Source organism: Paraburkholderia sp. CHISQ3 (assembly GCF_030464945.1).
In the GTDB taxonomy this organism is placed as follows: Bacteria; Pseudomonadota; Gammaproteobacteria; order Burkholderiales; family Burkholderiaceae; genus Paraburkholderia; species Paraburkholderia megapolitana.
The window spans coordinates 1-230,686 of the sequence record NZ_JALPRG010000006.1 but is presented as its reverse complement, the minus strand read 5'-3'; the positions used below and the strand labels follow the sequence as shown (position 1 = coordinate 230,686).

Genomic DNA, 230,686 nt, shown 5'->3' with positions numbered 1-230,686 from the left:
CGGAAGCAATCGTGTATCACACGCCAAGTCGCCATGTTTATCAGCGCATCGCTCCCGACTGAATTTCCGTAGCACCAAAAAATTCGCTCGCCAACGCTGCGATTTCATGCCTGATCTCACCTACCGGTACGTCGCGCAACCTTCGCTTCACGGTCAGTGCATCGTGGCCACCGCTAGCTATCGAGTCAGACAGATAGAGAAGAAATTTCTCCAGAGAAGATGCGTTCGGTAGTCGGCGATCATGCCCGAGGACGGCATCACCCACCATCGATCCGGGTAGTTCCCAGTATGAATGCAAGGTGTGCACCATGAATTTCTCGTCATCTGCCGCCGCCGCGACATCCATTGTCGCGAAGTGATACCCACACCGGCACGTCGAGATGTCGGGTCGAGTCATCCATATGAACGTGCCACAACCGGGGCATCGATCAATCAGTTGGACCAGGTGGATCGGGCACGCCGTCACGAGTACGAGAGCGTGTTCTGCGAGAAGATACCCGTGCTCACGAATACAGAGCGGGCAGATCCTCTCCCTCCCCCGAACAATCAGTTGACTACCGGGAAGTCAGTGCCCATACAACGCATACCCAATCAGCTCGCCGCGACCGTATCCGCTAATCTCCAGTGGATACAGATGTCTGACGGTGTCAGGTCTCATCCTGCACAGACGTGCGAGTGACTCGATCTCGTACCCAATCAGCGGGCCAGCTACCCGAATCCCGGCTGAGCGGAGAAGCATTGGGATTCCCCGTAAGCCGTTGAGTTCGGAAATGCGAAAATACAGGGGCTGCGCGCACTTTCCCTTGCCCCATCCGTACCGGAAACCATCCATCATTCTGTACCGGTACCGTACCGGTCACATTCGCTAGACTGCATGCAACGACTCTACCGGAGCCTCCCATGCTGTCCTTCGCTACCCTGAGCGCCCTGCCCGCCGGCATCCTGTTCGCGCTCGTCACGACGATCACGCCCGGCCCGAACAACACGATGCTGCTGGCGTCGGGCGTGAACTTCGGCTTTCGCCGCACGCTGCCGCACATCCTCGGCATTAGCGCGGGCGTCGTCCTGCTGATGCTCGCGGTTGGTTTCGGACTCGGCGAAGCATTCCATCGCTGGCCGTTGCTGTACACGGTGCTGGAAACCGCGAGCGTCGTGTATCTGCTGTACCTCGCGTGGAAGATCGGCACTTCGGGCCAGGTGCAGGTACGCAAAGGCGAACGCAGACCGATGCGCTTTCATGAAGCGATCGCGTTCCAGTGGATCAATCCGAAGGCATGGATGATGGTGCTGACCGCGGCCACGACCGTTCATCTGAGCGCGGACTTCGGCCTCAATGCCACGCTGATGGCCGTGCTGTTCTATGTGGTCGGTCTGCCGTGCATCTGCCTGTGGGCTGCGTTCGGCATGGCGTTGCGGAATCTGCTGGCCAACCCGGTGTGGTTGCGCGTGTTCAACGTCGGGATGGCCGTGCTACTCGTGCTGTCGCTGTATCCGGTCGCACTGAAGATGATGGCCTGAGAAAACTCACGGACAACAACGCGTCGAGCGCCCTCAACGAATCCGCTCGATGAATCGCCATAGCGCGTCATCGGTCGAATACGGCGCGTTGAAGCGAAACCACGCACTCTGCGCATCGTCGGGACGGAAGTACGAACCCGGTGCCAGCCAGATGCCGTCCGCGAGCGCAGCGGTCGCAATGTCGGCCGCGCGCTCGGCTTCGACCGGTAACCTCACCCACAGAAACAACCCCGCGCGCGGCCGGTGAAACACTTCGAGCCCGAGCGCATCGAGACGCGCCTCGACCGTCAGATGCGTAGCCTTCAGACGCTCGTTCACCGCTTCGACGTGACGCGCATAGCGTCCCTCCACGAGCACCTTGTCGACCATCCGCTCGATCGCCTCCGACGACGTCAACCCAACCGCCATCTTCGTACGCGCGAGTTCGCGCAGCACGTCGCGCTCGGCGACCACGTACCCGCAGCGCAACGCAGGCGTCACCGTCTTCGAAAACCCACCGACATACAACACGCGCTGCAAACCCTCGAGCGCCGCAAACATCGGCGCCCCAGGCGGCGCGAGTTCACGGCTCACGTCGTCCTCGATCACCCACATGCGATGTCGTTCGGCAATCTGCAACAGACGGAACGCAGCCGCCATATTGAAACTCGCACCGGTCGGATTCTGCAGCGTCGTGTTGACGAAGATCGCCTTCGGCCGGTGTGCGGCGACGAGCGCTTCGAGCACATCGGTATCGATGCCAGTCGGCGTGCGCGGCACGCCATGCACGACCAGTCCGGCGAGTTTGAGAATCTGCAGCAGGTTGCAGTAGCCGGGATCTTCGACGATCACCGCATCGCCGGCACGCAGCAATGTGCGCACGATCAGATCGAGCGCCTGGGTCGCGCCTTGCGTGAGCAACACGTTCGATACATCGACGGGCAGTCCGCGCCGGTCCAGTTGCTCGACGATCCGCTCGCGCAACGGCGCGAAGCCATAGGGATGCCCATAGTCGCCAAGCCGCGCCGCCGGCACCCGGCTCAACGCACGCAGCGTGTGCTGCAGTCCCGTTTCGTTGATCCATTCGTTCGGCAGCCAGCCGCCACCCGCCTTGATCGGCACCGACTGGTCCGCGAACACATCGGACAGCAGCCAGGTCGCGGTCAGGCTAGGTGGTTGCCAGTTCTGCCATTGCCCGGCGCTCGCCCGCGAGGTCTCGCGGGGCGCGACCCGGTAGCCGGAACCGCGACGCGCGACTACGAGCCCCATCGAAACAAGACGGTTATAGGCTTCAGTGACCGTGAAGGTGCTCAACTGATGCGTCTGGGCCAGTTGCCGCACCGATGGCAGCAACGCGCCGGCGCGCAGCGAATGCCCATCGATCGCCCGCGCAAAGCCTTGCACCAGCTGTTCCACAAGGGTCGGCGCCGTGCGGCGGTCGCGGTCCAGCTCGAGTTCGATCATGGCGGGAGGTGTCGATTGAACAATACAGTTGACCCCAATCTACCAGCACAGCTGGCAGCACAATGAGTCAACTGTTTATGTCCGCCATTTAACCGCGGGCGCTACAGTTGCGCAACGCCCGTCCCGCGGGGACTTCCGTCTATTGATGGAAATCGCCGCGGAAACCACTTCGAGGAGATAACCCGTGACTTCGCGCCCCGTCATCGACGACCTGTCGTCTTTCTGGATGCCGTTTACCGCCAACCGCCAGTTCAAGGCTGCACCGCGCCTGCTGGAATCGGCGAAAGGCATGTACTACCGCACGACCGATGGACGCGAGGTGCTCGACGGATGCGCGGGCCTGTGGTGCGTCAACGCGGGCCACGGCCGCGACGAGATCGTTGCGGCGATCACGCAGCAGCTCAATACGCTCGACTTCGCGCCGACCTTCCAGATGGGTCATCCGCTTGCGTTCGAAGCGGCATCGAAGGTCGCGGAACTGATGCCGGCCGGACTCGACCGGATTTTCTTCACGAACTCGGGTTCGGAGTCGGTCGATACCGCGCTGAAGATCGCCCTCGCCTATCACCGCGCACGCGGCGAAGGTCAGCGCACGCGGTTGATCGGTCGCGAACGCGGTTATCACGGGGTGGGGTTCGGCGGCATTTCGGTTGGCGGCATTGCGCCGAATCGCAAGACGTATTCGGGCGCGTTGCTGCCCGCCGTCGATCATCTGCCGCACACACACAACCTCGAGCACAACGCGTTTTCGAAAGGTCAGCCTGCGTGGGGCGCGCACCTTGCCGACGAACTCGAACGCCTCGTCACGCTGCACGACGCATCGACGATCGCTGCTGTCATCGTCGAGCCGGTTGCCGGTTCGACCGGTGTGCTGGTGCCGCCGCAGGGCTACCTGCAAAAGCTGCGCGACATCTGCACGAAGCACGGCATCCTGTTGATCTTCGACGAAGTGATCACCGGTTTCGGCCGCCTCGGCAAGGCAACGGCGAGCGAATATTTCGGCGTCACGCCGGACCTTTTGACGATGGCCAAGGCGATCAACAACGCCGCCATTCCGATGGGCGCGGTCGCCGCGAGCCGCACGATTCACGACACCGTCGTGAACGGCGGCGCGCCCGGCGCAATCGAGCTGTTTCACGGCTATACGTATTCGGCACATCCGGCCGCTGCCGCCGCCGCGGTCGCTACGCTCGATCTGTATCGTCGTGACGATCTGTTCGGCCGGGCCGCGTCGCTCGCTCCGACGTTCGAAGCTGCGGCACATGCGCTACGTGATGCGAAACATGTGAAGGACATTCGCAATCTCGGTCTGGTCGCAGGTATCGAACTCGAACCGCGCGACGGCGCACCGGGCGCGCGTGCGTACGAAGCGTTCGTCAAGTGTTTCGAAGCGGGCGTGCTGGTGCGCTTTACCGGCGACATCCTCGCGTTCTCGCCGCCGCTGATCGTCAGCGAAGAGCAGATCGCGCACATCTTCGGCACCGTGCGCAACGTGCTTGCGACTGTGCAGTAACGTCGTATAACGGGCCGCCTCGCAAACGAAATCAGCGAAGCGGCCCTACCTGCTCCGGACGCGCTCAGTCCGCCGGACGCATCTTCTTCACATCGGCATCGGGCGGTTGCACGCTCGCACCGTCTACATACCTGAACGACGTCATCACACCCTTGCCGTCCTTCAGCCCGGTCACGCCGACATACGCCCCCATCGTCGATTGATTGTCCTGCGCGCGGTAGACGATCGGTCCGAACGGCGTATCCACGTCAAGCCCCTTGAACGCGGCCGCCAGTTTGTCCGGATCGGTCGAGCCGGCTTTCTTCAGGCCGTCCGCAATCGACATCATCGCCGAGTACCCCACCACCGATCCAAGCCGCGGATAGTCGTGATACTTCGCACGGTATGCATCGACGAAGGTCTTGTTCGCAGCGGTGTCGATCGAATACCACGGGTAGCCGGTCACGATCCAACCGGTCGGTGCTTCCGCGCCGAGCGGGTCGAGATAATCGGGTTCGCCGGTCAGCAGCGACACCACACTGCGGTCCTTGAATAACCCGCGCGTGTTGCCTTCGCGAACGAACTTGCCGAGGTCCGCGCCGAACAGCACGTTGAAGATTGCATCGGGCTTCGCGTCCGCAAGCGCCTGAGTCACCGCGCCGGCATCGAGATTGCCGAGCGGCGTCGCCTGTTCCGTGACGAACTGCACATCGGGTTGCGCGGCCTTCAACAATTTCTTGAACGTCGCCACCGCCGACTGCCCGTACTCATAGTTCGGATAGACAAGCGCCCAGCGCTGTTTATGCAGCTTCGCCGCTTCGGGCACAAGCATCGCGACCTGCATGTAGGTGGATGGCCGCAGACGGTACGTGTATTTGTTGCCGTCGGCCCAGACGATCTTGTCGGTCAGCGGCTCGGCAGCGAGGAAGAATATGTGGCGCTGCTTCGCGAAATCGGTCAACGCGAGCCCGGTGTTCGACAGGAAGCCGCCGAACAGCAGTTGCACCTGTTCGCGCGCAATCAGTTCCTGCGCGACACGAATCGTGTCGCCAGGGTTGCCGTTATCGTCCCGCGATACGACTTCGAGCTGCTTGCCGAGCACCCCGCCCGCGGCGTTCACCTGGTCGAGCGCGAGGTTCCAGCCGTTCTTGTAGGGGCCGAGAAAGGCGGGCTGCGCCTTGTAGCTGTTGATCTCGCCGATCTTGATCGTCTGCTGCGCAAACGCGCCCGTGGCGGCCAGTGACAGCGTCAACGGAACAAGGCAGCGAGTGAGTTGGGTCATCCATCCTGCGCGCGTGGTCATGCGTTTCTCCGTTATTGGTGGAAATGCGGGAATACAGGAATACGAATGCGGACTGCTGAAACCGGGTGCGAAGCGTCGTCGTGCGGTGCGGCTCAGTCGGCGTGCGGCGTGGCGCGGATTCGCGAGACCGTCGCCTCGACGTTCCGCCATGCGGGCTTGCCGCCCGCGAACTGCTGCCGCAGGTACGACACGAGTTCGGCGACCTGCGCATCGTTGAAGCTGTCGCGGTAAGCCGGCATCGTACCTAGTTCGGGCCGCGCCGGCGAGCCGATACCGTCGAGTATCACGCGAATCAGATTGTCTGGCACCACGCCGTGCAGGTTCGTATTGAGCGCGAGCGATGGATGCGCACCGAACAGTTGCGGTCCGCTGCCGGTATGGTGGCAGGCCGCGCAGGCGCCGTCGAAGAGCCGCGCGCCGAGGCCCGTCGCCGTCGATATCTGGCTGCTCGCCTGCTCGTACTCTTGCGCAAGCGCATGCGGGTTCGCGTTCGCTTCCACTGGTGTGAACGACGCGAGATACGTAGCCATCGCGCGGATATCGCTGTCGGGCAGTTCCGCAAGTTCGCTCACCACCGGCCCCATCGGTCCCGCGGCGACGCCGTGCAACGGTGCGTGACCAAAGCGCAGATAGCTGAACAGTTCGTCTTCGGTCCACGGTACCGGTGCGTCGGACAACGCGGTTAAAGCCGGCGCCTGCCAGCCGTCCGCAGTGCCGCCGCCGAGAAACGCCGCACCTGTGCGCTCCGCACCGAATGCGTTGCGCGGCGAGTGACACGCGCTGCAATGCCCGAGCCCGTTCACGAGATACGCCCCACGATTCCACTGCGCGCTCTGCGCCGGATTGCTTGCGACGGCTGTACGCGTGAGGAACAGGCTGTTCCACACCGCCATCAGCGGTCTCACGTTAAATGGGAACGCGAGCGACGTTTGCGGCGGTCGCGAGCGTACCGGTGTCTGCGCCATCAGGTACGCGTAGAGCGCTTTCATGTCGTCGTCGGAGACGTTCTGGAACGACGTGTACGGAAACGCAGGGTACAGGTGCCGTCCGTCGCGATGGATGCCTTGCCGCATCGCGCGCGTAAATGCTTCGAGCGACCAGTTGCCGATGCCGGTCTGTGAATCGGGCGTGATGTTGGTGCTGTAGACCGTGCCGAACGGTGTCGCGAGCGGATGGCCGCCCGCGTTCGGCACGCCGTTGCGCGCGGTGTGACACACCGCACAGTCGCCGGCAGCAGCGAGCAGCTTGCCGCGCGCGATCAGCTCAGGTGCGAACGAACTCGCTAGCGGTGTGGCGATCGGCGCAATCGGCGACGGTGCGAGCGACAACGCACCGAGCCAGCCCACCGCACCCGCCGCGAGCGCACCGAAAAAACCGAAGCGCCAGCGCTTCTTTCTGCGCGCCCTCGCTTCTTCGGCCTGCGCATCGGCAAGTGCCGCGCGAATCACCTCGGGCGTAAACGGCGGCCGGCGAAAGCGCACGCCGGTCGCATCGAACAGTGCATTCGCAATCGCCGCCGCGCCGGGCAGCGACGCAGATTCGCCGGCGCCCATCGGCGGCTCGCCGTGGCGCGGCATCATCACGACGTCGATGACCGGCACCTCGCGGAACGTGAGGATCGGATACGCGCCCCACTCCTGGCTCGTCACCGCGTTATCGCTGAACGTCACGCGTTCTTTTAAAGCGCGGCTCGTCGCCTGGATCACGTTGCCGTGAATCTGGTGGCGCACACCATCCGGGTTCACCATCATGCCGGTATCCTGGCCGACGACGACGCGCGTCACCGCCAGTTCGCCGCTACGCCGGTTGACTTCGACATCCGCGACCCATGCCGACCATGCGGCGCCGAAACCGGGAAACTTGCTGTGTACGTAGCGTGCATAGGCAAAGCCGCGGCCGCGCAGAATGTCGCCTTGATCGGCGGCTTCTGCTTCGTGTGCTTCATCGGGCGATGTCGCGGCGCGCCGAGACGTCCAGTCCGCCCGCTCTGCCACTGCGTTCACCAGATCGATGGCGCGCGGATCGGTTAGATGCTGCAAGCGAAACGCAACCGGATCGATCCCCGCCTGCTCAGCCAGTTCGTCGATGAACGATTCGTGTGCAAACGTATTCGGCAATGCCGACACGCCGCGCAACCACGATGCACGCACGATCGGCGGCGTGTCGTCGCAGACGATACGCATCGTCTTGTAGTCGTAGGGCGGCACCGCCGTTCGGTCGCCCATCTCGAACACCTGCGGCTGCGGTGAGATCGTGCCTGTGAGCAGCAGCGCGAGCGTCGGTGCATCGTTGGACGGATAGCGTGTCGAGAAGTCGTAACCGGCAAGTTGCCCTTCGCTATCGAGTGCGCCGCGCACGTCCATCAATTGCGCCGCGCCTTTGGGCTCCCACGCGTGTTCGTCTTCACGTGATAGTTGCACGCGCACCGGTACGCCGACCGCACGCGACAGCAATGCCGCATCGGCCACGACATCGTCCGCGCAGTTGCGGCCGTAACAACCGGACGCGTCCATGCGGACGACTTCGATCTGCGCTTCGTCGAGTGTGAGCAGTAGCGCGAGATCGGCACGCATCGAGTGCGGGTTCTGCGTACCGGACCAGACTTTCAGTGAGCCTTCGCGATAGTCGGCAACCGCGCACGACGGTCCGATCGACGCGTGCATCTGGAACGGCCAGACATACGTGCGTTGCAACGTGTCATCGGTCTGTGCAAGCGCCGCGTCGACGTCGCCTTCGATCACGAGGTCGCGCCGCTTCGACGGATTCGCGCGCAACGCGGCTTCGACCTGCTCGCTCGTTTCTAGCGGCGGCAGTTCGTCGTAGGGTTTCCAGCGCACGTGCAGACGGCGCGCCGCCTGTTGCGCGATCTCTTCGCGCTCGGCGACGATCCCGACGAAATCGCGGATCACGACGACCTTCACGATACCAGGCAGATCGGCGATCGATGCTTCGTCCACGTGCAACAACGACCGACCGATGAAGTCGCCCTGCGCGACGCCCGCATACGGCGGCCTCACAACACGTCCATGCAGCATGCCGGGCACACGAACGTCGTGCACGAACACCGGCTCGCCGGTAGCTTTCGCGGGGATGTCGATACGCGGCGTACTACGGCCGACGACCTTGTAGTCGTCAGGCGACTTCACCGGCGTATCGAGCACCAGCGGCAATTCGATGCGACGTCCCGCGATCAGTTCGCCATAGCCGATGCCTTGCGCGGGTGCCGCGTCGCGCGGATAGACGACGCCGTCGCGCACTGCCAGCGCTTCGGTGCCGAGCGCAAAGTGCTTCGCCGCCTCGGCGACGAGAAAACGGCGTGCCTGCGCTGCGGCCGCGCGCAGCGGCACAGCGGAAATCTGGATCGTCGCGCTCGCAATGGTTGGCCCCTGGTTCGGCGCTTCACGTGTATGGCCGAGCACGATCGATACGCGCGTCAGCGGCACGTCGAGTTCTTCGGCAACGATCTGCGCAAGCGCTGTGCCGATGCCGGTACCTAGATCGACGTGGCCGTTGAACGCGACGACGCTACCGTCGCCGCGCACGACGACGAACATCTCGGTCTGCGTCGGCACAAACGACGAGCGCGAGCCCGGCTGACCCGGCGCGGGCTGCACCGGTGCCTGCGGCATGCGCGTGATGATCAGCACGTTCGAAGCGAAATCGAGCCGCTGCGGCGAAGTTAAACCAGGCTGTGGATCGCGCGGTACGCCGAATTCGGGGCCGGTCACGAGCGTTCTCCGGCGATGTGCTCAGGCGGGTGTTGGTCTACAAGCGCCGCTTGATGCGCCTTGTCGCGTGCCTCGGCCAGCAACTGCACCGCACGCTGCACCGCGCGCAGGATCTCGACGTGCGTGCCGCAGCGGCACAGATTGCGCGACAGCTCACGCCGGATCGTATCGAGCGCAGGTGTCGGGTCACGGTCGAGCAGCGCCTTCGTGGTCATGATCATGCCGTTCAGGCAGTAGCCGCACTGCGCAGCCTGTTCATCGATGAATGCCTGCTGCACCGGATGCGGCGCTACGCGCGTACCAAGCCCTTCGAGCGTCGTAATCGCACGCCCCTGTGCAACCCGCGCCGTCGTCACACACGAGCGCGTCGGCATGCCGTCGAGCAGCACCGTACACGCGCCGCACTCGCCGAGGCCGCAGCCAAACTTCGGCCCGTTCAACGCGAGATCGTTACGCAGCAAATACAGCAGAGGTGTATCGGGATCGGCGGCGAGCGTGTGTAACGCACCGTTTACGTCGAGCGTCAGGGTAGCGGTGCGGTTCATCGCGAGCGGCGGCGTAGGCGTAAGCGCGCCGTGCCTACAGGACGACCGGTACTTCGGTCGCGGGCGGCGTATTGCGGCTGCGACGACAGCGGATCAATCCGTCGATCATCACCATCCCCACTCCTGGAATATCGCCGAGCTGCACGCTTTCGAGCAGCGTCGCACCCGCCGTGTGCTGCGCGCGATCCATGAACACGAGATCGGCGGGACGGCCCACTTCGATCAAACCCTGGCGCAGATTGCGTTGGCGCGCGGTGTTGCCGGTCGCAAAGCAGAATGCGATTTCGGCGGGCACGTCGGCGAGGCTCGAGATCAGCGCGATCATCCGCAGGATGCCGAGCGGTTGCACGCCCGAGCCAGCCGGGCTGTCGGTGCCGAGGATGATGCGGTGCGGGCACTTCAGTTCGATGGCGTGACGCGCGGTGAGCAGTGCAATGCGTTCATTGCCGTTGTGGACGATTTCGAGCGCGCGGCTCGATTGCTCGCACAGGTCGCAGACATGTCGATAAGACAGCGACGTATGGCCGCCGTTGATGTGGCCGATCACGTCGGCGTCGGCGGCAAGCACGACGTCCTTGTCGATCAGGCCTGAGCCGGGAATTGACGGACCGCCCGTGTGAATCGTGCTCTGGATGCCGTACTTGCGTGCCCACGCAACCATCTGCGCCGCCTCTTCACCGGCTTTGACGCTGCCGAGTCCCACTTCGCCGAGCAGTTTCACGCCCGCATCCGCAAGCTCCTTGAAGTCGGCTTCGACCATGCCTTTTTCGATGATCGGCGCACCCGCCAGCACTTTCACGCCGCCGCCCACGCCCGCTCCGCGCATCCCCTCGAACGAACGTTGCGCGGTAATCGCCAGCGCCTTCACACCGACGATGTCTTTCGGGCGGCCGGGCAAATGCACCTCGCCCGCCGAGATCATCGTCGTCACGCCACCGTTCAGGTTTGACTCGATCCAGCCCATCTGATTCTGCCGCGGCGTCCAGTCGCCGAACACCGGGTGCACGTGCGAATCGATCAGACCAGGCGCCACCGTCGTGCCCCTGCAATCGATCGTCGTCAGCGCGCCTTCCGTGTCGCAATCCTTTTCACGGCCAATCGCAACGATCGCACCGTCGTCGATCACGAGCGTGTCCGCATCGAGCACAGGGTGATCGATGTCGCCGGACAACAAGAGGCCGATGCGCTTCACGACGACCTTGCCCGATGTGCCTGCCAACGTCTCTACTGCCATCTGTTCCTCCTTATGCGACAGCGCAGCGCGGTGTGGGGTACCGCGTTGCCGGCGTCAGACGCTCAGATACGCGCGCCTGATCGTTTCGTTCTTTGCGAGTTCGTCGATCGTCCCGCTGAAGCGGATCTGCCCTTTTTCGAGCACATACGCGCGGTCGCTCACGAGTTCGGCGAAGTGCAGGTTCTGCTCCGACAGCAGGATGGAGAGCCCTTCGCGTTTGAGTTCGAGAATCATGTTCGCCATCTGCTCGACGATTACGGGAGCAACGCCTTCCGAGGGCTCGTCGAGCAGCACGAGATAGGGATTGCCCATCAGCGTGCGCGATACAGTGAGCATCTGCTGTTCGCCGCCGCTCATCTGTCCGCCGGGACGCTGCGGCATTTCGCCGAGATTCGGAAACAGGCGGAACAGTTTGTCGGGCGTCCATTGCGGCGCGCCTTCGCGCGGCGGTTGACGACCGGTATCGAGGTTCTCCATCACCGTGAGATCGGCGAACACGCGCCGGTCTTCCGGCACGAAGCCCATACCCATGCGCGAGATGCGGTACGGCGGCAGCGCACCGATATCCGTGCCGCGAAACGTGACGTGGCCCTGGCGCCGCGGCAGCAGACCCATCACCGCTTTCATCGTGGTCGATTTGCCAGCGCCGTTGCGGCCCATCAGCGCGACGACTTCGCCGCGGCCGACTTCGAGATTCACGTCGAACAGGATATGCGCGCGTCCGTAAAACGCGTTGAGGCCGGAGACTTTCAGCAGCGCTTCGCTCATTGCAGCGCTCCCTGGTTCGTCGGCGCGGCCGCGTGATTCAACGCTGCACGCGGCTGGAACGTCTTGCCCGTGCCGAAATACACTTCCTGCACGCGCGGATCGTTGCGGATAGTGTCGGCGTCGCCTTCGGCGATCAACTTGCCGCGCGCGAGCACGATCATCCGGTCGGCGTAGGCGAACACGACGTCCATGCTGTGCTCGGTGAACAGCACACCGATGTTGCGCTCGGTGACCAGTTGCCGCGTGAGCGCCATCAACGCGTTGCGCTCCTTCGGCGCCATGCCGGCGGTCGGTTCGTCCATCAATAGCAGTTTCGGCCGGTTTGCGAGCGCGATGGCGAGTTCGACGCGCTTCACGTCGCCATAAGCGAGCACGCCGCAGGAACGATTTGCATCCGCGGCCATGCCGACCTGTTCGAGCAAACTGAATGCTTCGTCCGCATGCCATGAGCGCGCCGGTTTCCACAAGCCGAACAGCTTGCGTTCGTACGACACCAATGCCATCTGCACGTTTTCGAGCACGGTCATCGAGTTGAAGGTGGCCGCGATCTGGAAGGTCCGACCCACGCCTAATCGCCAGATATCGCGAGGGCGCATACCGACCAGTTCGTGACCATCGAGCTGGATCGATCCCGACGACGGACGCAGTTGTCCATTGACCATGTTGAAACAGGTCGACTTGCCCGCGCCGTTCGGTCCCAGCAGTGCCAGCAGTTGGCCCGCGGCGAGATCGAAAGACACGCCGTCGACGGCCGTCAGTCCGCCGAATGATTTCGACAGCCCGGTTACGCGCAGCAGGCTCATAGGCCCTCCTTCATCGCTGCCGCAGTGGCTGCACTTGCACCGGCACCCGCTTCAGAAGAAGGATGCGCGGCACCATTCTTCGGCTCGACGTCATCGTTGCCGAACCGCTCGCGCACAAAACCGACGATACCCTGCGGAAACGCGATCACCAGCAACAGAATGGCGAGCCCGAGCAACGCCTGCCAGTAGTCGGTCTGCCGCGCAACCGTGTCCTGCAGCCAGGTGAATACCGCGGCGCCGACCACCGGACCGGTCAACGTTTGCAAACCGCCGAGCAGCACCATCACGAGCCCGTCGACGGAGCGACTCACGCTGATCACTTCTGGCGAGATCGTCCCTTTCGAGAATGCATACAGCGAACCGGCAAGGCCGCAAAACAGCGATGCGATCACAAACGCGGCCCATTGCACGCGCTTCACATCGATACCGATTGCTTCGGCACGCAGTACCGAGTCGCGCGACGCACGCATCGCGTAACCGAGCGGCGAGAACAGCATTCGACGCAACAACCAAACGCCGAGCGCAACGCACGCAAGCGTCAGGTAGTAATACGCAACCGGCGAAGACAGCCAGTTAGACGGCCAGAGACCAAGCAGGCCATTGCTACCCCCCGTCACGTCATCCCACTGGAACACCACCGACCACACGATCTGCGCGAACGCGAGCGTCAGCATCGCCAGATAGACGCCCGATAGCCGCACGCAAAACCAGCCGAACACGATTGCACCGCCAGCCGCGAGCAACGGACCTAGCAGCAGTGCGACCTCCATCGGCAGAGCAAGCACTTTCAGAAACAACGCAGCGCCATAAGCACCGAGCCCAAAATAAGCTGCGTGTCCAAACGAATGCATCCCGCCGGGCCCCATGATGAAATGCAGGCTCGCAGCGAACAGCACGGCAATCAGTATTTCGACGAGCAGCACCGGCATATACGGAAACGCATTGGCCGCGAGCGGTGCGAGCACCAGTACTAAAGCTACGAACGCCGCAAGCCAGCGCAGTCGTCGGCCCGCTGGCCGCAATGGCGCTTCCGGCGCAGCCATCGCGCGAACGGCAGCGCTGGCGCGCCCAAGCAGACCCCACGGCCGCACCACGAGCACGATCGCCATCACGACAAACTCAGCGACGAGTGTGAAACGGCTCAGCGACAGATCGATCCCGCCAATCGACACATGTCCAATACCGATGCAAAGCGCCTTGATTTCCGCGATCAACAGCGCCGCGACAAAGGCGCCCGGAATCGAGCCCATCCCTCCGACCACGACAACGACGAACGCATTGCCGATCGTATCCAGATCGAGTGAGAGATTCGCGGACATGCGCGGCCCCTGCAATGCACCGCCGAGCCCCGCGAGAAACGCACCGGCGAAGAACACACCGGTAAAGAGCCACGCCTGATTGATGCCGAGCGCGCCGAGCATCTCGCGATCCTGCGTCGCGGCACGCACCAGCGTGCCCCAGCGCGTGCGCGTCAGTGCGTACCAGAGCAGCAGCAACACGACCGGTCCGATCACGATCAGCAGCAGATCGTAGGTGGGCACTGCGTGCCCGAGCAGATTCACCGCGCCGGCCAGATGCGGGGCGCGCGGCCCAAACAGATCCTCCGGACCCCAGAGCCACAACGTCGCATCGCGAAAGATCAGCACGAGCGCAAACGTTGCGAGCAGGTGAAACAGTTCGGGCGCCTGGTAGATGCGTCGAAGCACGACGAACTCGACGAGTGCGCCAAGTATTGCTACCGCGAGCGCGGCACCGAGCACCGACAGCCAGAACCCGCCCATCGTCGCGCCGAAGCGGCTCGTCAACGTGTACGCGACATAGACGCCGACCATATAGAACGAGCCGTGCGCAAAGTTGACGATGCGCGTCACGCCGAAAATCAGCGACAGGCCCGCCGCGACCAGAAACAGCGCGGACGCATCGGCGAGTCCGTTGACGAGTTGTACCAGCAGATTCGAAAGCATCGGGTCCTCAACGACTTCCTGGAAGGTACATCGACCGCACGTTCACGGCAGGACACTACCAGCGAAATAAATCAGCGCAAACCGTCTTCGCCCTTGATCTCGCTCGCCTGCAATCCACCGATGCGCGCCAGCGGCCGGCCACCCGCCGTCACCGCGACTGCGACGACGATCTCGTTCGCACGCGGCGCATCGGCGACGCGCGCTTCGATCGCATCGAAATGACTGCGCACGTAGGCAGCATCCTTGTGGCCGAGCGGCACGTCGATGGCAGTGCCGAGCGTGCCCATCTTCTTCGCCGAAGGCACGAGTGCCGCGCCCTTCTGCACAGCCGCACGCAACGGCGCACCAAGCTTCGGATGCAGGATCGCCGCGGCGTGTTCGAGTTCGCCCGCTTCACCGACGATCGCTGCCTTGCCGTAACTCTGCGCCTCGCCCGGTTCGATGCCGAGCGCTTCGACACAACGCTGACCGAGCAGCCCGCCGAGTTCCTCGCCGGCTTCGATCAGTGCATCGAGCTGCGGCACGTAGCGGCCCGCGTACGGATTGTCGATCACCGCGATCGCCACCGCGCGACGCAGCGGCGGATCGATGGTCTGGCCCATTTCGATGCGCGTCTCGTCCACCTGCACGATCAGCTTGCGAAGCTTGATTGCCATATTGCTCTCCTTCTATCGATTCGTTTTATGACAGGGCTGTCCTGTCGATGCGGTGCATACAGCGGGTCAGCGCAGCCCGTCCTTGCCGGCGATCGCTTCTTTCGCCAGACCGCCGACGCGCGCATGCACACGCTGCCCGGTGCTCATCGCGAGGATATAGACGATTTCGTCCGCAGCGGGCGCGCCGGGTACACGCACTTCGATTGCATCGAAGTGGCTGCGCACGTAGCTCGCGTTGACGTGGGTCATGGGTACATCGAGTGCCGTTGAGGGCGCCCCAACCTTCTTCGCGGATGGCACGATTGCGTTGGTCGGTACGCCATTCTTCTCAAGCAGCTCGCGCATCGCATAGCCGCCGGGAACGTGCCACAGCGCACCGTGTTCGAGCTCGCCCGCCGCGCCGATGATGGCCCCCTTGCCGTAGCCTTCGATCGCAGCGTGCGGCACCGCCATCGCCGCAAGCAACTGGCCGGCGAGCGTAACGCCGATCGGTTTCAGTAGTTCCATCGCGTGCTGGATCTCGGGTTCGTAGCGGCCGGCAAACGGGTTCTTCATCACCGCGGCCAACGTGCCGCGTCTAAGCGGATGCGCGGGCGGCGGACCGAACTCGTGAAAAATGTCTTCGACGTGTGTCAACACGCGGCGTATTTCAAACACGATGCCTCCGGTGAGTGAGGATGGCGGCCCGGACCTGCTGCGTCCGGTGACGCGAAAATGGATTCGGTGAATCGTGACGCGACGTGGCGAACGTCGTGTTCGGGAAAGCCTACGGTACGCGCGCTATGTTGCAGGAATAGCGCTGCGCCTTCGATCGTGCCATCGTCGCACAACTGCTGCGCTGTTTGCGCGCCGCGTGTGAGGGCGAGATCGATCGACGATTGAGGCAGCATTGGTACATCGACGGTTACGACGAGATCGCCGAGATCGCTGTCGTCTTTCAGTGACGACGCGGGGCGCCGGACGATGCTCGCATCATCGAGGTTGATTGCATTTGCAACGATCGTCGCCGACGCATCGGCAATGGCCGCCGTGCGTGCCAGCACGGTAGCGCTGTCGGCGATACCGAGACTGAAGCTGCGCCCGCGCCAGCCGCTCGTTGCGATGCCGCGCACGGCCATGGTTGCGTCGAGCGTCAGGCTGCCGTCGAGTGCTGCTTGATGGTCTGGGCCGAGAAATGCCGCGAGATCGGCGAACACACCGATCCTGTAATGCTGGCCAGCGGTGAGATGCAGCGCGATGTCGCCGCCGTTGTTCACGAAGGCGCGTGCGACGCCGGGCCGCATGAACGCCTGGATCAGCTCGTCGGCAACGCTGCCGGCTACCGCTGCCATTGGCGTGATGTAGTTCGCGCGATGCGGATGGCATGCGGACCACATGCGTCGTGCAATCGGTCCCTGGCACGGGTTGTCTTCGTATGTCGACGTTTGCGGTACTCGTGTACGCAGCAGCGGTAGTTCTGTAACGAGTTCGCCGAGTACGACCGTGAAGCGCTGCCAGCAAGCATCGTGCGCGGCGAGTACCGCAGCCTCGTCGCCATCGGCGCCGACGATCAGATCGATCGGTCCATGCTGCAGATGCCAGCGGCCATCGTCGAGACGCCTGCGCGTCGCACCGCTTGTAACCGTTTCGGTTTCGGTTGCGGTGTTTGCATACATGGGGGCAGTAACGTTGGACATCGCGCTTACCCGAGCATCGGTGGCATACCGAGCGGCCACGGGTTGTCGGGATGACGAGCCAGCGTGCGGCGTGCGAGCGGCGCGCCTTCGAGATGCTCAGGCCCATGCGCAAGCACGTCTGCAAGCGGTCTGATCGCATCCATGTGACCACCGAGCTCGCGATAGGCATCGAGCGTCATCGAGAATTCGATCGGGGCGACGATCGCCGGTGTCGGCACGGTGCCAAACGAACGATCGGGCATGCGCGCCACGTCCACCATGACTGTGATACCGCCACCGGGCCACACATAGGCGGGCGCACCGCCGCACGTCACGTTGACGAGACGCTCCTTGATCGCACGCGTGAGACGCACCGGGTTCTCGGTCGCGCCCGCGCGCAGACTGCCGCCTGCACCGCCAATGAACAGCACGGTAGCCAGCGACGGCTCGCAGTTCTCGCCGATCCGCTCGACGGTCTGACGCACGGTGTCGGGCATCTGCGCGGGCCGCGGCACCAGGTCGCTGTCGAGTTCATACCATTGCGCGTGCTCGCCGGTCGTCGACACCATCAATATGCGCATGCCGGGACGTGCCACTGCCGGATCGAATCCTTCGACGATCGCGAGCGGGTCCTGGATGTCGGTGCCACCCCAGCCGGTGCCGGGGTTCGCCACCTGAAAGTAGCGGCCCGGTGTCGATTTGCGGCCACGGATTTTCAGACCCGAACGCGTCATGCCGAGACAGCGCCCTGCCTGATGCTCTGTCAGCACACCGGTAATGTGATCGTCGACAACGACGACTTCATCGACATGACCGAACCACTGTTTGGCAAAGATGCCGATCGTGGCCGAACCGCAACCCACCCGCATACGCCGCTCTTCGACACCATCGACAACCGGCGCGGCGCCTGCGCGAATCACGAGGCTCGCACCGCCGTCGATCGTTAGTTCAACCGCTTCCTTGTTGCCGAGCGCGAGCATCATGTCGCAGGTCACGCGCCCTTCTTTCTTGCTGCCGCCGGTCAGATGATGCACGCCGCCAAGGCTCAGCATCTGCGAACCATATTCGGCAGTGGTCACGTGGCCGACGATCTCACCATGGCAACGCACATTCGATTGTTCCGGCCCGAGGAAGCGGTCGGTGTCGATTTTCACCTTGAAACTGCAGTAGCTGAAGATGCCCTCGGTGACAACGGTCACCATATCGACACCTTCGTGCCGCGACGACACGATGAAAGGCGCGGGCTTGTAGTCGGGGTAAGTGGACGATGCGCCGACGCCGGTCACAAATAACGGAGCGCTGTTGTCGGCACTGGTCTGCGCCTGCGCATCCGCATCTGCGCTAAAACCGATCGCCGTCGGCTCAGTCGCATCGGCCGCGCGCGACACGAAGCACACCGGGTCGACGCGGATCAACCGGCCATCCGCGTTCGCATAGCGATCGCAGGCGCCGGTGCGCCCTTCCGATATCTGGCACAACACGGGGCACGCATTGCATTCGATCTTGTTCACCGCCATCCGCTCGCTGCGCGGCGCGGCTTTTTCGAGCACGGTCGGACCGGGCGTCGTGGCAGTAGCGCCATCGACACGATCTGCACCGAAATCGACCTTCGTATGTTCAGTCATGGGTGGGGTTCCATACGACGACATTACATCAGGCCCTGCACGGCGAACGAAAGCACCTTGTTTCATGGCACTTTCTCGCAAAACACAGCATCTGCAATTTTGAAAAATGTTGCGGTCACTCACCGTTCGTGTAGTATCCGCTACACCAAACTTGCTTGAAATCTACTCGATCAAAATAGACTGCGCAACGTCTTTTCCCCGCCCGGTTGCGATGCTGCGCCGCGCCATTTCGCGCGTCTCGCACCGTGCAGAAGGAGTCTTGCCGTGACTCATGTCGTAACCGAGGCCTGCATTCGCTGTCGTTATACCGATTGCGTCGATGTGTGCCCCGTGGATTGCTTCCACGCCGGGCCGAACATGCTGGTGATCGACCCCGACGAATGCATCGACTGTGCGGTGTGCATTCCGGAGTGTCCGGTCAATGCAATTTACGCCGAAGACGATCTGCCTGCAGGGCAGCAGGCTTTTGTCGCGCTCAACGCGGAGCTGGCAACCGTCTTTCCTGTCATCACTAAAGCCGTGCCGCCACTGCCCGATGCCGACGCGTGGAAAGACGTGACGAACAAGCTGCCGATGCTGGAACGCTGAAGCGCACGGCCGTGCGCTTCAGCGTGTTCTCTCGCTGTTGTTCCTTCAATCATCTCTCTGAGGAGAAACCATGAACGAGGTCGTCGATCAACCGACTCAGCCCGTCACCCGCGCCGAACCGCCAACGCCCATCGAAACCGACGCATTGATCGTCGGTGCCGGGCCGGTCGGCCTTTTCCAGGTGTTCGAGCTGGGTCTGCTGGAAATTCGTGCTCATGTAATCGATTCGCTGCCGGTTGTAGGTGGCCAGTGCGTCGAGCTGTATCCGGACAAACCGATCTATGACATACCCGCCGTGCCGATGTGCACCGGCCAGGAACTCGCTGACAACCTGATGAAGCAGATCGAGCCGTTCGGCGCGACGTTTCATCTTGGACAGGAAGTACAGACTGTCGAGCGTCTCGACGACGGACGCTTCTTTGTGCGTACGAGCAAAAACACCGAATTCATCACGAAGACGATCTTCATCGCCGCCGGCGTCGGCTCGTTCCAGCCGCGCACGCTGAAAGTGCCCGGTATCGACAGGCATCATGGGCGGCAGCTGTTTTACCGGGTACGCGACCCCGAACTCTTTCGCGACAAAGACATCGTGATCTGCGGCGGCGGCGATTCGGCGCTGGACTGGGCACTCAATCTGGTCGACGTCGCGCAAAGCGTGGTGCTCGTGCACCGGCGCGACGATTTCCGCGCAGCGCCTGCTTCGGTGGCGAAGATGCGCGCGCTGTGCGACGAGATGTCGATGCAATGCCTGATCGGCCAGGTCAACGGTTTCGAAGATCGCGGCGACGCGCTGCATCGGCTCAAGGTAACGGGTGGCGATGGCGTGACACGCACGCTCGAACTCGATCACCTGCTGGTTTTCTTCGGCCTGTCGCCGCAGCTTGGCCCGATTGCGCAGTGGGGCCTTGGCATCGAGCGCAAACAGATCGGCGTCAACACCGAGAAGTTCGAGACGAACGTGCCGGGCATCTTCGCCGTCGGCGATATCAATACCTATCCGGGCAAGAAGAAACTGATCCTGTCGGGCTTTCATGAAGCGGCGCTCGCCGCGTTCGGCGCAGCGCCCTACATCTTCCCGGACAAGAAGATCCACATGCAGTACACGACGACCAGCACGAAGCTGCACAAGGTGCTAGGCGTCGAAACGCCAGTGTTCGATTGAAGCGCGCCTGGTTATGATGGCATCGCGCCGGTCGCAAATGTGGCCGGCGCGTCTTCCATCTAAGGAATCCGATCCGTGATTAGAGGCCGCCAATGAGTCCTACCGCCGTCCGCAAACCCGGTGCTACCGGCATTCGTGCGAAACAGGCACAGGACACGCGCGCGAAGATCCTAAAGGCTGCTATCCGGGTGTTTGCTAAACAGGGTTATGCGAGCGGCCGTGTGGAGAGCATCTCGAAGGCAGCACGGTCACACGACCGGATGATCTACTACTACTTCGGCAGCAAGGAACAGTTGTTCATCGAAGTGCTGGAAACAATCTACACGCAGTTCAACGAAGCCGAAAGCAAGCTGGATCTTGACTTGGAAGACCCCGTCCACGGGCTTTCGCAAATGGTCGAATTCGTCTGGCAGTACTACCTCGATCACCCGGAGTTCGTCACGCTACTGTCGAGCGAGAACCTGCATCAGGGCAAACATGCGAAGAAGTCGTCGAAGCTGCGGGAAATTTCCGGGTTTGCGATTTCGGTCGTGCAGCGCCTGCTCGATGCGGGCCGCGCACAGGGGGTGTTCCGCTCGAACATTGCTGCACGCGATGTGTACATCATGATCGCGTCGCTTGGGTACTTCTATAACGCGAACCAGTACACGTTGAGCGCGTTTCTTGGCGAAACGTTGATGGACAAGGCCGCGCTCGCGCACTGGCGCGAGATGATCAAGGAGACGGTGTTGCGTGCGGTGTTGCTCAACGTGCCGGTGGAGTCATCGTTGCCCTCGGGCGACGACGCAGCGTGCGCGTGAAGAAGCACAAGCTGTTGCGTTGCCCTGCAATCGTTCTTACGTCTGCGCCGCGTCTTCCTCACGAAACAGCTTGTCGGCAAGATGAAACGCCGCATTCCCCGCCGGCACGCCGCAATAAATTGCCGCCTGTAGCAGCACTTCCTTGATCTCATCGCGGCTCACGCCATTGTTCTTCGCGGCCCGCAGATGCAGCGCGAGTTCTTCGCTACGATTCAACGCGACCAGCATCGCGATCGTCAGCAGGCTGCGCGTGTGGCGCGGCAAACCATCGCGTGTCCAGATCTCGCCCCACGCATGGCGCGTGATCAGGTTCTGGAACTCTTCGGTGAATTCAGTGCGATTCGCCAGCGACCGGTCGACATGCGCATCGCCCAGTACCGCGCGCCGCACTTCCAGTCCCGCTGCATAGCGCTCGTCTTCAGTCATCATGGCTCCGTGAGGAAATCGAGCGCGGCCTTCGTAAATGCGTCGGCCCGCTCGATGTTCGAAATGTGCGACGCGTCCAGCTCGAGATATCGCGCACCGGGAATTGCAGCGGCCAGCTCGCGCCCCTGCTCGGCTTTCGCGGCGAGGTCGTGCGTGCCGCCGATCACGAGCGCAGGCGCCTTGATGTTCGGCGCTTCGGGACGCAGATCGGTGGCATCGATTGCTTCGCAATTCAACGCGTAGCCTTCCTTGTCGGTATGCGCGAAGACATCGCGAATCGCCGCTAGCACCAGTGGCTCGCGCGCGATGAATTCGGCGGTAAACCAGCGTGGTAACACGGCCTCGGCAAGCGCAACCATGCCTTCGTCGCGTGCGCGCGCAGCACGTGGCACCCAGACTTCCGGAGAACCGATACGTGCTGCCGTATTCGCCAGCACCACGCGATCGATGCGCTCACCGTGGCGTGCAGCAAGCGCGACGCCGGTCAGTCCGCCCATCGATATGCCCGCAAAATGCGCGCGACCGATCTTCAGCGTGTCCATCAGACCAAGCACGTCGCCTGCGAGCTGATCGATCGTGTAGGGCCCCTTCGGCGTTTCCGAATGACCGTGGCCACGCGTGTCGTAACGCAGCACGCGAAACTGCTTCGACAGCGGCTCGACCTGCGGTGTCCACATCGACAGATCGCTGCCGAGCGAATTCGACAGCACGATCCACGGTGCGCTACCGTGACGATCGCCGTCGATCCGATAGTGAAGCTCTGTGCCGTTGACTGCGGCGTAGGGCATGCCCGTTACTCCTTTGAAAGCGCGCGGCTCTCACGCGTAGCGTGAAGGGTGAGCACCGCATCGACATACGCGTGCGCGGAGCCGACGTAATGAGCGGGATCGAGCAGACGCTTCAGTTCGTCTACCGACAGATGTTGAGTGACTTCGGCATCGGCGCACAACACGTCGAGCAGTGGCTGCCCAGTACTCACCGCAGTCTTCGATGCATGCTCGACCCGCTGATGCGCATCGAGCCTACCGATCCTGTCGCCGAGCGCGAGCATCACCGCTTCGCCGAGTATCAGTCCGTGCGTGACCTGGAGATTCGCGGCAAGGCGCCCGACGTTCACGTCGAGGCCACTGGTAATCTGTTCGATATTCGCCAGTGCGCCACCCGCGAGCCGCGCGAGATCCGGCAGCGCATCCCATTCGGCCTGCCAGCCGCCGAGTGCGCGCTCATGCTCCTGCACCATGCCGGCAAGCACCGTCGCGACGAGACCGGGCGCGCGCGTCGCGGCGGTGAGCACCGCTGCACAGCCCACCGGGTTGCGCTTATGCGGCATCGTCGATGAACCGCCCTTGCCTGCGGCCGCGGGCTCCGCGAGTTCGCCGATTTCGGTCTGCATCTGCAGAGAGATGTCGCGGGCGATCTTGCCGAGTGTGCCGATCAACATGCCGAAGCTCGACGCAGCGTCGGCGATGCGATCGCGCTGCGTGTGCCACGGCAACGCGGGCTCGGCGAGATCGAGTTCTTTTGCCAGTGAGCGTGTGACGTCCAGCGCCGCATCGCGCAGGCTGGCTAGCGTGCCGGCCGCGCCGCCGAACTGCAGCACCAGTGTGCGTGCGCGCACAGCGTCGAGCCGCTCACGATGCCGCAGCAGCGCATCGAGCCACTGCGCGAACTTCAATCCGAGCGTGATCGGCAGCGCCTGTTGCAGCCAGGTGCGACCGACCGCAGGCGTCGCGCGATGCGTGCGAGCCAGCGTGGCAAGTGTCGAGCAGGTGGACTGCAGCCCGCGATCGAGCAGAGCAAACGTGCTGCGTAGTTGTAGCACGGTAGCGGTATCGATGATGTCCTGGCTTGTCGCGCCCCAGTGCACGTATTTCGCGGCCTGCGGGTCGGCGGCTTTTACGCGGGCCGTGAGTTGCTTGACGAGGGGGATGGCGAGGTTGCCGCCCAGCGCCGCATCGTGAACGAGCGCATCGGCGTCGAGTTGATCGGCGTGGCACGCGGCCTCGATCGCCGCGACGGCGGCCTGCGGGATCACGCGATGCGCCGCCGATGCGCGCGCCAACGCTGCTTCGACATCGAGCATCCGCTGCAGCGTCGCACGCGGCGACCAGATGTCGTTCATCGGTTGGGTGCCGCAGATGAGACCGGTCAGACGGGCGCTATCTTCGAGCATGGTGACTTCGACGGGACGAGAAAGCCTTAAAGGAGCCGCATGCCGCCCAGCGGGATGCACTCAGATTTTGCAGGCTGAACGAAAGGCTGTTCGCGCAACCCGCGGCCAGTTGCGGCTTCATTGTCGCCGAAGCCCGCGCAGAGGTCACGCGGCGCGCGCAGCCTGCGTACCGTCAATCAGCGCAATACCGGTCAACTTTTGCAGCGCATCGAAACCGAGATCGGAGACGATCTCGCGCACAACCAGCCCGCCCGCGGTCACATCGATCACCGCGAGATCGGTATAGATACGATCGACGCAACCGACACCCGTCACCGGATACGAGCACTCGCCGACGATCTTGCTCTCGCCCTGCTTGGTCAGGTGCTCCATCATCACGTAGACCTGTTTGGCGCCGATCGCGAGATCCATAGCACCGCCTACCGCGGGGATCGCGTCCGGTGCACCGGTGTGCCAGTTCGCGAGATCGCCAGTGGCCGAGACCTGGAACGCGCCGAGCACGCAAAAGTCGAGATGGCCGCCGCGCATCATCGCGAACGAATCTGCGTGATGGAAGAACGCCCCGCCGGTCAGCAGCGTGACGTGCTGCTTGCCGGCGTTGATCAGCTCATCGTCTTCCTCGCCGGGCGCCGGTGCCGGGCCCATGCCAAGCAAGCCGTTCTCGCTGTGCAGGAAGATTTCCTTGTTCGCATCGAGGTGGTTCGCCACCAGCGTCGGCACGCCGATGCCGAGATTTACGTAGGCGCCTTCAGGAATGTCCTGGGCGACGCGTTGCGCCATTTCATCGCGGGTCAGTTTCTTCATGTCGGATCTCCGGTGCTCAGGCGGCCTGGCCGGTGGCTTGCACGTCGTATGCTTCGCCATGCGCGGCCTGCCGCACTTCGATCACACGTTGCACGAATATGCCGGGCGTGACGATCACTTCGGGATCGAGCGCACCGAGCGGCACGACTTCCGACACCTGCGCGATCGCGACCTTCGCCGCACTCGCCATGATCGGCCCGAAGTTACGTGCGGTCTTGCGATAAACCAGGTTGCCCCAACGATCGCCACGATGCGCCTTGATCAGCGCGAAATCCGCGGGCAACGGTGCTTCCAGCACATAGTGACGACCGTCGATCAGGCGCGTCTCCTTACCTTCAGCCAGCTTCGTGCCATAGCCAGTCGGCGTGAAGAAGCCACCGATACCCGCGCCAGCCGCACGAATTCGTTCGGCGAGATTGCCCTGCGGGACCAGCTCGAGCTCGATTTCGCCAGCACGATACAGCGCATCGAATACATACGAGTCGGTCTGACGCGGAAACGAACAGATGATCTTGCGCACGCGCTTTGCCTTCAGCAACGCGGCAAGACCAACGTCGCCATTGCCGGCGTTGTTGTTGACGATGGTCAGGTTGCGCGCGCCTTGCGCGATCAGCGCGTCGATCAGTTCGGACGGCATGCCCGCGGTACCAAAGCCACCGATCATCACGGTCGCGCCATCATGAACATCGGCCACCGCAGCCTGAAGGGAATCGAAAATCTTGTTGATCATGTCGAATGTCCTCTAGCGACGCGTCGCCGACCTCGGTGCTCGTGGGTTGGACAATCTGCGCGTCTTGCTGCCGACCTTCGTGGTCGGCGAAATGTTCGCTAAAAGAACTCACATTCGTTTAACGAACATTGTGAGGCATTATCCGTGGCGCTTCGCCCGCTTGTCAAGGCAGCCTTTCTCGGGCATGGTTGCTCTTCCCACTATATGCCAGCGCGATTTATCCGCTAGCGTGTATACGGTTTCTCCATACAGCCCGCGATACTGCCCGGCTACCCGGCCATGCAAGAGCTCGATCTCAATCTGATTCCCTACCTCGTCGCGATGGAAGACACGCGCAACGTGAGCCGCGCCGCCGAGCACCTCGGCGTGAGCCAGCCGCGCGTGAGCACTGCGCTCGGCCGGTTGCGCGATTACTTTGGCGATCCGCTTTTCGTGCGCACCTCGCGTGGCATGGAGCCTACGCCGCGTGCACTCGCGCTGCTGCCCGCTGCGCGCGACGCACTAATGCGCATCGAAAAAGGCATGCTCGACGCGCAGGATTTCGCGCCGGCCACGAGCACCTATACGTTTTCGATTGCGCTGTCGGATGTCGGCGAGATCGTGTTCCTGCCGCGCCTGCTGCAGACGCTCGCCGAGCGCGCGCCGCACGCGAACCTGCGCTCCGTATCGCTACCGCCTGCACACGTGGAGCGCGGCCTGGAATCCGGCGATGTCGATCTGGCGATCGGCTACTTCCCTGATCTGTCGGGCAATAACTTCTTCCAGCAGCGGCTCTTCTCGCATCGCTTCATCTGCATGATGCGCAGCGGCCACCCGCTCGCAAGCGCGCCGCTTACGCTCGCCCAGTTCGTTGCTGCGGGACATGCGGTAGTCCGCGCGGAAGGACGCAGCCAGGAAGTGCTCGAGAAGTTTCTCGAGAAGAAACGCATCCGTCGTCGTGCGGTGCTGGAAACACCGCACTTCATGAGCCTGCCGTTCATCCTCGCGCGCACCGACCTGATCGCGACCGTACCGCACGCGATCGGCTTCGCGTACGTGACGGAGCACGCGTCGATCACGCTCGTCGAGCCGCCGCTCGTCCTGCCGCGTTTCGATTTGCGGCAGCACTGGCATCGCAAGTATCACAACGATCCGCGCACGAACTGGCTGCGGGGCGTCGTGTCCGAACTGTTCAACGATGCGCTGGATGAATGGCCGAAGTGATAGACAAGGATGCATGACCCTACCGGCGACATCGCGATGCGCCACGTACTGCAAAACATGGAACAATGGCCGCATCGTGCAACCCGCGTGTCCCCGGTGACGTGACAGGAGTAAAGAATGAACAGCAAAGCCGGCAAGGTCCGCGCAATCCGCACAACCGCGAAGGCGAAGCCTGCCGAGACGCCTGTGCGCCCCACTCGTGAAGAAGCCGAAGCAGCCGTTCGTACGCTGCTGCGCTGGGCCGGCGACGACCCGCAGCGCGAAGGGCTGCTCGATACGCCGGCGCGTGTGGTCCGTTCCTATGAAGAATTCTTCGCAGGTTATTCGGTCGATCCGCGTGACGTTCTGGCGCGCACGTTCTCGGAGGTCGACGGTTATGACGAGATGATCGTGTTAAAGGACATTCGCTTCGAGAGTTATTGCGAACATCATATGGTGCCGATTATTGGTCGGGCGCACGTTGCGTATCTGCCGCAGCATCGGGTGGTGGGTATTTCGAAGCTTGCGCGGCTGGTGGATGCGTTTGCCAAGCGGCTGCAGATTCAGGAGAAGATGACGGCGCAGATCGCCGATACGCTTAATGAGGTGTTGCAGCCTCGAGGCGTTGGCGTGATTCTCGAGGCGTCGCATCAGTGTATGTCTACGCGCGGTGTGCATAAGGCCGGTGTCGCTATGGTTACCTCGCGGATGCTCGGGGCGTTTCGGAATGATGCCTCTACGAGGCGGGAGTTTCTCGCTATTGTTAATGGGCCGCCTTCTGTTGGTATAGCTAATACTTGATTTTTTTGCCTTCAGCGGCGGCTCTTCGCTAACGCCTCGCGGCTGGTTTTTTTTGCCTCTGCAGGCGGCTCGTTATTGGCGCCTCGCGGCGCAGGCGTTGCCCCTGTGCGGGGCGGCACCTTCTTTCTTTGCCGCGGCAAAGAAAGAAGGCAAAGAAAGCCGCTCGAGACGTTACCTAGTCCTTTCCGTGTGTCGCCTTCGTGGCTCGCATCTAAGTGTCGTCCTTGCATTGACGCGGCAGTGGTCCGAGACGAGATCATCCTTCGCACCTCCAACGATAGTGACAAGGCCGTCATTCATCCCGCTCGCACTGCGTGCTCGCGGTCGGGTGACCACAGTGGAAGACTACGGTGACTGCGGAGGGCGTTGACAAACGCAGCGGAGAAAATATCTGAGAAAGGTCGATGCTCGGATGGACAGGTAGGCACATCTCAGTCGCTGCAAAAACTTTAGCTCCGCATCCGGTCACCACGATGTTCAACCTGCTGTGCTCGGTGCACGCAGTCGTCGGCCGAACGTTGCTAGCCATACCGCCGCCAGCACGCATGCAACGCCGGCCAGTTGCGAGCTCGTTACCGGTTCGTGCAGTACTAGCGCCGCCAACGACACCGCCGATACCGGTACGAGCGCCGTCATCAGGCCAGCTTCCGCGCCGCTCACGCGCGCAGCGCCCGCATACCACAGTACGAAGCCCGCGACCGTCGGTACCAGGGCGTAATACACGACACCGAGCAGCGCGTTTGCGTCGAACGGCAACGTCCACGGTCTTTCGAAACAGGCCGGCACTATCGCGACCGCCAGGCCGATGCCCGACATCAGTGCCGATAGCGGTAAGGCATCGACGGGGCGGCTCAGTTTGCGGTTCAGCAGGATGAAAAGTGCCTCGCACACAACCGCCGCAAATACGAGCGCGTTGCCCGTGAATGCGCCAGCGCCGCGTGAACTCGACAACTGGTCGAAATGGACCGTGCACGCGAGCACGCCCGTCGTCGCCAGCGCGATCGCGCCGATCAAGGACGGCGCTGGCCGTTCGCCGAGCGCAAACATCGCCACCGCCGCCGAGACCGCAGGCAAGGTCCCGGCGATCACGCCAGCATCGGCGGCCGACGCGAGCTTCATACCGCTGATCAGGAACACCGTGTAACCGACGCTACCCGCACCCGCCTGCGCGATGGCAAGCCACGCATCGCGGCGTGACAGGCGGGGCCAGCGCACGCGTCGCACACGCATCACGATGATGAAGACCGGAAACGCAATCGCAAACCGCAACGCGGTCGCCGAGAACGGCGGCAAACCCGCCGCGATCGCCTTGCTGACAACCACAGTGCTGCCGACGCCTATCATCGCCAGTCCGCAGAACAGATACCCGACATAACGCGAATTCATGCTCGTGCTTCCCTTCGTCAATGGAACAAGCACGCAGATTAATGTCCGCGCAGACAGTGGGTCTTGAACGAAATTGCAGCGCGCGCGCACGCGGTGTGCGGCAAGCAGAAAGTATCTAGCGAACCGCCGCCGAATACACGGCCGGCGTGACACCGAAGAGGCGCACGAACGCGCGCGTCATGTGGCTCTGATCAGCAAAACCCGCCGCAGCGGCTGCACTCGCGAGACCCATGCGGCTCGCGATCAGTCGTCGCGCCAGCATCACACGCCGCTGCATCTGGTATGCATGTGGCGGCAAACCCGTTTCGCGCGCAAACGCACGCAGCAACTGGAAACGACTCATGCCGGAATCGGCAGCCAGTTCGGCGAGCGTGAGCGTGGCGGACGGCTCGTCGTCGATGCGCGCCTTCGCCCGCGCAACAGGTGTAGTCGCTTGCCGTGCGGTACACAGTGCAACGGTGGTGTGATGTCTGCCGACGTGCGCAAACAGCGCCAGCAGTGCGTCCTCGCAAGCGAGCGAGTCAGCCGCTAATCCGCTTTCCACCGATACCGCAAACAAACGCTCGAACAGAACCTTCAACAACGCATCGCGGGCCACCGGCACCGTGAGTTCAAGCGAACGCGAAGGTATGTCGGCCAGTTCGCCCACCGCATCGAACACTAGCGACGGCTCGAAGTACAACATGCGCCACGCGCGGCCACGTTCATCGAGCGGGCTACCGTCGTGAATCTCGCCGGGATTCACAGTGATCACGTCGTTCGCGCGCGCCTCGACCGGGCCGCGACCGCTCGCCGATCGCTGGCCGCCTTGCGCAATCACGCCGATACCGAAGCGGTCGTGCGTGTGGCGGGCAAACGTTTGAGTAGTGCGCGCGACCGTCGCTTCGACACCGGCCAGTGCGCAGCGCGGCATCTGAACGCGTGCGCTAACGCCGGGCTGTCTGGTGCCCGCCGCTGCCGCACTACGAATGCCGCGCGCAATCATCAGTGCTTCCCATCGTCGGTACGCTCGCCTTCGCGGACTTTGCCCTGCGACACGCTACTGCCCGGCGGCACGCTGTGCGTGAGCCACACATTGCCGCCGATCACCGAGCCACGCCCAATCGTCACGCGACCGAGAATCGTCGCGCCCGCGTAGATCACGACGTCGTCCTCGACGATCGGATGTCGCGCATTGCCTTTCACGAGCGCACCGTCGAGGTCAGCGGCAAAGCTCTTCGCGCCGAGCGTCACGGCCTGATACACGCGCACGCGCTGGCCAATCACCGCCGTCTCTCCGATCACGACACCCGTACCGTGATCGATGAAAAAACTCGAGTCGATCTGCGCACCCGGGTGAATGTCGATGCCGGTTGCCGAATGCGCGATCTCGTTGATGAAGCGCGCGAGCAACGGCACGCCGAGCCGGTGCAGCGCATGCGCGAGGCGATGGTGCGTCATGGCCCATACGCCCGGATAGCAGAGCAGGATTTCGGTGATGTGCTGCGCGGCCGGATCGCCGGCGAATGCGGCCTGGATATCGCTCACCAGCAGCGCACGAATACCGGGCAACTGCGTGCCGAATTCGCGGGCGACATCGAACGCACGTATGCTCAGTGCTTCGTCGCTGGTTTGTGCATGTTCGGGCAGAAAGCGCAGCGCACGGCGAATCTGTTCGGAGAGCAGGCGCAACGTGCTTTCGAGTGTGTGGCCGACGTAATAGTCGACGCTTTCGTCGGTCAGATCGGCGGCGCCGTAGTGAGTTGGAAACAGCGCCGCGCGCAAGCCGCCAACAATATTGATCACCGCGTCACGCGAAGGTAGTTCGCGAATGCCGAGCGGATGGCGGGTACGGTGCAGTTGCTCGCGCGACGCGCGCAGGTCCGCGACGATCTGCTCGAGGCCCCAGTTGTGGGAAGGCACATTTGACATGGTGGACACGGCGCCGTACGACGGGGCACGGTTCAGAGTGAAGTGTCCTGAGAGATTACCTTGTTTTGCGGCGCCTCGCGCAACGTGCCTCTACCAGACAGGAGGCACTGTGCAGGCTACGCTGCGCCCGCTCAGATCGTCACGCTACTCGCGTCGATCCATCGCACTGCCCAGTCGCGGGCATGCGCGATCGCGGTGGCTTCGTCGGGAAATCGAAGGTCGGTTGGAAAAAAACGATTGGCAACGAGCTCGCCGTCGCTGGAACGGGAGATCACTACATAGGGTTGCCATGAGCCGTCGCCCACGTGTGCCGGCTCACAATTCAGCAAGTAGCCGCGATGTGTAAATGCAGCATCAAAGTGCATGAGTCACCCGCCCTGACTGCCTCGTATGATGGTTCGAAAGGCGCGCTGCCGCTGTGCATCCTCCACGCCGCAATAGCCCGAATTTCGCTGTTGCAGAATGCTGTTGCGGTGGGTGCTTCTGATGACCTGCAGAGTGTTCGGTGCGCGCCGGCTCGTCGGAGTATGATGATACTCTGTCGTAAAGTATCGTCCATTAAAAAAGTAAAAATTGACATTTGGTTCATAGAGCGAACGCACTTTTTTTACGGCGTTTTGCGTTGCTTACCCGGAACGGGTTTTGCTCACTCGTCAATGAAGGCCGCGACAACCGTCAAGGCCCGCATATTTCAGAGTGAGGAACGCAATGAACACAACCGATACCGACGATACGAACAAACATACCGTATCACGCGGGCTCAGTACAGAGCTACACAACGATCGTACGCATGACAGCACGGTCGACACCGACGGCAAGAATCGCGAGGCGGCGCGGCTCGCCGGACACGGCACGATCGGTCCCGACGAAGTGACACAAAGCAACGCGACACTCGACAACAGCGTTCCCGAAGCGCGCGACGGGATGGCGGGTTTCGACAGTCGCACGGGCGGTAACCATCTGCTGCTCGCGGTCGCGCCGGGCTACACGGTGATCGACCGGGGCATGGTCGAACCTGAATCGCCACACGCGTTCGATGAGGGTTTCGACAATCCGGATCTGCCATCCGGATACGAAACGCGCGGGCGCGAGCATTACGCGTTGAATCATCGGCGGCCGGCTCGCGTGATCGAGTTTCAGCGGATTAAATAATCGCGCGATGCAACGCACTGTTTGATTCAATCGACGAGCGGGCGCGCGCATGCGGATGCGCAGCGCGTGCATCGTTTCAATGCGGCACTGAGCGAGAACGCGTCGACTCGAATTCGATTCGAAACCTGGGGTTTCAGGACCCCGGCTTCGCGACGGCTTTTTCCCGCCGCGGCAGTCCGCGACAATCAGGAATGATTCACCATCCACTCGCGGGAGCAGAACATGAAGAAGATCGTCGTTATCGGTGCAACGGGTACGCTGGGCCAGGCCGTGGCCACGGCGTTGAAGGCTCGTCATGAAGTGATCGAAGTGGGGGCGACACGCGGCGCGCACCGCGTCGACGGCACCGATCCGGCGAGCATCGAGCAGTTGTTCCGCGAAATCGGCAAGGTTGACGGCATCGTCACGGCAACCGGTAAGCTGCACTTCGGGCCGCTACCTGACATGACCGTTGAGCAGTTCTGGATTGGCCTGCGCGACAAGCTGATGGGCCAGATCAACTTCGTGCTCGGCGCGCAGCGTTATGTAAACGATGGTGGTTCGTTCACGCTGACAAGCGGCATCGTCGGCGAAGAACCGATCCGCGAAGGCGCGAACGCGACGACCGTGAATCTCGCGCTCGCAGGCTTCGTGCGTGGCGCGGCGATCGAACTGCCGCGTGGCCTGCGCATCAACCTGGTGAGTCCGACTGTGCTGGTCGAATCGATGGATGCGTATGCGCCTTACTTCCGTGGCTTCGAACCGGTTACCGCACAACGCGCTGCGCAAGGTTACCTGCGCAGCGTCGAGGGAGCGGAGACAGGTCGGGTGTATCGCATCGGTTACTGAACGACGGACTGTCGGCTGATCGTCAACTGACCGTTCAAACAGCGGCAGCGCCGCGTCAGTGGATTTCCGGATCGCCCTGACGCGCGCCGCCGCGCTGCAGAAAATCGAAGTCGCAACCCTTGTCCGCCTGCATCACATGCACCTGATGCATCGCACCGTAGCCGCGCTCGAAGCGCGGCGCCGGCGCGACCCACGCAGCCTTGCGTCGGGCCAGCTCATCGTCGGCTACCAGCACGTTCAGTGTGCGACGCGGCACGTCGAGTTCGATCAGATCGCCGTCCTGCACCAGCGCGAACGGACCGCCGATAAACGACTCCGGTGCAACGTGCAGCACGCATGCACCGTAGCTCGTCCCGCTCATCCGCGCATCCGAGATGCGCAGCATGTCGCGCACACCCTTTTGCAGCAGCTTGCGCGGAATCGGCAGCTGGCCCCACTCGGGCATTCCCGGTGCGCCGATCGGCCCCGCATGTTGCAGGACGATCACGCAGGTCTCGTCGATATCGAGCGCATCGTCGTCGATACGTGCAGCCATATCGTTGTAATCGCGGAACACGACCGCGCGGCCGGTGTGCACGAGCAGCTTCGGATCGGCCGCACCCGGTTTGATCACCGCGCCGTCGGGCGCGATATTGCCGCGCAGCACTGCAAGGCCGTTGTCGGGTAGCAGCGGCGCGCTGCGTCGGCGGATCACATCGTCGTTGAATACCTGCGCACCCGCGATGTTCTCGCCGAGCGTGCGGCCGTTCACCGTTTTCTGCGAACCGTCGATCAGATCGCCGAGTTCGACGAGCATCGCCTGCAAACCGCCTGCGTAGAAGAAGTCTTCCATGAGGTAGGCACCGGTCGGCCGGATGTTGGCGAGCACCGGCACGCGACGCGCAATCTCATCGTAACGGTCGAGCGTCAGTTCGACACCTGCGCGACGCGCGAGCGCGATCATGTGGACGATCGCATTCGTCGATCCCGACAGCGCGAGGCAGGTCGTGACCGCATTGTCGATTGCGCCGGCTGTCACGATGTCGGACGGCTTCAGATCTTCCCAGACCATCTCGACGATGCGCATGCCGGTCTTCGCGGCCATCTGCGCGTGGCGCGAGTCGGGCGCCGGTAACGATGCGAAGCCAGGCAGCGTGAAGCCGAGCGCTTCGGCCGCGCTCGTCATCGTCGATGCGGTGCCCATCGTCATGCAGTGTCCTGGCGAGCGCGCAATGCCGCCTTCCACACCCTGCCAGTCTTCCTCGGTGATCTTGCCCGCGCGCAGATCGGCCCAGTATTTCCACGTGTCCGAACCCGAGCCGAGCGTCGCGCCGTTCCAGTTGCCGCGCAGCATCGGGCCGGCGGGCAGGAAGATAGTGGGCAGATCCATCGAGATCGCGCCCATCAGCAGCGCGGGCGTCGTCTTGTCGCAGCCGCCCATCAACACGACGCCGTCGGCCGGGTACGAACGCAGCGTTTCTTCGGCTTCCATCGCGAGGAAGTTGCGGTAAAGCATCGTAGTCGGCTTCTGGAACGGCTCGGACAGCGTCTGCACCGGCAGCTCGATCGGAAAACCACCGGCCTGCCAGATGCCGCGCTTCACTTCCTCCGCGCGCTGGCGGAAATGCGTATGGCACGGGTTCATCTCGCTCCACGTATTGAGGATCGCGATGACCGGTTTGCCCGCGTACTCTTCGCGGCTATAGCCCATCTGCGCAGTGCGCGAACGATGGCCGAACGAGCGCAGATCGTTGACGCCGTACCAGCGATGACTGCGCAGTTCCTCAGGGGTCTTTTTCTTTGTCACGTGTAGCTCCCAGCTTGATCGGGTCGTGGGCGAACGCGGTTCGTCCGACAGGTGGTGGACCGGCTCAGCGGCGCTGTTCCTTCACGCGCGAGACGATCTGCGTGGGGCTCACGAACTGCAGCGCAATCAGCACCCACACCAGGGTGATCGCCATGTAGATCATCGCCATCGCATCGATCGATTGCGGCGCGCGCACGCCGGTCGAAAACACCGCGTAGTAGAGCGCGACGACGAGCGTCTGCGTCGCCGGGCCGGCCGTGAAAAACGTCAGCTCGAACATGCCGATGGTGCGCACGAGCACCAGCAGCCCTGCGGCCAGCATACCCGGCACGAGCAGCGGCAGCAGCACATAGCGGAAATAGCGAAACGTGTTCGCACCGAAGATGCGTGCCGCGGACTCGAGCGCCGGATCGATCTGCTCGATGAACGGCGTCATGACGAGAATCACGAACGGTAGCGCCGGCACGAGGTTCGCGAGGATCACACCGCCCAGTGTGCCGGCCAGTCCGATGCTGTACATCGCGGTCGCCATCGGAATACCGTAGGTGACGGGCGGCACCATCAGCGGCAGCAGGAAAACGAGCATCGCGATGCGTTTGCCGCGAAACTGCACGCGCGCAAGTGCGTAGGCCGCAGGCACGCCGAGTGCGACCGACAGCAGCACGACCGCGCCAACGACTTCGACGGTGACCCAGAGTACGCTCGCGAGCTGGAAGTCGCCCCATGCCTGCGCGTACCAGCGCAGCGTGAAGCCTTGCGGCAGCAACGTGCCGAACCAGCGTGTCGCGAGCGAGTTGACGGCGACGGTGGCGATCAGCAGCACGACGTTCAGCAGGAAGAACAGCATCGTCCCCCATACCAGCGCGGTCCATGCGCGGCTGGCAAGACTTCTGTGCCGGCTGCCGTTGCGTGCAGGCGGAGCATCTTCTACGGCGGGTGCCTGCGGTAGCGAGACGGCGTGGCGATCGGTCGTCATCAGCCCTTCCCTCCGCTAACCGGTCCACGATAGAAGAAGCGCCGGGCACCGAGCATGCCCGCGACGACGATCAACTGCACGAAGCCCATCACGATCGCAATCGCCGAGGCAAGCGAGTAGTCGTAGCTCTCGAACGCCGCTTCCGCTGCGGCGATCGACATCACGCGAGTCGGGCCGGCCGGCGCACCGAGCAGCACCGCCGATGGAAACACGGAGAACGCCTGCACGAACGACAGACACGCGGCCATCGTCAGCCCAGGCACGAGTAGCGGCAGATAAATCTGCCGGAACTGCTGCCACGGGCTCGCGCCGAGCGTCGCGGCCGCGTTGGCCAGCGTCGGGTCGATGCCGGTCACGTACGAGAGCGTCAGCAGGAACGCGAAGGGAAACCCCGACACCACGAGCGAAATCAGCACACCCCAGTAGTTATGCGTGAGCCGTACTTCGTCCGTGTACAGATGCAGCGCGCGCAGCACCTGCGGAAACCAGCCGTTCGGCCCGAAGTACGTGAGCATGCCGTCGGCGATCAGCACGGTGCCGAGCGTAACGGGGATCACGAGCAGTGTCGTCACAAGCTTCTGATACGGTGAGTGGCGCCGCAGCGCGAATGCGACCGGCACCGATACGCCGACATTGATCAGCGTCGCGGGTACGGCGAGCTTAAGCGTGACGAGGACCGTCGGCCACATCGACGTGTCGGTGAAGAACGTGCGGTAGTTCGCCCACACGCCACCGCCGTTCATCGGTTGGAACGACAGGACGAGACCGTACACGAACGGGTAGACGAACAGCGCGAGGATAAGGATCAGCGCTGGAGCAACCAGCCAGGCTTTCGGATCGCGTGGCGCGGTGGGCGGCGCAAGGGTTGCGGTGTTCATCGTGCTTCGCTGCCGTCGTAGACGAGCGTACGCGCCGGCGGCACCCTTAAGCGCAAACGCTCACCGATAACAAATTCACCGGCGATGCGCGCCCACAGATCGCCGAACATCGTATGCACACGCAGCAGCGAGTCGTGACCGCCGTACTCCACCGTCGTGACGTCCGCATCGAAACTATTGTCGGTTCCTGGCGCAGCCAGTTCGATATCTTCGGGTCGCAGCGCAACGCACACGCGTTGACTGTCGAACCCGTCCATCGCAACACCAAGCAGGCGCACGCCACTCGCGTTCACTGCGACGCCATCGCCCTGCTGACCTTCGAGCGCAAACTCGAGCACGTTGCGATAGCCCATGAAACGCGCGACATGAAGATTCTTCGGCCGGCCATAGACTTCCTTCGGCGTCCCGACCTGCTGGACGACGCCCTCTTTCATCACGACGATGCGATCGGCCATCGACAGCGCCTCGTCCTGATCGTGCGTCACGTAAAGCGTCGCCCGTTCGAGCTGGCTATGAATACGGCGAATCTCCGCGCGCATTTCGATGCGCAGCTTCGTATCGAGATTCGATAGCGGTTCGTCCATCAACACGAGCGGCGGTTCGATCACGATCGCGCGGGCAATCGCGACGCGCTGCTGCTGCCCACCCGACAGCTGGCCAGGCAGCTTGCGTTCGTGGCCGACCAGTTGCACGAGTTGCAACGCATCGCGTGCGCGGCGCGCGGTTTCGCTCTTCGACACGCCGCGCATCTTCAGGCCGAAGCCGACGTTGTCGAGTACCGACATGTGTGGAAACAACGCGTAGTTCTGAAACACCATACCGAAGCCGCGCTTCTCGGGCGGCAACACATCGATGCGCGTTTCGTCGAGCCAGATGCCGCCGGACGTGAGCGGTTGCAGACCCGCGATGCAGTTGAGCGCCGTCGACTTGCCGCACCCCGAAGGCCCCAGCAACGCGATGAACTCGCCGCGCCGGATGTCGAGATCGAGTCCTTGAAGCGCCGCGACCGGATGGCCGTCGGCACTCGTGAAACTGCGGCTCACTGCTGCGAGCCGCAATTGCTCAAACTGATGCTTCATGACGATGTCCTGATGCGGACGACGGCATCGCGGGCCACCGTCCGGTTCGCTCGCATAACACGGCTGGCTACTTCGTTTTCTGCGCGCCTACTTCACGGTCCCATTTCTGGAACGCCGCCACCATCGCGGATGCACTGAGCGGCAGTACGTGTGGACGTTCGGCCAGCAGCTTCGCGTACTCGGGACGACCGTACTGCTTCAGCACGTCCTGACTGTGCGCCGGCGCCTGATCGACGGTGACGCCCTTGATCGCGGGGCCGGGATAGAAGTAACCGTCGTCGTACGTAAGCGCCTGCTGCGCAGGCTCCAGCATGAAGTTCATCAACTTGTAGAGCACGTCGAGTTTCTCTTTCGGCACGCCCTTCGGGATCACCATGTAGTGCGCGTCGTTGACCCATGTCATGTTGTCGAACGCCTGCACGCGGAACTCCGCCGGCACGATGCCGAGCGCGCGCGGATTGATATCCCAGCCGGTGACGGTGACCGTCATGTCGCGCGTGCCCTCGCCGAGCTCCTTCATGACCGCCGACGTGCCGCCCGGATAGTACGGAATGCAGTCGTTCAACTGCTTCAGGAAAGCCCATGTCTTGTCCCAGCCATTGACCGGATCCTGCGGATCCTTGTCGCCGAGTACATACGGCAAGCCCATTAGAAACGTGCGGCCCGGACCCGAATTGGCGGGCCGCGCGTAGATCAGCTTGTCCGGGTGCGCCTTGCACCATTGCAGCAGTTGCGCGGGTGTTCGCGGCGGATCGCTGACCTTCGCCGGGTTGTATTCGAGCAGCGGACCAGCGGGCATATACGCGACCTCGAGCCCATAGCCCTGCGCAAGGTCCTGCATCTTGCGCGGCCCGGGCGCGTAGCGGTCGAGCGTGCCGGGAAACGCAGCCGCTTGATCGGGCAGCAGCTTGATCCACAGGTTCTGCTGGATGCCGGCCGCGAGCGCGTCGGTGCCGGTCAGCACGAGATCGATATCGGAGCGCCCGGCTCCCTGCATCGCCTTGATCTTGCCGGGCAACTGCGGAGCCGGTGCATTCGTGTAGGTGATGTTCGAAACGAGGTTCGGGTATTTCGCCTTGAAGGCTTCGAAACCTTTTTGTGTCAGTTGCAAGTCGCCGGCTACGTCGACGATGTTGAGCGCGACCGGACCGGCTGCGTGCGCGAGCGGCGCGAATGCTGTCAGTGTCGCTGCGGCGGTGAGTGTCGCGCACGCCGCGACGTACCTTGCTGACCCGCTACCCGAAAAAATCATTGCATCTCCTCGCTTCTTGTAGGGGTCCGCTACCGGTCCAGTAGCAGCGCCCCGTGTCTCGCCCCTCGTGGAACATAGCGAAGGCGGCTTGCAGATGTCAAGCAAATTTCAGAAACACACGGTGTGCTCGAGCAAGCGGAATTACGCCGCTTACCCGCTATTTATAAGGGTTTTACCGGTTGTGTCGGGATCCGCGTTACTGCTCTGCCAGGTTATTTCCTCAACTTGTTTAGCAACTTCCCCGCACGACGCGACCGCTCATCAACCGCCCTTCACACCCTGCGTATTCACGTACAGCGAATACAGCCCGTGCGACGCCGCCATGAACAAACGGTTACGATGTCGCCCGCCGAAGCACAGATTCGCGCACCGCTCGGGCAGCGCGATATGTCCGATCGCCTCGCCTTGCGCGGTGAACACGCGTACGCCGTCGAGTTCGTCGGTACCCATGCCCCAACCGCACCACAGGTTGCCGTGGGTATCGACACGAAAGCCATCGGGCGTGCCCTGGCCCGCGTCGATCAGCACGCGGTCGCCAGTGAGCGTGCGGCCATCGCCGGCGACATCGAATGCGCGGATCTTGCGCGGCGTGCCGCGCGACTCGACGATGTACAGCACCGACTCGTCCGGTGAAAACGCGAGTCCGTTCGGACCCAGCACCGTATCGGCAACGACGCTCACCTCGCCGGTCTGTCCATCGACGCGATAAACACAGGCCCGCAACTCGGACTCCTGCTTCTCGCCCTCGTAATAGCCCTCGATGCCGAAGGTCGGATCGCTGAACCAGATCGACCCGTCGGACTTCACGACGACATCGTTCGGCGAGTTGAGGCGCTTGCCCAGATAGCGGTCGGCGAGCACGGTGATCGAGCCATCGTATTCGGTGCGTGTGACACGCCGCGTCAGATGCTCGCAGGTGACGAGCCGTCCCTCCCGGTCGCGCGTGTTGCCGTTCGCGTTATTCGACGGCCGGCGAAACGGCGTCACCGCGCCGCTCTCTTCATCCCATCGCAGCATGCGGTTGTTCGGGATGTCGCTCCACAGCAGATAGCGGCCGTCGCCGAACCACACCGGTCCTTCGGACCAGCGCGTGCCCTGGTACAGGCACTCGACCGAAGCGAGTGGAAGGCGCAGCGCGTTGAAGCGCGGATCGAGAATGCGAACAGAGAGGTCGGGATAGCGTCGGCTGGCGTCGGTCATGGCGCAGGAGATGAAAAGAGAAAGGGCCGGGCGCATGAACGCCCGGCGTGTCGGACTTTCAGGCGCGGCTTATTCCCGCCCGAGCTTGCCGTCGCGCAGACGCCAGAGCTTCAGCGGATTCTCGTCGCGCAGCGCTTCGGGCAGCAGGTCGGCGGGCAGATCCTGATAGCAGACCGGGCGCAGGAAACGCTCGATCGCGGTCGCCCCGACCGATGTCGAGCGCGAGTCCGATGTAGCCGGGAACGGACCGCCGTGCACCATCGCGTAGGACACTTCGACGCCGGTCGGGAAACCGTTTGCGAGGATGCGACCGGCCTTGCGCTCGAGCACCGGCAGCAGTTGCCGCGCGAGCGGATAGTCTTCGGCTTCGAGTTGCAACGTCGCGGTCAACTGGCCTTCCACATGGCGCGCCACCTGCAGCATGTCTTCGATGGTCGGGCAGATCACAATCAACGACGTCGGCCCGAAGATCTCGTCTTCGAGTTCCGGCGTGGCGAGAAAGTGCATCGCGTTCGTCGTGAAGAGCGCCGGCAGCGCTGCGCACGACGCATCGCTGGCCATACCCTGGGCGACCGTCGTGACGCCACGTTCCTCGCCGCGCTGCAGAACACCATCCTTATAGGCAGCCGCGATGCCGGCGGTGAGCATGGTCTGCGCGCCCTTCTTTGCGAGCGCCTGGGCCGCCGCGTCGATGAAGCGCTGCGTCTCTTCGCCATCGAGCGTAATGACAAGGCCCGGATTCGTGCAGAACTGCCCGACGCCGAGCGTCACCGACTCGACGAAACCGGCCGCGATTTCATCGCCGCGCCGCTTCAGCGCACCCGGCAACAGGAAAAACGGATTGACGCTGCTCATCTCGGCGAACACCGGAATCGGCTCGCGACGCTTCGCTGCGATATCGACGAGCGCGAGGCCACCACGGCGCGACCCCGTAAAGCCAACCGACTTGATCGCCGGATGCGCGACGAGCGCTTCGCCGATCTCGTTCCCGGCGCCGACCAGCAGCGAGAACACGCCTTCCGGCAGATCGCAGTCGACGACCGCTTTCTGGATCGCGCGGCCGACCAGTTCGGACGTTCCGAGGTGCGCCGGATGCGCCTTCGCGACGACCGGGCAACCAGCCGCGAGCGCCGACGCGGTATCGCCGCCCGCCACCGAAAACGCCAGCGGGAAATTGCTCGCACCGAACACCGCGACCGGCCCGACCGGAATTTTCTGCAAGCGCAGATCCGGCCGCGGCTGCGGCTTGCGTTCGGGCAACGCGGAGTCGAGCGTAGCGGTGAGCCAGCGACCCTCGCGCACCAGCGCAGCAAACAGCTTCAACTGACCGACCGTGCGACCGCGCTCGCCTTCGAGGCGCGCTTTCGGCAGCGCGGATTCGGCGTGCGCGCGTTCGATCAACGCATCGCCGAGCGCCACGATATTGTCGGCAATCGCTTCGAGAAAGCGGGCGCGCGTTTCCAGCGGCGCTGCGCGGTACGGATCGAATGCGCGCGCGGCCAGTTCGCAGGCCCGCTCGACTTCCGCCGTGCCGCCCGCGCCGAAAGTCGGCTCGATTTCCGCGTTTCGGGCCGGGTCGAACGCGCGCAGCGTGCCCCTGGTGCCGCGCACCGCCGAGCCGCCGATCAGCATGTCTCCGGTAATCTGCATGTTGCTACTCCTGTGAGGCGCCGCGGCGCCTCGACTACCGCCGGAGTGCGCAACGCAAAGTCAGATGGGGAAGTACGCCGTCAACGGATTGTGGACCGTTCGACGAGATGACGCTCGAACGCGAGCAGTGCCTGCGTCTCAGCGTCGATCTTCGCATGATGCTCGAGCGGCGTCGAACTCAGTAACGGTAACAGCGGCCCCATATCGGCAATCTTCGAGAACGTGACGGCATCGTGCAGCACACGGATCAGCGAGATCCCGTCGCGCAGCGTTTCGAGCGGCATGAATGCATCGTAGAGCGCCTGTGCCTCGTCTGCGCGTGCGGCCTTCACCGCGTGTAGCAAGGCCGTCACCGTATGCGGCGCGATGCAGCCGGAACCGGTCGTCCACGACGCGAGCCCGAAGTCGCGCAGATGCACGAGCGCCGGACGCTCCCCCATCCCCGAAATGATCTGGGTCGGACTGATGTGTTGCAGCAGGCGGCGCAGATAGGGATCGTGCTCCGGCCGTTCACGCACGATCGCGTACTTGATAGCAATCAACGTACCGCGCTCGACGAGTCGGGCAAGCGTGTCGACATCCACGTACTCCTCGCTCTTTATATAGAGCGTGAGGGGCATGCCGGCCGTCTCGGCGATGCGCGAGAGACCGTCTTCGATCCCCTGCGATGTCGTGAAGCCGGTGAGCGGGAGCACCATCGCGGTGCGGTATGAGGTTTGCGCGAGAATGCGCGCCTCGTCGAGCATCTTGCCGTAGTCCGGACCGATGGCCGGGATCACGCGTGTCCCAGGACCCGCGCACCCGGCCAGCAGGTCGAGCAACTCGCGATACTCGCTCACCGCCACGTGATACAGATTGGCGTTGCCGCCGTACAGCAGCGTGCGCACGCCGCCCGCTTCGATGTGGCGGATCAGTTTCTGGTTCTGTGCGGCGTCGAGGGAAAGGTCGGCGCGGCGGGCAAGCGGCGGCACCGCCATCACCGTGGCGGCAAATTCGCTTTCGTGAAGCGGGGAAACATTCATGGTGCCTCGGCGCAAGTTCGGTCAGACAACCGACAAGTTAGCACCGGGTTCAGGATGTTGTCAAACAACTTGAGTCATTTTGCGCTATTTTGGTATGACAACCGGGAATGCTCATTCTTACTGAGTAATAGACATTCAGACGGGCATTTCTACCTCACTTGTGCCTTTACGTGTCCTTTTGACTGTCTAGATGGAATTGAATCGCAATTGGAGAAGCGGTTGCTATTACGGTTTATCACTGGTGTTAAATCCGTGACATTGAAATCGCATAGGTCGGTGCCCGTCCCTAGCCGTCGGTTGCCGGACAACCGGTGCGTTTGACGATAGTGCACTTATCCCGTTCAATCGGTACGAGAAGCTTTCGTTTGTTTGTCTTGGGCTTTTGCGCACTGCGGCAATTGGAATAGACCAGATCTTTATTCCAATTTCAATTATCAGAATTAGAAAAGAATGATAAATTCTCCCCGTGCAAAGAGGCCGGCTGAAATTTCCGCTCCGGCATCACTGGCAATCGGGCCATGCAATCGGAGAGAACTGACGTGTCGCTAGAGTTGCTACAGTCGCGAAACCTTATCGAACAGATGTCTCCGTTGCTCGACGCAGCGGACGAAGCTACGTGGTTCGATGCGATAAGCAATCTCGCCGAAAATTGGGGGTTCAACCAGGTTTTCGTGGCGATCCTGGTACGACCGGACAGCCAGTTCGAAGATGCGTTCATACGCAGCACGTATGCGCCGTCGTGGCGCCGGACCTACGACGACAGGAAACTCTCGTACATCGATCCGATCGTGTCGCATTGCTCGACACGCTCTTCGCCGATCGCCTGGTCGCAGGAACTGTTCGACACCGCCCCTACACCGCAGCAAGCGTTCTTCGAGGAAGCACGCTCACATGGCCTGCGTGTCGGTGTGACGTTGCCGATTCATGGACCTAAACAGGAATGGGGCGGGATATCTTTCGTCACCGACCGTACGCCGACCAACGATTTCTGGCGTCACGTCGATACGGTGCTACCCGATCTCATGCTGCTGCGCGACCTGGTTATAGACACCAGCCAGCGTCACCTGAACGAGAATATGCAACCGCTGATTCCACAGTCGATACCACGCGGACGCGGGTATCTGGCCAGAAATCAGAATTAGGAGTTGACGATGAATCCCGCCCGCGCTAAAAGCCAAGCGGTATCTTGTCGCCGACGTTACCGGCAGTCGGGTCGCGCAACCAGAGAGAACTGACGTGTCGCTAGACTTTATCGAGCAGATGTCGCCGTTGCTCAATACCACGGACGAATCGGCATGGTTCGCTGCCGTGCGCGACCTCGCCGAAAAGTGGGGATTCGACCGGATTCTCGTGGGGATATTGGCGCGGCCAAGCACCCGGCTCGAAGACGCGTACATTCGCAGCACGTATGCGCCGTCGTGGCGGCGTGCCTATGACGAGCAGAAGTTCGCGTATATCGACCCCGTGGTGTCTCATTGCTGGGCACGCTCCGCACCGCTCGTATGGTCGCCTGAGCTCTTTGCCACCGATCCGCAAAAGGCGATGTACGAAGAAGCCAGCTCACACGGCCTGCGTGCAGGAGTGACGCTGCCGATCCACGGTCCTAAACAGGAGTGGGGAATGGTGTGCTTCGTCAGCGATAGCAATCCGAGCCCGGCCGGCGACTTCTGGAATCAAGTCGACAACGCCTTGCCGAATCTCGTGCTCTTGCGCGATCTGGTGGTGGATACGAGCCAGCGTCACCTGAATGCGCACGCTCAGCCGCTGATCCCGCAGCTGACGCCGCGCGAGCGCGAATGTTTGGCGTGGACCGCCCAAGGCAAGTCCACGTGGGAAATTTCACATATTCTCAACTGCTCGGAAGCCGTCGTGAATTTTCACGTCAAGAACATCCGGACAAAGTTCGGCGTCAATTCACGGCGGGCGGCCGCCGTGATTGCGACGCAACTTGGACTTATTGACCCAGGCTGATCAGGGACCGGGATTCCTGGCTGTACAGCACTCGCTCAGCCCGCCCCAGATCTCCGTCAGAGATCGTTTTCGTAAAATAGAGCCCCAACAGAATTGAGACCGGCGCCGGAATTTCCGCGCCCGATTCGAACCGGCTACCACGTGATTGGGTAACGCCAAAGCGTGCCCAGAAACGCCGCTGGCTTTCCTTCTTCTTCTTTCGGTATGCGATGATCAGCACACGGTCTACAGCGGACGACACCTCCGGCGACCGTTCTTGAATGCCCGCTTGCCAATGATTTTCCAGTAGTTCCATGGTGTATCTCTCAGAGGTTAATTTAGCAACCGTTCTATCTCTTTGCCGGTCATCGCAATAATGCTGGAGTACGTCCGCGGTGGCACCTACCTATGTGGATAGGTGCAATCTCGATACGAAATGCATAGGTTCCCCTATCGGACGACCCACACGCGCAGGAGAACTTTATGCAAACTACGATTCGGATTGGAACCAGGCGGGAATTCGACAGCGAGCACATCAAGCAGATGTTTCAGTTACGCGCCCGCGTCTTCAACAGGCGGCTGGGTTGGGATGTTCCAACCACCGACGGCATGGAGATCGACGACTACGACGCGCTTAATCCCCACTACATGCTGATTCAGGATGAAACGAGCCGCGTACGGGGTTGTTGGCGCCTGATGCCGACAGAAGGCCCCAACATGCTGCGAAACACTTTCCCGCAACTGCTGCACGGCGCAGCGGCGCCTGCCGGACGGCATATCTGGGAACTAAGTCGATTTGCAATCGATACGGAGGGCGAGGAAAGAACCTTCGGCTTCACCGATCTGACCATCTCTGCACTCCAGGTCGCCATGACCTTTGCCCAGCGGATGGGCATCACGCGCTACGCGACTGTGACAACAACGCCGATCGAGCGATTGTTGCGCCGTACCGGTGTCGAAGTGTACCGTTTTGGGCCGCCCTTGCAGATCGGCGTCGAGCGCGCGGTTGCGCTGGACTGGGTGGTCAGTCCGCAAACGCTCGAGGCACTATTTGGACGCATGGAGGCAGCGGCCTGATTCTCCAGCCGCGGCGGTAATGCAGGACAGAAATCAGGCCAATCAGAGCCACCCCACCCGGAAACCACGTCGCGGGTCGATCCCCGCTTCGCTCCCCAGCCTCACTGCCGCCGAAACGTAATGCTGGCAATCCGGCGCACCATCAGCGCCGCCGCCAGCGCGGCAACGCCAGTCAGCAGCACACCGATGTGTATCGATTGCACCAGCACCTGCCGGGCCGCTTCGACGAGCGCTGGACCGTCGAGCCGTGCCCGCGCCAGTTCGGCGAGCAAAGCGTCGCGCAGCGCCGGGTCGATCAGGATGCGCGGATCGGCGAGCTTCGGTAGCCACGTCGACGCAACCGGCTCTCCCAGCACCCGCAAAGAATCCGCGACACCCGCGGCATAGCGGCGATTCACGATCGTCGCCACGACGCTCGTGCCGAGCATGCCCCCGACCATCCGGGTCGATTGCAGCAGCGCCGTCGTGATCCCGAAGCGCTCGCGCCCCGCGATCTCCTGGCCGAACACGTTCAGGTTGTTCAGGATGAAGCCGAGCCCGATACCGACCGCCCCCATCGCGAGTTCCAGCCACAGGTGCCGGGTAGTCGGCGTGGCGAGCGCAATACCGACCGACGCGGCCACGAGCAACGCAAAGCCAATCGAAAGAATCAACGTCGGCTTCGACAGATGGATCACGATGCGCGTGTTGATCAGGCTACCGAGCGCAATACACGCCGCAATCGGCGTCGCGAGCAGGCCGGCTTCTTGCGGCGACAGTCCGAAACCGCCTTGCAGCAGCAGCGGCGCGAAGAAAATCAGCGAGAACATCACGAAGCCCGACAGCAGCGACAACGTGAACAGCGTGACCAGCTGCGGGTCGCGGAACAGATCGAGCGGCACGATCGGATGCGTGGCGCGCCGCTCGCAGACGAGAAACGCAATCGCACCGAGCCCGACCAGCGCAGCCAGCACGAGGTTGCCCGTGGTCAGGCCATCTTTTGGCACAGCCTCGATGAAAGTCTGCAGGCCGCCCAGCACGAGCGCGACGAGCGCCGCGCCGGTCCAGTCGATCCGCACCTCGCCGCCGCCCACGCGCCGGTAAGCCGGCAGATGCGCCCAGATGAAGTACAGCGCAAGTGCGCCGACCGGCAGGTTGACGAGAAACGTCGAGCGCCAGCCGAAGTGCTGGCTCAACCAGCCGCCCAGCGATGGCCCGGCCGCCGTGCCGATGCCATAGGCCGCGGCCATCACGACCTGCCAGCGCACGCGGGCGCGCGGATCGGGAAACAGATCCGGAATCGACGCGAACGCAGTGCCGACCATCATGCCGCCGCCCACGCCCTGCAGGCCGCGCGCAATCGCGAGAAACGGCATGCTGGTCGCGACGCCGCACAGCACCGACGCCGCGGTGAACACGATCACCGCGGCGATAACGAAGCGCTTGCGGCCGAAGTAATCGCCGAGCCGTCCGAACACCGGCACCGTGACCACCGATGCAAGCAGATACGCACTAGCAATCCACGCGTAGTACTCGAAGCCCTGCAGTTCGGAGACGATCGACGGAAGTGCCGTGCTGACCACGGTCTGGTCGAGCGCGACCAGCATGTTGACGAGGCCGATGCCGAGCATGGCCAGCAGCGCGTCGCGAAAAGGCAGGGGGCGGGAAGGATTCACGGGGGACAAACCTGGCGCGAGGCGCGAGAACGGATAAAAAACGGAAGGTGGGTCGAGCCTGGGAGATGCAGATACCGGATGCGCTACCGACAGCCTCACGGCCCGTCGCGCACAGAAAGGACGTACGGCTACGAGCCGAACATCCTGTCGCGTGCGTTTTCGAGGTGAACGCGCATCGCGTGACCTGCCGCAACGGAATCTCTGGCACGGATCGCGTCGAGTACCGCGAGATGTTCGGCCTGCACGAGCCGTTGTCGCTCGACGGTTTTCACCAGCGACAGGTTGCGCGACAAATTCATGCTGAACACGATCTGCTCTTCGATGAACGACATCACGGTGATGAAAAACGGATTCTTCGATGCACGGGCCACGGCCAGATGAAACGCGAAATCGTCCTTGGCTCCGATGCCCTGGGTCTCGATGATCCGCTCGAGTTCGTCCCACGCGTGCTGGATCGCCGCGATATCGTCGGCCTCCGCTTGCTGGGCGGCCAACGCGGCCGCGCCGGCCTCGGTGACGATGCGAAATTCGTAGCAACGGCGGATGTCGGACAGCGTTTCGAGTGGGGCGAAGCGCCGCACATCCGGATCCGGGCGACGCGCGACTGTCGTACCCGAACCGTGCCGCGTCACGATGATGCCGTCGGCGCGCAAGCGCGCCAGCGCTTCGCGCACGGTCGGCCGGGAGGTATCGAAACGTTCGGCCAGCGCGTGCTCGGTGGGCAGACGGCCACCCTCCTTGTACTCGCCTTCGAGAATTCGATTGAGGATGTCGCTGTAAATCTTGTCGGGCAGGCCCAACGATTTGCGCTCGTTCATCGTCGACGGGAATCAGCTTGTCTGAATAGGTTTGGATTGTAAGGCAAACCGGCCCGATTTCCCGTCGAGAACTGCTTCAGTTAATCCTGTCGATATGCGCAAGAGCCAGTCGCAGCAAGCCCTGCGTGGTACCGCGGGGGTGCCGGAAAATTTGCTAAGCAAACGTTTGACATCCCGTGCGCGGCACGCTGCGCGCCCGCCGGCAATCATCTAAGCTGATATTGGCCGCACGCCACGCAGGATCGTCTGCGGATTTTCAGCTTTCCCTTTCGACGCGGAGTCTTTCATGTACACACGCATCCTCGTAGCCGTCGACGGCAGCCATACTTCGCGCCGCGCGTTCGACGCCGCGCTCGCGCTGGCGAGTGCACCTGGCGCGGTACTGCAGCCGTTCTACGTGATCGAGAACACACCGATGTATTACGAAGCACCCGGCTACGATCCGTCGGTGCTGCACAACCAGTTGGTCGAGCAAGGCAAGGAACTCGCCGACGACTTGACGAAGGTCATGCGCGAGCACGGCGTTGCCGGCGATCTCGCCACGGCCCAGGCTTCGTCTCTCGACGACGTACCCACGCTCGTACTAAAAGCCGCCGAAGCCTTCAAGGCAGACCTGCTCGTAATGGGCACGCACGGCCGGCGCGGCTTCCAGCGGCTGATACTCGGCAGCGTCGCGGAGCGTTGTGTGCGCCAGGCCACGTTACCGGTGCTGTTGATCCCGTCGGCAGCCGGTCACGACGACGACAAGACCGACTGACCCTGTCAGAATTTCAAACGCGTGGACAGATCGACATACGGAATGCGCTCGTTCGAATGCCCGGCAAGGGTGTCGCCCCCGGGCACGTCTTCTGCAAAAAAGGTAAAGTTGAAAACCGTCCCCCCGCAAGGAGACCCGGCGACATGAAACGCGACCTTGCCGTCCAGCATCCGCTCATCCAACGCCTGATCGAAGCCCGTAACGTGACCGACGCGCTGTTTGCCGTCGTCAAACCCGAATTCCTCTATGACCGGCCGATTCGCGAGCGTCATCGCATCGTGTTCTACGTCGGCCACCTCGAAGCGTTCGACCGCAATCTGTTCGCCGAACGCCTGTGCGCTCTGCCCGCCTTCGCGCCGTCGCTCGACGCGCTGTTCGCGTTCGGCATCGATCCCGTCGACGAAGGTTTCCCGACCGACCAGCCCGCCGACTGGCCCACGTTCGACATCGTGCGCGACTACGCAGAACGCGCCCGCACGCAGATCGATCAGGCGCTCGCCACAATCGATTTCGAGCGCGACGGCATGGCGACCGGTTCGCCCGCGCAATTGCTGAACGTGGCGATCGAGCACCGCTTGATGCATGCGGAAACGCTCGCTTACATGCTGCATCAGTTGCCGCTTGCGCAGAAAATCGCGCCATTGCCGGGCCGTAGCGCATCGCCGGCTCAGGCACGCGATGCCGTGCGCGCACTCGCCGCGCCAGCGATGATGAGCGTGCCCGCGGGCCCGACCGTGCTCGGTATCACGAAGGAAAGTGGACAGTTCGGCTGGGACAACGAATTCGGCGAGTTGCGGGTCGATGTGCCGGCGTTCGAAATCGACCGGTATATGGTGACGAACGGCGAGTATCGCGACTTCATCGATGCGGGCGGTTATCGCGAGCGTGCATGGTGGAACGACGCGGACTGGGCGTGGCGTGAAGCGGAACAGATCGAACATCCGGTGGTCTGGTCGCGTCGTCATGACGACAGCGCTGATGGCAACGCGTGGACGCTGCGCACGATGTTCGACGATATTCCGTTGCCGCTCGACTGGCCGGTCTACGTCAGCCATGCGGAGGCCAGCGCATACGCGCGCTGGGCCGGCAAGTCATTGCCGACCGAGGCGCAATGGCAGCGCGCCGCGCACGGAGCGCCGCAAGGCGTCTCGGGCAATTTCGATTTTCGCAACTGGAACCCGCAGCCGGTCGATGCCCATCCCGACAACGTCAGTGCATTCGGTGTGGAAGGCCAGTTCGGCAACGGCTGGGAATGGACCGCGACGCAGTTCGACGCGCTACCGGGCTTCGAAGCGTTTCCGTTCTATCTCGGCTACTCGGCGAACTTCTTCGATGGGCAACATTACGTGCTTAAAGGTGGGTCTGCGCGTACCGCGTTGTCCATGCTGAGGCCGTCGTTCCGCAACTGGTTTCAGGCGCATTATCAGCATGTTTATGCGGGGTTTCGGTGTGTGCGGGGTTGAAGGATTTAAGGCGAGAAGCCAGAACAACAAGAGGCAGAAAATAAGCGCAAGCCTGTCACTCGTAGTGGAGAAAGTATGCTCTCTCGTGATCTGGAAACCAGCCTGCACCTGGCATTCGTGAAAGCGAGCGAGGCACGGCATGAGTTCATCACGGTCGAACATCTTTTACTGGCCCTGCTGGACAATCCCACGGTAATGGGGGTGCTGCGCAAGCACGCGGTCAACATCGAAAATCTGCGTCAGAACTTACAGGAATTCCTTCGTGACAACGTACCGGTCGCTCCGGGAACGGACGAGGTTGATGTCCAGACCGCGTATGGTTTCCAGCGCGTAGTTCAACGTGCCATCGGGCGGGTACAGATCACGTCGGACGACGAGACGGAAGTGACTGGCGCAAAGGTGCTGGCGGCAATCCTCGATGAAAAGGATTCGCACGCGGCGTACTTCCTGCGGCAACAGAGAGTCAAGCTATCGGCGTGGTGAGAAAGTACCGGAGCCAATGGCTGGAATAGCCACGCCACCATATCTGCTCCCACAGGTACTCTCCTGCAACCGCGCAACCGCGCGACGAGTCGATCGCACCTTCGATGAGCAACATTACGTGCTTAAAGGCGAAATTGAAATCAGACGTCTTGCTTCTCTCGTTTTCCTGTTACCAGATCGTTTTGACATGGGCATAGGCCCGTATTTTTTCGTCTTTGGTCACAAGCGGGACCGAAAATTTGCGTGCGAGCGCAACGATCATCCGGTCAGCGGGGTCTTTGTGAAACTCGCCCGGTAACTCGACCGATTTGACTGCCGTTTCAGGATCGATCGGGATGAAGCGCACGGCCTCAATGGCAGATACCGTTGCGAGCCAACTCGCCACGTCCATCGACAGGACGAGCTTCTCCCGATCGACGAGCATGGCGATCTCCCAGGCCGAGATTGCCGAAACGATGATCTCGCCGCCGGCAAGTTCCCGGTCAATAGCGGCTTTCGCTTTCTTGCTCAACGTCGGGTCAGCCGTCACCCACCACACCAGCGCGTGCGTATCCAGTACGATCACCGCGCTGCCTCCCAATCACCTTCCGCGACCGGATCGGTCGGATTGTCGTAGCGCACAACCGATCCCCGCAGCACATCCAGGGGACTGCGCTCGATGCCTCCGAACGGCCGGACTTCGAGCACGGGCTTGCCGTGATCGGTCACGATGATGCTTTCGCCCGACGACTCGATTTGCCGGAAGAACTCAAGCGCTTTCGCCTTGAATTCGGACTTGGAAACCTGATTGTGATTCATAATTTGCCTATGGTCATTTGTCCATAGTCACAATCATAGCAAAAATGACTATCGAAACAAGTCATTTTTTGACTGACCTCGCGTAACGCCTTTCGCGACGTGTGTGATGTCGACTCCCACGGGGACTCTCCTGCAACCGCGCAACATCGCGACGAGTCGATCGCACACCAGCTCAGGCAAGCGATCGCCTCGACGCACCCATCTGCCTAGCTCGCGCGCAGAGCCGAGACACGGGAAGCCACCCGACCGGTGAGCGCATCGAGACTGAATGCACCGGCGCCAAACCACGTGATCTGCAGAAGGCCGCCGGCCATCATCACGTTCTTGAGGAAGTGAATCATCTGGTTTTGATCGGCGAAGTTGTGGTGAAAGACCATCGCGGTGACCAGACAAAACACCGCCATCCCCAGCGATACGGCGCGCGCCCGATAGCCGGACAGCAGCAGCAAGCCGCCACCCAGTTCGGTCAACACCGCAAGGACAAACGCAAGTGGTGGCACGGGCAGACCCATGGCCGCAATGTAGCCAACCGTCGCCCCATACGCTGCAAGCTTGCCGAGCCCGCTCATGACAAACGGCCCACCGATCAAAATACGACCTAACAACGGAATAAATTTGAAGCGTTCCATCACAATCTCCTTGAATGAATTTGCAGAGGTGGAATACGAAAGAGAAATTAGCCGGCGTCCACCATCACCAGCTCGGAATCTTCAAGAGCGGAAATCTGTGCCGCAGCGACATGCGTGATCGCCACGCCGTCGAGCGGCCCAACCAGTTCGCCATCGACTTCAATACGTCCCGAGGCCACGACGAGATAGGCACGGTGCGCTGAACCCAACGCGTATCGAACGCTTTCGCCCGCCTTCAGCAGCGCACCCAGCACCCGCGCATCGGCGCGAACAGGAAGCGCCCCTTCGTCGCCGTCGAACCCGCTGGCAAGAACGACGAAGCGCCCCGACCGATCGCGTTTCGGAAACGGCCGGGTACCCCATGCGGGTTCGCCACCGGCCTCACGAGGCAGCAGCCAGATCTGAAACAGCTTGAGCGGCGCGTCGCCGCGGTTGAACTCGGCGTGACGGATGCCGGTGCCGGCGCTCATGACCTGAACGTCACCTGCGCGGATCGCACCTTCGGACCCCAGCGTGTCTCGATGACCGAGCAGGCCCTGACGGACATACGTGACGATCTCCATGTCGCGGTGCCCGTGCATCGGAAAGCCGCTGCCGACGGCGATCTCGTCGTCGTTCCAGACAATCAGCGGGCCGAGCGCGCCATGCGCGGGATTGCCGTCGGCGCTGACCGCGAAATGATGTTTCGCGCGCAGCCAGCCGAGATCCGCCCGGTCCAACGATTCCCAACGCCGATGTGTGAGCATGTCCGCCTCCGTTTTCCCGTCATCGCCAGCGCGATGCTTGCCACCTGGGTCACCTGGGCCACCTGCCGGATCCGGCACTGGTGGAATTGATGGAACGAATGCTATATTCGCAACGACATGACGCATAGATGCCATATCGGAACGCATCATTGCTTTGAGTAGAACGATAAAAAGGAAGGAAAGCTGTCCATGAACGCAATCACCGACCTCAACGATCTTTGGCTCTTCTCAGAGGTGGTCGAGCATGGAAGCTACACGGCGGCTGCGCGCAATCTCGGTCTGCAGACCTCGAAACTGAGTCGGCGGATTCGGGCGCTGGAAGAAGAGCTTGGCGTCCGGTTGCTCAATCGCACGAGCCGGAGCCTGTCTTTGACGGAAACCGGGCGGCAGTTCCATCAGCATTGCCTCGCGCTGGTGGCGGAAGCAAAGGCCGCCCGGGATATCGTGGACCGGACCCGGTCCACGCCACAGGGGACCGTGCGCATCGCTTGTCCCGTGGCTCTGCTCGAGTCGGGCATCTCCAGGATCATCGCGCGCTACGTCGAGGACCACCCCGATGTCCAGGTTCTGCTGGATGCAACCAATCGTCGCGTGGATGTCGTGGAGGAAGGCCTGGACTTTGCCATCCGGGTCAGGCTTCCTCCGCTGGAGAACACCGATCTTGCCGTCCGTCAGTTGGGTCTGTCGATTCACATTCTGGTGGCCAGCCCCGCACTGGTAGCGCGCCATGCGCCGCCCAGTTCGATCGAATCCGTGCAGAGCTGGCCCACGCTTTCGATGGCGAGCAGCAGCGAGCGATTTGTCTGGAATCTGGTCGACGCCGAAGGACGCGTGACGTCATGGGTGCATCGACCCCGCCTCGCGACCGACGACCTGGCCAGCCTTCGAGTCGCAGCATTATCTGGCGTCGGCGTGGCCTTGCTGCCGAGGGAACTGGTGGAGGCCGACCTCGAGGCCGGCCGGCTGCAGCACCTGCTACCAGATCTCGCCACTACGCCTGGCCTCGTCCACGCGATCTTCCCCACGCGTCGGGGCATGGTTCCGGCCGTGCGTCATCTGCTCGATGCACTGGTTGCAGGGTGTGAAAATTCGAAGTGGCAGCGCTAGGTTGGGACTCGTTTGAAGATCCGCTGGACCATGGCTGCCACGCCCGTTTAGCCGGGCACGCAGATGTAACTCGACGCCGCATTCACATCGCCGGCGCCCAGATAGTGCGGCACGAACGGATACGGGCAGTCCGGCAGCGACGACGTCACCTTGCCATTGGTGTCGAATTTCACGAGCAGCAGTTGCCCCGGCGGAATGTCGTACTCGACCCACGCAATCATCGCCCCGAGATAGTCGGTCTGATCGGGACCGTTGCCACCGAGCACGTGACCCACGCCCGGCTCCAGATAGAAGCGCGCATTACTCCCGGCAAAGCCAGCAAGCTGTACCACGGTTTTCCAGTTGCGCAGATGGTCGCGCGGTGAAATCAACGGATCGGCAGCACCGTTGAACGAGATCATCTTTTTACCCGCCATCAGATACTGCGCGATGGCCGGAAGGTGGTGATCCGCGCCGATGTTTTGCAGCCCCGCTGCGATGATTGGATAGGACGCGTCGACATTGAAGTTCGCTTGCAGACTGCCGGGTACCGTCGGCGGAAACAGCCATTCCACGTTGCCGGTTCCGATCGCCGCAAAGCCGCCACCCAGACCGCCGTATGCACCGACACCGAACATCGAGCCGAAATCCGCCCAGTTATAGCCGGCAAAAAGCAGCTGACCGTTGCCTGTCGACAAGGGAGCAAGCAGGCGCTGCACGGTCTGTACCTGCGCGGGCGAAAGACACGTTGCCGCAGGCGCACCCGACGCGCCGCACTGCAGGGCCACTGGACTGAAGGTACAAGCAGCAGGATTCAGGATCACACCGTTCGCGTTGCCGCATTGCGCGACTGCCGCACCATAGGCTGCGGTCCATTGCGCACTCGATGGCATGGCGGGTGAACCCGCAAGCGTTGCCGTATGCAGCATCGCTGCTACCTGCGTGCCCATGTTCATGCTTTCATCGCCGGCGATAATGCCGTCGTAATCGCCCGGCAGATTCTGCGCGACAAGATAGGCTTCGCGGCCACCGTTCGATGCGCCATTGAAGTACGTATATCTCGGCGCCGAACCATAGAACGCGCGAATGACGGCCTTGGCGAAATGAACCGTGATGCCGGTCGACGCATACGCGTAGTCCTGCAGCTCAGTCGTATTCGTCAGCAGTTCCGCAGGGTTACCGGTGCGGTTGCCACCGTTCGATGCGGTATAGGCAATCCCACGTGCCAGCGGTTTGATCAACGGGAATTGTGCAGAGGTGGCTTCGACAGTTGGAATGCTCCCATCGAAACCGCCACCGCCCTGGTGCAGCAACCGGTTCGACCAGTTGTCGGGAAGATCCACCTCGATGTCGAGCTGGGTATTCGCGGCGCCGGTTGCGGAGATCTTGCAATAGGCAGGGTTGCCGCCTGCCGCAGCAATGCGCAGACTCGTTGTCACCGTAATGCCATTGAATTGCTGGCCGTTGATTTTCGTGCACTGTGTCGCATAGTCGAGCGGCTTCAACACCGCCGGCGCCGCCACCGATCCCGCGGCCTCCGCGTTGCCATAACCCAGGAACGCGGGCAAGCACCCGCCCACGGCCAATGCGATGGCGAGTCGCATGGCATTACTTTCAATCCAGCTTTTCACGTTGATTGCTCCAGATGTAGGAATCCTATTTATTTCCGTCGTGGCCGGAGAGTCGAGTTCTTTGCTTTCGTCAGGATGAGCAGGATCGCTGCGCGGTGACGAAGAGGAGATCGGTAATCTGAAGGAACACATCCGCCTGATCGACCGGGCCGGGGCATTAATAAACCGTCCAGCCGTTCGGTCAATGTATGCAACGTTAGGATCGTTTGGGCGGAACGCCAAGCGGGGTTAACCCTTCGGTTAGCGAAATCGACGGTGCACGACGCTTTGCGAATGACCGTTCCGCACGCGGAAAGCCGTCGGATTCACCGCAAACATGCTCATGCACAAGTACTATATTCACGCAATATATGCATATACGCATATAAATTGCATGACATACGCCGAACGATGAAAGTCTCATAGCTTCGACTCGCCGTCCCATGCAGCTTGAACGGGACAGCGTTTTTCGCGTGTATCGCCTGCTGCGATGCGAGATGCATGTATGCATCTGTATCTCGGGAAATCCCTGGCGAATAATTCGATCGGCATTTCACCGCGTCCATTCAGACGTCGATAAATCCACTCCGGCAATAGCAGATTGCTCATTCGGGTTGATTCGCCCTTACCCCATTCTCAAGACAAACGCCACCGCGCCCGCTTGAGCGCCAATGCCCGTCAAGCGGCAATGTCCCTCGTTTCTGGGGCAGACATCCCGCGCCAGGCCGCGTCTAATGGCCCCGCTGTCAATTGAATCGCGACGCAGTTCCTGTTATCCGGCCGCTAGAGGTGTGGCGTTTTTAAACAGGAATTGTGTGTGGGACAGTTCCCAAAAGCCACGCATGCCCCCCGCATATAAAGCATTGCATGGATGTCTGTCTGCGCATGATCGGCAAGGGGCAATTCAGGTATGTCATTACCATTATCCGGACCCTCACGGGTCGCCATAATCGGTGCTGCCTGTAGATTTCCAGGCGCTGAAAATCTGGCCGCATTTCGTGCGTTGCTAGCCGACGCGCGCGAGGCGGTGTCGACGATTCCCGCCGCACGTCAGGGGCTCGCGCGCGGCGCACAGCGCGCCGGTTTGCTCGCCGACGTCGAGCGCTTCGATCCCGAGTTCTTCGGCATCGCGCAGCGCGAAGCCGACCAGATGGACCCGCAACAGCGCCTGTTGCTTGAGCTGGTGGTGGAAGCACTCGATGCGGCTGGTCTGCCGCGCAAAGATCTCGCCGGCAGCCGGACCGGCGTCTATATCGGCATCTCCACGTCCGACTACAGTCGCCTGCAGGTCGGCGGCAACGGCACCCTCGATCTGTATTCGGGTACCGGCAATGCGCTGAGCATCGCCGCGAATCGCATCTCATACGTACTCAATCTGGCCGGTCCGAGCTTCGCGCTGGACACGGCCTGCTCGTCGTCGCTGAACGCGACCCACCTCGCGGTACGCGCGTTGCGCGCAGGCGAGATCGATCTGGCGATCGTCGGCGGTGTGAACCTGCTGCTAGCCGGCGACCTGATGGAAGTGTTCGCCAACGCGCGGATGCTGTCGCCGGACGGTCGCTGCAAGACCTTCGATGCGAGCGCCGACGGTTATGTCCGCGGTGAAGGCGGCGCCATCGTGCTACTCAAACGCGCCGCCGATGCCGCGCGCGACCATCACCCCGTGCTCGCCCTGATTGCCGGCAGCGCCGCCAATCAGGACGGTCGCAGCAACGGCCTCACCGCGCCGAGCGGTCCCGCCCAGGTGGCGGTGATCGAAGCGGCGCTCGCCGATGCAGGCTTGCAGGCAAGCGACATCGATGCCGTCGAATTGCACGGCACAGGTACGCCGCTCGGCGATCCGATCGAAGCACATGCACTGGCTCAGGCGCTGCGGGCAAAACGCGCGTCCGCGCTGCTGGTTGGGTCGGTCAAGACCAATATCGGTCATCTCGAGTCGGCGGCCGGCATCGCCGGACTGTTGAAGGCAGCCGTGGCACTCGACGAAGGCCGCCTGCCGGCCAGTCTGAATTTTCAGCGCGTGAATCCGGAGATCGACCTCGAGGCGCTCGGATTGCAGGTCGCCACAGCGACAACGCCGTTGTCCGCGCAAGACCGGCCGGCGCATATCGGCGTCAGCAGCTTCGGCTTCGGCGGCAGCAACGCACATGTGATTCTCGAACAGGTCGCCGCACAACCCGAACGCGACGGGCACGCGGTGCTCGACGGCGCGCAAGCCCAAACGTGGTCGCTGCCGCTTTCCGCTGCACATCCCGAGGCATTGCGCGAACTTGCCGCACGTTATGCCGATCGTATCGCCGGCCTCGCATCGAACGAATTGCACGACGTCTGCTATAGCGCGGCACGTCACCGCGATCATCTCGATCATCGGCTCTTCGCTCAGGGCGATCGCGCGAGCCTTGTCGCCGCGTTGCGTGCAGCGGCAGCCGGTCAAACCCACGATGCGCTGTGGCAAGGTCAACGCCCGGCGGCAGGACCGCGCAAGCTGGCCATTCTCGCCGACGACAGCGCACTCGACGACGGTCGCTTCGCGCTCGGCATGGTGCTCGCCGCGGGTGCCGGCAAGCAGGCCGTGAGCAAGCTCACGGGTCGCTGGGATCTGCTGCTGCAAGCCGCCGAGGCACCGGCTGGCCTGCCCGAGCGCATCCGTGTGCTGCATGCACGCGAACCAGCGCAGGCGCTCGCGTTGCTTTACGTGCACGGCCACGATCTGCGCTGGGAGCGTATCTACCCGCAGGGGCAGTTCACCGAGCTGCCCGCTTATCCGTGGCGTCGTCGTCGTTGCTGGTTCGCTCCGCTCATCGCACAGGAGCAACCGTCAACAGCAACAGATTCAAAAGCGCACAACCAGCACGCCTATCGGATTCAGTGGCGCGAACTGCCGAAGCTCGATGCCCAACCCGCCGCCACGACCGACGCGCAACGGTGGCTACTGGTCGGCGGCGGTGAGCTGGCCGAACAGCTGCGCACGCGCATCGAAGCCGACGGCGACCACGTCGTCACAGTCGGCGTCGAAGGTAATCTGGCCGCGCGCAAGGCAGCCGTCGCCGGGGCGCTCGCCACCCAGGGTCCGCAGTGGCGCGCCGTGCTGCATCTCGATGCGCTCGACAACCGCGGCCACGACAGCGCGCAGTCGCTGTTCATCGGCGGCCTCGCGACCGTGCAGGCGTCGATCGAGAGCGGCCAGCAACCGATGCGGTTGTGGTTCGCTACCCGCGCGTCCCAGGCAGTCGTTGCGCGCGCAACGCTCGACCATCCCGCGCAGGCTGTTTTGCACGGCATCGCGCGTACGCTGGCCAATGAAGCGCCGCATCTGCTCGGCGGCAGCATCGACCTGCCCGGCACCGCCGATCACGGCGAAGCGTCGGCGCTCCTGTACGAGGCGATACGTTCGCCTCGCGCAGAACATGAACTGGCCTCACGCGATGGCGCCTGGTGGGCACCGCGACTACAGCGCGCACCGGTCGCCGCCGATATCGCCGTTCCCCCACTCGATGCCGACGGCGTGTACCTGGTCACCGGTGCCTTCGGCGCACTCGGTGAGCATTTGCTGCGCTGGTTAGTCGAACGCGGCGCGCGTCGGCTTGCCTTGCTGGGTCGCCGCACTCCAGATGCCGCAGCGTTGCAACGAATAGAAGCGCTGCGCGCGCAACAGGTCCGTGTCGAGAGCTTCGCCTGCGACGTCGGCGACGCCGATGCCTTGCGCGCCACGCTCGTCGCTGCCGAGAAACAACTGGATGGTTCGCTAGCCGGTGTGATTCACGCCGCCGGCGCATTCGAAGGCGCATTCCTCGCGCAGATGACCGAGCAGCAGGTCGCCAAAGTGCTGAGCGGCAAAGCCGAAGCCGCATTGACGCTAGCCGATGCGTTGCGTGGGCGCGATCTGCCGTTGTTCATGTTGATCTCGTCGGCGGCCGCGACCTTCGGTCTGCCCGGCAACGGCAACTACAACGCCGCCAACGCGGTGCTCGACGCCGTCGCCGCGCATCGTCGCGGTCAAGGCCACGTCGCGCTGGCGGTGAGCCCGGCGCCGATCGTCGGTATCGGCATGGAAGCCACCGCGCCTGCCGCCTTGCGCGCTTACTGGCAGCGCCTCGGCCTGCAACCGTTGCAGGTCGATGGCGTGTTGCGGCAGATCGAACAGGTTCAGGACATCCATCATCTGCTGGCATTGCCGGTCGACTGGAAAGAGATCGCGCGACACGTGGGCAATACACCGCCGCCGCTACTCAGCGAATTGCTCGAGCCGGTCGCAGCCGTAAGCGCGAAACCCGTCGCATCGGATGCCGCACGCGCGCCGTGGCGCCAGTGGCTCATCGACGCGCCCACTGCGCAGCGCACTCATCTGCTTGAACAACGGATCGGTGAAATCCTCGGACGCGTGCTGCATCTGCCTGCGGGCGAGCGTCCCGATCCGGTGCTGGGTCTGCAGGCACAGGGCATGGATTCGCTGATGGCACTCGAATTCCACGACAACCTGCAACGCGCGAGCGGCTTGCAACTGCCGAGCACGCTCGCGCTGGAGACACCCTCGGTACGCAGCCTCGCCACGCGTCTGCTGGGTCTGCTGCTGCCAGCCACCGATACCGCACATCACGCACACGGCGCGAAGCCAGCGTCGTCGGCGGCTGTCAACGCCGCGCGAGCGTCGACGCTCGCCGACAAACCGGTGCATGAACTGCTGTCCCTGATCGCGGGACTCGACGACGCCGAAGCCTGGCAAGAACTGATCACAGCCACGGGAGACGCCTGATGTCAGATTTGCCCTTGCTGAGCTCGATGCAGCTTGCGGTCGCGGCCTCACGTCTGCGTCAGCACAGCGCGGAAGCCGACGTGCTGGCGAGGGAGCCGATCGCGATCGTCGGGCTGGCCGCGCGTCTGCCGAACGGCACCGCCGACGCGAACGAAGACCTCGATGGCTTCTGGCAACTGCTTGCCGCCGGTCGTCCTGCAACAGGCAACCTGCCCGCCGAGCGTCACGAAGAGTTCGGCGATCTGGCCGGATTGCAAGGCGCTTTCCTGCGCGCCGTTCACGATTTCGACGCGCCGCTGTTCCGACTGTCGCGCCGCGAAGCGACCTCGCTCGATCCGCAGCAGCGGCTGCTGCTCGAAGTCGCGTGGGAAGCGCTCGAATCCGCCGCGATCGCACCCGACCGTCTGCGCGACGCGGCCGAGAACACCCGCGTCGGCGTCTACGTCGGCCTCGGCTCAGGCGACTACGGACAGTTGCCGCTCGCGAGCGGCAACTTCGATGCCGTCGACAACCTGTTCGGCACCGGCAACGCCGCTGCGTTTGCCGCCGGCCGGCTCTCCTATCACCTCGGACTCAGCGGTCCGGCGATGACCGTCGAAACCGCCTGTTCGTCGTCGCTGACCGCACTGCATCTGGCGTCTCGCGCGCTGCGCGGCGGCGAGTGCGAGATGGCGATTGTCGGCGGCACGCATCTGATTCTGGCGCCGTTTGCGCGGCGCTATTTCCAGCGCATCGGCGCCCTCGCGCCCGATGGTCGCAGCAAGACATTCGCCGCCAACGCCGACGGTTTCGGCAACGGCGAAGGCTGCGTCGCGACCGTGTTGATGCCGCTCTCGCAAGCGGTACGTCACGGTTATCACATCCACGCGTTGATTCGCGGCACCGCGCTGAGCCAGGATGGCGCGAGCGGCGGCGGCCTCACCGTGCCGAGCAAGTCCGCGCAGGAACAGGTCATCCGCACCGCGCTGCAAAACGCCGGTCTGCAGCCCGACGATATCGACTACGTCGAAACGCACGGCACCGGTACCGACCTCGGCGATCCGATCGAAGTGTCCGCGTTGCAGTCGGTATTCGGCACAGCGAGCCGGCTGGCACCGCTGCACATCGGTGCAGTGAAAGCGAACATCGGCCACACCGAGGCCGCTGCCGGACTATGCGGGCTCGCCAAGATCGTGCTGTCGCTGCAGGCCCAAACGCTGCCGCCGCAACCGCCGATCGCCGCGTTGAACCCGCATGTCGACTGGGAGCGCAGTGTCGCGTCGGTGGTGCGCGCAAGCACGGCATGGCCGCGCCAGCAACGGCCGCGTCGCGCCGGCTTGTCGGCCTTCGGTCTGTCCGGCACCAACGCGCACGTGATCATCGAAGAAGCGCCCGAGGTCGCCGTGCCGCGCGCGGAGATCGACCGGCCGCGCCATCTCTATGCGCTCAGTGCGCGCAGCGGCGAACAGCTCGCCGACCTCGCACGCCGCGCCGCCGCCGACCTCGCGCACGAATCGCACGAACCGCAAGTGGCACTAGCCGATGTCTGCTTCGCCGCGAATGTCGGCCGTGCACGCCACCAGGTACGCGCCGCGCTACACGTCGACAGTCACGCGTCCCTGCGAGAAGCGTTGCAACAACTCGCTGCAACACCACCCGCTGCGAGCAAACCGCGCGCTCAAGGCGTGGTGTTCCTGTTGACCGGCCAGGGCAACCCCAGCCCCGGCGCAGGCGCTGTGCTGTATCGCACGCAACCGGTATTCCGCGCGGCTATCGACCGCTGCGCCGCGCTGCTCGAACCTTCGCTCGACCTGCCGTTGCAGCGTCTGCTGTTCGACGCCGAAAACAGCACGCTGTTGCAGCAGACCCGCTACGCGCAACCGGCCACCGTCGCACTGAGCTGGTCGCTGGCGCAGCTTTGGGCGGACTGGGGCATCCATCCGGTCGCGATGCTCGGCCATAGCCTCGGTGAATACAGCGCGGCCGCAATTTCCGGCATGGCCAGCATCGACGACATCCTGCCGCTGGTCGCAGCACGCGGCGCGCTGATGCAGGAACACGCGCCGGCAGGTCGCATGCTAGCAGTCGCAGCACCCGCCAGCAGCGTCATCGATCTGGTCGAAGCCGAGCCCACGCAACTCGCGCTCGCAGTCGATAACGGCGAGCGCAATTGCGTGCTCGCCGGCAGCGCGACCACCATCGAGCGCGTCGTCCAGCAACTCGCCGCGCGCAAGATTCGCAGCCGCGCGCTCGACACCAATGCCGCCTTCCATTCGCCGCTAATGGACAGCGTGCTCGAACCGTTGCAGGCGCTGGCCGCCCAGGTGAGCTGGCGCGCGCCCGCCGTACCAGTGATTTCCAATCTCAGCGCACAGCCACACGAACACGCACCGGACGCCGCGTATTGGGCACGTCACGCACGCGGCTCGGTGCGATTTCGCGAGGGTCTCGCCACGCTGCTCGCCCAGGGCCATCGCACGTTCCTCGAACTGGGGCCGCGTCCGGTGCTGAGCACGCTCGGCGAGAGCAGCGCGGCGCCGGCGGACACCCTGTGGTGCAGCAGCCTCAACGGTAGCGAGGACGACTGGCAGGGCGTGCTGGACAGCACCGCCGCCCTGTACGCGGCCGGCATCGATGTGGACTGGGTTGCCTTCGATCGTCCCTATCGCCGTAGCCGCACGCCGCAATCGCCGTCGTCCTTCGCACGCAGTACCTACAAACTGGTCCAGCCGAGATCCGCTCCCATGACAACCTCCGTTTCCGGGCGCAACGCCGAAGAACCCACAGTCGCCGCCAATGAGTCCAAGCGCATCGCCACGATCCAGGCCGAGCTGCGCACTCAGGTCGCTCAGGCGCTAGGTGAACCCGAACAGGCCGTAACCGGTGACCGGCCCTTCGTGGAAATGGGCGCTGACTCGGTGGTACTGGCCGAAGCGGTGCGTGCGATCCAGACACGCTATAGCGTGAAGATCGGTATCCGCGAACTGCTCGGCGAGCTCAATACGATCAATCGACTGGGCGCGTTTCTCGCGACGCAGAGCGTGCCGGCGCCGGCACCGACACTCGTCGCGCAGGTAGCGGCGGCACCAGCACCAACGGCGGTATTCACTGCACCGGCGGCGCCCGCTGCACCGTTGCTGGTCGCAGCACCCACGGCACCGGTAGCACTGGCACATTCCACCGGCATCGAAAGCCTGCTCCAGCAACAGCTGAACCTGGTGCAAAGCGTGATCGGCGCGCAACTGGCGGCGCTCGGTACGACGGGCAGCGCGGCCGCCGCGCCGGCGGTGGCGAGCGTGAGCAACACGACCAAGGTACCGCTGCCGCAGCAGTCACACCCTCATCTCGCGCAGGTCGCACCCGTGGCAGCGGCAGTCGCACCCGCACCGCAACTTGCAACACCGATCGCAGCCACCGCACAACCCGCCGCCACTGCCACGTCCCATTCCGACCCACGCCAGGCCGCCCATTTCGATGCCTTCGCGAAGCGCTATATCGCTCGCACGGCGGAATCGAAACGGCTCGCCGGGCTGCGTCGTCAGCATTTCGCCGACGTGCGCGCATCGGCTGGCTTTCGCCCTTCGATGAAGGAACTGCTCTACCCGATTACCGGCGAGCGCTCGAAGGGGGCCCTGCTGTGGGACGTCGACGGCAACGAATACATCGACATCTCGATGGACTTCGGCGTGAATCTGTTCGGCCACGGCGCGCCCTTCATGCAACAGGCCGCACACCGGCAGATCGATAACGGCATCGCGCTCGGACCGCGCTCGCCGCTCGCCGCCGAGTGCGCGAAGATGATCTGCGAACTGAGCGGCATGGATCGCGTGCTGTTCTGTCAATCCGGCAGCGAGTCGGTCATGACCGCGGTGCGGTTGGCGCGTTTGCTGCGCGGGCGCGATCGCATCGCGACGTTCCGCAAGTCCTATCACGGTCACTTCGACGGCTTCCTCGGCGATCGCAGCGCGTACGGCGAGCAGACCGAACCGGCCGCGCCCGGCATCGCGCAGAGCTTCGTCAACGACCTGCTCGTGCTCGATTACGGCAGCGATGAATCGCTCGAAGCGATCGCGCGCCAGGCCGACACGCTGGCCGCCGTGCTCGTCGAGCCGGTGCAGAGCCGCAACGTCGGCATGCAGCCGCGCGAGTTCCTGCAACGTCTGCGCGAACTCACGAAGCGTCACGGCATCCTGCTGATTTTCGACGAGATGATCACCGGGTTCCGCACCGCACCGGGCGGTGCGCAGCAGGTCTTCGGCGTCGAAGCGGATCTCGCCACGTATGGCAAGACGATCGGCGGCGGTGTGCCGATGGCGGCGCTCGCCGCGCGCGGCAATCTGCTCGATGGCATCGACGGCGGACAGTGGCAGTTCGGCGATACGTCGGCGCCGAATCCGTACATCACCTTCTTCGCGGGCACGTTCAACAATCATCCGCTCGGTCTCGCACTGTGCCATTCGGTGCTCACCGAACTGAAGCGCCGCGGCCCTTCGTTCCAGGAAAGCCTGACCGAGCGCACGCACGAACTCACGGAGCGCCTCAACCGACGCCTCTCCGCAATCGACGCCCCGTTGTCGCTGACTCACTTCGGTTCGCTGTTCCGCTTCAAGCATGCGGGCAACCTGGACCTGCTGTACTACCACCTGCTGTATCGCGGCTTGTTCGTCTGGGAAGGCCGTAACTGCTTCCTGTGCGACGCGCACGGCGAAGCGGAGATCGATGCCATCGTCGAGCGCACGATGGATGGTGTGGAAGCCCTGCGCGAAGGCGGCTACCTGCCCGGCGCAAAGCCTGCCACCGCGGTACCCGTGCCAACACAACCGCTGAACTCGCCGCTGAACCTGCCGTTGTCCGACCAGCAAAAGCAGATCTGGATCGCCTCGCAGATCGATCCGGCCGGCGCGCTCGCGTATGTCGAAACCGTCAGCATGGAACTCGAAGGCCGGCTCGATGCAGCCGCACTGCAACGCGCGCTAGGCCGCCTTGCTGAGCGCCACGAAGCGCTGCGCACCACGCTCGACGGCGAGAACGACCGGCAAACCGTGCACGCCTCGCTGCCGGTGCCGCTGCGACTCGAGACGAGCGGCGAACGCGATGCCTGGCTCACTGCCTTCCAGGCCGAACCGCTCGATCTCAGTCGCACCGGTCCGCTACAGGTCGGCCTGCTGCAACCGGCGAGCGGACCCAGCGTGCTCGCAATCCGCGCGCACCATGCGCTGATCGACGGCATCTCGCTCGGCCTCGTCGTCGAAGAACTGTCGGCCCTGCTGCAGAACCCGCACGCCGAACTGCCGGCAGCGCCGCCGTTCCGCGAACATCTGCGCGCCCTGACCGAAGCCGACGACACCCAGGCACTCGCGTTCTGGCAACACCGCATCGCCGACGCACCGGCGCCGCTGCCGCTGTCCACGCTCGGATCGATGCAACAGTCGCGCTGGCAAGGCGCACGCGTGCGGCTGCCGGTTCCGGCAGAGGTGAGCACGGCCTTCGGCAAGCTCGCAGGCAGCCACGGCACCACGATCTTCACCGCCGCGCTGGCCACGACGCTGAGCCTGCTGCATGCGTCATACGATCGCGACGATGTGCTGATCGGCATCGGCGCTCATGGCCGCAAACACGGTCACGAACGGATGGTCGGCCAGGCCGCGCAGGTGCTGCCATGGCGCTCGCGTCTCAAGACCGGCATGCGCTTCGACGCGTTGCTGCGCGAGGTCGACGCACAGTGGCAGGGACTTGGCGAATACCAGGCGTATCCGGTCTCGCGTCTACTCGAACAGGTGCTCGGTAACGAACAACGGGCAGGTGCGCTGAACGTCATCTTCAACATGGATCACACGCGTCACACCGAGTTCGCCGGGTTGCCTGCCCGCCTGCTCGATGCGCCAGTGGCCGGCGCGAAGTTCGAGCTGTCGATCAATCTGCTGCAAACGCGCCAGGGCTGGCTGCTCGATCTCGACTACAGCAGCGGCCGTTACGAGCGCGAACAGATCGAGCGCATCGGTCGACGCTGGCTCGATTGGGCAGGCCGCGTGGCCGCCGATCCGCATCTCGAACTGGAACGCGCCGTCGCACTGCCCGCCGAGGAACTGAACAAGGTCCTCGCAGCATTCGCCACCGATGTCGCGCCGCCGCCGGCCGCCGACTTCGTCCAGTTGTTCCGCGAGCAGCTGGCCCGCGCACCGCAGGCCATCGCGATTCGCGACCAGCAGCGCGAATACGACTACGCAACACTCGATCGCGCCGCCCGCGTCCTCGCAAAACGTCTGCACGCTCATGGCGCAGGCGCGGGGCGCATCGTCGCAGCGGCGCTGCCGCGCTCGGCCGAACTCGTGACCGCCGTGCTGGCCTGCTTCTATGCCGGCGCAGCGATTCTGCCGATCTCCGGCGACGAACCGAAAGCGCGCCGCACGCAGATCTTCGCGACCGCGCAACCGGCGGTCGTGCTCACCCTGGCCGCCACGGCGACCGACCTGATCGATCTCGAGATCCCGGTCATCGCACTCGAATCGCCATCGGCGCTCGCCGCCGCGGTGGCGCAAGAAGACTTCGAGCCGCTGCAGAGCAACGCCGGACAACTGGCCTTCGTGATCTACACGTCGGGCAGCACCGGCGTACCCAAGGGCGTCGAGTGCACGCGCGACGGTCTGGCGCGCCTGCTCGCGTGGAACCTCGACCAGTACGAGGTCGGCCACGACGATACGGTGCTGCTCAGTTCACCGACCACGTTCGATGTCGCAATGCTCGAAATATGTCTGCCGCTCGCGAGCGGTGGCCGCGTCGCTATCGTCGCGCCGGAGCAGCACAGCGATCCGCAGTATCTGGCAAGGCTCATGGTGTCCGAGCAGGTCACCTTCGCGTTCCTCGTGCCGGCGTTGCTCGAACTGGTCGTGCGTCAGCCTGAAATGAAAGCGTGCCGTTCGCTGCGCCATCTGCTGGCCGGCGGCGACACGGTGCCCGCCGATCTGCGCGATGCGGTCCTCGCGCTCGGGCTGCCGCTCAAGTTTCACAACGCGTACGGCCCCACCGAGACGACGATACTCGTCAGCCAGTTCGATTGCCTGCCCGGACAAACCGAACACTACGTGCCGATCGGCTACGCGCCGAAAGGCACGTGGTTCCGTATCGTCGACAGCCGCAATCGCCCGGTCGGCGTCGGTATCGAAGGCGATCTTCTGATCGGCGGCGAACAGTTGTCGCGCGGCTATCTCGGCGACCCGGAGTTGACGCGACAACAGTTCGCGACGGACCCGCTGGGTCGGCCCGATGCGCGCATCTACCGCAGCGGCGATCGTGCCTGCTGGCGCGAGGACGGTGCCGTGATCCACCGCGGTCGCGCCGATCGCCTCGTGAAACTGCGCGGCCAGCGTCTGGAACTAGGCGAGATCGAAATCGCGTTGCGCGCGCATCCGCAGATCGGCACGGCCGTGGTCGACCTGCTCGCCGACCAGACCCTGATCGCGTGGTACGTGCCGAGCGATGTGCTGGCCAACGCGCCGATCGCCGCGTTGCGCGATTACCTGGCCAGCAAGCTGCCGGCCTATATGGTGCCCACCCACTACCTGCATCTGCCGGAGCTGCCGCTCATGAGCAGCGGCAAGGTCGATCGCGCGGCGTTGCCTCGGCCCGCCGAAGCGGTCCCGGCAGCGGTGTCGGATGCATCGCCGCTCGAACGCGAACTGCTCGACTACATGCATCGCGAACTGCAACTCGCACCGGGCGGCACGACCGAGAACTTCTTCGCCGCCGGCGGTCAGTCTCTGTCCGCAGCGAAGCTCGTGAGCTGGGTCCGCCAGCACTGGCAGATCGAGTTGCCGCTCAAGCAGTTCCTCGCCGAGCCCAGCGTGCGCAGCCTCGCCATTGCCATCGAAGCCGAGCGTGCCCGCGCCGCCGGTGGCGCGCCCGCGTCCGCCGGCATCATCCCGATCCGCTCCCGCGCGCAACGCCGCGTGCGCCGCGATGCCGCCCTCGAGGGCGTGCAGGCCATCGAGTCTTCCAATAGCGAGGTGAGCCAATGAGCGCTCGCATCGATGAAACGGTATCCACGAACGACATCCTGCTGTTCCGCGCCTCGCCGGCGCAGCAGCGGCTGTGGCTGCTCGAGCAGTTGCACGACGGCAACAGCCAGGACTACCTGATCGCGGGCGCGTTGCGACTGCACGGCCCGTTGTCGACGCAGGCGCTCAAGCTCGCGTTGAACGACTGCGTGGACCTGCACGAAAGTCTGCGCACCGGCTTCATCGAGATCGACGGCACGCCCTGGCAGGCTGTCGAACCCGAGCTGGAAATCGGTCTCGTCGAACACGATCTGCGCGCGCTGCCGGCAGCGGAACGCATGCCCACCGCGTTGCGCATGGCGCGCGAAGCAATTGAACGCAACTTCGATTTGCGCAATCCGCCGTTGTTGCGCGTGCAACTACTGCGGCTCGAAGCCGATGACTGGCTGTTGAGCCTGTGCATCCATCACATCGTCTGCGACGGCTCTTCGCTGGTCCAGTTGCTGACCGATATCGCGACGGCTTATACGCATCGCCTCGACCCGTCGCAGCCCGCGCCAAAGCCGCCGCGTGTGCAGATGGCCGACTACGCGGAGTGGCAATGCGAGCAGCTCGAAACACCGGCGATGCACGCACGGCTCGCGTTCTGGCAACAACGTCTGCGCGATGTGCCCGACCTCGCATTGCCGCTCGATCATGCGCGACCGGCCGTGCGCGCGGCACGCGGCGCGCGTGTCGAACTGAGCTTCGATGCGAACTTGCGGCAGCGCATCGAACAGGCCGCGCGCGCGAGCAATGTCACGCCGTTCGCGGTACTGCTCGGTGGCTGGGGCATGATGCTGGCCCGCTGGAGCGGGCAGCGCGATTTCGCGATCGGCGTGCCGATCACCGGCCATGGCGAAGCGACACTCGATGGCGCGGTGGGCTTCTTCATTGAAACGGCTGCGCTGCGCTTTCAGTTCGACGATGCCGCCGATATGCGCACACTGTGGCGCAACGCCGCCGAGATCTGGCGTGAAGCGATGGCGCAAGGCGGCGTGCCGCTCGACCGCTTGATGAAGAGTCTGAATCGCCCGCAGGCACGCGATCGCACGCCGTTGTTTCAGACGCTCTTCTCGATGGTCCCGCCGATACCGCTCCCGACGCTGCCCGGTCTGCGTAGCGAACCGCTGTCGCTGTGGCTCGGGCAGGCAAAGAGCGACATCGTGCTGGAGCTGGGCGAAACCGGTGACACCTTCGGTGGCGCGCTCGAATACGACAGCGCGCTGTTCGATTCGCGCACGATAGAACAACTGGCGCACTACTTCGCTACGCTGCTCGACGCCGCACTCGCCACGCCGCACGGGCGGCTCGCCGATCTGCCGGCGTTCAATGCCACGACCAATGCCGCCGCCGACGTCGTTACACCAGCGCAAACCGGCCCCTTCGATCTCGCGAACGGTCTACCCGCCATCGTGCCGACAGCACGCATCGATGCGCGCATCCCGCTGGCGTGGCATCAGGAACGCATCTGGTTCGTCGACACGTTCGAAACCGGCTATCTCTACGACGCGAGCCCGGTCTATCACAACATTCCGCTGATCCTCGAACTGTCGGGCGATGCCGACGTTGCCTCGCTGGAAGCAGCCTTGAACAGCGTCGTCGCGCGCCACGAAGTGCTGCGCACACGCGTGCACAGCGACGGCGAGCAGGCGTGGCAGGTGTTCGATCGCGAGTTACGCCTCAGCGTGAGCGAATCTTCGGCCAATGGCGAAGAAGCGCTCGCCCGCGCAATCGAAGAAACCCGCAAGCCGTTCGCGATGAACACAAGCCAGCCGTTGCTGCGCGCCGCGTTGATCCGCATCAACGCGCAGCATGCGGTGCTGGCCATCACGGCCCATCACCTGATCGCCGATCGTGTATCGATGCGGCTGCTCGCGAGCGAATTGTTCGAGCTGTATGCAGCGAAGACGACCGGTCGCGCGGCCGTGTTGCCGGAACTACCAGTCCAGTACCTCGACTACGCCGCCTGGCAGCGTCGTCTGCCTGCCGCAGCGATGCAGACACTGCGCGGCTACTGGACGCACCAGTTGCGCGGCCCGCTGCAAGCGATGGATTTACCGCTGAACCGCGCGCGCATGGCAATCCACGTGTTCGCCGAAGCGCGCCACGAGTTCGTCATTGGCGAGCCGCTCGTCGAACGACTGCGCGCCGTCGCCGCGCGCTCGGGTCACAGCGCCGCCGATGTGCTGTTCGCCGGTTTCAATGCGTTGTTGCGGCGTTATAGCGGACACGAAGAACTGGTTGTCGGCTTCAGCGCGCCGTGCCGCGAACGCGCCGCGATCGCCGCGCTGATCGGCCCGATCGCCAATCTGCTGGTATCGCGCAGCCAGGTTGATGCGACGACCACGCTGCAGGCGTTGCTCGACCAGGTACAGCGCAATACATCGCACGCGCTCGAGCATCGCGACATGCAGTTCGATCAGTTGGTGCTCGCGCTCGCACCCGACAAGGACATGAGTCGCACTGCGCTGTTCGACATCCTGTTCCAGTTCGACGACGAAGCACCGCAAGCGCTGTCCGCTGGTGGACTCAGTGCAACGGCGGTCGAGACCAATCTCGGCTACGGCAAGAACGACCTGCATCTGTTCGTCCATGCACAGGACGGCCACTGGGCCGGCAAGCTGGTCTACAACGCACTGTTCTTCGACGCGTGGCTCATCGAACAGATGATGGCCCACTACCTGACGCTGCTCGAGGCGCTGGCAACAAACGCCGATCAGCCTATCGATAGCGTGCCGCTGCTCGGCCCCGCCGAGCGCGATACCCAGTTGCTCGTGTGGAACGACAGTGCGGCGACGTACCCGCACGAACGGACCGTGCATCAGCTGTTCGAAGAGCAGGTCGAACGCACGCCTCACCACATCGCCGTCAGCTACGGCGACGAACAGCTCAGCTATCGCGAACTGAATACGCGGGCCAATCAGCTTGCGCATCGGCTGCGCGCCTCCGGCATCGAACGGCAAGCGCTGGTGGTGCTGCTGCTCGATCGTTCGCCGGACATGATCGTGGCGATTCTCGCGGTCATGAAGGCCGGCGCGGCCTACGTGCCGATCGATCCGCATGCGCCGGTGGAACGGATCGAATACATCCTCAAAGACAGCGGTGCGCGTCAGGCGATCGTCTCGCCGAACCTGCCCGGCAATCTGCCCATCGGTGATCTGCAGACCATCGTGCTCGGCGATACGGCCAGCAGTCTGGCCGGCTGGCCCGATACCAACCCGGACAATCTGAATTCGCCGGACGACCTGATCTACGTGATCTACACGTCCGGCTCCACGGGACAGCCCAAGGGCAGCCTGCTCGAACACCGCAACGTCGTGCGCCTCATGCACAACGACAAGTTGCAGTTCACGTTCAATGCCGACGACGTGTGGTCGCTGTTCCACTCGTATGCATTCGATTTCTCCGTCTGGGAGATTTACGGCGCCCTGCTCTACGGCGGTCGCGTGGCGATCGTACCGGACACGGTGCGCAAGGACCCCGCCCTGTTCCTCGATTTTCTCGAACAGGAAGGCGTCACGGTCCTCAACCAGACGCCGTCGGCCTTCTACAACCTCAGTGGCGTCGCGGTCGCCCAGGCGGAATGGCCGCTGCCGGCACTGCGTTACGTCGTGTTCGGCGGCGAAGGGCTGGACCCGGGCAAGCTGCGCGCATTCCATCGCGCGTACGGCCACGTTGCGCTGATCAACATGTACGGCATTACCGAAACTTGCGTGCATGTCACGTTCAAGCACATCGGTCAGGTGGAGATCGACAGCAATCTGTCGAACGTGGGCCGGCCGATTCCGACCACCACGGTCTACATCATGGATGCCGAACAGCGCCTCGTGCCCGCGGGCGTGCCTGGCGAAATCTGTGTCGGCGGCCTCGGCGTCGGTCGCGGTTATCTGAACCGGGCCGATCTGACGTCGCGGCGGTTCGTGACCAATCCGTACCTGCCGCACGAACGGATCTATCGCTCGGGTGACCTCGGCAAGCTGCTCGAAAACGGCGAGATCGTTCATCTCGGTCGCATGGACGACCAGGTAAAGATTCGCGGTTTCCGCATCGAGCTCGGCGAGATCGAAGCGAAGCTCAGCGCCTGCGAGACCATCGCCGAAGCAATGGTGATGACGCGTGAAGATACGCCCGGCGATAAACGTCTGGTCGCCTACGTGATCCTCGACGCGGGCGCGCAACTGTCGTTGCCGAGCCTGCGCACCCAGCTCGGCAAGGTGCTGCCGGATTACATGATTCCGAGTGCGTTTATCGCGCTCGACGCGTTCCCACTTACGGTGAACGGCAAGCTCGATCGCAAGGCGCTGCCTGCACCCGATCTGTCGCAAGGCCAGCTGTCGGCGCACGAATACGAAGCGCCGCTCGGCGAAACCGAACAGGCCATTGCGCGTATCTGGCAGGAGCTGCTCGGCATGGAGCGGGTAGGACGCAGCGACAACTTCTTCGAGATCGGCGGTCATTCGCTGCTCGCCGCCAAGGCCATGGCGCGTCTTGGCAAGCAGTTGCAGCACTCGCTGCCGATCAGCGCGTTGTTCGATGCGCCCGTGCTCGCCAACCTGGCTACCGCGTTTACTACGGCTGCAGCGGCAGCAGAATCTGCTACGTCGAGCAGGCCGGTTGCGTCGATCGCTAAACCCGCCGGCGGACAAAGCGCCCTACCCACGCCGGCTCGCGACGCGCACGCGGCCACGCCGTTGTCGTCGGCTCAGGCTCGCCTGTGGTTCGTTCACCAACTCGATCCGCTCGACACGGCCTACAACCAGTTCGGCGCGGTGCTGATCGAAGGGCAGTTGCAGATCGATACGTTGACGCAAGCGCTGGCTTTGCTACAGGAACGTCAGCACAGTCTGCGCACGCGCTTTATCGATCGCGACGGTGTGCCGTTGCAGCAGGTCATGCCGGCCGGCAACCTTGCCTTGCCGGTCGACGACCTCGAAGCGCTCGATCCCGCCGAACAGGATCAGGCGCTGCTCAAACTCGCTAGCGACGAGGCAAATCGTCCGTTCGATCTGACCGAGGCACCGCTGTTGCGCGCACGCTTGCTGCACCTCGGACCGGAACAGCATGTGTTCTGCCTGACGGTGCATCACATCATCATCGACGGCTGGTCGCTCGGTGTGCTCTGGCAGGAACTCGGTGAGCTGTACCGCAGCCTCGCCGCACGACGCCCGGCTACGTTGGCGCCGCTGCCGCTGCAATACGCGGACTACGCGCAATGGCAACTGGCGATGCTGGACAGCGCCCCGCTGCGACACCATATCGATGCCTGGCGCCTCGATCTCGCCGACCTCCCTGCGCTCGATCTCGCCACCGATCACGTGCGCCCGGCGCAGCTGGGCCGCACCGGCGCGCAGGTCGATTTCGCGCTCTCCGGTCGTGCGGTTACCGCACTCGACAAGCTCGCGCGCGCGGCCGGCACGACCCGTTTCGTCGCGAGCCTCGCGATCTTCGCTGCGCTGCTCGGACGCTGGAGCGGTCAGTACGATTTCGCGCTCGGTGTGCCGATTGCCGGCCGCGAGCGCGACGATGTCTACGACGTAATCGGCTGCTTCATCAACCTGCTGCCGATCCGCGTCGAACTGACGCAAGCCGCCGATTTCGGCCAGCTTGCCGAGATGGTGAAGCAACGCTACCGTGCCGCGCTCGAACGTCAGGCACTGCCTTTCGAACGACTGCTGGAGGCGCTGCGCCCTGGCGTCGACAACGGTCAACATCCGCTGTTCCAGGTGCTGTTCAACTACATGCACAGGGACATCCATACGACCGTGACCGACGGCCTGCGTCTGCAGCCGCTCGAACTGCCCGGCGACATCGCGCAGTTCGACCTGTCGCTGCATCTGGATGATTCCGCCGACGGTGTGCGTGGCCGCTTTATCTACCGTAGTGAGCTGTTCGACGCGGCCACTGTCGAACGCATGGCAGCCGGCTATCGCGCGCTGCTCGAAGCCGCCGGCGAGAGCACGCTGGGTTGGGCCGATGTGGAACTGGCAACCGCGGAAGACCGTCAGCGCCTTGCGGCCTGGAACGATACCGCCGTCGACTACGGCCCGGCCACGACGCTCGATGCGTTGATCGCCGAACAGGTCGAGCGCACACCGCAGGCCACTGCTATCTCGGCCGAAGACGGCGCCGTCGACTTCACCGAATTGCTCGCGCGCGCCGATGCGCTGGCCGAACGTCTGCGCGCTGTCGGCGCGGGACCGGACCGCGTCGTCGCCGTGTATCTGCCGCGCGGCGTCGATCTGCCGATGACACTGCTCGCCGTGCTGCGCGCAGGCGCGGCCTATCTGCCGCTCGACCCCGACCTGCCCGCCGACCGGCTCGCCTTCATGGTCGCCGACGCTGCCCCTGTCGCGCTCGTCGCAGCGGCCGGAAGCTACGAGTGGCTGCCCGCGGAGTTGCCGGTACTCGCACCGAATTTAGCAAGCGAAGCGGCCGCTGCTGCCGCTGCAGGAAAGAGCACCGGCAAACGCACCAAACGCCGCACCAAAGCCACGACCCAGGCCACCGCGCAGACAGACAAAGACCGCAGCCCCGACAACCTCGCCTACGTGATCTACACCTCGGGCTCGACGGGCAAACCGAAGGGCGTGATGGTGTCGCACCGCGCGATCGCCAACCGCCTGCACTGGATGCAAGCCGAATACGCGCTCGGCACCGGCGACCGCGTCCTGCAGAAAACACCGTGCGGCTTCGACGTGTCGGTATGGGAGTTCTTCTGGCCGATGCTGACCGGCGCGACGCTGGTTATGGCCCGCCCCGACGGCCATCGCGATCCGGATTACCTCGCGGCGCTGATCGAGCGCGAGCAGATCACGACGCTGCACTTCGTGCCCTCGATGCTCGATATCTTCCTCGCCAACACCGAGCCCGGCCGTTGCGCGCCGCTGCGCCGCGTGTTCACGAGCGGCGAGGCACTGAGCCCGGATCTGCGCGATCGCTGCCTGACGTTCCTGCCGCAAGCGGCCCTGCACAATCTGTACGGCCCGACCGAAGCCGCCGTCGACGTGACCTACTGGCCCTGTGCGGAACCCGGCGGTCCGGTGCCGATTGGCCGGCCGGTTGCCAACACCCGTATCCATATTCTCGATCGCCACGGACGCATCGCGCCGATCGGCGTCCCCGGCGAAATCTGTATCGCCGGCGTGCAGGTGGCACGCGGTTATCTCAACCGTCCTGAACTCGATGCCGAGCGCTTCGTCAGTGAGCCTGACGCTACCGGTGCGACCGACGAGCACGCACGCATGTATCGCACCGGCGACCTCGGTCGCTGGCGCGAACAGGGCTGGGTCGAATACCTGGGCCGCCGCGACCATCAGGTGAAGCTGCGTGGCCAGCGCATCGAACTCGGTGAAATCGAGGCGGCCCTGCGCCAGCATCCCGCCGTACGCGATGCGATCGTCCTGTTGCAAGGCGAAGGCGTGCGCGCATGGCTCGACGCCTTTGCACTGGTCAGCCCCGGCGCGCCCGACGGCGCCACCTTGCGATCGTTCCTGAGCGAGCAACTGCCCGCCGCTCTAGTGCCCGCGCGCGTGCATGCGCTGGAAAGCTTTCCGTTGACGGTAAGCGGCAAGACCGATCGCCGCGCGCTTGCCGAGCTGACATCGCAGGCATCGCCGGATACCGACATCGCGTCGGCGAGTACCGCCACGCGCGAGCAGGTCACGGCGATCTGGTGCGACGTACTGGGTTTGACGCACATCGAGCCCACGAAGAACTTCTTCGAGGCCGGTGGCAATTCGCTGCTGCTGGTTCAGGTGCATGCACGGTTGAAGCGCAGCTTCGAACGCGTGCCCACGTTGACCGAACTGTTCCGCTATCCGAGTGTTGCTGCGCTCGCGGCACATCTCGATGGTGCGAGTCCTGCAAACCGGAGCGCCGCACCGCGTGCCTCGCGTGCGGCCGACGAAGCCATCGCCATCGTCGGCATGGCCGGCCGTTTCCCTGGTGCTGCGAACGTCGACGAGTTGTGGCAGGCACTGCTGGAAGGACGCAGCGGCATCCGCGAAGTGAGCCGCGAAGAAGCGCTCGCCGACGGCGCCGACCCGGCCTTTCTCGACCATCCGTCTTACGTGCCGTACGCGGCACCGCTCGATGGCATCGGTCACTTCGACGAAAAACTGTTCGGCTACAGCCCCGCCGACGCCGCGCTGCTCGATCCGCAAGGTCGCTTGCTGCTGCAATGCGCGTGGGAAACGCTGGAACACGCCGCGGTGAATCCCGAGCACACGGATCAGCGGATCGGCGTGTTCGCCGGTGCGACGGTCAGCACCTACGCGTTGCATGCACTGCGCGAACACGCGCAGGACCCGTCGTTTGCCCAGCGCGTGCTGTTTGCCAACGACAAGGACTACATCGCGAGTCGCATCGCCTACAAGCTCGGTCTGAACGGCCCCGCGATCGGCGTGCAGACCGCGTGTTCCAGTTCGCTGGTAGCGGTCGCGCTGGCTGTGCAGGCATTGCGCAACGGCGAGTGCGAAGTTGCGCTGGCCGGTGGTGCGTCGGTGAGCGTGCCGCATCGCATCGGCTATCTCTACGACGAAGGTTCGATCTACTCGCCCGACGGTCATTGCCGCGCGTTCGATCGCGACGCGGGCGGCACGATCGGCGGCAACGGCGTCGCGATGGTCGCGCTGAAGCGACTGAGCGCGGCGCTCGCCGATGGCGATCCGATCCGCGCGGTGATTCGCGGCATCGCGATCAACAACGATGGCTCCGACAAGCTCGGCTTCACCGCGCCGTCGATCAAAGGTCAGGAAGCGGTCGTACGCGCCGCGCTCACCGATGCCGGTGTCGAGGCAAATTCGATCGGCTATATCGAGGCGCACGGCACGGGCACCCGGCTCGGCGATGAAGTCGAACTGAGCGCGCTCGCAGCCGCGTTCGACAGTGCCGAAGCGCGCACCGAACCGTGTCTGCTCGGCTCGCTGAAATCGAGTATCGGCCATCTCGATGCGGCCGCCGGCGTGGCGGGTCTGATCAAGGCGGCGCTCACCGTCGAGCACGGCATCGTCCCGCCTACGTTGCATCTGGACACACCGAATCCGCTGTTGCAGGAACACGCTGCGCGCTTCCGCGCGGCAACCGCGCCGACGCTGTGGCCGGGCAAGCAGGCGCGGCGTGCCGGTATCAGCTCGTTCGGCATCGGCGGTACTAACGCGCATTGCATCGTCGAGCAGCCGCCCGTTCGCGAAGCCGCAGTCGTGACACCGGCCGCGCAACTGCTGCCGCTTTCCGCCACGGACCGCGATGCGCTAATGCGCCTGCGCCGGCAACTCGCCGACTATCTGCAGAAGCATCCCAACACCGATCTCGCCGCTCTCGCCTGGACGTTGCAGAGCGGCCGGCGCGTGCTGGCCTGGCGTCAGGCATGGCTGGTCGAAACGCTCGACGAGGCCGTGGCGCTGCTGCGCGATAGCGCGCTGCCCGAGGCGCCTGCCGGGACCGACGCTGTACAACTCGACACGCATGCTGTCTCGCTGGCGCAAGCGGCCGAGCGCTGGCAAGCAGGCGCGACACTCGACTGGCACGCGCTGCACGGCGCTCGTCCGCCGCAACGCCTGAGCCTGCCGGCCTACCCGTTCGCGCAACACCGTCACTGGCTCGACGCCGCGAGCGCATCCGGTCCGCAACTGGCCGTGCTCGACTGGCAACGTGTGCCGGCTGCGCCGCGCGCGCGCAGCATCGAACCGATCGCCCTGTACGGCAACGATCCGGCATTGCTCGCCGCACTCGCGGCACAGCTCGAAAAAACGGGGGCACCGGTCGAAACACTGACCACGCTCGACGGTCTGCGCCGCGAGCAACGCCTCGTCGTGCTGGCTCCCGACTACAGCCAGGTGCTCGCGCTGTCGCATCAACTGGCCGTGTTGCCGCCGCAACGGCTGGTGCTGGTCGGTCGTCATGCCGAGGACAGCAGCGATGCCACCGACAGCGAAGCAGCCATGGCCTTCGCCGCAGCCCTGCCGCTGGGCCAGGAACTCCCCGAACTGGGCCTGCGCCGCATCGACCTGGCCGGCGCCGACGATGCCCGTCAGCTCGCCGCACTCGCAGCCGAATGCGCGGCCGATGGTCCTGCACTGGTCCAGTTGCGCGACGGTCAACGTCGGGTGCCAAAGGTGCAGACGGTGCCCGCCGCACCGGCGGCAACACCGTGGCGCGACGAGGCCGTGGTGTTGATCACCGGCGGCTACGGCCAGCTCGGTTTCGCCTTCGCGCAGCATCTCGCGGAACACTCGCGTGCCCGGCTCGTGCTACTGGGCCGCACCGCTCCGCCCGACGACGATCCGCGCCTGCAAGCGCTGCGCGCAAACGGTGCCGAGGTGCTCGCACTGAGCGGCGACATCGCCGAACCCGGCGTTGCCGAACACGCGGTGCAAATGGCTCAGCAACGCTTTGGCGCGCTGCATGCGGTGATCCATGCGGCGGGTATCGCCGGCAGCGAGGCACAAAAGCCGCTGCTCGAAACCGACCTCGCCGAGAGCGCGGCGATCTGGACGGCCAAGCGCGCCGGCACACAACAACTCGCCGCCGCACTGGACGGCCTCGTACTCGATCACGTTCTGTTGTGCTCGTCGATCTCCACCGTGCTGGGCGGGCTCGGCTTCGCCGCGTACGCCGCCGGCAATCGCTGGATGGAAGTGTTCGCCGAGGCGCAGAGCCGGCGCGGCGACACTCGCTGGCTGGCGCTCGCCTACGACGGTCTGCATTTCGGCAGCGACCTTCCGCAGGAACCGGCGCTCGACGCTGCCACGGCCATCGCGCTTGCCGAGCAGGCGCTGACGGCTGGCCTCAGCGGTCGCGTGCTGGCTGTAGCAAGCGACCTGCAGAGCCGCCTGCGCCGCTGGGATAGCCAGACGCTGCGTGCACCGGCTGCCGTCGACGCGCTCGCGCCGGCCGCACTCGCCACCGTGTACGACGATCCGCTGCAAGCCCTCGTGGCCCAGGCGCTCGCCAATACGCTAGGGCTCACGCAGCTTGGACCCGATGACGATTTCTTCGAACTCGGCGGCGACAGTCTCGTGGCGACCCGTTTGATCGCCCAGTTGCGTGAAGCAACCGGATTGAAGCTGTCGGTCGGGCTCGTGCTGCGCGCACCGAGCGTGCGCCTGCTGGCCGCCGAGATCGCGGCCTTGCGCGGCGGCAGCAGTGGCACTAGCAGCAACGGCGGCCGCACCGAAACCACCGACGACCACGCTTTTGAAGAGGGCGTCCTATGAACGATGCCGGCAGCACGATCGCGATCCGCCTGCTCGCGGAGTTGCACGACCTCGGTATCGCGCTATGGATCGAGGATGGCCAGCTGCGTTTTCGTGCACCCAAGGGCAAGCTACCTCCCGACCTGAAAGAGCGTCTGGTCGCTCACCGCGCGGAGTTGCTGGCCCAACTCGAACGGACCCGCGACGCGCAGACGATCCGGCGTCGCGTGCAACCGCAGGGCGAGCCTGCGCCGCTATCGGTGCAGCAACGCGCCGTGTGGGCGGCACAGCAATTCGGCGGCGGTCAGGCGTTCCTGATGCCGGGCGCGTTGCAACTGGACGGCCCGCTCGACACCGACGCGCTGCACCGAGCATTGCAGACGCTGTGCGCGCGCCACGAAGCATTGCGTACCACGATCACGCTGATCGACGAGCAACCGATGCAGACGGTGCTGCCCTCGGTCGACCTTGCATTACCGCTCTACGATCTGTCCACACTCGATGAAGCGCGGCAACAGCGCGAACTGGACCGCCTGCTGGCCGAAGAAGCGACCACCACAATCGAGCTGACCCAGGCACCGCTGCTGCGCACCCGCCTGATCCGTCTCGCCGCACAACGTCATGTGCTGTGCCTGACCTTGCATCACATCGTCGCCGACGGCTGGAGCATCGATATCCTGCTCGGCGAACTGAGTGCGCTGTATCGCCCCGGCGCTGCGCCTGCCTTGCCGCCTGGCGGGCTCGGCTATGCGGACTACGCGGCCTGGCAAGTCGCGCATCACGCGGTCGACGCCGATCAGGCCGACCTCGCGTTCTGGCGCACACAGCTCGCCGAACTACCGGCGCCACTCGAACTGTCGACACGCCGCGCCAACGCCACCGACAAACAGTTCGTCGGCGCATCGGTGCAAGTCGATCTGCCCGCAGCCGAGTTGCGCGCGTTGCGCCAGCTTGCCACCCAGGCTAAGTGCACGTTGTTTGCGGCACTGTGCGCGAGCTTCGCCGCGCTGCTCTATCGCTACAGCGGTCAGCGCGAACTGCTGATCGGCACTGCCATCGCAGGGCGTGGCCAGCGTGAACTCGAAGATGTCGTGGGTCTCTTTGCCGGGCGCCTGCCGCTGCGCCTGCAGGTCGATCCGCAACTCGGTTTCGCCGCATTGATCGGCAGCATCGGTCAGCAAACGACCGAAGCGTTCAGCCACGCCGAAGTGCCGATCGAACGCATCGCAACGCAGGTATTGCCCGCGAGCGAGAGCGGTCGAGATCTGTTCCAGGTGATGATCGCGCTGCAAAACGCGATCCAGAACGAGCTTCGTCTGGAAGGCTTGCAGGTACAGCCGGTTGCGACGCCGCCGACCGTCACCAAGTTCGATCTCGCGCTGTCCTTCGAGGAACGCGGCGATCGGCTGATTGCCGCGCTGGAATACGCGAGCGCGCTGTTCGAGCGCGAACCGATGCAGGCCATGCTCGATCACTGGTTGCAGTTGCTGCGCGTCGCGCTCGCCGAGCCGCAACGTCCGTTGTCGCAACTGCCGCTGCTGTCCGCACGCGAGCGCGCTGCCCTGCTCGATTTCCGGCCCGAGGGCGCGCCTGCTACGCACTTGTGGCAGGGCTTCAACGATGTGACCGCAGCGCATCCGGAACGGATCGCACTGAGCTCGCCGCTCGCGTGGAATCACGCCGAACTGCGCCAGGTCACTTATCGCGAACTGGCAGCGACGGCGCGCGGTATCGCTGCTCGCCTGCACACAGCCGGTGTGCGCCGCGGCGACGTCGTGGCGATGGCCGGACACCGCTCGATCGATTTCATCGAAGGGCTGCTTGGCATCCTCGCCGCGGGCGCGGCCTATCTGCCGCTCGATCCGGAAACGCCGGCCGCACGCATTGCGGAGATGGCGGAAGACAGCGGCGCCAATCTGCTGCTCGCCTGCGACGATGCGGGGCTGTCCTTCGCTGCGCTGTTTCCGGCGGCCATCGATTTGCGCGATTTGCGCGCGCAAGGCAAGCAGGAAACTTCGTCGGCAAGCGCAGCGTTCACCGGCGCAGCCAGCGATATCGCGTATCAGATCTTCACGTCCGGCTCGACCGGTCGGCCCAAGGGTGTGCTCGTCAGCCATGCGAACGTCGCGCATTTCCTCGCCGGCATGCAACAGTTTCCGTCCGACGGAACCTATCTGAGCTTCGCGTCGACCGCCTTCGATGCCTCGATCATGGAGATCTGGCTGCCGCTGCTCAAGGGCGCCCAGGTTCTCGTCGCGCCACCCGGGTTGCCCGATCTCGACGCGCTCGGCAACCTGCTCGATACGCACAACGTGCAGTTCGCGTGGCTGACCGCCGGTCTGTTCCAGAGCCTGTGCGAAACCCATCCGCAGGTGCTGGCCAATCTCGAACATCTGATAGCCGGTGGCGACCGTTTATCGCTCAATGCCTTGCGCGCGCTGTTCGCGCGCGGCGGCAAGGTGCGTGTCTACAACGGTTACGGTCCCACCGAAACGACAGTGCTCGCGACCCTGCATCCGATCCTCCCGGCAGACGTCGGCCCCGATGCGGTCAGCGTGCCGATCGGTTCGGCGGTGGGAGCAACCCGTTTGTATGTGCTCGATGCACATGGCGAGCTGGCGCCGCCGGGTGCGGTCGGCGAGTTGTATGTCGGCGGTGGTGGTGTTGCCGGCGGCTATGCGAAGCGGCCCGAACTGAGCGCCGAGCGTTTCCTGCGCGACCCGTTCGGCGTCGTGCCCGATGCCCGCATGTACCGCACTGGCGACCTCGTACGCTGGCGCGCCGATCGCAGCCTCGAATTTCTCGGGCGTGCGGACCGTCAGGTGAAAATCCGCGGTTTCCGTATCGAGCTGGCCGAAATCGAAGCGCATATCGGCGCGCATCCAGCGGTGGTGCAAGCGCTCGTCGATGTGCAGGACACCGACGGCCACAAGCAACTGACAGCCTACGTCGTACTCGCACCCGATCACTCGCTCGACGCTCGCGAACTGAGCGCCTTTCTCGGCCAGCATCTGCCCGACTACATGCTGCCGCAGGCACTGGTGACGCTGCCGCGTCTGCCGCTCACGACGAACGGCAAGCTCGATCGCAACGCGTTGCCGAAGCCGGCGCCGCGCAGCGCGAATCTCGATGCACTGCCCGACAACGAACAGGCCCGCGTGCTGAGCGCCGCATGGCGCGAATTGCTGAAGGTCGACACGCTTGGAGCCGACGACAACTTCTATCACCTTGGCGGCGATTCGATCATCGCGATGCAAATGGCGATGCGGCTCTCGCGCCAGGGCTGGGAGATGCAACCGCAGGAACTGCTGCGCCAGCCGACCTTGCAGGCTCAGGTCGCGTTGCTGCAACGACGCCGCGAAACCATCGAGCGTCGCGCGCATGCGGGTCCGCTGCCGCTTACGCCGATCCAGCAGTGGTTCTTCGCGATCGACATGCCGCAGCGCGATCACTGGAATCAGGCCGTGCGACTGGCCATCGATCCCGCTACGCTCGAACGTCTGCCCGCTGCGTTGAGCGAACTGGAGCGGCTGCACGATGCGTTGCGTCTGCGCTTTCATCGTGACGACGACGGGCAGTGGCGGCAGACCATCGCCGAGGCACAGGCGGACCGTTTGCCGAAACGTCATCACGTGGCCAGTGAAGCAGAGGCTCAAGTCTTGATCGGCGCGGCCCAGCAAAGCCTCGATATCGAACAGGGCCCGCTCTGGACTGCGCTGTTGCTCGAAGCGCCGCAATGGCCGTGGCCGCATCTGCTGATCATTGCGCATCACCTGGTTGTCGATGGCATGTCGTGGCGTGTTCTGATGGAGCACCTCGGTCAACTGCTGCACGGTGAACAACCGATGGCGCCTACGCTCGGCTATGGCGACTGGGCTGCTTATCTGGCAACTGCGCTGGCAACTGAACCAGTCGCACATCCAGCCGCCAGCGCAGTCGTCGCACCGCGGTTGACGCCCGCACCGCTCGCTCACCGCGATGGCGAAAACCTCGAAAGCAACACCCGCGTGTGCTGCGTCGCGCTGCCTGCCGCATTGAGCCAGGAACTGCTCGGCCCGGCCAACACGCCGTATCGCAGCGAGCCGACCGAACTGATGCTCACAGGCTTGCTGCTCGGCTTGCGCGAGGTATACGGACAACAGAGCCTTGGTATCGCACTCGAGCGTCACGGCCGCGATCTCGACGGCGCGGCACTAGCCAGCACTGTCGGGTGGTTCACCCGCATCGTGGCAATCGAGCTGGCATTCCCTACGCAACTCGCCACGCAATCTGTCGCGCAACGTACACCACTCGAACAGACACTGCTGGCAATCAAGCAAACCGCGCGCAGCACTCCCGCCGGCATGGACCCGATAGCAGCGCGCGCACCGGATGTCGCCTTCAACTACCTCGGCCAGTTCGACCAGGCGCTGAACACGACCGGCCCACTGCGCGCCGTCGAAGAAAGCAGCGGCGAGCCGCTCGATGCGCAGGCACCGCGCCCCTATCCAATCGAGATCGTTGCTCACGCAACGTCGGCGGGTCTGCGGATCGATTTCCGCTACAGCGCGGCGCAAACCGATGCGGCCCAGCTCGAAGCCTGGGCTCACGCCACCGTGCGCGCACTGGAAGCACTGCTCGTGGCGTTGCGGCGTCCCGGTGCGGGCGGCCGCGCACCGTGCGACTTTCCGCTGAGCGGCATTCGCGAACAGCAGCCGCTCGATACGTTGCTGCACACGTATCAACTGGAGCCCGCAGCGCTCGCCGAGTTGTTGCCGGTCAGCGCCCAGCAGCGCGGCATGCTGCTGGAAAGCCTCGCGCGTCCCGGCAGCGGCATGCATATCGAACAGTTCATCGCGACGTTCGACAGCAGCTTCGATCCCGCTGCACTGGAAGCGGCGTGGGCACGCCTGATCGTGCGTCATGACGCGCTGCGTAGCCGCTTCGTCTGGGCCGCGCAGAACGAGTTGCTGTGCGCGGTGCTCGCACAGTTCGCGCCGGCATGGCAGCACCTCGACTGGCGTGGTGAAGCGGACGGCGCAGCACGTCTTGCCGCCTGGCTCGCCGCAGATCGTCAACAGGGTTTCGAGCACGACACCCCGCCGCTGCGCTTCGCGACAGTGCGGCTCGACGCAGCCGATACCGCCGCGGGAAACACCGAGCGCTGGCTCTTCGTGTGGACCTACCATCACGCGCTGCTCGACGGCTGGAGCGTGGCGCGCCTGCTCGAAGAAGCGTTGCACGCCGACCACCTGCCGCCCCCGAGTCACAGTGCACGCCGCTACGCCACGTGGCTCGCCGAACGCGATCGCGAAGAGGCCACCGCGTTCTGGCAGCAGAACCTGACCGGCTTCGTTGGACCCACTGCGCTTGGACAGCCGCAAGCGGATCTGCAAGGCACACCTGGCCAGGTCGACCTGCATCGCTGGCTACCTGCTGCACCGGCCGAGCGCCTGCAAGCGTTGACGCGCCAGCACGGCATCACGCTCGCCAACGTCGCGCGCGGCGCGTTCGCGCTGCTGCAAGGATGGGCTTCGGGACAGCGCGACGTGGTCCAGCTCACCACGGTGTCCGGCCGCCCAGCCGCACTCGATGGCAGCGAGCAATGGATCGGCCTGTTTATCAACAGCCTGCCGCTGCGTCTGAATGTGCCCACGCAAGGCGATGCCTGGTCGTGGCTGCGCGAAGACGTCAGCGATCGCGCGGCTGCGACCGTGCCGTACGAATGGTGTAGCGGTGCCGATATCCATCGCTGGTCGGGTCTGCCTGCCGGCCGGCCGCTCAGCGATGCGCTGCTGGTGTTCGAGAATTATCCGCGGCAGGCGCAACAGGAAGCCGCCGTGCCGATCGTCGAGGTGAACGGGCACGGCGCACGCACGCATTTCCCGCTGACCTTGCTGGTGGTGCTCGCCGAACAGGGCTGGCGTTGCGAGCTGGTGGTCAACACCGCCTACATGCCGCTCGCCGAAGCCGGCCGCCTGCTCGATGCGTACGTGGGGCTGCTGGAGCGTCTCGCCGATGAGCAAGCCGACCTCGCCGAACTGATCGCCGGCTTGCCCGCGCAGCCGCTGCAACGCTGCATGCCGGTGCAGGAGCAAAGCCGCGCGCCGCGCACGCAACTCGAGCTGGAACTCTGCACGCTGTGGGAGCAGCTCTTCGCCGAACGCGCGATCGGTCTCGACGACAACTTCTTCGATCTGGGCGGACACTCGCTGCTCGCGCTCGATCTGATGACGCGACTGCGGCAACACTTTGGCCGCGAAGTTTCTTTCGCCGCCTTCCTCGGTCAGCCGACCGTAGCGGGTCTCGCCGCGCTGCTTGGCGACCCGTCTCATGCCGACAGCGAACGATTGATCGCACTCGGGCACGAGGGCGTGCCGCTCTATCTGTTCCCTGGCGCCAGCGGCAATCCGATGGCTTATCTGCCGCTCGCCCGCGCGCTCGACGGCCAGCTCGCCGTGCAGGTGGGTCAACCCGATCTGCACGCGCGTGTCGATACACCTTCGCTGGAACAACTGGCCGACGAATTCGCCACGGCGATCGCGCGGCGTCAGCCAGAAGGCGCATTGCGACTGGCCGGCCATTCGTTCGGCGCCGTGCTTGCCTACGCGATTGCCCAGGTGCTCAAGGTGCGTGGTCGCGAAGTAGAAAGTCTGGTTCTGATCGATCAGCCTGCGCCCGATGGCAGCGACCCGTTTGCTGCATACGACGAAGCCGATCTGCTGTCGGAGATCGCCGAGGCGATGGTCGCCTACTTCGGCCGTGAGTTACCGCTCGATGCCGCGACGCTGCGCGAACTACCGCGTGCCGAACAGCACAGCCGCATGCTCGAGCAATGCCAGGCGGCCGGCATCCTGCCGGTCAGCGCCGATCTGTCGATCATCGACAACCTGCTGACCATCTACCGGCGCAGCGCCTCGATTCTCGCTGCCTACCAGCCGCCCACGTGGTCCGGCCCGCTCGCCGTGATTCGCGGCGACGCCGCAACCGGCGACGACCCGAGCCTCGGCTGGCATGCGCTGTGTCCGCATGCCGCGACGGCCCGCGTCGACAGCGACCACATCGGCATGATCACCGCCGCTCACGCCGGCGAGCTGGCCGCGCGGATTCTCGAGCAACAGGGGGAAGCATGCGTCCCGGCTTGATGAACCCCGGTTGCTCCGTCGATCCGGCCGCGTTGCAGCGCCGTTCGTCCGCGTCACACCCTGTCGTCCCAGCTACCGTACCCACCGAGTCCGACTAGAGACTGCTCATGCCCAAGTCCTCCAACGTCCAGCACCAGGTCTCCGCACCGATCGCGGTAATCGGCATGGCCACGGTACTACCGAAGGCCCGCAACCTCGGTGAGTACTGGAGTCATATTCTCGGTGGCACCGAATGCCTCGAGCCGGTGCCGCCGAGCCGCTGGCGCATCGATCAGTATCACGACGCCGATCCGTCGGCACCCGACAAAACCTACGCCGATCGCGGCGGCTTCATGCCCGATCTCGCCTTCGATCCGCTGCTGTACGGCATCCCGCCGAACAGTCTCGATGCCACCGACAGCGCGCAGCTCTACGCGATGATGGTGGCGCGCGAAGCGCTGCTCGATGCCGGTTATGCCACCGAGTCGAATGCCGCGGGCAAACCGCTGCCGGCCGCGCGTGCGGGCGTCGTGCTCGGCGTGGCCGGCACCACCGTCGAACTCGCGCTCGACATGGCCCGTCGCAGCGACATTCCGAAATGGCAGGACGCGCTCAAACAGGCCGGCGTCGCGGCGGAGCAGATCGATGCCGTCGCCACCGCGATGGGCAACTACTACCCGCAGTGGACCGAGGACACCTTCCCCGGCATGCTGGCCAATATCGTGGCCGGCCGGGTCGCCAACCGTTTCGGTCTGGGCGGCGCGAGCCATACCGTCGATGCGGCCTGCGCCAGTTCGCTGGCTGCCGTGCGGCTCGCGTGCCAGGAGCTGCGCAGCGGCGCCGCCGATCTGATGATCAGCGGCGGCGTCGACACCGACAATTCGCAGCTCGCGTTTCTTAGCTTCAGCAAAACGCCTGCCTTGTCGAAGAGCGGCAAGGTCAGTGCGTTCGATGCGGAGGCCGACGGCACGCTGATCTCCGAAGGCGTCGCGATGCTGGTGCTGAAGCGTCTCGCCGACGCCGAAGCCGACGGCGACCGGATCTATGGCGTGATTCGCGGCGCGGGGGCGAGTACCGACGCAGCCGGCGGCGCGATCTACGCACCGCGCAGCGAAGGTCAGTTGCGCGCGCTGCGCAACGCGTATGACGAAGCCGGTTTCCCGGCCAACAGCGTCGGCCTGATCGAAGCGCATGCGACCGGAACGACCGTCGGCGACGCGGTGGAAATCGCTTCGCTGCAGACCGTGCTCGAAGGTGCAAAGGCGCCGGTCGCGCTCGGCAGCGTCAAGTCGCAGATCGGTCATACCAAGGCCGCGGCCGGCGCGGCGAGTCTCGTCAAGACGTTGCTCGCGCTCCACCACAAGGTGGTGCCGCCGACGCTCAACGTCCGCAAGCCAAACACGCTGCTCGGCGAAGAGGGTCCGCTGTATCTGCCGAAACAGGCTCGTCCGTGGATTGGCAATCCCGATCATCCGCGCCGTGCGGGTGTGAGTGCTTTCGGGTTCGGCGGTGCCAACGTGCATCTGGCGCTCGAGGAATATGCGGCTACGGTGCCCGCCAATCCAGGCCATCGCCGTGCGTTGCCGCTGCTTTTGAGCGCCGCGACTCCTGCTGCGCTCGCGCGACTGTGCGAAGAAGTTGCCGCGCGCTTCGAACAGGACGCGGACCATACGCAGCCCTGGCCCGACACCGCACCGCCCGTCGATCACCCGCGTGTGGGCATCACCGCCGTCAACGCGCACGAGGCCGCGACGCTGTTGCATCTGGCCGCGAAGACGTTGTCCCAACGTGGCGAAGAAGCCGCGTGGAGCGTGCAGCAGACCGTTCATTACCGCCGTCGCGCGCTCGACGGCGACGCGAAGGTGGTCGCCGTATTCAGCGGACAAGGCGCGCAGACCGTCGGTATGGGCGCAAAGCTCGCCACCGATTTTCCGCAACTGCGCACGATCTTCGATGCCTTCGATGCCGAAGCAAAAGCACACGGCCACACTCCGATCACCGACCTGCTTTATCCGCCTGAAACCTTCGCCCCTGCGCAAGCGCTGGCACAACGCCAGGCGCTGACCCATACGTTGTACGCACAAGCTTCGATCGGCGCGTACAACATGGCCGTGTTCACGTTCCTGCGCGAGCACGGTTTCCGTCCCGATCTCGCAATCGGCCATAGCTTCGGCGAACTCTCCGCACTGTGGGCAGCGGGGAGCCTCGATGACGAGCAATACCGCGCCATCGTCCTCGCGCGCGGCGGTGCATTGACACCCCCTGCCGGACTGGCCGAAGGCGGTTTGCTCGCGCTGAATGTCGACGCCGAGCGCGTGCGTGCGCTGCTGCCGCAACTGCCGGGGATCAGCCTCGCTAACCTCAACAGTCCGCGTCAGACCGTAGCCGGCGGCGACGCGCAAGCGATCGAGCGGGCGTTGCCGGTGCTCAAGCAGGCGGGCATTCAGGCGGTCCGCATTCCGGTCGCCGCAGCCTTTCATACGGCACACGTCGGTTACGCGGAAGCCGCGTGGAACGACGCGCTCGCGACACTCGAACCGCACGCGCCGCGCTGTCCGGTGCTGGCCAACGTGACCGCCGCGCCCTATCCCGTCGATCCCGCCGGCATACGCGATCTGCTGCGTCGTCAGCCGTTCAACGCCGTGCGTTTTCGCGAACAGATCGAAGCGGCTTACGCCGAGGGCGGCCGCGTCTTCGTCGAGGTGGGTCCGCGCAGCATCCTGACGCGACTCGTCGGCGAGATTCTCGAAGGTCAACCGCACGTTGCGCTGCCGACCGCACCCGATCCGGCGGGCGACGACGGCCTGCAAATTCAGTCGGCGGCCGTGCAACTGGCTGTGCTCGGATTGCCGCTGCAGCTGGAATTTCCCGCAATTGAGAAAGCAGCGCCGCGTGCGCTCGCGTTCAATATCAGCGCGTCGAACCATCGCATCGGCAAGCGGCCGGCGTGGCCGGAAGTCGCGGGGGTTCCGGTGGCTGTGTCGGTGTCTGTACCAGTGACGGTTCAATCGCCCGCTGCGGCAGTGGCACCCGCGCAGCTGCCCGTCGCTGCTACGCAGAGCATCGGACAAGACGCGCAGGCAAATGCGTGGCTCGCCGATGTGCATCGTCAGTTCCTCGACGGTCAGCTCGAGCTTGCACTGACGCTCGCGAAGCACGCGCCGTCAGCCGCGGTGCTGCAGCAGATCGAGCGTGGCCAGCAACAGGCCATGGCGTTGCATCTGCAATTCCTGCAGGGACAGCAAGCGTTGTCGGCGGAAATCGGCGGGGCAGCAGTCTCGTGGTCGGGCAACGTCGGCGCACCGGTCGCTGCGCCGCAACTGGCGACGATCGCACCCGTTGCGTTTGAAGTACCACGCGCGAATGTGTCGGCACCTGTTGTTGCTGCGCGCGTTACAGCCCCTGTCGCAGCCCCGGCTCCGGTGGTCGCAAAAACGTCGGCACCTGTCGTTGCAGCCGCGAGCCAGGGTGTGGACATCACCGCATTGCTGCTGCGCATCGCAGCCGAGAAGACCGGCTTCCCCGCCGAGATGTTGAACGCCGGTATGCGCCTCGAAGCGGATCTCGGTGTCGACTCGATCAAGCGCGTCGAAATTCTCGCCTCGGTACGCGACGCGTTGGGTGTCGCCGAGGATGGCAAGCTCGGTGACGAGTTGCGTCAGGCGGCGACGATCGGCGACATCGCTGCGTTGCTAGCTAACCACCAGGGCGCAACCGCAGCACCATCGGTTACCTCGGTGGCTTCAGTTGCGGCGGCCACTCCGGTCGCGGCTCAGGCCAGCGCCGCAACCGGCATCGACGTCGCCGCGCTACTGCTGCGCATCGTTGCCGAAAAGACCGGCTTCCCCGCCGAGATGCTCAACACCGACATGCGTCTCGAAGCCGATCTCGGCGTCGATTCGATCAAGCGTGTCGAGATTCTCGCTGGTGTGCGCGATGCACTGGGCGTCGCCGAAGATGGCAAGCTCGGCGACGAACTGCGCCAGGCCGCTACGATCGCTGACATTGCAGCGCTGCTGGGCAACCAGCAAAGCGCAGCGGCTCCGTCGATAGCACCGGCCGTAGCAGCACCGGTCAGCGCCAGTGCGGGCATCGATGTCAGCGCGCTGCTGTTGCGTACCGTGGCAGAGAAAACCGGTTTCCCCGCCGAGATGCTCAACGAGAGCATGCGTCTCGAAGCCGATCTCGGTGTCGATTCGATCAAGCGTGTGGAAATTCTCGCAGGCGTGCGCGATGCACTCGGCGTGGCGGACGACGGCAAGCTCGGCGACGAACTACGCCAGGCCGCTACGATCGGCGACATCGCTGCGTTGCTGCGCGGTCATGTGCAAGTGCCCGCGGTAGCCACGCCCGTTGCGAGCGCATCAGGTTCGGCACAGACCACTGCGGCGGCTTCGGTCGCTCCGCTGGCTCCGGCCACTACTGACAGCATCGATGTCGGCGCCCTGCTACTACGCATCATCGCCGAGAAAACCGGCTTCCCCGCCGAGATGCTCAACACCGGCATGCGTCTCGAAGCAGACCTCGGCGTCGATTCGATCAAGCGCGTGGAAATTCTCGCCGGTGTGCGCGATGCGCTCGGTATCGCCGACAGCGCGAGCGCCGGTGACGAACTGCGCAACGCGGGCACGATCGCTGAGATCGCCGCATTGCTGACGGGCATGACCAATGCCGTAGCAGCACCCGCTGAGTCCGCAGTCAATACGCCACCGGCTGCCACGCCCACCTACGATGCGCAACGCTGGCGCTCGCTCGCAGTACGCGCCGTACCGATCTCGCTGGGACGCCCCGTTCGCATGATCGCCGACGCCGGCGTACTGCTGATCGACGATGGCGGCCCGCTCACCCGCGAGGTCGCCGCCCGCTTGCGGCAGCAGGGCCAACGCCCGATCGTTCTCGCGCTCGCCGGATGGACCGACGGCGTCAGCGAACACGCCGACGTATCGTGCGAACTGGCCGGTCTCGACGATGCACTGGCCGCGCTCGCCAACGTCCACGGCAACCCGCAAAGCGTGCTGTTGCTGTTGCCCGCAGGCGACGACGCGGCAAGCCGCCGACGCCTCGCGCTCGGCCTGCTGATCGTGCGCGCCGTGCTGCGCTGGCAGCCGCATTGCATTCTGGGCAGCGCGCGGCTCGATGGCCGGCTCGGCTTCGACGGCGGCGGCGATAGCGTGGCCGGCGGTCTCGCCGGTCTGCTGAAAACACTGCGTCACGAGCATCCGCAAAGCGTGGCGCGCTTCGTCGATCTCGCCGGATCGCTGGCACCCGCCGACGCCGCCGAACACCTGCTGTCGGAATGGCACGACTGCCAGCGCGCCGCCGTGTCACACAGCGATCCGCTCGCGCACTACCCGGCCGAATGCGGCTGGAATGCACAAGGCCGCTGGACCCTCGCCTGCACGGAAGAAAACGAAACCGCAGCCGAAACGCTGCCGTCGTTGCAAGCCGGCGATCTGGTGCTGGTCACCGGCGGCGCGCGCGGCATCACCGCGGCCTGCATCGAGGCGCTCGCGGCGCAGGTACCGGCGCATTTCGTGCTGCTCGGACGCACCGTCCTCACCGCCGGCGACCCGGCCTGGGCCGTCGGTCACGCAGCGGGTGCAGCGCTGAAAGCGCAAGCGCTGGAACACCTGCGCAGCAGCGGCAAGCAGCTCACGCCTCGCATCATCGATGAAGCGTGCCGCGCGGTCCTTGCCGCACGCGAAGTACGCGCGAACCTCGACGCCATCCGCGCGCATGGCGCGAAGGTCGACTACCTCGCACTCGATCTCGGCGACGCCGCCGCGACGCGCGACGCGCTCGCCGGTCTGATCGACGCGCACGGTCCCGTGAAGATGCTGGTGCACGGCGCCGGCGTGCTGGCCGACCGCCGCATCGTCGACAAGACCGCGCAGGACATCGAGCAGGTATTCGCGCCGAAGCTCGACGCGCTGCTGACCTTGCTCGACGCACTCGACACACAACCGCCGCAACGCGTGTTGCTGTTCTCTTCGACCGCGGGCTACACCGGCAACGCCGGGCAATCGGACTACGCAATGGCCAACGAGGCGCTGAGCAAGCTCGCGTTTCGCCTCGGTCATCGCTGGCCGCAGACACGCGCGGTCTCGCTCGCATGGGGACCGTGGGATGCCGGCATGGTCGACGAAACCTTGAAGAAGCTGTTCGCCGATCGCGGCATCGGCCTGCTGCCGCTCGCCGCGGGCACGCGGACGTTTGTCGAAGCGGCCCTGTCGAAACGTGGTGGCGGCAACCAGTATGTCGTCGGCGCTACGCTGCCCGCGCCTGGCGCCCAGGCCGGTTCGCGCGTGCGACTCGAGCGGTCCTTTTCGCCGCAGCAAGACCCGCTGATCGACGAACATCGCATCAACCGGCTCGCCGTGCTGCCTTCGGCGTGGGTCGCCGAGTGGCTCGTGGAATGCGCGACGCGCTGGCAGGATCGCGTGGTCACCGCACTCGAGGATTACCGCGTGTTCAAGGGCGTCGTCTTCGACACGCCCGCACCGGTGACTCTCACGCTCGAACTCGAAGTGAGCGGGCCGCATACGCTGCGCGCCTCGGTCACCGATGCCGACGGGCGCCCCCGCTTCGCCGGCAATCTCTGCTTCGACCGGTCGCTCGAAACGCGCCAGCGCAAGCTGCCGGTCGCCACCGACAACGCCGCCGATCCCGCCGGCTACCTGGCTGGACCGATCCAGTACGGGCCGAGTTTCCGCGGTGTGGAGCGCGTGTTGCAGCTGGACGCGCACAGCACGCTGATCGAATGCCGGATTCCTGCGCACGTGTCGGAGAACACGACGAGCCATGGGCTGCGACCGCTGATCTATGACATTGCCAGCCACGCCTGCCTCGTCTGGCTGATGGAACGGCACCGTGCGGCGTGTCTGCCGGCTTCGATGGGCCGCTTCAGCTGGCGCGGCGATGCGCCGATGCCGCGCGACTTCTTCGTGGAAATGCGCGTGCGCAGCCTGGTCGGCCCGCAGTTCAGCTGCGACTTCGAACTCTGCGATCGCGACGGCCGGGTGTTCGCGTTGCTCGAGGATTTCGCCGCCACCGTCGTCGGTGAAGACGACGCGCTGTGGAACCGCGATCTCAATGACGACGTGATCGGTATGGAGACGGCCTGATGCTCGCGCTCGATATCCTCGGCCTCGGTTGTCTGTTACCGGACGCCGACAGCCTCGACACCTTCTGGGCGAATCTGCTCGCCGGCAAACGATCGATACGCACAGCGGTCGCCGCCGACTGGGGCATCGACCCGAACCGCCTGCGCGGCACCGGTAGCGACCGCACGCCGAGCATCGAGATCGCGAGTCCGTCGGGTTATACGTTCGACCCGCACGGCTACCACTTGCCGGCCGAATTTCTCGCCGCCCAGGATCGTTGTCTGCAATGGCCGCTCGCCGTAGCGCGCGATGCGTTGCGCGACGCCGGCCTGTGGCCCGCCGATAAAGAAAGCCTGGCACGCACCGGTCTGCTGCTCGGCAGTTATGCCTGGGCAGTGGGCGCGGCCAGCGATGCGCTGACCCGGCCGCTCTACGAACAAGCCATAGCAGAAGCATTCGATGCCGTCGCTCCGCAGGCGCAACTGCGGCTCGCAACGGGCCGTGTGCTGAAAGGCACGCATGCGCAATCGGCACGCATTGGCGGCGGTCTCGTGCGCGGTATCGCTGGGGCATTGGGCCTGGGTGGTCCGCGTTATTCGCTCGACGCAGCGTGCGCCACGTCGTTGTACGCGCTGCGCCTCGCCGCGTTGCATATCGCCGCGGGCGAAGCCGACGCGATGCTGGTGGTCGCCGCCAACGGGTTCGATCCGCTGTACGCGAACCTCGGTTTCGCCGCGACCCAGGCGCTGCCAGACGGCATTCCGAGCCGACCCTTCGATGCGCGCTCGACGGGTCTCGCGCCCGGCGAAGGCGCAGTCGCGATGCTGGTGCGCCGGGCCGTTGTCGGCACGTCTACTTATGGCGTCATTCGCGCAGTCGGTCTGTCCAGCGACGGCAACGGCAAGACCCTGACCGCGCCCAATACACAAGGCCAGCAACTGGCCTGCGAACGTGCCTACGCGGACGCCGGTGTCGCGCCGTCCAGCGTCAGCTATGTCGAATGCCATGCCACCGGCACCCAGATGGGTGATCGCGTCGAGCTGGAAACGATGAGCGCCGTATTCGGCCCGGGCCAGGCAGTCGGCTCGGTCAAATCGAATCTCGGTCACCTGCTCACCGCCGCCGGCGCGGCCGGCCTCGTGAAGACCGTGCTGGCGATGCGCGAAGGCGTGCTGCCGCCCACCGCCGGCATCGAGCAACCGCTGAGCAGCGAGGCCGATATCGTGTGCGAACTGCGCACGTGGCCCGAGGGATTGCGACGCGCCGCGGTTAATGCATTTGGTTTCGGCGGGGTTAACGCCCATCTCGTTGTCGATGCGCCAGGCGCTGTGTCGACTGCGATCGATCAACGTGCCGATACGAATACGCAGCGCCGCGTCGAAGACACCGCAACACCGCCGCTGCTGACCGGCCTTGCCGCCACCGTCGGTGACTGCGCCAATCTCGATGCCGTCATCGAGGCTTTGCGGCAAGCGAAGCCACGGCTGCGCGATGCCCCGCCCGCGACATTCGCGGGCTTACCGTTCGTGGCACCACGCGGTGCCTATCTCGAGCGCGTCGCCATCGACGCGCTACGGCTGCGCCTGCCGCCGAAAGATCTCGAGCGGCTGCATCCGCAACAACCGTTGATGCTCGCAGTCGGCGACGCCGCATTGCGCGACGCCGGCATCGCCGCCGGCACCTGCACCGCGGTGATCATCGCGGCCAGCATGGACCATAGCGTGCACCGCCTGCTCGCTCGCTGGGAAAGCGGCTGGCGGCTCGCCGATGCGCTCGCCGCGGCCGGACTGTCTTTAAGCGACGAAGAACGCGGCAAGCTCGATCAAGCCGTGACCGACGCGCTGCATACCCCCGCCGATGCCGCCGTCGCGCTCGGCTATATCGGCAACCTGCTTGCGAGCCGCATCGCTTCGGCCTGGGATTTCTCGGGCCCCGCGTTCACGCTGTCCGGCGACGAAACCACGGCATTGCGTGCGCTCGATCTGGGCGCCCGCATGCTGGCGGAAGGCGTAGCGCAAGCCGTGCTGGTCGGTGCAATCGATCTGGGCGGCACCATCGAGAATCTGCTGGTCCGTCACGCAAACGGCGAGCCGATTCAGAACCCGCTCGCCGAAGGTGCCTGCGCCCTGGTCCTTGAACCGGCAGCGACACACGATCAGGCGCGCGCTTACGCGCAATGGCTCGGTGCCGGTTTCGCGGACAGCCTCGCCGATGCGGCGCAGCGTGCCGGGCAACGCGCAGGTCTCGCCGAGGGAACGCCTGTCGGGTTGTTCGAAGTGGGCGCCCTGCCGGCTGCTGCACTGGCTGCGCCGCTAGCTGAGGCAACGTGCCCGGCACTGGCGAGCAGCGCCGCGATATTCGGCGACGGCCATATGCTGACGCCTCTGCTTGGCGTGCTGAACGCGGCGCTCGCATTGAATGCGCGCAGGCTGCCTGGCTGGGCCGGGTTGGACACCGCAGCCGCTTCGAACGACGAGCGGAGCTCAGCAATCGGTACACCAGCTGCATTGGCCGCACTGGGCGAAGGTCGTGCGTACGTGCCGACCGGATCGACTCCATGGTTTCGCCCGGCCGGAGAACTGCGTCACGCCGCCGTGCTCGCGCGCGATCCCGACGGCAGCGCCGCCCACGCGCTGCTGCGCGAAGCTCCCGCTGCGCTGTCGCGCAGTGCGCCTACCACCACGCTACCGTTGTTGCTAACAATCACCGCGCAGACACGCGATGAACTCCTTGCGCGTCTGCGTGAGCTGATTGCCGCGCCGGCACAACTGGGTCTGCGTGCCCGGCAAACATTACGCGGCTACGACGCCGACGCGCCGCTCGCGCTGGCGTTGCTCGCCGACGATGTCGAAGGCTTGCTGGAGGAAGCGCGCGCCGCGCTGGCGCAGTTGCCCGCCGCGCAGGAATGGCAATCGCCGCGCGGCAGTCGCTTCAGTGCTGCGCCGCTCGGCCGCGAAGGCGGCGTCGCGTTCGTCTACTCGCCGTTGAATACCGCGTTCTGCGGGCTCGCGCGCGGCGTCGGTGCGTTGCTGCCCGGTGCGCTCGACAAGCTCGATGCCGGTTACCGCGATGCGGGCGCGGCGATGGGTGCGTCGTTGCTATATCCGCAGCGCCTCGCACCGCTCGATCCCGAAACACGGATGCAGATCGAGCAACGCCTGCTCACCGACAACCACGCGCTGATCGGCGCGGGTGTGCTGTCGAGCTGGCTGTACACGCGCCTGCTGACGGAGCGCATCGGCATCGAGCCCGTAGCGGTGTTCGGACATAGCCTCGGACAGCTCAGCATGCTGTTTGCCAACGATGTCTGGGAACCGGGCGATGCCTGGACCGCCCGGCTCGATCAGTTCGGCGAGCATCTGCAACGGCTGGCCGGCGACAAGGTGGCTGTGCGCGAACACTGGCAGCTCACCGACGACGAACCGCTCGAATGGGCCAACTACCTGCTGCTCGCGCCGGCCGATACGGTGAAGGCCGCTGCCGCGGGCGAGACGCGCGCCTATGTCAGCCTCGTCAATGCACCCGACGAAGTCACGCTGATCGGCGAGCAGGCTGCGTGCGCGAGAGTGCTGAAAAAGCTCGGCATCGGTGCGATTTCCGCGCCGGATAGCCTCGTCGTGCATTGCGACCCGGCGCAGGCCGAACGCGCCGGCATCGCCGCGGTATGCACGACATCGCAGGTCGGGCCTGCTTCGCCGGCGTTGCTGTTCGCCGGCGGCGCACCCGCCTCGTGGACTCCGCAAGGCATCGCCGAACGGATCGCCGACGACCTCGTCTCGCCGCTCGATTTCGCCGAACTAACCGAGCAGGCTTATGCGCGCGGTGCACGTCTGTTCGTCGAGATGGGTCCGGGCGCGAACTGCAGCCGCTGGATCGGCAAGACCTTGCACGGACGGCCGCATGTCTCGTTCGCGATGAGCCGGCGCGATCAGGATGACGTGCAGAATTTCGGCAGACTCGTCGCGTTGCTGGTCGCGCATCGGGTGCCGCTCGACATGGCTCGCGTCTGGGGTCTTGCCGACGAATCCAATGCACCGGCGAAGCCTGCGTTGTACAAGGAGCTTCGGTTCCAGCAACCAGCGCTGGCCGGCGTGCTGGCGGATAACCTGCGTCGGCTCGGTGTCGATCAGGCGTTGCAGCGCGCTGCGGGCAAGTCTTCGAACGCGCCTCGGGAGCACACGAACGCGTCGGCCGTGCTCGCGTCGGACACGCGCCCAGCGCGCTCTCAGTCTCACCTCGTCGCCAGCGTGCCGGCAGCTCGTCAGGACACGTCGGCTCAAACTATCGAGCAGCGCTCCAGCGAACTGAGCGCCGCCTTGCTCGCCATCGCTGCACGTCGCGCGCAAGCGCATGGTGCGTGGCTCGAACAGCATCGGCAGAGTCTGACCAGCCTGCTCGGTCCGACTCCTGCTCAGGCTCCGGCTCCTGCGGCACACGGCGACGAACACAGTGCGAAGCCCGCCGCGCGCCGTCGCGCCAGGGCCTCGCTCTACAACGAATCCGACGTCATGGAATTCGCCGAAGGCCGCATCTCGCACGTGTTCGGTCCCGCCTATGCCGCTGCCGACCAGTTGCCGCGTCGCCTGCGTCTGCCCGGTCCGCCGTTTCTCGCGCTAAGCCGCGTAACGGAAATGTCCGGCACCCACGGCCAGTTGCACGGTAGCCGCATCCGCACCGAATTCGACGTGCCCGATCCGGCGTGGAATGCCGTCGATGGACAGACCTGCTATCTCGCACTCGACGCGCAAGGCGTGCTGTTCCTCGCCGGCTGGCTCGGTATGGATGCGCAGAACCAGGGTCGCCGGGTGTATCGCTGGCTCGATGCTGTGCTGACTTTCCAGGGCGACACGCCGCGGGCCGGCGAATGTGTCGAATACGACATTCAGATCGTCGACTCCTTCCGCAACGGCGACTCGCTGCTGTTCAAGACCGAGTTCCAGGCCAGCACCAACGGTCGCCCGCTGCTGAAGATCGAACGCTGCACAGCGGGCTTTTTCACCTACGAGGAACTGGCGACCGGCGCAGGCATCGGCGAGCAGCACAAGGCCGTGCGCAAACCGGCAACGCAACCGTTCGTGCCGCCGCTGGCACCGCCCACGCGCGCACTCGAGACGCAGGACCTCGTCGCGCTCGCGCACGGCGACATCGCAGGCGTGCTGTCGGGTGCGCATGCCGCTGGCGGCCCCAACCCGTCGTTGCGTCTGTCGCCGACGATCACGCACATGATCGAGCGCATTCCGTACATCCGCAGCACAGGTGGCGTGTGCGGTCTGGGCGGCAGCATGGCCGAGTTCACGCTCGATCCGCAGCACTGGGCGGTACGCGCGCACTTCAAGGACGACCCGGTGTTTCCCGGCCCCTGCATGCTCGAAGGTGCGTTCCAGTTGCTGCAGGTTCATGCGCTGGCGTTAGGGCTCGGCCGCGGTTTGCGCGGCGCGCGTTTCCAGCCTGTGTGCGGACGCCCGGTGCAAGCGCGCTTTCGCGCCCAGGTGCTGCCACGCGGACAGGTGTTCGGCTACCGCGCCGACATCATCGAGATCGGGCTCGATCCCGAGCCTTATCTGATCGCCGATATCGACCTCATCGATGCGGGCCGGGTTACCGGCCGCATCGAAGGACTCGGTGTGCGCCTTGTCGGCACATCAGTCAACCACGCGGTCGATGCCGCCGCAGTTCATGCCCCTGGAGTCCTCGCATGAACCACAGCGCTTCTTCACTCTCAAGCAACGCAACGGCTGCGCCGAGCGATACCGATGAAAGCAACCCATTACATCCGCACAGAATCAGGAGCGAACCCATGACCGATACGACCAACCCGATCATCAAAGTCATCGATCTGGTTCCCGGCGAGCGACGCGAGCTTCCTTCCATCGCGGCCCAGGATCTGACCCGCGAAGTCTTCTGGAACGACTACGTGTGCCGGCACCGGCCGCTCATCATCAAGGAAGGCGCCGCGCACTGGCCGGCGGTCGGCAAGTGGCAAGACCCGGGCTATCTGGAGTCGCTCCCCTCCGACGCCAAAGCGTGGCTGAGCCGCACCTTCAACCCGCTACAGATCATGGTCATCAAGAAGGTCGTGCAGATCAAGAAAGTGCAGGACTGCGTCCGCGAGATGCGCGAGGCCCCCGCCGATCAAACGTATTCGATGACCGGCATTCCGGTGCCGAAGGAATGGCAGCAAGACCTCGGCGAGCACGCATTCATCTCGCCCGACCGCTTCGAGAAGGCGCCCCGCACTTACAACCGGCAGCGCATGTTCATCTACCGCAATGCGGCCTCGGACTGGCATTACCACGAGACCGACGAGACCTTGACCACGCAGCTGAGCGGCAGCAAGCGTTTCTCGATGTTCCGGCTCACGCCGGAAAACTGGGAGGACTGCAACAGCATCCTCGAAGCCAACCTGCACCACCTGAGTTGCGCGAAGCAGCTGTTCCCGCCGCGTCTTTCGCTCGTCAAGTACGAAGCCACGCTCAACCCCGGCGACGTGGCCTACATCCCGCCGTTCTGGTGGCACGGCGTGGACCCGGAAGACTCGGTGGTCGGCGTGACGCTCGCGAACTGCTTCCGCACGCCGTGGGAGCGTTTTGGCGACTGGCGCGACCCGATCACGCGCGGCATGACATCGAACAAACCGAAGCCGGGGTATCGGGCATCGCCGATACAGAAAAGCATGATTGCCTTCACTTCGCTGATGCGTCGTCTGAAGGGCACCCCCTGGCATGAAGAAGTTTGACCTCGCGACATCGTCGATGCAGAACCATGGAGTCAATGCAATGAATGCCCCTGTGAACATCCCCGGCGCCACCGCCACGGCGCAGTCGCTGGGCAGCGCAGCGTTCCGTGAGCGCCATGGCCTGAGCCTCGCCTATATGGCCGGCGCAATGGCTGCCGGCATCGCCGGCGAGGCGCTGCTCGAAGCGCTGGTCGGCGCCGGTTGCCTCGCCAGTTTCGGCTCGGCGGGCCTGCCTCTCGCGCGTATCGAAGCAGCGATCGCGCGACTGCGTGCCTCGCTGCCCGGCAAACGCCTGTGCTTCAACCTGATCCATACGCCCGATCATCCGGCGCAGGAACGCAGCATCGTCGAGCTGTATCTGCGCGAAGGCATCGAGACCATCGAGGCGTCGGCGTTCATGCAACTGAGCGCGGCGCTCGTGCTGTTCCGCGCGCGCGGTGCGCGCATCGACGAGCATGGTCGCGCTCACGCAAAGCAACGCATCATCGCCAAGGTGTCGCGCCGCGAAGTGGCGCAGGCCTTTTTAAGGCCCGCACCCGAAGCACTGCTCGCGACGCTGCGGGCCGAAGGCGCGCTCGATGCCGGCGAAGTCGCCGCCGCGCGCCTGCTGCCGATGGCCGACGACATCACCGTCGAAGCCGATTCGGGCGGCCATACGGATCGACAGTCGCTGGTCTGCGCGTGGCCGGCGCTCGCCGCGTTGCGCGCACGCGTTGCGCGTGAGTTTCCGCTCGCGGCCGAGGTCGGGCTCGGCGCCGGCGGCGGCCTCGGCACGCCGGCGGCAATCGCGGCCGCTTTTGCGATGGGCGCGGACTACGTCGTTACCGGTTCGATCAACCAGGGCTGCATCGAGGCCGGCACCTCCGATACGGTCAAGCAACTGCTGGCCGGCGCCGAACCCGCCGATGTCACGATGGCGCCCGCCGCCGATATGTTCGAGCTCGGCGTCTCCGTGCAGGTGCTCAAGCGCGGCAGCATGTTCGCCGCGCGCGCCAACCAGTTGGGCGAGCTGTATCGCGCGCATCGCACGCTGCGCGATCTGCCGCCCGACGAATGCAAACGGCTCGAACAACAGATCTTTCATCAGCCGCTCGCAGCGGTGGAAGAGCAGACGCTCGCGTTCTGGCAGGCGCGCCATCCGGGTCTTGCCGAGCGGGCAGCTCAGGACCCGCGCGTCATGATGGGTCTCGTGTTTCGCTGGTACCTGGGCCAGGCTTCGCGCTGGGCGATCAACGGCGATCCGGCTCGCGTGCTCGACTTCCAGATCTGGTGCGGCCAGGCGATGGGCGCCTTCAACGCGTGGGCTGCCGATACGCCGTTCGCCGATCCGCGCCGCCGGCATGCGGCGGCGATTGCGCTGTCGCTGATGAACGAGGCGGGTGCGCATCTCGACAATTTCATGGCGCGCTCGGTGTGGCCACCGGCACTGTCGGCTGTCACATCCACGTCGACGTCAACATCCACGGACGACATCGAACTCGACGACGAAGAGGATCTGCAGGAGTGGCTGATGCTGCAGATCGCCCGCGAACTTGGCGTCGACATCGACCAGATCGATCCGCGCTGCAGCTTCGAAAGCTACGCGCTCGATTCCGCCCGCACCCTGCTGCTGCTCAACCGTGTCGAGCAGCGTCTGTCGATGAAGCTCTCGCCGACGCTCGTGTGGAACTACCCGACGATCGAAAAACTCGCCGCCCGCCTGCAACAGATGGCCGAGGCAGCGAGCGTTGGCGCGGAGGCAAACGCATGAACGGCACCACCCTGCAGCGTCCGCCGATCGTCGACGTCAGTGCGGACCGGCTCTGCGCACCGTGGACCCTGTTCCGCACGGCACGCGCGAACCCGGCGATGCGCCTGCTATGTTTTCCGCACGCCGGCGGCACCGCGCTCGCGTATCGCGGCTGGAGCGAACAGCTGCCCGACTTCGTCGAGGTCTGCCCGATCCAGTTGCCTGGCCGCAGCAACCGCGCGCACGAGACGGCCTATACCTCGGTCGCCGCGCTGCTCGACGATTTGCTGCCCGCGATCGAGCCATTGCTCGACCGACCGGTTGCGCTGTTCGGTCACAGCATGGGCTCGGCGCTCGCGTTTGCGCTCGCCATCAAGCTCGAGCAGCGCGGCCGCGCGCCGCTGCGCGTGTTCGCGTCGGCGCGGCGTCCGCCGTTGCTCGGCCACGTCGGTACCTTCCATGAACGCAACGACGCGGAGCTGACGGCGTATCTGCGCGATCTCGGCGGCACACCGGAGATCGTCTTCGAGAACGCCGAGTTGCGGACCCAGGTGTTCCGTCTGCTGCGCGCCGACTTGCAGATGAACGATCAGTACACGAGCCCCCACGCGCTGCGCAACGTGCCGATCACCACGCTGGGCGGCCTGCACGATCCGTATGTGCCAGTAGGCGACTTGCAGGGTTGGTCGAGCCTCACTCACTCCGCGTTCGATGGCCGGTTATTTCACGGCGGGCATTTCTTCCCGCAGTACCAGCCGAAGCTCGTGCTCGATTATCTGAGCGAGCGTCTCACTGCCGATCTGGAGGGCCTGCATGTTCGTGCTGGATAAAGCCCATATCGAGATCGTCACGGTCGACCTCGACGCGCTACCGACGCGTCACGATCTGCTCGACGCCGACGAGAACCGGCGCGCGCGTGCCTTTCTGCGCCCGCAGGACAGCCATCGCTTCGCCGCCGCGCACGGCTTGTTGCGCCAGTTGCTCGGTCTTGCCTGTGGCGAGCCGCCGGCGAGCCTCGTGTGGGGTGTCCGCGAGAGCGGCAAGCCGTGGTTGCCGGCTCATCCGCGGCTCGGTTTCAACCTGTCGCATGCCGGCCCGATTGCGGTGATCGCGCTCGGTCGCGATCTGCGTGTGGGCGTCGACGTGGAGCACCTCGCCCGCTCGCTGGACTGGCGCGGTATCGCCAGCCACTACTTCAATGCGGACGAATGTCGCGCGATCGGCGAAGGCGAAGGGTCGGCGCGGCGTTTCTATACCTTGTGGACCGCGAAAGAAGCGGTCCTCAAGGCGATTGGTTGCGGCCTGTCCGCACTCGATGACGCACCGATCGCACTCGATCGCGAGGGTCGACCGCGACTGCTGCACCCCCTGAACGACGAATGGCATCTCACCCCGCTACACGAGGTCGGGCATCCCGCCGCCCTCGTCTATGACGGCCCCACGCGGATGCTGCGCCACTGGCGCTGGCCGCTCCCTGTCCACCTGCCCGGAACGCTTCATGACCGAGATTATCGAACCCCCCAGCCGGCTTGACGAATATCTGGCCTCAGGCGCCAACGACACCGTGCTGCTGCGCCAGTTGCACGAGCTGATCCAGAACAGCGCGAACGCTGCGCCGCCGCGCGTACCGGGCACGCCGCTGCGTCTGCTGCTGGCCGGCTACAACGGCGGCGGCAATACGGGCGCGGATGTGCGGGTGGCCGAGATGATCCGCCAGATACGCGCCATTCTTGGGCGCGAGCAGGTGCAGATCGGCCTGATCGCCGCCGGCGAGACGTTACCGCTGGAGCTCGCCGACGAGGTCCGGCCCGAGCTGAGCAGCGACTACCTGCCCGACTTTCTCGAGCGCACCTGTCGTCGCTACGACGGCGTGATCGCCTGCGAAGGCTCGATGTTCAAGTCCAACTTCTCCACCGCGCTCGGGGCTTTCATGGCCGCGAGCCTGGGCATCGCTTCGGCGAGCGGACGACTGGCCGTCGGCTACGGTGCCGAGGCCGGCCGCATGGAGCCGGGTCTGCGCGACTTCGTGTCCGGGCTCGGTCAGGGCCCGCTCGTGCTGTGTCGTAACGCGGAGTCGCGCACCTTGCTCGACGGTCTCGGTCTGCGCACCGCCGCGGGCGCGGACACCGCGTGGACTTACCAGGCCACGCCCGAAGCTGCCGTGCAACAGCGCCTGCGCATGCTCGGTGTCGGGCAGCGGCCGCTGCTCGTGATCTGTCCGATCAACCCGTTCTGGTGGCCGGTGCGTCCCGATCTCGCTAAGGCCGTCGAGCTGGAGACCCACGGCGCGCATCGCGACCTGCACTACGCAGCCGTGCTGTTTCACGCCGACAGCGACGAGATCCGCCGCGGTTATGCCGCCTATCTCGACGCGATCGCCGAGGCCGCGAAGCAATGGCGCGAGGACAACCACGGCAGCGTGCTGATCATCGGCATGGACCGCGTCGATCGCAAGCCTTGTCATGATCTCGCCGCGCGCTTCGACACGCCGCCGCCGATCGTGCAGAGCGGCGACGTGTCGCCGGGTGCCATCGTCGGTATGCTGCGCGCCGCCGACCTGCTGCTCAGCTCGCGCTTTCACGCGATCGTGACCAGCATGCAGGCCGGCGTACCCGCGGTCGGTATCAGCATGGACGAGCGCATCAACAACCTGCTGGGTGCCGGCGAACACAACCGCCGGCTGCTGCGCGCGGACAGCCCCGAGCTGGCCGGGCAGATCCTGCCGGCGCTGCGTCACGCGCAGGCCGAGCGCGAATCGATCGGCGCGGCCGCGCAGGCGTTTGTCGCGAGCCAGTTGCGCGCCATGGGCGAGATGGGCAAGCGCTTCGCCGACGAAGTGCGGCGCTTCCATCCCGACATCAAGACGCCTGACAGCAACGCCGGATGGAGCGCCTACCTGCCCTCGATGCATCCCGAACTGCACGCCCTATTAGAGAGGAATAGCTGACATGTCCCTGCAGAACCGCAATACCGCGTGGGTGCACGCGATCATCGACGAACTCTCGCGCGCGGGTGTCCGCCAGGCTGTCGTCTGTGCCGGTGGACGCTCGTTCGCCCTGATCGCGGGCATCGCGGCGAGCGACTGGGAAATCGCTCACGTGCAGACCGACGAACGCGCCGCCGGCTTCCTGGCCCTCGGCCTCGCCAAGGCGACCCAGCGACCGGTGGTGGTTGCAGTGACCTCGGGTTCGTCGGTGGGCAACTTGCTGCCGGCGCTCATCGAGGCCGACAGCACCGACGTGCCGGTGATCGTCCTCACCGCCGATCGCCCCAAGGGCGGGCAGAAGTCGGGTATGCCGCAAACCACGAACCAGATCGGCCTGTGCGCGGCCGTCGTGCGGGCCGCGCTCGACCTCGACAACCCGACCGACAGCTCGCAGGACATCGAAGCGCTGCGCGGCCAGATTGCCGGATTGCTGCCGTACCTGATCGGCGATCGCAAGGGTCCGGTGCAGATCAATATCCCGATGGCCGGCAAGCTCAGCTCGGCTGATCCAACGCCGAACTGGGAACCGCCTGCGCTGAGCGACCTGGCGCGTCACGGTCGCTTTAACGCCACGGGCACACCGCTGCCGATCCGCGATGTAGCAATCACCCAGCCGCATGCAACCGATTGGGACGGCCTGATTGCGCGACTGGGGCTGCGCCCTGGCATGAAGGGCCTGGTGGTGGCTGCATCGGACTGTCCGCTGACGCCATCGGCTGCCGCGAAGCTGTCGAAGCAACTGGGCTTCCCGCTGCTCGCCGACGCGCTCTCCGGTCTGCGTCGCCCCGGTATGCCCAATCTGCTCACCACGGCTGACATCCTCGTCGCAGTCGAGAAAGAACAGCCGGACCTCGTGATCCGGCTCGGCGGTCTGCCGGTGTCGCAGTACATGCAGAACTGGCTCAGCACGCTGTCGGCGCCGGTACTGCGCATCGATCGCAAACACATCGAGGCGGACTTCCTCACGCCGCGCTTCGAGCTGCTGCAAAATCCCGACGAAGCCGATCTCGAACGGCTCGCCGCCAGCCTTGGGCGCGGCGACGAGAACTGGCTCGAGCAGTGGGTGAGCCGCGACGCGGTGGTCCGCAACGGTCTGAACGAGGCGCTCGCCGCGCTGCCCTGGGGCGAATGCCAGGCCGTCGCGACGGTGCTCGCCGCAGATGGTTACGAGCTCCTGCATGTCGCCAACTCGATGACCACGCGCCATACCAATCTGCTGCTCGAGGCGCACGATCTGCAGGTGTATTCCAACCGCGGCGTGGTCGGGATCGACGGGACCAATTCGACGTTCATCGGCGAGTTGCATGGTTCGCAGTCGCGCGGTTTGCTGCTGATCGGCGATCAGACGTTCCTGCACGATCTGAGCGGGCTGGAAGCCAGTCGCATTGCCGGTCTGCGCGGCACGATCTGCGTCACCAACAACAGCGGCGCGTCGCTGTTCGATGTGCTCGGACTCGGGCTCGAGAAGACGCTGCCCGATTACACGCGCCTCGTGCGCAACCCGCCGGGCTACCGTATCGGGCCGGCCGCTGCCGCGTTCGGTTTGCAGCATGTGCGCTGCGAATCGCTGCAGGCCCTGCAACAGGCGCTCGCCGATGCGAAATCGGCCGAGGGGCTCCAGGTCATCGAAATGGTCGTGCCGGCCGATTCGCTGCGGCGGGACATCGTTCCGCTGTACACCGCTGCGATGAGTGCCTTGCAGGTACCGGTCGCCGCGGTATAAGCGCCAGAAGCCGTGTCACACGCGTCGAACGACGACGTGATTAAATACCTCCGGTTAGCCCGGTGCGCTCCGCACCGGGCCTCTCCCATTACGGCGGCGGTTACCCCACCATGCGCGTGTTTGCCCTGTCGGACATTCATGTCGATTACCCCGACAACGAGTCGTGGATCGAATCGCTTTCCACTCACGATTACCGCGACGACATACTGATTCTGGCGGGCGATGTCTCGGACTCGCTCGTGCGCATGCAGCGCTGTTTCGACAATCTCGTGCGACGCTTTCGCAAGGTCCTGTACGTGCCCGGCAATCACGACTTGTGGGTGATTCGCGAGAAAGGCCACAGCTCGCTCGATAAATTCCACCAGGTTTGCGAGCTTGCGCAGGATTGCGGCATGTCGATACGACCGACGCAAGTGGGCGGTGTGTCGGTCATTCCGCTATTCGGTTGGTACGATTATTCGTTCGGCGAGCCCAGTGAGGACATTCTCGCGACCTGGATGGATTTTCGCGCATGCCTGTGGCCGGATGGTCTCGGCGCGCAGGAGATCACGACATACTTCCTGCAACTCAACGAACCCGTGCTCGTTCCGTATGACGGGACCGTGATCACGTTCTCGCACTTCTTGCCGCGCATCGATCTGATGCCCGACTTCATTCCTCCGGCACACCGCACCGTTTATCCGGTGCTTGGCACCGAGCGGCTCGATCGACAGATTCGTGCGGTCGGGTCCAGTATTCATGTCTATGGACATAGCCATGTGAACCGGCAGATCGTGGTCGATGGTGTGACTTACATCAATAACGCGTTTGGTTATCCGCATGAACAGCGGATTACGACCAAGCAGCTGATCTGTATTCATCGCGATAGCTGATCACAGCGTCACCCGGGAAATCGCGAGTACCATAGCCTGGTGTTCCTCGGCAAGCGCGCGAAACCGCGCGCATTGATTGCACAGGATAGGGAAAATAAACGGGAGCGTATGTCTCCCGAGGAGACCGTTCGATGACGCATATCTTCGACGAAGGCCTTGGCCGCCGCGAGGCCAACTACGTTCCGCTAACGCCCATCGATTTCATTGCGCGTGCAGCCGAAGTCTACGGTGACCGCCTGGGCGTTGTGTACGGTGCGACCCGTCGCACGTGGAGCGAAACCTATGAACGAACCCGGCGCCTCGCCGGCGCACTACAGCGTGCGGGGATAGGACGCGGCGATACGGTCGCCGTGTTGCTTCCCAACATTCCCGCCATGATAGAGGCGCATTTCGGCGTGCCGATGGCGGGTGCTGTCCTCAACACGCTGAATACACGGCTTGATCCATCATCGATTCTTTTCATGCTGCGGCATGGCGAAGCCAGAGCGCTGATCGTCGACACCGAGTATGCCGAACTGGCACACCGTGCCGCGCTGGAGTTTCCGGATCTGCTTATCGTCAGCGTTAGCGACGTCATCGCCGCAGATCCACACCAGTTTCCGCGCGCAACCGACTATGAAGTTTTCCTGCAAGGCGGCGACCCGCAATTTGTCTGGCAGCCTCCTGCCGACGAATGGGATGCAATCGCGCTGAACTACACGTCGGGCACAACCGGAGACCCGAAGGGCGTTGTCTACCATCATCGTGGCGCATACCTGAATGCCTTGAGCAATATCCTCGAATGGGATATGCCCAAGCATCCGGTCTACCTCTGGACGCTACCGCTGTTTCATTGCAACGGCTGGTGTTTTCCGTGGACCGTGGCGGCGCGTGCCGGTGTCAACGTCTGTCTGCGTAAATTCGATCCGAAGACCGTGTTCGATCTGATCCGCGTAGAAGGTGTCACCCACTACTGCGGCGCGCCGATCGTTCAGAGCGCACTGGCCAATGCGCCTGAGGCGTGGCGTGACGGAATCGGTCATCGCGTTGCGACCATGGTGGCCGGTGCAGCGCCTGCTCCGGCGGTCATTGCGAAGATGAAGGAGATCGGTTTCGACCTGACGCACGTGTACGGTCTCACCGAAGTCTATGGGCCTGCGTCGGTATGTGCGAAACAGGCGCACTGGGATAGTGCGAGCGAGGATGAACTTGCGCGCCTTAATGCACGACAAGGCGTGCGTTACCACCTGCAGGCAGCCGTAACGGTCGTGAATCCGGACACACTCGATCCGGTACCGAACGATGGCGAGACACTCGGTGAAATCGCGTTTCGCGGCAACATCTGCATGAAGGGTTATCTGAAGAACGAGCGCGCCACAGAAGAGGCCTTTAGAGGCGGCTGGTTCCACACCGGCGATCTCGGTGTGTTGATGCCAGACGGCTACATTCGCATCCGCGATCGCAGCAAGGACATCATCATTTCGGGCGGAGAGAACATTTCGAGCATCGAGATCGAAGACACGTTATACCGGCATCCCGCGGTTTCGCTGGCTGCCGTGGTGGCGATGCCCGATCCGAAATGGGGCGAGGTTCCGTGTGCATTCGTCGAACTGAAAGAGGGCGCGCAGGCCACAGTCGAAGAGATCATCGCGCACTGTCGTTTGTTTCTGGCGAGTTTCAAGCTGCCTAAAGCCGTTCTATTTGGCGAGTTACCTAAAACTTCGACCGGGAAGATCCAGAAGTTCGAGTTGCGCGCGCGGCTCAAGTCCAGCAGTGCCATAGATGGAGCCGGATGAAGCGTGTGCGTGCCACGCACCTGGAAACCCTACCGGGCCACGCAGCCGACGCTTGGCATGAAAATGCTCGAGATCGTCAGTGTCATCGGCATCCATGGCGCGTTGATCGCGGTTCCCATGCTCGAAGAGAACCTCAAGGCACTTGAGTCGCCTTGAAATCTTTCCCGTCGATACGGCTGGACACGCTGATATTTTCCGCAGGGTGCTCATGCACGATGACGTTGATGATCTTCGGGTCCGAGCCGATCGAGTCGTGCGTCACCTGAATGATGTCGCGGATCAGTTGCTCGCGGCGCTCGTAGCTGAGCCCCGTTTTAATGTGGCACTCGATAAAAGGCACGATCGCTCTCCAGCAGTTTCTATTTAAGACGTTCGATGAGTTCTTTGTCGTTCGCCGCACCTTCGACGTATTCCGGCAAGTGCTCGCCATGTTCGACGAAGTTGATGCCGCGTCCTTCGCGTATCACCAGGAAGATGTCGTTTTTCGTTTCGCCTGTGGCGGCACTGACCACACGCAGCAGGCCTGCTGCCAGTGCCTGCTTTTGTTCGTCGGTGCGGCCGAATCGCATGTCGCATGAAATGAGCGCCATAAAATGTCTCCTGAACGTGTCGCGAAGTTTCGTGAAATTTCGTGCTTATTGAATCCCCGGATGGTTGGCCGGATAGCGCGGTTGTGGATTCACCTTCGCAAGGAGCTGCATCAGCTCCTTGACAGGATGTTGATCGAGTGTCGATACCAGATCGATGATCTGGCCTCGCAGCGATTCATCCGCGTATGGCTCGCTTAGCCAGTGGAATTTCTCGACGGTCCGCTCCCATGTGAACGGATTGTCGAGCCCGCCTTCGAAGCCGACGTGTTCCTTCGAGAACACCTGGCCGTTCCTGCAGCGGATCGTCACCCGCGTGTTCAACGCATGCGGGTACTGCCTGCTGAATTCGGCATCGGGCCGCACCGTGACCTTCTTGAGCAGCGCCTGCGTATCGGCGGCCTGAACGCGTTCCGGTTCCAGTTGCGCGGGCCCTACTTCGTCGTCGATCAGTACCGCCGCAATCAGATACTTGAGGTTGTAGTCGGCCTGCTCCTTGGTCTGCGGCTCGTCCTTCGGGCCGAAACCGCCCCCTCCCGCGATATCGAATCCGGTCTGGAAGATGTCGCACATCACTTCCTCGACGTCTTCGCTCTTCACAGCGTGGCGACGCTTCAGATCGAGCGTCGCTTCGAGCACGGGTTGGCCGTGAATCAGCGAGCAGAACTTCTTCATCACCGTTTCATGAATGACTTCGAGCCGATGATCGTTCCAGTCGACTTCGAGCGGCTGATCGAACATGCGTACGAGCCCGTTAGGTCCTTCGAACAGGCGCAGCGGGCCTGTAAAGCCGCGTTTCGCAAGCGACGCCGAATAGATTGCGCGCATGCCGGTAATGGCCGGCGAGAAACCCTTCCATTGCGACACGGGCTCGGAATGGACGCACGACAACGAGATGTTATCTACGGTGGCAATCGTGATGGCATGGGCAAGCTGCCCGGCATCGAGGCCGAACAGTTTGCCCGAGCCCGCAGCCGACGACATCGCCAGCTGAATGGCGTGATTGAATCCTTTCGCCATGACCGGAACGATCGCGGTGATGCGCGCGCCGATTTCGTACGCCACGGCGAGCGCAAGCATGAAGTCCTCGCCGCTTGCCGATGCGTGATCGGCAGCCGCGAGGATCGTGCCGAAGTTATCGCTGGGATGACAGAGGCCGCCTGGCGACATGTAGCTGTCGAGCAGATCGACATAACGCACGAGACCCGAGTTGTACAACGCGGCCTGATCCGGCGACGTGCTGCCACCGCCAATCAACGTGCACGAACCCGAGCGGCCGTATTCGTCGAACTGCTCGCGCAATGCCTTGAACGGTTTGCCCGACAGCGCCCCGATCGCGCAGCCGAGGCTATCGAGGATGTTCCGCTTGAACAACGTCCGCGAGTGCGGCGTGAGGTGCTGTACACGTGCATCGAAAGCGAACTGGCCGATGCGTTGAGCAATGGTAGGCGTACTCATGTGGCGAAGTTCTCACGGTAAACCGCGTGGCGCGCGGGGAGGCAGATTCATAGGCTCGATAGATGCTGAATCTAGGCGTATTCATCCGCCTCGCAAACACCCGTCATGGATCAACTATTTTGCGCGTGAGGAACAAGTCGAACGTCCGCGCGCCGGTTCTCGCAACACTAATCGTGCGTGAGCCAGGCCGCTCAAGCCTTCCGCCATGTCCGCGCATCCCGTCTACAGCACCACTCTCAAAGCACCGTCCGGTCACGTGGCGGTTTTGATATCAAAACTGTCGATTGAGACTGTATTCCCTCTTGCACGCTCTTTGTACACTCCGCTTCACCGCATGAACCTGTCACGCGAACATTGGAGAACAAAGATGATCAGCAAAGCGCTATTTGTCCGTCTTGAAGCTAAACCGGGAAAAGAGCAGGCGGTAGAAGACTTTCTTACCGCGGGCCTTGAAATGACCAACCGGGAAGCGACTACGCCAATCTGGTTCGCCCTCAAGCTGTCGCCGACCACATTTGGCGTGTTCGACGCGTTCGCAAGCGATGAACACCGCCAGGCTCATCTGCACGGCAGCATGGCCAATGTGCTGATGTCGCGCGCCGCCGAGATGCTGGCAAGCCCGCCTTCGATCGAACCAATTGATGTGCTGTGCATGAAGAATCAGTTGCCCTGAGCCGCCTGCGTGGCGTCCCGATTCAATCGCATTCATATAGATGGAGTTACTCGTGTCGATTCAATTGAAACTAGGTGTCCTGTTCGCTGCCGTTGCATTTTCGAGCGCATCTTTTGCGCAAGCACCCGACGCCAAACCGGAGCGGATTCGCGGCGACATCGTGTCGTTCACAGGCGAAACGCTAACCGTGCACCGCAATAGCGGCGATACCGTGTCCGTCGATGTCAAACCGGACGTCGGCGTCTCGGCCCTTAAGCCAGCCAAGCTGGCCGACGCCAAGGTCGGTACGTACGTGGGAACGCCGGCGATCACCGGCCCCGACGGAAAACTGACCGCTACGTCGATGATCGTTTTTCCCGATGCAGCACGTGGCACAGCAGAAGGTCATTTCGCTTATGACTTCGGTCCGAGCAGCACGATGACGAATGCAAACGTGGTGTCGGTAGTGACGGGCACGAGCGGCCGCGAACTGCATCTGTCGTACAAGGGCGGCAACAGCACGGTAACGGTGCCGGCAAATGTGCCAGTCGTCACTCCTGTGCCGGCAGCCAGAACGGATCTGACGGCAGGCAAGAAAGTGTTCCTCGTGGTGACACCGGGTACGAGCGGCGTGTATGACGCGCACGTGCTGTTCGTCGAAAAGGATGGCGTGGCACCGGCGTTCTAAAGCATGAGGCCGGCTCGTTCGGGCCGGCCTCATTCATTACGTCCTCTGCTTCCGTTCAAACCGTCCGCCCAACGTTTCCGACGATGGGCAACCGTATCAACCACGAGATCGCTTTGAGCCACGTAACGATTCAACCCGCCTGGGTCCGCATCACACACTGGATTAACGCAGTCGCGGTCGTCCTGATGGTGCTAAGCGGCTGGCAGGTCTACGACGCCTCGCCGATCTTTCCGTTGTTCCGGTTCCCTGCCGTCATCACGCTCGGTGGATGGCTTGGCGGTGCGCTGCTCTGGCACTTCGCGGTGATGTGGCTGCTGATCGCCAACTTCCTCGTCTACCTCGGCTTGAATCTCGCCTCCGGGCGTCTGCGCCGGAAACTGCTGCCTGTCAGCCCCAAGGCGCTTGTCACCGATCTCGTCGCGGCGCTACGCGGCACGCTCGGGCATGAAGACCTCTCGCGCTACAACGCGGTACAGAAGTTCGCCTACCTGGTGGTTATCGTCGATATCGTGGTCGTGATCCTGTCGGGACTGGCGATCTGGAAGTCGGTGCAGTTCCCACTACTGCGTATGCTAATGGGCGGGTACGACAACGCGCGCATCGTGCATTTCTGTGCCATGAGCGTGCTGGTGGCGTTCTTCTTCGTGCATGTCGCCATGGTTGCGCTCGTGCCGCGCTCGCTGCTTCTGATGATCCGCGGACGTTGATCATGAGTTTTCGAAAAGACCCCGGCGAGTCCAGCACATTTCTCTCGACGCATGCCGAATCCATCATCAAGGACGCACGCAACGAACTGAAGAATCCCGCACGCCGGCTGCTCGGCAAACGGATTCTCACGCTCGGTGGCATTGCAATGCTATCGGGCTGCGATCTGACCAACGACAAATCCGTGAACACCATGCTGCGCAAAATGTCGTTCTTCAACGACGACGTGCAGGCACTGTTGTTCAACCCGAACGAGATGGCGCCGACATATCCGGAGTCGATGATCACGCGGCCGTTTCCGTTCAACGCGTTTTACGGCATCGACGATGTGCCCGAAGTCGACGCTGCGAGTTACCGGCTTCAGGTGAGTGGACTCGTACGCGGCAAACGGGTCTGGACGCTCGACGAACTGCGCACCATGCCACAGGAAGACCAGATCACGCGTCATATCTGCATCGAGGGATGGAGTGCGATCGGCCGGTGGGGCGGCGTGCGTTTTTCCCGCTTCCTGAAGCAGGCCGGCGCCGATACCACGGCGAAGTACGTGTCGTTTCATTGCGCGGACAACTACTGGACCAGTATCGACATGCCCACTGCGCTGCACGCACAGACGCTGCTTACGCTGACCTACGACGGCCAGGTGCTGCCGCCGAAGTACGGCTTCCCGATGAAGCTGCGCATGCCGACCAAGCTCGGTTATAAGAACCCAAAGCACATCGTGGCGATCGGCGTGACGAACGAATACCCCGGTGGTTACTGGGAGAACCAGGGGTATAACTGGTTTGGTGGTTCTTGAGCCGATTCAGGCTCCACGGCTCAAGCCCCGCGCAACTCGCGCACGCCCTTCCCTGTCCGTCGCCTTAGCAAGGTTCGCAACGTGCTGCCGTCCGCATAGCCGACCTGCTCGGCAATACGATCGACCGTGAGTCTCGTTGTCTTGAGTAGATGCACGGCGCGCTCGATTCGCAGATCCTGGATGTACTCAACCGGTGTTTTACCTAGCACTGCGTTCAGACGTCGCGTCAATGTGCGCGTGCTGGTCCCCAGACCATCGGCGACAACATCGAGCACGAGCGTCGCGTCGAGGTGTTCGCGCACCCAACGATCGAACTGTTCGACGAGCGGATCGGAATGGGAGAGATGATCGGAAATCGCATAGACCGATTGCGACATCCGGGTATCGAATACGAGGTACCTGGCCACGAGGGACGCAAGTTCAGGACTATTGTTGCGGATCAACCAGAGCCCCAGATCGAGATGGCTCAACGCCGCGCCCGCCGTCACCGCGGCGCCGCTCGGCACGACGATGCGATGTACGTCCAGATTCACATGCGGATAGCGCTGCCGGAACAGCGGCGAGAGCCACCAGGTGGTCGTGGCCTCGCCACCGTCGAGCAAACCGCTTTCAGCGAGCACGAAGGTTCCCGTGCAGGCCGCCGCAACGCGCGCGCCGCCGGCACGCCACGAACGCAACGCGCCGAGTGCATCGATCACATCGTTGCGCTCGAGCGTGGGCACCAGCACGTCGGCCGTCATACGGTTGAGCGCCGGTACGACGATCCAGTCCGGCGCAGGTGCGTGCGTCACATCGTGAACCGGCACCTGCATTCCAAGCGCGGTACGTACCTCGGGGCGCATACCCGTCACGGTGATGTCGAAGCCCGCGGTGGTGACGCCAGTCGCGTTCGCAAGATTGTTGGCCATCGTCAGGCTGTCGAGTACGGTGGTCAGCCCCGTATCGAACACACCTTCGAGCGCGAGGACATAAATTCGCATGGTGATTGGATATCCAGCTTATCGATGGCGAAACACGGGCGCGCGTCTCGCGAGGAATGCGTGCATGCCTTCCTTTTGACCTTCGGTCGAAAACACGGAATGGAAGCATCGCCGCTCATGCAGCATACCCTCGTTTAACGGCGACTCGAACGACCGACGTTTCGCCGTTCACGCCAGTTGATTCTTCATCCCAAGAACGTCGATCGACTCGATCGATGGAGGACGTGCCAGCAACTCTTCGGCGTGCGCCATGAGTGCGGCGGCGATAGGTCCGTTCAGATGTGCCTGTCGATCTGCTTCGTTTGCGAAGACATCGAAGATGCCGAACGTCGCCGGCGACAACCTTAGCGCGAACCAGATCGGCGTGGTCGTTTCCTGCCCGGCCATTTCAAGGCCAACGTCAAGAAAGTTTGCGACTGCCTGCTCCTTACCTGGTTTGGCTTCAAGCCGGACAAAAAACGCTTTGCTGATCATCTTCGTTCTCCAGTGCAGTGTCCGCGCGAGGGGCTCATGCGGTGAGTCACACTGTACAAACAGAGTGCGTTGACGAGTACCGTCGCGATCGACAATTTTCGTATCGATCCGGCCAGTCACGATTCAAGCCGCGTGCGGGAAAATGAAAAAGCCACAAAGCCGGAGCTTTGTGGCTCGACAAGAAACTCGCCTGATGCCTAGCGGGTGTACATCGCGTTCCAGTCGGAAGCGGACACCCTGCTGCCGGACTGTGAAGCAGCACTCGACGCACCACCATAAGCGGTGGAACCACGTTGCGCAGACAGCTTTGCTTCGGCTGCCTGAATGGCGCTCGGGTACTGCGTCTGATCGCCATCGCCGACGTGATAGCCGACGCTTTCAAGCTGAATGAGTTCGTTGCGAACCTGAGTACGCGTTGCCGAATCTTGTGCGTAGGTCACTGCGGGGATAGCGAAAGCGGCCGCGATGATTGCTGAGCGAAGGATCGTCTTCATGATAAATCTCCAGTTGATGATTGAGGGTTTGCTTGCTCCAGACAGGTTGTTCGAAGCAGTGACTGAACTCTAGGCCCCAACCATCGATGGATTAACCATAGGCAGTGAAACTCAATGTCCTCCGACACCGATCTAATCGGTTTTTTGCCGCCTGATCCGTGCATTTAATCGAGTACGAATGCGTGCGCAAAACGCGCTCAACAAACGCCTCGCTCCATACCTGGCGGGGCTCCGCGCGCTCAGTCGCACGACACCGCGCGGAGCACCAAGTAGTCATTTGTTCCTCGGGATCAATACTGTTTCGCCTCGGTGGGTGTGCGCAGACGGTGCTAATCAGCCTAAATTGCATCCATCGGCGAAGTGAGCCCGATCAGCACAACCTCGATTCACTTATTCCAGGAGCAACATCATGAGCAATTCGCAGAAAGTCGCCATCGTTACGGGCGCATCGCAAGGTATCGGTGCAGAACTGGTCAAAGCATTTCGCGAGCGCGGTTATCGCGTCGTGGCGACAGCGCGCTCGGTGCAGCCGTCGAACGATCCGAACATCGTCACGGTGGCGGGCGACATTGGTGACCGCAACGTTGCAAAGCGCGTGATCGATGAAGCAGTCACACGCTTCGGTCGGGTCGACACGCTCGTCAACAACGCAGGCGTTTTCATCGCCAAGCCCTTCACGCAATACACCGAAGAAGATTACGCCGCCGTTCTTAGCGTGAACCTGAACGGCTTCTTCCACATCACGCAGTTGGCGATTGCCGAGATGGAGAAGAACAGCAGCGGGCACGTCGTGCAGATCTCGACCAGTCTCACCGATCACGCTATCAATGGCGTGCCTTCAGTACTCGCCTCCCTCACGAAGGGCGGTCTCAACTCGGCAACGAAGTCGCTTGCAATCGAATACGCGAAGACCGGTATTCGTGCGAACGCCGTGTCGCCGGGCATTATCAAGTCGCCGATGCATGCGCCGGAAACGCACGCGGCGCTTGGTAGCCTGCATCCGATGGGTCACATGGGCGAGATGAGCGATATCGTCAATGCGGTGCTTTATCTGGACTCGGCACCGTTTGTCACCGGCGAGATTCTTCACGTCGACGGCGGTCAGAGCGCGGGACATTGATTCTGTTTCAGTACGGGCGGCCGATGAATCGTGGCGACTACGGCAACCGCCAGGTTGCTGCACGCTTCATGCCGCCGTGCCGCGTGACCGCCGGCGCGGCTTGCGCACCGGCGGCGTGAACATCGACATCCTGTGCAAGATCCAGTTGAGCAATTCCTGCGGCGCCGCGGCCAGCGGTCTGCCGGCCTTCACGAGCACCCTTGCCTTGACGCCGCGAAACAGCGGGTGGTCGATCGGCACAACGACCAGTTCGCCGGCAGCAATCTCGCGGTAAGCGGCGAATTCGCCGATCAAGGTCACGAAGTTCTCCGCTGCGACGAAGCGCTTGAGCGCGGTCAATGAACTGGTGGTCAGCGTTGCGCGAATGTCGATATTCTCCGCAAGCGCGAGCATCTTTACGGCTTGTCCGATACCGAACGTGGCTGGCATCAACGCGAGCGGCCACGCGAGCAAATCTTCAATCCGCGCGGGACCGCCGCGGCGCGCGAGCGGATGATCGCGCCGCACCAGCAGCACGACCGGTTGTGCCGAGCTTGCCCGGTATTCGATGCGCGGATGCGGCGGCGGATTGTACGCAAGCCCGATATGTGCGCGGCTTTCGGCGACTTCGTTCAGCACGTCGTCGACGGACAGAATGTCGAGACCGATATCGAGCCGTGGATAGTGCGCGCAGAACGGCGTCAACACCTCGTCGACGAACATGTCGACATAGCCTTCGCTGACCGCGAGCTGAATCTGCCCTTGCTGCAACCCCTGCATCGCGTGCAGCTGTTCCTCGAATTTCTCCTGCTGCGCCCGGTAGCCGCGCCAGAACTCGAGCAGGTGCGTGGCCGCTTCCGTCGGCTTGACGCCACGCGCTTCGCGCTCGAACAGCGTCACCCCCAGTTCCTCTTCGAGTAGTTTGATCTGCCGCGTGATCACCGAAGGCGACGTGTTCAGGCGATCCGCCGCGCCACGAATCGTGCCGTGCGCGAGAACCTCGTGGAAGTACCGCAAACGCTGATGATTGAGCTCGCGCATGATGCCGCTCCGTTAAATGCCGGGTTCCCGGTGTGTTGCTCATAAAGCAACGATATGTGAACTTTGTTGCTCTTGCTAGTCCGATTTTGCCTGGACACCATGGAGGCACATCAAAAGGCGCTGCCGCGCCGAGCCCCGGAGACGGACATGTCGACGATTCAGACCTTGAGCGAAGCGCCCAGTGTGCCGGCGCTATACAACCGGCTCAACTGGCGGCTTCTGCCGTTCCTGCTCGGCTGCTACATGTTTGCCTATCTCGACCGGGTCAACGTCGGTTTCGCCAAGCTGCAGATGCAAAGCGAACTCGGTTTCTCGGATGCTGCATACGGCGTCGGTGCCGGCATCTTCTTTCTCGGCTACATCCTGTTCGAGTTGCCGAGCAACCTGCTGCTGCCGCGCGTCGGCGCGCGCAAAACCTTTAGCCGCATTCTCGTGCTGTGGGGCATCACGTCGGCGTGCATGCTGTTCGTGCGCAGCGTGCCGACGTTTTACGCCATGCGCTTTCTGCTCGGTGTATTCGAAGCGGGCTTCGCGCCCGGCATGATCTATTACCTGTCGTGCTGGTACGGACCGAATCGTATGGCACGTGCGGTCGCAATCGTGTTCGTCGCGGGGCCGATAGGCGGCATTGTCGGCGGGCCGCTATCGGCGTGGTTGATGACGACGCTGTCCGGCGTCGGTGGTCTGGCCGGCTGGCAGTGGATGTTTCTCGTCGAAGGGCTGCCGTGCATCGTGCTCGGCATATTGACGTTGATGCTTCTGTCCGACCGACCCGCCGATGCGAAGTGGCTCAGCACAGACGAAAAGCAGTTGATCGAGCGCGAACTCGGACCGGTCGCCATGCACGGCCATTCGTTCGGCGCCGTCGCACGCGACCCGCGTGTCTATCTTCTTGCACTCGCCTACTTCTGCATCATTTTTCCGATCTACGCACTGAGCTTCTGGCTGCCGACGCTGATCCGCGAACAAGGTGTCACCGACACGATCCGTCTCGGCTGGTACAGCGCGATTCCGTACGTGGCGGCAGCGCTGGGCATGTACGTCGCCGGGCGCCGCTCGGATCGGCTCAGCGAGCGCCGTTATCACTGCGCGGTGCCAGCCTGCGCCGGCGCAATCCTGCTAGCCGCGTTCACGTTGTACAGCGGCAATCTCGTCATCTCGCTCGCATTGCTGACGCTCGCTACCGCGGCAATGTGGATGGCCTACACGGTGTTCTGGGCGATTCCTCCGGAATACATCAAGGGCCCGGCCGCGGCCGGTGGAATCGCGCTGATCAACACGATCGGACTGTCCGGCGGTTTCTGGGGACCCGCGATGATTGGCTGGACCAGAACGGCGACCGGCAGCATGCATACGGGTCTGTTCGTGATGGCCGGCATCGCATTGCTCGCCGCCGTGCTGATCCTCGCGAACCGAAAGCTCACACGCATATGACCACCACCTCATCGTGCTTTCCGGCAGTGGCCGCACGACACGATGGAAAGCATCTTGCTCTTGCCTCGCATAAAAGGATTTCCTGACCATGAAGATACTGATTGCCGGTTTCCAGCATGAAACCAACACCTTCGCACCGACCCAGGCGTCCTATCAAAGTTTCATTCAGGGCGAAGGCTTTCCCGCTCTCGCGCGCGGCGCAGACGTGCTGACGCTGCGCGACGTCAACGTGCCGATCGGCGGTTTCATCCGTCATGCCGAAACCGCGGGACATGCGCTGATCCCCGTGATCTGGGCAGGCGCGAGCGCATCGGCTCACGTCACTCGCGACGCCTACGAACGGATCGCCGGCGAGATCGTCGATGCGGTGCGCGCGGGCGGCTTCGACGCGATCTACCTCGATCTGCACGGCGCGATGGTCGCCGAGCATCTCGACGACGGAGAGGGCGAACTGCTCGAACGAGTGCGCGAGATTGTCGGCGACCGTATGCCGGTTGTCGTTTCGCTGGATCTGCATGCGAACGTAACCGAACGCATGCTGCAACTCGCCGATGCGCTCGTCGCGTACCGCACATATCCGCACGTCGATATGGCAGAAACCGGCAAACGTGCAGCGGAGATTCTCGATCGGATCACGCGCGACACCCGGCCGCTCGCGTGCGTCGCGCGTCGCGTGCCGTTTCTGATTCCGGTGAACGGCATGTGCACACTCGTCGAACCCGCACGCGGACTGTATGACCGGCTCGATGCGCTCGAGCGCGATACGGTTGTGTCGCTGTCGTTCGCACCAGGATTTCCTGCTGCCGATTTCCCCGAATGCGGACCGGTGCTGTGGGGCTACGGGTTCGAGACCGAGGCGTTGAACGTTGCCGTCGATGCACTCTACAGCCGGATGCTGGCCGAAGAAGCGCAGTGGGAAGTACCGTTCCTCACACCCGACGAAGCCGTGCTCGAAGCAATGCGCCGTAGCGAACACGCGGACAAACCGGTGATCATCGCCGACACGCAGGACAACCCCGGCGTGGGCGGCGACTCGAACACGATGGGCATGGTGCGCGCGCTGCTGCACAACGGTGCGACCGGTGCGGCCGTCGGCGTGATCTGGGATGCGGATGCGGCACAGGCCGCGCATCGTGCGGGCGTCGGCGCTCGTATCGAACTCGCGCTTGCGGGTCGCTCCGGTGTGCCGGGCGATGCGCCGCTCGAAGGGGTGTTCGAGGTCGAGCATCTGTCGGACGGACACTTTCGCTTCGATGGTCCGATGCTGAACGGCATGCCCGGCGATCTCGGCCCGGTGGCGTGCCTGCGCATCGACGGCGTGCGCATTGCGGTGAGCAGCGTGAAGATGCAGGTGTTCGACCGCAACCTGTTTCGCGTCGCCGGCATCGAGCCCGAGCACATGAAGATCCTCGTCAACAAGAGCTCGGTGCATTTCCGTGCGGACTTCGAGGCAATCGCCGATTCGATTCTCGTTGCAAAAGCACCGGGCCCGATGGCCGCCGACCCCACCGATTTACCGTGGCAACACCTCGATCCGCAGATCCGCGTACGTCCGATGGGTCCGTCATTCGCCGCGTTGCGCGACGCGCGTTCGGCAGGCGCCTCTGCCGGTTCCCATTGATCGATTGAACTTCAACACATCTTGAACTGGAGAAACGCATATGTCTGACTCAATCAACACACGTCGCCGCCTTTTCCTCGGCACAGCTGCGGTCGGTATCGGCACGATGGACCTGAGCTTCGCCGGTCTTGCGCGTGCGCAGTCGTCGTCCAGCGCGTCTGCGCCGGGTACGCGCACGACCGCATCGAGCGCATCGTTCGACGATCTGCGGCAGATCGATGCCGGTCTGCTTAACGTCGGCTATGCCGACCTCGGACCGGCTAACGGCCCGGTGGTGATCCTGCTGCACGGCTGGCCCTACGACATCCACAGCTTCGTCGATGTCGCACCGCTACTCGCTTCCGCGGGGTATCGCGTGATCGTGCCGTACCTCCGCGGCTATGGCACGACGCGACTTCGCTCTGCCAGCACGGTGCGCAACGGTCAGCAGGCCGTCGTTGCCGTCGATGTCATCGCGTTGATGGATGCGCTGAAAATCGACAAGGCCGTGTTCGGCGCGTTCGACTGGGGTGCGCGCACTGCCGACATCATCGCTGCGTTGTGGCCCGAACGCTGCAAGGGCCTGGTGTCGGTGAGCGGCTATCTGATCGGCAGCCAGGAAGCGAACCGTGCGCCACTTCCGCCGAAAGCAGAATTCGCGTGGTGGTACCAGTTCTATTTCGCAACCGAACGCGGCCAGCTCGGCTACGAGGCGAACCGCCACGATTTCAACAAGCTGATCTGGCAACTTGCGTCGCCGAAATGGAACTTCGACGATGCAACTTACGAACGTTCCGCTGAGTCGTTCAAGAACCCGGATCATGTTGCGATCGTGATTCACAACTATCGCTGGCGTTTAGGGCTCGCGCAGGGCGAGTCGCAATACGATGCGCTGGAAAAGCGTCTCGCTGCCGGACCGGTTATCGGCGTGCCGACAATTACGCTAGAAGGCGATGCGAACGGCGCACCGCATCCGGACCCTGCGTCCTACGCGAAGAAGTTCGTCGGCAAGTATGCGCATCGCACGATCACCGGCGGGATCGGACATAACCTGCCGCAGGAAGCGCCGAAGGCGTTTGCCGATGCAGTGCTCGATGTTGCGAAGCTTTGACGCGTAGACGCGTTCCGGCGCTAACCCGACGGGCGCGGTAAGCTTCACGTGGACGTACGATCACACCACCCAGGAGGTAATGAAATGGCATCGCGAGCACCGGACCTTTCCCGGTTTCCTAAAGCACAATTGCGCGACGGACCTTCACCGATTGTGGCGCTACCGAGATTGAGCCGGCACCTGGGTGGCGCCGACATCTATGTCAAGCGCGAGGATATCGATGGTCTGGGCGGTGGAGGCAACAAGCTGCGCAAGCTCGAGTTCCTGATCGGCGAAGCGCAGGCAATGGGAGCGGATACGGTCATCACGGTAGGTGGCCGCCAGTCGAATCATGCGCGCCTGACCGCAGCGGCAGCCGCACGCGTTGGCATGAAATGCGAACTGGTGCTCTCAAGACTCGTTCCGATCGACGACGATGACTACGTCGAAAATGGCAATGTCGTGCTCGACCGCCTGTTTGGCGCGGTCATTCACGACATTCCAGGAAACGTTAGCGCATTGCAGGTTGCAGAAGAGCGCGCTGCGACGTTACGCAGCCAGGGACGCAAGGTTTATGTGTGTCCGCTAGGCGGATCGAGTCCGGTGGGCTGCCTTGGCTACGTTTCTTGTGCGATCGAGCTTCTCGATCAGTCGCGTGAAAGCGGTATTGAGTTCGACCATATCGTTGTTCCAAACGGCAGTGGCGGTACGCAGGCCGGACTTGTCGCTGGCTCGATCGCTGCCGGTGTGCCGCCGACCAAAGTAGTCGGTTATACGGTTCTGGCGCCGCTCGAGAAAGCCTTTGCGACCACCTGCGAAAAAATCGGGCAAACGCTTGCCTTGATCGATTCCAGTCTCACGTTCTCTACTAGCGACGTCGTTCTGCATGGCGAGCAGCTTGGAAGCGGCTACGGACTACCCACCGATTCGATGCGTCGCGCGGTGAATCTTCTGGCCAGCCAGGAAGGTCTTCTGCTGGACCCGGTGTATAGCGGCAAGGCGTTCGCGGGTTTGATCCAGAGTGTTGAAAGCGGCCGGTTCGGCGCAGGGCAAAAGGTGCTGTTTCTCATGAGCGGGGGCACACCATCGCTGTTTGCCTATCGCTCGACGTTTGCCTGACTGTGGGCCTACAACCCGAACCAGATCTTTTTCACTAAAAACCTTGACCTTCCCCCACTGGGAAGGTCCACCATCCAGCAATCCCGCTCCCAACCCGAAGCCGTGAATTTCCTGACCAAACTGATTGCCTGCTTTCTGATCGCCTGGTTGCCGATACTCGGCTACCCGGCACAGGCACCGGCTTGCTCGGGTATGTCGACCGCGATGTCGTCATCGTCATCGCATGAATACCAGTCGATGACCGGCAGCGAGCACGACCACAAACACGACAGTGCGGCGCCGTGCGTCAAGCTGGACACGGTCTGTCAGACCGGCATGAACGACCTGTATTGCGGCGTGCCAGGCGTCCTCCCCTCATCCCATCGAACGATCGCGGCAACAACTTCATTGCCCGAGTATCGGCGTGTGAATCACACCCTCGACGCGCAGTTCGTTCCCGAACCGCCGCAACGTCCACCGCAAAGCGCGTAACGCCCTCGTTGCAAATCGCTTGCAGATCGATCTGCGGATGACGCTCGCGCTCGCCCCGACGATCTGACGGCTGGAAAGCGCACGACACTTTTGCCGTCCAATCCATGTGGTTGAAGACGCAAGCTCGTCCGCGCATTCCTGATCCGACCATACAACTCGCATCACCTCCCCTTTCCGGAGTTCACCATGAACATCAAACAACTGACGATGTCCCTCGTGCTGGTATCAATCACTGGTTTTGCCGGCGTAGCCATGGCCGCTGGCGGAGCACGCGGCGGAGCGTATCCGAACGCATCTGTTGCCACACAAGGTACCGCTCAGGCGACAGGATCCGCTGCTAATGGCCCGATGAGCATGGCCGCCTGCCCGATGATGACCAACGGCACTTGCCCGATGATGAGCCCGCATCCCGGCAGCAAAAGCTAACGCCTAACCTCGCTAATCCATGTTTCACTGATGCCACGGGATCGCTGTGATCCTGTGGCTGGAGCCTGCCATGAAATGCAATATGAAATTCCTGTTGAAGATCGCCGGCGCGCTAGTGGCAGTTGTCGCGCTCGCATACTGGGCGCTGCCTGGATATCGCGCGGAGATCCTGGCTTTGATGCCGCTCTCCGTGGTGGTGTTATGTCCGCTCGCGATGCTCATGATGACGTGGGTCATGCAACGCCCGGACTCGGACTAAAAACCGCCAATCAGCTTCAAATAGCTACGCTATACTTCGTGCGATGAAATTCCTGCGGACACTTCTCGTTTTGCTGCTCTGCGCGGTGCTGCCCTTAAGCGGGCTGGCAGCGAGCGGCACGATTGGTGCGTGTCCAATGGAATCCACGATGTCCACCGACACCGCCGCCATGTCCACCGACATGCCCGGTTGCGATTCGATGAGTCCCGCGACGAGCGAACACGACAAGTCGAAAGTATCGCTGTGCAAGGTCAGTGCGCAGTGTCAGATGGGCAGCCTCTATCACCCCGTTTCTTCTCCCACTGTGACGAGGCCCGCCGGGTCGTTTGTCCCTGTCAGCTTCCACTACACCCAGTCGCTCTCCATCCGCGAGCCGGATGGCCTCTGGCGTCCACCGCAGTCTCTCTAACTCCATCGTTCTGGTTTGCCGCTCTCGCGCGGTGATGTCGTCCTGTTTCGGGACATGAGTTCGTGTGTCCGCTCGCGCGGCCCACGCAGCTCGACCATTCGAGGTTAGAACATGCTTTTCAACATCGGCTCGCCGGCATCGCGGCGCGCCTGGGCTCGCTCATGTGTGCTCCTGGTTGCGCTTGGCCTGTTGTCCGGCCGCGCGGCCTACGCTCAGGACGTCGGCTTGACGCTCGACGAAGCACTGCAAATTGCCACCAGCCGCTCGTCTTCGATCCAGGCTGCACAGGCGTCGGTTCGCGGCAGTTCTGACGTAGTCGTCAAGGCCGGGGAACTGCCCAATCCCACTCTGAACCTCAGCGTTCAGGACTTGCCCGTCAATGGGCCTAATGCCTTGACCATCGGGCAAGACAACTTCACGATGCGCGGCATCGGCATTCAGCAGGAATGGGTTTCTCCCGCCAAGCGCCGGCTACAGACATCGCTAGCCAATCGGGTTGTCGAGCGCGACCAGTCGACGTACCTCGAGAAAGTCGCCGAAGTGCGTCAGCAAGCCGCCATGGCCTGGCTCAACGCCATCTATGCGAAGCGAGCCGTCGCGCTCAATCAGGCGCTAGTGGACCATCTGGGCCAGGAGCTTGCGGCAAGGCAGGCGTCGTACCGCGGCGCGAAAGCGACGGCAGTCGATGTCGCCCAGGCCAACCTGACGCTCGGCAATGCACGCGACGAACTGATCAATGCGCAGCAAGACGAGAAGACCGCATTGATCGTATTGTCGCGCTGGACCGGCGCCGGCAACGTGCTGGCAGTGGCGGGCACGCCACCGGACTTCGACTCGCAGGTATCGAGTTTCAGCACCGAACATCTCGCTCAGGTTCAGCCTTCGTTGATCGCAGCGCGCGCCGCCATCTCGCTCGCCGATGCCGATACCGACGTCGCCCGCAGCAACCGGAATCCGAACTGGACCTGGGGGCTGACCTACTTCAAGAGTGGCGGGAAGTATCCGGACTACGTGTCCGTAGGTGTGTCCATTCCTTTGCCGATCCATCGCAGCAATGTCGAAGACCGCGATGTCGCGCAGAAGTCGGAGATGGGTACGCAGGCGCGACTCACCTATGAGGACACCGAACGCCAGGTCGTTGCGGATATCCAGAGTCTGACGGCAAAGCTTGCCGGCGGTCGCGAACGTCTCGCCAACGCGAAGCAGACCGTTCTTCCCGCCGCCGAACAAAAAGTGCAGCTCGCGAATGCCGCCTATCGATCCGGTGCCGGCACGCTCGCGGACGCACTGGATGCGCGGCACACGCAACTCGAAGCGGACCTTCAGGTGCTGAACCTCGAACGCGAAGTTTCCCTCGTCTGGGCGCAGCTGGAATACCAGGTTTTGCCAACCGACCTGACCGCCAGCCAGTAAGGAAAAAACATGAACCAGAAACTGATCGTACGTGCCGTTGCCGCAGTGTTCACCGTGGCCGTGCTGCTTGGCGCCGGTTATGTGGCCGGCTCACGTCGGGCTGCAACAGATACGCCCATCGCATCGGCCATGGCCGCGAGCCCATCTGCGGGCAGCGACAAGGTCGATGCAAAGACAGGACGCAAAGTGCTTTACTGGCACGACCCGATGGTGCCGAACCAGCACTTCGATAAACCCGGCAAGTCGCCGTTCATGAACATGGAACTGCAGCCGGTCTTTGCGGACGAAGGCGGTTCAAGCGGTGTCAAGGTCGACTCCACCTTGCAACAGAATCTGGGTATCCGGTATGCAACGGCGGTCAGGCAGGACACCGCCGAAGGATTCAGCGCAATCGGTACCACGCAGTTCGATGAATCGATGGCGGATGTCGTGCAGTCGCGTGTGACCGGTTATATCGATCATCTGTATGCAAGCGCGCCGATGCAACGGGTCGCGCAGGGTGCACCGATCGCATCGCTTTTCGTTCCTGACTGGCTCGCGCCTCAGGAAGAATATCTGGCGCTCAGGCGTAGCGGCATGGATGCGAGCCTGCTTGCCGCTGCGCGTGCGCGCATGCAGGCACTGTCGATTCCCGATGGGCTCATTGCGAGCCTCGATAGAACCGGCAACGCACAGACTCACGTCACGCTATTCGCGCAGCGAGCCGGCGTGGTGACGGAACTCAATGTGCGCGACGGTGCAATGGTGTCGCCGGGACAAACGCTCGCCAAGATTGCTGGCCTGTCGAAGCTGTGGCTGATCGTTGAGATACCCGAGTCGCTTGCGTTGCAGGTGCAGCCCGGCATGACCGTCGAAGCCACGTTTGCCGGCGACGCTTCGCAACGCTTTAGCGGTCATATCCGCGAAATCCTGCCGGGCATCAGTGCGGACAGCAGGACGCTGCAGGCGCGCCTCGAAATCGATAACGCCGGCCTCAAGCTGACACCGGGGATGCTGATGCGCGCTCGCGTCAGTGGAGCGAAACCGGTATCGCGGTTGCTGGTGCCGTCCGAAGCGGTCATCACGACCGGCAAGCGCTCGATCGTCATCGTGAGGAATAGCGACGGCCGGTTGCAACCTGTTCAGATCGCGGTTGGCAGCGATAGCGGGGACAACACCGAAGTGACGAGCGGATTGACCGAAGGTCAGCAGGTCGTTGCGTCAGGCCAGTTCCTGATCGACTCGGAAGCGAGCCTGACATCCGTGCTGCCGAAGCTTGAAGGGAGCGTGGCACCTGAAGCCTCGCCAGTTGCGCCATCAGTTGCTTCCGCTTCTGCGCCCGCCGCGCAGACCTACGAAACCACCGGCAAGGTCGAAAAGGTCACCTCCAGCGACATCACGTTCTCGCATCAACCCGTACCGGCACTGGGCTGGAGTGCGATGACCATGACCTTCGGCAAGCCGTCACCAACCTCATTCCCCGACGTCAAGGTAGGCGAGTCCGTGCATTTCGTCTTCAAGCCCTCCGACGACGGCTACGAACTGACGCAGGTCGAACCGGTGGGGAGCACGAAATGATTGCGCGCATCATTCGCTGGTCGATTTACAACCGCTTCCTCGTGCTGCTGGCGACGGTGCTCGTCACCGCATGGGGCGTCTATTCGCTGACCCAGACGCCGCTCGACGCGCTGCCGGATCTGTCCGACACACAGGTCATCATCAAGGCGTCGTATCCCGGCAAGGCGCCGCAAGTCGTCGAAGACCAGGTGACCTATCCGCTGACGACGACGTTGCTAGGCGTACCGGGTGCCACGACCATCCGCGCTTATTCGTCGTTTGGAGACGCGTTTGTCTACGTGCTATTCGACGACAAGACGGATCAGTACTGGGCCCGCTCACGGGTGCTCGAATACCTGAACCAGGTGCAGAGCCGCCTGCCACCCGGTGCGACGGTGTCACTCGGGCCCGATGCAACGGGTGTGGGCTGGGTCTACGAATACGCACTGGTCGATCGTACGGCCACGCACGATCTCGGCCAGCTGCGCGCGTTGAACGACTGGTTCCTGAAGTTCGAATTGAAGTCGGTACCGGACGTTTCGGAAGTGGCCAACATCGGTGGCATGGTGCGGCAATACCAGGTCGTGCTCGATCCGGACAAGTTGCGCGCTTACGGCATCACGCAGGCGGCGGTCGCGGATGCCATCGGCAAGGCAAACCAGGAATCGGGCGGGTCAGTGGTTGAACTCGCCGAGTCCGAGTACATGGTCAGATCGTCCGGCTATCTGCGCTCGCTCGATGACTTCCGCCATATCGTGCTGCGCACGAACGACACGGGTACTCCCGTCCTGCTTGGGGATGTCGCACGCATCCAGATCGGACCTGAAATGCGCCGCGGCATTGCCGAGCTGAATGGCGAAGGCGAAGTCGCGGGCGGTGTGATCGTCATGCGCTCGGGAAAGAACGCGCTGACCACCATCGAAGCCGTCAAGGCAAAACTCGCCGACCTGAAGCGATCGCTGCCGCCGGGCGTCGAAGTCGTGACGACCTATGATCGCTCGCAGCTCATCGAGCGTGCCGTCGACAATCTGAAGGACAAGCTCGTCGAAGAGTTCATCATCGTGGGCCTGGTTTGCGCGGTGTTTCTGTTCCACTTGCGCAGCGCGTTCGTCGCGATCCTCTCGCTGCCGCTCGGGGTGCTGGCTGCGTTTATCGTGATGCGCTATCAGGGCGTCAATGCGAACCTGATGTCGCTGGGCGGCATTGCGATCGCGATCGGCGCGATGATCGATGCGGCCATCGTGATGATCGAGAACGCGCATAAGCATCTGGAAGCGTACGACCACAAGCATCCCGATACGCCGATCACGACTGCGCAGCGGTGGGAGTTGATCGCGCAGTCCGCCGCCGAGGTTGGCCCGGCGCTGTTCTTTTCGCTGCTGATCATCACGCTGTCGTTTATCCCGGTGTTCTCGCTCGAAGGCCAGGAAGGGAAACTGTTCGCCCCGCTGGCGTTTACCAAGACCTACACCATTGCGGCTGCGGCAGGTTTATCCGTAACGCTTGTGCCGGTGCTGATGGGCTATCTGATCCGTGGCCGGATTCCGCATGAGAACGCGAATCCGATCAATCGCATCCTGATCAGACTGTACCGGCCGTTGCTCGAAGCAACATTGCGCCGCCCGTGGATTGCAATCGGGTTGGCCGTGGTCGCGCTTGCTGTCACGTTGATCCCGGTGTCGCGGCTTGGTGGCGAATTCATGCCGCCGCTCGACGAAGGCGATCTGCTTTACATGCCGACCGCGTTGCCCGGCATCTCGGCAGATAAAGCCGCCGAACTGCTGCAGCAAACCGATCGCCTCATCAAGACGGTGCCCGAAGTGAAGACCGTATTCGGCAAATCGGGACGTGCCGATACCGCAACCGATCCAGCGCCGTTCGAGATGTTCGAAACCACCATCCAGTTCAAGCCGCGCAGCGAATGGCGCCCGGGCATGACGCCGGAAAAGCTCATCGATGAACTCGATGCACGCGTCAAGATTCCGGGCCTGTCGAACGTCTGGGTACCGCCGATTCGCAATCGTCTCGACATGCTGTCGACGGGTATCAAGACGCCTGTCGGCGTGAAGATTTCGGGCGCGGACCTTGGACAGATCGACAGGATTGCGACGCAGGTCGAATCTGTCCTGAAGAACGTTCCAGGCGTCACGTCGGCGCTCGCCGAACGACTGAACGGCGGTCACTACATCGACGTCGATATCGACCGGCTGGCGGCCGCGCGCTATGGACTGTCGGTGACGGACATCCAGTCCGTCGTGTCGACTGCGGTGGGGGGCGATAACGTCGGCGAAGTGATCGCAGGTCGCGAACGTTTTCCGATCAACATTCGCTACCCACGCGAGATCCGGGACTCTGTCGACAATCTGCGTCAGTTGCCGGTCGTCACGGATCGCGGCGCACAGATCACGTTAGGCGATGTCGCCACGGTCAAAATCTCCGACGGCCCACCGATGATCCGCAGCGAGAACGCCCGCTTATCGGGCTATGTCTACGTGGACATTCGCAACACCGACCTGCAGTCGGCGGTGAAAGCGATGCAGAGCGCGGTTGCACAGCATGTCGTGCTGCCGCCTGGTTATTCGGTTGCCTGGTCGGGTCAGTTCGAGTATCTGGAGCGTGCCGCCGCGAAGTTGCGAACAGTGATCCCGGTGACGCTCGTCGTCATCTTCGTGCTGCTGTTCCTGACGTTCAACTCAGCGGCCGATGCGCTCTTGCTGATGTCGACGGTGCCGTTTGCGCTGGTCGGCGGGTTCTGGTTGATCTGGATACTCGGGCACGCGGTGTCCGTCGCGACTGCGGTGGGATTCATCGCGTTATCGGGCGTGGCGGCCGAGTTCGGCGTCGTGATGCTGCTGTATCTGAAGGGCGCACTCAATCGTCGGCTCGACGAGGGCGCGCCGTTTACCGAGGCAACGCTCGTCGATGCCATTCGCGAAGGCGCGGTTTTGCGCGTAAGACCCAAGGCCATGACGGTCGCGGTCGTGCTGGCCGGTTTGATCCCGATCATGCTGGGTCACGGCTCCGGTTCCGAAGTCATGCAGCGCATCGCCGCGCCGATGGTCGGCGGCATGGTGACCGCGCCGCTTCTGTCCATGCTCATCATTCCGGCCGCCTGGCTGTTGCTGCAACGTCGCCGCGTGGCGCGCGCGAATGCAAAGACGCAGGAAGCGCTGCAACCTCATGTAGCACCCCATGGCACGTTCGTGCCGCAAATCCACTCTGGAGAAAATCAATGAAGAAGTTGCTCACTCTGACGGCTGTACTCTGCACGAGCCTCACACTCGCCGGCACAGCCATGGCGGCAGACAACATGGCCGGCATGAAAATGAGCGGCGGTGCCATGGATGCCGGCGCGTCGAACAACACCGCGCTCACCGATGCCGTCGTCAAGAAAGTCGATCCGTCGACGGGCATGGTGACGCTTCAGCACGGCGAGCTGAAGAACATCGGCATGGCTGCGATGACGATGGCTTACAAGGCTGGAGATGAAACGATGGTCAAGCAGGCTAAAGCAGGCGAGAAGGTGAAGGTTCGTGTTGAGAACGTGGACGGTACGTTGACCATCGTGAAGCTGATGAAACAGTAACGGCTTTCTGTGGCTGCACAGCGATGCGTTGGCACGTTGTTTCGTCGCTAACGCATCGCTGCATCGACGCCGGAAGCGCTATATCTTGCCCCACTGATAACCCGCTTCAAGGTAGTACCCCCACCCAGTCGATCGGTTCTGAAAGAAGCCGTTGCCGAAGTTCAGCATCGAGCTGTTCCACTGGCCGCCATTGTGGAAGTAGCGTGCCACGGCCACGAGGCGAAGATGCTTGTACGAGTAGACCAGCGCGTTGGTCGAGTCGAACTCCGTGTCGCTAAAGGTATTGCCCCCCGTTTCTTCGCGCAGCTTCGATCCGAAATCGTAGTTGAAGAAACCGGCATAGCTGAAATCACCGCCCAGGTAATGACCTAGTGGATAGAAATAATTCATCTGGAAGCGGTAGCCGTCCCAGGAAAATTCGTTCGCGTTGCCATAGTTCTGCCATTCCCGGTTCAGATACAGATTCGTCGACAACGCCAGTGGCGTATGCGTATCGATGTCGGTGCCGAGGCCTGCGTAAAGCGTGTTCTGCTCGGATGACCGGCTACCGCCCTGGTTGTAAATCCAGTCGGCGGCGAGATAGATGTGCTTGAACGGTCCCAGCTGGAAGTTTTTCCCGGCAAGCGTATCGAGTGCGACGCGCGGTTCCTGTTCGCTGAATATCGGTGCGCCGTGATCCCAGACGCCCGACGTGTTCTGCGTACCGGCACCGAGTATCTTGAGCGCATCGACATAGCCGTACAGATTGAATGGTCCGTTGGTTCCGTAGTATTCGTATTCCAGATAGGCGTTGCCGGTCCGGTACGGCCCGAAACGCGTCAGGCTGCTGTTGATCAGGCTTAATGTCTGGTGCAGCCAGGGTTGGTCTGTGGCAGCGGGGGTGACGGTTGTGGTGAGCGGCGGATTGGCCGGCGCTGGTGTAACGGTATCGACGTCGCCGGCACATGCGATTACCGACCAGATCGCAAAGAGCGTAATTGAAAGCAGAGAAACTGCGAGCCGCGGCGAATTATTCCTGGACACTACTTGCGCTCCAATCGTTATAAAAATAGCTGCGCCAACTTGATCAATAATCTCTCAACATTATTGGAGTGCTCTCGGGGTTCTGGATATTAGCATTCGGGAATGCGTGACCAAATTAGTCGTTTCGCATAACCTTTCGTGCAATGGCTGACTGCTGCTAAAGGCGTGTTTTGCGGTTCAAACGCTGGAGGAGCTGATATCCCTCTGCCCAGTCGTCCAGGTGACTGGCGGCGTTCAGATGCCCCCGTGCCCCGACATCGAGGAATTCGCTGCCCCAGGAGTTTGCACAAAACTGTGCATAACCGATTGCCGCGTAGGGATCGTCACTACTTGCGACCACGATGCTCGGGAATGGAAGCCTTGCCGACGGTACGGGAGAAAATCCGATGCTATCGGCGCAAGGAAAGGCCGGCGCCGACGGATCTGGAACGGCCACGAGAAGTGCCCCTCCTATGGCGACTGTGTTTCGCGCGGCCCAATGCACAACTGCGAGGCAGCCGAGACTATGAGCGACGACGATCGTATCCGGGCCGAGGGCCTCCACATCGCGAGCAATGGCTGCGACCCACTCGTCGCAGACGGCGTGATCCCAATCCTCGATCTTCACGCGGCACCAATGTCCTGGCTTCGAAGCTTCCCAGATACTTTGCCAGTGCGTTGCCCCCGAATTGCCGTGACCAGGCACGATCAGCACGCGTCGACTCATGTGTAGGTTCCTCCAGATATGAATACTCAGTGTAGGAGCCAACGGCTTCTGCCAGAATAGCCAAACCGATGAAATCGTCGTGGTACGGATTGAAACTGGCGGAATTTAGAGGTGTATACGAATGAAACCTAAGCACGTGGAACTGGATCGGCTCGACTGGCGCATTGTTGAGGCGCTGCAAGTTCATGCGCGTGTGACCAACACCGAGCTAGGCAAGCAGATTGGACTGTCGCAGCCAGCCGTCAGCGCCCGCATCAAGCGGCTGGAAGAGCACGGTGTGATCGAGGGTTACTCGGCAAGGGTCAATGCGGGACTCCTGGGCCGCGATATATCCGCGGTCATTCGAATACAGACGACTCACGCGCAGATCACAAAATGCCTGAAGGCCTTCGCAACGATGCCGGAGATCGTCGAAGCGCATCGCATCACGGGCGATGACTGCTTCGTCGTCCGTGTGGTGGTTCAAAAAATGAGCCAGCTAGAGAAAGCAATTGACGCGCTGGCCAGGTTCGGACCGGTGACCACCTCGATCGTCCTTGCGAGCTATCCACCAAAGGCGATTGGTGAGATTAAGTAAGGCGTGGATAACGGACCGCTTACGTTCAAACGTTGCGCAACGCTTGCAGGGAGCGTTGCAAATTTACTCTCGCTTTGGCCTCGAATTGCTCGCGACCCCACTCGGACATATACAGGTGATCCCTGCTCAGGAAGCGTTCAAGTATCGCGGCTCGCCCCTCACGAAACGCAGCCTCATCGACGTGCCGATATTCATGTCGGATACCTGCTTCGTAGTCGTCAAACGCCTTTTCACTACTACCCAGTATCGACAGATCCATATCGAGGAAGATGCGGCAGTCTTCGGCCTCTTCCATTGACATGTTTTCGTCGACGAGATGACGCTCGGTTGCTTCGATTAATTGCACCGCTCGCCTCGCGGTATCGTCGGGTACTACACCGCTGATCAATTCCTTCGCAAGCGCGGCACTTCTCTTTTCGTTGTCGTTTCTCGTCGGTTCATAGATGACGTCGTGCAGCACGATTGCACATTCGACGGCAAGCGGATCGTTCAGTCGATCTCGAACCCCAGGGAGCAGCTTGAGCAACGCCTGGATATGACTCCAGTTGTGATATCTCCGCGCGGGATCGTCGTGCAGAGATCGAAGCCGTTCTATGAGAGCGGGTGGCAGTGTGGTCATTTTTGCGTTCGTCATGGTGTCGTGATCAAGACAGATATTTCTGGTCGCCTCTGACTGCCGGCGGCCCTGAATAACCTGCCCGTTGCAACGCGTCGCTAAAGCGTATCCTGCTTCTTTGTCGAAAGATCGGCGATCGCTCGTCACGTGCCATGTTTTTTCCGAAAGCACCTGCACCACCGATGGTGGATTATAAGGATCCGGTCATCTCTTTCCGGGTTAAGGGAACGCTTCTCGCCCAGGCCGAGTTCAAGCAACTCCAGCGGGTGTTGTGTATGACCTGCTTCGACCCGGAGACGGCGCCCGCCGAACCCACCGAATTCACCCTGCTGGATTTCGGCGACCGGTTCTGGCTTGTTACCGACGGGAGCGCGGATCGGTGGATCTTTCGCGACTGGGCGCGCGACCTCGGCGAACGGGGTGCAGTCTTCGAGGGTCATGCAGGCGCATTGCCGTTTTCATGGAGACGCCGCTTCCTGCTCTTCGCGCGCCATCTCTACTTTCCCAAGGCTTGTGTCGTCCTGGCTCAGCCGACGCCTTTTCTCGAACTCTCCGGGCCTTACGATCCTCGCGATAAGGGCTAGTGAAATGGGGGAAATTTCCAGGAAATACGAGCGAAATCGTGACAGTGCCGCGACGGGCTGCGGCTGGCCAACCGTAACCTGGCAAGGTGTCTCGACCTACGCATCTGGAAGTCCGCTTTCGGGAAATGTGATCCTCATGGAAGGTCGACTACGGTAGTTCGTTGGGAGACCGGGTGCGGCCATGAACGGTCGGTCGACATTAACTCTGGGATCATAGACAATCGCCCGACAAACCTGCGAATACCCTATGTGATCGTCCCGAAAGAAAAGCCCGATGAAATTCTCTATAACAAAATGATTGGGAGTGAGTGATGACATGGTTTGACAGAGTAGTTTCAAGAGAAACGGCGGGAACTGATCTGTTGCGTGTAGTCGTATGTGCAATTCTCTTCACCCACGGTGCCTACCGTATTTATCTGGGTGAAGTCTCCGGCTTTGGCGCCCTTTTGCAAGATTCAGGAGTGCCCGCAGGCTTGCTCGTCGCCTGGCTGGTATGTATTGCTGAAACCGTTGGTACGGTGCTACTAGCCTTGCGCATCCTGGTATTCCCAATTTCCCTCATTTTGTCGGCCATTTATTTCGTCGGCGTCGCGATGTTTAACTGGCAACGCGGTTTTTTTGTCGTCGGCGGACATGCGAATGGGGGATGGGAATATAACGCGTTGCTCATCACCTGTTTGTTGGTGACGACCTGGGCTAACTGGGGGAGGAAGTGGTTCTAACTACTGTAAGTGCCGACCCATATTTGATTCCACCGGTAGAGCCCGTAGCTTGCGCATGGGCCTGGGATTCACCGGGCCGCAAGCCTGCGAGCAGGGAATGACCATTCAAATAGCCGCCTATACCTTTGTGATCATGTTGATTACCCTCGCGGTCTTCATGATCATCTATGTGGTCGGCAGCACCGTGTTCGTATTTCTGGCTCGCCTGACGTTCCTTGGCCTTGATGGTATAGATCACTATCGACGGCTATACCTGCTGTTCCCACAACTGCGCGCGAGGAGAGAGGTCCGTGAGATTGCGATTCGGACTTGCCAGAAACACTCTCCCGACGAACGGGTATTGGGTACATCGATTTGTGCCAATGAACCAGATCGGTATGTCGTGATAGTGCGCCTTGGTCTACCTCCTAGCCCGATGGACCTTCGCGGTTTTAAGATCAATTGGCGGCCTCGCCTGCTGATTGTCGCAGTCCAGAAAGATACGTATGTCGATGAAGTAATCGTCGATAACGAGAGACAGAGATACCTCCCGAGATCCCGGTAGTACACGATAGTTTCGAGGTTCCATTGGGATTGGCACTGCCGATACTCGGTGTCATTACCGGTCTGCTGGGGCCACGTCCGATATCGGCGACGACAGCAGCGGTAGAGCGAGTCGTGCCAGACCGTTTCACAGGACGCCTGTAAAGCCCCGAAGACTTGCTCGCCCAGTCGGACTGCAACTCGTCACCGTCTCTCAGACCGTGTCCCCACGGCCCCGGGGCGCCCAACTCAAATGAAAATCCGCTCGACTCCAATGGCAACCGGCACCATCGCGGCGGCACCAGATTAACCTTGAACATCCCTCAAACACTGTATATATTAACTACTGTACATTTATACAGGTTTCGTGTCATGGAACATCTGCTTCGCGTCATCAATGAAAGCGATCGCCAGACCTTGGCCTGGCTGCGTACGCATGTGGGCGATGCGCGTGTGGCGGCCGCCGCGCGTCATCTCGCTAGCCGTTCTGACACCGGCAATACTGGCAATGCAAACGCACCACGCAAGCCTTATGTGTCGGCGGTTTGCCGTTATCTCGGGGTATGGCCACCGGCGCCCGACACGCCGCGCCTGGCTGACGACGATCACGCCACCGGCGACCGTTATCTCGCGCAGATCCGCGAGTTGCTCAAACGTCGCGGAGGAACAGATCTGCAGGCGGGCTGAAGCCGATGTGGACGGTCGCCCTCACCTGCTTCGCCCGTAGTTAAGATCAAGACACCAACCGCGTCTTGAACGCTTCAACCAGATAGTCCACAAACGAAGCAATTCTCGAAGAGATAGCCGTATTGCGGTAGTAGACGGCGTGAATCGGCTGCCGGACATCCTGAGTCTGACGGTTCAGAATCTGCACGAGCCGTCCCGATTCGCGATCCTGTCCGGTCATGAAGTCCGACAGACACGCGATGCCGACGCCCTCCAGTGCCATTTGCCTGAGCGTCTCACCGCTCGACGACCAGACCGTCGGCTCGATGCGATACGGTTCGCCGTCCGCGCCCAGCACGGGCCAGGTGTTCAGCGATTCCGGCTGGTTGAACCCGAGCAGCGCATGCTTGCCGAGATCCTCGACCTTGCGCGGCAAGCCGTGCGTTTCGATAAAACCAGGGCTCGCCAGTATGCGCAGCCGGCTATTACCGACAAGCCGGCTGTGCAGTGTCGAATCCTTCAACCGGCCAATCCGGATCGCCACATCGGTACGCCGTTCCAGCAGATCGATAATCCCTTCATTGCTGTTCAGCTCCAGCTCGACGTGCGGATAGCGCTCCCGGTAGCCGCGCACGAGCGGCACGATCGCGTGCAGCATGAACGGCGTCGCGGCGTCGATCCGCAACCGCCCGGACGGCTTGTCGCGCCGCGCCACCATCTGTTCTTCCGCACTCTCCACCTGTTCGATGATCGTGCGCGCGTTCTGCAGAAACGCCCGCCCTTCTTCGGTCAGCTCGAGCCGGCGCGTAGTCCGGCGCAGCAACGTCGTCTTCAGCTTCTCCTCGAGTCTCGCGAGCGTCCGGCTCGCCGCCGAGACCGTCTGGTCGAGCTGCTCCGCAGCTGCGGTGATCGAGCCCATGTCGACCACGGTCGCGAAGGTTTGCAGTTCATCGAGTGTGGTTTTCATTGTTGACTTTAAATCAAAACAATTTCGTCTATATACCAGTTTTTCCGCAAAAGTAAAACGATCACACTTGCTCCCGTTGAACTTTCATCTATGCATTCAGGAGCATGAAGCATGATCCCGACTACTTCTTCCCAACCCGCCGCGCGCGGTAACTCGACGCTCCCGCTGCTGGCGCTCGCTGTCGGCGCGTTCGGTATCGGTACGACCGAGTTCTCGCCGATGGGGCTGCTGCCCGCCATCGCCGGCAGTCTTCACGTATCGATTCCGAGCGCCGGCATGCTGATCAGCGCCTACGCGATCGGCGTCATGGTCGGCGCGCCGCTCATGACACTCGCGCTTGCGCGCTGGCCGAAACGCTCCGCACTGATCCTGCTGATGAGCATCTTCACGCTCGGCAATCTGCTGTCGGCGATGGCGCCCAATTACACGACGCTGCTGCTCGCACGGCTCGTCACCAGCCTGAATCACGGTGCGTTCTTCGGACTTGGCTCGGTTGTAGCGGCGAGTCTCGTGCCGCGCGAACGCCAGGCTAGCGCGATTGCGACCATGTTCATGGGGCTCACGATCGCGAATGTCGGTGGCGTGCCGGTCGCGACGTGGCTGGGCGACGTAATCGGTTGGCGCATGTCGTTTGCGGCGACAGCCGGGCTCGGTTTGATCGCGATGGCCGGTTTGCTGGCGGCATTGCCGAAGGGCGAAGCAGGCCGCCTGCCGAATCTGCGCAACGAACTCGCCGTCCTCACGCGTCCTGCGGTGCTGGCCGCACTGGCCACGACCGTGCTCGGCGCAGGCGCGATGTTCACGCTGTACACCTACATCTCGCCGACGTTGATGCATATCACCGGCGCATCGCCGCTCTTCATCACCGCGATGCTTGCGCTGATCGGTGTCGGTTTCTCGATCGGTAACGTACTGGGCGGCCGGCTTGCCGATCGCTCGCTCGATGGCAGCCTGATCGGCTTCCTCGCGCTGCTGATCGTGGTCATGCTTGCGTTCCCGCTGATGGCGGCAAGCCACACCGGCGCTGCGATTGGTCTACTCGTGTGGGGCGTTGCAACCTTCGCGGTCGTGCCGCCGCTGCAGATGCGCGTCATGCGTGCCGCGGCCGAAGCGCCTGGGCTTGCGTCATCGGTCAACGTGGGCGCGTTCAATCTCGGCAATGCGTTGGGTGCGGCGGCAGGCGGGGCAGCCATTTCGGCGGGCCTCGGCTACCCGGCGGTACCGGTCGTCGGTGCGTTGATCGCCGCCGCAGGTCTCGCACTCGTGTTGATTCAGATCATGCGGCAACGTCAACAGCGCACAGCACGCGGCCTGACTATCACGGCCAGCGAATGCTGATGCGAAGTCAAAAGTCATCCCTGTTTCAAGCGGTTTTTAGCAGGTGTCGAAACTGGCGGAATTCAGTTCACTGATTGCCGGTTTCGTCCGCTTCACTCCCTTCGAGGTTCAAAACATCATGAGCAACATCCCTTCCTTCGGTCTCGGTACGTTCCGTCTTCAAGGTCAGGTCGTCGTCGATTCGGTGCGCAACGGCCTGGAACTGGGCTACCGGTGCGTCGACACAGCGCAGATCTACGGCAACGAAGCTGAAGTCGGCCAGGGCATCGCCGAATCCGGCGTAGCGCGCGACGAACTGTTTCTCACCACCAAGATCTGGGTCGACAACTACGCGCGAGCCAAGTTGATTCCGAGTCTCAAGGACAGTCTCGCGAAGTTGCGCACCGACCATGTCGACCTGACCTTGATTCATTGGCCGGCGCCGGACAACGGCGTCGCGCTCGACGACTTCATGACCGCACTGGCCGAAGCCAAAGCAGCGGGCCTGACGCGCCAGATCGGCATCTCCAACTTCAATATCGAACTGACGCAGCGGGCTATCTCGGCTGTCGGCAAGAGCGAGATCGCTACGAACCAGATCGAGTTGAGTCCGTACCTGCAAAACCGCAAGCTGGTCGAGTTCCTGCAAGGCCAGGACATTCACGTCACGTCGTACATGACACTCGCGTACGGCAAGGTGCTCAAGGACCCGGTGATCGGCGCGATCGCGAACCGTCATCACGCGACGCCTGCTCAGGTGGCACTCGCCCGGGCACTGAAACTGGGCTATTCGGTGATTCCGTCGTCGACGAAGCGTGAAAACCTTTGCAGCAACCTGCTCGCGCAGTCGTTGCAACTGACGGACGAAGACATGGCGCAGATCGCTGCCCTGGAACGTAATGGCCGCGAAGTCAGCCCTGCGGGCCTCGCGCCGGTCTGGGATTGAGTACGGGAGAAACAATCATGCGAATCACTATTCCATCGCGCCTCGGTTTCGGCACTGCGCCGCTCGGCAACATGTATCGCGACATCCCTGAAGCCGAGGCACTGGCAACAGTCGATGCAGCCTGGAACAGCGGCATCCGCTATTTCGACGGTGCGCCGCTGTATGGCGCCGGGCTTGCCGAACTGCGGCTCGGAAAAGCACTGGCCGGTCGCCCAAGAGACGAATACGTGCTGGGCACCAAAGTCGGTCGACTGATCCTCGATGAACACGAATCGACTACGAGCCGCGATCTCGGCGAGAAAGGCGGCTTGTTCGAACACGGACTGCCGAACAAGATCGTCTACGACTACACGGCGGACGGCACGTTGCGCTCTATCGAAGACAGCCTGAAGCGGCTGCAAACCGATCGACTGGACTATGTGTGGATCCACGACCCAGCCGTCGATTTTCACGGCGAAAACTGGCGCGCCGTATTCGACGTGGCGATGTCGGGTGCGGCGAAAGCGCTATCCCGTCTGCGTGACGAAGGCGTTATCAAAGGTTGGGGGCTTGGTGTGAATCGTGTCGAGCCGTGCGAGCTCGCGCTCGAGCAGGCCGATCCGGATGGCTTTCTGATCGCCGGTCGCTATACGTTGCTCGATCACGAAGCCGCGCTGAACAAGCTGATGCCGGCGTGCGAAGCAAGAGGGCTTGGCATCGTCGTGGGCGGCCCGTACAACTCCGGGTTGCTCGCGGGAGGCACGCACTTCGAATATCAGCTGGCGTCGCAAACGATGATCGATCGTGTTGCGCGGATCAAGCAGGTTTGCGCTAAGTTTGGCGTCGATATCCGCGCGGTGGCTCTGCAATTTTCTCTCGCGCATCCGGCTGTTGCAGGTGTCATCCCCGGTGCAAGCCAGCCGTCGCGGATCGAAGAGAATCGTGCACTGATGGCGATGCCGATTCCGGATGCGCTGTGGGACGCGTTGAAATCGGAGCGCCTGATCGCAGCTCACGCGCCAACCCCTTCGCTTATTCGCTAGTAGCGTCGACCGGGGTTCGCCTCGGTCGACGAATCGCGCGCAACTTCCCGCTCTTTCCGCCACCGCAGAAGAACTGGTCACCACCGTCCGATTCAAGTCCCGACACATGGACCCCAGACGGCATCTCGAGACTTTCGATAATCTCTCCTGTGTGAGGATCGATTTGCCTTAGCTCGCTCGCGTCGTCCTCCCAGGTGGCATGCCACAACTGCCCATCAACCCAGGTCACACCGGTGACGAAACGATTCGACTCGATAGTGCGAAGAATCGCGCCCGTTTGCGGATCGATTTGATGGATCTTCCGGTCGCGATACTGTCCGACCCACAGCGTTCCCTCGGCCCACGCGAGCCCTGAATGGTTGCCACCGGCCGGTGCGGGAATCGTAGCGAGTACGTCGCCGGTCTGCGCATCGAGCTTCTGGATGGTGTCGCCGGCAATCTGGAAGAGGTGCTGGCCATCGAACGCGGACCCCGCATGCGCGGCGACGTCGATCGAACGCAGCATTTTTCCGCTCGCTGGGTCGAGCGCGTTCAGTTTGTCTCCGGATGCGAACCAGACATGCCGGCCGTCATACGTGACGCCATGCACGCTGTCGACACCCTCGAAGGGGCCATATTCGCGAAGGACTTCGGCGGTTGATCGGTTCATGCTGCCATCCTAATCGTTCGATAGTGACGCGGGGAGTAACAAGGGCGTCGCGAATCCGGGCATTGGCGGCATCAGCCAGCGACGCGATCGCCCGCGCCCCACCGGCTCTACCTTACCGTCTTCCGCAAGCGAATCGAGTGCACGCTGCAAGGTCCGCTGACTGACTCCCAGCGCAAGCGCGAGCGCCGAGCTCGACCATGATTCGCCGTCAGCAAGCAAGGCGAGCACCGCCGCGTGTCGTTCGTCGTCGTGTCGTGCCAGAACGGCAACCTCGCGCGCGCGATACGGTGTCAGCACAAATCCATGCCTGGTTGCAGTCACATCAGCCAGCGTTTGCAGCAGGGTACGCAGCCGGCCGATTTCAACGCGCAGACGCGCCCGATACGATTCGTCGGCGCGCGTTGCCCGAAATACCCGCGCCACCAGCGCATCTCTCGATACATCCGACGGCCACGCCTCACCGAGCGCACGTACGAGCTCAAACAATACGGGCCGCCTTGCTAGCGAAATGACCGTATGCGCGTCGCGCACGACGTGACGGCACGCGTCCACGACAAAGGTCTGCGACGACAGCAGCACTTCGACCTCGTCGAGCGACAGGAGCCGCTCGTCACCATGGGCAATCAGGCGAGCAGCCGGTGTGCCCAGAACCCGGGACGCGCTTTCGACTTCAGCGGCTAGTGCGGGAATACCTGCGCGAGACGCGGCGCGAGCAGCACGCACTAGTGCAGCTCGCGCTATCTTCGGTTGCAGACGGCGCAACGCGATGCCCGCGACAACCAGCTCATGCGCCACCCGCAGCGCAGGCGGAAACAACCCCGGATCGAGCGCGCCAAGCGCATGCTCGGCGGCGTCGAGGCGCCCCACCAGAAGCAGTCGCCGCACGTCGAGATACTGCGCATGCGCTGCGTTTACCCGGTCGCCGTGCGCTTCGAGCGTCGCTCGCGCGGCATCGAGCGTCTTCGCAGACCAACCCAGATCGCGTGAGGCAAGCGCGATTTCAACCTCGGCGACCACACATCGCGCGCGGGCCACGGCCTCTTCAGGACCGAAGGCGCGCGCGGCACGGCGCATCAACGCTTTCGCTCGAACCAGATCGCCGAGCTGCGCCATCGCGATGCCTCGAAGCGCGAGCGCCGGCGCATCGTCGCGCAAAGCAACCCAGTTCAGGGCGCCGAGCGGATCACCCGCCGCGAGTGCACGCGCAGCCGCCGTAACGAGCGCATCAGTGTTCATGCCAATCCCGCCACACTTGTCACTCCCACCGTTCGATAGCGGGTCTTAATCTATCACGACCCCCAACCCGTCAGTCGTATCGGTCACGAGACGAACGACGCAGAACATCGAAGGAGATAACGATGACGACACACCACACCGGAACGCGCGAAGCGTGGCTGGCCGCGCGGCTCGACCTGCTCGCAGCGGAGAAGGCGCTGACCCGGCACAGCGACGAGCTGGCGCAGCAACGCCAGGCGCTGCCGTGGGTTCGCGTCGACAAGGCGTACCGATTCGACACCAACGAAGGAAGTGCCTCGCTGGCGGATCTCTTCAAAGGGCGTTCGCAACTGCTCGTCTACCACTTCATGTTTGGCCCCGACTACAAGGCCGGATGTCCGTCGTGCTCGGCAATCGCGGACGGGTTTAACGGCTTCGCGCTCCATCTGGCGCATCACGATGTCACGCTTGCGGCCGTATCGCGTGCGCCGCTCGCAAAACTGCAGACATACAAACAGCGGATGGGGTGGACATTTCCCTGGGCATCCGCACCGGGAAACGCGGCGAGTCCGGATATCACTTCGAGCGTTGCGGCCGACTTCAACGCCGACTTCAGCGTATGGTTCACCGACGAACAGCAACGCAGCGGCACCGTCGACTACAACTACCGGCGCGAGCCGCCCCTAAAGTCGAGCGCGAGTCAGGACGATGAGAGCGCAGGCGCAGTGGCCACGTTCGCTGCCATGTGCGGCACCGATGTGCCCACCTACATCCGCGACCGCCCCGGTTTAAGTGCGTTCGTACTCGAGGATGGCATCGTCTACCACACCTACTCCACCTACTCGCGCGGACTGGACGGCCTCTGGGGCATGTTCCAATGGCTCGACCGCGCTCCGCGAGGGCGCAACGAGACCGGTGTCTGGTGGCATCGACACGACGAATACGACCGACGCTGAGGCAACGCGTGAGTCGAGTCGATGCAATCGGGACACGGAAAACCTGCCGATGCGGTGTTCCCGATGCCACTTTCTTTAGCGTCGCGGCGCTCGTCTTCACGTTCAGCGCGGCGCTGACGATCACCCGTTGTGCGTCGATGTCGGCACTGAGCGATGTGCCGATGCCAGGCGGCTGGATGCTGTCGATGATGTGGATACGGATGTGCGGTCAGACATGGCGAGAAGTCGCAACGACGGCCCTCGGCATGTGGATCGCGATGAGCGTCGCGATGATGCTGCCGTCCGTCACGCCGACGTTGTGGCGCTACCACCGCGAGCTTGCCTCCAGGACCTGCGTCACGCGCCCCGGCACGCTGACCATGCTGATGGGCGTGGGGTACTTCCTGGTATGGACGCTATACGGCATGGTCGTCTTACCGCCAGGCATCGCGCTGGCGGCACTCGAGATGCGCGTGCCGTTGCTGGCGCGCGCCGTTCCGTTCGTTTCCACTGTAGTTGTGCTGAGCGCCGGTGTGCTCCAGTTCACCGCATGGAAAGCCCGGCACCTTGCCTGCTGCCGACGAGCGCCGGCGGGTGAGCGCGCATTGTCACTCGTCAATGCCACCACGGCCTGGCGACAGGGCGTGCGCCTAGGCGTTCACTGCAGCTATAGCTGCGCCGGTCTGACCGCGATCCTTCTGGTCTCAGGCACCATGGACCTGCGCGCGATGGTTGCAGTAACAACGGCCATCACCGCCGAACGTCTGGCACCCGATGGCGAACGCGTCGCGCGTGCTATCGGAGTCGTTGTCATTGGAGCCGGGTTGTTTCTACTTGCGCGTGCCATTCGGACCGGGTGACCCCCACTCAATACACCCCAGCCACTCCCACCGGACGATGCTTGAACCGCCGGTGCACCCAGTAATACTGCTCTGGAAACCTGAGGATCTGCGTTTCCAGAAACTCGTTCATCCGACGTGCGTCGACGGTCTCGCTGCTGGAGGGGTAATCGCTGAGCGGTTTGAAAATAGTTAGCTTGTAGCCGCGAAAATCCGGCAGCACTTCGGTCACGAACGGCACGACCCGCGCACGGCCGAGTTTCGCGAGACGCGAAATCGATGTCAGCGTGCACGCCTCTACACCGAAGAACGGCACGAAGACCGAATTGTCGATACCCTGGTCCATGTCCGCGGCGAGCATGACGGGCTTGCCCGAACGTAGCAAACCAACAACCTTCCGCGCACTCGTCGCGCGCTCGATCATCTCCGCGCCAAACCTGCCGCGTTGGCGCCGCGCCAGATCGCACATCGGCGCATTCGACATACGCGTATAGAGCGATGCGACCGGCAGGTGTGTCGAATAGCGCATGCACCCCACTTCAATACCGACGAAGTGAAAACCCATGAAGATGGTTGGCGGTGCGTTCTTGTCGTCGAGGTCGATTTCGCTTTCGATCTGCACGATCTTGTCGATCGACTTCGCACTACCGAACCACTGTATGCCGCGTTCGAGATAGCTGCGCACCACATGCTGGAAATGCGCCCGGCCCAGTTGTTCGTGCTCAAGCGCGCTCTTCGCCGGAAAACACAGGCGCAGATTTACCAGCACGATGTGTTTGCGGCGACTGGGAAGCCTGTACAACGTCGTACCCAGTGCGCTTCCAAAGCGTGCGACAAACGAATAAGGCAATACGGAGAGCACGCGCAACAGCGCGACGATGAGAAACAGACCGAATTTGTCCAAAGGGCATCCTGCTTGTAAAGGGCCGAACAACATCAGGGCGAAGCAGGCTACGCGATGCCCGATCGGCCGATACTCCCGCAGGAACATTGCCGCTCGAAAAATCAGGTGTGAAGACTATCGCATCGAGGTACGCGTCGGGTTACGGGTGTCTTGTTGACGTTACGGAATCCTACCTGGCGTAACGCGCGGTAAGAATCTACGTAATACGGCGTCGCGCGCGCGATCTGCAGTCTATCTGTGCAACACATCCTTACGATGTCCGCGAAGGATACTCCTGATGGACCGGGCAAAACCAGAAAGGTCGGGCCGGGGGATACCCGGACGGGCATCGGGGGGATGCTTTCGGCGCGCCGCATTTCCCTGCACACTGGGCGCAAACCGTTATACGGCGGCCTTCGACGCGAACGTCGCGAGGTCGGGGGACACCTCGCACTCTCAGCGACACATTCAGCAGAAATCCTGAATTTTTTCCGGTCTTGCCTCGAAAACGCGCCAATGCGAAGCTTTGAACGGTCCACATCTCCGCTTTTTCACTTCTTTCTATGGAGCACAACATGATATCGAGCCGCGACGAAGTCACCCGGATGATCGTTTCCGCGAAAGTAGCCAGGGGGCTGAAATGGAGCGACGTCGCCGAGCGGATCGGCCAGAGCAAGGAGTGGACGACGGCCGCGTGTCTCGGCCAGATGACCTTTACCCGCAGCCAGGCCGAAACCGCCGGCGACATCTTCGGCCTGTCGGACGAAGCCATCGCGTGGTTGCAGATCGTGCCGTACAAGGGTTCGTTGCGGGAGGCCGTGCCAACCGATCCGCTGATCTATCGCTGGTACGAGATCGTCAACGTCTACGGCACGACCATCAAGGAACTGATTCACGAGGAATTCGGCGACGGCATCATGAGCGCGATCGATTTCTCGATGGGCATTCAACGCGAAGCCGATCCCAAAGGCGATCGCGTCAAGGTGGTGCTGTCCGGCAAATTCCTGCCGTACAAGACCTACTGATCAGCCGCCGTACACGTCGAAGTCGAAATACCTGTCCGCGATGCGCTTGTACGTTCCGTCCTTGATCATCGCGGCAATCGCTGCATCGAGTTTCTCCTTCAGGTCGGTATCTTCCTTGCGCAGGCCGATACCGGTGCCCGGACCGAAAATCGCGCTGTCATCGAGCACCGGTCCGGCAAACGCATAAGGCGCACCACGCGACGTATTGAGAAAACCGCGCTCGGCCTGTACCGCGTTCTGCAACGACGCATCGAGCCGCCCCGCCAGCAAGTCCACATACACCTGGTCCTGGTCCGCATACGACACGACGTTGACGCCATGCGCGCCCCAGTGTGTCTTCGCGTAAGTCTCCTGCATCGAGCCCTGCTCGACACCGACCGATTTACCCGCGAGCGACGCGGCACTCGGTTCGATGTTCGAACCTTTCTTCGCGACGAGACGCGTGGGCACATGGAAGATCTTCGATGAGAACGCGATCTGCTTGACGCGTGCGGGCGTCATCGAGAGGGTAGACAGCACGCCGTCGAACTTGCGTGCCTTCAGGCCCGGAATCATGCCGTCGAAGGCATTCTCGACCCACACGCATTTCGCGTTCAGACGCCGGCACAGTTCGTTGCCGACATCGATGTCGAAACCGACCAGCTTGCCGTCGGCGGCCTTCGATTCGAACGGCGGGTAACTGGCATCGACGCCGAAACGTATCGTCGACCAGTCTTTCGCATACGCGCCGCTCGAAACGACCAGCAGCACACCCAGCAATACCATCCCTATTCTTTTCATCTAATGCTCGCAAATGTTCAGTGACAGACTATTGAAACACCGTGTGCGACGATGCCGACGCATTATCGGCGATGCGCGCGCGGCGCCAATAAACCTTCTGCGTGAAGTTCCTGCTCCCCGCTGCGCAGCGTAAGCAACGTGAGCAACATGAGCAACGTGAGCGGCGCAACTCGCAGTTGACCATTTTTCGCCCCAGTGGTCTGATGGCAAGCGCCGAGCGTCACCGTCGGCCTGGACAACACAACGACGCTAACAAAATGCCCACAACCCCAACCATTCCCATGCGCCATCGCGCGCATGCGCTGCTGCTGGCCGCTCTGCTGATCGTCGCACCAGCATGCTTCGCGGGCCCGGCCGAGCTCGATCCGCCCGCCACCGATCTGCACGAAGCCATCGTCCAGGTGCCGATGACAGAGCACGGCCTCTTCGGCGACACGCAGCGCGAACTGGTCGCCACGACCTACATGCCCGACGGCCCCGGCCCGTTTCCGCTGATCGTGCTGAGCCACGGCAATCCGCCCAACGCGCTCGATCGCGTGAAGGTCGGTCGCTATCGCAAACTCGCGCAGATTCGCGCTTTCGTCGGGCTCAGTTTCGCCGTCATCGTGCCGATCCGGCGCGGCTACGGCGCGACGGGCGGATCGTTTGCCGAAGACACGGGGCTCTCGTGCGACAACGCTGATTTCGACACTGCAGCTAAGGAAGCGGCGCAAGACCTGCTGGCGACCATCGCTTACGCCGACACGCTGCCGCAGGTCGATCGCAATCACATCGTGCTGGTGGGACAGTCGGCGGGCGGATTCGCTTCGCTTGCCGCCGCAAGCGAAGCCCCGAAAGGACTCGTGGCCGTGGTCAATTTTTCGGGTGGACGCGGCGGCCGGCCATCCACGCATCCAGGCGCTCCGTGTGCGCCGGAGCGGATGGCCGAGACGATGGGACACTTCGGCTCCACCATTCAGGTACCGGTGCTGTGGCACTACGTCAAAAACGATCAGTACTTCGCGCCCGACGTTGTGAAGACCTGGTTCAGCGCGTTCCAGGCGGCCGGCGGCAAAGGCGAACTCGTGTTCGAAGCGCCGTTCGGTCGCGACGGCCACGGTATGTTCGCAGTCGATCGCGCGTTACCGATCTGGTGGCCGCATTTCGAGCAGTTCATCGCGACGGTCGTGCCGTTGAGCCGTACCGCGGCGTCCGCCTCCTCTCCGTGATACGAGCGGTCCTGGATTGCCACCTCGCATCAGATCAAATTGGCTCCCCCGAACAGAAACCACCCCGCATGAACGACTTAGATTTCGACTGCACGATGTGCGGCAAATGCTGTCACGGGCTGCGGCTCGCGCTGACCGTCGACGAAGCCCGCGCCTGGCTGCGACGCGGCGGCCGCGTCGAACTGATGTGCGAAGCGATACCGTGGCCCGTCGAACCCGCGGCGGAAAATCGCGAGGCGCAGTACCGCCACGCCCGCTCGTTTGCCGCCGCGAGCGGCACACTGCCGGTGCGGATCGCGGTGTTGCTGGTCGCTACGTTCGAAGGGGCCTGCCCGAACCTCGGCGCCGACATGCGCTGCAGCATCTATCACGAGCGACCGCTCGTGTGCCGCATCTATCCCGCTGAAATCAATCCGTTCGTCGTACTCGCGCCCGCCAGCAAAGGGTGTCCTCCCGACGCATGGCAAGGTACGCCGATGATCCGGCATGGACAGCTTATCGACAGCGAGGTCCAGGCATCGATCGATCAGGCTCGCGCCGCCAGCGCCCGCGATGTGCCCGCCAAGGCGCAACTGTGCGCGACGCTCGGCCTCGCGCATGCAGCGCTTGCGAACGAAGGCTTCGTCACGTACGCACCCGAATCTCACGTGCTGCTTGCCGCACTCGATGCCCTCTCCGACGCAACGCCCGGCAGTCGCGATGCACGCGCCACACCGTGGAATTTCGTATCGAACCGCCACGAAACTGTCGAAACGCTGACATCGATCGGTGCGCTGGCGGCAGCGCCGGCCGCCACGCATGCCTACGGATACCTCGGTTTCTTCGCGGCAACGCCCGCGGGTTAGCCCCGACCACGCCGCCCGCCCATCGGCACGCTCACGAATTGCACCCACCCGCACGCTTCGGCTAGGATCACAATCGGGGTAGCAGGGGGCAGCACCGCATGGATGACAACGGTCCAGGCGAGACGATCGAGGGGACATGTCCGTACTCAAACCGGTTTTCCCATTGAACCAGCGCCTGCGCAAGAGAACGCTCGCGTGGGAGGCCGCGCTTGCGCGGGCGGTCGGCAATCATCCGTTTGTCGCGGGCATCACCGGTACGGCCGTCGCCGCGGCGATGGCCGGTCTGACCTTTGTGTCACTGTACGCGGGACGTGCCGATGCGTTGACGCATGCGCATGAAACGTCGCAAAGTCTCGTTTCGATTATCGGCAGCGACCTCGAAAGAAACATCGAAATCTACAATCTCTCGCTGCGCGCGATGGTCGACGGTGCGCAGCGCCCGTTGACCTGGCAGCTCTCGCCGGGCCTGCGGCAATCGGTTCTGTTCGATCGCGCAACGGATGCCGAGTACCTCGGCGGTGCCTACATTCTCGGCACCGACGGCAAGGTCAGGGCCGAGCAAAGCGGTGAGATCAACCCTTTGATCGGACTCGGCGATCGCGATTACTTCCTGGCCCATCAGCGCAATCCATCGGTTGGCTTATTCATTTCGCATCCGTTTCGTTCGCGGCTGCGCGATCACAAGCTGTCGATCGGCCTGACGCGACGCATCGACACGCCCGACGGCCAGTTCGCCGGCGTCGCGCTGCTCGCTATCCGCATCGAGTACTTCCAGCATCTGCTCGACAAGATCAATACAGGCCCGTCGGGTTCGGTGTTCATTTCGCTCGACGACGGCACGCTGCTCGCCCGCAAGCCGCTCACGACCAGCGAAATCGGGACCAGTGTGGTGCGCTCGCCGGTGTTCGCGTACATCGCGGGGCACTCGTCGGGGACGTTTGTGACGGTCTCCGCGCTCGACGGTGTGACGCGTATGTACACCTATGCACGCGTACCCGGCACCCCGCTGCTCGCTGTCGTTGCGCCGGCCGTCGACGACGTACTCGCGAGCTGGCGCAAGCGCAGCGTGATCGCCGCAGTACTGACGTTCGCGCTGGGCGTGGTCGTCATCGCCGTGTCGTGGTTGCTCGCGTTCGCGGTGCGCGACAAGATACTTGCCGAAACCGAATTGCTACGGCTCGCCGCCACCGATCCACTCACGGGTCTCGCGAACCGTCGCACGCTCGACCAGCGGCTCGACGACGCGTGGCTGCATTCGCGCCGCAACGGCGAGCCGCTGTCGGCGCTCTTCATCGATATCGATTACTTCAAGCGGTTCAACGATGCACACGGCCACGCGGCCGGCGACGAGGTCATCGCGGCCGTTGCGGATTGCGTCGCGTCCACCGTACGCCGTTCGATCGATGTAGTGGCACGCTATGGCGGCGAGGAATTCGCCGTGATACTGCCCGGCACGCCGGCCGCGGGCGCGACCAAACTGGCCGAGAAAATCCGCCGGAAAGTGGAGTCGTTGCGTTTCACGTATGCAGCCGAAACACAGGAAGCGGTGACAGTCAGCATCGGCAGCGCGAGCTGCGTGCCGTCGAACGGCGGCACGGCACTCGAATTGCTCGCCGCTGCCGACGAACAGCTCTATGCAGCGAAGGCCGCGGGACGCAACCAGGTGATGTCGTTCATTCGTCCGGAAAACGAAACGACGCACGGGGCGTCGTCCTGAAACGCGGCTTGATGGCTGCTTTATCTGTTTTTCGAAGGCATATTACGTGCCTTGTCAGAACGGCCCACGGCTTTTCAGCTGTGCGTACTGCGCCTTCAGCACATTGATACGCGAGCGGTACATCGTCGTCAGGCACGACCGCGACGCCCCGCAGCGGGACCGGTTTTGCAACCAGTCATGCTGCGCTTCCTGCATGTCGCCGCGGGTCCCCATCGCGACGAGCCCGGTAAGCATCTCGTAGCGAACCGCCATTTCTACATCCATTTCGCTCAACTGACGGGATGCGCATATCGCGCGCTCATCGGGCTGCTGTGCCTTCGTGCAATCGAAGCTTGCGGCCTGCGCGATGCCGGCTGACGCCGCGAAACAGGCGAAACACGCGATATAGACGGCACGACGGTATCGACGAAATGAACGCATAAGACCTCGCTATTAGAAAACGGAGGAAAGCTGCCACACGGATTTAACCTGCACTCCGCACTTGGAACGCGCATTGCTACGGAATAGCCAGCCTTAGGACAATCATGACAACGATACTGCTGGTCGAAGACGATCTCAATCTGCTGCGCGCACTGGAAACACTGTTGAAAGGGCACGGATACCGTGTTCGGACCGCGGCGGACGGCCTACTCGCCATCCGCTCGGCGCGAGCCGAGCGTCCCGATATCGTTGTTTCGGACTGGATGATGCCGGGCATGGACGGCATTGCGCTCATCGACGCACTCAAATCCGTGCCGCAACTTGCCGATGTACCCGTCGTGCTGACGTCGGCGGTAGGACCGCCGCCGGCGATTCCGATCAGCGGGTTTCTGCGCAAACCCTTTCCCGCTGCGACGCTGCTTGACTTGCTGCGCCGTATCGTCAAGTCGTAGCGCGTCAGGCCTCGATGACGATGTCCGTGTACCTGGCAAGGATGTCGTCGTCGGTTAGCAGCCGAAGCGGCTCAGTAATGGCCTGCGCAACGAGCAGCCGATCGAACGGATCACGGTGGATATCTGGCAGGTCGCGAACTGCCGCCGCATGCACCGCGGTTACCGGCAGTTCGCGAAAACCCGCGTCTTCCATTCGGGCGACGAGTTCGTTCACGTCGACATTGAGCTTCCCGAGTCCTGACTTGATGGAAATTTCCCAAATACTTGCGGCGCTGACAAATACGACGTCAGCACTCAACATAGTGGCCTCGGCCCGTTTCGGAAGCTTTTTGTCGCCGCCCATTGCCCACAGAAAAATGTGCGTATCGATCAGCAGACGCATTACCGACCCTCGAACGTTGCCAGCACATCTTCAGCCAACGGTGCATTGAAGTCGTCGGCGATCTTGATCTTTCCCTTCATCAGACCCAAGCGGAGCTTGGGTTTCTGATCCACAGAAACAAGGCGCACCAACGGAGTTCCAGCCTTCGCAATAACAACTTCTTCGCCGCTGACAACCGCCTCGATGAGACGCGATAGTTGCGACTTGGCTTCGTGAATATTTACAGTCTGCATGGCGTTCTCCACATTGAACGGCTTAGTCTAGCTTAGCTAACATCGAGGTGCAACAATATCAACGCTTTCATCAGCTTTCTTGCCATCCAGCTGGAGCACTACTCGACACCGTCAATCGCCGCTATCGCTTCGCGCACGCCCCGATTAGAGGTGTCGAGGTCACGGCGCGCTCTCACGGCACAAGCGGCGCCACCGACGAACTATCCAGCATCCGTGCCGCCAGCCAGACTTCCTGTCGCAACCAGTCGCGAAACAGCGTGAGTTGCGGTAAATCGCCCTGCTCTGGGCGCGTGACGAACCAGTACGACTGATGGCCGTCCACGTGCACGTTCAGCACGGGCACGAGCTGGCCGCTCGCCAGTTCGCGCGCGATCATGTGGCGGTCCGCGATCGTGATGCCCAAGCCGTCGATGGCCGCGCGAATCGCCAGATCGAGCAGATCGAATTCGTAGCCGCCCGTCGTATCGACGCCCGCGATTCCCGCGGCGTTCAGCCAGTGCTGCCAGGTCTGGTAACGCTGGTCGTCGCTGGCAAGAACGTGCAGCAGCGTGAACTGGTTCAGATCGATCGGCTGTTGCGCGGGCTGCCGTGCCAGCAGCGCGGGCGCACACACTGCCACGTGCCGCTCGTTCATCAGCAACTGCTGGTCCAGCCCTTCCCATTCGCCGTTGCCGAAGCGGATCGCGCAATCGAGCACGGCCGATTCCGCGAGGTTGTCCTCGACGCGCGTCGACAGGCTCAGTTCCAGCTCGGGATGCTCGTCGCGCAGACGGCCGAGCCGCGGCATCAGCCAGCGGCTCGCGAAAGTGGGCGGCGCATTGATACGCAGGCGATTGAGGTGCGTCTTCTCCTGAATGCTGCGCACCGTCAGCTCGATCTTGTCGAACGATTGCTGCAACGCCTGCAACAGCACCCGGCCCGCTGCCGTCAGTTCGAGCCGGTGATGATGCCGCTGCAGCAGCGCTTCGCCGAGCTGATCCTCCAGTTGCCGCACCTGCCGGCTGACTGCGCTCTGCGTGACGTTGAGCTGTTCGGCGGCACGCGTGAAGCTGCCGGTGTGTCCGGCCACCTCGAAGGCTTTGAGCGCGTTCAGCGCGGGCATCTTTCGTTTCAAGGGCGTCTCTGCAAGCAGGCAGCAAGGGGGATTGCGGGGTTGCGGGTTCCCGGGAGCGTCGGCCGGCCCCATTTTACGCGCGCCGGACTTCGGCTTGCGCGGCTCGCCCTGGGGCAAATCCGGAGGTGTGCGGGCAACCGCGCCCGCCAAGCGTCAGCAACCTTACGCCCATATAAGGGGCATACCCGACACCGATTTGTCATCTTCACGACACACGCCCCCACCAGGATCGTAGGTCTCCACGCCCCCATTCACCCCTCACGAGACACAGGCCATGCCGGAACTTTCGTATCCGCAGTCGAACGCCCCTGCCGGCCGTCGCAACATCGGCCTTTTTATCTTTCTGCTCGCCATCGCCGCCGGCGCCGCTTACTGCGCGACGCATCTGCTCGACGACCTCGCGCCGGTGCGCCAGTCGTCGCTGCTGCCGTACCTGCTGCTCGGCTTCGCACTCGTGATCGCGCTCGGTTTCGAGTTCGTCAACGGCTTTCATGACACCGCGAACGCTGTCGCCACGGTCATCTATACGCATTCATTGACGCCGAACCTCGCAGTCGTCTGGTCCGGTGCGTGGAATTTTCTCGGCGTGCTGACCTCGACCGGTGCGGTCGCGTTCGGCATCCTGCAGTTGCTGCCCGTCGAACTGATCCTGCAGGTCGGCAACGGCGCCGGCTTCTCGATGGTGTTCGCGCTGCTGATCGCTGCGATCATCTGGAATCTCGGCACCTGGTACTTCGGTTTGCCGTCGTCGAGCTCGCACACGTTAATCGGCTCGATCATCGGCGTCGGGCTGATGAACTCGATGCTGCACGGCGCATCGGGCACGAGCGGCGTCGACTGGAACCAGGCGCTTGGCGTCGGCAAGTCGCTGGTGTTCTCGCCGATCGTCGGCTTCCTGCTCGCCGCACTGCTGTTGCTCATTCTCAAGGCGCTCGTGCGCGTGCCGGCGCTCTACGCCGAGCCGACCGGCAACGAGCCGCCGCCGTTCTGGATTCGCGCGCTGCTGATCCTCACCTGCACGGGCGTGTCGTTCGCGCATGGTTCGAACGACGGCCAGAAGGGTATGGGCCTCATCATGCTGATCCTGATCGGCACCGTGCCGACCGCGTATGCACTGAACAAGGCCGTCACCCCCGCCGAATCGCAGACGTTCGTCGCCGTCGCTGAACAGGCTTCGACATCGTTTAGCCGATATACGAATGGCGCGCCGCCTTCGACCAACCCGCGACGCGATGTCGAAGACTACGTGCGCACACGTCAACTGACGCCGGCCACGGTGCCCGCGCTGCAGCAGTTGACCGCACAGATCGGTAAGCAGGTCGGAGAGTCGGGTTCGATGGCGAACGTTCCGCAGGATATCGTCGATAACGTGCGCAACAACATGTACGTCGCGTCCGAAGCGATCCGCCTCATCGACAAGGCGAAACAGCCGGTGTTCGCGCCCAACGACGCGAAAGCCATCGACAACTTCAAGAAGCAAACCGATCACGCGACGAAGTTCATTCCGACATGGGTCAAGGTGGCGGTTGCGATCGCGCTGGGTCTGGGCACGATGGTCGGCTGGAAGCGCATCGTCGTGACGGTCGGCGAGAAGATCGGCAAGCAGCATCTGACCTACGGCCAGGGTGCATCGGCCGAACTCGTCGCGATGGTGACCATCGGTGCCGCGGACATGTACGGCCTGCCGGTATCGACGACACACGTGCTGTCGTCCGGGGTAGCGGGCGCGATGGCGGCGAACGGCTCGGGGCTTCAATGGAACACCGTGCGTAGCCTCGTGCTCGCGTGGGTGCTCACGTTGCCGGCGTCGATTGCGTTGTCGGCGATGCTCTACTGGTTGTTCCGCCAGGTGTTCTGAACGCATGACGCGGTAGCCGGTGCATACGCTTCGGCTACCGCAGATGAAGGATGAAAGATTAAAGGTGCTTCAGCGATTGGGCAGCGCGGTTCGCCGCGCTGCTTTTTTTTGTGCGGTCCACCGGCGAGCGCCAGTGGACTGATACGCGTGACGCGTACTCAGTAGATCTCGGGCACGATGAGCTCCGCCGGCACCGGCTGGCGGATGTACTCGGCATGGTGCACACGCTCGGGCAGCGAGACGCTCGGATGATCGATCTCGTGATACGGCACCTGGCTCAGCAGATGGTGGATGCAGTTGAGCCGCGCACGCTTCTTGTCAACGGCCTGCACGACCCACCACGGCGCCTCGGGAATGTGCGAACGCTGCAACATCACTTCTTTCGCGTGCGTGTACGCTTCCCAACGGCGCCGGCTTTCCAGATCCATCGGGCTCAGCTTCCATTGCTTCAACGGGTCTTGAATACGCGCCTGGAAGCGGATTTCCTGCTCTTCGTCGGTGATCGAAAACCAGTACTTCAGGATCTGCACACCGCTGCGCACCAGCATCTTTTCGAACTCGGGCACCGAGCGGAAGAATTCTTCGTATTCGTCGTCGCTGCAAAAACCCATTACGCGTTCGACGCCCGCGCGATTGTACCAGCTACGATCGAACAGCACCATTTCGCCGCCTGCCGGCAGATGCGTCGCGTAACGCTGGAAATACCATTGCGTGCGCTCGCGATTGCTCGGTGCCGGCAGTGCGACGACGCGGCACACGCGTGGATTGAGCCGCTGCGTGATGCGCTTGATCGCACCGCCCTTGCCCGCCGCATCGCGCCCTTCGAAGATCACGACCATCCGGTGACCGGTCTTGACGATCCAGTCCTGCAGCTTCACGAGTTCGCCTTGCAGGCGGAACAGTTCGCGGAAGTACATCTTGCGCGCGTCGCGGGCTTCGGGCGTCATGCCCGCCGCGCCGTCGAGCAGGCGGTCGTCGACTTCCATTTCGAGTTCCTCGTCGTACGCGTCGACCAGGTCTTCCTCGAAGCGACGTTGCCGCTCCGCCAGCAGTGCTTCGGGTCTCTGATCCTGCTCGTTCATCGCGATTCTCCTTGCGGCGGAAATAAGAGGGTAAGCAGTACGCCCGTGCAACGCGGCGTCAACCGGCGATTATCGGCTGAAGCGATGTCAGCCGTATTACTTTGCTGGATGGCTCGGTGAGCGATCGTTGAGAAGCGGAACGGCTCGTGACGCGGCGAATACCGCTATTTTGCGCTTTCCGTGGCCTTCTTTACACGCCGGATATACGCGTAATGACAGAATCGCCGGATCGATCAGCGAGGCTTCACCATGTCCAGCCTGAATATTCGCCGCGGTACAGGGGCACCACGCGTTGCCGGTATGACCGGCCGGCAGAGCCGCCGGCGTTATCGGTTTGCGCTTACCGGGGCAGCAACCGTTGCGGCGGCGATGGCGATCGCTGTGGGACAACCGGCGGTTGGAATCGCGATCTATGGGGCACTTACGCTCTCGTTCGTGTTTTTCTCTTGAGCAGCCGACGGATAGTGGCTAGTGAAGCATCGTCACCGGTGTAGTCGTGTGTCTCCACAGGTTGGCGAGCACGATCAGTCTGCGGAAAAAACCGAAGTGGCTGGCATCGATCACCACGACGTCCGATTGAGTCGTGGCCGCGTAGGCGGCAATCGCCTTCGTGCCGCGCCCGAACACCCGCTTCCATTTATAGGGAACACCTGCATCTTCGAGAATCGAACGTGCCTCGATCAGCGGAGCGAGCATGGCGTGTTTCTCTTTTCGAAGCAGTGAGCTGCGTGAATGAAACGCTGCCGTGCGTCCCTGATCGATCGGCTCCAGCACCTCGAGCAATTCGACTTCGGACACGCAGTGCTCAAGGAACATGAACGCCGCATAACGCGCAGCCTGTACCGCACCACCGTGATCCACCACCGGGATCAGCATCTTTAACATCGAGTGCTCCGATTCGCTTGAAGAAGCGGGGACGACCTTTTCATTGCAGCATGCGTTGGGTCAAGGTGCTGAAAAACGTGCGGGGAAACGTATAAAGATTTCGTTAACGGTGCTTTTAAGCGCCAACCACCGCAGGGTTCAGTTCGATATGCAGGATGACGAGCCAGCGCTTCGGACAATCCACTGCAATTTCCAGCGCATTGCCGGTGTCGCCTGGCGTTTTGATGAAGCCTTTCTCACGCGCGAAAGCAAACGCGCGGCGCGCATCGGCCTGGAGCCACATCGTCACGAGACCACAGGTGACGCAGCTAAACACCATGATTGTCTGATGCGTGAGGTTGGCGTCCACCTGTTGCGCAACATACGTAAAGGCAGTGGTCAGGATCTGGTTGGCCACGAAGGCGACCACCATGACCTTGGCAAATCCTCTGAAGATCGAGGCGGTTCTGGAGTGGGCCATCGGTGTAACGGGTCCTTCTGAAGCGTGGGAAATGGTTCTTTAGCGATGCGCCGGATCACGCGACGCGAGCGAGCACGTGATGCGGGAGTTCGAGACGATGCGACCACGCAGCGAGCGTGCGCGCAGCCACCGGCGGCTTATGCAGGATCGCGCTGTCGTAGCGCTTGCCATCGAATCTCATGAAGTCGCCGATCCGGAAACCTTGCCGGCGATAGAACGCGATCAGATGCGCGGCGGGCTGCGGCGTATCGAGTGCCAGCTCCGCGTAGCCGCGCGTAGCAGCCCAATGTTCGGCAAACGCCAGCATGAATGCGCCAATACCACGCGACTGCCACTCGGGTTCGACGCCGATCTGCCGCACGCTGGCTACATCGTTCTGACGATAAAACTCGCAAGGCGAATCGCGATCGGGCGCGTAGAGCGTCATCGTGCCGACGATACGTCCATCACATACGGCGACATGACAATCGCCGCTCAGCGCACGCGCCTGTGTGACAGAAGCCGGTTGATCGACACACGTGCAGTTGAGTCCCATCGCACCGAGTCGCGCGAACGCACGATGCAGCATCGCGGTCAGTTCGTCGAACGAATCTCGCGTCGGGTCGAAGCGCCGCAGCTCGATATTGCCCATGCCGCGATGGACATAAGTGATCGGTACAGGGCGCTTCATCGCTACACGTTGCTGCAACATGACAACCTCGTTTTCGCATCACGTTGCACGAAGTGTAGGTTTGGCCTGTTGCGGCGCGCAAGAAAAAATCCCGTAAAGAATTGCGTGGGCGAGCGCGCCGGTCGCCTTGCTGCGACGGAGGTTTACGCGTTTTTTATGGCTTATCGTGCGAACTTGACACCGAGTAGATACGCAATGCCTAGGTCAGCATCGGCGTCATGTCCGGATCGCCTTTTTTCATCGCCCGTCGATACGCGTCGCGGGCACCAATACGCTGAAGGTACGCGAGGATATTCGGGTAAGGCGAGAGATCGAAAGGCATAAAAATCCGCATCGTCGTGAACGAGAATACCGTCAAAATATCCGCTGCGGTGAATGCATTTCCTGCCAGATAGTCGGTTTCGCCCAAGCGGGTTTCGACAAGATTCAATACGAGGTCGAGCCGCGCGCTCGACCACTTCAAGGTCGGATTGTCGGCAGGCAGATCGACACGGCCCAGAAGCATGCTGCGTCCAAGATTGGGTTGAAGCGAGCCGTTTGCAAAGTGAAACCAGAACAGATAGTCGGGGAACGTGGCGTCGGTGGCAGCCGGCACGAGGCCGCCGTTGCCGTGCTTCGCGATGATGTACTCCATGATCGCGGTGGATTCGGCCAGCACAATGTCGCCGTCCGAAATGATCGGCGCCGTACCCAGCGGATGCAACGCCTTGTACTCGGGCGGCCCAAGCCGGGTAACGGGGTCGCGATTGTAGATCTTCAATTCGTAGGGAATCGCGAGTTCTTCGCACAACCACACGATGCGCTCGGACTGCGATTTACCGAGGTGATGGACGGTCAGCATGCTGGTTTCTCGATGGTTGATAAAGACTGCGCGAATAGACGGACCACGTTGCGTGGCCCGTCCATCACTGCACTATTGCTTCGGTTGAAATCCCGCCTCACCCATCTGCCACAGCGCAAACGACCATTCGTCGGCGAGCTGGTTGGCACGCTGCGACACGCTCGAGCCAATACCGTGGCCCGCATCGTAGTCGATGCGCAACAGCACGGGCCGACCGCTGCTCGTCGCAGCCTGGGTTCGTGCAGCCATCTTCAGCATATGCCACGGCGCGACGCGCGGATCGTTCGCGCCGGTCGTGAACATGACAGCAGGGTAAGGCGTGCCGTCATGAATATGCGCATAGGCACTCATCGCATAGAGGCCGTGAAAGCCCGCCTCGTTCGAACTCGAACCCATCTCGGGTACATTGGGCGGCCCGTTCGGTTCGGTCTCGAAGCGCAAGGCATCGGACAGGCCAACGTCGTCGAGAATCACGCGGAACAGACCCGGGTTGATCTCCATGGCACCGCCCATGACGATACCGCCCGCGCTTGCCGAGTTTGCAGCGAGGTATTTCGACTGCGTGTAGCGCTCGTCGATCATGTGCTGCGCGGTCGCGATGAAGTCCATCATCGTGTTGATCTTCGTGAGCTTCTGCCCCGCGCGATGCCAGGCGTCGCCGTATTCGCCGCCGCCGCGCATGTGCGCCACAGCGATGATGCCGCCACGGTCGATCCAGCCCTGCCACGCCGGGCGATACGACGGGTCCATCGATATGCCGTAACTGCCGTAGCCATAGACGATCGTCGGATTCGTTCCGTCGCGCGTCACACCTTTCTTCGCGATGATCGATACGGGGATGCGGGTACCGTCGTAGCTGGTGGCAAACTCGTCGTGTGCTTCGATATCGTCGGATTCGGTCTTCGAGGGCGGGACCAGTCCGGTATCGGTTGCCGCGCTGGCACCTGGCGCGTAGCTCAGTTCGCGCGGCGCCTTGACCCAGCCCTGCAGGCTGAACAGCAGGCCTGGCGAACGCGGATCGGTGGCGAGATCGCTCACCGTACCGGCAAACGGCAGGCCGATAGGCTGGTTGTCCTTGCCGTCGTACGACACGTGCCGCAACTCGAAGGTCGCACCGGCGCGCTCGCCGAGATACATCCCGTCGCTGGCAACTTCGAACGCATCGAGCACGTTTTCGCTTTCGGGCACGACCACGTTCGCATGCGCGATGTCGGGATGGGCGAGCGGCGTCGAGAGGATCTGGAAGCGCGGTGCGCCTTTGTCCGACAGGACATACAGACGATCGCCGCGCAGACGCACGTCGGTTACACCATCTTCGGGTGTGGCAATTTTCTTCCACGGCGTCTGTGCGCCGTGAATCTGATCGAGGCGCGCGACGTAGAAGGTATTCGGGTTGTTGTCCACGTTGTGATTCGCGACGGCTACCGCATACGGCGAATCGGGTGCCAGCAGGACATAGGTGGCCTGCCCTTCAGGCACATCGACCGATGCGGACACGCCGCGTCCGAACACCGCTTCGTCGCCTTCGCCGTCGGTATGTTGACCCAGTACGTGCAGGAAGGTCACCGCGTTGTACTCGCTCAGCGAAGGTGGCGTATCCGGTCCGGCTTTCGGGTAGCGCAGGTAGAAGAACGATTTATTGTCGTTGCGCCAGGAAACGAAACAATCGCTCGTGCGATCGATGGTCTCCTGGAGCTGGCTGCCGGTCTGCAAGTCGATGACGTGCAGCACGCTCTTTTCCGACCCGCCTTCGGAGACGCCATAGGCGACATAGCGCCCATCCCACGACGGCGAGTACCAGTCGAGCGCGAAGTGATGCGCGCTGTCGGTAGAAAGCTTCGCCGGGTCTACGAGCACGTGTTCTTCGCCTTTCACACCATCGCGATACGCGAGCTTGGGCAGATTGGTACCGGGCTCCAGCACATGGTAGAAGAGCCGATCGCCACGACGCGTAAAGTCATAGCGTTTCAGGTCGCCGGCCATCAACTCCTGGATGTGCGTCGCCAAAGAGGCGCGGTCCGGAATGCTGTCGATTACCTTGCGGGTATAGGCGGCCTGCGCCTTCATCCAGCTCTGCACTTCCGGATCGCTGAGGTTCTCCATGTAGCGATAGCGGTCGACGACCGGTGTGCCGAAGTACGTGGTGGTCACCGGACGCACGGGCGCCACCGGTTGACTCTCCGCCGACCAGGACAGGCCCGGCGTGGCGACGAACGTCAGCGCGAGCGTCGCGGCGAGTAGACTTTTTGTTGGCTTCATGTGGACTCTTTGAGTGACGAGGCGCCGCAAGATTAGCGCGACTAAGGTGTTCGCCACAATAGAGTGCAGCCTGATCTGGCGCAGATGTATGCCAAAACGTAGAGCGCGGGGGCGATGAAGGTTGCTAGGTCGACGCAACGGCATCCACATGCTGGGAGATAGAAAGCACGTTGCCGTCCGGGTCCGCAAACCATGCAATCCGGGCTCCCGACGGCGAAGTCCAGATGCCGGCGTCGCTCTGCTCCAGTGGCGGATAGCGCTTGAAGACGAGACCTTTAGCACTTAGTGTGCGCACTTCCTGCTCGATGTCTTTCACACGCCAGCCAAGTATCGTGTACGGTGCCGGCGTAAATTCATGCAGCTTGGCTATCCGTATCTCCGTTCCCTGCGATGCGACGACCAGCGCAAAGGGATCGTCGCTGACAAAGCACAGCCCCAGAACCTCTTCATAGAATCGACGCGCTTTTGCGGAATCGACTGTTGGAATGAAGCCCATTACCTCGCCGTCGGCGACCATACCCGTCTCCCTCTAGTGGCTTGTTCAGGTCAATTTCTTTTCGAACCAGTGGTGTGCGTAAGGCTCCGCGCTAAACGGATCGACTTCTACGTATCCGCAGCGCCGATAGAGATTGATTGCTTCGGACAAGGTCCGGTTTGTTTCCAGGCGGATCACGCGCGCGCCGCTCTTGCGCCCCTGTTTCTCGGCTTCATCGAGTAAACGCCGCCCTACGCCGAGCCCCCGCACCGACGAGCTGACCCACATCCGCTTGAGTTCGGCCGGCGATTTCTTGTGAAACTTGAGCGCGACGCAGCCCACCGGATTGCCGCGCAACCGCGCGACGATCAGTGCGCCATGCGGCGCCGTCAGTTCATGCGTGTCGGCCGGCAGGCTGGACGACGGATCGAATCCCGCTTCGAAGCGTGCGTTGAGTTCGGTGAAGTATTGCTCGAAACACCAGCGCGCATCGTCGCTAGCCGGATCTTCGATCTCGAAGCGGATCAACGACGGTTGCAGCAGACGCTCTACTTCGGCCATCGCGGCGAGCAACGCCACGCGCTGGCTTTCGCTCAACGGATCGAGCACACGGACTGCTACCGTGTCCGACAACCGGTCGAGTTCAGCTCGTTCCTTGAGCCCCGATCGAGTAAGCAGAATGCGGCGTACCCGGCGATCATCGGGGTGCGCCTCGATCGCAACGAGCCCTTGCCGCTCAAGCGAACCAAGTATGCGACTCAGATAACCCGAGTCGAGATCGAGGCGTTCGCGAAGGGCGCGCAGATCGGCGCCATCGGGACCGATCTCCCAGAGCAGACGCGACTCGCCCATGGGGCGGCCGCGGCCGAGAAAGCTGTCGTCGATTGCGCCGATGCCCTCGGCCACGATGCGGTTGAAGCTGCGAACCTGCTGGATGTCGAGTGTTTTCATGATATCTGACTCTAGTCAGATATCATGATGCCGTCAACCACAGGCCCCTTACTGCGGCACCTTCACCTTCATCTCGTCGAGCAGATTGTCCGCGTGGTCGAGGTGGTGCATCACCCACAGCATGTAACGCACATCGACCTGAATCGAGCGGGTTTCAGCGGGATTGAAGAGCCAGCCGGAACTCGTGCCTTCCCAGACACCATCGAACGCAAGACCCACCAGTTGACCGTTGCGATCCATCGCCGGCGATCCGGAATTGCCGCCGGTGATATCGAGGTCCGCGAGAAAAGCGACGGGCAGCGAGCTTCCCGCCGGCGCAAGACCGTCGAACGCTTTCGCGCGAATCGCCGCCAGTTCCGCAGGCGGTGTGTTGAACGGCTCTACGCCGGTGGTTTTCTGCACGATGCCGTCGACGGTCGTGAACGGCGTGTATTCGACCGCGTCGCGCGGCTTGTAGCCCTGGACGGTACCGAACGTGACGCGCAGCGAACCGTTTGCATCGTGATAGGCCGGCAGTCCACGCGACGCGTTAAAGGCAATCAGCGCCGCCATATAGCCCGGGCGAGCCGTCGTTTCGTCGCCGGCAAACGTCTTGTTCTGGCGCTCCACGGCGAGCAGGTCGGGCATCAGCTCACGCATCAGCTTGATCCAAGTATCGTTGCTGGCATCGATCTGCGCAGGGGTTGCGGAAAGCAGTGCAACGCGCGTTTTGGTATCGGTCAACGAAGTACCGGCATACAGCGTCGCGACCTTCTTGGCGATGCCGGCTTCGTCGTTCGCGCCAGCGAGCCACCGATCAAGCGCAGGCAGATGCTCCGCAGCCGGGAGTTTCACGTAGTGTTGCAACTGGTAGGCCAGCAGTTGCTGATCCATCGCCGGATCGAATTCCTGGTCCAGACCTTGCTCAGCACCGAGCAGGCGAATTTCGTCACGCTTCTGGAAGCCCTCTTCCCGCTCGAGATCGGGTTTCTGCTTTTCCTGCGCAAGGCGCACGATCTGATAGGACGCGTCGAACAGCCCGCCGCGCTGGATCATCGCCAGCACGAAATTGCGTTCGCGCAGTTTCAGGTGTGCGTCGACGAGCTTGCGCAGATTAACGACATCGGCCTGCAGCGCGGCGCCGTCAAGCGCACCGCCAGGCTTTTGCTGGGCAAGCCATTGATCGAGCGCAGCTTCCTGCGCGCGTTTGGTGGCCAGCGCATTGCTACGCGCGAGCCCCTCGAGATTGCCTTGAAACAGCTTCATGGCGTTGTTGAGCTCCGCGACGAGGGTCGCGTACTTGACGCCGACTTCCGGGTTCTTTTTGCTCGCGGCATCGACGAGAGCAAGCATATCCGTAGACATGCCGATTTTTGTCGGATATTCCCAGTCGATCGCGCTTTGCAGTTCATCGGCTAGCCGATAGCGATCCGTGTTGTACGGATAGCCGGCCACCATGACGAAATCGCCGGCCTTGACGCCCTTCGGATTGAGCGTCATCCAATGCGCGGGACGAAAGGGAACGTTGTCCTTCGAATACGAAGCCGAGCTACCGTCTTTAGCGACATAGGCGCGCAGATAGCTGAAGTCGCCGGTATGGCGTGGCCACATCCAGTTGTCGATGTCGCCGCCGAACTTGCCGATCGACAGCGGCGGCGCATAGACGAGCCGGATGTCGCGTAGCTCTTTCTGGCGGATCAACTGGTAGTCGTAGCCGTTGCTGAACGTGTAGACGTCGCATCGATAGCCCGGTGTTTCGCAGCCTGCCACGATGCGTTTCTTCGCCTCGTCGATGGCAACAAAACGCGCATAGCCGTCCATGTCCGGCTTCAGTGCCGCGTTCACCTGACTCGTGACGTCGCTGATCTGCTCGGTCACGTAGACCCGCTGGGTCGGATCGGCAGGCAGTTCTTCCTGCTTCGTATGCGCGAGAAAACCATCGTTGATCAGGTTCTTCTGCGGCGTGGAGTTAACCTGCAACGCGCCAAATCCGCAGTGGTGATTGGTGACAATCAAGCCGTCGGGCGAAACGAATGACGCAGTGCAAAAACCCAGACTGACGACGGCGTCTAGCGGCCACGATGTCAGTGTTGAGAGTTGTTTAGGATCGAGCGCGAGGCCGCGTTGTTGTAACTGGCCCGCGAGAGCGGGAAGTTGCGACGGCTGCCACATCCCTTCGTCGGCGTATGCGTTCTGATGAATCACCAGTGCAGATGCGATAAGCGTCACACCTGTTGCGAGCCAATTCCTTGTGAGCATTGTGTCCTCAAGTGTTTTTCGTTTTGTCGTGACGTCGTTCGCCACCTTGGTTGGGGACTTGCAACGTACGCAGCGACCATGACGTACCTGTTTGGCACAGCAAAGAATCTGCGCGGTCGCCGTAGGCGCAAAGGCTAACGCAGGCGTTTCGCCGTCGCAATCGGTGTTTGGGGGGCTGAATGCAAAAAGAAAGCTACAGCAACCGGAATGGTTTCGCGAAACGACAAGGTCAACGCGGCCTGGTCAAACCGAGTGGACCATGCCGATCAGGGTTGAGACGCTGCATCCGGCTTGACGACCATAGCGACCGGTTGCCCCGATCCAAATGCCTGCTGAAACTTCGGCCAGAACTCCTCGCCCCAGCTTTGTAGCTTCGCGAGATAAGCAACCTTCGCAGAAAATCTAGGAGCGTTCGTTGCATGCCAGTCCGATTCGCGGGCGGAAAGCGCCGTGTTGGAACTAATGCCTTCGACTTCGGGATCGAACATGTATGAAACCTCGAGCAGACCCCAGGTTTCCGCGCGCGTGAATCGGACATTGACCATGTCCTGCGGGTAGGTCACGCCCTTTGCCGCAAGATCGCCCGCCGCGGCGCGGTCAAGGGAAGAGATTTTGATCGCGCGATCCGCCCACTGCTGCAACGGCGGGGTGAAATAGTGATTGATTAGCCAGCATCCCTGATGGTCAAACGCCGTCACTGAGTCCAGATACAGATAATTCAAATCCGGGTTGCCAGTCGTGCAGGCATTCGCGGCAGGAAAACCCGCGCCTGGCTGATCGTTGCTGTGCAATGCAAACAATCTGATCGCACCGACAAGCCGCTTGTGCTCGATTCGCCCGAGAAAATAGGCCATTCCCGATGCACCGCGTGTGCGAGCCGTGCTGTTCGCAAGCACGGCCCACTGTCCCGGAGGTAGCGGGACATTGAACCCCTCGACCGGGATCACCTGCCGATAAGTCCGGCCAAGCAGAGCACCATCGAGACCGGAGATATCCGGCTTGGCCGCTGCACCCGGGACTGCCATTGAAATCGCGGCCGTTGCCGGTGATTTCGTTGCGAGATCGGCTACTGCAACCGCTTTTTGAGGAACTGTCGGCTTCGTCCTCGTAGTGGCGCTTGCGACTGCTTCTGGCGTAGTGACTGTGGGTCTGGTCTGCGCAACGACCGGCGGCGTCGTCGAGACGGGTGCCCCCACCGCCGGCTCCGGCGAATGATAGGTCACTGCCTCGGGCATCGGTGGGGCGGGCATCACATCGAGTGCGCGCCATTTTGGGGGAAAGCACACCACAACGACAGTCGACAACGCCGCTGCCGAAACGCACAAGCGCCACACGGGCGCGCGTGCCCACAATGATTTGCCGTGAGTGCTCGACAGGTTGGATACGTTTGGACTCGTCATTGCGGCTTGGCGATCACGCCTCCCTCCACCGACACGAGCGCGACCTTGGTATGGCCGTGCTCTTTGGCATCGATGAGTGTGTCCGCCAGCGACTCCTCGACCGCACGGACGAGATCGCGCGACGACGCACCCGTACCTAGCCGGCTCTGACGTCGCATCATGTTGATCAGAATATCCGGATCGATGCCTTCATCGGCCACATCGAGGCCGTAGCTCTTGATCATCGCTTCGATTTCAAGCGCTGCAACGCGGGCGATATCCAGACCAGTGAGCGATTTAAAAACGAAAATACGATCAATGCGATTGAGCACCTCGGGGGCAAAGCCCGCCTCACCGAGCGCATTTGTCGAGGCGCGTCTCAGTTCATCCGCATCGTCTGCGAATCGCTCGCTCAACGCATGAAGCGCGTCGGTGGCGGCATTCGTGGTTAGCATGAAGATCGCACGGGTCGTCGAAATCTGCTTTCCGTCCGATGCCTCGGTTACGAAACCATCGTTCCACGCCGTCAGGAAATTCTTGTGAACCTCGGGGTGAGCCTTTTCGATTTCATCGAGCAATACGACCGCATCGGGTGTGTCGCGCAAAGCAGCCGTAAGTTTGCCGTAGGAATTCGAACCAACGTATCCCTTCGATGCACCGAACAATTGCGTCGCGCCGTGTGCGCCGCTCGAGAACTACGTCATATCGAAGTGCAACAGCGCACGACCGAGTTCCGCTGCCAGACTTTTCGCCAGATAGGTTTTCCCGGTTCCTGGCGGCCCCGCCAGCATAAACACACCGATCGGCTTGTTGCGCTGCCGGAGTGCGAGACGGCGACGAATTTGCGCCGCGATATCGTCGCAGACAGCGTCCTGACCGATCACCTTGCTCTTTAGCGCGCTCGCGAGTTTCTCCGCATCGAGAATCTGCGGCTCGGGTTCCTGGGCAATCTTCTGCTCCAGGGCACGTCGATTCGTAAGCCTGTCCAGTGCGTCCATTAACCACCCGCCTTGTTTGACATCGCCGTATTGAGTTCGATGTCGATCGTGAAAATAGCCTGCAAAGACGATTAACCAGAACACTACTGCAATTGCAAATCCGATCCACGCGTGTTCATGCAAAAACCTCGCGGCTTCATGCGCATGCTGTTCGAGATCCGATCGCGCAGGCCCGTGTTGAGACAGGAACTGTCCCAACGCTACGCACGCCATCACAAGAAAAGCGAGGGGCGCGTAACGCGTTGCAAAGGAGTTGAGCCAACGCATCAGTTTGTCCTGACGTTCAAGGTAAGTACCTGCCCGACGCTCATGATCGGCAGGATTGCTTGTGCAGATCCAGAACCGAGGCCGACGGTAATGCCACCGCCGTCGCCATCTCTGATTCCGGTAATACGAATCTGCCCACTCGCAGACACGGGAACCGCGAACGTGATGCCACGGTTGGTCAGCGAGACCGTTCGCGAATAGCCCGCACTATCGATTCGAACAACATCGCCGTCTTCGACATTGCTATCCCAGAGGCGCACCCAGACGAGGACCGGTTGCGCAGCCTGAGTGGCTGGAGCGGCCTGCGCCAGTGCAGTTGTAGCAGGAGCTGGCGCTGGAGCGACATCGGTATGCGCGGCGGCCGCACCTGCGTTGTCGCCTGAGGTTTTCGTCGACGACGCATCAGCGGGAGTCGCATGTGTCGGCGAAGTCGCCGGACTCTGCGCAAGTTGCAGGCGCAACCTTGATTGTTCGTCGGGCGTTAAATGCATGGAATCGAAAGCAGTCGGGAATTCCGCAGCAGCAACCTTCGATACCGGAAGATATTTGATTGCCTCAAAAGCCTCGGTGCGTAATTTTTGATCCGACACGCTAACGTCGTCACCTGGTTCTCCACCGAACCATGCGGTTCCCGATGTATAGAAAACGCCCGACGCAATGACGCCAGCAACGACCACCGCTGCAAGCGCGGTCTTTGCCAGAATAGAAAGATTTTTGTAATGCCTGTCAGTCTGTGAAGCAGGTTGTAAGTTTTGTCGTTCCAAGCTCATTGGAAGCATCCCCTGGGATCTTCTTCTATACGAATGCAGTACCTTCGCTTCAGGATCTCTTACGAATTGGGCAGAGGATATCCTGAACGCGATGTATAGGGAATGCCAGTGGAGGAACCTTACATATGGGAAAGCAAACTCGAATCGTTCAAGCGCATTTTTCAGTAACGGAAACGCCCCTTGTATATCCGAAGGGGCACCGCCTACGCCCTATGCGCCGCAAACCCAACCTGCCCCGGCGCAATATCGTCCTTCAGTGTGAGCTGCGGAATATCGTAGGCACCGGCATTCTGCGACCGGAATGCTAACGGTGGCGTTGTCCAGAGATTATCGAGTCGCTGCCCGAGCGCATCGCAGATCGTCGAGAATCTCGTCTCGTCGATCCGGCTGGTCCGATGGATCACGAACGGCGGCAGCACATCGAAGCCCGGGTAATACAGCACACCGTGCTGGATCGGAAACAGCACATCGTCAATCGGGCCATTGATCCCTCTCGCGCTGTAGTGCGACTCCCATCCGCCCGTGGAGACAATCAGCATCGCACGCTTGCCTGCCATCGCTCCTTCCCCGTAGCGATCACCCCAGTGCGTATCGGAGTGCTCCCCCACACCGTAGGCAAAACCATACGCATAGACACGCTCCACCCAGCCCTTCAGGATTGCCGGCATCGAAAACCACCACAACGGAAACTGCAGGATGACCGCATCCGCCCACTTCAGTTTCTGCTGTTCGAGCGCGATGTCTGCGCTCTGCAGGCCATTTTCGAACGCATGCTTCGAGTCGAGCGCGGGATCGAAACGCGCATCGGGTTGTCTGTCGATGCTGTCAAGCGCATCGAGCGATGCCTTCCAGTTCATTGCGTAAAGATCCGATACCTGAACGACGTGTCCGGCATCTTCAAGACGCTTGACTGCAAAGCGCCTGAGCGAGCCGTTCAACGACCGGGGTTCGGGGTGAGCATAGACGAGCAGCACATTCACGATTGGACCTCCATGACGAGAAGAACGCAGAATAGGGTCTCGTCAGGTATATTGGAAATGAATATCCAATATTGCAGGTATAGCAATGAATAATCTCCGACGCCTGGACCTCAACCTGTTAGTCACGCTCGATGTCCTGCTCGCAGAACACAACGTGACGCGTGCAGCGGAGCGTCTGAATTTCTCGCAGCCATCGGTTAGCGTTCATCTTGCGAAGCTCAGAGACATTTTCGATGACCCGCTGTTGCTGCCGGGACCGCGCGGCATGCGGCCGACCGCGCGAGCGGAAGCGTTACGCGAACCCTTGCGGCAAGCGCTCGATGCACTCGAACGCACCGTGGCACCCGCCGCCCCCTTCGATCCCGCCGAAGCCACCCATACATGGCGCGTCGCCGCAACCGACTACGGCGAGTCGACCGTCGTGCTGCCTGCTTTGAGCGGATTGCGTTCGGCCGCGCCGCATACCCGACTGGCGCTTGTCGAACTGGCGCCGCCGCGCATCGCGAAACAGGCGGAACAGGGAGAAATCGATCTTGCTTTTCACATCAGCGAAGACGCACCGCCAGGTATGCGGCAGCGCGTGCTCTTTGCGGAACGCTATGTGCTGGCCGGTCGCGCGGGGCATCCACGGTTGAAGAGAAGACCGACGCGCGCGCAATTTTGCGCACTCGAGCATGTCATCGTGTCGCCGGATGGCGGCGGCTTTAGCGGCGTCACCGATGAAGCGCTAGCGGAGTCAGGTCTGAAACGACGGGTGGTGCTGTCGGTTCCGCATTTTCTGTTCGTATTGTCCGTGGTGGCAAACACCGATCTGGTGGCGATGGTGCCCGCGCGGCTTGTTCGCGATACCCATGCGCTGCAGGTTGTCGAATCGCCGGTTGAAGTCGCTGGCTACGAAATGACCATGCTGTGGGACGAGCGCTCTCATCGCGACCCGGCGCATCAATGGTTGCGGGAGCATATTGCCGGTTCGGTGTGAGCGGTTTAGAGGCTACGAGGTCAACACGACACGTACCGCATTCAGCAGAACCTCTTTCTCTTTCGCCGAATTCACGGGAAAGCGCTTGAACTCATCCGCGATACGCAAATCCGCGTAAAGCTCGGTTGAGTCTTCATGGAAATGCAGAAACGGCTTCGATTTTCTATAGAACACACCCGTCGATCGTTCCCGCAAATCCGGCAGCGTGCGCAGATCGCGGAGCAGTTTCTCGAGACGGTTGAAAGCATCGATACCCGCGTGTTTCATGGCAGTCCGTCGTGGTGAATATCAGTCGATATTGAATTCCGTCGGGCACGCGCTCAGACGCCCCGGCGCCCTACGAAACGACCGGTTGATAATTTACTCGATTGCTAGCTAGCATAGTAGCTTTCATGGGTGATGAAGACGACTGAAGGCTTCGTCTCTCTAGCGGAGATGAGCCAACCCGGATCCATCCAAAAGGAAACCGCACATCATGCAAGACGACAAGCAGACAGCGGCCGCCGACACTACGGCGGTCCGGGTTGCGCTATGGCGTGCTTTACACGTCCAGGCCGATGCGCCGCCGCACGTGATCGAAGACGAACTCGGCCTGCAACTGGCGGCCCCTGGAGATGACTGGCGTCAGCGTCCCGACATGGACCCGGACGGCACGCGTGGCTTCCGCGCGGGAATCGTGGCACGCGCACGCTTCGTCGAAGATCTGGTCGCCGAACAGGTCGATCGCGGCATCCCTCAGTACGTGATACTCGGCGCCGGCCTCGACACCTTTGCACAGCGCCGGCCGGAGATCGCATCGCGTCTGCAGATATTCGAGGTCGATAAGCCCAGCGCAGAGGCATGGAAACGTGAGCGCTTGATCGAACTCGGTTTCGGCATCCCCGAGTGGCTGCACCTCGTACCGGTCGACTTCGAAGCAGGCGCATCGTGGTGGGAACGACTGGCCGCCGAAGGCTTCGATGCAAACCGACCTGCGTTAGTCGCGTCGACGGGCGTCACGATGTACCTCACGAAGGACGCGATCGCGGCCACCCTGCGGCAGGTCGCAATGCTCGCACCAGGCTCCACGCTTGCGATGACATTCCTGCAGCCCCCCGATCTCGCCGCCCCTGATGAGCGCACGACGTATAAAGCAGTCGAGAAATCCGCACGCGCGTCCGGCACACCGTTTCTCAGCTTTTTCAGTCCGCCCGAGATGCTGGCACTCGCCCGCGAAGCGGGTTTCCGCGAGGCACGCTGCGTATCGGCACCCGACCTCATCGAGCGCTACTTCGCTGGCAGAACCGATGGGTTCAGACCGCCTGCGAACGGAGAAGCGTTTCTGATTGCGACGACCTGAAGTACAACCGATGAGCGAATCAACCGTGATCGCCGCAGCAGATGCCTTTACGAACTGGGCGCAACCCTGGGCATTCTACGAATCGACTATCGCCCAGCCGGACCTCTCCGCGAGCGATCGCGCCACGATCCGCGATATCTGGTCGGAGGCGTGCAACGCGCGTCACTGGCAAGATGCCTCTTTGCAGGAATGCAGCGCGTGTGCCGAGCGCGCGCTGCATGTCGTATTCCCCTGGCTGCCCGCTCAGACACGTGCGCAGTTCGTGCGCGCGGCTTCATATCAATGGCGATGACAGAGATTCGTGCCGCCCAGTTTCCCGAGCATCTCGAAGCCGTTCGCGCGATTTTTCGCGAGTACGCGGCGAGCCTTCCCGTCGATCTCGACTTTCAGAATTTCGCCGCGGAACTGGCCGATCTTCCGGGTAAATATGCGGAGCCTGAAGGCCGCGTGTTGCTTGCGTGGAGCGGTCGTGAAGTGCTGGGTAGCGTGGCCATGCGGCCGCTCGCCAACGACATCTGCGAAATGAAACGCCTCTATGTGCGCCCAGCGGGCAGAGGACAGTCGCTTGGAAGGCAACTCGCGATGCGTATCGTCCAGGTGGCGAAAGAAGCGGGCTACCGGAAAATCCGCCTCGATACGCTGCCGGACATGGCCGCGGCGCAGCAACTGTATGCATCGCTTGGATTTCAGGCTATTGCGGCCTATGTATACAACCCCGTGGCAGGAACGCAGTTTCTGGAACTGGATCTGGCTTGAGGCGCCGTCGCCTCACCCTTGAAAACCCACCAACCACCCCGCATCTGCGATCCCGTTTATCCGGAGCTTCGCCATGGGAAGCCGTCCCCGTTTTATCGACGATCTGTCGGGTGCCGCAGGCGCCGCGCCGGATGCCGCGACGCCGCATCTGCTCGATGACACCGCCCTGCTCGATCACTATTCCCGCACGGTCATCGGCGCGCTCGAGCGCGTGCGCCAGGCCGTCGTCTACATCTCCGTCGAGCGGCACACGCCCGGCGATTCGCACGGCCGCGGCACGCGCGGCGGCACCGGTTCGGGTTTTCTGTTCACGCCGGACGGTTATCTGCTCACCAATAGCCATGTCGTGCACGGCGCCACGCACATCCGCGTAACGCTCGCCGAAGGCGCCACCTACGACGCGGATCTCGTCGGCGACGACCCAAGCAGCGATCTCGCGGTGTTGCGCATCGGTTCCGCCGAACCATTGCCGCACGTCGATCTCGGCGAATCAAGCAAGCTGCAGGTCGGCCAGATCGCAATCGCGGTCGGCAATCCGCTCGGCCTCGCGCAGACGGTGACGACCGGTGTCATCTCCGCACTCGGCCGTTCACTGCGCTCGAATTCCGGCCGCATGATCTACGACGTGATCCAGACCGACGCAGCGTTGAATCCGGGCAACTCCGGTGGCCCGCTGATCAACTCGGCGGGCCAGGTGATCGGCGTGAATACGGCGATCATCCCCGGCGCGCAGGCCATCTGCTTCGCGACCGCGATCGACACCGCGAAGTGGGTGATCATGCAGATCTTCACGCACGGCCGCGTGCGGCGCGCGTACATCGGCGTGGCCGGCACGACGACGCCGATCTCGCGTCGCGTGCAGCGCTACTTCAGTCTCGCATCGGTGAGCGGCGTGCATGTGATGGAAGTGGTCAAAGGCAGCCCCGCTGAGCTCGGCGGATTGCATACCGGCGACCGCATCGTGGCGATCGATGAGCAGCCGGTCGGCGACGTCGACAGTCTGCAGCGCACGCTCGACGCATCGCGGATCGACCGGCCGGTGAAGGTCACTATCCTGCGCGGCGCGCAACGGCTCGATCTTACGGTGACGCCGAGCGAACAGGCAGGTTGATACGACGACAACGCACCAGACAAAAACGGCGTCCCGCATCACTGCGGAACGCCGTTGTCTATTGAACGCTCAGACGCGCGTTATAGACGTTAGGGAATCAATCGCGTCACGCCACGACCGCGCGGGTCAGCCGCCGCATCCGGCGTATCGCCATTGATCTTGATCGCCTGAATATCGCCGCTGAAGTCCTGGCCTTTCAGGTTGTAGCCCTTCGCTTCAATCTGCTGCGCGAGCTCGCCGTCGATCGGCTTGTACGGCTCCCAGAAAATCGTGTTCGGCGGCAACAACTGGTGATGGAAGCGCATCGCGGCAACAGCTTCCTTCAGCGGCATGTTGAAGTCGTACACGTTGTTGATGACCTGGAAGATCGACGTGAAGATGCGCGAGCCACCCGGCGTACCGATCACCAGCGACACCTTGCCGTCCTTCGTCATGATGGTCGGCGTCATCGACGACAGCGGACGCTTCTTCGGTTCGATCGAGTTCGCATCGCTGCCCACCACGCCGAACATGTTCGCGACACCCGGCTTCGCGGAGAAGTCGTCCATCTCGTCGTTCAGCACGATACCCGTGCCTTCAGCGACAACGCCCGAACCAAACCAGCCGTTGAGCGTGTACGTGTTCGACACCGCATTGCCCCACTTGTCGACCACCGAGAAGTGCGTGGTCTCCGCCTTCTCCGGCATCGACGTGCCGAGGCCAGGCTGGACGCTCTTCGTATCGGACGGCTGATTCGGATTCACTTCGGCCGCACGCTTCGCGATGTACGCAGGGTCGGTGAGTTGTGCAACCGGCACCTTGTAGAAGTCCGGATCGCCGAGATACTGCGCGCGATCGGCAAACACGCGCTTCTCGATTTCCGCGATCAGGTGCACGTATTGCGGTGAATTCAGTGCGACGTCCTTGAAGTCCGGCGCGAGGTCGGCCTTCATCTGCAGCAGTTGCAGCAGACCGATACCGCCGGAGCTCGGAGGCGGCGCGGTGATCACGTCATAGCCGTTCCACGTGCCCAGCACCGGCTGACGCCACACGGCCTTGTACTGCTGCAAGTCCTGCTTCGTGATGAGGCCATGACCGCGCATCGATGCGGCGATCAGGTCAGCCGTCTTGCCCTGGTAGAAATCTTTCGCACCCTGGTTCGCGATACGTGTCAGCACGGCGGCGAGATCGGGCTGCTTGAACGTCGTGCCCGCCTTCATCGCGCCGAAGTACGTGTCGAAGTTCGTCTTGCCTGCGAAGTCCTTCGCCGCTTCCTCGCGGCGACTTGCCAGCGCTTCGTCGACTACGAAGCCATCGCGCGCGTACTTGATGGCGGGCGCGAGAACCTGCTTCCAGGTCAGCTTGCCGAAGCGGTGCTGTACTTCCGACATGCCGGCCACGGTACCCGGTACGCCGACCGCGTAATAGCCGAACAGACTCTTGCCTTTGATGACGTTGCCCTGATCGTCGAGGTACATGTTCTTCGTCGCGGCGAGCGGGGCACGTTCGCGATAGTCCATGAAGTACGGTTTGCCGTCGACATACAGCGTCATGAAACCGCCACCGCCGATGTTGCCCGCTTCGGGGTATGTCACCGCGAGCGAGAATGCGATTGCGACGGCGGCATCGACGGCGTTACCGCCTTCGTTGAAAATCTGTTCGGCCGCATCGGCAGCGTACTTGTCCGAGACCGCGACGGCCGACGCATTGAGAATGGCGGGTTGCGGCTTCGAAGGCGCCCTGGCATATGCCGGCGCGGTTTCGACGAAACCAGCGGAAACGGTGACCAGTGTGACAGTGGCGAGCGCGGCTGCAGACAGTCTGGCTCTTGCAAATAATTTCATTGGGTGTCCCCCATGACAGTTCCTCTGTTGGCATGAAAAGTCTGTCTTGGGCTTATAACATGCCAATTGCCTGTTTGCGAAGCCGCTGGAAGCCCTGAGTGCGTGCGGCAATTCCGCACGCAGCGTGTCGTGATCTTGCCGCCCGCAGATACGTCAGCTCGTTAAAGGCGGTATCGCCGTGCGCGTCTGGAAGCTCGGCTCGCGACGCCACTGCGTCGCCTGCTCGAATGCGTAGCCGAGCGCGAGCAGTCGTGCTTCACTCCACGCGGGACCGACAAACGACAGACCAATCGGCAAACCGCGCACCATGCCTGCAGGCACAGTCAGATGCGGATAGCCGGCAACGGCGGCCGGCGTCGAAAATCCATCGCTGCCGCTGTCGCCGTTAATAAAATCAGTCAGCCACGCTGTCCCGCCCGTCGGCGCAACGATCGCATCGAGCTTATGTTCGCGTAGCACACGATCCATCCCATCATCGCGTGCGGCCTTGCGGCATGTAGCGAGCGCTTTCAGGTAGACATCGCTATCGAGCCCGCCGAGCGCCTGAGCCTGCGTCAGTTGCTCCTGGCCGAAGTACGGCATTTCCTGCTTGCGATGTGCGTCGTTGAATGCAATCAGGTCGGCGAGCGTATGCACCGGCGCATGTGGCGCAAACGTCTTCAGCCATAACGGCAGATCGTGCTTGAACTCGTGCAGCAGCACGGCCTGCTCGGCATCGCCGTAGCTCACCTTGGGCAGATCGACCGGATCGACAAGAACGGCACCGAGCGCAACGAGTTTCGCGAGCGCACGTTCGATCTGCTGGTCGATTTCGTCATGGCCCGTGAAGAAGTTGCGGGCGACGCCGATACGCGCGCCGCGTAGTGCGTGCGGATCGAGCGCAGCCAGATAGTTATCTGGTGCCGGTGCATGCTGTGTGGCGGGATCGAGCGGATCGGTGCCGGCCATCGCGGCAAGCAGTCGCGCAACATCGGTGACGGTGCGCGCAATCGGCCCTGCCGTGTCCTGCGTGTGCGAGATCGGTATGATGCCGTCGCGGCTCACACGGCCAACCGTCGGTTTGAGCCCAACCACACCATTGATCGATGAAGGCGACACGATCGAGCCATCGGTCTCAGTGCCGACCGCCATGTCGGCAAGACCGGCGGCAACAGCCACCGCCGAACCCGAACTCGAGCCACTCGTATTGCGATCGAGTGCATACGGGTTACGCGTGAGGCCACCGCGTGCGCTCCATCCACTTGTGGAGCGTGTCGAGCGCAGGTTCGCCCATTCGCTCAGGTTCGTCTTGCCCGCGATCACGACGCCCGCTTCACGCAGACGGCCGATCAGCGACGCATCGCGGGTTGCGTGTACGCCGTCGAGCGCAAGCGAGCCGGCGCTCGTCGACATGCGGTCGCCCGTGGCGATGTTGTCCTTCACGACGACGATGCTGCCGTGCAGCGGCCCACGTACGTGTCCCGCGCGACGTTGCGCATCGAGCGTACGGGCAATCGTCGCTGCATCGGGATTCAGTTCGATGATGCTGCGCAATTGCGGGCCGCCGCGATCGAGTTCGGCGATTCGCGCCAGGTAATGCCGCAGTGCAACGGCCGCTGTCGCGCTCGAACCCTGCGCACGCGGCGCAGCACCGGCCGGCAGGTTTCCTGTCGATACAGCCGCGGCGAGAAGACCCAGCGAAGCGGAGAAACGGCGTCGTTGCATGAACACTCCTGGTTTCAGATGGGACGCAATTATCGGCTGTCAAAATCCATCCGGTGATCGAGGATGCAAAGACACGTTCGATCGCCCTCAGGCCGTGCTTCGTACGCCGTAAGCTAAGATATGTCGAGATTGCCGGCATCTACAAGAAAAACCGAAGCAGAGAAACCGAAGCGCCATCCGGCTTCATGATGGCTTTCACCTGCCTTGCTTGAGTCCTGGGGTGAAACCTTGCGTCGTTCGCCAAAGCCGCTCCATCTTGCGTTGTTCGCTGTGTCGTTTCTCGGCGCGCATGCGCTATGCGTCGTCGTGTTTCCAGCGTCGGCGATGCAGGTCAGCTACCCTTTTCTGATTCTTGCGCCGGCGCTGGCGCTGGCCGGTTGCGGCTGGCGCGCCCGCATCGAGCAGCGCAAGTCGCGCACACCGTGGGTATTGCTTGGCGCAGGCCTGTTGCTGTGGACGTGCGGCGTGGCACTCAACGCGTGGGAAGATCTGGTCCAGCAGACGCCGCAGACTGTCGCGTGGTTCTCCGATTTCAGTTTCTTCATCTATGGCGTCCCCGTACTCCTCGCCATTTCATTCGTTTCGAACGAACAGCAGCTCCCATTGCTTGTGTGGATGGACACCATCCAGGCGGTGTTGACCGGTTATCTCGCCTATATCGCGATCTTTTCCGTCGCACCGTTTTCGGACCATGTGCTCGACCCGATCTCGGTGCCGACCCTCGTACTCACCTACAACATCGAGAATGTCGTTCTCGCCACGGCGGCGACCTTGCGTCTTCTGGCGCAGCCGCGCGACCACGACCGCAGGTTCTACGCGATCCTGTGCGGTTATCTATGGGTCTACGCGCTCACCGCGGGCGTGTACAACTATTGGGCGGCCATTTCCAGCATCCACGTCGTGCTCGACGTCATCGTCGATGTGCCGTTTCTTCTGCTCGGTATTGCATGCGTGATCGATCCTGGGCCGCGCATCGAAGCCGACGTCGCAGCGGCGAAACGCCCGCTTGCCGTCGTCATCGAAAACGGTAGCCCGATTTTCTATACGCTGGCGCTGCTTGCGTTAAGCATCCTGCTGATACGCGATCATTACCTTGTCGGCGCAATCGGCATTCTCACCGCGCTGATCGTCTACACGATACGAACGACGTCCCTGCAAAGCCGGCTCATCCTGACCCAGCAGGAGCTGCGGGATGCCACGGACCGCCTCGAAGAGATGGTGCTCACCGACGCGTTGACGCATACCGCGAACCGTCGATGCTTCGATCAAACGCTAACGCTCGAATGGAGCCGCGCTGCGCGCACTCAACTGCCGCTCGGCCTGCTCCTGATCGATATCGATCACTTCAAGAAGCTCAACGATCGCTACGGTCATCCGGCGGGCGACCGCTGCCTCGTCGCGGTGGCAAGCGCGTTGCAAGCGGCGCTGCCGCGCAGCGGCGACCTGCTCGCGCGCTATGGCGGCGAAGAGTTCGCGGCGATCCTGCCGGCCACCGACGAGAACGGTGCACGCATCGTGGCCGAGCACATGCTGGCCGACGTCAGGGCGATCCGCATTCCGAACGAACCGTCGTTTGGCGATTTCGTGACGATCAGCGTCGGTATCGCGGTGTTTCGCTCGACAGGCGCGGGCACCGCGCATCAACTCGTCGAAGCAGCGGACCAGGCGCTCTATCGTGCGAAGGAACGCGGACGCAACCGGATCGAATCGATTGCGCAGGATGATTTTCTCGGGATGGGATCGGTGTAGCGCAGCTTGCGTCTGTGTCCAGACCGGCCGCCCCGTCCTGCGGACACGCTACCACTAATGCGCTGTACTGCTGCTACCGCGGCTACCGCGCGCGATCTCGTCGCCGGCGCCGAGCGGCAGCTTCGCGGTGACTGGGATCGATGCGAGCGAAAACAGACTGACAACGAGAAACGCCGGCCAGAAGTCGGACCACGCAACCGTCGTATGCCCCTGCAGATCGCGCGACAGTTGCAGCACGAGCCCGGCGATCGTCACACCAAGCCCCAGCGAAATCTGCTGGACGACACTTGCAACGCTCGTCGCGCGTCCGACGTCGGCGCCCGGAATATCCGCATACGCCAGCGTGTTAAGGCTCGTGAACTGCAGCGACGGAAAGAAGCCGCCCAGCAGCACCACAATCCAGATCACCCAGTGCGGCGTGCCGGGAAAGAACAGCCCGTACACGGCAATCGCAGCGCCTGCGAACACCGCGTTGTACATCAGCACTGTTCGAAAGCCATAGCGGCGCAACACGCGCGAAGCGACCGTCTTCATGAACATCGAACCGAACGCCGACGCGCAGGTAATCGAGCCCGACTTGAATGCGCTCATCCCGAGCCCTTCCTGCAACGCGAGCGGTAGCAGAAACGGCACCGCGCCGAGGCCGATACGAAACAGCGAACCGCCGAGCACACTCGCGTTGAAACTCGGAATGCGCAACAAGCTCAGATCGAGCACCGGTCGCACGGCATGCTGCGCGTACCACCAGTACGCGGCGAGTAACACACCGCCGGCCACGCACATCGCAATCGAACGCGAATTCGACACCAGTTCGCCGCCCACGAGCGACAGCCCCAGCATGAACAGCGACGCCCCTCCCGCGGACAACACAAACCCGAACCAGTCGAGTCGCCCAGGATGCGCTTCGCGCACGTTCGCGATGTGCCGGTTCGCGAGCCAGATGCCGAGCACGCCGATCGGAATGTTGATGAAGAAAATCAGTCGCCAGTGCAGATAGGTGGTGATGAAGCCACCGAGCGGCGGCCCGATCACCGGACCGAGCAACGCAGGTATCGTCAGATAGTTGACCGCACGAAGGAAATCCGACTTCGGCACCGAGCGGAAGATGATGATGCGCCCGACCGGCACCATCATCGCGCCGCCGATACCCTGCACAAAGCGCGCAAAGATGAACATGCCGAGCGAGGTCGACGCCGCGCACAGCAGCGACCCGGCGATAAAAATACCGATCGCGGTACGAAACACCGTACGCGAACCAAAGCGGTCGGCCACCCAGCCGCACACCGGAATGAACACACCGAGTCCAATCACGTAGGCCGTGATCGCGAGCTTCATCGTGATCGGATCGTGGCCGAGAGATCGTGCGAGCGCCGGCAGCGACGTGACGAGCACCGTGGAGTCGACACTCTCCATGAACATCGCACACGCGACGATCAGCGGGACAATGAAGGCGCCTAAGGCAAGCGGCATCGAAAGAGAGGAACAGCAGCGGGCGAAACGGGAAACGCGGGTGTCACCCGGACCGAGCCGGGCGACGCGAAGGAGCAGTTACGTATGAGCGGACAACGCCTCAGCGCGGTGCGCTGACGAGCGGTTGAAGCTGCGGAAGAATTTCGCGCGTGGCGCGTTCGACGTCGTTCGGGAAGTCGATCTCGATCCACGGTGCGCCGGTGACATCGGCGGTATCGAACACCTGGCTGCGTTCGAGCAGCAGGTCGCGCACCGCTTCTTCGTGCGGCATGTTCGAGCGGCCGCTGTCGACATACCCCGCGACGATCTGCGCAAAACGGCGCGCGGTTTCTTCGCGGAAGCGGAAAAAGCCCACCGATTCACCGATCGTGTCGTACTCGAGGTTCACCGCGAGCTGCTTGCGCAGTTCGACCGGCACGCTGTCTTTCAGGCACAGCTTGACGGGCTCGTCGCCGGTTTCGAAATCGCGGTCGATCAGCAGACGGTTGACCGTTTCGCCCGCCACCAGCGCGCTCAGGATGCGTTCGTCGTACAGCACATCGGCGTCCATCAGCAGCACGTCGCCGCCGCGCGTCAGCGCATCGGCAACGGTGTGCACGGTCAGCACGCTACCAAGGTCGTAGCGCGGATTCAGCACGATCTCGACGTCGCGCGGCCAGCCGATGCGCTTCAATTCCGTTCTGACGGTTTCGGGCTGGAAGCCGAGTGCGAGCACGACGTCTTCGACGCCGGCGGCTTCGAGCATCTGTAGATGACGTTCGAGCAACGTCATGCCGTCGAACTGCAGCAGACACTTCGGAAACTGTTCGCCCGCCGGCTGCTGGAGACGCAGGCCGAGACCCGCTGCAAGAATGATGGCGCGCATGGGCGGTCCTTTGAAAAAGAGTTAGTCGACAGCCGGCACGCTCGTCGAGCGGCGCCGCTGCCAGCTTCGTTCGCTGAAATGCAGAAACAGCAGGCCCGGCAAACCGAGCAGTAATTCGCGGGCGCGCTTCGCAAGCGACAGTGCGAGCGCGGCATCGGGCGGCAGGCCGACGAGCGGCGCGAGCAGCAGGTAACCGCCCTCCTGCACGCCGAGCGAGCCCGGAATCGCGAAGCCTGCGCCACGGATGGCTTGCCCCACGCTTTCGAGCAGCAGCGCATCGATCCAGTCGACCGGATGACCGAGAAAGTGCAACGCGAGCCACACTTCCGCGGTACCGACAATCCAGCCCACCAGGCTCAAGGCGAAGCTCGCGGCAACGCGCCCGCGGTTGCGATAAAGCTCGTGTACGGCGGCATCGACGGCATCGGCGCGGGTCATCAGCGACGACCAGTCGCGCTTGCCGAACACCTTCGACACGACGCGCAGCATGCGGCCGAACAGACCGCGGCGCTGCGCGATATAAAACATCACGATCATCGCGCCGAGCACGCCGGTCGCGACGATCGTCGCGGTGCGCAAGTCCTGCAGCGCGCCGTGCGCGGCATAGACGCCGAACAGTCCGAGGCCAAGCAGTGCGAAGACAATCTGCGCGAGTGCCTGCAAGGTCGTGCTGACCGTGATTGCCGCAGCCGCATCGCGCATCCGCATGCCACGCTGCGCGAGAATGCGCACCATCACCACCGGACCGCCGATCTGTCCCGCGGGCAGCAAGCTGTTCACCGACTCGCCGATCCAGCGCGCGTACAACGTGTCGCGTTCGGTCACGCCATCGCGGCGCCGGTCGACCAGCACAGAGATCGCGGCCGCGTCGAGCACGAGCGGCACGACGTGGAACGCCGCGACGAGCGCGAGCCCCCACCCGGCGGCGAGCAGCGTCGAGGTGACCGAGCCGAGCCCCTGCCACGCGAGCAGCGCAACGAACAGCGCTGCCCCGATCGACAGCAGGATCATGGCGGCGCGGGTCACGCGGTGTCCCCGCTGCGCTTCATCAACTGACGGAAGACCTGGCGGAAACCGAAATACGCAATCGCGTCCTTCATGTTCGAAATGAAACGCCGCCACGGACGCATATTCGGATTGGTCACATATTCGAACGTCAGCGACACGCGCATTTCGTTCTCGCCGGCCGGCGAGATGCGATGGCGCAGCTTGTCGCCATCGAAGAACACCAGACCGCCCGGCGGAATCTGCACCGAACCGGGCTGATCGGCGATGTCGGGGGTGCGCGTATGCAGCTCGTAATCGAGACGGCACGACGACTCGTCGATCACACCGAGCAGCACCGTGTAGCGACGGCCGTCGTAATACGACGTGTCGTAATGCCAGCCGATGTGGTCGCCCGGTCGCGTGTAGTAGTACAGCGCGTAGGCATGCGGGTCGTCAGCCGGCGACACCTGCAGACGATCGCCGCTCATCTGTTCGAGCCAGCCGATCAGTTCCTTCGAGCGATACAGCTGCGCGATGAACGGCGCGAGCCGGTCGATCGTATGGCGGCTCACGCTACCACCCTGCTTGTGGCCCGGCAGGTAATTGCGATTCACCTCGACGAGCAGATCACGCGCGCTCTGCGCGAGCTGCGCGGTGACCTCGGGGGCGAGAAAATCGTCCAGATACAGAAACGCGCCCTGATCGGCGAAATCCTGGCGCAGCCTGGCGTTATCGAACTGGCGGGTCCGCGAAGCAACCGCGCGGTCCGGATCGGGTGCGGGGGAAGCTGGGCGCGGCGGCTGGTTGCTGCCAGCCGGCAGCGCAGAAGTGGTCTCGACGAACACGTCGTCCTGAATCGGCGTACTCATCGGTTAACCCACGTTCAGACGGGTGTGCGCGGCTCCTTGCGGACGACGCATGACCCGGCGATAGTCGATCACGACCCAGACAGCGAAGAGCGGCGCGCCGATCGCGGCGGCGATCAGGAACGGCGTAATCGAGCCGGTCACGGTCACGATCGGCAGCAGATACAGCACGTCTTCGGTCTCGAATCCGCCCATAGACGCCTGCTTCGTTCCCGCCTTGCCTTCCTTGTCCTCGATACGCATGCGCAGGAAGAAAATCAGCGCGACAGCGATGCCCGCTACGGCGCCCATCAGCACCGGCGAGACGACGAACGCAGTCGCCGTTGCGCCATGGGCCGCAGCGGCCGCAGCCGCAAAACCGAAACCGAGAAACAACAGTACGGTGACCAACGCGTCGGCTGCGAGATCGTAAAAATGACCGATCCGGCTCGTTTTCCCACTGATCCGTGCCAGTTCGCCATCGGTATGGTCGACGAAATTCGACAGGACGATCAGCAGCGCGCCCGCATTGGTCGAGGCAAAGCCGCCGCGCGCAAGGCACAGCGCGCCTGCGAGGCCGATCAGCAGGCGCAGGGTGGTCAGATGGTTCGGTGTGATCCAGGTGTCGACCAGCGGCGTAACCAGCCGGCGGGCGAGGCGCGCGTCCCATGTCCTGGGCGCGGGAACGTTATTTGGAGTTTGTGGTCGCGATTTCATAACCCGGAAATATATACGGGATCGCAAAAACTTGCTCTTTTACGCGCGTCTTTTTTTGTGAAAACTGCGTTGCGCAAGCATGCCCAATACCGGCAGAAAGCGTAAATTACCGAACCTGGTTTAAAGTGCCGCATCCCGTTCTGCGGCCCGTTCCCTAGCCCGCTGCGCCGCCTTATGCCGTCCGTGGGCGGCGCAACCGCCGCGCCGACACATGCCGGCGCATGGCGAACGTGTCATCCTACCGTCATGAAACGCGCCTTTTTATCGCTTTTCGCGGCCCTGCTCACCGCCGCCCCGCTACTCGCCCACGCCGTCGCACTCGATGCGCCGCTCGCGTGCAACGAGTCCGCCCATCGCTTTATCGCGGATCTCGCCGACCAGCAACTGATCGACCCGAAACCGAACCGCGTCGAAAGCAATTCGATCAACGCATTCAACCCCGCGCACGGGGCCGATCTGACCGCGTATGGGTTTCGCGTTGTCGCGATTGTCGGATTCGAGAAGGACGATCCGATGTTCCGTAACGGCGACGGCGAGCCGCTTGCGAAGTCAGCGTATGGCGCGGTGGTGTTCGGCGGAACGGACAAGGTTCGGGCCGCGGTCACGCAGGCCGGCAGCAGCGCCATCGTGCATCACGTCGCGCCGTTCATTACAGCGATTTTCTGCAAGCTGAGCTGATCGGAAGGGAGCCCCGCGCGGAACAGCGCGGACAAAAAAATACCCCTCCGAGGGAGGGGTCGACGACACACTTCGCGGCCGGCCTGCTTCGCATCGCAGGCCCGCGCAACAGGGGCGAAGTGCCGTCAAAAGGCTTCACGCGATTGAGGCAATCCGATGCGTTGGCCGAAACCATGCGCGGCGCATGACACGCCGCGCGCTCCGCATCACAACTTGATGGCCGCCGGCGTGGCGGTCAGATAACCGACCGAAGCACCGAACCGGTCCTTGTAGTTCGCCCGCACCAACGGATCAAGCGTCGGTTTGACCTTGTCGTGCAGCGGGCTTTCCCAGTCGCCGACGTGCTGGAAATTGCTCATCACGTAGGTCCAGCCGTTGATCTCGTCGACCGCGTGCAAGCCGGTAGATTCCGCGCCAGCCGGGCACGACAGCACACGCGCAAGCGTCTTCGTATCGACGTGGTACGCCCACAGGAAGTTGTTCACGTGCATGCCGCTGTCTTCGCCGATAAAGAGCGTGCGCAGCTTCTCCGAATACTTCAGGTTGTCGGGGTTCGCGATCTTGTCCGCGTTCGCCGTATTGCCGAGCGCGTCGGCGGTAGCGAGGTCCTCGCCGACTAGCGCGGCCGGCGCGCTCATGTCGACCGGCACCCAGTCGCTGTCGATCGTCACGCCCATCCGGTCGCGCTGGCCGCCCGTCAGGTTCAGCGCGTACACCGCGCCGGCGCTGATGGTCCGGTCGACTGCAACATCGGTCGATGCCGCATTACCGCGCACCATCGATTTCTCGATGCGCGACATCGCCGAGTACAGCACCTTGTCCTTTGCGTTGACGGTCGTGCCTTCGAGCTTCGTGAAGCCCATGCTGGCTCCCGCGAGCGCCGCATAGCGGTGCGTCTCGAGAAACGCGGCGGCCTTCGACATGCCGGGCTTGATGCGAATCCAGTTGAAGGTGCCGTTGAAGTTGATCTTCGTGAAGCTCGTATCCGCGGGGTCTTTGGTTTTGACGTCCATGATGTCGGTCGCGGTGAGCTGGTTCGCGAGCGCTTCGATCTCGGCGCTCGTTGCGTGGCCGAGGTTGATCCACGAGAGCGTCGCCGAACCCGCACCCGCCGACGACGTCTGCGCCCACTTCGCCACGTACAGCGTCCCCGCCGACAGATCGGCGGCCTTGTCGGCGATGAACATGAAGAGACCGCCATTGGTCGCGTCGTCGCCCATGAGCACGGTGCGTCGATCGGGCATGACCTGCACCAGTTCGTGCGAAATGCGCCCGAGGCAATAGTGCTTGCGGGCCGTACCCGTGCCGTCCGGATTCACGGTTATTTCCGGCAGATGGCCGTAGTGGTACGGATTCGCTTTCGTTTCGTCGCCGTACAGGTTGCGGCTGAAGCTCTTGAACTGGCTATTGGTCGAAATCGTCGCTGCGTCCGGCTCGTATTCCTCGCTGGACAGATGCGTATTCCACGGCGACAGGCTCGCGCCGCAGGTAATCCACAGCCCGTGTGCACCCGATGTATCGACATTCGCATAGCTGACCAGCGTCAGCTTGCCGGTGGCCGGGTCCTGATCGAGCGTGAGCACGGCGATCGGCGAAGGCAGTTGGCCATACATCGACACAAGGCTCTGATCGCGCGTCGCGTACTCGAACTGCACGACGGCGAACACCGTATTGCCCTTCACACCCTTCGCGACCGGCTTGTCCAGACGGATCAGCGAGCTGCCGTCCGGGCAGTCGGAGAAGAACTGGCGCTCCTTGCCCGCCACCGAGCGGTCGATGATCGGCTGGCCGCCGATATCGAAGTAACCGCCGGCGAGAATCGTGCCGCCTTTCGTGTCGGCAACCGTATCGCCGGTCGTGAAGAACGGCTGATACGCGAGCGTGTAGGCGCGGCGGCTGCCGTCGCTGAACTGCGCGGTCAGCGTCGAGCCCACCGACGTTTTCGCCATGGCGACCGGATCAGCCAGCGTCGGCGCGGCCATGGCGCTAAACGATGCCGCGGTGAAGTTCGCGACCGGCTTCGGCGCAGGCGTCGCGGCGAGATCGTTGCCGCCGCAGCCCGCCAGCAGCGCCGACGACGCGATGCCGCCGCCGAGCGGCAGCATCGGTGCGCCGACGAGAAGTTTCAGAGCCTTGCGGCGGGAAAGGTCGAGCTGCTCTGCCATGGCGTGTTGGTCCAGGATTGTAGGTAGCGTGGGTCGATGCATAGTCGGCCCGGGCCTGGAACAGCATGGCTGTCGCTCGCGCCGCTATGGTGCGAGGACTGTACGAAATGAATATGAAAGTATATTGACAGTATTTATTAATATTTCAGAAAGCTTTTCGCCAGCATGACCTGCACGGCCAGCGCGGCTGACGCAATCAGCGCGGGCGCCCGAAGCCGCCTTCGACCCACGCAGCCGCATTCTCTTTAGCGAGCTTGAAACCCGGTGCGACACGCGCCTGCGCGAGCCGTTCGCCGAACGGATCGAACGCAGTCAATAGCGCGTAAGGGTCGTCCTCGTCGGGGACGATGTCGAGCGTAACGAGGATCTCGCCTTCCGCCGATTCCACCGTGACCCGCTTGTGCAACTGCGCGTGCCGTTGCTGCTCATGCCGGCGCAGGACTTCGGAAGCGGTCTTCACGAGTGTGTTGAACGCCGAGGTATCGAGCGGTTTCGGGTTTTTCTTGTCTCGGCCCATCGTCCACGGCCCGACGAGTGCCGGTTCCGCTTCGCCGTCCTTGATCATTTCGACAGCCCAGCCGTCGTCGTCTTCGTTCTTCACCACGCGGGCGGTCCAGCCGCCGTTGCGCCACAGGCGGGCATCGAACTGCGTATCAGGGGTGTCGGGAGTGTCGGGTGCATCAGTCGTGTCAGGTGCGTCGGTCATTCGGGCTCACTCATTTCGTCGGGCTGGGCTCAGCGCGAACGCGCAATTCTACCCGCCCCGCAGCCACGAACCGCCCCCTATGCCCACTGGATAAGCCCCCTCATTCTATTCATTTTGTGAAAAAATCTATTTCACTTTTTTCCGGAACCTATTCGTGATTTAATTATCGCAGACGAAAAAAAGCGCGGCTGGAAGCCGCGCAATAAAGATGAAAAAGACTACCCTTGGTCAAGGGGCAAGACGAATTCTAGGCTCTTAAATCGCTATCGGCGAGCGTATAAAGTGGAACAGTTCATTTCTTAAATTCACATTAATCGCAGTAACGGTATGTAAGTTTTCAGCCTTACTGGACAAGGGCTCCGACCCTTTCGTAGCACTCGCGCAACAACTAATCGATTGACATGCCGTGGTGCAATCCACTGCAATTCAGAAAAATTCTTTATTCACACGCACTTACGTGGATTAAATCCGCTATTCCTGATACTGGAATGCATTGTTGCTTAACTCGCGATTAAAGAACCTCCTGTTGAGAATACACTTCGCTGCGAATCGTCAGGCAACCTGCGCCATCAGCGGTGTGCGCTGAAGTGCGATTCCCTATGCACTGTTCTCGGAGTTGAAATATGAAAAAAACCCTTATCGTCGCGGGCATCCTGGGCTCACTCACGGCCGCCGCCGCGCATGCACAGAGCAGCGTCACGCTGTACGGCACGCTGGACGCCGGCCTCGTCTACTCGAACAACTCGCAAGGCCATAGCAACTGGCAACAAGGCAGCGGCGCGTTGTCCGATACGTACTTCGGGCTGCGCGGCAGCGAAGATCTCGGTGGCGGTCTGCACGCGATCTTCACGTTGGAAAGCGGCTTCAACCTGAACAACGGCCGTTACTCGCAGAATGGCACGACGTTCAACCGTCAGGCGTTTGTCGGTCTGCAAAGCGACCAGTACGGTTCGGTGACGCTCGGCCGTCAGTACGACTCCGTCGTCGACTATCTGGCGCCGCTGTCGGCTGCGGGCGCGGGCTACGGCAACAACCTCGCCGGCCACCCGTTCGACAACGATAACCTCGACAACTCGTTCTCGATCAGCAACTCGGTCAAGTACACGAGCGCGAACTACTCGGGTCTGCGTTTCGGCGGCTTGTACGGCTTCAGCAACGATGCCGGCCAGTTCTCGAACAACCGCGCATGGAGCGCCGGCGCGTCGTACGACAACGGCCCGTTGAGCGTTGCCGCAGGTTACCTGCAGCTGAACAACTCGGGCAGCACCAACACCAACGGTGCGGTGAATACCGGTAGCGGCAGCGCGAACATCGCGGCCACCCTGCAACGTACGTACGGTATCGGTGCGAACTATGTATACGGCCCGGCGACGGTCGGCCTCGTGTACACGCACACGCAGCTGGACGGCATGCAAGGCATCAGCTCGGGCGGCACGACGTTCCTCGGTGGCCTGTCGGGTGCGAACCTGCACATGGACAACTACGAAATCAACGGCAAGTATGCTTTGACGCCTGCCTTGAGCCTCGCGGCAGCGTATACGTTCACGAACGGCAAGTTCTCCGGCGACGGTTCGGGCGATCCGAAGTGGCATACGGTTTCGCTGACGGGCGATTACTCGCTCAGCAAGCGGACCGACGTGTACGTCGAAGGCGTGTACCAGCACGCTTCGGGTGAACTCGGCAACTTCGGCTCGAACATCGCAGCGATCAACACGCTGTCGCCGTCGTCGACTGCTAACCAGACGGCTGTTGCTGTCGGCCTGCGTCACCGCTTCTAAGGAAGACTGCGGGCTGGGTCTGGACCTGGCCTGCTGTATCGACGTAGCGTTGCGTTGCGTCGACAAAGCGCGCGCATGACTTCAATGTCATGCGCGCGCTTTTTTTGTTGCTAAAGTTTTCTGTGCCCGCGGGTGGCAGATCGCGCGGGTATACTGCCTCGCAACAGTTTTCGCCGCCGGGCATGCGCGAGACGACGCATTGCGAGTGCACTTACTTGCGGGCTCTTCGTCACGCGACGGCCTGCTAGATGCATGCAACACATATGCTGCATCTAGCCGCACTGAACCGAACTGCATGCCGACGGTCTACCAGGACCACGCATCGCCACCAACGCCCTGCTCATGAAACGATTCCTCCTGCTTGCTCCTGCCGCTGTCCTGCTCGCGTCCTGCGGGTCCGCTCCGATCGCCCCGCCGCCGCAACTCGCGTCGCAACCGCCGATGCTCTACGTGTCGTCGCAGCGCGCCCCCGAGGACATCGCGAGCTGTCTCGACGGCCGTCTGTCGCGTGTGCGGAAGTCGACCGAGGGCGGCGTCACGATGCTCTCCATCGGCTCGCACTCGAAGAGCGCGTACTACGTCTGGCTGACACCGTCGGCCCAGGGCACCACGGTCAAGGTCATGCACCCGGAAGGCGACTCGGACGATCCGCCTGAAACCGATGTGCGTTTTGCGATCGCGCGCTGCGTCGCGTGAAAGCGCTTGAGCTTGCAGTAGTAGACCTGCGCTGAATCCGCATCCGTCTCCGTGGCATCGAATAACGCGCATCACGCGACCGGCTGGGCTGCCGGCGTCATCGCCTCTGCGCTCATCGTGCAGGCCGGCGCAAGCGGCCCATGGCATCTGTGGGCGCTGCTGGCGTTCGCGGCCGCCATCGCGGGCGGCACCGCACCCGACTGGCTCGAAGTGGCCTGGTGGTCGCGTTCGCGCCGACTGTGGATCACGCATCGCACCGTCACGCACTGGGGCATCGGCTGGGTGGCGCTGCTTGTGGTCTCGTGGAAATTCGCCGGCTTTCATCATCCGCTCGCGGCGGCCGCATTCGGCTTTGCGTGCGGCGGACTGATGCATCTGCTCGCGGACTGGCCCAACCCGCTAGGCGTTCCGTGGATCGCCGGACGCCATTCGTTGAACTGGTGGAACAGCGGGCGCTGCGATCTGTTGATCGTCGGGGCGTCGTGGGGTGCGGCGTGGTTTGTCGCCGCGCATGTGTGGTTGCATCGGCCGTATGGTTTGCCGGTGCTCGGGCACTGGCGGATGGGTTAGCAGGTTATCAACAGAAAATGTGCGCAAGGCTGTGGATATCCTCCACGGGTTCGCGGCAAGTGATTGATGCAATGGAGCATCGTGGTGTTGCTGCGAATTGGCGATGCGCGCAGGTTTTGCGTCAGGGTGCGGTGCTCGCGGCAGCGGCGCTCGCGGGTTGGGCCGCTTGTATGGCGCGTTCGATGGGGTCGGGGGCGGTGGGAGTGTTGAGCGCGTCGGGCGCCGTGGCTGCTGCAGGCTTCGCAGGTAGCGCGGATGCAATCGGCACTGCGGGAACGACCGGCACCGCGGGCTTCGACGGTGCAAGCGGTGCAAGCGATGGAAGCGGCGTGAGCGGTGCAGGCGAAGTCACGGGCGCACCCGGCGTACCCGATGTTGCCGGTACAGACGGCATCACCGGCGCGAGCGGCACACCCGGCAAATCGCCGCCTGGCAGCGGACGCGCATCGATACGCTCGCTCGACACCGGCGCCGCGTGCACGACGTTCTCCACGTAGTGGCCGACCAACGCAAAAAAGCGGTCATAGAACTGACCGGACGGAATCGTCTCGCTCGACACCTTGACCATCTCGTCGTTGTTCGAGCGAATCGGCAGCGACACCGAGCCGAGTATGCTCAGCCCGACGCTTGCAGACGTATCGCTCTTCTTCAGTGCGTAGCCATTCTGCACAGCGTTCACATAGACCACGCTCGTATTACCAGCTTCCACGCCCGCCGTACACACCACGTGAAATTCCACAACGATGTGTGAATCGCCATTCGGCTGGAAATTCTTCGTGCCGTCGACGGTATCGGTGCGCGTCATCGTCGTCATGTAGCCCTGGCTCAGCAACGCGCGGCGCGCGCCTTCGCAGGTATCCGCGGTGCTCGCGTTGAAATTGTGCGTGTACGGGCTCGAGCCGGTATCGAACAGTTCCTGCTGGAACTTCGGTTGCGGGGCGGTGCTGCAGGCGGCTAGCGCGGTCAGTGCGGTGAGCGCCGGCAGGGCGCACGTGGCGGCGAAACGGGAGAACGAGACGGGCATGATTGAGACAAACGGGTAACAGGTGCGTGACGTCGGAGTGCGTGCATTGTAGTGCGGTTGGTGCGGGGGGCGCGGAATACAGCAAAAACCTCGCTGGAACCGTGGCAGTTTATCGATGGAAAAATGTTGGTCTGGCTCGAGTCGGGAAATGGGTTGTACGCGCTCCAATCAAGGGCTGGCCGACCGCAAACGCCTGGTCAGATAGCCAAGCGCTGTCGAGACGACGTGCAATAAAGCCCCACCGATCGCCCAGGCGATGCCAAGTGTTGCCAGAGTGATCCCCATTGACGTCAATGCCGGAGCATCGGGTGCAGTTTTGGCCGACCACACCGTCGCCAGCGTTCCGAAAATCACCACGCAACAGCATGAGATCCAGATCACCCGACTCCCGACGGGAAACCGTCCGAGTTTCGGCCGAACTGAACGATAAATCGCGTATCCGAGCCCGCACACGTACGCGATGATCGGAATGCCAGTCGAAGCCCAAAACCCATTCATACCTATCTCCCTGCACGAGGCGAAAACGGGCGTCGGATGCCACTCGCCTCGCCCGTTTAGCGGTCGATAATACTGTATCCAGATCCGCGTCTGGGCATCTCTCAGCGTGGAATTCTGAACGCTTTCTGGATCAATTCTGGATGGTGCCCGCCGGCATTTTGCGACAGACATGAGCCGCCAGGGTTATCAACAGAAAATGTGCGCAAGGCTGTGGATATCTTGCGCACGATGTCGGCAAGTATCTGATCCTGCGAGGATTCGTCGCTGTGCCCGTCGCACGGCAGCACGGAGGCACAACCGGGTCAGACGACAGGTCCTTCAGTATCCTGACGACGCACCGCCACCGCGATCGAACTGCCGACGATCAGCGCAATCCCGGCAAACGACAACCAGCCGATCGACTCCCCCCAGATCACATAACCGAACAGCGTCGCCCACACGATGCTCGTGTAGTTACACGGTGCGAGCATCGCGACGTCGGCATGGCGAAACGCCATTGTCATCAGCAGCTGACCGGTACCCGCGGCCACGCCGAGCAGCACGAGAATGCCGAGGTGCGCGAGCGTAGGTGTGCGCCAGGCGAGCAACAGCGAGAAGCCAGTGACGACCGTGCCGATCAGCGTCGAATACAGGACGATCAGACTCGGATCGTCAGCGGCGTCGATACGCTTGATCTGAATCACCGACAACGCACCGCACAGCGCGCTGAGCAGGATAAGCACAGGACCCGTCAGATTGAACGGCGCGCCGGCCGCTTCACCCCACGGCCGCACCACCAGCAGGATGCCCGCGAAACCGAAAGTCGCCGACAGCAAGTCGCGACGACGCCACGCCTCCTTCAGAACGAGCGGAGCAAGCAGGATGATGAAGAGCGTTTCCGTATAGGCGAGCGCCACTGCCTCGCCCAACGGCACATGACGTAGTCCGGCAAAGAACAGGCCGAGTGTCGCCATCAGCGCGATGGCGCGTTCGATATGGGGCCGCCAATGATGGGGGCGCCACGGGCTCCGCGACCCCGTCGCGTGCCGCGCTAGCACGAGTGCCGGCACGAGGCCGAAGATCATCCGGAAAAACGTGACTTCGTTTGCCGGGTAGTGCGTGGTGACCGCTTTCGCGAGCGCATCGACGATCGCAAAGCACAGCATGGCCGCGAGCATCTGCAGGATGCTGCGCATCGGTAGTGAAGCGGTTCGGACCGTCGCACCGGACATCTATGCTCGAACGTCAGCTGGAGCAGCAAAAGGAAACGAACTGCGTGCTTCGAAGCAACGCAGCCCCCCCACTACTTCCCACACATCCCCCGCACCGCCTCCCACTGCTGCGCCGTCAACGCACTCTCCCCCAGCGCCGACCCGCGATTCTTCGCCTCGCGCTCGGCGGTACCCGGATGATCGGAAAAGAACGTGACCGCGCGCTCATCGTGATCGCCCTTGCCGAGCATCGCAAAAAACGCGGCAAGCCCGTCGCTGCGCAAACCGCTCGCCTGCAGATAAGCAACGCCATCGTGATCGGCAGCGCTCTCCATCTCGCGGCTGAACGACAACCGCACCAGTTGCCCCGCAAACGACGACATATCCACAAAGCCGATATTCACGCCGACCGCGACGCTGATCAGCCGGATGCCCGTGCTGCGCACGAGCGCGCGGATCGGGTCACGATGCGCGATATGCGCCGTCTCGTGCGCCATCACGCCGGCCAGTTGATCGCCACTGCCGACCCGCTCGATCAGCCCACGCATGACGATCATCCGCGTACCGGGCAGCGTCAGCGCATTGACCCGCGCATCGTCGACCACGACGAGCCGCACCGGTTGCCCGATGCCCGCGGCATGCGCAAGACGTGCTTCGAGCTGTTCGAGCGCCTGCTGCCCCGCAGCACCCGTGCACACCCGATGTCGATGCACGACCGAAGCCTCTACCGTGTCGCCGAGGCGGTTTTCAAACCGCGCCGGAATGAGCGCTGCGGCAAGCGCGGGTACACGCACGATCACTAGAAACGCGACCACCAGCGCAGCAAGTCCGACGCCGAACCATGCGAGCCAGCCGAACGCGGGCGCGCGACGACGTTCCATCGAAGCCGGCAGCGCCGCCGCATCGACCAGCACCCGCGCCGCTTCGCCTTTGCACGACAGTATGACGACGCCGTCCGGATCGACCTCGCCGACGACGACATCCGTCAGCAGCCAGCGCGCGAGTTCGCCGTCCGTGCCGACGATCGACAGGTGCGTCGCGCCCCACGCAAGCGTCGCGGCATGCGCCGCGGCGCTGCGGCCGTCGTAGTAGCGCGTCGGGCGATCGGTGCTCAGAAGCCGCCGCCGTGGTCGAGAAGATTCAGCGCGCCCTCACCGGTGCGCGGCGCCGCGACGTTACTCTGGCCAAGCGACTGCGGATCGACCTTGCCCTCCACGAGTAGCGTATCGGCGATGAAATGCATCACACGGTTCAGCGCAATCGGGAAACCAAGACCGAGCGTGAACACGACGATCGCCAGATTGCTGATCACGATGACGAGCAAACGCTGCCCGGTGATGCTCGTCCCGAAGCGCAGCTGTGTACCCAGCGTCGTGTTGCCGACAATGTGCTGACTCACTTTTGCAATGTAGTAGCAGCGCATCAGCAGCGCGCCGACGATAAACAGCAGGTAGAACGAGAACAAGGCAACGATCAGCCGGGTCGGCACGTGGCGCTCCCCGCCGAGTTGCGCGAAGAAGAACGATATCGCGGGTCCGAGGAAAAGAATACCAACCACGACACCCCATACGACGATGCCGACGAAGCTCAGCAGAAACGCCTTATAGAGCGGACCCGCCTGCCCCTGGAAGCGAAACGGTTCGCTGCCGAAGCTGCTCGCGTTGATGCGACGTTCCGCGAGCCGCACGGTCACCCACGGCACCGCCTGAAACAGCGTCACGATGCACAGCAGACCGTAGAGCAGCGCCTGCACACCGTAGCGGATCATCGAGCCGGTCATACCGCCGCGAATGCCGCACCACACCGTACGACTGAGGCGATAGCGCTGCGCGCTGAAATAGGCACCGGCCGCGAAGACGCCGATCGCCGCATACAGCACGATTACCGGCAACATTCCTAGTGCCGCGCTCCCGGTTAGCTTGCTAAGGATCGCAGAGAGCCCAAACGCGACGATCATCGCACCGATCAGTATCCCCATCGCGAGCAAAAAGCCCTTGAACAGCTCGCCGCCCGTCCCGGTGTATTCGAAGCGTTCGTCCTGAAAGCGCATCCGCGACCACACGTAGCGTCGCAGCGCCGTGGTTGCCCAGAAGCGATAGATGCCGACCGTGACGATCGTCAGCAGCAGGTTCTTGATGAAGATGCCGTACAGCTCACCGATATTGCCGTCGTAAGTGAGTAACGGCCGTTGCCCCGCGTTCTGGTCCATCGTGTTTCCCCTGTTCGATTACTGGTTTTTTCACTCAAGGTATGACGAACTTCTTCGCGAGCGTCAGCTCGCCCGCTTTGCGCATCGGTACAACAACCGTTTCGCTCTTTTCGTTCGGGGTGTTTTCGTCGGTGATGATCGTGATCTGCGCGACCGTCATGTCGGCGCCGCTCTCGCCCTGCCCGTAGTAGTTCACATAGACGAGATACGCGCCGTGCAGCGGCGCGGGGGTGGAATAGATCTCGGGACCGTAACCGGTCGTCACGTCGACGTCGAGCGCACCGCCGTTCGGCGCAACGCGGTCGCCGTAGAACGTATGCACACCATCCGGCGATACAACGTGCAGATCCAGATCGGTGCCATCGGTGTCCCACGCGAGCACGATACGCAGCCGCGGCCGCGTCTTGTTCGAATACGCGTCGTAGAACTGGATGCGTTTGCTCGTGCCATCCGCGGTGCGCAACTCGACACTGTTGCTGCCGCCCGCAAACGCCCACGGGCGCGAGAAGCTACCGTCTTCTTCGACACGTTGCGGCAACACCGTGCCGTTGACGATCATCGTCGCCACCGACGTTTTCTTCCCGTTCTTCGCCGCCCCCCCGCCATTGGTCCTTTTCGGCGTCGAGCGAATCTGCCCGGAGATCATCGCAAACGCCGACTGACCTTCGGGCGTCGTGACGGCGACCGCCGGATAGTGCACATCCTGCGTATAGCGCGAGGTGTCGCCGGCGGTATTGCGCCAGCCATTCACCGGCGTGCTGAACTCCACGTCATCTGCCTGCGCGGCGCAAGCGCCGGCAAGCAGCAGCACGGCGGCTATCCATCCTATGCATCGCGAGGGGCGGGCATCCATCATTGCTGTTCCATGTCGCAGTTAAAGTCGCTCGCTCTTGACGAGTTGCAGATCGCCGATCTTGCGCAGCGGCACGACCATCGTTTCGCGGCGCTCGTTCGGCGTATTTTCGTTGAACACCAGCGTGAGACGCGCGGTGATGACGTCGCGGTCGTGCGCGGTCGCATCGAAGTTATAGCCGGTCGAATCGAAGTTGCCCCAGTAGTTGAGGAAGAAGAGCCACGTACCGTGCTCGGGCGCCGCCGACGAAAAAATGCCCGGTCCCGCGCCGTCTACCGAATCCACATCGAAGCCGCTGCCGTCGGACAAGGTCGGATTCGCAAAGAATGCGTGCAGACCGTCGGGCGTGATGACGTGCAGATCGACCTGCGCATGCGGATCGTCCCACGTGACGATCGCGCGCAGCTTCGCCTGCGGCCTGGTGGTGTCCGCTTCGTAGAACTGCATGCGCTGATGCGTTTTACCGTCGGCGGAGATGATCTCGAGGCTGTTCGATCCTGCGCCGAAGGCCCACGGGCGCGCGAAATTCCCTTCGTCGTCGGTGTAGAGCGGTGTGGGCGTGCCGTTGACGACGAGCGTCGGCGGCTTGCGGGCGTTCTTGTCGAAGTGCTTCAGCCGCCCTTCGATCAACGTGCGAAAGCGCTGCTCGCCGCGATCGACCGGTGGTCGCGGATACGCGGCGACGAAGCGCTCACCTTCGTTGGTCAACCCGCTGTGCCGCCAGCCGTTGAACGCGTCGGTGAGATCGGCGAGCGCGCCGCCTTCGGTCTCTGTCGCAACGTTTTGCGCTTTCTCGGCGAACGCCGCCGGTATCAGCAACATAGCGGCAAGCAGCGCACCCACCCAGGTGCGGCGGCGCAACGATCGCATCGTGGAGCGGAGTACAGGTTTCATTGGACCGTCGCCTCCGAGCGGATCAACGCACGCGCCGTCCGCTCGACGAATCCTTCATCGAGTCCACGCGGATGATGCTGGAACGCCAGGTGAATATATTCGTGCGCGAGTGCGATGCGGTCGTCCTCGCTGCGCAGACGGTGGATGTACACGCGGTTGCGCTGAGCATCCGCATACGGCCGGCCGTCCGTCACTGCGCAGACCGCGGGCAGATCGGGCGTCTCGTAGCCAGGTTCGTCGTTAAGCCGCCGCGCCCACAGCGATGCGTTGCGCTGCAGCCATTCGCGCGCGCCGGCCACCGGCTGGCAATCGCCAGCGAGCGGACTTTCGAACGACGTCAGCGTGGCCTGCGGCCAGCTGCGCGCGAGGATTGCATCGAACGTGAGGCCGCGTTGCGCGGCAGCCTTCGCGTCGAGCCAGCTCATCTGGCCGGCCGCGGCCTTGTCGTGGTGATACTGGACCGGGACCCCGGTCAGCACGAGCGCATCGGTGAGATCGGCAGCACGACGGGCGCCCGCGCTCGCCGGATGAGCCAGCACGCGCTGCGTGCTGCTGCTGTCGTCGATGCGGAAACAGCCGCGCTCACGCGTGCCGTGCTGGACCACATAGCTGCGCGCGGCAACCGCCAGTGCTTTCGCGGCCTCTTCGTCGCGCGCGTCGCCTTCGCGCTCGACGACCCGCGCGATGTAATCGTTCATTCCGAAGCGGCCGATGATACGCGGCGCCACACCAGGATCGCTCTGCAGCAACAGCTCGCTGCGGCTCTCGATGCGCAGCCAGTTGCCGTTCGCAAAACCGACTCGATAGGCGCCGGTCAGCGGACCGTCGGGCACAGCAGCGCTACCTTGCACGGGCAGCACTTCACGCACCGGGTAACGCGTGAAGAAATCGACGACGACGCAGGCCGCGTCGTCCGGCACGATGGTCTGCGCGAGCAATGGCGCAATACGCGGCGCTGCTGAGGCCAGCACGCGCGCACTACCGCCCGGGCCACCGAGCCAGACAGGGCTGCCATCGGCAAGCCAGCCCGCCGCGCCACCGATCGAAGCACCGGGTCTCGCCGGGTCCGGCATCGTCCAGGTTTTTGCGCGCAGCAGGCTGCCGTACAGCGCAACGGTGCCCTCGCCTCGTCCGCTTGTGAGCACCGAGATCAGTGTGCTCGAAGCGGCCTCGCGTGGCCGTGCGGGCATCGCCTGCAGCGCCGCCAGCAGATCGGCAACGGCCACCCGTTGCGCAGGCTGCAATGCGCGCAGATCGCGCAGCCATGCGGGCGCGCCGGCTGCGCTCCAGTATTTGCGCCAGTCGGTGGCGTCGATGTGCAGACGCGCCGGTTCGAAGAAGAGCCCACACGACTGCACCAGCGCACGCTCTCGATCGATGTGGCCACCCGTCATGCAGCAATAGACCTCTTCGGGATCGCCGCCCGTGCAGTTGTAATCGGGCGTCGCGATACCGCGATCCACGAGGTAGCCATAGACAAACAGTTTCCACACGCTGCCTAGCGGTGTTTCGACGGTAGCGGGTAGCGGTTGCGCGGCCTGTGTCGAGAGTTGATCGCCGACGGTACCGCGGCTGTCGATACGCCAGAACTGCGCGCGCCCGTCGCGCAGCCAGGCGAACTGTAGCGGTTCTGCGAATGGTTTCGAACCGCTGCGTGACATGCGGTTCGTTGCGGGCAGGCTAGCCTGACTGGTTGTGTCGCTTGCATCCACCAAACCCGGTGCTGGATCGACAGGAGCAACGGCAGCAACGCGAGGCGTGTGCGCGACGCCACTCGCCTCGGCGTGTGCCGCTGCACTGGCGAACACATCGGCCGGATGTAGCCCCCCAGCCCCCAGCACCAGCATCGACACCCATGCCAACGCACACGCCCTGACCGGCCGCATCGTGCCGGCCAGCAGGGAACGCGTGTCGCGCAGGACCGATGTCATCGCTGTCTCGCTCAACCGATCTTCATCGTGATCAGACGATCGCTCTTGCCGCCTTCGAACGCCTTCGCATCCGGCTGATACATGCGGAAGTAGCGCGCGGGCGGCACGACGAACGTGCCGGGCAAACCGAAGCGCACGAGCTGTCGCAACGCGACGCGGCGGTCGAGCAGCGGCACCGGCTGATGGTAGTTCAGCTCGCCCATCTCATAGGTGACCGCGCGCTGGAACGGCTGCGGACCGCTGCCGCCCTCGCTGGCGGGACCCGGCAAGCCATCGATGCTGATGCCCCAGCTCGTCGCCTCGACTTCGCCGCCCGGCGGCAGCGGTACTTCGAGCAGACCGTACTGGTAGGCCGTGTTCGCGGGCGGTGTGAGCGTTACCTCGTCGACATAGAGCGCGTTACTGTCGAGCGCGTCGCCGGGCTTCACGGCTTCGGCGGTGAAAGTGAAGCGTGCGGCGGCGTCTGCGTCGCTCGTGTCGCTCTTCTTGGCGTTCTTCTTGTCGGTGGCGGCCGGCGTGGACGGTACGAGCTTGTATAGATGCCGCTCGACGGTCACCGGCAGGCGGCTCGTGTCGGCCGCGCGGCTGCGGTACGACACGAGCGCCGTGACGTCGGGCCGCACTGCGCCGACATCGACGGACTGCGGCAAACCGGTGCCGGTCCACTTCCACACCGCTGCGCCGGTCGGCGTCGTGTTGCGCTGCCATCCGGCGCCCTGCAGCTCCGGTAGCGGCGTGCTGTCGGCGTCGCCGCCCAATGCCTTGCGCAACCACAGTAACGTCAACGCGCGGTCGAAGGTCGGATACGAGGCGCTGCTTTTTGCGAGCAGCGCGACCGCGTCGACCGGTGCCGCGCCGTCGGCGCCCGAACCACCGGTTGCGCCCGTCATCACGAGCAGGCTTTGCACGAGCGGCGCGGGATCGGTTGCAAGTGCGCCGCGTGCCGCCGACACCGCGCCGTCGAAGCCATCCGGCAACTGCACGCCGGCAGCGCTGCGCGCCATGTAGGCCGTCAGTACGAGCGCGAGCTGGGTGCCGCGCGCGCTGTCCGGGTTGGCGAACACGATGCTGTCTTCCGGGCCGAAGCCAGGACCGCTAGCAGTCGCCGTATCTTTCGACGTCTGTGCCTGCATCAACTGCTGCGCGACACCCGAGAGCGGCGTCGTCACCGGCAGGCCCATCTGCTGCATGAACCACAGCGCGAGCGCACGATGCAGCAGCGGTTCTTTTGCGCCGGCATCGCGATAGACGTCCATCGCGTGCTGCCAGTTGTCCGCGGGCAGCGAGATCGCGAGGCTGCGACTGGCGAGCCAGTCCGCGTAGTACGCGTAGGCGGTGATCAGCGAGCTACCGCCGGTCGTATCGCCCCACCAGCCGAATGTACCGCCGACGCCCGCAAGCAGCGCGAGCCGCTGGCGCTGATTGCGCAGCTGCGCTTCGACACCTTGCGTCGCGCTCGTACTTGCACTGCCGCCGCGACTCAACGCATCGTGCGCGAGGGCGAGCGGAATCAGCCGGCTCGAAGTTTGTTCGGCGCAGCCGTACGGATACGCGATCAGGTCGTCGGCCACGCGCGCAAACTGGCTCGCACCGCTCGACATCAACCGCACGCTGACATCCTGGGCATCGGCGGCGAGATTCAACGGCTTGCCTGCGGCATCGAGCGCGACTGGCGTCTGATGCAGATCGAGCCAGCCGGTTGCATCGAGTGCGATCGATGTCTGCAAACGGTCGACATCCTTGCCACCCTGACGCAAGGTCGCATCCACGACACCGGGTTTCATCGCCACAACCGGCAGCTTCAGATAGTTCGCGCCGGGCTTCAACGTAACCTTCTGGTTCACCGACAAACCGCCCCCGTCGACGATCCAGTCCGCCTGGACGTCGGTATTGGCCTGGTTGAAGGCCAGCATGTCGATGGACGGCTTGTCGTTCGCGCGGAAATGCGCCGGACCACTCCACTTCAGATACAGCGCCTTGTCCGAACGCACATACGCCGTGCGCTGGCCGACCATACCGTCGGCCGAAGCCGCGCGCACCGTGATGCGCCAGCGCGCGAGCGCATCGGGCATCTTGAAGGTCATCTTCACGTGACCGCTTGCGTCGGTCTTCAGATCGGGCTCCCACGCCGCCGTATCCTGATCGTCGCGGCGCGGACGCTCAAGTACCTTCACGCCGCGCTCGTTATAGCGCTCGCGCTGCGGTCCACCCGGCGCGCCGCGCAGCGACGACAGCGCGAGATCGTAGGTGATGAACGACAGGCTCGACGACGTGCGCACGTTGTTACGCCGCGGGTGATAGAAGAAATCGACGATGCTCGGCGCGATTTCCGGCTGCAACACGTAGACCATTTCGTCGACGACGCTCACCGTCAGATCGGCGGGCAGCGGTTTGCCGTTCATCGCGCTGGTCAGGTCGAGCGTCACGGTGTCGCCTGGGCCGTACACCGGCTTGTCGCTCTTCACCTCGAGATCGATGGTCGGTTGCGCGACGACGATGCCGGCGTTCTGGAACACGTACTCGCCTGCGTGCACGTACAGCACCGAGAACGTCATGTTCGGCGCGAAGTTCGTATCGACCTTGATGCGCGCCTTCCATTGCGACGGCGCGACGCGTTGCAGACTCAACCAGTCCGCTCCCGACGTGAGCAACGCGCGATGTTCGACCTTGTCGCGCTCGAGTGTGAGCAACGCGTCGTCGACGGGTTGCGGGAACGTGATCAGCGCTTCGGCCGTATCGCCGATCTTGTAACGATCGCGATCGAACACGATCTCGACGCTGCCCGGTATCGCTTTCACGCCGTCGCCGGCCACCCAGTGGCTCGTTGCGCCTAGCAGGTTGCCCGTGTCGTCCTTCACCGACAGCATATAAGAGCCCGGCTCGTCGAACTGCACGGGAATGGTCACCGTACCGCCGGCCTTCGCGTTGCCGATCGTGCCCTCGCTGTGCGTCTGCGATTCAAGCCGCACCCATTCCCATTTCGCCGGCGCGTGCGCGGACGGATCGACTGCGCCGAGCGCCTGCAGTGTGAAATCGACGCGCTCCTTCGGCTGCGAGAACGATTTCGCCGCGGCGAGGCGATACGGCGTCACCCCGCGCGCAATCAGCACTTCGCGCGTGACACGTACCCGATAGGCGGCGCCGTCGCGCGCGAACAATGTCAGCGCGTAGCGGCTCGGCTCTTTTGCGGCCGGCAGCGTGAGACTCGCGTTGCCGTCGCTATCGGTCTCCAGTTCCTGCTGTTCGAGTTTCACCGGAAAGAGACCCGCATAACGCAGCTCGCCATCGACGATCGTCACCTGTTGCGCGCGCAACGTCACCGAAATCTTGCTGTCCTTCACTGGCTTGCCGTCCGGATAGCGCAACTGGATCTTGCCGTGCAGCGCCTCGCCGGTCGCGTAGTCGGGCTTGTCCATCGACAGGTTGACGTCGAAATGCGGCTTCACGTATTCGGCTACGCGAAACGCGCTGCCATAGATATCGCCGTTGTAATCGAAGCGCAGCGTATAGCCGCCGGCGGTGGCATCGGCGGGAATCGTGAACGTGGCCTGAGCGCCGGTGTCCGACGCGAAATGCGTGGTCGAGGTCGAGATCGGCGAGCCGCTCGGATCGAGCACGTCGAGCTTGATGTCGGCCTCGGCGGGAGCGGACGACTGCGTCGCGTTCTGGAACGTACGACCGATGAACTTCACGTACACGCGGTCGCCGGGGCGGTACATCGGACGATCGGTGACCGCGTAGATCTTGGTGTTGTAGATCTCGCTGTCGTAGTAGAAATTCTCCGACACGAACACGCCGCCGGCCGGATCGCTGCCGATCACATAGCTACGCTCGGGGCTCACGTGGTCGAGCGCGAGCGCGCCATCGTTGCCGGTGCTGCCGCTTTGCAGAACGCCGACACCGTCGGTCCAGCTCACCGCCGTATTGGGCACGGGCTTGCCGTTGTCGCGCCGCGCGGTCCACACGAGCATGCCGCTCGACGCCGCCTTGACAACCGCGACCGTGTCGGACACGAAGAGCAGCGTATGCGCGCGATAGTTGCCGATGATCGCTTCTACGATATAGAGACCAGGCGGCAGCTTGCCGACCGGAATCATCACGTTGCCCGAACTCGCTTCGATGAAGTTGCTGCTGCTACCGGCCAGTTCTACACCCTTGGGCGGCTGGATCGTCTTCGCATCCCAGATCGGATAGCGAAAGCGCCCGACGAGGTCGTAGCCCTTCAGCGGCGCGAACTGCATGTTCTGCGCGAAGTGGCTCGGTTGCGCCAACTGATCGCCGAGCTTGAGCTGCGGCTCGGACTCGGTGGCCTTGCTGCGCGTCGCGAACGACAGCACGCGCTGCCACGCGCGCCGCGCTTCGGTAATCCAGCGGTCCCACAGGTAGGCGAGCGTATTCGCGAGGCCCTCGCCCTGATAGTTCGGGGCGATGTTCAGACGATGCAGGTTCTTTTGCGCTTTCAGGAATTCGATCGGCTTCGGCACGCGGTAGACCACGATGTCCGCACCGCCATAACCCGCCAGCTGATCCTTGAATTCGCGGCCCGGTGCTTCGAGGCGGACCTGCGCGAGCTGGTCGCTGCCGAAGCTCGCGTCGGAGAGCAGAAAGAACGGCTGACCGTCGATCTTCTGCGTTTCGAAACCGCTCGGCGCCGCGGGCTGCAGCGTCGGATTCTGCGCGATGTTGGTGTCGTCGGCGGAAGCGGCGGTGTCGTCGGCGCGGGCGGGCGCGGCGTTGCCTAGCGCCAGCGTCAGACCCAGCACGAGACTGAGCGTGAGGCTAAGCACAAGTGCGCGGACCGCACGCAAGCGCGGATGACGGGAAGCGGAATCGACAGGAGCGTAATGGCAGGTCATGGTGTCAGGAAGGCCAGACGAAACACACCCACGAAGTTCGGATTGCCGTCGAGCGGCTGCCAGCGGGAGTCTTTCCATTGCATCAGGTCGGAAACGGCGACCGCGCGCAGACCGGTATCGGTCGGCGTGACGGTGCCTGTGTGATAGGCGATGTAGCGGTCCAGCCAGATCATCAGATGCTGGTCGTCGCCCTGGTCGAAGAACAGCAGGTCGCCGGGCAGCGCCTGGTTCACGTCCTTCGAGACAAAACGGCTATTCAGTTGAATCAGTGCGATCGCCGACGCGTAGGCGCCGGTGCTGCCATCGATACGCGTCCAGCGGTTGGCGAGCGAGCGTTGCGTGAGTGTCAGTTGCAGTTCGGGCGGCAGGCTGCTTGCGTCGGTTGCATCGCTCATGCCGTTGGCGCGCAGCCAGCGTGTGTCGTGCGGCTTCAGCGCCTCGCCGGCGGCGAAACGCACGAGGCCCGCGCAGTCGCGCTGGGTCCAGCGCGGTGTTGGGCCACGGCGCATCTGCTGATCGACGATGCGGGCGAACCAGGCGCGGAATGCGTTCGATTGTGCCGCCGATAGTGCGTCGGCTTCCGGTGCGACTGTCGTGGAGGTTAACGCGAGGGCGTGCGGCGCGAACCATGCGGCGGCTAACGCCGCGGCGGTCCCGGTTAGCCACGTACGTCGGTTGTGGCGATGCGTGCGGTTGCTGACCAGGCCGCCCGGGTGAGCGCTTCCGTTAGCAATCGGGCAACCGTCGACACCACCGCCCGCGCAGTCATGCGGCGAGGGGCTGCGCGAAGCGCAACGCGCGCGCACGTCAGTCGCCCCCGACGCCAGGTTGATCCCATGCCGCGCGTGCCGCTGCGGTGCCGTCTGCCGCGGCGGCCGCCGCGCCGCCGCTGCGATCGAACCACCACTCGACCGGCACCCACCCCGACGACGACGGCAACGTCTGCGGCAAGCTCAACGATACGGGCGGATAGTGCGCGAGCGCCTGCAGCTTCGGCACGAGATGCGTGCGAGCGGCATTACGGAAAATCGCTTCCTGATCGGCGGGCAGTGCGGAAGCGGCTTCCCGCTCGATCAGCGATGCGGCGGCCGCGGGCGTCAGCGTGAGCACCGTACGCGAGACGCGCTGCGGCGCGAGCGTATCGGCAAGCGCCGGATAGCGCTTGTCGAGCACGGCGAGCGTGTCGTCGACGAGCCGCGCATCCGGCGAGAAAATCAGATAGCCGTGCGCCAGCGCGAGCGTGACCGGGAAATAACGTTGTGCGGACAACTGCGCGGCGAACGGCGCCTTCGATGCCAGCGCGGTACCCGAGCGCGCGCTAACCGGCCGCTGCCAGAGCGTCACGGCGTCGCCCTGGCTACGTGTCGTAACCGGCAACCGGCGATAGCCGTCGCCGCCGTCGGTCTTCGCGGCATGCGCTTCGTACGCGCCAATCACTTCGTCGAAGGACTTGCCGAGCACGGTTTTGAGCGCGGCGTTCGCGTTCGCATCGGTGCTCTTCAGATGAGCGACGAATACGGGCGCGACGAGCGTCGACTTCGCGTACCAGCAGACGGCGGCCGGGCCGGCCAGCGCATCGCCGATCTGCGCGGCGCCGTCCGCGCCGGCCGACACCACCTTGCCGAGCAGATCGGAGGCGCCCTTCCAGTCGGCGGGCAGGCTCGCGCAGGCTGCGGGACCGGCGGGCAGCGCGTGCCACAGGTCCGCGCCGTTCCATTGTTGCGGCAAGCGGTCCGGATCGATCAGCGCCGCGGTCTGCCAGCTGGCCGGCGCCCCGCCCGACGACGCGAGATCGAAGCGCAGCGCCTCGATGCCGGAGAAAAACGTCTGGTAGCCGAACGACAGATAGTTGGCGGAGACGACGATCCGGTGTCCCTTGGGTTGATCGGATGCGGCGTCGAGCCGGAACGCGTGGGCGGCATCGTCGCGTCCCGACGACAGCAGGTCGTCGACCACATCGGCGCGTTCGCTCAACAACGCACCATCGGTGCCGAGCAGCACGCCCGGGGCGGACAGCACGACAAGCCGGTCGTCCTTCGTGGCGAACAGCAGCGTGCGCCCGACCGCGAGCTTCAAGGCGTAGACCGGCACATCGCCAGACAGTTTGGCGACCTGGTTCAACTGCGTATCGCTGGCGGCGACATTGCCGAGGCCCTGCAGCAGTTTCGCGAGCCCGTTGCGGCGCATCGACATGATCCAGTAGCCGAGCCGGCCGTCCGGCGAACGCCACAACAGCACATGCGCCGGTTCGTCGAAAACACGCCGGATCAGCTGGTCGCCAAAATCGAGCTGATGTTCGAAGGCGAGACGGCGCAATGCGCCATCGGCGGAAAGACGGGTATCGGTGGATTCGTAGTAATCGACGAAATCCTGAGTGAGAACGTCGTGCAGCAATGGCACGCGCAGCATATCGGCGGGTAGCCGGGATAATGCCTCGCTATCGATCAGCGCATCGGGATGGTGAATGTCGAGAACGATCTCGCTGGTATTGACTTTGCCGTGCTTGCCGAACGGCCGCCATACCGCCTGAATGACGATACCGGCGACGATCAGAAGCCCCAGAAGACCCACGCCCAGAAAGGCGATTTTCTTTCGCGACATCTTCATCTGATTTTAGCGGTTGATTTTTCTGCGCTGCGCGTATTGCTCACTTATTGCCTGCTTATTGGCCAGTGCGTGAGCTGCGTTTTTTGCTGCGTCTTCTTTACTGCACCGTCCTTGCTACACCTCGGTGACACGGTACTTATAGCACCCGTCGATATCGGCCCGGCAAGAGATTCCCTGTGGCAGCGATCATACCCGATATTGTTTTCAGCCAACCAGCGTCACAGATTATTTAACGGTGTGCAGCGCGCAAACGACGTTTCCCCCAGTGTTCAACCGTAAAACGAACGTTGTTCACATAAATTCAATAATTTCCGCATTCGATTCAAACCTGTTTCCGAAGTGGTTGAAACAGGAAATCAAACCCGTGCCCGACTTCAGACATACGGGTTTCAAATCGTGAACTGAGCGAGCACTGAAATGGAGCGAGATGTCTGGCCATGCCAATACCGTACCGCCGGCCGACAAAACCGATTAACGCTGTTCGAGTGCGCGCAGCGCGAGGCCAAGCCGGCTCACACCGGTTTCGATATCCGCGACGCCAGGCGCCGCAAACGACAGCCGCAGCGACGCCGCGTCGTGACGATCGTGATAGAACGCGATGCCGGGGACAAACATCACGTTCTCGGCGATGCACGCCTGCAAGTACGCCGACGCATCCTGTGTGCGCGTGAGCCGGGCCCAAACGAACATGCCGCCGTCGGGCCGATGAAACGCGATGTCGTCGGGCAGTTGCGCCGCAAGCGCATCGCACAGCGCGGCGCATTTGCGTGCGTAGGCGCCGACGATGTGCGGCAGATGCCGTTCGAGCGCGCCGTCGGCGAGGTAAGCGGCGGCGATGGCTTGCGTCCACGGCGAGCTGCAGAGGTCGACAGTCTGCTTCGCGACGACACAGCGACGCACGATTTCCGCCGGCGCAATGGTCCAGCCGACCCGCAGACCCGGAGCGACGATCTTCGACAGGCTCGAGAAGTGCACGAGCCAGTCGCGTGCACCAGGCACCTCGCTCGTCAGCGCGAGCAGCGAAGGCAGCGCAGTCCCGGCAAACCGCAGGTCCCCATATGGGTCGTCCTCGACGACGAGGAAGCGGTAGCGCACGGCGAGCCGCAGCAACGCGACACGCCGCTCGCGCGTAAGCGTCGCGCCGGTCGGATTGGCAAATGTGGGCACCGTATAGAGCAGCTTCGGCTGCGGCAACGCGCCCGATGCCAGCAGCGCATCTAGCGCGTCGACGTCGAGGCCATCGCGATCGACCGGCAACGTGACGATGTTCGCCTGCTGCAAGCGGAGCGCCTGCAGCGTCGCCGGATAGGCAGGCTGTTCGACCAGCACCGTGTCTCCGGGTGCGACCAGCACGCGCAACAACAGATCGAAACCCTGCTGCGAACCGGTCGTCACCAGCAGGTCCTGCGGCGAGCACGGTGTGCCGCGTCGGGCCATCAGTTTGGCCAGCTCTTCTTTCAGCGTCGCGAGACCGTCGGTCGGGCCGTATTGCAGGCACAGCGCCGGTTGCTGCGCGGCGCGCGCGGCGGCTGCTTCCAGACCCGCCACGTCGAACAGATCGCTTGCCGGATAACCGCCCGCAAACGAGATCATGCCAGGCTGCGCGAGGTACTTGAACAACTCGCGGATCGGCGAGCCGGTCGGCGCTTCGAAGGGAGCGGTGAAGGCGTACATGATGTGGATTGGTCGAGTATGAAGAGGAGCGGTATCGATTGTGGGCGGCGGGTAAAGGCGCGGCTATCGATATCTACTCACTAAGTATTGAGTTTTTGGAATCATCGGTGTGCGGGGCGGTGCCGACCGATGTCGATGAAAAAACCCGGCACGCAGCCGGGTTTCAGGTAAGTCATTCTTCACAGTCGCGTCGATGCTCAAACCACGTTTTTCTCGACAAACGGCCGCTTCTCCAGCACGCGCGCAAAGTTCAGCGCGGACAGATCGAGTGTCGTATAGCGACCGTGCAGGATCAGTTCGCTCACCCCGCGTCCGGTCGCCGGACCCTGCTGCAAACCGTGGCCGCTAAAACCATTCGCAAAAATGCAGTTATCGACCTCAGGATGCCGACCGATGATCGCGTTCTGGTCGAACACGTTGTACTCGTAGTAGCCGGACCAGCAGTTCTGCACGCGCAGCGCTTCGAACTGCGGCACACGGTTCGCGAGCGTCGGCCAGATCACGTCGTCGAACAGCGCGTGATCGACTTCGTCGAGCGGCAGATCGTCGGGGTCGTTATCCGCGGCAGGCGACGTACCGCAGATAAACGACTTGCCCTCCGGGCGGAAGTACACGCCGGTGGGATCGATCAACAACGGGCAATGCTCGAGCTGCGCCGGCGAACTGACGTTGAAAATGCTGCGACGACGCGCGTATACCGGCAAATCGATATCGAGCATCTGCGCCACGCGGCGCGACCACGCGCCTGCTGCATTGACCACGATATCGCAGGCGTAGTGTTCGCCGCTCGCGGTGACGACCCCTGTCACGCGGATGCCGTCGCGCTGCAACGCGGCGACATCGTCGGCGACATAACGCGCGCCCAGTGCCTGTGCCTTCTTGCGCAGCGCCTGCACGAGCCCATAGCCGTCGAACCAGCCCTCGCCGCTTTCACCGAATGCGCCGGCGGCCAGATCATCGGTATTGAGCCACGGGAAGCGCGTCTGCAACGCCGCGGTGTCGAGCAGGCTAATGTCGGCGCCAAGCCGCTGTTGCAGAGCGTGGTTCTCGCGCAGCGTATCGGCACCGGCGGAGGTGGCAAGAAACAGGTAGCCGCCTTCGTGCAGATCGATCGACGGCCGTGTACCGTCTACAGCTAGCCGCTCGCCGATCGAGCGCAGAAACTCGATGCCGAACAGCGACATCTGGACCGACAGCGGAGTCGAGAACTGCTGGCGAATCGATGCGGCCGACAGCGCCGACGACGAGCGCGCATAAGTCGGATCGCGCTCGATTACGGTGACGCTGACCGTCGGATCCGACAGGCGCAGGAAATACGCGATCGAACTGCCGATCACCCCACCGCCGACGATGACAACTCTCGAACTCACGTCTCACTCCACGAATGACTCACGCTGGACACGCGTACTCATCACGGCACGCATGTTGCGCACCGCTGCGGCACTGCGGCGCTTCGCTCCACGCCGCAGCAGCACACAGAAACGCGGCCCGCTACGTTCAACCAATGTTGAAATCGATACCCTGCGCGAGCGGCAACGCCGACGAATAGTTGACCGTATTCGTCGCCCGGCGCATATACGCCTTCCACGAGTCGGAGCCGGATTCGCGACCGCCCCCGGTTTCCTTCTCGCCGCCAAACGCACCGCCGATCTCGGCGCCGCTCGGTCCGATGTTCACGTTGGCGATGCCGCAATCGCTGCCCGCCGCCGACAGGAAGCGTTCCGCTTCGCGCAGGTCGGTCGTGAACACGCACGACGACAACCCATGATGCGCAGCGTTGTTCGCCTCGACCGCTTCGGCGAAATCGCTGTAGCGCAGCACGTAGAGGATCGGTGCGAAGGTTTCCTTCAATACGATGGCGGTTTGCGAAGGCATTTCGACGAGCGCCGGGCGCACGTAGTAACCGCCTTCGTAGCCCTTCACTTCGATGCGATCGCCGCCGGTCACCTTGCCGCCTTCGGCCTGCGCCTGCTGCAACGCTTCCTGCATGCGCGCAAACGACTGCTTGTCGATCAGCGGTCCCATCAGCGTGCCTTTTTCCAGCGGGTTGCCGATCGGCACCTTGCTGTACAGCTGCTTCAGACGTTCGACGGTTGCGTCATACACGCTGTCGTGTACGAACAGGCGACGCAGCGTCGTGCAGCGCTGGCCGGCCGTACCGACCGCCGAGAACAGAATGCCGCGCAGCGCGAGTTCGCGATCGGCAGTAGGCGCAACGATGCCCGCATTGTTGCCGCCGAGTTCGAGCAGCGAGCGGCCAAAGCGCTTCGCCACTTCGACGCCGACCGTGCGGCCCATTTCCGTACTACCGGTCGCGCTGACGATCGACGCGCGCGGATCGGCCACCAGCTTCGCGCCCACATCGCGACCACCGTTAATCAACGCGGTCAGCCCAACCGGCGCATCGCCGAACGCCTGCAGCGCTTCCTTGAGAATCTGGTTGACCGCGAGCGCGGTGAGCGGCGTCTTTTCGGACGGCTTCCAGATCACCGCGTTGCCGCAGACCAGTGCGAGCGCCGCGTTCCACGACCAGACGGCCGCGGGGAAATTGAATGCCGAGATGACGACGCAGGTGCCGAGCGGATGCCACGATTCGGCCATCCGGTGGCCGGGGCGTTCCGAGGCGATGGTAAGACCGTACAGCTGGCGCGACAGACCGACCGCGAAATCGCAGATGTCGATCATTTCCTGCACCTCGCCGAGCCCTTCCTGAAGGATCTTGCCGGTTTCGAGCGTGATGATGCTGCCAAGCGCCTGCTTCTTCTCGCGCAGACGTTCGCCGAGCAGTCGCACCAGTTCGCCGCGGCGCGGTGCCGGGACGTTGCGCCAGACGTTGAACGCCTCTTTCGCGGCGACGAGCGCTGCATCGACGTCAGCGGCTGTATTGCTGGCTACGCGGCCAACGAGGTCGCCCGTGATCGGCGAATGAACGGCGATATCGCCTGCTTCCGCCGCATGGGTGATGCCGAGATCGGCAAGGATAGTCGAAGCGTTCATGAGGATATTCCTTTAATTTCCGATACGAAACAAGGCCAGTTCGCAGACTATACACGCGGCGTCGGACAGCTACAAGCGGCCGTTATAAACAGGGCTTTTAACCCAACGAACCGGTTTGGCACACTGATGTCACCCTGTTTCTCATTGGAAAACATGGGTCTCAACAGTGCTATGATCGGCCACATTGCGTGCCGGGAGGGCACGGCCCCAGGGCCACACCATGAATACCCCCACCATCAAACCCAACGAGCCGTCCACCGCCGACCTGGGCCGCCGCGTCCGCGCCGCGCGGCTCGCCCACGACCTCACGCTCGAGAACGCGAGCCAGTTGTGCGGCGTGTCGCGCTCCACGCTATCGAAGGTGGAAAACGGCCTGATGTCGCCGACCTTCGACGTCCTGCAAAAAATCGTCCTCGGTTTGAAGATCGAAATCGGCGAGCTGTTCGGTTCGTCGCCGAAAGCGAGCGCCGGCGGGCGCCGCGCGCTGACCCGCAAAGACGCCGGCCAGCGCCACGCGTATCGCGGCTATCAGATGGAACTGCTCGCCACCGATCTCGCGCACAAGGCGATGCTGCCGTTTCGCATCCGCATTTCGGCTCACACGCTCGACGCGTTCGACGACTGGGGCCGTCACGAAGGCGAAGAATTCCTGTACGTGATCAGCGGCAGCGTGTGCCTGTATTCGGAGCTGTACGCGCCGACCCATCTGAACGCCGGCGACAGCCTGTATTTCGACAGCCGCACCGGTCACGCGGCCGTGTCCACCAGCGACGAAGATGCCGAAGTGCTGTGGATGGCGACCAGTGCGGATATTCCGCAGGTTGCGGCTGCTCAGGTTACGGAATCCACGAAGAAATAGCGCCGTGACGTTCGCCGGTGCGCGCCGCGTGCAGCAGCGTTACGCTCACGCCGCCTGGCTCGCAGTCATCTTGAAGATCCCTTGCGCGTTACCCGCGTCGAAACGCAGATCGGTTTCCCAGCGCCGCGTGTCCTGATCGAACGTGCGCTTGCGCGTGATGAACTCATAGAACGAACCGGGCACGTCGCGCGTGACGATCGAGCCGTCCTGCAAGCGAAACTCGCGGCGCACGATATCGGCGCGATACGCGGTCTGGAACACGCGGCCTGAACGCGAACGTTCGACTTCCGGCTTCATCGGGCGGCCCTTCGCCTTCTCTTCATCGGACAGGGCGAACACGTCGGCGACGCGATCGGTGGCGTGATTGAACGCGTTGCCTTCGGTTGCGATCCACGCCATCTCCGCGGATTCGTTCAGCAGCACCGCGTAATCCGCTTCGTTCGGAACGTCGTGCTGGCGCGCGAATGCACCGACTATTACGGGCAGCAAGCCGTGCGCCGCGTCGATCGGCAACACGCCGTCGCGCTCCAGTTCCCACAGATGCGTCACCGCTGCGGGCGTCAACGGATCGCGCGATGCGCCGATCACGTTCGTCACCGCCTGCTGGAAATCGGCCGAGAAACGCTCCGGATGCAACTCGCTGACGAAGAACTGCGCGATCTCGTCGGGTGCGTCGTCGTGAGCCCATGCGCGGCCGGTCATGCCGAGCCGGTCAAGTGGATAACGACCGTTGATACGAAAACCGAGCGGCCGCAGGATGCGCGCGAACGCCGCCTCACCGGGCGGCAACGCACCGCTATGCGGCCAGCGTACCGTGCGCAGCGCACCGTGATCGAAGTGCACGCTGCCGCCCGCAGCGAGCGCGTCCTGCGTATATGCGCGGCCATTCGGCGAGCGCTCCAGCAGATCTTCGAATAGCGCCATGTTCAGCGCCTGCGCGAGTTCCGCGCGCGTGACGACACCGTCCTCCCATTCGTTCAGTACCGCGGGATGATTGAGCGTCGCAAACAGCGCCGCGGTCCGGTGCGCGCCGATCAACTGCTGTAGCAGCCGCTCGACATTCGCGTTTCTTGGGGATTGCATCGATATTCCAGGTAGCCAGGTAGCCAGGTAGCGGACAACGCCTGCGGTAGTGACCGGATGTGATGAGGGCAACTCATCCGGCATCGTTCGGCCTCGATTATTCAAAGCCATGGCAACGCCGTAAAGCGAGATAAAATCCAGACTTGATGCGTTTTTGGAATCAACATGCGCAAATTCAAGATCCCCAACATGGGCGCGCTGCTAGCGTTCGAAGCAGCGGCGCGACATCAGAGCTTCACGCTGGCGGCACGCGAGCTGTTTCTGACCGAGAGCGCCGTATCGCGGCAGATCAATACGCTGGAGAGCAATCTCGGTGTGCGGCTTTTCGTGCGGGTGAAACAGCGTGTCGTGCTGACGAAGGCGGGCAAGGTGTATGGGGTGCAGGTGCGTCGCGCGCTCGAAAGTCTTGACCGCGACACACTGTCGATTATTGCGCACGGCAGCGGCGGCGGTTATCTGGAGCTGGCTGTGCTGCCTACCTTCGCCTCGCAATGGCTAATCCCGCGCTTCGCCGATTTCAATGCGCGCTATCCGGACGTGCGCGTGAACATGGGTGTGCGCACCGATACGTTCGCCTTCACCGACACGCATTTCGAAGCCGCGATTCACTATGGCAAACCAACGTGGCCCGGCACATCGTCCGACTTTCTGTTTCGCGAGGAAGTCGTGCCGATATGCGCGGCCAGCCTGCTGAAGCGTCGCGTGAAAACGCCCGCCGATCTGCTCGCCTATCCGCTGCTGCACTCGACAACGCGGCCCGATGGCTGGGCGACGTGGTTTGCGAATCTCGGCATCGAAGACAACCGCACCATGCAGGGCGTGCGCTACGAATTGCACACGATGCTGATCAGTGCGGCGGCGGCTGGCCTCGGTATTGCGCTGGTGCCGCGCTTCTTCGTGGATACGCAGCTCGAGCAGCTCGGGCTCGTCATAGCGTTCAATGCGCCGGCCATCGCCGAAGCGGCGTATTACCTCGTCTATCCAACCGAGCTGAGCCACGGCAAGCCGCTGGAGAGCTTTCGCGAATGGCTGCTAGACGAAGCTGCCGCCTACGCCGCGGCCAACCCGCAGCTTGCCGAAAGCGGCGACGGCGACTAGCCAGGGAGCGTCTACAGGTCGGCCACCTTGTCCCGCATGGTCACGAATTCTTCCGCCGAGCTCGGATGAATGCCGACGGTTTGATCGAACTGCTTCTTGGTCGCGCCGCATTTCAGCGCGATAGCGATGCCTTGCATGATCTCGGCTGAATCGGCGCCCACCATATGACAGCCGAGCACCCGATCGCTCTCGCGATCGACGACCAGCTTCATGAGCACCTTTTCCTGGCGCCCGCTCAGCGTGTGCTTCATTGGACGGAAGCGCGTTCGGTAGATGTCGACGGGGCGACCCAGCGCGCGAGCGGCTGTCTCCGTCAGGCCAACCGTTGCGACAGGTGGCTGGCAAAATACGGCCGTGGGTATGCCTTCCCGATCGAACGTCGTCGGATTGTTGTTGAACAGGGTTTCGGCTAACGCGCGCGCTTCGGCGATCGCCACCGGCGTCAGATTGATACGATCGGTGACGTCGCCCACGGCGTAGATGTTCGCAACGTTGCTGCGCGACCATTCGTCCACGATGACGGCACCCAGTAACCCGGTTTCGATACCGAGTCCTTTCAGACCCAGATCGCCAGTGTTGGGAATGCGGCCAATGGCGTAGAGAATCTGATCGCACGGAATCACTGCGTCGCTCTGATGGAGATGCGCCTCAAGACCGTGTGCTGTCTTCTCGATCCGTTCCACCCGCGCTTGCGATACGAAACGGACACCGCGTCGCGCCATCTCTTCAACCACGTGAGTACGAACATCCTCGTCGAAACCCTTCAGCGGGAGATCGCCACGGATGATCATCGTTACTTCCGCGCCCAGCGCGTTGAAGATGCCCGCGAACTCGACGGCAATATAGCCGCTGCCCACCACGGCGATCCGCTTCGGCAATTCAGGTAGTTCGAGTGCCTCGTTCGAGGTGATGGCGTGCTCGATGCCAGGTGTCGGCGGCAGGTGCGGCCGACTACCCGTTGCAATCAGAATGCGCTCTGCAGTGACGATGCGTTCGCCGACCTGAATGGTGTGAGCGTCTATCAGTTTGCCGCGCCCGTGGACTATTTCGACGCCTGCATCCTCCAGCATCTTGATGTAGATGCCATTGAGCCGGTCGACTTCCTTGTTCTTGGCTTCGATCAGGCGAGCCCAGTCGAAGTGGGCTTCAGGGATGGTCCAGCCATAGCCTTTTGCATCGTCGATCTCGTCGGCGATATGGGAGCCATAGACCAGCAGCTTCTTCGGCACACAACCGCGGATGACGCAAGTCCCGCCGATGCGGCTGTCCTCGCAGATGCCCACTCGCGCACCATAGGACGCCGCGCGGCGCGAGCCGGCGACACCGCCAGAGCCTGCGCCGAGGGTGAATAGATCGAAGTCGTACTTGGCGGTCATCGCTCCGTCCCGTTTCTGGATGTGTGCTTTCGTCGCGTTGAAATGCAGGGAACCGAGTGGGCCTGTACCGTCAGGCTGCGGGTTGCGGTTGCCTGCCTGCTGAGAACGAAGCACTCGGTCGTCGGGCTAGTATAAGTCGGGCGTTATGAATCGCGCTGGCGACACGATGCGGGCCATGCGCCGCAATTCACCCCACCCGATCCCGCTCCGGCACCTCAAGACTCAACAAAGCCGAGCTAAGCGATTTGCCGTGCGCATCGAGCGCGAGCGAACGCGTGACACCGCCGCCTAACGCATGCCCGAGCACGAAATTCAAAGCACCGATGGCCGGCATCTCAAACCGCGTCACCGTGCCACGCACGGTATCGCGCAGATGCGCCTGTACGCGTTCAGCAGTGACATGCGCGCACAGATGATCGTAGTCGCGCGCATCGCGGCAGATCACCGACACATTGAGCGTATCGCCCTTGTCGCCGGTTCTGGAGTGAGCGAGTTCGCGCAATTCCATGTCACACCTCCACGAGTTCGAACGATGCGTGCACGCAGTCGCGCGGCAGCAGCACCGATTGCACCGCGATAACTTCTCGCGCCGATTTCGTCGCCCCGCCGCCGCCGGCCGGTCCGTTCGTATACAACGTTTCGACTTCGTTACCGATCTGTACGGCCTCCGCAAGCGAAGCAGTGCGCCCAGCCACACGTACGCGCACCTCGTAGGGCTCCCAACCACGCCCGCCAAGCGTTTCGCCATGCAGCGCATCGACGCCGATCAGATCGAAGCGCAGTTCTTGCGCCGCTACACCAGTGATCCGCAGTCGCTCACGCACGATCTCGAGCGCAAGCCGCGCACGCGCCACAGCGCCCGGCCCTGCGTACGACATTTGCCCTTCACCGATAAAACCGTCTACATACGCGACTGACGTCTTCAACGTCGCCGTCCGCGGCGTGCCGCGCCCACCACTTACGCGCACACGGTCTTTCGCCAACTGCTCGACACGTACCCTCGTGAAATCGGCCACCACATCCGGCTGCAAATAACGACTGCAATCGTGCACTTCATACAGCAGTTGTTCCTTACAGGTCGCCTCGGTCACGCAGCCACCCGCATGCGGCACCTTCGTAATGATGACGGTGCCATCGGCGGCGACCTCACCGATAGGAAAGCCAAGGCGCGCGAGATCCGGTACATCCTTGAACCCCGGGTCCGCAAAATAGCCGCCCGTCACCTGACCCGCGCATTCGAGCAGATGGCCAACCACGGTCGCCTGCCCCAGCGTGTTCCAGTCGTCCATCGCCCAGCCATATTCGTGAATCAGCGGCGCGGTGAACAACGACGGGTCGGCAACACGCCCGGTCAGCACCACGTCGGCCCCAGCCGCGAGCGCATCGACAATCGGTGCAGCACCGAGATAAGCATTCGCCGACACGATGCGCGCCTCGAAATCGGCAACACGTTCGCCGGATTCCTCAAAGCGGTAGTCGCCCTGGCGCACCGCATCGAGCACATCGTCGCCCTTCACGGCGGCGATCTTCAGGCCCGAAAGTCCAAGCGTGCGCGCCAGCGACGCGGTATGACGCGCAGCAGCCAGCGGATTCGCAGCGCCCATGTTCGACACGATTCGCACGCGGTTGCGCATTGCAACCGGCAACACCGCACGCATCCTCGCATCGAGCAGCGGGTCGTAGCCGAGCGACGGGTCGCCGCGGCGCGCCTGCTGCGCGATCGCGATCGTGCGTTCGGCGAGGCATTCGAACACGAGATAGTCGAGCGCGCCATGTTCGGCCAGCTCGACGGCCGGTTCGATGCGATCACCCGAGTAACCCGCGCCTGTACCGAGGCGAACGGGACCTGTACGTCTCGTCGATGTCATGTCGTCTCGCCGGTGCCGGCGCTCACAGAGGAAAAATACCGAATACGACGCACGCAATCGTCATCACGATCGATGCGCCAAACAGCAATGGGAACGTGAACTTCTGATGGTCCGCGAGTTCGATCCCGGTCAATCCGACGACGAGAAACGTCGCCGGTGTGAGCGGGCTGACGGGAAAGCCGGTCGTCATCTGTCCGAGCAACGCGGCCTGCCCCACGTGCACGGCCGGCACGCCGAGCTGGCCCGCCACTTCGGCAATGACCGGCAATACGCCGAAGTAGAACGAATCGGGATCGAACAGCATGCTGAGCGGCATCGAGAGAATGCCGAGCGCGACCGGAATATGCCCAGCCATTCCTGGCGGTACGAGACCGACCGCGGCCTGAGCCATCGCCTTCAGCATGCCGCTGCCCTGCATCACGCCCGTGAACACACCCGCCGCGAGCAGAATGCCTGCCATCATCAGCGCGGCGCGTGCATGCGCATCGATGCGCTGCCGCTGCATGTTCACGTCCGGGTAGTTGACCAGCAACGCGATGCAAAAGCCGACCATGAACATAACCGCCGGCGGAATCTTCTCGCCCATCACGACCATCGTGCCAAGCACGATCACGGTCAGCACGATGTTGAACCAGAAATTGCGTGGTCTGCGCAGTGCCTGTTGCTCGTCGGTGAGTTCGCGCTTCGGTAGTTCGATCGTGCCGGACGCCGAGATCAGCCCGAGGCGTTTTTCTTCGCGGCGGCCGAGCCACCACGCCATGCTGAACACGAAGACGAGGCCGACGATTTGCACGGGAATCAACGGATTGAAGAGCGCCGACACCGGTAAGCCGAGCGAAGCGGAGGCGCGGATCATCGGTCCGGTCCACGGCAGGAAGTTGATGCCGGCTGCCATCGATGCAGCCGCCGCGAGCACCCGCCGGTCCATGTTCAAACGATCATAGAGCGGCAGCATCGCGGGGATCGTCACGAGAAAGCACACGGCCCCCGATCCGTCGAGGTGGATCAGCAGTGCGAGCAGCGTCGTACCCATCACGATGCGCGTCGGTTTCGTGCCGACCGCGCGCAGGATGCGGTCGATGATCGGATCGAGTGTGCCGGCATCGGTGATCGTGCCGAAATAGAGAATCGCGAAAACGAACATGCCAACGACCGGCGCAAGACTGCGCAACCCGTCGAGCACGAACTTGCTCGTCTGCAACCCGAAACCGCCGATCAGCGATGCCGCGATCGGCACGACGATCAACGCGACGAGCGGCGACATCCGCTTCGAGAGGATTGCCGCCAGCAATACGGCAATCGTGGCCAAACCCAGCAGTGGCAGCACGTGCTTGTCTCCGGTCTTGTTTTTTGGATCAACGAAGCGTAATTTCCGGACAGCAATAGAACAATTGAAATGATTTGATCGCAGCCATCAAGGTTCGTAATGGATTTGAGTCTTCGCGATATCCGCGCCTTTGTCGCCGTGGCGCAAACGGGCAGCTTCACGCGCGCTGCAACCCAGTTGCATCTGTCGCAGCCCGCGCTGACCGTGCAGATCCGCCGGCTCGAAGAGACTGTCGGCACGCGGCTCTTCGACCGCAACAGCCGCAATGTCTCGCTGACGCCGGTCGGGCGCGAGTTGCTGCCAACCCTGCAGAAGTCGCTGCACGACATGGAACACGTGCTCGCCGACGCGCGCTCGTTGAGCGACGGTACCTCGGGGACGGTGCGCATCGCCTGCCTGCCATCGTTTGCCGCGAGCCTGCTGCCCGATCTGATCCGCGCATTCCGCCAGAAACTGCCGGACGTGACGTTCCAGATTCGCGACGTCGTCGCGAACGTCGTCAACGCGCTGGTGCGCAACGAGGACGTCGACATCGGGCTGACCGGAGGCGAAACCACCGATCCATCGCTCGACGTGCTGTATGCGGGCGAAGATCGCCTGGTCGCGGTCTGTCCGAAAGGCCATCCGCTCGCGAAGCGTCGCTCGATCGGTCTCGCCGACCTGTTGCGCACGCCGCTCGTTCTGACTGCGCGCGGCACCAGTGTGCGCGCTGTCGTCGATGCCGCGCTGGCAGACGCTACAACACCGCCGACATTAGCTTGCGAACCCACCTACATGATGACGGCCGTCGCGATGGTGCGCGGCGGTCTCGGCGTCACGATCCTGCCCGGCTCGGCGCGCGAGATTCGCGCGGAGCCCGACCTCATTGCACGTCCTATCGACGATCCGCGCTTCGTGCGTCCCGTCGCGCTCGTCAAGAAACGCGGCCGGACCCTGCCGCCCGCTACCGATGCATTCGTTGAAACCCTGATACAGCGAATGGGCACGCAAGCCTAGCCGCCGCCTGAGCCCGCCGTTTATGCATTCACGTCTCATATTGCCAACCACTGTTTCCAGTCCTATCTTTGACGCCACATCACATTAAGGCCGCGCTTAAAACCCGCTCGATTCATTCGGGAATGGCGACAAGAGCCCATAACATCAGCACCCCAAACGGAGACCCAACATGAGCAGCACGATTCAACCACCGCGCACCAGCGGTTCGCCGCCGTTCTTTTCGAAGCAGGCCACCGTTGCCGGTCCAGGCTTCTCACGCTGGATGGTGCCGCCCGCCGCGCTCGCCGTGCATCTGTGTATCGGCCAGGCCTACGCGTTCTCGGTATTCAACGGTCCGCTCACGAAGGTGATCGGCATCACGCAGTCCGCTCCCGACGACTGGTCGCTCACCACACTCGGCTGGATCTTCTCGCTCGCAATCGTTTGCCTTGGGTTGTCGGCGGCATTTGCGGGCAAGTGGCTCGAACACGTGGGTCCGCGTCGCACGATGTTTACTGCGGCATGCTGCTTCGGCGGCGGCTTCCTCGTTTCGGCGCTCGGTGTCTGGCTGCATCAGATCGTGCTGCTGTATCTCGGCTACGGTGTGCTCGGCGGTATCGGGCTTGGGCTTGGTTATGTGTCGCCGGTGTCGACGCTGATACGCTGGTTCCCGGATCGTCGCGGGATGGCGACCGGCATGGCGATCATGGGCTTCGGCGGCGGTGCAATGATTGCCGCGCCGCTATCGGTGGCGTTGATGAATCACTTCAAGAGCGCGACCAGTATCGGCGTCGCCGAAACCTTCATCGTGCTCGGCATCGCGTACTTCATCTCGATGTCGATCGGCGCGCTCGCGATCCGCGTGCCGCCCGCCGACTGGAAACCGGCCGGCTGGACCCCATCCACCGCATCGAACAAGATGATCACGCGCAACCACGTGCATATCGATGAAGCGCTCAAGACACCGCAGTTCTACCTGATCTGGCTCGTGCTGTTCCTGAACGTGACCGCGGGCATCGGCATTCTCGGCCAGGCGTCGGTGATGATCCAGGAGAGCTTCAAGGAAACCGTCACGGCCGCGACGGCCGCCGGCTTTGTGGGGCTGCTGTCGCTGTTCAACATGGGCGGTCGCTTCGTGTGGGCCTCGGCATCCGACTGGGTCGGCCGCAAGAACACGTACTTCATTTTCTTTGCGCTGGGCGCTGTGTTGTACTTCCTCGTGCCGACCTTTGCGGCATCGGGCAACATCGCCCTCTTCGTGCTCGCCTATTGCGTGATCCTGTCGATGTACGGCGGCGGCTTCGCCACGGTGCCCGCGTATCTTGCTGACATGTTCGGCACGGCGTTCGTGGGCGGCATTCATGGACGGCTGCTCACGGCGTGGGCCGCGGCAGGTGTTGCAGGTCCCGTGCTGGTGAACTACATCCGTGCGTATGAAGTTGCGCACGGCGTCGCCAAAGCCGACGCGTACACGATGACGGTTCACATCATGGCGGTGCTGCTCGTAGTCGGCTTCGTCTGCAACCTGCTGGTCAAACGCGTGGACGACAAACATCACATGAGCGACGCGCAACTCGCGTCCGGCAATTGAGGGAGACCGCCATGATCGATCAGAACGCAGTTCATCCGACCAACAAGGGCTTGCTGGTTGTCTTCTGGGCCTATGTGCTGATTCCGCTTGCGTGGGGTGTCGTCAATACGTTGACTCAGGCGATGAAGCTGTTTCACTGAGCTGTTACAGCGTTACATCGCGTTGCACGAAAAGCCGGGTACGTACCCGGCTTTTCTGTTTTAGCGCGCCGCGAGTGCGGAAATTATCTGCCGTCGGTTGCGCGCATTTTCTCCGCCACCGCCTTGTAGTCGTAAGTGGGGTAAAACTCGGTGCGATAACCGCCCCATGCGGTCGTTTCGATAGCGCGGTTGACTTCGCGCAGCCGGCTCGCCGGTACACGCAGCGTGACGACCTGGCCGATGCCCATCATCACGTACCACGACACGACCTCGATGCCGGGCGGCGGAAAGGTTTTGAAATATCCTTGCGCGCGCAACTCATCGTTGATCTTCGGCAGTGGCTTCGATTCGTCGTGCCGCAGAAAGATGGTGAGCAGGAAGGTGTCGTCGGTAGCCGGTACGAGGCCAGGCTGGGGTGCGGCTGCGTTCGCCGCGGTTTGCGCGGTTTGCGTTTGCGCTGCGGCGCTGCGCATCACGAAGGGATTGCCCACGACAGCGGCCACAAGGGCAGCACATACGACACTGCGGCGTATCAGCGATTTCGACATCGATTGTCTCCGGGGATACCGACACGTCGCGCCGTGTCGCAACGATGCCGGCCGGGCAAACGCGCGAGCTTTCGCAGCGTGTGATTCCGGCGGCACGCGGTCATTCTGCCGCGTTCGTCGGCAGCGTGTCGTGACACGCGCAAACAGAGAGTTTCCGTGCGGCTCAGGTTCGAGCGTAGTTACACGAACGGACGGTAAGTTCTGGTCTGGGCTGGAGGCTTAGGTACCTGTGTCGGCACCGGTGCCGGTGCGGGCATATCGAGCACCATCTGCCCGAACTCGCGCACCGCGGGCGTGTCACTGCCGTTGGACAACAGCACGAAATCAGCGGTGGAGAGCGACGGCAAGCCATATTGCCCATCGACGATCCGCATGCCCGGTTCGAGGTCGTCGGTGGTCAGTACGGTGACCGCAAGCCCCGACAACACCGCCGCACGCAAACCCTGCTGGCTCGGCGACGTGAAGACGACATGCCATTTGATCTGGGTACTATCCAGCGCGTCCACACCGACCCGCCGGTTGATGCACGGCGCGGGAAAGAATGCGAGCGGTAACGACGCGCCTTGCGGGACATCGAATGTATCGGCGGCGATCCATGCGAACTGCGCGGGCCGCAACACCGTCCCGGCCGTGCTGCCGGGTGCCGTCATAACGACGGCGAGATCGAGTTCGTCGGCCTCGATCATCGCGCGCAGATCGAGGTTCATGCTGACGCTCACATCGAGCCGGACCTCGGGATACACGCGCGCGAATTGACATAGCAGCGACGGCAACCGGTCGCCCATGAAATTCTCCGGCACACCAAAACGCACGACTCCACATACCGGCGAAGACTGGAAGCGCCTCGCCAACGCATCGAGCGAATCGAGAATCTGCTGGGCGTGGCGCAGAAAATCCTGACCGTCTTCGGTCAAGGTCATGCTGCGCGTCGTGCGATGCAGGAGCGGCCGGCCCACCTGCTCTTCGAGGCGCCGGATCTGATGGCTGATCGCCGATTGCGTGAGGTGCAGCCGCTCGGCGGCGCGCGTGAAGCCGCCGGTTTCCTTGACGGCGACGAAAGCGCGCAACAGGGTGGGATCGAAGTCCATGGCGGCCGATAGATGATGAACGTTAATGGATTCTACAAAATTAAATCATTTCTATCATGAAGCCTGCGCGCCGAGAATGGTTTCTATCGCAGCTTTCGAAAGACGCCCTATGACGCTCTCTCACGCCGGTAAAAACCATATCGCGCTCGCCGCCGTTTGCCTCGCGGCACTGATGTTCGGCCTGGAAATCTCCAGTGTTCCTGTGATCCTGCCCACGCTCGAGAAGGTGCTGCATAGCGATTTCAAGGACGCGCAATGGATCATGAACGCCTACACGATTGCCTGCACGACCGTGCTGATGGCCGTCGGCACGCTTGCCGACCGCTATGGACGCAAACGCGTACTGCTGGTCAGCCTGGTCGGCTTTAGCGTTACGTCGCTGATCTGCGGCCTCGCGCAAAGTGCGTCGGTGCTGATCGTGAGCCGGTTTCTGCAGGGCATGGGCGGAGGCGCGATGCTGATCTGCCTGATCGCCGTGCTGTCGCACCAGTTCCAGGAAGGTAAGGAGCGCAGCAATGCGTTCGCGATCTGGGGCATCGTATTCGGTGTCGGCCTCGGTTTCGGGCCGATCATTGGCGGCGCGATCGTCGCGCTGTCGAACTGGCACTGGGTGTTCCTCGTCCATGTTCCGCTCGGCCTGCTAACGCTGGTACTCGCTTTGAGCAGCGTCGAAGAGTCAAGCGATCCGCATGCGAAGCGCCTCGATAGCGCGGGCATCGTCACGCTGTCGCTTGCCGTGTTCGGTTTCACCTACTTCATCACGCAGGGCCCGGACCTGGGCTTTACGAGCACGACGGCGCTGAGCATCGCGGCCGCCGCAGCGGTCAGCTTCGTGGCGTTCATCATCGTCGAACGCATGAATGCGCATCCGATGTTCGATTTCTCGGTGTTCAGAATCCGCAATTTTTCGGGGGCGATCTTCGGTTCGATCGGCATGAATTTCAGCTTCTGGCCGTTCATGATCTATCTGCCGATCTACTTCCAGAGCGGTCTCGGCTACGACACCGTCACCGCGGGGCTGTCGCTACTTGCCTACACGCTGCCGACGCTCGTCATTCCGCCGCTCGGCGAGCGGCTCGCGTTGCGCTATCGGCCAGGCGCCGTGATTCCTGCCGGACTCTTCACGATCGGTCTCGGCTTCATCCTGATGCGCTATGGCAGCAGTGTCGCTCACGCAAGCTGGCTGACGATGCTGCCGGGTGCGCTGATCGCGGGCACGGGCCTCGGGCTCACCAATACGCCGGTGACCAACACCACCACCGGCTCGGTGTCGACCGCCCGTGCAGGGATGGCATCCGGCATCGACATGAGCGCCCGGTTGATTACGCTCGCCATCAATATCGCGCTGATGGGGTTCATCCTGGTGGAAGGCATCCTGTCGCATCTGCAGCGCGCGTTGCCCGGCGTCTCCGATGCGGCGCAGTTGCGCTTGCTGGCGGAAAAGATCGCGGCCGGCAATTTCGCGGGGCTCGCGCAAGTGGCTCCCGAACTTGCCACTGCGGATGCGTCGGGTACCGTCGTGCATGCCGCACTCGTACATGGCTTCGGCGCGGTGATGCTGTACGGTGGAATCGGCGTGTGGGTGCTGGCCGCGCTCAGCTTCACGACGTTCGGTTCGGCCAACCGCGTGTCACGCGAAGCGAACGTGAAGGCCGGCGAATCCGTCTGCCCGTAACGTCAGCGCTATACACGGATGTAGCGCTCACGCTTCGCTGGTCAGCAGCTCGATCCCATCGAGCTGCGCAGCACACGTGTCGCGCACGATCGTTACGAAGTCCCGGAAATAAGGCCGCGCCGCCTGCGGCTTGCCGGCTACCGCATAGAGTTCGCTCCATAGTCCGTGCGGGCCAACCCGCTTTGCCAGCACGTAGTCGTGATCGACGTAGTTTTTCACACCCCAGTTCGGCAGCGCGGCGATACCGCGGCGACTGGCCACGAGTTGCATGATCGCGATGGTCAGCTCGGCGGTGCGCCGTTCGAGCCGGATACCCGCTGGCTCGAGCACCTCGCGAATCAGATCGATGCGCACTTCGGGCACGGGGTAGGTAATCAGCGTTTCCTCGCGCAGGTCGTCGGCCACGATACGACGCTTGCTTCTCAGACGATGCTCGTTCGCCAGCACGACCAGAATCTCGAAGCGGAACAGCGGCGACACATGCAGGTTGCGTTTGCTGGTCGGTTTCGAGCCGATCACGACATCGGCCTTGCCGTCGCTCAGCAGTCTGAGCGGGTCCGCATGAAACCCCGCGACGAGATCGACTTCCACCTCCGGCCAGCGGCGCCGGAATTCATCCATCACCGGCATCAACCAGTCGAAACACGTATGGCATTCGAGCACGATGCGCAGCTCGCCCTGGGCATCGCCCTTTAGCCGCGCGAGATCGCGCTCGGCTGCACTCACCGCCGCGAGCGTCTCGCGTGCGAGCACGAGCAAGCGCTCGCCGGCCGTGGTGAAGCGCAGGCCCTGCTTGGTGCGCTCGAACAGCGACACGTCGTAGTGGCTTTCCATGTCCCTGATCTGATGGGACAGCGCGGACTGGCTTAGATGGACGCGCTCGGCGGCTGCGACGAGCTTGCCCGAATCGGCGATCGCGATCAGTGAGCGCAAATGGCGGATTTCAAGCACGGTGGGCTCCTGGCGCAGTTGCGGGACGCAATAGCAGGATATGAGTCTGGTTCATGAAATGGTGAAAACATGTCGCGTGATGAATAGTAGCGCGACTTCACCGAATCCGAGCCGCTGGTATGCTTTCGGCACATCTTGCGCAAGCAACCCGGACACGCATCGACATGACCCAGAATATCTACGACCACCCGGCATTCTTCGAAAGCTATAGCCATCTCGAGCGTTCGGTCGGCGGGTTGAACGCGGCACCGGAATGGCCCGCGCTTCAGGCGATGCTGCCGGATCTCGGCGATCGCGATGTGGTGGATCTCGGTTGCGGTTATGGATGGTTCTGCCGCTGGGCGCGCGAACACGGTGCGCGCACCGCCCTCGGGCTCGACGTTTCGCAAAAGATGCTCGCCCGCGCCGCGGAAATGACCACCGATCCCGCGATTCGCTACGCACATGCTGATCTCGAAACGCTCGAACTTCCCGAAGGGGCATTCGCGCTTGCGTATAGCTCGCTTGCATTGCATTACGTCGAGAACCTGCCCGGCCTGTTCCGTGCGATTCATCGTGCGTTGCTGCCCGACGGGCATCTGGTGTTCTCGGTGGAGCATCCGATTTATATGGCGTCGCAGCGCCCCGGCTGGATTGTCGACGCGCACGGACACAAGACCTGGCCGGTCGACAGCTATCAGATGGAAGGCCGGCGTGTTACGCACTGGCTGACCGACAGCGTGATCAAGCAGCATCGTACGATCGGTACGTTGCTGAATCTGCTGATCGATAGCGGGTTTGTGATTGCGCGTGTCGATGAATGGGGGCCGACGGCGGCGCAGATCGCTGCACATCCCGCGCTTGCGGAAGAGCGTGAGCGTCCGATGATGTTGCTCGTCTCTGCTCGACGTGAGCGCGGCTAGCGATCTATCCGGGTCGATTCGATGCGCCGGATGCCAATAGCCTGCTCTATCGAGCAATCAGGCCGTCAGATTAAGACTGCAGTGCGACCCTGATCGCTTCGGAAAACGGCGTTGTGCTTCTGCCAAGAAGCTGGGACAGATCTCGCGAGGAACTATCCAGCTCTCCGTTCGAAGACTTTATATCCGCGTCGACGATGACATCGACAATCATCCTGGGTAACCCCAAGCCGAGCAACGTAGCCTCATACTCGGCGGGCGGCAGATCCTTATAGACGATGGGCCGGCCAGCCTGCCTTGAGAGTTCCTCAGCAAATTCAAACATCGAGAACGCTGGGTTTCCCGCAAGTTCATAGGTCTTGTTTGCATGGCCTGGCTGGGTAAGCACCGTCACAGCCGCACCTGCATAGTCGGCACGCGTAGCCGAGGCAAATCGGCCTTGTCCCGCACTGCCGATAATGGTGCCCTGGGCAAGCGCCGCAGCGATGACCGCCGTGGAATTTTCCAGGTACCAGCCGTTGCGCAGCAGCGCGTAGTCGACGCCGGCGCTCTTCAGATACGCCTCAGTTGCCTGATGCTCACCCGCGAGAGTCAAGCTGGAGGTGTCAGCGCGCAACATGCTCGTGTAGGCAATAAATTTCACGCCGGCTTGCTTCGCGGCATCGATCACGGCCTGGTGTTGCCTGAGTCGTTCGCCCGGTACGACCGCCGAGATAAGCAGCAGCTTCTCAGCGCCTTGAAATGCCTCGACTAGCGTTTCCGGTCGATCATAGTCAGCCTCGCGTACGTCGACGCCCAGGGCGCGCAAGTTGTCGGATTTTTCCGGATTGCGAACTGCCGCGATGATCTGGTTTGCAGGGGTCACCTGCAGTAGATTCTTGACAACCAGTTGACCAAGGTTTCCGTTTGCTCCAGTAATGACGATCATGGTGTGTTTCCTTTTTGCGTAGAAGAAATTTTCGTTCGGCGTTCAGCGCGGACGGTAGTCGATGCCAGTGCAATGGTGTTTAGCGATATCGGGGGGACATTGCGGTGTTGATTTACCCGCGTGGTTGCAATCAGCGGCGGATATCGTCCGATTTGGCCCATCCGCGCTGAATCAACAGTGCGATCGGCAGGCCGAGGCCGAACATGTGGATCAGGAGTGCAGGCAGATAGGGCATCGCCGTTACCGACGCGGGCGTGGCGAAGGCGCTGCGCGGCAACACGACAAGGCCCATGAAGAAGAACACGGCAATGCCGAGCACAGGGCCGCCGATCCACGCCCAGCGGTTCACCGCGGGCAGACGCCACGCGATGAGCCCGTATGCGAGCGCCGGAACGATCGATACGAAGAAGTGCAGCAGGATCCCCACGATCAGACCAGCCATGCCGTCATAGGCGGACATACCCATCACGCTGCTGGCCGCCAGCTGCATCTCGGGAACGACGCCGACGCCACGCGCCAGTTGCAGGATTAAAACCGGAACGAGAACGATGAAACCGGCCGCGACGCCAGCGATCGTTCCAATGGTCACGGCGCGGGACAACCTGCTCCGCGAACTCGCCGGCCGCGTCGTCTTGTTGCCCGGAACTTCAAACGTGGTTTGCATAGTGTGACCCTCGTGGTCTTGATGAACTGTGGACGTCGGAACATCTTCTCCGTCGTTGAAAACAGTCTAGGGACCTGGGTCATCACGAGAAACTCGGAATCTATTAACAGATTGTTGTCGAATTCCCCTCGAATCGATAGTTATTCACATCAGGCAGGCTGATCATGCTGGACGGCTCAGGCTCCGGTTATATGCCCGCGCGGTTCGCCCGTCTTTATTCTGGTTTTATATGGCAGTATCCCGGTGAACGACGGCGCCCAACCATTGAGCAAAGGGATACATGGATAAGTTCGACGCGATGCGCGCATTTGTACGTGTGGTGGAATCGGGAAACTTCACCAAGGCCGCCGAAACCCTCAACGTTCAAAAGCCGACTGTGACGCGACTGGTTCAGTTGCTGGAAGACGATCTGGCAACGAAGCTGCTCAATCGCACAACCAGGCGCGTCACTGTCACGCCCGATGGCGCGGCCTATTACGATCGAGCCGTACGCTTGCTGACTGAACTGGAGGAACTGGAGAATGCCATGATCGGCGCCAGGTCCAATCCGAAAGGCAGGCTGCGCATCGATCTTCCGCGCCCGCTTGCCCATTCGGTTGTCGTTCCAGCTCTTCCGGATTTTCTCGAAAAATATCCAGACATCGATCTGGAGATTGGTGCCAGTGATAATCCAGTCGACCTGTTTGGAGACAACGTGGACTGCGCAATACGTATCGGGAAATTGACCGATCAATCACTGGTGGCCCGACGAGTCGGCTTCAGTTATTTCGGGCTATGCGCATCGCCGGAATACTGGAGGAAATACGGTAAGCCGAAGCACCCACGCGAGATCGATCTTCACCATACGGTGATTCGCATGATTTCAGCGAGCACGGCAAGACCATTTCCAATCGTCGCCAGTTACGGCGACGATACGGTCGATATTCAAGGCAAGAAAACTGTCCTTTGCAACGACGTGTCAACCTGTACCGATCTCGCCAGAGCGGGACTCGGAATTATCAGTGGCGGCACATTCATGACGGCGCCACTGATCGCATCCGGTGAACTGGAGCCTTGCCTCGAACAATGGCATCTTCCGCCAATGCCTGTGTCGGTCGTGTATCCACCGAACCGGCACCTGAGTAATAAATTACGTGTGTTCGTGGACTGGGTCGTCGAGCTGTTTGCCAATCATCCGTCGCAGAAGAAATCGGGCGGCTAACCCATTTCAAAGAGACGTTGTCCGGATGCGGGCGGTTGAAAAGGTACTGCTACTGGAGCGGTCCAATGACTCTGGACACCTCTACAGGGGATACCCCCCAGATGAACCGCTCCAGGTTTCTTTGTAACTGCAGCGATAACCACTCGCTACACGCTAGACCGCTTCGGCGTCACCATCGACACCACAAACGTCACGACGATATTCAGCACAAGCGCGATCAAGCCGATATACAGCGGGTAAGTGGCTCCGCCCACATGCAGCGCGAACACCGGCTTGAGCCCCTGCACGATCGCGAGTCCCGTGCCGGTCACGATCCCCGCCAGCCAGCCGAGGAACAGCCCCGGCGTATTCAGCCGCCTCGTGTACA

Annotated in this window: 185 protein-coding genes and 4 pseudogenes; 83 read left to right on the top strand and 106 right to left on the bottom strand. The window is 62.8% G+C overall.

What is annotated here, in order from left to right; genetic code table 11:
- Window positions 1-40 precede the first annotated feature (40 nt).
- A complete protein-coding gene (locus M0D65_RS16040; RefSeq protein WP_266253566.1) occupies window positions 41-397 on the bottom strand; it encodes a hypothetical protein in 357 nt (118 codons plus the stop codon).
- A gap of 506 nt (window positions 398-903) precedes the next feature.
- Here M0D65_RS16040 and M0D65_RS16035 point away from each other — a divergent pair.
- Entirely contained in the window at window positions 904-1,518 is a 615-nt protein-coding gene (locus M0D65_RS16035; RefSeq protein ID WP_266253786.1) for a LysE family translocator, read from the top strand.
- A 33-nt stretch (window positions 1,519-1,551) separates the two neighbouring features.
- On the opposite strand, the gene M0D65_RS16030 is transcribed toward M0D65_RS16035, so the two are convergent.
- The gene (locus M0D65_RS16030) at window positions 1,552-2,961 is read right to left on the bottom strand and encodes a PLP-dependent aminotransferase family protein (RefSeq protein WP_266253565.1); all 1,410 of its coding nucleotides are present in this window, start codon (window positions 2,959-2,961) and stop codon (window positions 1,552-1,554) included.
- Window positions 2,962-3,145: 184 nt separating this feature from the next.
- On the opposite strand from M0D65_RS16030, the gene M0D65_RS16025 reads away from it, so the two are divergent.
- Window positions 3,146-4,474, top strand: coding sequence for an aspartate aminotransferase family protein (locus M0D65_RS16025; protein WP_266253564.1), 1,329 nt, complete (start codon window positions 3,146-3,148; stop codon window positions 4,472-4,474).
- Between the two features lie 64 nt (window positions 4,475-4,538).
- On the opposite strand, the gene M0D65_RS16020 is transcribed toward M0D65_RS16025, so the two are convergent.
- The 11 genes from M0D65_RS16020 to M0D65_RS15970 all read right to left on the bottom strand — a co-directional run bounded on the left by M0D65_RS16020 (window position 4,539) and on the right by M0D65_RS15970 (window position 18,734).
- The gene (locus M0D65_RS16020; RefSeq protein WP_266253563.1) at window positions 4,539-5,756 is read right to left on the bottom strand and encodes an ABC transporter substrate-binding protein; all 1,218 of its coding nucleotides are present in this window, start codon (window positions 5,754-5,756) and stop codon (window positions 4,539-4,541) included.
- A 92-nt stretch (window positions 5,757-5,848) separates the two neighbouring features.
- Window positions 5,849-9,484, bottom strand: a complete 3,636-nt coding sequence (locus M0D65_RS16015; protein ID WP_266253562.1) for a molybdopterin cofactor-binding domain-containing protein — start codon at window positions 9,482-9,484, stop codon at window positions 5,849-5,851.
- On the bottom strand, window positions 9,481-10,029 hold the full coding sequence (locus M0D65_RS16010; protein WP_266253561.1) for a (2Fe-2S)-binding protein: 549 nt from the start codon (window positions 10,027-10,029) through the stop codon (window positions 9,481-9,483). Before M0D65_RS16010 ends, M0D65_RS16015 begins: the two co-directional genes overlap by 4 nt.
- A 34-nt stretch (window positions 10,030-10,063) precedes the next feature.
- Window positions 10,064-11,263: an amidohydrolase family protein gene (locus tag M0D65_RS16005; RefSeq protein WP_266253560.1), complete on the bottom strand. Its 1,200-nt coding sequence runs from the start codon at window positions 11,261-11,263 to the stop codon at window positions 10,064-10,066.
- A gap of 54 nt (window positions 11,264-11,317) precedes the next feature.
- Window positions 11,318-12,031 (bottom strand): ABC transporter ATP-binding protein, encoded by a 714-nt coding sequence (locus tag M0D65_RS16000; protein ID WP_266253559.1) that lies wholly within the window; start codon window positions 12,029-12,031, stop codon window positions 11,318-11,320.
- Window positions 12,028-12,834 carry an ABC transporter ATP-binding protein gene (locus tag M0D65_RS15995; RefSeq protein ID WP_266253558.1) on the bottom strand — a complete coding sequence of 269 codons (807 nt, stop codon included), beginning with the start codon at window positions 12,832-12,834 and terminating at the stop codon, window positions 12,028-12,030. The genes M0D65_RS16000 and M0D65_RS15995 overlap by 4 nt, the downstream gene beginning before the upstream one ends.
- The gene (locus tag M0D65_RS15990) at window positions 12,831-14,798 is read right to left on the bottom strand and encodes an ABC transporter permease (protein ID WP_266253557.1); all 1,968 of its coding nucleotides are present in this window, start codon (window positions 14,796-14,798) and stop codon (window positions 12,831-12,833) included. The genes M0D65_RS15995 and M0D65_RS15990 overlap by 4 nt, the downstream gene beginning before the upstream one ends.
- Window positions 14,799-14,869: 71 nt before the next feature.
- Window positions 14,870-15,454: an amino acid synthesis family protein gene (locus tag M0D65_RS15985; RefSeq protein ID WP_091015144.1), complete on the bottom strand. Its 585-nt coding sequence runs from the start codon at window positions 15,452-15,454 to the stop codon at window positions 14,870-14,872.
- Window positions 15,455-15,520: 66 nt separating this feature from the next.
- Entirely contained in the window at window positions 15,521-16,111 is a 591-nt protein-coding gene (locus M0D65_RS15980) for an amino acid synthesis family protein (protein ID WP_091015142.1), read from the bottom strand.
- Entirely contained in the window at window positions 16,087-17,109 is a 1,023-nt protein-coding gene (locus M0D65_RS15975) for a UPF0280 family protein (protein ID WP_266253785.1), read from the bottom strand. Before M0D65_RS15975 ends, M0D65_RS15980 begins: the two co-directional genes overlap by 25 nt.
- A gap of 26 nt (window positions 17,110-17,135) precedes the next feature.
- A complete protein-coding gene (locus M0D65_RS15970; protein ID WP_266253556.1) occupies window positions 17,136-18,734 on the bottom strand; it encodes a 6-hydroxynicotinate reductase in 1,599 nt (532 codons plus the stop codon).
- A gap of 264 nt (window positions 18,735-18,998) precedes the next feature.
- Here M0D65_RS15970 and fdxA point away from each other — a divergent pair, with 264 nt between their 5' ends.
- The 3 genes from fdxA to M0D65_RS15955 all read left to right on the top strand — a co-directional run bounded on the left by fdxA (window position 18,999) and on the right by M0D65_RS15955 (window position 21,284).
- The gene (gene fdxA / locus M0D65_RS15965; protein WP_266253555.1) at window positions 18,999-19,322 is read left to right on the top strand and encodes a ferredoxin FdxA; all 324 of its coding nucleotides are present in this window, start codon (window positions 18,999-19,001) and stop codon (window positions 19,320-19,322) included.
- Between the two features lie 70 nt (window positions 19,323-19,392).
- Window positions 19,393-20,484, top strand: a complete 1,092-nt coding sequence (locus M0D65_RS15960) for an NAD(P)/FAD-dependent oxidoreductase (RefSeq protein WP_091015134.1) — start codon at window positions 19,393-19,395, stop codon at window positions 20,482-20,484.
- Window positions 20,485-20,576: 92 nt separating this feature from the next.
- Complete coding sequence (locus tag M0D65_RS15955; protein WP_266253554.1) at window positions 20,577-21,284, top strand: TetR family transcriptional regulator; 708 nt, start codon at window positions 20,577-20,579, stop codon at window positions 21,282-21,284.
- Window positions 21,285-21,320: 36 nt separating this feature from the next.
- Here M0D65_RS15955 and pcaC read toward each other — a convergent pair whose 3' ends face one another.
- The 5 genes from pcaC to M0D65_RS15930 all read right to left on the bottom strand — a co-directional run bounded on the left by pcaC (window position 21,321) and on the right by M0D65_RS15930 (window position 25,417).
- Window positions 21,321-21,710: a 4-carboxymuconolactone decarboxylase gene (pcaC, locus tag M0D65_RS15950; protein ID WP_266253784.1), complete on the bottom strand. Its 390-nt coding sequence runs from the start codon at window positions 21,708-21,710 to the stop codon at window positions 21,321-21,323.
- A complete protein-coding gene (pcaD, locus tag M0D65_RS15945; RefSeq protein WP_266253553.1) occupies window positions 21,710-22,498 on the bottom strand; it encodes a 3-oxoadipate enol-lactonase in 789 nt (262 codons plus the stop codon). Before pcaD ends, pcaC begins: the two co-directional genes overlap by 1 nt.
- Window positions 22,499-22,503: 5 nt before the next feature.
- Complete coding sequence (locus M0D65_RS15940) at window positions 22,504-23,883, bottom strand: 3-carboxy-cis,cis-muconate cycloisomerase (protein WP_266253552.1); 1,380 nt, start codon at window positions 23,881-23,883, stop codon at window positions 22,504-22,506.
- 144 nt (window positions 23,884-24,027) lie between these two features.
- Complete coding sequence (locus M0D65_RS15935) at window positions 24,028-24,687, bottom strand: 3-oxoacid CoA-transferase subunit B (protein WP_266253551.1); 660 nt, start codon at window positions 24,685-24,687, stop codon at window positions 24,028-24,030.
- 16 nt (window positions 24,688-24,703) lie between these two features.
- A complete protein-coding gene (locus M0D65_RS15930; RefSeq protein WP_266253550.1) occupies window positions 24,704-25,417 on the bottom strand; it encodes a 3-oxoacid CoA-transferase subunit A in 714 nt (237 codons plus the stop codon).
- 279 nt (window positions 25,418-25,696) lie between these two features.
- On the opposite strand from M0D65_RS15930, the gene M0D65_RS15925 reads away from it, so the two are divergent.
- A complete protein-coding gene (locus M0D65_RS15925) occupies window positions 25,697-26,620 on the top strand; it encodes a LysR family transcriptional regulator (RefSeq protein WP_091015117.1) in 924 nt (307 codons plus the stop codon).
- A gap of 117 nt (window positions 26,621-26,737) precedes the next feature.
- Window positions 26,738-27,400 carry a GTP cyclohydrolase I FolE gene (gene folE / locus M0D65_RS15920; protein WP_266253549.1) on the top strand — a complete coding sequence of 221 codons (663 nt, stop codon included), beginning with the start codon at window positions 26,738-26,740 and terminating at the stop codon, window positions 27,398-27,400.
- Between the two features lie 477 nt (window positions 27,401-27,877).
- On the opposite strand, the gene M0D65_RS15915 is transcribed toward folE, so the two are convergent.
- The 4 genes from M0D65_RS15915 to M0D65_RS15900 form a co-directional block, all read right to left on the bottom strand.
- Window positions 27,878-28,786 (bottom strand): DMT family transporter, encoded by a 909-nt coding sequence (locus tag M0D65_RS15915; protein WP_266253548.1) that lies wholly within the window; start codon window positions 28,784-28,786, stop codon window positions 27,878-27,880.
- Window positions 28,787-28,901: 115 nt separating this feature from the next.
- Window positions 28,902-29,699: an AraC family transcriptional regulator gene (locus M0D65_RS15910; RefSeq protein WP_266253547.1), complete on the bottom strand. Its 798-nt coding sequence runs from the start codon at window positions 29,697-29,699 to the stop codon at window positions 28,902-28,904.
- A 71-nt stretch (window positions 29,700-29,770) separates the two neighbouring features.
- On the bottom strand, window positions 29,771-30,697 hold the full coding sequence (gene epsC / locus M0D65_RS15905) for a serine O-acetyltransferase EpsC (protein ID WP_091015108.1): 927 nt from the start codon (window positions 30,695-30,697) through the stop codon (window positions 29,771-29,773).
- Window positions 30,698-30,828: 131 nt separating this feature from the next.
- Window positions 30,829-31,062 carry a hypothetical protein gene (locus M0D65_RS15900; RefSeq protein WP_091015106.1) on the bottom strand — a complete coding sequence of 78 codons (234 nt, stop codon included), beginning with the start codon at window positions 31,060-31,062 and terminating at the stop codon, window positions 30,829-30,831.
- A gap of 343 nt (window positions 31,063-31,405) precedes the next feature.
- Here M0D65_RS15900 and M0D65_RS15895 point away from each other — a divergent pair, with 343 nt between their 5' ends.
- Window positions 31,406-31,849, top strand: coding sequence for a DUF3005 domain-containing protein (locus M0D65_RS15895; protein WP_091015103.1), 444 nt, complete (start codon window positions 31,406-31,408; stop codon window positions 31,847-31,849).
- A 222-nt stretch (window positions 31,850-32,071) separates the two neighbouring features.
- Window positions 32,072-32,677: a short chain dehydrogenase gene (locus M0D65_RS15890; RefSeq protein WP_266253546.1), complete on the top strand. Its 606-nt coding sequence runs from the start codon at window positions 32,072-32,074 to the stop codon at window positions 32,675-32,677.
- A gap of 55 nt (window positions 32,678-32,732) precedes the next feature.
- On the opposite strand, the gene araD is transcribed toward M0D65_RS15890, so the two are convergent.
- From araD to M0D65_RS15850, 8 genes are all read right to left on the bottom strand, one after another.
- Window positions 32,733-34,463 carry an L-arabinonate dehydratase gene (gene araD / locus M0D65_RS15885; protein ID WP_266253545.1) on the bottom strand — a complete coding sequence of 577 codons (1,731 nt, stop codon included), beginning with the start codon at window positions 34,461-34,463 and terminating at the stop codon, window positions 32,733-32,735.
- Window positions 34,464-34,527: 64 nt separating this feature from the next.
- Entirely contained in the window at window positions 34,528-35,310 is a 783-nt protein-coding gene (locus M0D65_RS15880) for an ABC transporter permease (RefSeq protein WP_266253783.1), read from the bottom strand.
- Window positions 35,311-35,438: 128 nt separating this feature from the next.
- Entirely contained in the window at window positions 35,439-36,317 is an 879-nt protein-coding gene (locus tag M0D65_RS15875) for an ABC transporter permease (protein WP_266253544.1), read from the bottom strand.
- On the bottom strand, window positions 36,314-37,396 hold the full coding sequence (locus M0D65_RS15870; RefSeq protein WP_266253543.1) for an ABC transporter ATP-binding protein: 1,083 nt from the start codon (window positions 37,394-37,396) through the stop codon (window positions 36,314-36,316). Before M0D65_RS15870 ends, M0D65_RS15875 begins: the two co-directional genes overlap by 4 nt.
- Before the next feature lie 67 nt (window positions 37,397-37,463).
- Window positions 37,464-38,648: an extracellular solute-binding protein gene (locus M0D65_RS15865; RefSeq protein WP_245811572.1), complete on the bottom strand. Its 1,185-nt coding sequence runs from the start codon at window positions 38,646-38,648 to the stop codon at window positions 37,464-37,466.
- Between the two features lie 261 nt (window positions 38,649-38,909).
- A complete protein-coding gene (locus tag M0D65_RS15860; protein ID WP_266253542.1) occupies window positions 38,910-39,848 on the bottom strand; it encodes an SMP-30/gluconolactonase/LRE family protein in 939 nt (312 codons plus the stop codon).
- A gap of 69 nt (window positions 39,849-39,917) precedes the next feature.
- The gene (locus M0D65_RS15855; RefSeq protein ID WP_266253541.1) at window positions 39,918-41,498 is read right to left on the bottom strand and encodes an aldehyde dehydrogenase (NADP(+)); all 1,581 of its coding nucleotides are present in this window, start codon (window positions 41,496-41,498) and stop codon (window positions 39,918-39,920) included.
- A gap of 80 nt (window positions 41,499-41,578) precedes the next feature.
- Window positions 41,579-42,520, bottom strand: coding sequence for a dihydrodipicolinate synthase family protein (locus tag M0D65_RS15850; protein WP_266253540.1), 942 nt, complete (start codon window positions 42,518-42,520; stop codon window positions 41,579-41,581).
- 581 nt (window positions 42,521-43,101) lie between these two features.
- Between M0D65_RS15850 and M0D65_RS15845 the strand changes: the two genes are divergently transcribed.
- Together M0D65_RS15845 and M0D65_RS15840 are read left to right on the top strand one after the other, a co-directional pair.
- Entirely contained in the window at window positions 43,102-43,662 is a 561-nt protein-coding gene (locus tag M0D65_RS15845) for an autoinducer binding domain-containing protein (protein WP_266253539.1), read from the top strand.
- 118 nt (window positions 43,663-43,780) lie between these two features.
- Window positions 43,781-44,491, top strand: coding sequence for a LuxR family transcriptional regulator (locus tag M0D65_RS15840; RefSeq protein ID WP_266253538.1), 711 nt, complete (start codon window positions 43,781-43,783; stop codon window positions 44,489-44,491).
- Here M0D65_RS15840 and M0D65_RS15835 read toward each other — a convergent pair.
- Window positions 44,475-44,786, bottom strand: a complete 312-nt coding sequence (locus M0D65_RS15835) for a hypothetical protein (RefSeq protein ID WP_091015078.1) — start codon at window positions 44,784-44,786, stop codon at window positions 44,475-44,477. The genes M0D65_RS15840 and M0D65_RS15835 overlap by 17 nt on opposite strands.
- Before the next feature lie 167 nt (window positions 44,787-44,953).
- Here M0D65_RS15835 and M0D65_RS15830 point away from each other — a divergent pair, with 167 nt between their 5' ends.
- Window positions 44,954-45,547 carry an acyl-homoserine-lactone synthase gene (locus tag M0D65_RS15830; RefSeq protein WP_266253537.1) on the top strand — a complete coding sequence of 198 codons (594 nt, stop codon included), beginning with the start codon at window positions 44,954-44,956 and terminating at the stop codon, window positions 45,545-45,547.
- Between the two features lie 101 nt (window positions 45,548-45,648).
- Here M0D65_RS15830 and M0D65_RS15825 read toward each other — a convergent pair whose 3' ends face one another.
- Complete coding sequence (locus M0D65_RS15825; protein WP_266253782.1) at window positions 45,649-47,157, bottom strand: MFS transporter; 1,509 nt, start codon at window positions 47,155-47,157, stop codon at window positions 45,649-45,651.
- 173 nt (window positions 47,158-47,330) lie between these two features.
- Window positions 47,331-48,020: a FadR/GntR family transcriptional regulator gene (locus M0D65_RS15820; RefSeq protein ID WP_091015072.1), complete on the bottom strand. Its 690-nt coding sequence runs from the start codon at window positions 48,018-48,020 to the stop codon at window positions 47,331-47,333.
- Between the two features lie 286 nt (window positions 48,021-48,306).
- Between M0D65_RS15820 and M0D65_RS15815 the strand changes: the two genes are divergently transcribed.
- From M0D65_RS15815 to M0D65_RS15805, 3 genes and pseudogenes are all read left to right on the top strand, one after another.
- On the top strand, window positions 48,307-48,777 hold the full coding sequence (locus tag M0D65_RS15815) for a universal stress protein (protein WP_091015070.1): 471 nt from the start codon (window positions 48,307-48,309) through the stop codon (window positions 48,775-48,777).
- A 143-nt stretch (window positions 48,778-48,920) separates the two neighbouring features.
- A complete protein-coding gene (locus M0D65_RS15810) occupies window positions 48,921-50,240 on the top strand; it encodes an SUMF1/EgtB/PvdO family nonheme iron enzyme (protein ID WP_266253536.1) in 1,320 nt (439 codons plus the stop codon).
- A 75-nt stretch (window positions 50,241-50,315) separates the two neighbouring features.
- Window positions 50,316-50,699: pseudogene (locus M0D65_RS15805) on the top strand (Clp protease N-terminal domain-containing protein); the annotation flags it as partial.
- Window positions 50,700-50,892: 193 nt separating this feature from the next.
- Here M0D65_RS15805 and M0D65_RS15800 read toward each other — a convergent pair.
- The 4 genes from M0D65_RS15800 to M0D65_RS15785 form a co-directional block, all read right to left on the bottom strand.
- A complete protein-coding gene (locus tag M0D65_RS15800; protein WP_266253535.1) occupies window positions 50,893-51,288 on the bottom strand; it encodes a type II toxin-antitoxin system VapC family toxin in 396 nt (131 codons plus the stop codon).
- Window positions 51,285-51,524: a type II toxin-antitoxin system Phd/YefM family antitoxin gene (locus M0D65_RS15795; protein WP_266253781.1), complete on the bottom strand. Its 240-nt coding sequence runs from the start codon at window positions 51,522-51,524 to the stop codon at window positions 51,285-51,287. Before M0D65_RS15795 ends, M0D65_RS15800 begins: the two co-directional genes overlap by 4 nt.
- 203 nt (window positions 51,525-51,727) lie before the next feature.
- Window positions 51,728-52,150, bottom strand: coding sequence for a DoxX family protein (locus M0D65_RS15790; protein WP_091015058.1), 423 nt, complete (start codon window positions 52,148-52,150; stop codon window positions 51,728-51,730).
- A 47-nt stretch (window positions 52,151-52,197) separates the two neighbouring features.
- The gene (locus M0D65_RS15785) at window positions 52,198-52,896 is read right to left on the bottom strand and encodes a pirin family protein (RefSeq protein ID WP_266253534.1); all 699 of its coding nucleotides are present in this window, start codon (window positions 52,894-52,896) and stop codon (window positions 52,198-52,200) included.
- A gap of 189 nt (window positions 52,897-53,085) precedes the next feature.
- Between M0D65_RS15785 and M0D65_RS15780 the strand changes: the two genes are divergently transcribed.
- Window positions 53,086-54,003: a LysR substrate-binding domain-containing protein gene (locus tag M0D65_RS15780; protein WP_266253533.1), complete on the top strand. Its 918-nt coding sequence runs from the start codon at window positions 53,086-53,088 to the stop codon at window positions 54,001-54,003.
- Between the two features lie 47 nt (window positions 54,004-54,050).
- Here M0D65_RS15780 and M0D65_RS15775 read toward each other — a convergent pair whose 3' ends face one another.
- The gene (locus M0D65_RS15775) at window positions 54,051-55,613 is read right to left on the bottom strand and encodes a DUF6351 family protein (RefSeq protein ID WP_266253532.1); all 1,563 of its coding nucleotides are present in this window, start codon (window positions 55,611-55,613) and stop codon (window positions 54,051-54,053) included.
- Between the two features lie 889 nt (window positions 55,614-56,502).
- Between M0D65_RS15775 and M0D65_RS15770 the strand changes: the two genes are divergently transcribed.
- The 15 genes from M0D65_RS15770 (at window position 56,503) to M0D65_RS15700 (ending at window position 109,738) form a co-directional block, all read left to right on the top strand.
- Window positions 56,503-60,345 carry an SDR family NAD(P)-dependent oxidoreductase gene (locus M0D65_RS15770; protein ID WP_266253531.1) on the top strand — a complete coding sequence of 1,281 codons (3,843 nt, stop codon included), beginning with the start codon at window positions 56,503-56,505 and terminating at the stop codon, window positions 60,343-60,345.
- A complete protein-coding gene (locus M0D65_RS15765; protein WP_266253530.1) occupies window positions 60,345-68,339 on the top strand; it encodes a non-ribosomal peptide synthetase/type I polyketide synthase in 7,995 nt (2,664 codons plus the stop codon). The genes M0D65_RS15770 and M0D65_RS15765 overlap by 1 nt, the downstream gene beginning before the upstream one ends.
- A complete protein-coding gene (locus tag M0D65_RS15760; RefSeq protein WP_266253529.1) occupies window positions 68,336-79,576 on the top strand; it encodes a non-ribosomal peptide synthetase in 11,241 nt (3,746 codons plus the stop codon). Before M0D65_RS15765 ends, M0D65_RS15760 begins: the two co-directional genes overlap by 4 nt.
- Complete coding sequence (locus tag M0D65_RS15755; RefSeq protein ID WP_266253528.1) at window positions 79,573-86,679, top strand: non-ribosomal peptide synthetase; 7,107 nt, start codon at window positions 79,573-79,575, stop codon at window positions 86,677-86,679. The genes M0D65_RS15760 and M0D65_RS15755 overlap by 4 nt, the downstream gene beginning before the upstream one ends.
- Window positions 86,680-86,786: 107 nt before the next feature.
- Window positions 86,787-93,782, top strand: coding sequence for a type I polyketide synthase (locus tag M0D65_RS15750; RefSeq protein WP_266253527.1), 6,996 nt, complete (start codon window positions 86,787-86,789; stop codon window positions 93,780-93,782).
- A complete protein-coding gene (locus M0D65_RS15745; RefSeq protein ID WP_266253526.1) occupies window positions 93,782-99,460 on the top strand; it encodes a beta-ketoacyl synthase N-terminal-like domain-containing protein in 5,679 nt (1,892 codons plus the stop codon). The genes M0D65_RS15750 and M0D65_RS15745 overlap by 1 nt, the downstream gene beginning before the upstream one ends.
- 98 nt (window positions 99,461-99,558) lie before the next feature.
- On the top strand, window positions 99,559-100,497 hold the full coding sequence (locus M0D65_RS15740) for a cupin-like domain-containing protein (protein WP_266253525.1): 939 nt from the start codon (window positions 99,559-99,561) through the stop codon (window positions 100,495-100,497).
- Between the two features lie 40 nt (window positions 100,498-100,537).
- Window positions 100,538-102,247 carry a PfaD family polyunsaturated fatty acid/polyketide biosynthesis protein gene (locus M0D65_RS15735; protein WP_266253524.1) on the top strand — a complete coding sequence of 570 codons (1,710 nt, stop codon included), beginning with the start codon at window positions 100,538-100,540 and terminating at the stop codon, window positions 102,245-102,247.
- The gene (locus M0D65_RS15730; RefSeq protein WP_091015031.1) at window positions 102,244-103,056 is read left to right on the top strand and encodes a thioesterase II family protein; all 813 of its coding nucleotides are present in this window, start codon (window positions 102,244-102,246) and stop codon (window positions 103,054-103,056) included. The genes M0D65_RS15735 and M0D65_RS15730 overlap by 4 nt, the downstream gene beginning before the upstream one ends.
- Window positions 103,040-103,759, top strand: coding sequence for a 4'-phosphopantetheinyl transferase superfamily protein (locus tag M0D65_RS15725; protein ID WP_266253523.1), 720 nt, complete (start codon window positions 103,040-103,042; stop codon window positions 103,757-103,759). Before M0D65_RS15730 ends, M0D65_RS15725 begins: the two co-directional genes overlap by 17 nt.
- Complete coding sequence (locus M0D65_RS15720; protein WP_170275682.1) at window positions 103,725-105,173, top strand: polysaccharide pyruvyl transferase family protein; 1,449 nt, start codon at window positions 103,725-103,727, stop codon at window positions 105,171-105,173. Before M0D65_RS15725 ends, M0D65_RS15720 begins: the two co-directional genes overlap by 35 nt.
- 1 nt (window position 105,174) lies before the next feature.
- Window positions 105,175-106,935 (top strand): 2-succinyl-5-enolpyruvyl-6-hydroxy-3-cyclohexene-1-carboxylic-acid synthase, encoded by a 1,761-nt coding sequence (menD, locus tag M0D65_RS15715; protein WP_266253522.1) that lies wholly within the window; start codon window positions 105,175-105,177, stop codon window positions 106,933-106,935.
- A 110-nt stretch (window positions 106,936-107,045) separates the two neighbouring features.
- Window positions 107,046-107,807 (top strand): metallophosphoesterase, encoded by a 762-nt coding sequence (locus M0D65_RS15710; RefSeq protein ID WP_266253521.1) that lies wholly within the window; start codon window positions 107,046-107,048, stop codon window positions 107,805-107,807.
- A gap of 131 nt (window positions 107,808-107,938) precedes the next feature.
- Window positions 107,939-109,582, top strand: coding sequence for an acyl-CoA synthetase (locus M0D65_RS15705; protein WP_266253520.1), 1,644 nt, complete (start codon window positions 107,939-107,941; stop codon window positions 109,580-109,582).
- A gap of 9 nt (window positions 109,583-109,591) precedes the next feature.
- Complete coding sequence (locus M0D65_RS15700; RefSeq protein ID WP_266253519.1) at window positions 109,592-109,738, top strand: hypothetical protein; 147 nt, start codon at window positions 109,592-109,594, stop codon at window positions 109,736-109,738.
- Here M0D65_RS15700 and M0D65_RS15695 read toward each other — a convergent pair.
- The 3 genes from M0D65_RS15695 to M0D65_RS15685 are packed head-to-tail and all read right to left on the bottom strand — an operon-like array spanning window position 109,716 to window position 111,627.
- On the bottom strand, window positions 109,716-109,922 hold the full coding sequence (locus tag M0D65_RS15695) for a tautomerase family protein (RefSeq protein ID WP_266253518.1): 207 nt from the start codon (window positions 109,920-109,922) through the stop codon (window positions 109,716-109,718). The genes M0D65_RS15700 and M0D65_RS15695 overlap by 23 nt on opposite strands.
- 19 nt (window positions 109,923-109,941) lie before the next feature.
- Window positions 109,942-110,172, bottom strand: a complete 231-nt coding sequence (locus M0D65_RS15690) for a tautomerase family protein (RefSeq protein ID WP_266253517.1) — start codon at window positions 110,170-110,172, stop codon at window positions 109,942-109,944.
- 45 nt (window positions 110,173-110,217) lie between these two features.
- The gene (locus M0D65_RS15685; protein ID WP_266253516.1) at window positions 110,218-111,627 is read right to left on the bottom strand and encodes an MmgE/PrpD family protein; all 1,410 of its coding nucleotides are present in this window, start codon (window positions 111,625-111,627) and stop codon (window positions 110,218-110,220) included.
- 367 nt (window positions 111,628-111,994) lie between these two features.
- Between M0D65_RS15685 and M0D65_RS15680 the strand changes: the two genes are divergently transcribed.
- The 4 genes from M0D65_RS15680 (at window position 111,995) to M0D65_RS15665 (ending at window position 114,468) form a co-directional block, all read left to right on the top strand.
- A complete protein-coding gene (locus M0D65_RS15680; protein WP_266253515.1) occupies window positions 111,995-112,300 on the top strand; it encodes a putative quinol monooxygenase in 306 nt (101 codons plus the stop codon).
- A 52-nt stretch (window positions 112,301-112,352) separates the two neighbouring features.
- Window positions 112,353-112,967 (top strand): hypothetical protein, encoded by a 615-nt coding sequence (locus tag M0D65_RS15675; protein ID WP_091015848.1) that lies wholly within the window; start codon window positions 112,353-112,355, stop codon window positions 112,965-112,967.
- Between the two features lie 83 nt (window positions 112,968-113,050).
- The gene (locus tag M0D65_RS15670) at window positions 113,051-113,674 is read left to right on the top strand and encodes a cytochrome b/b6 domain-containing protein (protein WP_266253514.1); all 624 of its coding nucleotides are present in this window, start codon (window positions 113,051-113,053) and stop codon (window positions 113,672-113,674) included.
- Window positions 113,675-113,676: 2 nt separating this feature from the next.
- Entirely contained in the window at window positions 113,677-114,468 is a 792-nt protein-coding gene (locus tag M0D65_RS15665; RefSeq protein WP_266253513.1) for a molybdopterin-dependent oxidoreductase, read from the top strand.
- Window positions 114,469-114,488: 20 nt separating this feature from the next.
- On the opposite strand, the gene M0D65_RS15660 is transcribed toward M0D65_RS15665, so the two are convergent.
- The 4 genes and pseudogenes from M0D65_RS15660 to M0D65_RS15645 all read right to left on the bottom strand — a co-directional run bounded on the left by M0D65_RS15660 (window position 114,489) and on the right by M0D65_RS15645 (window position 116,416).
- Window positions 114,489-115,448, bottom strand: coding sequence for a GlxA family transcriptional regulator (locus M0D65_RS15660; protein WP_091015004.1), 960 nt, complete (start codon window positions 115,446-115,448; stop codon window positions 114,489-114,491).
- 18 nt (window positions 115,449-115,466) lie between these two features.
- Window positions 115,467-115,604 (bottom strand): annotated as a pseudogene (locus tag M0D65_RS15655) (enoyl-CoA hydratase); the annotation flags it as partial.
- A 12-nt stretch (window positions 115,605-115,616) separates the two neighbouring features.
- Window positions 115,617-115,922 carry a putative quinol monooxygenase gene (locus tag M0D65_RS15650; protein WP_266253780.1) on the bottom strand — a complete coding sequence of 102 codons (306 nt, stop codon included), beginning with the start codon at window positions 115,920-115,922 and terminating at the stop codon, window positions 115,617-115,619.
- 197 nt (window positions 115,923-116,119) lie between these two features.
- Window positions 116,120-116,416 (bottom strand): DUF4148 domain-containing protein, encoded by a 297-nt coding sequence (locus M0D65_RS15645; protein WP_266253512.1) that lies wholly within the window; start codon window positions 116,414-116,416, stop codon window positions 116,120-116,122.
- A gap of 409 nt (window positions 116,417-116,825) precedes the next feature.
- Between M0D65_RS15645 and M0D65_RS15640 the strand changes: the two genes are divergently transcribed.
- Window positions 116,826-117,536 (top strand): SDR family NAD(P)-dependent oxidoreductase, encoded by a 711-nt coding sequence (locus M0D65_RS15640; RefSeq protein ID WP_266253511.1) that lies wholly within the window; start codon window positions 116,826-116,828, stop codon window positions 117,534-117,536.
- Window positions 117,537-117,602: 66 nt separating this feature from the next.
- On the opposite strand, the gene M0D65_RS15635 is transcribed toward M0D65_RS15640, so the two are convergent.
- Window positions 117,603-118,556 (bottom strand): LysR family transcriptional regulator, encoded by a 954-nt coding sequence (locus tag M0D65_RS15635; protein ID WP_266253510.1) that lies wholly within the window; start codon window positions 118,554-118,556, stop codon window positions 117,603-117,605.
- Between the two features lie 147 nt (window positions 118,557-118,703).
- On the opposite strand from M0D65_RS15635, the gene M0D65_RS15630 reads away from it, so the two are divergent.
- The 12 genes from M0D65_RS15630 to M0D65_RS15575 all read left to right on the top strand — a co-directional run bounded on the left by M0D65_RS15630 (window position 118,704) and on the right by M0D65_RS15575 (window position 131,899).
- Window positions 118,704-119,990, top strand: a complete 1,287-nt coding sequence (locus M0D65_RS15630; RefSeq protein ID WP_266253509.1) for an MFS transporter — start codon at window positions 118,704-118,706, stop codon at window positions 119,988-119,990.
- Window positions 119,991-120,078: 88 nt separating this feature from the next.
- Window positions 120,079-121,611 carry a M81 family metallopeptidase gene (locus tag M0D65_RS15625; protein WP_266253508.1) on the top strand — a complete coding sequence of 511 codons (1,533 nt, stop codon included), beginning with the start codon at window positions 120,079-120,081 and terminating at the stop codon, window positions 121,609-121,611.
- 40 nt (window positions 121,612-121,651) lie between these two features.
- Window positions 121,652-122,701, top strand: coding sequence for an alpha/beta fold hydrolase (locus M0D65_RS15620; protein WP_266253507.1), 1,050 nt, complete (start codon window positions 121,652-121,654; stop codon window positions 122,699-122,701).
- A gap of 84 nt (window positions 122,702-122,785) precedes the next feature.
- The gene (locus M0D65_RS15615; protein ID WP_266253506.1) at window positions 122,786-123,799 is read left to right on the top strand and encodes a D-cysteine desulfhydrase family protein; all 1,014 of its coding nucleotides are present in this window, start codon (window positions 122,786-122,788) and stop codon (window positions 123,797-123,799) included.
- A gap of 102 nt (window positions 123,800-123,901) precedes the next feature.
- The gene (locus tag M0D65_RS15610; protein WP_266253505.1) at window positions 123,902-124,270 is read left to right on the top strand and encodes a hypothetical protein; all 369 of its coding nucleotides are present in this window, start codon (window positions 123,902-123,904) and stop codon (window positions 124,268-124,270) included.
- Window positions 124,271-124,456: 186 nt separating this feature from the next.
- Complete coding sequence (locus tag M0D65_RS15605; protein WP_266253504.1) at window positions 124,457-124,696, top strand: hypothetical protein; 240 nt, start codon at window positions 124,457-124,459, stop codon at window positions 124,694-124,696.
- A 70-nt stretch (window positions 124,697-124,766) separates the two neighbouring features.
- Window positions 124,767-124,955, top strand: a complete 189-nt coding sequence (locus tag M0D65_RS15600; protein WP_266253503.1) for a DUF2933 domain-containing protein — start codon at window positions 124,767-124,769, stop codon at window positions 124,953-124,955.
- Window positions 124,956-124,998: 43 nt separating this feature from the next.
- Window positions 124,999-125,364 carry a hypothetical protein gene (locus tag M0D65_RS15595; protein WP_266253502.1) on the top strand — a complete coding sequence of 122 codons (366 nt, stop codon included), beginning with the start codon at window positions 124,999-125,001 and terminating at the stop codon, window positions 125,362-125,364.
- Between the two features lie 111 nt (window positions 125,365-125,475).
- Window positions 125,476-126,777 (top strand): TolC family protein, encoded by a 1,302-nt coding sequence (locus M0D65_RS15590; protein WP_266253501.1) that lies wholly within the window; start codon window positions 125,476-125,478, stop codon window positions 126,775-126,777.
- 9 nt (window positions 126,778-126,786) lie between these two features.
- Window positions 126,787-128,334, top strand: a complete 1,548-nt coding sequence (locus M0D65_RS15585; RefSeq protein ID WP_266253500.1) for an efflux RND transporter periplasmic adaptor subunit — start codon at window positions 126,787-126,789, stop codon at window positions 128,332-128,334.
- Window positions 128,331-131,549 (top strand): efflux RND transporter permease subunit, encoded by a 3,219-nt coding sequence (locus tag M0D65_RS15580; RefSeq protein ID WP_266253499.1) that lies wholly within the window; start codon window positions 128,331-128,333, stop codon window positions 131,547-131,549. Before M0D65_RS15585 ends, M0D65_RS15580 begins: the two co-directional genes overlap by 4 nt.
- Window positions 131,546-131,899: a copper-binding protein gene (locus M0D65_RS15575; protein WP_266253498.1), complete on the top strand. Its 354-nt coding sequence runs from the start codon at window positions 131,546-131,548 to the stop codon at window positions 131,897-131,899. The genes M0D65_RS15580 and M0D65_RS15575 overlap by 4 nt, the downstream gene beginning before the upstream one ends.
- Before the next feature lie 78 nt (window positions 131,900-131,977).
- On the opposite strand, the gene tsx is transcribed toward M0D65_RS15575, so the two are convergent.
- Both tsx and M0D65_RS15565 read right to left on the bottom strand, forming a co-directional pair.
- Complete coding sequence (gene tsx / locus M0D65_RS15570; RefSeq protein ID WP_266253497.1) at window positions 131,978-132,922, bottom strand: nucleoside-specific channel-forming protein Tsx; 945 nt, start codon at window positions 132,920-132,922, stop codon at window positions 131,978-131,980.
- 157 nt (window positions 132,923-133,079) lie between these two features.
- Window positions 133,080-133,628: an alpha/beta hydrolase gene (locus M0D65_RS15565; RefSeq protein WP_323136761.1), complete on the bottom strand. Its 549-nt coding sequence runs from the start codon at window positions 133,626-133,628 to the stop codon at window positions 133,080-133,082.
- 121 nt (window positions 133,629-133,749) lie between these two features.
- On the opposite strand from M0D65_RS15565, the gene M0D65_RS15560 reads away from it, so the two are divergent.
- Window positions 133,750-134,205, top strand: a complete 456-nt coding sequence (locus M0D65_RS15560; protein ID WP_266253496.1) for an Lrp/AsnC family transcriptional regulator — start codon at window positions 133,750-133,752, stop codon at window positions 134,203-134,205.
- A gap of 25 nt (window positions 134,206-134,230) precedes the next feature.
- Here M0D65_RS15560 and M0D65_RS15555 read toward each other — a convergent pair whose 3' ends face one another.
- Window positions 134,231-134,968, bottom strand: a complete 738-nt coding sequence (locus M0D65_RS15555; protein ID WP_266253495.1) for a hypothetical protein — start codon at window positions 134,966-134,968, stop codon at window positions 134,231-134,233.
- Between the two features lie 5 nt (window positions 134,969-134,973).
- Here M0D65_RS15555 and M0D65_RS15550 point away from each other — a divergent pair, with 5 nt between their 5' ends.
- The 4 genes from M0D65_RS15550 (at window position 134,974) to M0D65_RS15535 (ending at window position 137,336) form a co-directional block, all read left to right on the top strand.
- Window positions 134,974-135,405 (top strand): hypothetical protein, encoded by a 432-nt coding sequence (locus tag M0D65_RS15550; protein WP_266253494.1) that lies wholly within the window; start codon window positions 134,974-134,976, stop codon window positions 135,403-135,405.
- Between the two features lie 311 nt (window positions 135,406-135,716).
- A complete protein-coding gene (locus M0D65_RS15545) occupies window positions 135,717-136,127 on the top strand; it encodes a DoxX family protein (RefSeq protein ID WP_266253493.1) in 411 nt (136 codons plus the stop codon).
- A gap of 97 nt (window positions 136,128-136,224) precedes the next feature.
- Complete coding sequence (locus M0D65_RS15540; RefSeq protein WP_266253492.1) at window positions 136,225-136,671, top strand: hypothetical protein; 447 nt, start codon at window positions 136,225-136,227, stop codon at window positions 136,669-136,671.
- A 350-nt stretch (window positions 136,672-137,021) separates the two neighbouring features.
- Window positions 137,022-137,336: a hypothetical protein gene (locus tag M0D65_RS15535; protein ID WP_266253491.1), complete on the top strand. Its 315-nt coding sequence runs from the start codon at window positions 137,022-137,024 to the stop codon at window positions 137,334-137,336.
- A gap of 46 nt (window positions 137,337-137,382) precedes the next feature.
- Here M0D65_RS15535 and M0D65_RS15530 read toward each other — a convergent pair whose 3' ends face one another.
- Window positions 137,383-138,282 (bottom strand): LysR substrate-binding domain-containing protein, encoded by a 900-nt coding sequence (locus M0D65_RS15530; protein WP_266253490.1) that lies wholly within the window; start codon window positions 138,280-138,282, stop codon window positions 137,383-137,385.
- 111 nt (window positions 138,283-138,393) lie between these two features.
- On the opposite strand from M0D65_RS15530, the gene M0D65_RS15525 reads away from it, so the two are divergent.
- The 3 genes from M0D65_RS15525 (at window position 138,394) to M0D65_RS15515 (ending at window position 141,567) form a co-directional block, all read left to right on the top strand.
- Window positions 138,394-139,620 (top strand): MFS transporter, encoded by a 1,227-nt coding sequence (locus tag M0D65_RS15525; RefSeq protein WP_266253489.1) that lies wholly within the window; start codon window positions 138,394-138,396, stop codon window positions 139,618-139,620.
- Between the two features lie 118 nt (window positions 139,621-139,738).
- Entirely contained in the window at window positions 139,739-140,545 is an 807-nt protein-coding gene (gene dkgB, locus M0D65_RS15520; RefSeq protein ID WP_266253488.1) for a 2,5-didehydrogluconate reductase DkgB, read from the top strand.
- Window positions 140,546-140,562: 17 nt separating this feature from the next.
- Window positions 140,563-141,567: an aldo/keto reductase gene (locus M0D65_RS15515; protein WP_266253487.1), complete on the top strand. Its 1,005-nt coding sequence runs from the start codon at window positions 140,563-140,565 to the stop codon at window positions 141,565-141,567.
- On the opposite strand, the gene M0D65_RS15510 is transcribed toward M0D65_RS15515, so the two are convergent.
- Window positions 141,557-142,216 carry a DUF5074 domain-containing protein gene (locus tag M0D65_RS15510; protein WP_266253486.1) on the bottom strand — a complete coding sequence of 220 codons (660 nt, stop codon included), beginning with the start codon at window positions 142,214-142,216 and terminating at the stop codon, window positions 141,557-141,559. The two genes, M0D65_RS15515 and M0D65_RS15510, sit on opposite strands and share 11 nt — an antisense overlap.
- A 9-nt stretch (window positions 142,217-142,225) precedes the next feature.
- A complete protein-coding gene (locus tag M0D65_RS15505) occupies window positions 142,226-143,452 on the bottom strand; it encodes an HTH domain-containing protein (RefSeq protein ID WP_266253485.1) in 1,227 nt (408 codons plus the stop codon).
- 122 nt (window positions 143,453-143,574) lie between these two features.
- On the opposite strand from M0D65_RS15505, the gene M0D65_RS15500 reads away from it, so the two are divergent.
- Complete coding sequence (locus tag M0D65_RS15500; RefSeq protein WP_266253484.1) at window positions 143,575-144,387, top strand: thioredoxin family protein; 813 nt, start codon at window positions 143,575-143,577, stop codon at window positions 144,385-144,387.
- An 8-nt stretch (window positions 144,388-144,395) separates the two neighbouring features.
- Window positions 144,396-145,226: a DUF2182 domain-containing protein gene (locus M0D65_RS15495; RefSeq protein ID WP_266253483.1), complete on the top strand. Its 831-nt coding sequence runs from the start codon at window positions 144,396-144,398 to the stop codon at window positions 145,224-145,226.
- A gap of 7 nt (window positions 145,227-145,233) precedes the next feature.
- On the opposite strand, the gene M0D65_RS15490 is transcribed toward M0D65_RS15495, so the two are convergent.
- Window positions 145,234-146,142, bottom strand: coding sequence for a lipid A biosynthesis lauroyl acyltransferase (locus tag M0D65_RS15490; RefSeq protein ID WP_266253778.1), 909 nt, complete (start codon window positions 146,140-146,142; stop codon window positions 145,234-145,236).
- A gap of 521 nt (window positions 146,143-146,663) precedes the next feature.
- On the opposite strand from M0D65_RS15490, the gene cynS reads away from it, so the two are divergent.
- Window positions 146,664-147,113 carry a cyanase gene (gene cynS / locus M0D65_RS15485; protein ID WP_266253482.1) on the top strand — a complete coding sequence of 150 codons (450 nt, stop codon included), beginning with the start codon at window positions 146,664-146,666 and terminating at the stop codon, window positions 147,111-147,113.
- Here cynS and M0D65_RS15480 read toward each other — a convergent pair whose 3' ends face one another.
- A complete protein-coding gene (locus tag M0D65_RS15480) occupies window positions 147,114-147,893 on the bottom strand; it encodes an ABC transporter substrate-binding protein (RefSeq protein ID WP_266253481.1) in 780 nt (259 codons plus the stop codon).
- Between the two features lie 257 nt (window positions 147,894-148,150).
- On the opposite strand from M0D65_RS15480, the gene M0D65_RS15475 reads away from it, so the two are divergent.
- The 3 genes from M0D65_RS15475 to M0D65_RS15465 all read left to right on the top strand — a co-directional run bounded on the left by M0D65_RS15475 (window position 148,151) and on the right by M0D65_RS15465 (window position 151,663).
- Window positions 148,151-149,101, top strand: a complete 951-nt coding sequence (locus tag M0D65_RS15475) for a S9 family peptidase (protein WP_266253480.1) — start codon at window positions 148,151-148,153, stop codon at window positions 149,099-149,101.
- A gap of 68 nt (window positions 149,102-149,169) precedes the next feature.
- Window positions 149,170-149,946 carry a YkgJ family cysteine cluster protein gene (locus M0D65_RS15470; protein ID WP_266253479.1) on the top strand — a complete coding sequence of 259 codons (777 nt, stop codon included), beginning with the start codon at window positions 149,170-149,172 and terminating at the stop codon, window positions 149,944-149,946.
- A 136-nt stretch (window positions 149,947-150,082) separates the two neighbouring features.
- Complete coding sequence (locus tag M0D65_RS15465; protein WP_266253478.1) at window positions 150,083-151,663, top strand: sensor domain-containing diguanylate cyclase; 1,581 nt, start codon at window positions 150,083-150,085, stop codon at window positions 151,661-151,663.
- Between the two features lie 54 nt (window positions 151,664-151,717).
- Here the strand turns inward: M0D65_RS15465 and M0D65_RS15460 are convergent, their stop codons facing one another.
- Entirely contained in the window at window positions 151,718-152,083 is a 366-nt protein-coding gene (locus M0D65_RS15460; protein ID WP_266253477.1) for a lysozyme inhibitor LprI family protein, read from the bottom strand.
- A 104-nt stretch (window positions 152,084-152,187) separates the two neighbouring features.
- Between M0D65_RS15460 and M0D65_RS15455 the strand changes: the two genes are divergently transcribed.
- Window positions 152,188-152,535, top strand: coding sequence for a response regulator (locus M0D65_RS15455; protein WP_266253476.1), 348 nt, complete (start codon window positions 152,188-152,190; stop codon window positions 152,533-152,535).
- Window positions 152,536-152,539: 4 nt separating this feature from the next.
- Here M0D65_RS15455 and M0D65_RS15450 read toward each other — a convergent pair whose 3' ends face one another.
- The 3 genes from M0D65_RS15450 to M0D65_RS15440 form a co-directional block, all read right to left on the bottom strand.
- The gene (locus M0D65_RS15450; RefSeq protein WP_266253475.1) at window positions 152,540-152,917 is read right to left on the bottom strand and encodes a type II toxin-antitoxin system VapC family toxin; all 378 of its coding nucleotides are present in this window, start codon (window positions 152,915-152,917) and stop codon (window positions 152,540-152,542) included.
- Window positions 152,917-153,150 (bottom strand): type II toxin-antitoxin system Phd/YefM family antitoxin, encoded by a 234-nt coding sequence (locus M0D65_RS15445; RefSeq protein ID WP_266253474.1) that lies wholly within the window; start codon window positions 153,148-153,150, stop codon window positions 152,917-152,919. Before M0D65_RS15445 ends, M0D65_RS15450 begins: the two co-directional genes overlap by 1 nt.
- A 172-nt stretch (window positions 153,151-153,322) precedes the next feature.
- Window positions 153,323-154,252: a LysR substrate-binding domain-containing protein gene (locus M0D65_RS15440; RefSeq protein WP_091014904.1), complete on the bottom strand. Its 930-nt coding sequence runs from the start codon at window positions 154,250-154,252 to the stop codon at window positions 153,323-153,325.
- 286 nt (window positions 154,253-154,538) lie between these two features.
- Between M0D65_RS15440 and M0D65_RS15435 the strand changes: the two genes are divergently transcribed.
- Window positions 154,539-156,122, top strand: coding sequence for an inorganic phosphate transporter (locus M0D65_RS15435; protein WP_266253473.1), 1,584 nt, complete (start codon window positions 154,539-154,541; stop codon window positions 156,120-156,122).
- A gap of 158 nt (window positions 156,123-156,280) precedes the next feature.
- Here M0D65_RS15435 and ppk2 read toward each other — a convergent pair whose 3' ends face one another.
- Window positions 156,281-157,204, bottom strand: a complete 924-nt coding sequence (ppk2, locus tag M0D65_RS15430; protein ID WP_091014899.1) for a polyphosphate kinase 2 — start codon at window positions 157,202-157,204, stop codon at window positions 156,281-156,283.
- A gap of 249 nt (window positions 157,205-157,453) precedes the next feature.
- Between ppk2 and M0D65_RS15425 the strand changes: the two genes are divergently transcribed.
- Window positions 157,454-157,654, top strand: a complete 201-nt coding sequence (locus M0D65_RS15425; RefSeq protein ID WP_266253472.1) for a hypothetical protein — start codon at window positions 157,454-157,456, stop codon at window positions 157,652-157,654.
- Between the two features lie 18 nt (window positions 157,655-157,672).
- Here M0D65_RS15425 and M0D65_RS15420 read toward each other — a convergent pair whose 3' ends face one another.
- The 13 genes and pseudogenes from M0D65_RS15420 to M0D65_RS15360 form a co-directional block, all read right to left on the bottom strand.
- A complete protein-coding gene (locus M0D65_RS15420) occupies window positions 157,673-158,089 on the bottom strand; it encodes a universal stress protein (RefSeq protein WP_266253471.1) in 417 nt (138 codons plus the stop codon).
- A gap of 115 nt (window positions 158,090-158,204) precedes the next feature.
- Window positions 158,205-158,549, bottom strand: coding sequence for a hypothetical protein (locus M0D65_RS15415; RefSeq protein WP_266253470.1), 345 nt, complete (start codon window positions 158,547-158,549; stop codon window positions 158,205-158,207).
- A gap of 55 nt (window positions 158,550-158,604) precedes the next feature.
- On the bottom strand, window positions 158,605-159,240 hold the full coding sequence (locus M0D65_RS15410) for a GNAT family N-acetyltransferase (protein ID WP_266253469.1): 636 nt from the start codon (window positions 159,238-159,240) through the stop codon (window positions 158,605-158,607).
- Window positions 159,241-159,418: 178 nt separating this feature from the next.
- On the bottom strand, window positions 159,419-160,060 hold the full coding sequence (locus M0D65_RS15405; RefSeq protein ID WP_266253468.1) for a glutathione S-transferase family protein: 642 nt from the start codon (window positions 160,058-160,060) through the stop codon (window positions 159,419-159,421).
- Window positions 160,061-160,132: 72 nt separating this feature from the next.
- The gene (locus M0D65_RS15400) at window positions 160,133-162,319 is read right to left on the bottom strand and encodes a prolyl oligopeptidase family serine peptidase (RefSeq protein WP_266253467.1); all 2,187 of its coding nucleotides are present in this window, start codon (window positions 162,317-162,319) and stop codon (window positions 160,133-160,135) included.
- Window positions 162,320-162,443: 124 nt separating this feature from the next.
- Complete coding sequence (locus M0D65_RS15395) at window positions 162,444-162,836, bottom strand: VOC family protein (protein ID WP_266253466.1); 393 nt, start codon at window positions 162,834-162,836, stop codon at window positions 162,444-162,446.
- Window positions 162,837-162,860: 24 nt separating this feature from the next.
- Complete coding sequence (locus M0D65_RS15390) at window positions 162,861-163,745, bottom strand: helix-turn-helix domain-containing GNAT family N-acetyltransferase (RefSeq protein WP_266253465.1); 885 nt, start codon at window positions 163,743-163,745, stop codon at window positions 162,861-162,863.
- 48 nt (window positions 163,746-163,793) lie between these two features.
- Window positions 163,794-165,983 carry a S46 family peptidase gene (locus tag M0D65_RS15385; protein ID WP_266253464.1) on the bottom strand — a complete coding sequence of 730 codons (2,190 nt, stop codon included), beginning with the start codon at window positions 165,981-165,983 and terminating at the stop codon, window positions 163,794-163,796.
- Between the two features lie 266 nt (window positions 165,984-166,249).
- Window positions 166,250-167,218 (bottom strand): hypothetical protein, encoded by a 969-nt coding sequence (locus M0D65_RS15380; protein WP_266253463.1) that lies wholly within the window; start codon window positions 167,216-167,218, stop codon window positions 166,250-166,252.
- Between the two features lie 161 nt (window positions 167,219-167,379).
- Window positions 167,380-168,030 (bottom strand): annotated as a pseudogene (locus tag M0D65_RS15375) (AAA family ATPase); the annotation flags it as partial.
- A 27-nt stretch (window positions 168,031-168,057) separates the two neighbouring features.
- Window positions 168,058-168,360, bottom strand: a complete 303-nt coding sequence (locus M0D65_RS15370) for an AAA family ATPase (protein ID WP_266253462.1) — start codon at window positions 168,358-168,360, stop codon at window positions 168,058-168,060.
- A 266-nt stretch (window positions 168,361-168,626) separates the two neighbouring features.
- Window positions 168,627-169,397: a hypothetical protein gene (locus M0D65_RS15365; RefSeq protein ID WP_266253461.1), complete on the bottom strand. Its 771-nt coding sequence runs from the start codon at window positions 169,395-169,397 to the stop codon at window positions 168,627-168,629.
- A gap of 203 nt (window positions 169,398-169,600) precedes the next feature.
- On the bottom strand, window positions 169,601-170,377 hold the full coding sequence (locus M0D65_RS15360) for an NAD(P)H-dependent oxidoreductase (RefSeq protein WP_266253460.1): 777 nt from the start codon (window positions 170,375-170,377) through the stop codon (window positions 169,601-169,603).
- An 85-nt stretch (window positions 170,378-170,462) separates the two neighbouring features.
- Between M0D65_RS15360 and M0D65_RS15355 the strand changes: the two genes are divergently transcribed.
- Window positions 170,463-171,356: a LysR family transcriptional regulator gene (locus tag M0D65_RS15355; protein WP_266253459.1), complete on the top strand. Its 894-nt coding sequence runs from the start codon at window positions 170,463-170,465 to the stop codon at window positions 171,354-171,356.
- A 12-nt stretch (window positions 171,357-171,368) separates the two neighbouring features.
- Here M0D65_RS15355 and M0D65_RS15350 read toward each other — a convergent pair whose 3' ends face one another.
- The gene (locus M0D65_RS15350; RefSeq protein WP_266253458.1) at window positions 171,369-171,623 is read right to left on the bottom strand and encodes a hypothetical protein; all 255 of its coding nucleotides are present in this window, start codon (window positions 171,621-171,623) and stop codon (window positions 171,369-171,371) included.
- A 208-nt stretch (window positions 171,624-171,831) separates the two neighbouring features.
- Here M0D65_RS15350 and M0D65_RS15345 point away from each other — a divergent pair, with 208 nt between their 5' ends.
- From M0D65_RS15345 to M0D65_RS15330, 4 genes are all read left to right on the top strand, one after another.
- A complete protein-coding gene (locus M0D65_RS15345) occupies window positions 171,832-172,695 on the top strand; it encodes a class I SAM-dependent methyltransferase (RefSeq protein ID WP_266253457.1) in 864 nt (287 codons plus the stop codon).
- A 10-nt stretch (window positions 172,696-172,705) separates the two neighbouring features.
- Window positions 172,706-172,987, top strand: coding sequence for a hypothetical protein (locus M0D65_RS15340; protein WP_266253456.1), 282 nt, complete (start codon window positions 172,706-172,708; stop codon window positions 172,985-172,987).
- Window positions 172,984-173,451, top strand: coding sequence for a GNAT family N-acetyltransferase (locus tag M0D65_RS15335; protein WP_266253455.1), 468 nt, complete (start codon window positions 172,984-172,986; stop codon window positions 173,449-173,451). The genes M0D65_RS15340 and M0D65_RS15335 overlap by 4 nt, the downstream gene beginning before the upstream one ends.
- Window positions 173,452-173,524: 73 nt before the next feature.
- The gene (locus M0D65_RS15330; RefSeq protein ID WP_266253454.1) at window positions 173,525-174,562 is read left to right on the top strand and encodes a S1C family serine protease; all 1,038 of its coding nucleotides are present in this window, start codon (window positions 173,525-173,527) and stop codon (window positions 174,560-174,562) included.
- A gap of 89 nt (window positions 174,563-174,651) precedes the next feature.
- Here M0D65_RS15330 and ggt read toward each other — a convergent pair whose 3' ends face one another.
- Complete coding sequence (gene ggt, locus M0D65_RS15325; protein WP_091014860.1) at window positions 174,652-176,385, bottom strand: gamma-glutamyltransferase; 1,734 nt, start codon at window positions 176,383-176,385, stop codon at window positions 174,652-174,654.
- Between the two features lie 153 nt (window positions 176,386-176,538).
- A complete protein-coding gene (locus tag M0D65_RS15320) occupies window positions 176,539-178,089 on the bottom strand; it encodes an amidase (RefSeq protein WP_266253453.1) in 1,551 nt (516 codons plus the stop codon).
- Between the two features lie 228 nt (window positions 178,090-178,317).
- Between M0D65_RS15320 and M0D65_RS15315 the strand changes: the two genes are divergently transcribed.
- Window positions 178,318-179,838: a diguanylate cyclase gene (locus M0D65_RS15315; protein WP_266253452.1), complete on the top strand. Its 1,521-nt coding sequence runs from the start codon at window positions 178,318-178,320 to the stop codon at window positions 179,836-179,838.
- A 54-nt stretch (window positions 179,839-179,892) separates the two neighbouring features.
- On the opposite strand, the gene M0D65_RS15310 is transcribed toward M0D65_RS15315, so the two are convergent.
- The 5 genes from M0D65_RS15310 to M0D65_RS15290 form a co-directional block, all read right to left on the bottom strand.
- Window positions 179,893-181,308, bottom strand: coding sequence for an MFS transporter (locus M0D65_RS15310; RefSeq protein WP_266253451.1), 1,416 nt, complete (start codon window positions 181,306-181,308; stop codon window positions 179,893-179,895).
- Window positions 181,309-181,408: 100 nt separating this feature from the next.
- Window positions 181,409-182,173 (bottom strand): phosphocholine cytidylyltransferase family protein, encoded by a 765-nt coding sequence (locus M0D65_RS15305; protein WP_266253450.1) that lies wholly within the window; start codon window positions 182,171-182,173, stop codon window positions 181,409-181,411.
- Between the two features lie 21 nt (window positions 182,174-182,194).
- A complete protein-coding gene (locus M0D65_RS15300) occupies window positions 182,195-183,199 on the bottom strand; it encodes a flippase-like domain-containing protein (protein ID WP_266253449.1) in 1,005 nt (334 codons plus the stop codon).
- Complete coding sequence (locus tag M0D65_RS15295) at window positions 183,196-184,029, bottom strand: 2OG-Fe(II) oxygenase (protein WP_266253448.1); 834 nt, start codon at window positions 184,027-184,029, stop codon at window positions 183,196-183,198. Before M0D65_RS15295 ends, M0D65_RS15300 begins: the two co-directional genes overlap by 4 nt.
- A 3-nt stretch (window positions 184,030-184,032) precedes the next feature.
- A complete protein-coding gene (locus M0D65_RS15290) occupies window positions 184,033-184,722 on the bottom strand; it encodes a CDP-alcohol phosphatidyltransferase family protein (RefSeq protein ID WP_266253447.1) in 690 nt (229 codons plus the stop codon).
- Between the two features lie 246 nt (window positions 184,723-184,968).
- Here M0D65_RS15290 and M0D65_RS15285 point away from each other — a divergent pair, with 246 nt between their 5' ends.
- A complete protein-coding gene (locus M0D65_RS15285) occupies window positions 184,969-185,400 on the top strand; it encodes a hypothetical protein (protein ID WP_266253446.1) in 432 nt (143 codons plus the stop codon).
- Window positions 185,401-185,606: 206 nt separating this feature from the next.
- Here M0D65_RS15285 and M0D65_RS15280 read toward each other — a convergent pair whose 3' ends face one another.
- Window positions 185,607-187,565 (bottom strand): PhoX family phosphatase, encoded by a 1,959-nt coding sequence (locus M0D65_RS15280; protein WP_266253445.1) that lies wholly within the window; start codon window positions 187,563-187,565, stop codon window positions 185,607-185,609.
- Between the two features lie 196 nt (window positions 187,566-187,761).
- Window positions 187,762-188,271, bottom strand: a complete 510-nt coding sequence (locus M0D65_RS15275) for a hypothetical protein (RefSeq protein ID WP_266253444.1) — start codon at window positions 188,269-188,271, stop codon at window positions 187,762-187,764.
- A 623-nt stretch (window positions 188,272-188,894) separates the two neighbouring features.
- On the opposite strand from M0D65_RS15275, the gene M0D65_RS15270 reads away from it, so the two are divergent.
- The 3 genes from M0D65_RS15270 to M0D65_RS15260 all read left to right on the top strand — a co-directional run bounded on the left by M0D65_RS15270 (window position 188,895) and on the right by M0D65_RS15260 (window position 191,315).
- Window positions 188,895-190,049 (top strand): porin, encoded by a 1,155-nt coding sequence (locus M0D65_RS15270; protein ID WP_091014837.1) that lies wholly within the window; start codon window positions 188,895-188,897, stop codon window positions 190,047-190,049.
- 342 nt (window positions 190,050-190,391) lie between these two features.
- Entirely contained in the window at window positions 190,392-190,745 is a 354-nt protein-coding gene (locus tag M0D65_RS15265) for a hypothetical protein (protein WP_091015832.1), read from the top strand.
- A 51-nt stretch (window positions 190,746-190,796) separates the two neighbouring features.
- A complete protein-coding gene (locus M0D65_RS15260; RefSeq protein WP_266253443.1) occupies window positions 190,797-191,315 on the top strand; it encodes a metal-dependent hydrolase in 519 nt (172 codons plus the stop codon).
- A gap of 121 nt (window positions 191,316-191,436) precedes the next feature.
- Here the strand turns inward: M0D65_RS15260 and M0D65_RS15255 are convergent, their stop codons facing one another.
- The 13 genes from M0D65_RS15255 to M0D65_RS15195 form a co-directional block, all read right to left on the bottom strand.
- On the bottom strand, window positions 191,437-192,339 hold the full coding sequence (locus M0D65_RS15255; RefSeq protein ID WP_266253442.1) for a DUF2242 domain-containing protein: 903 nt from the start codon (window positions 192,337-192,339) through the stop codon (window positions 191,437-191,439).
- A gap of 800 nt (window positions 192,340-193,139) precedes the next feature.
- On the bottom strand, window positions 193,140-194,048 hold the full coding sequence (locus tag M0D65_RS15250) for a DMT family transporter (protein WP_266253441.1): 909 nt from the start codon (window positions 194,046-194,048) through the stop codon (window positions 193,140-193,142).
- Window positions 194,049-194,119: 71 nt separating this feature from the next.
- On the bottom strand, window positions 194,120-194,908 hold the full coding sequence (locus M0D65_RS15245) for a M48 family metallopeptidase (RefSeq protein ID WP_266253439.1): 789 nt from the start codon (window positions 194,906-194,908) through the stop codon (window positions 194,120-194,122).
- Window positions 194,909-195,138: 230 nt separating this feature from the next.
- Window positions 195,139-196,236 (bottom strand): YjgN family protein, encoded by a 1,098-nt coding sequence (locus M0D65_RS15240; protein ID WP_266253438.1) that lies wholly within the window; start codon window positions 196,234-196,236, stop codon window positions 195,139-195,141.
- A gap of 34 nt (window positions 196,237-196,270) precedes the next feature.
- A complete protein-coding gene (locus tag M0D65_RS15235; RefSeq protein ID WP_266253777.1) occupies window positions 196,271-197,089 on the bottom strand; it encodes a YfaP family protein in 819 nt (272 codons plus the stop codon).
- Between the two features lie 21 nt (window positions 197,090-197,110).
- Entirely contained in the window at window positions 197,111-197,911 is an 801-nt protein-coding gene (locus M0D65_RS15230; protein ID WP_266253776.1) for a YfaP family protein, read from the bottom strand.
- A gap of 68 nt (window positions 197,912-197,979) precedes the next feature.
- Window positions 197,980-199,644 (bottom strand): DUF2300 domain-containing protein, encoded by a 1,665-nt coding sequence (locus M0D65_RS15225; RefSeq protein ID WP_266253775.1) that lies wholly within the window; start codon window positions 199,642-199,644, stop codon window positions 197,980-197,982.
- Between the two features lie 281 nt (window positions 199,645-199,925).
- Entirely contained in the window at window positions 199,926-204,770 is a 4,845-nt protein-coding gene (locus M0D65_RS15220; protein ID WP_266253437.1) for an alpha-2-macroglobulin, read from the bottom strand.
- On the bottom strand, window positions 204,767-205,474 hold the full coding sequence (locus tag M0D65_RS15215; RefSeq protein ID WP_266253774.1) for a DUF1175 domain-containing protein: 708 nt from the start codon (window positions 205,472-205,474) through the stop codon (window positions 204,767-204,769). The genes M0D65_RS15220 and M0D65_RS15215 overlap by 4 nt, the downstream gene beginning before the upstream one ends.
- A 103-nt stretch (window positions 205,475-205,577) precedes the next feature.
- Window positions 205,578-207,377, bottom strand: coding sequence for a DUF2138 domain-containing protein (locus M0D65_RS15210; protein WP_266253436.1), 1,800 nt, complete (start codon window positions 207,375-207,377; stop codon window positions 205,578-205,580).
- A 471-nt stretch (window positions 207,378-207,848) separates the two neighbouring features.
- Complete coding sequence (locus M0D65_RS15205) at window positions 207,849-209,051, bottom strand: PLP-dependent aminotransferase family protein (RefSeq protein ID WP_266253435.1); 1,203 nt, start codon at window positions 209,049-209,051, stop codon at window positions 207,849-207,851.
- Window positions 209,052-209,248: 197 nt separating this feature from the next.
- On the bottom strand, window positions 209,249-210,421 hold the full coding sequence (locus M0D65_RS15200) for an FAD-binding oxidoreductase (RefSeq protein WP_266253434.1): 1,173 nt from the start codon (window positions 210,419-210,421) through the stop codon (window positions 209,249-209,251).
- 127 nt (window positions 210,422-210,548) lie between these two features.
- A complete protein-coding gene (locus tag M0D65_RS15195) occupies window positions 210,549-212,048 on the bottom strand; it encodes an aldehyde dehydrogenase family protein (RefSeq protein ID WP_266253433.1) in 1,500 nt (499 codons plus the stop codon).
- Between the two features lie 220 nt (window positions 212,049-212,268).
- Here M0D65_RS15195 and M0D65_RS15190 point away from each other — a divergent pair, with 220 nt between their 5' ends.
- Complete coding sequence (locus M0D65_RS15190) at window positions 212,269-212,907, top strand: helix-turn-helix domain-containing protein (RefSeq protein WP_266253432.1); 639 nt, start codon at window positions 212,269-212,271, stop codon at window positions 212,905-212,907.
- Window positions 212,908-212,952: 45 nt separating this feature from the next.
- Here the strand turns inward: M0D65_RS15190 and M0D65_RS15185 are convergent, their stop codons facing one another.
- Window positions 212,953-213,990, bottom strand: a complete 1,038-nt coding sequence (locus M0D65_RS15185) for a DUF1338 domain-containing protein (RefSeq protein WP_266253431.1) — start codon at window positions 213,988-213,990, stop codon at window positions 212,953-212,955.
- Between the two features lie 165 nt (window positions 213,991-214,155).
- Here M0D65_RS15185 and M0D65_RS15180 point away from each other — a divergent pair, with 165 nt between their 5' ends.
- Window positions 214,156-215,088, top strand: a complete 933-nt coding sequence (locus tag M0D65_RS15180; RefSeq protein ID WP_266253430.1) for a LysR substrate-binding domain-containing protein — start codon at window positions 214,156-214,158, stop codon at window positions 215,086-215,088.
- Window positions 215,089-215,099: 11 nt separating this feature from the next.
- Here M0D65_RS15180 and gor read toward each other — a convergent pair whose 3' ends face one another.
- From gor to M0D65_RS15160, 4 genes are all read right to left on the bottom strand, one after another.
- Window positions 215,100-216,464, bottom strand: a complete 1,365-nt coding sequence (gene gor / locus M0D65_RS15175; RefSeq protein WP_266253429.1) for a glutathione-disulfide reductase — start codon at window positions 216,462-216,464, stop codon at window positions 215,100-215,102.
- Window positions 216,465-216,651: 187 nt separating this feature from the next.
- A complete protein-coding gene (locus M0D65_RS15170; protein WP_266253428.1) occupies window positions 216,652-216,972 on the bottom strand; it encodes a hypothetical protein in 321 nt (106 codons plus the stop codon).
- 1 nt (window position 216,973) lies between these two features.
- Window positions 216,974-218,332: an acyclic terpene utilization AtuA family protein gene (locus M0D65_RS15165; RefSeq protein ID WP_266253427.1), complete on the bottom strand. Its 1,359-nt coding sequence runs from the start codon at window positions 218,330-218,332 to the stop codon at window positions 216,974-216,976.
- 22 nt (window positions 218,333-218,354) lie between these two features.
- Complete coding sequence (locus M0D65_RS15160; protein WP_266253426.1) at window positions 218,355-219,659, bottom strand: CitMHS family transporter; 1,305 nt, start codon at window positions 219,657-219,659, stop codon at window positions 218,355-218,357.
- A 99-nt stretch (window positions 219,660-219,758) separates the two neighbouring features.
- On the opposite strand from M0D65_RS15160, the gene M0D65_RS15155 reads away from it, so the two are divergent.
- The 3 genes from M0D65_RS15155 (at window position 219,759) to M0D65_RS15145 (ending at window position 222,365) form a co-directional block, all read left to right on the top strand.
- A complete protein-coding gene (locus tag M0D65_RS15155) occupies window positions 219,759-220,655 on the top strand; it encodes a LysR family transcriptional regulator (protein WP_266253425.1) in 897 nt (298 codons plus the stop codon).
- A gap of 169 nt (window positions 220,656-220,824) precedes the next feature.
- Window positions 220,825-222,225 carry an OFA family MFS transporter gene (locus M0D65_RS15150; protein WP_266253424.1) on the top strand — a complete coding sequence of 467 codons (1,401 nt, stop codon included), beginning with the start codon at window positions 220,825-220,827 and terminating at the stop codon, window positions 222,223-222,225.
- An 11-nt stretch (window positions 222,226-222,236) separates the two neighbouring features.
- Window positions 222,237-222,365 carry an oxalate:formate antiporter gene (locus tag M0D65_RS15145; RefSeq protein WP_266253423.1) on the top strand — a complete coding sequence of 43 codons (129 nt, stop codon included), beginning with the start codon at window positions 222,237-222,239 and terminating at the stop codon, window positions 222,363-222,365.
- Between the two features lie 83 nt (window positions 222,366-222,448).
- Here the strand turns inward: M0D65_RS15145 and M0D65_RS15140 are convergent, their stop codons facing one another.
- Together M0D65_RS15140 and M0D65_RS15135 are read right to left on the bottom strand one after the other, a co-directional pair.
- On the bottom strand, window positions 222,449-222,913 hold the full coding sequence (locus M0D65_RS15140) for a hypothetical protein (RefSeq protein WP_266253422.1): 465 nt from the start codon (window positions 222,911-222,913) through the stop codon (window positions 222,449-222,451).
- 179 nt (window positions 222,914-223,092) lie between these two features.
- Window positions 223,093-224,001, bottom strand: coding sequence for a LysR family transcriptional regulator (locus M0D65_RS15135; protein WP_266253421.1), 909 nt, complete (start codon window positions 223,999-224,001; stop codon window positions 223,093-223,095).
- Window positions 224,002-224,110: 109 nt separating this feature from the next.
- Between M0D65_RS15135 and M0D65_RS15130 the strand changes: the two genes are divergently transcribed.
- A complete protein-coding gene (locus M0D65_RS15130; RefSeq protein ID WP_266253420.1) occupies window positions 224,111-225,676 on the top strand; it encodes an MFS transporter in 1,566 nt (521 codons plus the stop codon).
- Between the two features lie 27 nt (window positions 225,677-225,703).
- On the opposite strand, the gene M0D65_RS15125 is transcribed toward M0D65_RS15130, so the two are convergent.
- Entirely contained in the window at window positions 225,704-226,627 is a 924-nt protein-coding gene (locus M0D65_RS15125; protein WP_266253419.1) for a LysR family transcriptional regulator, read from the bottom strand.
- A gap of 164 nt (window positions 226,628-226,791) precedes the next feature.
- On the opposite strand from M0D65_RS15125, the gene M0D65_RS15120 reads away from it, so the two are divergent.
- The gene (locus tag M0D65_RS15120; protein WP_266253418.1) at window positions 226,792-227,529 is read left to right on the top strand and encodes a bifunctional 2-polyprenyl-6-hydroxyphenol methylase/3-demethylubiquinol 3-O-methyltransferase UbiG; all 738 of its coding nucleotides are present in this window, start codon (window positions 226,792-226,794) and stop codon (window positions 227,527-227,529) included.
- Between the two features lie 70 nt (window positions 227,530-227,599).
- On the opposite strand, the gene M0D65_RS15115 is transcribed toward M0D65_RS15120, so the two are convergent.
- Both M0D65_RS15115 and M0D65_RS15110 read right to left on the bottom strand, forming a co-directional pair.
- The gene (locus tag M0D65_RS15115; RefSeq protein WP_266253417.1) at window positions 227,600-228,454 is read right to left on the bottom strand and encodes an SDR family oxidoreductase; all 855 of its coding nucleotides are present in this window, start codon (window positions 228,452-228,454) and stop codon (window positions 227,600-227,602) included.
- A 130-nt stretch (window positions 228,455-228,584) separates the two neighbouring features.
- Window positions 228,585-229,043 carry a hypothetical protein gene (locus M0D65_RS15110; RefSeq protein ID WP_266253415.1) on the bottom strand — a complete coding sequence of 153 codons (459 nt, stop codon included), beginning with the start codon at window positions 229,041-229,043 and terminating at the stop codon, window positions 228,585-228,587.
- A gap of 355 nt (window positions 229,044-229,398) precedes the next feature.
- On the opposite strand from M0D65_RS15110, the gene M0D65_RS15105 reads away from it, so the two are divergent.
- Window positions 229,399-230,319, top strand: coding sequence for a LysR family transcriptional regulator (locus tag M0D65_RS15105; protein ID WP_266253414.1), 921 nt, complete (start codon window positions 229,399-229,401; stop codon window positions 230,317-230,319).
- A 146-nt stretch (window positions 230,320-230,465) separates the two neighbouring features.
- Here M0D65_RS15105 and M0D65_RS15100 read toward each other — a convergent pair.
- Window positions 230,466-230,686: pseudogene (locus M0D65_RS15100) on the bottom strand (sodium:solute symporter); the annotation flags it as partial.

What these genes read in the sequence shown, in the direction of transcription:
- M0D65_RS15105 (WP_266253414.1), top strand. Translation starts at nt 229,399, where the DNA reads ATGGATAAGTTCGACGCGATGCGCGCATTTGTACGTGTGGTGGAATCG.
- M0D65_RS15835 (WP_091015078.1), bottom strand. Translation starts at nt 44,786, where the DNA reads ATGGAACTACTGGAAAATCATTGGCAAGCGGGCATTCAAGAACGGTCG.
- M0D65_RS15510 (WP_266253486.1), bottom strand. Translation starts at nt 142,216, where the DNA reads ATGAACCGATCAACCGCCGAAGTCCTTCGCGAATATGGCCCCTTCGAG.
- M0D65_RS15365 (WP_266253461.1), bottom strand. Translation starts at nt 169,397, where the DNA reads ATGAGCTTGGAACGACAAAACTTACAACCTGCTTCACAGACTGACAGG.
- M0D65_RS15425 (WP_266253472.1), top strand. Translation starts at nt 157,454, where the DNA reads ATGTCCAGCCTGAATATTCGCCGCGGTACAGGGGCACCACGCGTTGCC.
- M0D65_RS15115 (WP_266253417.1), bottom strand. Translation starts at nt 228,454, where the DNA reads ATGATCGTCATTACTGGAGCAAACGGAAACCTTGGTCAACTGGTTGTC.
- M0D65_RS15400 (WP_266253467.1), bottom strand. Translation starts at nt 162,319, where the DNA reads ATGAAGCCAACAAAAAGTCTACTCGCCGCGACGCTCGCGCTGACGTTC.
- M0D65_RS15970 (WP_266253556.1), bottom strand. Translation starts at nt 18,734, where the DNA reads ATGACTGAACATACGAAGGTCGATTTCGGTGCAGATCGTGTCGATGGC.
- M0D65_RS15250 (WP_266253441.1), bottom strand. Translation starts at nt 194,048, where the DNA reads ATGTCCGGTGCGACGGTCCGAACCGCTTCACTACCGATGCGCAGCATC.
- M0D65_RS15560 (WP_266253496.1), top strand. Translation starts at nt 133,750, where the DNA reads ATGAAACCTAAGCACGTGGAACTGGATCGGCTCGACTGGCGCATTGTT.
- M0D65_RS15165 (WP_266253427.1), bottom strand. Translation starts at nt 218,332, where the DNA reads ATGACATCGACGAGACGTACAGGTCCCGTTCGCCTCGGTACAGGCGCG.
- M0D65_RS16030 (WP_266253565.1), bottom strand. Translation starts at nt 2,961, where the DNA reads ATGATCGAACTCGAGCTGGACCGCGACCGCCGCACGGCGCCGACCCTT.
- M0D65_RS15530 (WP_266253490.1), bottom strand. Translation starts at nt 138,282, where the DNA reads ATGAAAACCACACTCGATGAACTGCAAACCTTCGCGACCGTGGTCGAC.
- M0D65_RS15895 (WP_091015103.1), top strand. Translation starts at nt 31,406, where the DNA reads ATGAACACAACCGATACCGACGATACGAACAAACATACCGTATCACGC.
- M0D65_RS15595 (WP_266253502.1), top strand. Translation starts at nt 124,999, where the DNA reads ATGAAATTCCTGCGGACACTTCTCGTTTTGCTGCTCTGCGCGGTGCTG.
- M0D65_RS15685 (WP_266253516.1), bottom strand. Translation starts at nt 111,627, where the DNA reads ATGAGTACGCCTACCATTGCTCAACGCATCGGCCAGTTCGCTTTCGAT.
- M0D65_RS15235 (WP_266253777.1), bottom strand. Translation starts at nt 197,089, where the DNA reads ATGGATGCCCGCCCCTCGCGATGCATAGGATGGATAGCCGCCGTGCTG.
- M0D65_RS15420 (WP_266253471.1), bottom strand. Translation starts at nt 158,089, where the DNA reads ATGTTAAAGATGCTGATCCCGGTGGTGGATCACGGTGGTGCGGTACAG.
- ggt (WP_091014860.1), bottom strand. Translation starts at nt 176,385, where the DNA reads ATGAAATTATTTGCAAGAGCCAGACTGTCTGCAGCCGCGCTCGCCACT.
- M0D65_RS15585 (WP_266253500.1), top strand. Translation starts at nt 126,787, where the DNA reads ATGAACCAGAAACTGATCGTACGTGCCGTTGCCGCAGTGTTCACCGTG.
- M0D65_RS15765 (WP_266253530.1), top strand. Translation starts at nt 60,345, where the DNA reads ATGTCAGATTTGCCCTTGCTGAGCTCGATGCAGCTTGCGGTCGCGGCC.
- M0D65_RS15865 (WP_245811572.1), bottom strand. Translation starts at nt 38,648, where the DNA reads ATGATTTTTTCGGGTAGCGGGTCAGCAAGGTACGTCGCGGCGTGCGCG.
- M0D65_RS15600 (WP_266253503.1), top strand. Translation starts at nt 124,767, where the DNA reads ATGAAATGCAATATGAAATTCCTGTTGAAGATCGCCGGCGCGCTAGTG.
- M0D65_RS15720 (WP_170275682.1), top strand. Translation starts at nt 103,725, where the DNA reads ATGACCGAGATTATCGAACCCCCCAGCCGGCTTGACGAATATCTGGCC.
- M0D65_RS15385 (WP_266253464.1), bottom strand. Translation starts at nt 165,983, where the DNA reads ATGCTCACAAGGAATTGGCTCGCAACAGGTGTGACGCTTATCGCATCT.
- M0D65_RS15515 (WP_266253487.1), top strand. Translation starts at nt 140,563, where the DNA reads ATGCGAATCACTATTCCATCGCGCCTCGGTTTCGGCACTGCGCCGCTC.
- M0D65_RS15380 (WP_266253463.1), bottom strand. Translation starts at nt 167,218, where the DNA reads ATGCCCGAGGCAGTGACCTATCATTCGCCGGAGCCGGCGGTGGGGGCA.
- M0D65_RS15760 (WP_266253529.1), top strand. Translation starts at nt 68,336, where the DNA reads ATGAGCGCTCGCATCGATGAAACGGTATCCACGAACGACATCCTGCTG.
- M0D65_RS15450 (WP_266253475.1), bottom strand. Translation starts at nt 152,917, where the DNA reads ATGCGTCTGCTGATCGATACGCACATTTTTCTGTGGGCAATGGGCGGC.
- M0D65_RS15130 (WP_266253420.1), top strand. Translation starts at nt 224,111, where the DNA reads ATGACGCTCTCTCACGCCGGTAAAAACCATATCGCGCTCGCCGCCGTT.
- M0D65_RS15190 (WP_266253432.1), top strand. Translation starts at nt 212,269, where the DNA reads ATGAATACCCCCACCATCAAACCCAACGAGCCGTCCACCGCCGACCTG.
- M0D65_RS15150 (WP_266253424.1), top strand. Translation starts at nt 220,825, where the DNA reads ATGAGCAGCACGATTCAACCACCGCGCACCAGCGGTTCGCCGCCGTTC.
- M0D65_RS15390 (WP_266253465.1), bottom strand. Translation starts at nt 163,745, where the DNA reads ATGAAAACACTCGACATCCAGCAGGTTCGCAGCTTCAACCGCATCGTG.
- M0D65_RS15680 (WP_266253515.1), top strand. Translation starts at nt 111,995, where the DNA reads ATGATCAGCAAAGCGCTATTTGTCCGTCTTGAAGCTAAACCGGGAAAA.
- M0D65_RS15745 (WP_266253526.1), top strand. Translation starts at nt 93,782, where the DNA reads ATGCTCGCGCTCGATATCCTCGGCCTCGGTTGTCTGTTACCGGACGCC.
- M0D65_RS15120 (WP_266253418.1), top strand. Translation starts at nt 226,792, where the DNA reads ATGACCCAGAATATCTACGACCACCCGGCATTCTTCGAAAGCTATAGC.
- epsC (WP_091015108.1), bottom strand. Translation starts at nt 30,697, where the DNA reads ATGTCAAATGTGCCTTCCCACAACTGGGGCCTCGAGCAGATCGTCGCG.
- M0D65_RS15240 (WP_266253438.1), bottom strand. Translation starts at nt 196,236, where the DNA reads ATGGACCAGAACGCGGGGCAACGGCCGTTACTCACTTACGACGGCAAT.
- M0D65_RS15415 (WP_266253470.1), bottom strand. Translation starts at nt 158,549, where the DNA reads ATGGCCCACTCCAGAACCGCCTCGATCTTCAGAGGATTTGCCAAGGTC.
- M0D65_RS15825 (WP_266253782.1), bottom strand. Translation starts at nt 47,157, where the DNA reads ATGCTCGGCATCGGCCTCGTCAACATGCTGGTCGCGCTCGACCAGACC.
- M0D65_RS15465 (WP_266253478.1), top strand. Translation starts at nt 150,083, where the DNA reads ATGTCCGTACTCAAACCGGTTTTCCCATTGAACCAGCGCCTGCGCAAG.
- M0D65_RS15940 (WP_266253552.1), bottom strand. Translation starts at nt 23,883, where the DNA reads ATGCTCGAAGATAGCGCCCGTCTGACCGGTCTCATCTGCGGCACCCAA.
- M0D65_RS15275 (WP_266253444.1), bottom strand. Translation starts at nt 188,271, where the DNA reads ATGACCGACGCACCTGACACGACTGATGCACCCGACACTCCCGACACC.
- M0D65_RS15665 (WP_266253513.1), top strand. Translation starts at nt 113,677, where the DNA reads ATGAGTTTTCGAAAAGACCCCGGCGAGTCCAGCACATTTCTCTCGACG.
- M0D65_RS16040 (WP_266253566.1), bottom strand. Translation starts at nt 397, where the DNA reads ATGACTCGACCCGACATCTCGACGTGCCGGTGTGGGTATCACTTCGCG.
- M0D65_RS15230 (WP_266253776.1), bottom strand. Translation starts at nt 197,911, where the DNA reads ATGTTGCTGATACCGGCGGCGTTCGCCGAGAAAGCGCAAAACGTTGCG.
- M0D65_RS15960 (WP_091015134.1), top strand. Translation starts at nt 19,393, where the DNA reads ATGAACGAGGTCGTCGATCAACCGACTCAGCCCGTCACCCGCGCCGAA.
- M0D65_RS15135 (WP_266253421.1), bottom strand. Translation starts at nt 224,001, where the DNA reads ATGGACTTCGATCCCACCCTGTTGCGCGCTTTCGTCGCCGTCAAGGAA.
- M0D65_RS15580 (WP_266253499.1), top strand. Translation starts at nt 128,331, where the DNA reads ATGATTGCGCGCATCATTCGCTGGTCGATTTACAACCGCTTCCTCGTG.
- M0D65_RS15440 (WP_091014904.1), bottom strand. Translation starts at nt 154,252, where the DNA reads ATGCCCGCGCTGAACGCGCTCAAAGCCTTCGAGGTGGCCGGACACACC.
- M0D65_RS15850 (WP_266253540.1), bottom strand. Translation starts at nt 42,520, where the DNA reads ATGAATGTTTCCCCGCTTCACGAAAGCGAATTTGCCGCCACGGTGATG.
- M0D65_RS15880 (WP_266253783.1), bottom strand. Translation starts at nt 35,310, where the DNA reads ATGCTGTTCTTCCTGCTGAACGTCGTGCTGCTGATCGCCACCGTCGCC.
- gor (WP_266253429.1), bottom strand. Translation starts at nt 216,464, where the DNA reads ATGACCGCCAAGTACGACTTCGATCTATTCACCCTCGGCGCAGGCTCT.
- M0D65_RS15445 (WP_266253474.1), bottom strand. Translation starts at nt 153,150, where the DNA reads ATGCAGACTGTAAATATTCACGAAGCCAAGTCGCAACTATCGCGTCTC.
- M0D65_RS15460 (WP_266253477.1), bottom strand. Translation starts at nt 152,083, where the DNA reads ATGCGTTCATTTCGTCGATACCGTCGTGCCGTCTATATCGCGTGTTTC.
- M0D65_RS15285 (WP_266253446.1), top strand. Translation starts at nt 184,969, where the DNA reads ATGAAACGCGCCTTTTTATCGCTTTTCGCGGCCCTGCTCACCGCCGCC.
- M0D65_RS15185 (WP_266253431.1), bottom strand. Translation starts at nt 213,990, where the DNA reads ATGCAATCCCCAAGAAACGCGAATGTCGAGCGGCTGCTACAGCAGTTG.
- M0D65_RS15140 (WP_266253422.1), bottom strand. Translation starts at nt 222,913, where the DNA reads ATGTCGAAATCGCTGATACGCCGCAGTGTCGTATGTGCTGCCCTTGTG.
- M0D65_RS15370 (WP_266253462.1), bottom strand. Translation starts at nt 168,360, where the DNA reads ATGGACGCACTGGACAGGCTTACGAATCGACGTGCCCTGGAGCAGAAG.
- M0D65_RS15845 (WP_266253539.1), top strand. Translation starts at nt 43,102, where the DNA reads ATGTCTCCGTTGCTCGACGCAGCGGACGAAGCTACGTGGTTCGATGCG.
- M0D65_RS16000 (WP_266253559.1), bottom strand. Translation starts at nt 12,031, where the DNA reads ATGAGCGAAGCGCTGCTGAAAGTCTCCGGCCTCAACGCGTTTTACGGA.
- M0D65_RS15830 (WP_266253537.1), top strand. Translation starts at nt 44,954, where the DNA reads ATGCAAACTACGATTCGGATTGGAACCAGGCGGGAATTCGACAGCGAG.
- M0D65_RS15735 (WP_266253524.1), top strand. Translation starts at nt 100,538, where the DNA reads ATGAATGCCCCTGTGAACATCCCCGGCGCCACCGCCACGGCGCAGTCG.
- M0D65_RS15345 (WP_266253457.1), top strand. Translation starts at nt 171,832, where the DNA reads ATGCAAGACGACAAGCAGACAGCGGCCGCCGACACTACGGCGGTCCGG.
- M0D65_RS15305 (WP_266253450.1), bottom strand. Translation starts at nt 182,173, where the DNA reads ATGCGCGCCATCATTCTTGCAGCGGGTCTCGGCCTGCGTCTCCAGCAG.
- M0D65_RS15710 (WP_266253521.1), top strand. Translation starts at nt 107,046, where the DNA reads ATGCGCGTGTTTGCCCTGTCGGACATTCATGTCGATTACCCCGACAAC.
- M0D65_RS15995 (WP_266253558.1), bottom strand. Translation starts at nt 12,834, where the DNA reads ATGAGCCTGCTGCGCGTAACCGGGCTGTCGAAATCATTCGGCGGACTG.
- M0D65_RS15790 (WP_091015058.1), bottom strand. Translation starts at nt 52,150, where the DNA reads ATGGAACGCTTCAAATTTATTCCGTTGTTAGGTCGTATTTTGATCGGT.
- M0D65_RS15505 (WP_266253485.1), bottom strand. Translation starts at nt 143,452, where the DNA reads ATGAACACTGATGCGCTCGTTACGGCGGCTGCGCGTGCACTCGCGGCG.
- M0D65_RS15645 (WP_266253512.1), bottom strand. Translation starts at nt 116,416, where the DNA reads ATGAAGACGATCCTTCGCTCAGCAATCATCGCGGCCGCTTTCGCTATC.
- M0D65_RS15170 (WP_266253428.1), bottom strand. Translation starts at nt 216,972, where the DNA reads ATGGAATTGCGCGAACTCGCTCACTCCAGAACCGGCGACAAGGGCGAT.
- M0D65_RS15930 (WP_266253550.1), bottom strand. Translation starts at nt 25,417, where the DNA reads ATGATCAACAAGATTTTCGATTCCCTTCAGGCTGCGGTGGCCGATGTT.
- M0D65_RS15470 (WP_266253479.1), top strand. Translation starts at nt 149,170, where the DNA reads ATGAACGACTTAGATTTCGACTGCACGATGTGCGGCAAATGCTGTCAC.
- M0D65_RS15640 (WP_266253511.1), top strand. Translation starts at nt 116,826, where the DNA reads ATGAGCAATTCGCAGAAAGTCGCCATCGTTACGGGCGCATCGCAAGGT.
- M0D65_RS15650 (WP_266253780.1), bottom strand. Translation starts at nt 115,922, where the DNA reads ATGATCAGCAAAGCGTTTTTTGTCCGGCTTGAAGCCAAACCAGGTAAG.
- M0D65_RS15740 (WP_266253525.1), top strand. Translation starts at nt 99,559, where the DNA reads ATGACCGATACGACCAACCCGATCATCAAAGTCATCGATCTGGTTCCC.
- M0D65_RS15290 (WP_266253447.1), bottom strand. Translation starts at nt 184,722, where the DNA reads ATGAAATCGCGACCACAAACTCCAAATAACGTTCCCGCGCCCAGGACA.
- M0D65_RS15725 (WP_266253523.1), top strand. Translation starts at nt 103,040, where the DNA reads ATGTTCGTGCTGGATAAAGCCCATATCGAGATCGTCACGGTCGACCTC.
- M0D65_RS15875 (WP_266253544.1), bottom strand. Translation starts at nt 36,317, where the DNA reads ATGAACACCGCAACCCTTGCGCCGCCCACCGCGCCACGCGATCCGAAA.
- M0D65_RS15690 (WP_266253517.1), bottom strand. Translation starts at nt 110,172, where the DNA reads ATGGCGCTCATTTCATGCGACATGCGATTCGGCCGCACCGACGAACAA.
- M0D65_RS15225 (WP_266253775.1), bottom strand. Translation starts at nt 199,644, where the DNA reads ATGTCACGCAGCGGTTCGAAACCATTCGCAGAACCGCTACAGTTCGCC.
- M0D65_RS15355 (WP_266253459.1), top strand. Translation starts at nt 170,463, where the DNA reads ATGAATAATCTCCGACGCCTGGACCTCAACCTGTTAGTCACGCTCGAT.
- M0D65_RS15575 (WP_266253498.1), top strand. Translation starts at nt 131,546, where the DNA reads ATGAAGAAGTTGCTCACTCTGACGGCTGTACTCTGCACGAGCCTCACA.
- M0D65_RS15540 (WP_266253492.1), top strand. Translation starts at nt 136,225, where the DNA reads ATGACCATTCAAATAGCCGCCTATACCTTTGTGATCATGTTGATTACC.
- M0D65_RS15565 (WP_323136761.1), bottom strand. Translation starts at nt 133,628, where the DNA reads ATGAGTCGACGCGTGCTGATCGTGCCTGGTCACGGCAATTCGGGGGCA.
- M0D65_RS15820 (WP_091015072.1), bottom strand. Translation starts at nt 48,020, where the DNA reads ATGAACGAGCGCAAATCGTTGGGCCTGCCCGACAAGATTTACAGCGAC.
- M0D65_RS15480 (WP_266253481.1), bottom strand. Translation starts at nt 147,893, where the DNA reads ATGAAAAGAATAGGGATGGTATTGCTGGGTGTGCTGCTGGTCGTTTCG.
- M0D65_RS15410 (WP_266253469.1), bottom strand. Translation starts at nt 159,240, where the DNA reads ATGTTGCAGCAACGTGTAGCGATGAAGCGCCCTGTACCGATCACTTAT.
- M0D65_RS15855 (WP_266253541.1), bottom strand. Translation starts at nt 41,498, where the DNA reads ATGCAGATTACCGGAGACATGCTGATCGGCGGCTCGGCGGTGCGCGGC.
- M0D65_RS15545 (WP_266253493.1), top strand. Translation starts at nt 135,717, where the DNA reads ATGACATGGTTTGACAGAGTAGTTTCAAGAGAAACGGCGGGAACTGAT.
- M0D65_RS15755 (WP_266253528.1), top strand. Translation starts at nt 79,573, where the DNA reads ATGAACGATGCCGGCAGCACGATCGCGATCCGCCTGCTCGCGGAGTTG.
- M0D65_RS16020 (WP_266253563.1), bottom strand. Translation starts at nt 5,756, where the DNA reads ATGACCACGCGCGCAGGATGGATGACCCAACTCACTCGCTGCCTTGTT.
- M0D65_RS15815 (WP_091015070.1), top strand. Translation starts at nt 48,307, where the DNA reads ATGTACACACGCATCCTCGTAGCCGTCGACGGCAGCCATACTTCGCGC.
- ppk2 (WP_091014899.1), bottom strand. Translation starts at nt 157,204, where the DNA reads ATGAACGAGCAGGATCAGAGACCCGAAGCACTGCTGGCGGAGCGGCAA.
- M0D65_RS15975 (WP_266253785.1), bottom strand. Translation starts at nt 17,109, where the DNA reads ATGTATGCAAACACCGCAACCGAAACCGAAACGGTTACAAGCGGTGCG.
- M0D65_RS15265 (WP_091015832.1), top strand. Translation starts at nt 190,392, where the DNA reads ATGAAACGATTCCTCCTGCTTGCTCCTGCCGCTGTCCTGCTCGCGTCC.
- M0D65_RS15615 (WP_266253506.1), top strand. Translation starts at nt 122,786, where the DNA reads ATGGCATCGCGAGCACCGGACCTTTCCCGGTTTCCTAAAGCACAATTG.
- M0D65_RS15890 (WP_266253546.1), top strand. Translation starts at nt 32,072, where the DNA reads ATGAAGAAGATCGTCGTTATCGGTGCAACGGGTACGCTGGGCCAGGCC.
- M0D65_RS15155 (WP_266253425.1), top strand. Translation starts at nt 219,759, where the DNA reads ATGGATTTGAGTCTTCGCGATATCCGCGCCTTTGTCGCCGTGGCGCAA.
- folE (WP_266253549.1), top strand. Translation starts at nt 26,738, where the DNA reads ATGAACAGCAAAGCCGGCAAGGTCCGCGCAATCCGCACAACCGCGAAG.
- M0D65_RS15455 (WP_266253476.1), top strand. Translation starts at nt 152,188, where the DNA reads ATGACAACGATACTGCTGGTCGAAGACGATCTCAATCTGCTGCGCGCA.
- M0D65_RS15990 (WP_266253557.1), bottom strand. Translation starts at nt 14,798, where the DNA reads ATGCTTTCGAATCTGCTGGTACAACTCGTCAACGGACTCGCCGATGCG.
- M0D65_RS15635 (WP_266253510.1), bottom strand. Translation starts at nt 118,556, where the DNA reads ATGCGCGAGCTCAATCATCAGCGTTTGCGGTACTTCCACGAGGTTCTC.
- M0D65_RS15660 (WP_091015004.1), bottom strand. Translation starts at nt 115,448, where the DNA reads ATGCGAATTTATGTCCTCGCGCTCGAAGGTGTGTTCGATACGGGGCTG.
- M0D65_RS15335 (WP_266253455.1), top strand. Translation starts at nt 172,984, where the DNA reads ATGACAGAGATTCGTGCCGCCCAGTTTCCCGAGCATCTCGAAGCCGTT.
- M0D65_RS15475 (WP_266253480.1), top strand. Translation starts at nt 148,151, where the DNA reads ATGCCCACAACCCCAACCATTCCCATGCGCCATCGCGCGCATGCGCTG.
- M0D65_RS15500 (WP_266253484.1), top strand. Translation starts at nt 143,575, where the DNA reads ATGACGACACACCACACCGGAACGCGCGAAGCGTGGCTGGCCGCGCGG.
- M0D65_RS15955 (WP_266253554.1), top strand. Translation starts at nt 20,577, where the DNA reads ATGAGTCCTACCGCCGTCCGCAAACCCGGTGCTACCGGCATTCGTGCG.
- M0D65_RS15605 (WP_266253504.1), top strand. Translation starts at nt 124,457, where the DNA reads ATGAACATCAAACAACTGACGATGTCCCTCGTGCTGGTATCAATCACT.
- M0D65_RS15590 (WP_266253501.1), top strand. Translation starts at nt 125,476, where the DNA reads ATGCTTTTCAACATCGGCTCGCCGGCATCGCGGCGCGCCTGGGCTCGC.
- M0D65_RS15810 (WP_266253536.1), top strand. Translation starts at nt 48,921, where the DNA reads ATGAAACGCGACCTTGCCGTCCAGCATCCGCTCATCCAACGCCTGATC.
- M0D65_RS15900 (WP_091015106.1), bottom strand. Translation starts at nt 31,062, where the DNA reads ATGCACTTTGATGCTGCATTTACACATCGCGGCTACTTGCTGAATTGT.
- M0D65_RS15770 (WP_266253531.1), top strand. Translation starts at nt 56,503, where the DNA reads ATGTCATTACCATTATCCGGACCCTCACGGGTCGCCATAATCGGTGCT.
- M0D65_RS15490 (WP_266253778.1), bottom strand. Translation starts at nt 146,142, where the DNA reads ATGTTGTTCGGCCCTTTACAAGCAGGATGCCCTTTGGACAAATTCGGT.
- M0D65_RS15395 (WP_266253466.1), bottom strand. Translation starts at nt 162,836, where the DNA reads ATGGTCGCCGACGGCGAGGTAATGGGCTTCATTCCAACAGTCGATTCC.
- M0D65_RS15350 (WP_266253458.1), bottom strand. Translation starts at nt 171,623, where the DNA reads ATGAAACACGCGGGTATCGATGCTTTCAACCGTCTCGAGAAACTGCTC.
- M0D65_RS16005 (WP_266253560.1), bottom strand. Translation starts at nt 11,263, where the DNA reads ATGGCAGTAGAGACGTTGGCAGGCACATCGGGCAAGGTCGTCGTGAAG.
- M0D65_RS15870 (WP_266253543.1), bottom strand. Translation starts at nt 37,396, where the DNA reads ATGAAGCATCAGTTTGAGCAATTGCGGCTCGCAGCAGTGAGCCGCAGT.
- M0D65_RS15220 (WP_266253437.1), bottom strand. Translation starts at nt 204,770, where the DNA reads ATGACCTGCCATTACGCTCCTGTCGATTCCGCTTCCCGTCATCCGCGC.
- menD (WP_266253522.1), top strand. Translation starts at nt 105,175, where the DNA reads ATGTCCCTGCAGAACCGCAATACCGCGTGGGTGCACGCGATCATCGAC.
- M0D65_RS15180 (WP_266253430.1), top strand. Translation starts at nt 214,156, where the DNA reads ATGCGCAAATTCAAGATCCCCAACATGGGCGCGCTGCTAGCGTTCGAA.
- M0D65_RS15750 (WP_266253527.1), top strand. Translation starts at nt 86,787, where the DNA reads ATGCCCAAGTCCTCCAACGTCCAGCACCAGGTCTCCGCACCGATCGCG.
- M0D65_RS15525 (WP_266253489.1), top strand. Translation starts at nt 138,394, where the DNA reads ATGATCCCGACTACTTCTTCCCAACCCGCCGCGCGCGGTAACTCGACG.
- M0D65_RS15310 (WP_266253451.1), bottom strand. Translation starts at nt 181,308, where the DNA reads ATGCCGCTTGCCTTAGGCGCCTTCATTGTCCCGCTGATCGTCGCGTGT.
- M0D65_RS15340 (WP_266253456.1), top strand. Translation starts at nt 172,706, where the DNA reads ATGAGCGAATCAACCGTGATCGCCGCAGCAGATGCCTTTACGAACTGG.
- M0D65_RS15270 (WP_091014837.1), top strand. Translation starts at nt 188,895, where the DNA reads ATGAAAAAAACCCTTATCGTCGCGGGCATCCTGGGCTCACTCACGGCC.
- M0D65_RS15255 (WP_266253442.1), bottom strand. Translation starts at nt 192,339, where the DNA reads ATGCCCGTCTCGTTCTCCCGTTTCGCCGCCACGTGCGCCCTGCCGGCG.
- M0D65_RS16010 (WP_266253561.1), bottom strand. Translation starts at nt 10,029, where the DNA reads ATGAACCGCACCGCTACCCTGACGCTCGACGTAAACGGTGCGTTACAC.
- M0D65_RS15330 (WP_266253454.1), top strand. Translation starts at nt 173,525, where the DNA reads ATGGGAAGCCGTCCCCGTTTTATCGACGATCTGTCGGGTGCCGCAGGC.
- dkgB (WP_266253488.1), top strand. Translation starts at nt 139,739, where the DNA reads ATGAGCAACATCCCTTCCTTCGGTCTCGGTACGTTCCGTCTTCAAGGT.
- M0D65_RS15620 (WP_266253507.1), top strand. Translation starts at nt 121,652, where the DNA reads ATGTCTGACTCAATCAACACACGTCGCCGCCTTTTCCTCGGCACAGCT.
- M0D65_RS15210 (WP_266253436.1), bottom strand. Translation starts at nt 207,377, where the DNA reads ATGAAGATGTCGCGAAAGAAAATCGCCTTTCTGGGCGTGGGTCTTCTG.
- M0D65_RS15630 (WP_266253509.1), top strand. Translation starts at nt 118,704, where the DNA reads ATGTCGACGATTCAGACCTTGAGCGAAGCGCCCAGTGTGCCGGCGCTA.
- M0D65_RS15985 (WP_091015144.1), bottom strand. Translation starts at nt 15,454, where the DNA reads ATGGCAATCAAGCTTCGCAAGCTGATCGTGCAGGTGGACGAGACGCGC.
- M0D65_RS15280 (WP_266253445.1), bottom strand. Translation starts at nt 187,565, where the DNA reads ATGGCAGAGCAGCTCGACCTTTCCCGCCGCAAGGCTCTGAAACTTCTC.
- M0D65_RS15205 (WP_266253435.1), bottom strand. Translation starts at nt 209,051, where the DNA reads ATGTACGCCTTCACCGCTCCCTTCGAAGCGCCGACCGGCTCGCCGATC.
- M0D65_RS15935 (WP_266253551.1), bottom strand. Translation starts at nt 24,687, where the DNA reads ATGAAGAAACTGACCCGCGATGAAATGGCGCAACGCGTCGCCCAGGAC.
- M0D65_RS15915 (WP_266253548.1), bottom strand. Translation starts at nt 28,786, where the DNA reads ATGAATTCGCGTTATGTCGGGTATCTGTTCTGCGGACTGGCGATGATA.
- M0D65_RS15295 (WP_266253448.1), bottom strand. Translation starts at nt 184,029, where the DNA reads ATGAGTACGCCGATTCAGGACGACGTGTTCGTCGAGACCACTTCTGCG.
- M0D65_RS15910 (WP_266253547.1), bottom strand. Translation starts at nt 29,699, where the DNA reads ATGCCGCGCTGCGCACTGGCCGGTGTCGAAGCGACGGTCGCGCGCACT.
- M0D65_RS15705 (WP_266253520.1), top strand. Translation starts at nt 107,939, where the DNA reads ATGACGCATATCTTCGACGAAGGCCTTGGCCGCCGCGAGGCCAACTAC.
- M0D65_RS15670 (WP_266253514.1), top strand. Translation starts at nt 113,051, where the DNA reads ATGGGCAACCGTATCAACCACGAGATCGCTTTGAGCCACGTAACGATT.
- M0D65_RS15730 (WP_091015031.1), top strand. Translation starts at nt 102,244, where the DNA reads ATGAACGGCACCACCCTGCAGCGTCCGCCGATCGTCGACGTCAGTGCG.
- M0D65_RS15405 (WP_266253468.1), bottom strand. Translation starts at nt 160,060, where the DNA reads ATGCTGACCGTCCATCACCTCGGTAAATCGCAGTCCGAGCGCATCGTG.
- M0D65_RS15780 (WP_266253533.1), top strand. Translation starts at nt 53,086, where the DNA reads ATGAACGCAATCACCGACCTCAACGATCTTTGGCTCTTCTCAGAGGTG.
- M0D65_RS15145 (WP_266253423.1), top strand. Translation starts at nt 222,237, where the DNA reads ATGATCGATCAGAACGCAGTTCATCCGACCAACAAGGGCTTGCTGGTT.
- pcaD (WP_266253553.1), bottom strand. Translation starts at nt 22,498, where the DNA reads ATGCCCTACGCCGCAGTCAACGGCACAGAGCTTCACTATCGGATCGAC.
- M0D65_RS15320 (WP_266253453.1), bottom strand. Translation starts at nt 178,089, where the DNA reads ATGCAACGACGCCGTTTCTCCGCTTCGCTGGGTCTTCTCGCCGCGGCT.
- M0D65_RS15435 (WP_266253473.1), top strand. Translation starts at nt 154,539, where the DNA reads ATGCCGGAACTTTCGTATCCGCAGTCGAACGCCCCTGCCGGCCGTCGC.
- pcaC (WP_266253784.1), bottom strand. Translation starts at nt 21,710, where the DNA reads ATGACTGAAGACGAGCGCTATGCAGCGGGACTGGAAGTGCGGCGCGCG.
- M0D65_RS15625 (WP_266253508.1), top strand. Translation starts at nt 120,079, where the DNA reads ATGAAGATACTGATTGCCGGTTTCCAGCATGAAACCAACACCTTCGCA.
- M0D65_RS15785 (WP_266253534.1), bottom strand. Translation starts at nt 52,896, where the DNA reads ATGCTCACACATCGGCGTTGGGAATCGTTGGACCGGGCGGATCTCGGC.
- M0D65_RS15840 (WP_266253538.1), top strand. Translation starts at nt 43,781, where the DNA reads ATGTCGCCGTTGCTCAATACCACGGACGAATCGGCATGGTTCGCTGCC.
- M0D65_RS15195 (WP_266253433.1), bottom strand. Translation starts at nt 212,048, where the DNA reads ATGAACGCTTCGACTATCCTTGCCGATCTCGGCATCACCCATGCGGCG.
- M0D65_RS15245 (WP_266253439.1), bottom strand. Translation starts at nt 194,908, where the DNA reads ATGGAACGTCGTCGCGCGCCCGCGTTCGGCTGGCTCGCATGGTTCGGC.
- M0D65_RS15860 (WP_266253542.1), bottom strand. Translation starts at nt 39,848, where the DNA reads ATGACCGACGCCAGCCGACGCTATCCCGACCTCTCTGTTCGCATTCTC.
- M0D65_RS15550 (WP_266253494.1), top strand. Translation starts at nt 134,974, where the DNA reads ATGTTTTTTCCGAAAGCACCTGCACCACCGATGGTGGATTATAAGGAT.
- cynS (WP_266253482.1), top strand. Translation starts at nt 146,664, where the DNA reads ATGATATCGAGCCGCGACGAAGTCACCCGGATGATCGTTTCCGCGAAA.
- M0D65_RS15535 (WP_266253491.1), top strand. Translation starts at nt 137,022, where the DNA reads ATGGAACATCTGCTTCGCGTCATCAATGAAAGCGATCGCCAGACCTTG.
- M0D65_RS15925 (WP_091015117.1), top strand. Translation starts at nt 25,697, where the DNA reads ATGCAAGAGCTCGATCTCAATCTGATTCCCTACCTCGTCGCGATGGAA.